This is a genomic window from Bacillus sp. NPDC057893 (genome assembly GCF_042796455.1).
Taxonomy (GTDB): Bacteria; Bacillota; Bacilli; order Bacillales; family Bacillaceae_G; genus Bacillus_A.
In genome coordinates, this window is the sequence record NZ_JBHVNG010000003.1 from 319,965 (window position 1) to 521,794 (window position 201,830).

At 35.7% G+C, this 201,830-nt stretch carries 175 protein-coding genes, 4 tRNA genes, 1 rRNA gene, 6 pseudogenes and 1 riboswitch (1 of these 187 only partly in view); of the genes and pseudogenes, 63 read left to right on the forward strand and 123 right to left on the reverse strand.

The annotated features are described in order from the left end of the window. The 15 genes from ACFVQC_RS17495 to spo0F all read right to left on the reverse strand — a co-directional run. Positions 1–175: the 5' portion of a DUF3935 domain-containing protein gene (locus ACFVQC_RS17495; protein WP_002144730.1), read on the reverse strand. 104 nt of this gene lie to the left of the window's left edge; 175 of the gene's 279 nt are visible here — the first part of the coding sequence; the start codon lies at positions 173–175; the stop codon falls past the left edge of the window. 81 nt (positions 176–256) lie between these two features. Continuing rightward, positions 257–388, reverse strand: coding sequence for a hypothetical protein (locus ACFVQC_RS17500; RefSeq protein ID WP_002144729.1), 132 nt, complete (start codon positions 386–388; stop codon positions 257–259). 19 nt (positions 389–407) lie between these two features. Further along, on the reverse strand, positions 408–956 hold the full coding sequence (locus ACFVQC_RS17505; protein WP_002144728.1) for a manganese efflux pump MntP: 549 nt from the start codon (positions 954–956) through the stop codon (positions 408–410). Positions 957–1,033: 77 nt separating this feature from the next. Next, positions 1,034–2,074 (reverse strand): L-threonylcarbamoyladenylate synthase, encoded by a 1,041-nt coding sequence (locus ACFVQC_RS17510; RefSeq protein ID WP_002016299.1) that lies wholly within the window; start codon positions 2,072–2,074, stop codon positions 1,034–1,036. Positions 2,075–2,182: 108 nt separating this feature from the next. After that, positions 2,183–2,641: a GNAT family N-acetyltransferase gene (locus ACFVQC_RS17515; RefSeq protein ID WP_377898788.1), complete on the reverse strand. Its 459-nt coding sequence runs from the start codon at positions 2,639–2,641 to the stop codon at positions 2,183–2,185. A gap of 49 nt (positions 2,642–2,690) precedes the next feature. Continuing rightward, a complete protein-coding gene (gene spoIIR, locus ACFVQC_RS17520; RefSeq protein ID WP_377898789.1) occupies positions 2,691–3,554 on the reverse strand; it encodes a stage II sporulation protein R in 864 nt (287 codons plus the stop codon). A 342-nt stretch (positions 3,555–3,896) separates the two neighbouring features. Further along, positions 3,897–4,748, reverse strand: coding sequence for a peptide chain release factor N(5)-glutamine methyltransferase (gene prmC, locus ACFVQC_RS17525; protein WP_016096484.1), 852 nt, complete (start codon positions 4,746–4,748; stop codon positions 3,897–3,899). After that, the gene (prfA, locus tag ACFVQC_RS17530) at positions 4,748–5,815 is read right to left on the reverse strand and encodes a peptide chain release factor 1 (RefSeq protein WP_002144724.1); all 1,068 of its coding nucleotides are present in this window, start codon (positions 5,813–5,815) and stop codon (positions 4,748–4,750) included. The genes prmC and prfA overlap by 1 nt, the downstream gene beginning before the upstream one ends. A 354-nt stretch (positions 5,816–6,169) precedes the next feature. Continuing rightward, entirely contained in the window at positions 6,170–6,754 is a 585-nt protein-coding gene (locus ACFVQC_RS17535; RefSeq protein ID WP_002016305.1) for a thymidine kinase, read from the reverse strand. A 110-nt stretch (positions 6,755–6,864) separates the two neighbouring features. Next, complete coding sequence (locus ACFVQC_RS17540) at positions 6,865–7,110, reverse strand: type B 50S ribosomal protein L31 (protein ID WP_000643447.1); 246 nt, start codon at positions 7,108–7,110, stop codon at positions 6,865–6,867. A gap of 523 nt (positions 7,111–7,633) precedes the next feature. After that, a complete protein-coding gene (gene rho, locus ACFVQC_RS17545; protein WP_002016308.1) occupies positions 7,634–8,905 on the reverse strand; it encodes a transcription termination factor Rho in 1,272 nt (423 codons plus the stop codon). A gap of 382 nt (positions 8,906–9,287) precedes the next feature. Then, complete coding sequence (glpX, locus tag ACFVQC_RS17550; RefSeq protein ID WP_002113062.1) at positions 9,288–10,253, reverse strand: class II fructose-bisphosphatase; 966 nt, start codon at positions 10,251–10,253, stop codon at positions 9,288–9,290. A gap of 183 nt (positions 10,254–10,436) precedes the next feature. Beyond that, on the reverse strand, positions 10,437–11,726 hold the full coding sequence (gene murA, locus ACFVQC_RS17555; protein WP_002144721.1) for a UDP-N-acetylglucosamine 1-carboxyvinyltransferase: 1,290 nt from the start codon (positions 11,724–11,726) through the stop codon (positions 10,437–10,439). A gap of 348 nt (positions 11,727–12,074) precedes the next feature. After that, positions 12,075–12,932, reverse strand: a complete 858-nt coding sequence (locus tag ACFVQC_RS17560; protein WP_002159768.1) for a class II fructose-bisphosphate aldolase — start codon at positions 12,930–12,932, stop codon at positions 12,075–12,077. A 211-nt stretch (positions 12,933–13,143) separates the two neighbouring features. Continuing rightward, positions 13,144–13,512: a sporulation initiation phosphotransferase Spo0F gene (gene spo0F, locus ACFVQC_RS17565; protein ID WP_000398592.1), complete on the reverse strand. Its 369-nt coding sequence runs from the start codon at positions 13,510–13,512 to the stop codon at positions 13,144–13,146. Positions 13,513–13,715: 203 nt separating this feature from the next. Between spo0F and ACFVQC_RS17570 the strand changes: the two genes are divergently transcribed. Continuing rightward, positions 13,716–14,240 carry a DUF2529 domain-containing protein gene (locus ACFVQC_RS17570; RefSeq protein WP_377889609.1) on the forward strand — a complete coding sequence of 175 codons (525 nt, stop codon included), beginning with the start codon at positions 13,716–13,718 and terminating at the stop codon, positions 14,238–14,240. 31 nt (positions 14,241–14,271) lie between these two features. Here the strand turns inward: ACFVQC_RS17570 and pyrG are convergent, their stop codons facing one another. The 8 genes from pyrG to ACFVQC_RS17610 form a co-directional block, all read right to left on the reverse strand. Then, positions 14,272–15,879, reverse strand: a complete 1,608-nt coding sequence (pyrG, locus tag ACFVQC_RS17575; protein WP_016106722.1) for a CTP synthase — start codon at positions 15,877–15,879, stop codon at positions 14,272–14,274. Positions 15,880–16,136: 257 nt separating this feature from the next. After that, positions 16,137–16,667: a DNA-directed RNA polymerase subunit delta gene (gene rpoE, locus ACFVQC_RS17580; RefSeq protein ID WP_377898790.1), complete on the reverse strand. Its 531-nt coding sequence runs from the start codon at positions 16,665–16,667 to the stop codon at positions 16,137–16,139. A gap of 308 nt (positions 16,668–16,975) precedes the next feature. Continuing rightward, entirely contained in the window at positions 16,976–17,605 is a 630-nt protein-coding gene (locus ACFVQC_RS17585) for a TetR/AcrR family transcriptional regulator (RefSeq protein ID WP_000238598.1), read from the reverse strand. A 64-nt stretch (positions 17,606–17,669) separates the two neighbouring features. Further along, positions 17,670–18,809, reverse strand: a complete 1,140-nt coding sequence (gene acdA, locus ACFVQC_RS17590) for an acyl-CoA dehydrogenase AcdA (protein WP_002113071.1) — start codon at positions 18,807–18,809, stop codon at positions 17,670–17,672. A 22-nt stretch (positions 18,810–18,831) separates the two neighbouring features. Continuing rightward, the gene (locus tag ACFVQC_RS17595) at positions 18,832–19,962 is read right to left on the reverse strand and encodes an acyl-CoA dehydrogenase (RefSeq protein ID WP_001009066.1); all 1,131 of its coding nucleotides are present in this window, start codon (positions 19,960–19,962) and stop codon (positions 18,832–18,834) included. Between the two features lie 72 nt (positions 19,963–20,034). Continuing rightward, the gene (locus tag ACFVQC_RS17600; RefSeq protein ID WP_377898791.1) at positions 20,035–20,886 is read right to left on the reverse strand and encodes a 3-hydroxybutyryl-CoA dehydrogenase; all 852 of its coding nucleotides are present in this window, start codon (positions 20,884–20,886) and stop codon (positions 20,035–20,037) included. 56 nt (positions 20,887–20,942) lie between these two features. Next, positions 20,943–22,226, reverse strand: coding sequence for an acetyl-CoA C-acetyltransferase (locus ACFVQC_RS17605; RefSeq protein WP_377889616.1), 1,284 nt, complete (start codon positions 22,224–22,226; stop codon positions 20,943–20,945). Between the two features lie 9 nt (positions 22,227–22,235). Further along, positions 22,236–24,347: a (Fe-S)-binding protein gene (locus ACFVQC_RS17610; RefSeq protein WP_002144705.1), complete on the reverse strand. Its 2,112-nt coding sequence runs from the start codon at positions 24,345–24,347 to the stop codon at positions 22,236–22,238. A gap of 390 nt (positions 24,348–24,737) precedes the next feature. On the opposite strand from ACFVQC_RS17610, the gene cls reads away from it, so the two are divergent. The 3 genes from cls to ACFVQC_RS17625 all read left to right on the forward strand — a co-directional run bounded on the left by cls (position 24,738) and on the right by ACFVQC_RS17625 (position 29,725). Continuing rightward, positions 24,738–25,931 carry a cardiolipin synthase gene (cls, locus tag ACFVQC_RS17615; protein WP_377898792.1) on the forward strand — a complete coding sequence of 398 codons (1,194 nt, stop codon included), beginning with the start codon at positions 24,738–24,740 and terminating at the stop codon, positions 25,929–25,931. Positions 25,932–25,964: 33 nt separating this feature from the next. After that, positions 25,965–26,918 carry a UV DNA damage repair endonuclease UvsE gene (uvsE, locus tag ACFVQC_RS17620; RefSeq protein ID WP_377898793.1) on the forward strand — a complete coding sequence of 318 codons (954 nt, stop codon included), beginning with the start codon at positions 25,965–25,967 and terminating at the stop codon, positions 26,916–26,918. A gap of 128 nt (positions 26,919–27,046) precedes the next feature. After that, positions 27,047–29,725, forward strand: coding sequence for a DUF4084 domain-containing protein (locus ACFVQC_RS17625; protein WP_377898794.1), 2,679 nt, complete (start codon positions 27,047–27,049; stop codon positions 29,723–29,725). A gap of 16 nt (positions 29,726–29,741) precedes the next feature. Here the strand turns inward: ACFVQC_RS17625 and papR are convergent, their stop codons facing one another. Together papR and ACFVQC_RS17635 are read right to left on the reverse strand one after the other, a co-directional pair. Next, a complete protein-coding gene (papR, locus tag ACFVQC_RS17630) occupies positions 29,742–29,888 on the reverse strand; it encodes a quorum-sensing peptide PapR (RefSeq protein ID WP_002144697.1) in 147 nt (48 codons plus the stop codon). 88 nt (positions 29,889–29,976) lie between these two features. Beyond that, positions 29,977–30,834, reverse strand: coding sequence for a helix-turn-helix domain-containing protein (locus tag ACFVQC_RS17635; RefSeq protein ID WP_002016331.1), 858 nt, complete (start codon positions 30,832–30,834; stop codon positions 29,977–29,979). Positions 30,835–31,005: 171 nt separating this feature from the next. On the opposite strand from ACFVQC_RS17635, the gene ACFVQC_RS17640 reads away from it, so the two are divergent. Then, complete coding sequence (locus tag ACFVQC_RS17640; RefSeq protein WP_377889625.1) at positions 31,006–32,757, forward strand: M4 family metallopeptidase; 1,752 nt, start codon at positions 31,006–31,008, stop codon at positions 32,755–32,757. 37 nt (positions 32,758–32,794) lie between these two features. Here ACFVQC_RS17640 and ACFVQC_RS17645 read toward each other — a convergent pair whose 3' ends face one another. From ACFVQC_RS17645 to ACFVQC_RS17660, 4 genes are read right to left on the reverse strand one after another with little or no spacing between them, the layout of a single operon-like run. Beyond that, the gene (locus ACFVQC_RS17645; RefSeq protein WP_377898795.1) at positions 32,795–33,397 is read right to left on the reverse strand and encodes a response regulator transcription factor; all 603 of its coding nucleotides are present in this window, start codon (positions 33,395–33,397) and stop codon (positions 32,795–32,797) included. Continuing rightward, positions 33,394–34,524: a sensor histidine kinase gene (locus tag ACFVQC_RS17650; protein WP_377889628.1), complete on the reverse strand. Its 1,131-nt coding sequence runs from the start codon at positions 34,522–34,524 to the stop codon at positions 33,394–33,396. The genes ACFVQC_RS17645 and ACFVQC_RS17650 overlap by 4 nt, the downstream gene beginning before the upstream one ends. After that, on the reverse strand, positions 34,525–35,259 hold the full coding sequence (locus ACFVQC_RS17655) for an ABC transporter permease (RefSeq protein ID WP_002113090.1): 735 nt from the start codon (positions 35,257–35,259) through the stop codon (positions 34,525–34,527). Continuing rightward, complete coding sequence (locus ACFVQC_RS17660) at positions 35,256–36,158, reverse strand: ABC transporter ATP-binding protein (protein ID WP_377889631.1); 903 nt, start codon at positions 36,156–36,158, stop codon at positions 35,256–35,258. Before ACFVQC_RS17660 ends, ACFVQC_RS17655 begins: the two co-directional genes overlap by 4 nt. A 157-nt stretch (positions 36,159–36,315) precedes the next feature. Between ACFVQC_RS17660 and map the strand changes: the two genes are divergently transcribed. The 4 genes from map to ACFVQC_RS17680 all read left to right on the forward strand — a co-directional run bounded on the left by map (position 36,316) and on the right by ACFVQC_RS17680 (position 50,071). After that, complete coding sequence (gene map, locus ACFVQC_RS17665; protein ID WP_377898796.1) at positions 36,316–37,110, forward strand: type I methionyl aminopeptidase; 795 nt, start codon at positions 36,316–36,318, stop codon at positions 37,108–37,110. 776 nt (positions 37,111–37,886) lie between these two features. Beyond that, positions 37,887–47,579: a SpaA isopeptide-forming pilin-related protein gene (locus ACFVQC_RS17670; RefSeq protein ID WP_377898797.1), complete on the forward strand. Its 9,693-nt coding sequence runs from the start codon at positions 37,887–37,889 to the stop codon at positions 47,577–47,579. Between the two features lie 573 nt (positions 47,580–48,152). After that, complete coding sequence (locus ACFVQC_RS17675) at positions 48,153–49,553, forward strand: M28 family metallopeptidase (protein ID WP_377898798.1); 1,401 nt, start codon at positions 48,153–48,155, stop codon at positions 49,551–49,553. Positions 49,554–49,699: 146 nt separating this feature from the next. Beyond that, complete coding sequence (locus ACFVQC_RS17680; protein WP_377898799.1) at positions 49,700–50,071, forward strand: hypothetical protein; 372 nt, start codon at positions 49,700–49,702, stop codon at positions 50,069–50,071. A gap of 216 nt (positions 50,072–50,287) precedes the next feature. On the opposite strand, the gene argS is transcribed toward ACFVQC_RS17680, so the two are convergent. Both argS and ACFVQC_RS17690 read right to left on the reverse strand, forming a co-directional pair. Then, positions 50,288–51,958 carry an arginine--tRNA ligase gene (gene argS / locus ACFVQC_RS17685; RefSeq protein WP_375371091.1) on the reverse strand — a complete coding sequence of 557 codons (1,671 nt, stop codon included), beginning with the start codon at positions 51,956–51,958 and terminating at the stop codon, positions 50,288–50,290. After that, positions 51,958–52,395: a YwiB family protein gene (locus tag ACFVQC_RS17690; protein ID WP_000744340.1), complete on the reverse strand. Its 438-nt coding sequence runs from the start codon at positions 52,393–52,395 to the stop codon at positions 51,958–51,960. The genes argS and ACFVQC_RS17690 overlap by 1 nt, the downstream gene beginning before the upstream one ends. Positions 52,396–52,598: 203 nt before the next feature. On the opposite strand from ACFVQC_RS17690, the gene ACFVQC_RS17695 reads away from it, so the two are divergent. Then, on the forward strand, positions 52,599–53,585 hold the full coding sequence (locus tag ACFVQC_RS17695) for a S66 family peptidase (protein WP_377898800.1): 987 nt from the start codon (positions 52,599–52,601) through the stop codon (positions 53,583–53,585). 25 nt (positions 53,586–53,610) lie between these two features. On the opposite strand, the gene ACFVQC_RS17700 is transcribed toward ACFVQC_RS17695, so the two are convergent. Next, positions 53,611–53,973: a YxeA family protein gene (locus ACFVQC_RS17700; RefSeq protein WP_377889644.1), complete on the reverse strand. Its 363-nt coding sequence runs from the start codon at positions 53,971–53,973 to the stop codon at positions 53,611–53,613. Positions 53,974–54,207: 234 nt separating this feature from the next. Here ACFVQC_RS17700 and ACFVQC_RS17705 point away from each other — a divergent pair, with 234 nt between their 5' ends. Further along, on the forward strand, positions 54,208–55,245 hold the full coding sequence (locus ACFVQC_RS17705) for a PTS sugar transporter subunit IIC (protein WP_002144677.1): 1,038 nt from the start codon (positions 54,208–54,210) through the stop codon (positions 55,243–55,245). A gap of 158 nt (positions 55,246–55,403) precedes the next feature. On the opposite strand, the gene speB is transcribed toward ACFVQC_RS17705, so the two are convergent. The 4 genes from speB to ACFVQC_RS17725 form a co-directional block, all read right to left on the reverse strand. Beyond that, the gene (gene speB, locus ACFVQC_RS17710; RefSeq protein ID WP_016106742.1) at positions 55,404–56,276 is read right to left on the reverse strand and encodes an agmatinase; all 873 of its coding nucleotides are present in this window, start codon (positions 56,274–56,276) and stop codon (positions 55,404–55,406) included. Positions 56,277–56,494: 218 nt separating this feature from the next. Further along, the gene (gene speE / locus ACFVQC_RS17715) at positions 56,495–57,322 is read right to left on the reverse strand and encodes a polyamine aminopropyltransferase (protein WP_000424696.1); all 828 of its coding nucleotides are present in this window, start codon (positions 57,320–57,322) and stop codon (positions 56,495–56,497) included. Between the two features lie 186 nt (positions 57,323–57,508). Further along, positions 57,509–58,672, reverse strand: coding sequence for an MFS transporter (locus ACFVQC_RS17720; protein ID WP_377889649.1), 1,164 nt, complete (start codon positions 58,670–58,672; stop codon positions 57,509–57,511). Between the two features lie 5 nt (positions 58,673–58,677). After that, complete coding sequence (locus tag ACFVQC_RS17725; RefSeq protein ID WP_002144674.1) at positions 58,678–59,085, reverse strand: MerR family transcriptional regulator; 408 nt, start codon at positions 59,083–59,085, stop codon at positions 58,678–58,680. Positions 59,086–59,236: 151 nt separating this feature from the next. Here ACFVQC_RS17725 and ACFVQC_RS17730 point away from each other — a divergent pair, with 151 nt between their 5' ends. Together ACFVQC_RS17730 and ACFVQC_RS17735 are read left to right on the forward strand one after the other, a co-directional pair. After that, positions 59,237–59,962: a glycerophosphodiester phosphodiesterase gene (locus ACFVQC_RS17730; protein ID WP_377898801.1), complete on the forward strand. Its 726-nt coding sequence runs from the start codon at positions 59,237–59,239 to the stop codon at positions 59,960–59,962. Between the two features lie 101 nt (positions 59,963–60,063). Beyond that, on the forward strand, positions 60,064–62,115 hold the full coding sequence (locus ACFVQC_RS17735) for a transglycosylase domain-containing protein (protein ID WP_377898802.1): 2,052 nt from the start codon (positions 60,064–60,066) through the stop codon (positions 62,113–62,115). Between the two features lie 32 nt (positions 62,116–62,147). On the opposite strand, the gene ACFVQC_RS17740 is transcribed toward ACFVQC_RS17735, so the two are convergent. Continuing rightward, entirely contained in the window at positions 62,148–62,657 is a 510-nt protein-coding gene (locus ACFVQC_RS17740; RefSeq protein ID WP_377898803.1) for a YwhD family protein, read from the reverse strand. Positions 62,658–62,682: 25 nt separating this feature from the next. Further along, a complete protein-coding gene (locus ACFVQC_RS17745) occupies positions 62,683–63,357 on the reverse strand; it encodes a site-2 protease family protein (RefSeq protein ID WP_377889656.1) in 675 nt (224 codons plus the stop codon). 112 nt (positions 63,358–63,469) lie between these two features. Here ACFVQC_RS17745 and ACFVQC_RS17750 point away from each other — a divergent pair, with 112 nt between their 5' ends. Further along, positions 63,470–63,655 carry a 2-hydroxymuconate tautomerase gene (locus ACFVQC_RS17750; RefSeq protein ID WP_001147171.1) on the forward strand — a complete coding sequence of 62 codons (186 nt, stop codon included), beginning with the start codon at positions 63,470–63,472 and terminating at the stop codon, positions 63,653–63,655. A 39-nt stretch (positions 63,656–63,694) separates the two neighbouring features. On the opposite strand, the gene ACFVQC_RS17755 is transcribed toward ACFVQC_RS17750, so the two are convergent. The 6 genes from ACFVQC_RS17755 to ACFVQC_RS17780 form a co-directional block, all read right to left on the reverse strand. Then, positions 63,695–64,999 carry an HD domain-containing protein gene (locus tag ACFVQC_RS17755; RefSeq protein ID WP_002113111.1) on the reverse strand — a complete coding sequence of 435 codons (1,305 nt, stop codon included), beginning with the start codon at positions 64,997–64,999 and terminating at the stop codon, positions 63,695–63,697. Between the two features lie 145 nt (positions 65,000–65,144). Then, positions 65,145–66,083 (reverse strand): ABC transporter substrate-binding protein, encoded by a 939-nt coding sequence (locus ACFVQC_RS17760; protein WP_377889658.1) that lies wholly within the window; start codon positions 66,081–66,083, stop codon positions 65,145–65,147. 202 nt (positions 66,084–66,285) lie between these two features. After that, positions 66,286–67,098 (reverse strand): ABC transporter ATP-binding protein, encoded by an 813-nt coding sequence (locus tag ACFVQC_RS17765; protein ID WP_000212073.1) that lies wholly within the window; start codon positions 67,096–67,098, stop codon positions 66,286–66,288. A 15-nt stretch (positions 67,099–67,113) separates the two neighbouring features. After that, a complete protein-coding gene (locus ACFVQC_RS17770) occupies positions 67,114–68,130 on the reverse strand; it encodes a FecCD family ABC transporter permease (RefSeq protein WP_377889660.1) in 1,017 nt (338 codons plus the stop codon). Then, positions 68,127–69,182, reverse strand: a complete 1,056-nt coding sequence (locus tag ACFVQC_RS17775) for a FecCD family ABC transporter permease (protein WP_002113119.1) — start codon at positions 69,180–69,182, stop codon at positions 68,127–68,129. The genes ACFVQC_RS17770 and ACFVQC_RS17775 overlap by 4 nt, the downstream gene beginning before the upstream one ends. A gap of 313 nt (positions 69,183–69,495) precedes the next feature. Continuing rightward, positions 69,496–69,720 carry a YuzB family protein gene (locus tag ACFVQC_RS17780; protein ID WP_000526075.1) on the reverse strand — a complete coding sequence of 75 codons (225 nt, stop codon included), beginning with the start codon at positions 69,718–69,720 and terminating at the stop codon, positions 69,496–69,498. A 289-nt stretch (positions 69,721–70,009) separates the two neighbouring features. On the opposite strand from ACFVQC_RS17780, the gene ACFVQC_RS17785 reads away from it, so the two are divergent. Then, entirely contained in the window at positions 70,010–70,702 is a 693-nt protein-coding gene (locus ACFVQC_RS17785) for an RsfA family transcriptional regulator (protein WP_377889663.1), read from the forward strand. A gap of 148 nt (positions 70,703–70,850) precedes the next feature. Beyond that, positions 70,851–71,696, forward strand: a complete 846-nt coding sequence (gene lipL / locus ACFVQC_RS17790) for an octanoyl-[GcvH]:protein N-octanoyltransferase (RefSeq protein WP_377898804.1) — start codon at positions 70,851–70,853, stop codon at positions 71,694–71,696. Between the two features lie 75 nt (positions 71,697–71,771). Here lipL and pta read toward each other — a convergent pair whose 3' ends face one another. After that, complete coding sequence (pta, locus tag ACFVQC_RS17795) at positions 71,772–72,743, reverse strand: phosphate acetyltransferase (RefSeq protein ID WP_002144665.1); 972 nt, start codon at positions 72,741–72,743, stop codon at positions 71,772–71,774. A 277-nt stretch (positions 72,744–73,020) separates the two neighbouring features. Here pta and hemQ point away from each other — a divergent pair, with 277 nt between their 5' ends. The 4 genes from hemQ to gerQ all read left to right on the forward strand — a co-directional run bounded on the left by hemQ (position 73,021) and on the right by gerQ (position 76,290). After that, complete coding sequence (hemQ, locus tag ACFVQC_RS17800; protein WP_377889668.1) at positions 73,021–73,764, forward strand: hydrogen peroxide-dependent heme synthase; 744 nt, start codon at positions 73,021–73,023, stop codon at positions 73,762–73,764. A gap of 195 nt (positions 73,765–73,959) precedes the next feature. Further along, positions 73,960–75,237 carry a serine hydrolase gene (locus tag ACFVQC_RS17805; protein WP_377889670.1) on the forward strand — a complete coding sequence of 426 codons (1,278 nt, stop codon included), beginning with the start codon at positions 73,960–73,962 and terminating at the stop codon, positions 75,235–75,237. Between the two features lie 174 nt (positions 75,238–75,411). Further along, positions 75,412–75,834, forward strand: coding sequence for a cell wall hydrolase CwlJ (gene cwlJ / locus ACFVQC_RS17810; RefSeq protein WP_002144663.1), 423 nt, complete (start codon positions 75,412–75,414; stop codon positions 75,832–75,834). Positions 75,835–75,861: 27 nt separating this feature from the next. Further along, the gene (gene gerQ, locus ACFVQC_RS17815; protein ID WP_219920990.1) at positions 75,862–76,290 is read left to right on the forward strand and encodes a spore coat protein GerQ; all 429 of its coding nucleotides are present in this window, start codon (positions 75,862–75,864) and stop codon (positions 76,288–76,290) included. A 31-nt stretch (positions 76,291–76,321) separates the two neighbouring features. Here gerQ and ACFVQC_RS17820 read toward each other — a convergent pair whose 3' ends face one another. From ACFVQC_RS17820 to ACFVQC_RS17830, 3 genes are all read right to left on the reverse strand, one after another. Further along, positions 76,322–76,690 carry a DUF423 domain-containing protein gene (locus ACFVQC_RS17820; RefSeq protein ID WP_000688314.1) on the reverse strand — a complete coding sequence of 123 codons (369 nt, stop codon included), beginning with the start codon at positions 76,688–76,690 and terminating at the stop codon, positions 76,322–76,324. A 63-nt stretch (positions 76,691–76,753) separates the two neighbouring features. Further along, positions 76,754–77,041: a YwdI family protein gene (locus ACFVQC_RS17825; protein ID WP_001198367.1), complete on the reverse strand. Its 288-nt coding sequence runs from the start codon at positions 77,039–77,041 to the stop codon at positions 76,754–76,756. 6 nt (positions 77,042–77,047) lie between these two features. Continuing rightward, positions 77,048–78,040, reverse strand: a complete 993-nt coding sequence (locus ACFVQC_RS17830) for a potassium channel family protein (protein ID WP_377898805.1) — start codon at positions 78,038–78,040, stop codon at positions 77,048–77,050. 95 nt (positions 78,041–78,135) lie between these two features. On the opposite strand from ACFVQC_RS17830, the gene ACFVQC_RS17835 reads away from it, so the two are divergent. From ACFVQC_RS17835 to ACFVQC_RS17845, 3 genes are all read left to right on the forward strand, one after another. Continuing rightward, positions 78,136–79,419, forward strand: a complete 1,284-nt coding sequence (locus ACFVQC_RS17835; protein WP_377898806.1) for a purine/pyrimidine permease — start codon at positions 78,136–78,138, stop codon at positions 79,417–79,419. Between the two features lie 284 nt (positions 79,420–79,703). Continuing rightward, entirely contained in the window at positions 79,704–80,525 is an 822-nt protein-coding gene (locus tag ACFVQC_RS17840; protein ID WP_377898807.1) for a Cof-type HAD-IIB family hydrolase, read from the forward strand. Positions 80,526–80,734: 209 nt separating this feature from the next. Next, positions 80,735–81,025 (forward strand): DUF3817 domain-containing protein, encoded by a 291-nt coding sequence (locus tag ACFVQC_RS17845; protein WP_002144657.1) that lies wholly within the window; start codon positions 80,735–80,737, stop codon positions 81,023–81,025. 38 nt (positions 81,026–81,063) lie between these two features. On the opposite strand, the gene ACFVQC_RS17850 is transcribed toward ACFVQC_RS17845, so the two are convergent. From ACFVQC_RS17850 to ACFVQC_RS17870, 5 genes are read right to left on the reverse strand one after another with little or no spacing between them, the layout of a single operon-like run. Continuing rightward, positions 81,064–81,741: a uracil-DNA glycosylase gene (locus ACFVQC_RS17850; RefSeq protein WP_377889680.1), complete on the reverse strand. Its 678-nt coding sequence runs from the start codon at positions 81,739–81,741 to the stop codon at positions 81,064–81,066. 19 nt (positions 81,742–81,760) lie between these two features. Continuing rightward, on the reverse strand, positions 81,761–82,753 hold the full coding sequence (locus tag ACFVQC_RS17855) for an ABC transporter permease (protein WP_219920995.1): 993 nt from the start codon (positions 82,751–82,753) through the stop codon (positions 81,761–81,763). After that, positions 82,746–83,663: an ABC transporter ATP-binding protein gene (locus ACFVQC_RS17860; protein ID WP_144507323.1), complete on the reverse strand. Its 918-nt coding sequence runs from the start codon at positions 83,661–83,663 to the stop codon at positions 82,746–82,748. Before ACFVQC_RS17860 ends, ACFVQC_RS17855 begins: the two co-directional genes overlap by 8 nt. Continuing rightward, the gene (locus ACFVQC_RS17865) at positions 83,660–84,541 is read right to left on the reverse strand and encodes an SGNH/GDSL hydrolase family protein (RefSeq protein WP_377898808.1); all 882 of its coding nucleotides are present in this window, start codon (positions 84,539–84,541) and stop codon (positions 83,660–83,662) included. The genes ACFVQC_RS17860 and ACFVQC_RS17865 overlap by 4 nt, the downstream gene beginning before the upstream one ends. A gap of 10 nt (positions 84,542–84,551) precedes the next feature. Next, positions 84,552–85,529: a LacI family DNA-binding transcriptional regulator gene (locus ACFVQC_RS17870; RefSeq protein WP_377898809.1), complete on the reverse strand. Its 978-nt coding sequence runs from the start codon at positions 85,527–85,529 to the stop codon at positions 84,552–84,554. 98 nt (positions 85,530–85,627) lie between these two features. Here ACFVQC_RS17870 and ACFVQC_RS17875 point away from each other — a divergent pair, with 98 nt between their 5' ends. Next, positions 85,628–86,254: a YczE/YyaS/YitT family protein gene (locus tag ACFVQC_RS17875; RefSeq protein ID WP_377889687.1), complete on the forward strand. Its 627-nt coding sequence runs from the start codon at positions 85,628–85,630 to the stop codon at positions 86,252–86,254. Between the two features lie 29 nt (positions 86,255–86,283). On the opposite strand, the gene ACFVQC_RS17880 is transcribed toward ACFVQC_RS17875, so the two are convergent. The 3 genes from ACFVQC_RS17880 to ACFVQC_RS17890 form a co-directional block, all read right to left on the reverse strand. Further along, a complete protein-coding gene (locus ACFVQC_RS17880) occupies positions 86,284–87,579 on the reverse strand; it encodes a homoserine dehydrogenase (RefSeq protein ID WP_377898810.1) in 1,296 nt (431 codons plus the stop codon). A 141-nt stretch (positions 87,580–87,720) separates the two neighbouring features. After that, positions 87,721–88,626, reverse strand: a complete 906-nt coding sequence (metA, locus tag ACFVQC_RS17885; RefSeq protein WP_070145659.1) for a homoserine O-acetyltransferase MetA — start codon at positions 88,624–88,626, stop codon at positions 87,721–87,723. Continuing rightward, a complete protein-coding gene (locus ACFVQC_RS17890) occupies positions 88,610–89,908 on the reverse strand; it encodes a bifunctional O-acetylhomoserine aminocarboxypropyltransferase/cysteine synthase (protein ID WP_002068601.1) in 1,299 nt (432 codons plus the stop codon). The genes metA and ACFVQC_RS17890 overlap by 17 nt, the downstream gene beginning before the upstream one ends. A 145-nt stretch (positions 89,909–90,053) precedes the next feature. Beyond that, positions 90,054–90,158, reverse strand: a riboswitch (SAM riboswitch). Between the two features lie 315 nt (positions 90,159–90,473). On the opposite strand from ACFVQC_RS17890, the gene ACFVQC_RS17895 reads away from it, so the two are divergent. Then, on the forward strand, positions 90,474–91,703 hold the full coding sequence (locus ACFVQC_RS17895) for a chloride channel protein (RefSeq protein WP_377898811.1): 1,230 nt from the start codon (positions 90,474–90,476) through the stop codon (positions 91,701–91,703). Between the two features lie 73 nt (positions 91,704–91,776). Here the strand turns inward: ACFVQC_RS17895 and ACFVQC_RS17900 are convergent, their stop codons facing one another. After that, positions 91,777–92,442: a YjjG family noncanonical pyrimidine nucleotidase gene (locus tag ACFVQC_RS17900; RefSeq protein WP_377898812.1), complete on the reverse strand. Its 666-nt coding sequence runs from the start codon at positions 92,440–92,442 to the stop codon at positions 91,777–91,779. A gap of 107 nt (positions 92,443–92,549) precedes the next feature. Here ACFVQC_RS17900 and ACFVQC_RS17905 point away from each other — a divergent pair. After that, a pseudogene (locus tag ACFVQC_RS17905) lies at positions 92,550–93,221 on the forward strand (transcriptional regulator YeiL). A gap of 61 nt (positions 93,222–93,282) precedes the next feature. Here ACFVQC_RS17905 and ACFVQC_RS17910 read toward each other — a convergent pair. The 3 genes from ACFVQC_RS17910 to ACFVQC_RS17920 form a co-directional block, all read right to left on the reverse strand. Beyond that, a complete protein-coding gene (locus ACFVQC_RS17910; protein ID WP_377898813.1) occupies positions 93,283–93,909 on the reverse strand; it encodes an FMN-dependent NADH-azoreductase in 627 nt (208 codons plus the stop codon). A gap of 190 nt (positions 93,910–94,099) precedes the next feature. Beyond that, positions 94,100–94,747 carry a response regulator gene (locus tag ACFVQC_RS17915; protein ID WP_097831407.1) on the reverse strand — a complete coding sequence of 216 codons (648 nt, stop codon included), beginning with the start codon at positions 94,745–94,747 and terminating at the stop codon, positions 94,100–94,102. A gap of 20 nt (positions 94,748–94,767) precedes the next feature. Continuing rightward, on the reverse strand, positions 94,768–96,339 hold the full coding sequence (locus ACFVQC_RS17920) for a GAF domain-containing sensor histidine kinase (protein ID WP_377898814.1): 1,572 nt from the start codon (positions 96,337–96,339) through the stop codon (positions 94,768–94,770). A gap of 134 nt (positions 96,340–96,473) precedes the next feature. On the opposite strand from ACFVQC_RS17920, the gene pdxK reads away from it, so the two are divergent. Then, positions 96,474–97,298, forward strand: a complete 825-nt coding sequence (pdxK, locus tag ACFVQC_RS17925) for a pyridoxine/pyridoxal/pyridoxamine kinase (RefSeq protein WP_377898815.1) — start codon at positions 96,474–96,476, stop codon at positions 97,296–97,298. Between the two features lie 118 nt (positions 97,299–97,416). Here pdxK and ACFVQC_RS17930 read toward each other — a convergent pair whose 3' ends face one another. From ACFVQC_RS17930 to ACFVQC_RS17965, 8 genes are all read right to left on the reverse strand, one after another. Continuing rightward, the gene (locus tag ACFVQC_RS17930; protein ID WP_377889705.1) at positions 97,417–98,472 is read right to left on the reverse strand and encodes a diguanylate cyclase; all 1,056 of its coding nucleotides are present in this window, start codon (positions 98,470–98,472) and stop codon (positions 97,417–97,419) included. A gap of 146 nt (positions 98,473–98,618) precedes the next feature. Further along, complete coding sequence (locus ACFVQC_RS17935; RefSeq protein WP_377898816.1) at positions 98,619–98,822, reverse strand: YbdD/YjiX family protein; 204 nt, start codon at positions 98,820–98,822, stop codon at positions 98,619–98,621. Further along, the gene (gene cstA / locus ACFVQC_RS17940; RefSeq protein ID WP_377898817.1) at positions 98,815–100,890 is read right to left on the reverse strand and encodes a carbon starvation protein CstA; all 2,076 of its coding nucleotides are present in this window, start codon (positions 100,888–100,890) and stop codon (positions 98,815–98,817) included. The genes ACFVQC_RS17935 and cstA overlap by 8 nt, the downstream gene beginning before the upstream one ends. 122 nt (positions 100,891–101,012) lie before the next feature. Continuing rightward, a complete protein-coding gene (locus ACFVQC_RS17945) occupies positions 101,013–101,729 on the reverse strand; it encodes a LytR/AlgR family response regulator transcription factor (RefSeq protein WP_377898818.1) in 717 nt (238 codons plus the stop codon). A 209-nt stretch (positions 101,730–101,938) separates the two neighbouring features. Continuing rightward, positions 101,939–103,138, reverse strand: a complete 1,200-nt coding sequence (locus tag ACFVQC_RS17950) for an MFS transporter (RefSeq protein WP_002144636.1) — start codon at positions 103,136–103,138, stop codon at positions 101,939–101,941. 306 nt (positions 103,139–103,444) lie between these two features. Beyond that, positions 103,445–104,185, reverse strand: coding sequence for a WecB/TagA/CpsF family glycosyltransferase (locus tag ACFVQC_RS17955; RefSeq protein ID WP_377898819.1), 741 nt, complete (start codon positions 104,183–104,185; stop codon positions 103,445–103,447). A gap of 21 nt (positions 104,186–104,206) precedes the next feature. After that, positions 104,207–105,316: a glycosyltransferase family 4 protein gene (locus ACFVQC_RS17960; RefSeq protein WP_377898820.1), complete on the reverse strand. Its 1,110-nt coding sequence runs from the start codon at positions 105,314–105,316 to the stop codon at positions 104,207–104,209. 95 nt (positions 105,317–105,411) lie between these two features. Further along, positions 105,412–106,863 (reverse strand): O-antigen ligase family protein, encoded by a 1,452-nt coding sequence (locus ACFVQC_RS17965; RefSeq protein ID WP_377898821.1) that lies wholly within the window; start codon positions 106,861–106,863, stop codon positions 105,412–105,414. A 488-nt stretch (positions 106,864–107,351) separates the two neighbouring features. On the opposite strand from ACFVQC_RS17965, the gene ACFVQC_RS17970 reads away from it, so the two are divergent. The 3 genes and pseudogenes from ACFVQC_RS17970 to ACFVQC_RS17980 all read left to right on the forward strand — a co-directional run bounded on the left by ACFVQC_RS17970 (position 107,352) and on the right by ACFVQC_RS17980 (position 109,406). After that, a complete protein-coding gene (locus ACFVQC_RS17970; RefSeq protein WP_000924380.1) occupies positions 107,352–107,984 on the forward strand; it encodes a trimeric intracellular cation channel family protein in 633 nt (210 codons plus the stop codon). Between the two features lie 240 nt (positions 107,985–108,224). Further along, a pseudogene (locus ACFVQC_RS17975) lies at positions 108,225–108,605 on the forward strand (protoglobin family protein); the annotation flags it as partial. Further along, positions 108,600–109,406: a methyl-accepting chemotaxis protein gene (locus tag ACFVQC_RS17980; protein ID WP_377898867.1), complete on the forward strand. Its 807-nt coding sequence runs from the start codon at positions 108,600–108,602 to the stop codon at positions 109,404–109,406. The pseudogene ACFVQC_RS17975 and the gene ACFVQC_RS17980, both read left to right, overlap by 6 nt. 91 nt (positions 109,407–109,497) lie before the next feature. Here the strand turns inward: ACFVQC_RS17980 and ACFVQC_RS17985 are convergent, their stop codons facing one another. Further along, entirely contained in the window at positions 109,498–110,811 is a 1,314-nt protein-coding gene (locus ACFVQC_RS17985) for an ArnT family glycosyltransferase (RefSeq protein WP_377898822.1), read from the reverse strand. 299 nt (positions 110,812–111,110) lie between these two features. On the opposite strand from ACFVQC_RS17985, the gene ACFVQC_RS17990 reads away from it, so the two are divergent. The 3 genes from ACFVQC_RS17990 (at position 111,111) to ACFVQC_RS18000 (ending at position 112,924) form a co-directional block, all read left to right on the forward strand. Continuing rightward, on the forward strand, positions 111,111–111,623 hold the full coding sequence (locus ACFVQC_RS17990) for an acyl-CoA thioesterase (protein WP_002144630.1): 513 nt from the start codon (positions 111,111–111,113) through the stop codon (positions 111,621–111,623). A gap of 209 nt (positions 111,624–111,832) precedes the next feature. Further along, the gene (locus ACFVQC_RS17995; protein ID WP_113936141.1) at positions 111,833–112,561 is read left to right on the forward strand and encodes a glycosyltransferase family 2 protein; all 729 of its coding nucleotides are present in this window, start codon (positions 111,833–111,835) and stop codon (positions 112,559–112,561) included. Positions 112,562–112,567: 6 nt separating this feature from the next. Next, entirely contained in the window at positions 112,568–112,924 is a 357-nt protein-coding gene (locus ACFVQC_RS18000) for a DUF2304 domain-containing protein (RefSeq protein WP_070145695.1), read from the forward strand. A 76-nt stretch (positions 112,925–113,000) separates the two neighbouring features. Here ACFVQC_RS18000 and ACFVQC_RS18005 read toward each other — a convergent pair whose 3' ends face one another. After that, complete coding sequence (locus ACFVQC_RS18005) at positions 113,001–114,278, reverse strand: glycosyltransferase family 39 protein (protein WP_377898823.1); 1,278 nt, start codon at positions 114,276–114,278, stop codon at positions 113,001–113,003. Between the two features lie 225 nt (positions 114,279–114,503). Here ACFVQC_RS18005 and ACFVQC_RS18010 point away from each other — a divergent pair, with 225 nt between their 5' ends. The 7 genes and pseudogenes from ACFVQC_RS18010 (at position 114,504) to ACFVQC_RS18040 (ending at position 125,600) form a co-directional block, all read left to right on the forward strand. Continuing rightward, positions 114,504–115,484: a glycosyltransferase family 2 protein gene (locus ACFVQC_RS18010; RefSeq protein WP_377898824.1), complete on the forward strand. Its 981-nt coding sequence runs from the start codon at positions 114,504–114,506 to the stop codon at positions 115,482–115,484. A 93-nt stretch (positions 115,485–115,577) separates the two neighbouring features. Beyond that, a complete protein-coding gene (locus ACFVQC_RS18015) occupies positions 115,578–116,993 on the forward strand; it encodes an oligosaccharide flippase family protein (protein ID WP_377898825.1) in 1,416 nt (471 codons plus the stop codon). A gap of 357 nt (positions 116,994–117,350) precedes the next feature. After that, the gene (locus tag ACFVQC_RS18020; protein ID WP_377898826.1) at positions 117,351–120,026 is read left to right on the forward strand and encodes a YfhO family protein; all 2,676 of its coding nucleotides are present in this window, start codon (positions 117,351–117,353) and stop codon (positions 120,024–120,026) included. Positions 120,027–120,113: 87 nt separating this feature from the next. Continuing rightward, the gene (locus ACFVQC_RS18025) at positions 120,114–121,052 is read left to right on the forward strand and encodes a glycosyltransferase family 2 protein (RefSeq protein ID WP_377898827.1); all 939 of its coding nucleotides are present in this window, start codon (positions 120,114–120,116) and stop codon (positions 121,050–121,052) included. 111 nt (positions 121,053–121,163) lie between these two features. Further along, positions 121,164–122,774: a ribosomal protection-like ABC-F family protein gene (gene abc-f, locus ACFVQC_RS18030; protein WP_377898828.1), complete on the forward strand. Its 1,611-nt coding sequence runs from the start codon at positions 121,164–121,166 to the stop codon at positions 122,772–122,774. 214 nt (positions 122,775–122,988) lie between these two features. Beyond that, positions 122,989–124,370: pseudogene (locus ACFVQC_RS18035) on the forward strand (MBOAT family O-acyltransferase). Between the two features lie 12 nt (positions 124,371–124,382). Further along, positions 124,383–125,600 (forward strand): alginate O-acetyltransferase AlgX-related protein, encoded by a 1,218-nt coding sequence (locus ACFVQC_RS18040; protein WP_377898829.1) that lies wholly within the window; start codon positions 124,383–124,385, stop codon positions 125,598–125,600. A 52-nt stretch (positions 125,601–125,652) separates the two neighbouring features. On the opposite strand, the gene ACFVQC_RS18045 is transcribed toward ACFVQC_RS18040, so the two are convergent. Continuing rightward, complete coding sequence (locus ACFVQC_RS18045; RefSeq protein ID WP_002144617.1) at positions 125,653–126,522, reverse strand: TetR/AcrR family transcriptional regulator; 870 nt, start codon at positions 126,520–126,522, stop codon at positions 125,653–125,655. A gap of 456 nt (positions 126,523–126,978) precedes the next feature. On the opposite strand from ACFVQC_RS18045, the gene ACFVQC_RS18050 reads away from it, so the two are divergent. Continuing rightward, complete coding sequence (locus ACFVQC_RS18050; RefSeq protein ID WP_377898830.1) at positions 126,979–130,095, forward strand: efflux RND transporter permease subunit; 3,117 nt, start codon at positions 126,979–126,981, stop codon at positions 130,093–130,095. 25 nt (positions 130,096–130,120) lie between these two features. On the opposite strand, the gene msrB is transcribed toward ACFVQC_RS18050, so the two are convergent. Next, a complete protein-coding gene (msrB, locus tag ACFVQC_RS18055; RefSeq protein WP_377898868.1) occupies positions 130,121–130,573 on the reverse strand; it encodes a peptide-methionine (R)-S-oxide reductase MsrB in 453 nt (150 codons plus the stop codon). Positions 130,574–130,618: 45 nt separating this feature from the next. Beyond that, positions 130,619–131,086: pseudogene (gene msrA, locus ACFVQC_RS18060) on the reverse strand (peptide-methionine (S)-S-oxide reductase MsrA); the annotation flags it as partial. Between the two features lie 389 nt (positions 131,087–131,475). Here msrA and ACFVQC_RS18065 point away from each other — a divergent pair. The 3 genes from ACFVQC_RS18065 (at position 131,476) to ACFVQC_RS18075 (ending at position 132,585) form a co-directional block, all read left to right on the forward strand. After that, positions 131,476–131,700, forward strand: a complete 225-nt coding sequence (locus tag ACFVQC_RS18065) for an SH3 domain-containing protein (RefSeq protein WP_377898831.1) — start codon at positions 131,476–131,478, stop codon at positions 131,698–131,700. Between the two features lie 90 nt (positions 131,701–131,790). Next, complete coding sequence (locus ACFVQC_RS18070) at positions 131,791–131,958, forward strand: hypothetical protein (RefSeq protein ID WP_377898832.1); 168 nt, start codon at positions 131,791–131,793, stop codon at positions 131,956–131,958. A 213-nt stretch (positions 131,959–132,171) separates the two neighbouring features. Beyond that, entirely contained in the window at positions 132,172–132,585 is a 414-nt protein-coding gene (locus tag ACFVQC_RS18075) for an HTH domain-containing protein (RefSeq protein WP_377898833.1), read from the forward strand. Between the two features lie 155 nt (positions 132,586–132,740). On the opposite strand, the gene ACFVQC_RS18085 is transcribed toward ACFVQC_RS18075, so the two are convergent. The 5 genes and pseudogenes from ACFVQC_RS18085 to lytS all read right to left on the reverse strand — a co-directional run bounded on the left by ACFVQC_RS18085 (position 132,741) and on the right by lytS (position 137,807). Next, on the reverse strand, positions 132,741–133,775 hold the full coding sequence (locus tag ACFVQC_RS18085) for an AI-2E family transporter (RefSeq protein ID WP_377892894.1): 1,035 nt from the start codon (positions 133,773–133,775) through the stop codon (positions 132,741–132,743). Positions 133,776–134,112: 337 nt separating this feature from the next. After that, positions 134,113–134,805: an antiholin-like protein LrgB gene (gene lrgB, locus ACFVQC_RS18090; RefSeq protein WP_377898834.1), complete on the reverse strand. Its 693-nt coding sequence runs from the start codon at positions 134,803–134,805 to the stop codon at positions 134,113–134,115. A gap of 36 nt (positions 134,806–134,841) precedes the next feature. Further along, positions 134,842–135,187: pseudogene (gene lrgA, locus ACFVQC_RS18095) on the reverse strand (antiholin-like murein hydrolase modulator LrgA). A 132-nt stretch (positions 135,188–135,319) separates the two neighbouring features. Then, complete coding sequence (locus tag ACFVQC_RS18100) at positions 135,320–136,060, reverse strand: LytR/AlgR family response regulator transcription factor (RefSeq protein ID WP_002144610.1); 741 nt, start codon at positions 136,058–136,060, stop codon at positions 135,320–135,322. Continuing rightward, positions 136,038–137,807 (reverse strand): two-component system sensor histidine kinase LytS, encoded by a 1,770-nt coding sequence (lytS, locus tag ACFVQC_RS18105; RefSeq protein ID WP_377898835.1) that lies wholly within the window; start codon positions 137,805–137,807, stop codon positions 136,038–136,040. Before lytS ends, ACFVQC_RS18100 begins: the two co-directional genes overlap by 23 nt. A 107-nt stretch (positions 137,808–137,914) precedes the next feature. Between lytS and ACFVQC_RS18110 the strand changes: the two are divergent. Further along, positions 137,915–138,118: pseudogene (locus ACFVQC_RS18110) on the forward strand (MFS transporter); the annotation flags it as partial. Between the two features lie 55 nt (positions 138,119–138,173). Here the strand turns inward: ACFVQC_RS18110 and ACFVQC_RS18115 are convergent. Both ACFVQC_RS18115 and ACFVQC_RS18120 read right to left on the reverse strand, forming a co-directional pair. After that, positions 138,174–139,742, reverse strand: a complete 1,569-nt coding sequence (locus ACFVQC_RS18115; protein WP_377892890.1) for a BCCT family transporter — start codon at positions 139,740–139,742, stop codon at positions 138,174–138,176. 363 nt (positions 139,743–140,105) lie between these two features. Continuing rightward, positions 140,106–141,176 (reverse strand): nitric oxide synthase oxygenase, encoded by a 1,071-nt coding sequence (locus tag ACFVQC_RS18120; protein ID WP_377892889.1) that lies wholly within the window; start codon positions 141,174–141,176, stop codon positions 140,106–140,108. 216 nt (positions 141,177–141,392) lie between these two features. Between ACFVQC_RS18120 and sodA the strand changes: the two genes are divergently transcribed. Then, entirely contained in the window at positions 141,393–142,019 is a 627-nt protein-coding gene (gene sodA / locus ACFVQC_RS18125) for a superoxide dismutase [Mn] (RefSeq protein WP_377892887.1), read from the forward strand. 88 nt (positions 142,020–142,107) lie between these two features. Here sodA and ACFVQC_RS18130 read toward each other — a convergent pair whose 3' ends face one another. Continuing rightward, positions 142,108–142,986 carry an NAD-dependent epimerase/dehydratase family protein gene (locus ACFVQC_RS18130; protein WP_377898836.1) on the reverse strand — a complete coding sequence of 293 codons (879 nt, stop codon included), beginning with the start codon at positions 142,984–142,986 and terminating at the stop codon, positions 142,108–142,110. A 106-nt stretch (positions 142,987–143,092) separates the two neighbouring features. Beyond that, positions 143,093–143,683 (reverse strand): AmiS/UreI family transporter, encoded by a 591-nt coding sequence (locus tag ACFVQC_RS18135; protein WP_193647848.1) that lies wholly within the window; start codon positions 143,681–143,683, stop codon positions 143,093–143,095. A gap of 475 nt (positions 143,684–144,158) precedes the next feature. Between ACFVQC_RS18135 and ACFVQC_RS18140 the strand changes: the two genes are divergently transcribed. Next, entirely contained in the window at positions 144,159–144,560 is a 402-nt protein-coding gene (locus ACFVQC_RS18140) for a hypothetical protein (protein ID WP_377898837.1), read from the forward strand. 116 nt (positions 144,561–144,676) lie between these two features. Here the strand turns inward: ACFVQC_RS18140 and ACFVQC_RS18145 are convergent, their stop codons facing one another. Next, the gene (locus ACFVQC_RS18145; RefSeq protein ID WP_215554896.1) at positions 144,677–145,495 is read right to left on the reverse strand and encodes a glycoside hydrolase family 191 protein; all 819 of its coding nucleotides are present in this window, start codon (positions 145,493–145,495) and stop codon (positions 144,677–144,679) included. Between the two features lie 307 nt (positions 145,496–145,802). On the opposite strand from ACFVQC_RS18145, the gene ACFVQC_RS18150 reads away from it, so the two are divergent. From ACFVQC_RS18150 to pelG, 5 genes are read left to right on the forward strand one after another with little or no spacing between them, the layout of a single operon-like run. Continuing rightward, positions 145,803–147,026: a GAF domain-containing protein gene (locus ACFVQC_RS18150; protein WP_377898838.1), complete on the forward strand. Its 1,224-nt coding sequence runs from the start codon at positions 145,803–145,805 to the stop codon at positions 147,024–147,026. After that, a complete protein-coding gene (locus tag ACFVQC_RS18155) occupies positions 147,026–147,946 on the forward strand; it encodes a tetratricopeptide repeat protein (RefSeq protein WP_377892881.1) in 921 nt (306 codons plus the stop codon). Before ACFVQC_RS18150 ends, ACFVQC_RS18155 begins: the two co-directional genes overlap by 1 nt. Beyond that, the gene (locus ACFVQC_RS18160) at positions 147,930–149,762 is read left to right on the forward strand and encodes a DUF2194 domain-containing protein (RefSeq protein WP_377892880.1); all 1,833 of its coding nucleotides are present in this window, start codon (positions 147,930–147,932) and stop codon (positions 149,760–149,762) included. Before ACFVQC_RS18155 ends, ACFVQC_RS18160 begins: the two co-directional genes overlap by 17 nt. A 3-nt stretch (positions 149,763–149,765) precedes the next feature. Continuing rightward, positions 149,766–151,187, forward strand: coding sequence for a GT4 family glycosyltransferase PelF (gene pelF, locus ACFVQC_RS18165; RefSeq protein WP_377898839.1), 1,422 nt, complete (start codon positions 149,766–149,768; stop codon positions 151,185–151,187). After that, positions 151,175–152,629: an exopolysaccharide Pel transporter PelG gene (pelG, locus tag ACFVQC_RS18170; protein WP_377898840.1), complete on the forward strand. Its 1,455-nt coding sequence runs from the start codon at positions 151,175–151,177 to the stop codon at positions 152,627–152,629. Before pelF ends, pelG begins: the two co-directional genes overlap by 13 nt. Positions 152,630–152,682: 53 nt before the next feature. Here the strand turns inward: pelG and galE are convergent, their stop codons facing one another. Beyond that, positions 152,683–153,699 carry a UDP-glucose 4-epimerase GalE gene (galE, locus tag ACFVQC_RS18175; protein WP_377898841.1) on the reverse strand — a complete coding sequence of 339 codons (1,017 nt, stop codon included), beginning with the start codon at positions 153,697–153,699 and terminating at the stop codon, positions 152,683–152,685. 183 nt (positions 153,700–153,882) lie between these two features. Beyond that, a complete protein-coding gene (gene trhA / locus ACFVQC_RS18180; protein ID WP_002144591.1) occupies positions 153,883–154,530 on the reverse strand; it encodes a PAQR family membrane homeostasis protein TrhA in 648 nt (215 codons plus the stop codon). Between the two features lie 164 nt (positions 154,531–154,694). Between trhA and ACFVQC_RS18185 the strand changes: the two genes are divergently transcribed. Next, the gene (locus ACFVQC_RS18185; RefSeq protein WP_377898842.1) at positions 154,695–155,255 is read left to right on the forward strand and encodes a DUF1836 domain-containing protein; all 561 of its coding nucleotides are present in this window, start codon (positions 154,695–154,697) and stop codon (positions 155,253–155,255) included. A 43-nt stretch (positions 155,256–155,298) separates the two neighbouring features. Here ACFVQC_RS18185 and ACFVQC_RS18190 read toward each other — a convergent pair whose 3' ends face one another. The 3 genes from ACFVQC_RS18190 to ACFVQC_RS18200 form a co-directional block, all read right to left on the reverse strand. Next, complete coding sequence (locus ACFVQC_RS18190; protein ID WP_002144590.1) at positions 155,299–156,744, reverse strand: DEAD/DEAH box helicase; 1,446 nt, start codon at positions 156,742–156,744, stop codon at positions 155,299–155,301. Between the two features lie 192 nt (positions 156,745–156,936). After that, on the reverse strand, positions 156,937–157,524 hold the full coding sequence (locus ACFVQC_RS18195) for a lysozyme inhibitor LprI family protein (protein WP_377898843.1): 588 nt from the start codon (positions 157,522–157,524) through the stop codon (positions 156,937–156,939). Between the two features lie 59 nt (positions 157,525–157,583). Beyond that, a complete protein-coding gene (locus ACFVQC_RS18200; RefSeq protein ID WP_377898844.1) occupies positions 157,584–157,736 on the reverse strand; it encodes a hypothetical protein in 153 nt (50 codons plus the stop codon). 272 nt (positions 157,737–158,008) lie between these two features. On the opposite strand from ACFVQC_RS18200, the gene guaC reads away from it, so the two are divergent. Continuing rightward, positions 158,009–158,992, forward strand: coding sequence for a GMP reductase (gene guaC / locus ACFVQC_RS18205; RefSeq protein WP_033717570.1), 984 nt, complete (start codon positions 158,009–158,011; stop codon positions 158,990–158,992). Positions 158,993–159,131: 139 nt separating this feature from the next. Beyond that, the gene (pepF, locus tag ACFVQC_RS18210) at positions 159,132–160,949 is read left to right on the forward strand and encodes an oligoendopeptidase F (RefSeq protein ID WP_377892873.1); all 1,818 of its coding nucleotides are present in this window, start codon (positions 159,132–159,134) and stop codon (positions 160,947–160,949) included. 36 nt (positions 160,950–160,985) lie between these two features. On the opposite strand, the gene ACFVQC_RS18215 is transcribed toward pepF, so the two are convergent. The 25 genes from ACFVQC_RS18215 to ACFVQC_RS18335 form a co-directional block, all read right to left on the reverse strand. Continuing rightward, positions 160,986–161,864: a radical SAM/SPASM domain-containing protein gene (locus ACFVQC_RS18215; protein ID WP_002144586.1), complete on the reverse strand. Its 879-nt coding sequence runs from the start codon at positions 161,862–161,864 to the stop codon at positions 160,986–160,988. Between the two features lie 160 nt (positions 161,865–162,024). Next, positions 162,025–163,461, reverse strand: coding sequence for a WD40/YVTN/BNR-like repeat-containing protein (locus tag ACFVQC_RS18220; protein WP_377898845.1), 1,437 nt, complete (start codon positions 163,459–163,461; stop codon positions 162,025–162,027). A gap of 275 nt (positions 163,462–163,736) precedes the next feature. After that, a complete protein-coding gene (rlmH, locus tag ACFVQC_RS18225; RefSeq protein WP_002123590.1) occupies positions 163,737–164,216 on the reverse strand; it encodes a 23S rRNA (pseudouridine(1915)-N(3))-methyltransferase RlmH in 480 nt (159 codons plus the stop codon). A gap of 59 nt (positions 164,217–164,275) precedes the next feature. Next, a complete protein-coding gene (locus tag ACFVQC_RS18230) occupies positions 164,276–164,461 on the reverse strand; it encodes a CxxH/CxxC protein (RefSeq protein ID WP_215585689.1) in 186 nt (61 codons plus the stop codon). Between the two features lie 53 nt (positions 164,462–164,514). After that, entirely contained in the window at positions 164,515–165,702 is a 1,188-nt protein-coding gene (locus tag ACFVQC_RS18235; RefSeq protein ID WP_377898846.1) for a S1C family serine protease, read from the reverse strand. Positions 165,703–165,765: 63 nt separating this feature from the next. Beyond that, positions 165,766–166,560, reverse strand: a complete 795-nt coding sequence (locus ACFVQC_RS18240) for an MBL fold metallo-hydrolase (protein WP_377898847.1) — start codon at positions 166,558–166,560, stop codon at positions 165,766–165,768. After that, the gene (locus ACFVQC_RS18245; RefSeq protein ID WP_002113218.1) at positions 166,544–167,380 is read right to left on the reverse strand and encodes a two-component system regulatory protein YycI; all 837 of its coding nucleotides are present in this window, start codon (positions 167,378–167,380) and stop codon (positions 166,544–166,546) included. Before ACFVQC_RS18245 ends, ACFVQC_RS18240 begins: the two co-directional genes overlap by 17 nt. Next, complete coding sequence (locus tag ACFVQC_RS18250) at positions 167,361–168,704, reverse strand: YycH family regulatory protein (protein ID WP_377898848.1); 1,344 nt, start codon at positions 168,702–168,704, stop codon at positions 167,361–167,363. The genes ACFVQC_RS18245 and ACFVQC_RS18250 overlap by 20 nt, the downstream gene beginning before the upstream one ends. Beyond that, positions 168,701–170,536 (reverse strand): cell wall metabolism sensor histidine kinase WalK, encoded by a 1,836-nt coding sequence (gene walK / locus ACFVQC_RS18255; RefSeq protein ID WP_002113220.1) that lies wholly within the window; start codon positions 170,534–170,536, stop codon positions 168,701–168,703. Before walK ends, ACFVQC_RS18250 begins: the two co-directional genes overlap by 4 nt. A 3-nt stretch (positions 170,537–170,539) precedes the next feature. Continuing rightward, a complete protein-coding gene (gene walR / locus ACFVQC_RS18260; protein WP_002089942.1) occupies positions 170,540–171,247 on the reverse strand; it encodes a cell wall metabolism DNA-binding response regulator WalR in 708 nt (235 codons plus the stop codon). Between the two features lie 282 nt (positions 171,248–171,529). After that, positions 171,530–171,602: transfer RNA gene (locus tag ACFVQC_RS18265), tRNA-Phe, on the reverse strand. 41 nt (positions 171,603–171,643) lie between these two features. Beyond that, positions 171,644–171,719, reverse strand: a tRNA-Asp gene (locus ACFVQC_RS18270). 21 nt (positions 171,720–171,740) lie between these two features. Continuing rightward, positions 171,741–171,812 (reverse strand) — tRNA-Glu (locus tag ACFVQC_RS18275). A gap of 13 nt (positions 171,813–171,825) precedes the next feature. Beyond that, positions 171,826–171,901 (reverse strand) — tRNA-Lys (locus ACFVQC_RS18280). Positions 171,902–172,055: 154 nt separating this feature from the next. Continuing rightward, on the reverse strand, positions 172,056–173,345 hold the full coding sequence (locus tag ACFVQC_RS18285; RefSeq protein WP_002138921.1) for an adenylosuccinate synthase: 1,290 nt from the start codon (positions 173,343–173,345) through the stop codon (positions 172,056–172,058). Positions 173,346–173,560: 215 nt separating this feature from the next. After that, entirely contained in the window at positions 173,561–174,922 is a 1,362-nt protein-coding gene (gene dnaB / locus ACFVQC_RS18290) for a replicative DNA helicase (RefSeq protein WP_002113222.1), read from the reverse strand. A gap of 27 nt (positions 174,923–174,949) precedes the next feature. Continuing rightward, complete coding sequence (rplI, locus tag ACFVQC_RS18295) at positions 174,950–175,396, reverse strand: 50S ribosomal protein L9 (protein ID WP_377898849.1); 447 nt, start codon at positions 175,394–175,396, stop codon at positions 174,950–174,952. Beyond that, positions 175,393–177,366, reverse strand: coding sequence for a DHH family phosphoesterase (locus ACFVQC_RS18300; RefSeq protein WP_377898850.1), 1,974 nt, complete (start codon positions 177,364–177,366; stop codon positions 175,393–175,395). The genes rplI and ACFVQC_RS18300 overlap by 4 nt, the downstream gene beginning before the upstream one ends. Before the next feature lie 78 nt (positions 177,367–177,444). Continuing rightward, positions 177,445–178,380, reverse strand: coding sequence for a YybS family protein (locus tag ACFVQC_RS18305; RefSeq protein WP_377892864.1), 936 nt, complete (start codon positions 178,378–178,380; stop codon positions 177,445–177,447). An 81-nt stretch (positions 178,381–178,461) separates the two neighbouring features. Next, a complete protein-coding gene (gene rpsR / locus ACFVQC_RS18310) occupies positions 178,462–178,695 on the reverse strand; it encodes a 30S ribosomal protein S18 (RefSeq protein ID WP_000918874.1) in 234 nt (77 codons plus the stop codon). 44 nt (positions 178,696–178,739) lie between these two features. Next, a complete protein-coding gene (gene ssb / locus ACFVQC_RS18315; protein WP_377898851.1) occupies positions 178,740–179,279 on the reverse strand; it encodes a single-stranded DNA-binding protein in 540 nt (179 codons plus the stop codon). Positions 179,280–179,306: 27 nt separating this feature from the next. Further along, complete coding sequence (rpsF, locus tag ACFVQC_RS18320; RefSeq protein ID WP_002144565.1) at positions 179,307–179,597, reverse strand: 30S ribosomal protein S6; 291 nt, start codon at positions 179,595–179,597, stop codon at positions 179,307–179,309. 191 nt (positions 179,598–179,788) lie between these two features. Next, positions 179,789–180,889 carry a redox-regulated ATPase YchF gene (gene ychF / locus ACFVQC_RS18325; protein WP_377898852.1) on the reverse strand — a complete coding sequence of 367 codons (1,101 nt, stop codon included), beginning with the start codon at positions 180,887–180,889 and terminating at the stop codon, positions 179,789–179,791. A gap of 115 nt (positions 180,890–181,004) precedes the next feature. Then, complete coding sequence (locus ACFVQC_RS18330; protein ID WP_000436054.1) at positions 181,005–181,202, reverse strand: DUF951 domain-containing protein; 198 nt, start codon at positions 181,200–181,202, stop codon at positions 181,005–181,007. Between the two features lie 20 nt (positions 181,203–181,222). Continuing rightward, entirely contained in the window at positions 181,223–182,080 is an 858-nt protein-coding gene (locus ACFVQC_RS18335; protein WP_002144563.1) for a mechanosensitive ion channel family protein, read from the reverse strand. Positions 182,081–182,340: 260 nt separating this feature from the next. Between ACFVQC_RS18335 and yyaC the strand changes: the two genes are divergently transcribed. After that, complete coding sequence (gene yyaC / locus ACFVQC_RS18340) at positions 182,341–182,937, forward strand: spore protease YyaC (RefSeq protein WP_002089953.1); 597 nt, start codon at positions 182,341–182,343, stop codon at positions 182,935–182,937. Positions 182,938–182,957: 20 nt separating this feature from the next. Here the strand turns inward: yyaC and spo0J are convergent, their stop codons facing one another. The 10 genes from spo0J to rpmH all read right to left on the reverse strand — a co-directional run bounded on the left by spo0J (position 182,958) and on the right by rpmH (position 192,010). Beyond that, the gene (gene spo0J, locus ACFVQC_RS18345; RefSeq protein WP_198285177.1) at positions 182,958–183,809 is read right to left on the reverse strand and encodes a stage 0 sporulation protein Spo0J; all 852 of its coding nucleotides are present in this window, start codon (positions 183,807–183,809) and stop codon (positions 182,958–182,960) included. Then, positions 183,802–184,563 carry a sporulation initiation inhibitor protein Soj gene (soj, locus tag ACFVQC_RS18350; RefSeq protein WP_002113231.1) on the reverse strand — a complete coding sequence of 254 codons (762 nt, stop codon included), beginning with the start codon at positions 184,561–184,563 and terminating at the stop codon, positions 183,802–183,804. Before soj ends, spo0J begins: the two co-directional genes overlap by 8 nt. 182 nt (positions 184,564–184,745) lie before the next feature. After that, complete coding sequence (gene noc, locus ACFVQC_RS18355) at positions 184,746–185,618, reverse strand: nucleoid occlusion protein (RefSeq protein ID WP_002016471.1); 873 nt, start codon at positions 185,616–185,618, stop codon at positions 184,746–184,748. A 105-nt stretch (positions 185,619–185,723) separates the two neighbouring features. Then, complete coding sequence (gene rsmG, locus ACFVQC_RS18360; protein ID WP_002089956.1) at positions 185,724–186,443, reverse strand: 16S rRNA (guanine(527)-N(7))-methyltransferase RsmG; 720 nt, start codon at positions 186,441–186,443, stop codon at positions 185,724–185,726. Between the two features lie 22 nt (positions 186,444–186,465). Further along, positions 186,466–188,355 carry a tRNA uridine-5-carboxymethylaminomethyl(34) synthesis enzyme MnmG gene (gene mnmG, locus ACFVQC_RS18365; RefSeq protein ID WP_377898853.1) on the reverse strand — a complete coding sequence of 630 codons (1,890 nt, stop codon included), beginning with the start codon at positions 188,353–188,355 and terminating at the stop codon, positions 186,466–186,468. Positions 188,356–188,413: 58 nt separating this feature from the next. Next, positions 188,414–189,790 carry a tRNA uridine-5-carboxymethylaminomethyl(34) synthesis GTPase MnmE gene (gene mnmE / locus ACFVQC_RS18370; RefSeq protein ID WP_377898854.1) on the reverse strand — a complete coding sequence of 459 codons (1,377 nt, stop codon included), beginning with the start codon at positions 189,788–189,790 and terminating at the stop codon, positions 188,414–188,416. Positions 189,791–190,017: 227 nt separating this feature from the next. Then, the gene (gene jag, locus ACFVQC_RS18375) at positions 190,018–190,635 is read right to left on the reverse strand and encodes an RNA-binding cell elongation regulator Jag/EloR (RefSeq protein WP_377898855.1); all 618 of its coding nucleotides are present in this window, start codon (positions 190,633–190,635) and stop codon (positions 190,018–190,020) included. After that, a complete protein-coding gene (gene spoIIIJ, locus ACFVQC_RS18380) occupies positions 190,632–191,399 on the reverse strand; it encodes a YidC family membrane integrase SpoIIIJ (protein WP_377898856.1) in 768 nt (255 codons plus the stop codon). Before spoIIIJ ends, jag begins: the two co-directional genes overlap by 4 nt. A gap of 52 nt (positions 191,400–191,451) precedes the next feature. Further along, a complete protein-coding gene (rnpA, locus tag ACFVQC_RS18385; RefSeq protein ID WP_002089963.1) occupies positions 191,452–191,799 on the reverse strand; it encodes a ribonuclease P protein component in 348 nt (115 codons plus the stop codon). A 76-nt stretch (positions 191,800–191,875) separates the two neighbouring features. Continuing rightward, entirely contained in the window at positions 191,876–192,010 is a 135-nt protein-coding gene (rpmH, locus tag ACFVQC_RS18390; protein ID WP_002068706.1) for a 50S ribosomal protein L34, read from the reverse strand. A gap of 563 nt (positions 192,011–192,573) precedes the next feature. Between rpmH and dnaA the strand changes: the two genes are divergently transcribed. The 7 genes from dnaA to ACFVQC_RS18425 form a co-directional block, all read left to right on the forward strand. Continuing rightward, positions 192,574–193,914 (forward strand): chromosomal replication initiator protein DnaA, encoded by a 1,341-nt coding sequence (dnaA, locus tag ACFVQC_RS18395; RefSeq protein ID WP_002144554.1) that lies wholly within the window; start codon positions 192,574–192,576, stop codon positions 193,912–193,914. Between the two features lie 182 nt (positions 193,915–194,096). Further along, on the forward strand, positions 194,097–195,242 hold the full coding sequence (gene dnaN, locus ACFVQC_RS18400; RefSeq protein WP_377898857.1) for a DNA polymerase III subunit beta: 1,146 nt from the start codon (positions 194,097–194,099) through the stop codon (positions 195,240–195,242). A gap of 128 nt (positions 195,243–195,370) precedes the next feature. Further along, the gene (yaaA, locus tag ACFVQC_RS18405; protein WP_002159661.1) at positions 195,371–195,583 is read left to right on the forward strand and encodes a S4 domain-containing protein YaaA; all 213 of its coding nucleotides are present in this window, start codon (positions 195,371–195,373) and stop codon (positions 195,581–195,583) included. 12 nt (positions 195,584–195,595) lie between these two features. After that, the gene (gene recF / locus ACFVQC_RS18410; RefSeq protein WP_016106803.1) at positions 195,596–196,723 is read left to right on the forward strand and encodes a DNA replication/repair protein RecF; all 1,128 of its coding nucleotides are present in this window, start codon (positions 195,596–195,598) and stop codon (positions 196,721–196,723) included. A gap of 38 nt (positions 196,724–196,761) precedes the next feature. Beyond that, positions 196,762–198,684, forward strand: coding sequence for a DNA topoisomerase (ATP-hydrolyzing) subunit B (gyrB, locus tag ACFVQC_RS18415; protein WP_033710559.1), 1,923 nt, complete (start codon positions 196,762–196,764; stop codon positions 198,682–198,684). An 88-nt stretch (positions 198,685–198,772) separates the two neighbouring features. Next, positions 198,773–201,244: a DNA gyrase subunit A gene (gene gyrA / locus ACFVQC_RS18420; protein WP_002159658.1), complete on the forward strand. Its 2,472-nt coding sequence runs from the start codon at positions 198,773–198,775 to the stop codon at positions 201,242–201,244. Positions 201,245–201,488: 244 nt separating this feature from the next. Beyond that, positions 201,489–201,830, forward strand: a 16S ribosomal RNA gene (locus ACFVQC_RS18425); the annotation flags it as partial.

Here is a 201,830-nt window from a genome sequence, read left to right on the forward strand (position 1 = left end):
AAACAATTACGAATGGATACGGCGAATAAAACGCACGCGCCGCCTCCGATTTTCCTGCAACAAATTTTAATGACTCAATATCTAAAAACTCGGCAAACATTTGTACACCGAGCATACTAAACCAAAAAACAAAAAAACTAATAATAATACCAAAAACTTGCTTCAATCTCGTCATTCATCTCATCCTTTCTATATTTGCAATTTTTTAGTGCGATCAATATAGTACAAACAAAACTATGCACAGAAAGGAATCATCTTACCATTCACGAATTAATTTTATCCAACCTAACATCGAAATTTGCAAAATAATACCCCAAATTATAAGTCTTCTTAGCCATCGAGGAAAGAAGGTTAAAAACTTAACATACCATCCCAATAACTTGTTCATAATTCCCTCCTACATAAAATTATATAGGAAAAAGGATATATAATCCAAATCCAACCAGAATGATACCACCTACTATTTCACCATATGTACCGAGCATACCTTTCGCATGTCTACCAATTAATAAGCCAACCCATGCTAATAACATGCTTACAAATCCAAACAGTAATATCGTAATAATCGTCTCTGCTCCGTAAATTCCAAGACTAAGCCCTACTGAAAAACTATCTATACTAACACCAAATGCAAATACAAATAAACTAATTCCAATTGGAGCAGTTCTAGTCTCTTCTCCTTCTAAAATAGACGAATATACGATATAAAACCCTAGTCCAATTAATAAAATAGCTCCTGCAAAATTCGCGAAATCCCCATACCTCTCTGATAGAAAACGTCCTAGTACCATTCCGATAAATGGCATAATAATATGAAATATCCCTATCGTCATACCGATATAAAGGATTTGTCTTAACTTTAATGTTACCATCCCCATACCGAGGCTCACTGAAAATGCATCCATCCCCAGGGCGAATGCCATAATTATTAAAGGTATTAATTGTTCAAGTGTCATTCATATCCCCCCTCGGACGTGCTACTTCACAATATGCTTATCCGAGGAGAAATATTCTGTTTGCTAAAGGTACATTATCACTCAATAATAATCTGATGTCCCGCAGCTTTTGTTAAACGATTCATAATTGCATTTCCTATGCCTTCATTCGGGAATGATTCACTAAAAATAACATCTACTTCACTTGCATCAAACGTTCTAAGCACATCATATAACTTAGTCGCAACGCTGGCTAAATCGCTTCGCACACCACAAGACAATACAACATCTGCACTATACACATGCTGATACTCTTCTGTCGTTAATACACCTACTTTAAACCCTTCTTTCTTCTTCTCATCCACAATACGTTGAATAAACTCACGGGACCCTTCAACAATACTAAGTGGCGCTTTCGGTGCATAATGTGTATATTTCATTCCAGGTGATTTCGGTTTTTCTTTCTCATCCTTTAAAGCTGGATCTAAAGAAACATTTCCTATCACTGCTTCTAATTGCTCCTTCGTAATCCCACCTGGACGTAAAATCGTCGGAACCTCGCTCGTACAATCAATTACAGTTGACTCAACGCCTACTCCTGTTGCCCCGCCATCAACAATACCCGCAATTTTCCCGTTTAAATCTTCATACACATGAGAAGCTAACGTTGGACTTGGGCGTCCTGAACGATTCGCACTCGGTGCCGCAACAGGCACGTTTGCCTCTTCAATAAGAGCGAGCGCTACTGGATGATCCGGCATCCTCACTCCGACTGTATTAAGTCCGGCCGTAACCCTCTCTGAAATCCCTTTTTTTCTCGGTAAAATGATTGTTAATGGTCCTGGCCAAAAATGCTCCATTAACTTTTCTGCAACCGGCGGAATTTCTCTTACAATACCATCTAACTGAGATTTTGTTCCTATGTGGACAATCAGTGGATTATCGCTCGGTCTCCCTTTCGCTTCAAAAATTTTCGCTATCGCTTCATCATCCATTGCGTTTGCTCCTAACCCATATACCGTTTCCGTCGGGAAGGCCACCGCTTCATTTTCTCTTAATAATCTTGCTGCTTCTTTTAATTGTGGATAATATTTTTTTCTTTCCACAACATTATCCACAACCCACATATTTGTATGCATTTTTTCCCACGTCCTTTTCTACCATGAAATACTTGTCTATTTTTAGTTTACTATGAGATTTATCCAAAAGACAAACAAGGTTTATCCACAAAATGTGGATAAACCTTGTTAATCCGTGGATAACTTTGTGAATAGCTGACAATTTAGTATTATTGCATTTAGCTCTTTTATATTTTTACAAAAGTGTTCTAACTGTCGAATTTCCTCTGGCACTTCCTCTTTCTCTATAATGACAAAGTTAAAAAACTGAAAGATTGTCACCGATTGTGGATGATTTGTGAGTAAGTACAATTGTCGAATATCTTTTTCTTTCATATACTGCAAAAACATCTCAAAAAAATATAAGAAAGTCTGTTTATCCACATTAGGTGTGAATAAACAAGAACGGATAAGTGCATTTTTCCCACCTTGTTCATATCCAACTACCGCTCGTATTTCTCCCGCCTCTTCCAAGATCATAAATTGTGCGTACAACTCATTTATTTTATCATCTTTTTTATTAGCTTGTCCGAAAAAAGAATGCAATCTTTCTACATCTGTTTTCGTAGCAAAATACACGTTCTTCATAGTAAATCCCTCCTCATTGATATATATGAGGAAGGATTTATTAATAGTACTATTTAGAGAATAAAGCTGTAAAAGCTTCGACGATAAATAATTTAACCTCTGGTTTCTCTTCTTCCTCTTCTACTGTTACATACTCATTTTGCTTTCCTTGTTTTTGCTCCACAGGTTTCTCCACTTTTTCCACAGTTTTTGTTTCTACTTTTTTTACGGGCTGTTCTTCTACTTGCGTTTCATGTTTTACTACTTTCTTTTCCTGTGCTGTTACTTTTTCAGCTTTTTCCGGCTTTACTACTTTCTTTTCTTTCACCTTATCCTCTTTCTTCTCCTGTACATCCACTACTTCCTCATCTGGTTGTCTCACCTGCTCCTCTTTAGGAGATTCAGCTTTCACAACATGTTCTTCTTTCCTTACAGCTGTACCACTTGAAAAATCTAAGAAACACATCGGTGGAAATAATACACACCACCAGTTTGCACCTTCACCTTTTCCAATTGTAATAAGTACCGCTTCATATTCTCCTGCCGGATAAATAAAATTTCCATATACCTTTGTAGGAAACTTTACATTCTTACCAAATTTCACTTGAAACGCCTCTTTACTTCCTTCTCTTTTCAGCGTATTCGCCACTGTCTTTTCAATTTCAGGAATATGGTTTTGAATTACTTTTCGAGCTTCTTCAAATGACGTTAAATCCGCTACCCATCCATCAATTTGTACTTTCACTTCATCACGTACTTTACGTTTTAATGCCTGATCTTTATCAGAATCGCTATTAGCTAAAATACGTAATCGAACGGCCTCTTTCGGAATAACAGCAGGCCCTTTTGCATCAGCTTTCATATATCCAAACTGCACAAGTAACTGTGCACCAATTAATAATAAAAGAAAGTAAGCAATAACTTGTTTTTTCATTTCCTCCACCGTCCCCTCTAGAAACAGTGTGGACAGAGTTACTTCTTTCTAAACTATTAAATTCAAAATCTATATAAAAAACCGATAGAAAAGCATTTTTTTAATTGGCGAGAGGGACTGGCTATGTATAGGAGCGGTCAGGGCCTTTTCCCGCCACTCGCAAAGTTTTAAAACAAAGACAGGCAACAAGGTGTATGTCCATTTTTATCTTTCTGACAGCAATCTATAGGTAATAAGGTGCGTATTTTCGCTGGAATAATACCCCTTACCAAAATTCTAAATAAAATGTATGGCTGAGTAGTTACGAATTTTTCATACAAAAAATAGAGTAAGGCTTATACCTTACTCTATCTCTGCAAATACCATGCGATCTTTTCCATTAATATCAAATACAACTTCAACTTGAGCGCGCGGGAAAGTTTGCTGTAATAATGCTTTCACATCTTCGCCTTGCCCTACACCAATTTCAAACGCCACAATCGCCTTTTTCTGTAATACATTCGGCAATTCCTCCATAAAACGACGATAGAAATCTAGTCCATCTTCACCACCAACAAGCGCACGCTTCGGCTCATGCTCCTTCACAACAGTAGAAAGACCACGCCAATCTTCCTCTGGTATGTACGGAGGATTGGAAACAACAACATCTAACTTCTGACCTGTTTCATAAAACGGAGACAGTAAATCGCCGTGATAGAAAGTTACATCCGCCCCTAAAGTTTTTGCATTTTCTTTTGCAACTTCAATCGACTCCTGCGCGATATCTACTGTATACACATGAAGATTTTTATTTTCTAAAGCGAGCGTAATAGAAATCGCTCCACTACCTGTTCCAATATCCGCTATGTGAAGCTCCTCATTACCGAAATGGCGCTCAATTCTCTCTAGCACCCCAACTATAAGTTCCTCTGTTTCCGGTCTTGGTATCAATACCTCTTCATTTACAAAGAATGATCGGCCATAAAACATTTCATAACCGAGCATATATTGGATCGGAATACCTTCTACGTGCTTGTGGATAAATTGTGCAAAACTTTTCTCTTGTTCCGCAGTTATTTCTTCACGCATATTCATGAGCATTCCGGTTCTGTTCGTCTTTAATACATGACAAAGGACAATTTCTCCCGCATTTTCATCTCGTCCATTTTCCTGTAAAAAAGAAGAAGCCCATTTCAGGGCTTCATAGACACGCATTACTCAGCTGCCTCCATCTTTTGAGCCTGATCTTCCATCACTAAGGCATTGATGAAATCATCTAACTTACCTTGTAGGATTTGATCTAGCTTTTGAATCGTTAAACCGATTCGATGGTCTGTAACACGGTTTTGCGGGAAATTATACGTACGAATACGCTCTGAACGATCTCCCGTACCAACAGCTTGTTTACGGTTTTGATCATACTCAGCTTGCGCTTCTTGTCTAAACTTATCATAAACACGTGCGCGTAATACTTTCATCGCTTTTTCTTTATTCTTAATTTGTGATTTCTCATCCTGACAAGATACAACTACACCAGTCGGTAAATGTGTTAAACGTACCGCTGACATCGTTGTATTAACGCTTTGTCCACCAGGGCCACTAGAAGCAAACGTATCAACACGAACATCTTTTTCATGAATATTAATTTCTACTTCTTCTGCCTCTGGTAATACAGCTACAGTTGCTGTAGATGTATGAATACGTCCACCAGATTCCGTTTCAGGAACACGTTGTACACGGTGAGCACCATTCTCGAATTTCAACTTAGCGAAAGCACCTTTACCGTTAATCATAAAGATAATCTCTTTATATCCACCTAACTCTGTATAGCTCGCTTCGATAATTTCAGTTTTCCAACCTTGCACCTCAGCATAACGGCTATACATACGATATAAATCACCAGCAAATAAAGCTGCCTCGTCACCACCAGCAGCGCCACGAACCTCAACGATAACGTTTTTATCATCATTAGGGTCTTTTGGAACAAGTAAAACTTTCAGACGCTCTGATAATACTTTTTCTTGACCTTCTAACTCAGAAACCTCTTCTTTTACCATGTCACGCATATCAGCGTCTAACTTATCTTCTAACATTGCTTTTGCATCTCGTAATTGCTCACGAACATCTTTATACTCACGGTACACCTCTACCGTATCCTGAATATCAGATTGCTCTTTTGAATACTCACGAAGCTTATTTGTATCGCTAATAACCTCTGGGTCACTTAACAACTCATTCAACTTCTCATAACGATCTTCTACAGCTTGCAAACGATCTAACACACCATTCACCTCTACATCCTAGTATCTAATACAAATAGTATATGGTACTTAATCAAAAAAACGCAAATTATATTTAAAAGCGCAGGCGGCTCGCTCAGAACAGAAGGCATTGGAGCTCCTGACGTAGAGGCGCTCTTTGCCTCACAGGAAGGCGCGAAATGACCGACTGTTCTAGCCGCTGGAGCTAGATAATATTTAAAAGAGCAGGCGGCTTGTCCAGCTTTGACCAGCTAAGGTTCTTTCGCCCTAAAGGTGCTTTTTTCCCTTTCGGACGGGAGGTTCTTAGACACGAAGAGCTTGCCACCAATCTTCATCTATTTTCGAAAAAAACCCGCTCTACATAGCGAGTTTAATTTATCTTTGTTTTGTAGGTACTGCATGACAATGACGACAACGTGGCTCGTACGATTCTGAAGCCCCAACTAAAATAATTGGATCATCAAATGCCGCTGGTTCTCCATCGATTAAACGTTGCGTACGACTTGCAGGAGATCCACATTCAGAACAAACTGCCTGCAATTTAGTTACATGTTCAGCAATCGCCATCAGCTGAGGAACTTGTCCAAATGGTAGACCACGGAAATCTTGGTCTAATCCAGCTACAATGACACGATAGCCACGATTTGCCAATACTTGCACCACTTCCACAATGTCCCCATCAAAAAATTGTACCTCATCGATTGCAATAACATCCATTTCTTCTGTTACATGGTTAAATATATCTTTTGAAGCTGAAACAGGAACTGCTTTAACCTTTAATCCATTATGTGATACAACATCTTCTTCACTATAACGATTATCAATACATGGTTTAAATACAATCGCATGTTGTTTCGCAAATTGCGTACGGCGTATACGGCGTATGAGCTCTTCTGATTTTCCAGAAAACATACTCCCGCAAATCACTTCAATCCAACCATTTTGATTCATTAAGTACATTGAGCTCTCCTTTCATCTACTTTCCTAATCCAAAGTAGGGTAAAGGTTTAATATTTTCGCAAAAAAAACAGACAAGCGAATACATACACTTGCCTGTTTTATGTTCTTTATTACTTAATACCGTATTTCTTATTGAAGCGGTCAACACGTCCGTCTGCAGTAGCAAACTTCTGACGTCCAGTGTAGAATGGGTGAGAATCAGAACTGATCTCAATTTTTAGTAATGGATAAGTGTTACCATCTTCCCACTCAACAGTTTCGCTAGAGCCTTTTGTAGACCCGCTTAAGAATTTGAAGCCAGTGTTCGTGTCCATAAATACAACTTTATTGTAATTTGGATGGATTCCTGCTTTCATTCTTTTCATCTCCTTCCGCCCTGAATCATTTTCGAAACAGAGTTTTTCATCTTCAGCTGCTTACACAACTATATTGATGAAACACATATGATGAAATTATAACAAGGCTAACTCCATTTTGCAACTACCTGTTTTTGTCTTTTTAAAAATTAAAAGCGCAAGCGGCTCGCTCAGAATGGGAGGAGGTTGGAGCTTCTGACAGAGAGGCGCTCTTTGCCTCGTAGGAAGATGCGAAACCACCGACCATTCTAGCCGCTGGAGCTGGATATACCTAAAAGTGGAACCGACTGCTCAAGCCCGGTGACTAAGGTTCTTAGACGCAAGGGCCTAGGAGGTGGAACTAGATAGCAATTAAAAGCGCAAGCGGCTCGTTCAGAATCCAGGACACTTCAAGCTCTCGACCCAAATATGATTTTCATCTCAAAAAACAAAATTATTTCCATATATTACTCTCTCTAATATTACCTTAAAAACATAAAAAAACTCGCTTACTACGAAATAAGCGAGTCCTAATCTTTTCCCTTTACTTAGTGGTTACATACCTTTTTGAGTCTGCAACAATATTTTGTAAAAATTCTTCATTTGTCTTTGTTTGACGAAGTTTACGTAAGAAGCCTTCAACAAAGTCTGGTGTATCACGCATTGTTTTACGAATACCCCATAGCTTGTCTAAATGTTCTTTCGGAATTAATAGGTCTTCTTTACGCGTACCAGAGCGACGAATATCAATCGCTGGGAAGATACGGCGCTCAGCTAATGAGCGATCTAAGTGAAGTTCCATATTTCCAGTTCCTTTAAACTCCTCGTAAATTACATCATCCATACGAGACCCTGTATCAACAAGCGCTGTTGCTAAAATCGTTAAGCTACCGCCCTCTTCAATATTACGCGCAGCCCCGAAGAAACGCTTCGGTCTATGAAAAGCAGCTGGATCAATACCACCCGATAAGGTTCTACCACTTGGTGGAATAACAAGGTTGTAAGCACGCGCTAAACGGGTAATACTATCCATTAAAATGACAACGTCCCTTTTATGTTCTACAAGACGCATTGCACGCTCTAATACAAGCTCAGCTACTTTAATATGATTCTCTGGCACTTCATCAAAAGTAGAACTTACAACATCACCTTTAACAGAACGTTCAATATCTGTTACTTCCTCTGGACGCTCATCAATTAAAAGTACAATTAATTCTGCTTCCGGATGATTTGTTGTGACACTGTGTGCAATTTCTTTTAACAGACTTGTTTTACCAGCCTTTGGAGGCGCAACAATTAAACCACGTTGTCCAAATCCAACTGGTGCGATTAAATCCATGATGCGTGTCGGTAACTTTTTCGTTTCCGTCTCCAATTTCATTTGGCGATCTGGGTATAACGGTGTTAATGCAGGGAAATGTACACGCTCTTTTGCTGAGTCTGGATCATCTCCATTTACAGCTTCAACTTGTAGCAATCCAAAATAGCGCTCATTTTCTTTCGGAGGTCGTACTTTACCAGAAACCTTATCTCCATTACGTAAATCAAAACGACGAATTTGCGAAGCCGAGATATAAATATCTTCTGAGCTTGGAGAATAATTGATAGGACGTAAGAATCCAAATCCTTCTGATTGAATAATTTCTAATACGCCTTCCATGAAAAAGAAACCTTCTTTTTCTGCTCGAGCTTTTAAGATAGAGAAGATTAGCTCTTTTTTCGTTAACTTGCTGTAATACGAAATCTTAAATTCCTTCGCAAGCTCGTATAACTCTTTTAATTTCATGTTTTCTAATGCTGCAATTGACAAATTCATTCAGACACCACACTTTAACGTTTTTCTCTTTTCACATGGGTAAAGGGGAAAAATACGGAAGGCAAATAAATAATAATGAAAGGCAATAAGTTCAAGTAGGGTAATATTCACTATTGTAACCCTTTTATCTAGTTTTAATCAATACGTTGAAACACAAATACAAGAAGCGAAGACAAGAAAATTTATCTTCGCTTCTTGTATTTCTTTCTTTTTTCTACTCGCCTGATTTTAAGGCAGAATAGATAAGGCATTTTTGCTTTTATTTAATCCAGTTCCAGCGGCTAAAATCTCCGGTCATTTCACCCCTTCCTGCGAGGAAAAATGCACCTCTTCGTCAGGAGTTTGAAGTGCCCTGCGATTCTGAACGAGCTGCTTCCACTTTTTATTTAATAACCAAATTCGGTTTTTTATTTAAGCTATGGCGGCCGTCTACGAAGCGTACTGTGCCTGATTTCGCACGCATAACAAGGGATTGTGTTGTTCCGACGCTACCTTTAAATTGAACGCCTCGTAATAGTTCTCCGTCTGTTACACCTGTTGCTGCAAAGATTGCATCGTCACCTTTTACTAAGTCTTCCATACGGAGGATACGATTGATATCTTCAATACCCATTTTTTTGCAACGCGCTAATTCAGCTTCGTTTTGAGGTAAGAGCTTCCCGTGAATTTCTCCACCTAAGCATTTTAATGCGACCGCAGCTAATACACCTTCAGGTGCTCCACCAGAACCGAATAGAATATCTACCCCGGTACGGTCAAATGCTGTATTGATTGCTCCAGCTACATCTCCATCGTTAATTAATTTAATACGAGCACCAGCTTTACGAATTTCTTCGATAATTGCTTGATGACGTGGACGGTTTAAAACTGTCGCTACAACATCTTCGATATCTTTATTTTTCGCTTTCGCAACTGCACGTAAGTTGTCGATAATAGGTGCGTCAATATCAACTGCACCAACCGCTTCTGGACCAACCGCTATTTTATCCATGTACATGTCAGGAGCATGTAACAAATTGCCGTGATCTGCAATTGCAATAACAGCAAGCGCATTCCAGCCGCCAGCCGCTACGATATTGGTCCCTTCTAAAGGATCAACTGCAACGTCTACGCGTGGTCCATATCCTGTACCCAATTTCTCTCCGATATATAGCATTGGCGCTTCATCCATTTCACCTTCGCCAATTACAACTGTACCTTTCATCGGAATTGTATCAAATACATCACGCATAGCAGATGTTGCTGCACCATCTGCCTCATCTTTTTTTCCGAGCCCCATCCAACGCGCTGATGATAATGCTGCAGCCTCTGTTACACGTACTAACTCCATAGATAAACTTCTTTCCACGATAATCCCTCTCCTTTAAGTCTTTATATTTCTGCCGTATTTTGTGAACCGTGTTTTTCTATAAAGTGTACTTCCGTTAGTAGTGATTCTTCGCTCCCCATTAACGGAAGTATCACCACCTTATCCCGATTGGTGAGGGCTAATAATCGGCATGGGATATCCCATACTGATTAAAGTTTCACTTTATGCATTCTTCATTTCTTCAATTTCTTGCTTTGTCATTTGTTCTCGCCAAATGTTTGCACCAAGCCCTTTAAGCTTGTCTACTATATTTTCGTAACCGCGATCAATATGCTCAAGTCCCGTTACTTCCGTAATACCATCTGCCATTAAACCCGCAATAACAAGGGACGCACCAGCTCGTAAGTCACTCGCTTTCACCTTCGCACCTTGCAATAAAACAGGTCCAGTCACAATTGCTGAACGGCCTTCTACTTTAATTTGCGCGTTCATACGGCGCAATTCATCAATATGCTTGAAACGTGCGCTGTAAATTGTATCAGTTACAACTCCTGTTCCATGCGCTTTTGTTAAAAGCGTTGTAAACGGCTGTTGTAAATCTGTTGGAAACCCTGGATATACAAGCGTTTTTACATCAACTACTTTTAACTTTCTATTGCCGTTCACTGTAATTTGGTCATCGTTCGTTTCAACTTGAACACCAGCTTCTCTTAGCTTCGCAGTAACGGATTCTAAATGCTGAGGAATAACATTATCAACTGTTACTTCTCCTCCTGACGCTGCTCCTAAAATCATATACGTACCAGCTTCAATGCGATCTGGAATGATAGTGTGGTGACAACCATGTAAAGAATCCACACCATCAATTCGGATTACGTCTGTACCAGCACCTTTAATACGTGCTCCCATACTTGTTAACAATGTAGCTACATCAATAATCTCTGGTTCTTTCGCTGCATTTTCAATAACAGTTCTACCTTTCGCTCGTACAGCCGCTAGCATAATATTAATCGTAGCTCCTACACTAACAACATCTAAATAAATACGTGCCCCGCGTAGTTCATCTGCTCTTAAATAAATGGCACCTTGTTCATTTGTAACATGTGCCCCTAACGCTTCAAACCCTTTAATATGCTGATCAATCGGTCGTGGCCCTAAATGACATCCACCTGGAAGCCCAATAACAGCTTTTTTAAAACGGCCAAGCATTGCACCCATTAAATAATAAGAGGCGCGCAATTTTTTCACTTTTCCATTCGGTAAAGGCATCGCAACCATGTTAGAAGGATCGACTACCATCTCTTCTTCCTGCCCATAAGTTACTTTCCCTCCAATTTCCTCTAGTAAGTCTCCTAACATTTTCACGTCCGAAATATTAGGAACGCCACCGATAGTTACTGGAGTATCTGCTAAAATTGTCGCTGGAATTAGTGCAACAGCACTGTTCTTTGCACCACTCACGCGAATCGTTCCATTTAAAGCTCTTCCGCCTTCAATTAGCAACTTTTCCATATTGAGCTCCCTTCTTGTGAATGTATTTATCTTCTACTTCTTTATAAGAAGAAGTAGAAGATTCCCCCTTAAGAATCTCAATCACTCTTTCCATCCAAACTCAATAAGTAGAAAACCATCACCTGTAGCTCCCCTGCTGTACAAATAGATGAAGATTAACTATTCATCGAATCAAATTCCTCAATTCAGATACTTACCACATTTATTAATAGGACTATGCACATTATTTTCTATATTCGCAAACAAAAAATTCACTTTATAAAATCTTTAGACTTGTTCACGCTTTCATTATACAACGAAAGGAAACCGTCTAAAAGACTAGACGGTTTCCAAAACGGAATTTTATTCTTACGCTTTACCGTTAGAACCGAACTCACGCATTTTACCAGCAACAGTTGCTTTGATAGCGTCGCGGCCAGGTCCAATATATTTACGAGGATCGTAAACTTCTTGGTCTTTGTTTAATGCTTCACGAACAGCTTTTGTAAACTCAATTTGGTTCTCAGTGTTTACGTTAATTTTTGAAGTACCTAGAGAAATAGCTTTTACGATATCAGCAGTTGGGATACCAGTACCACCGTGTAATACTAAAGGTACGCCAGTGAAGTCACGAACTTGTTCCATTTCAGCGAATCCTAAGTTAGGCTCACCTTTGTAAGGACCGTGTACAGAACCTAAAGCTGGAGCTAGGCAATCGATACCTGTTGCTTCAACAAGGTGTTTACACTCTTCAGGATTAGCGTAGATAACGCCTTCAGCGATGATGTCATCTTCTTGTCCGCCAACTGTACCAAGCTCAGCTTCTACAGATACGTTACGAGCATGTGCGTATTCTACCACTTTTTTAGTAGTTTCAACGTTCTCATCGAATGGGTGGTGAGAAGCGTCGATCATTACAGATGTGAAACCTGCATCGATTGCTTCTTTACATTTTTCGAAGCTTGAACCATGGTCAAGGTGAATCGCTACAGGAACAGAAATGTTCATTTCTTCGATTAAAGCTTTAACCATAGCTACAACTGTTTTGAAACCAGTCATATGACGAGCTGCACCCTCAGATACACCTAAGATTACAGGAGATTTTTCTTCTTCCGCAGCAGCTAAGATAGCTTGAGTCCACTCTAAGTTGTTCATGTTGAATTGACCAACTGCGTATTTTCCTTCTAGTGCTGTGTTTAGCATTTCTTTCATAGAAACTAAAGGCATGGTGAATCCTCCTAAAAAACGTTTTTTGTATCCGATAAATTCTTATCGCTGGTAGTATGACCAGAATAAGGTAAAATATGTATATTTACATACCGGACTTCTTTCTACACTCAATAGGATAACAACTTGTACTCAAAAACTCAACTGTATTCACCTGCTCAACAGTCCATGTAAACGCTTTTTTCCATATTTTTTATAAAAAATTCATTTTTTACGCCTCTACAGCAAGCTGATCTCTCACTGCTTGACGAATCTCATCAATATCAAACGGTTTAGCAAAGTGCATTAAAGCTCCTAAATCTTTCGCTTCTTGAATCATATCCAATTCTCCATAAGCAGTCATTAAAATCACTTTAATACTCTCATCAATTTCTTTTACATGTTTTAAAATCTCTATACCATCCATACCTGGGATTTTCATATCTAACACTACTAAATCTGGATTATCTTTTTTCACGATATCTAAAGCTTGAAATCCATTCGCTGCTTGGAACGTCTGATAACCTTCTTTTTGGAACACTTCATGCAATAAAACACGAATGCCATATTGATCATCAACGATTAAAATTTTTCCTTCCATAACTCCCAACCTTTCTGTGTAAGTACAAGATTTAAAGCTTCTTATATCTTACTCGGTTTATTTTCGCTACTCTTTGCCAAATCCCTTCCTATTCTTTCTTATTTTACCGTTTCCTATTTTGTTATGCCACCCTACTATTTCCCCTTTCCAAAAAAAATAAGCTATAATGAGAACCAGCTAACACGAAAGAAAGGAGCAACAACATGTTAAAAATTTTCTCAACTCAATTAAGTGGATATTTCTCCAGAATTTCTCAAAAAGAGGAAATGAATATAGAAGATAGCGCTCGTCTACTTGCCCAGGCGTTAGTTGGCGATGGCTTCATTTACTTGCATGGTACAAACGAAATGGAGGGTATTGTTTCAGAAGCATTATTTGGCGCCGAACCAATGAAACAAGCAAAATGTTTAATAGACAACGGTGAACTGGCGGCAGTGACTTCTGCGGACCGCGTACTTCTTATTAGTCGTTTTTCGACAGATGAAGAAATTATAAAAACCGCGAAAAAACTTCATGAAGAAGGCCAATCTATCGTTGGAATCTCGGCTATTCAAGAAGGTGCTGAATCACTGGAACAATATACAGATGTACATATTGATACAAAGCTGTTAAAAGGTCTTATTCCAGATGATGAAGGTAACCGCTACGGGTTCCCAAGTTTAATTATAGCTTTATTTGCTTATCACGGATTGAAATTTACAATTGATGAAATGTTAAACGAATATTAAAAAAAGCGCCCTATTTCAGGCGCTTTTTTTATTACTTGCTCTCTTTATTCGTAATAGAAGCACTTACGAAATCATGGAACAATGGTTGCGGACGGTTTGGACGAGATACAAGTTCCGGATGGAACTGTGCTGCCACGAACCAAGGGTGATCTTGTAATTCAATAATTTCCACTAGACGACCGTCTGGGCTTGTACCAGAGAATACAAATCCTTCTTTTTCCATATCTGGACGGAATTGATTGTTGAACTCATAACGATGACGATGACGCTCATATATAACCGGCTCGTTGTAAGCATTGTAAGCATTTGTTTCTTCAGCAAGCTTACATGGGTATAGACCAAGGCGAAGTGTACCACCTAAATCTTCTACATCTTTTTGTTCTGGTAATAAATCGATAATTGCATAAGGTGTGTCAGGATTAATTTCAGAAGAGTTAGCTCCTTCTAATCCTAATACGTTACGTGCAAATTCGATTGATGCAAGTTGCATACCTAAGCAAATTCCTAAGAATGGAACTTTGTTTTCACGAGCATATTGAATTGCAACGATTTTACCTTCTACACCACGATCGCCGAAGCCACCTGGTACAAGGATACCATCTGTATCGCCAACTAATTCTTTTACGTTCTCTGCTGTTACGTGCTCAGCGTTTACCCATTTCACTTCTACATCTGTGTCGAATGAATAACCTGCATGACGAAGTGCTTCTACAACAGAAATATATGCATCTTGAAGCTCTACGTATTTACCAACAAGAGCGATTTTTGTTTTCTTAGAAAGGTTACGTACTTTATTAACTAGCGCAGTCCAATCTGTCATATCTGCAGCAGGATTGTCTAATTTTAAGTGATCGCAAACGATTTGGTCCATGTTTTGTTCTTGAAGAGCTAATGGAACCGCATATAAAGTATCTGCATCTCGTGCTTCGATAACTGCTTTTGTATCGATGTCACAGAATAATGCAAGCTTGTCTTTCATGTCCTGAGAAACAGGTAGTTCTGTACGAACAACGATAATATTCGGCTGAATACCTAAGCTGCGAAGCTCTTTAACGCTATGTTGCGTTGGTTTTGTTTTCATTTCACCCGCTGCTTTTAAGTACGGGATTAACGTACAGTGAATGTACATTACATTGTCACGACCGATGTCGCTCTTAATTTGACGAATTGCTTCTAAGAATGGTAGAGACTCAATATCACCAACAGTTCCACCGATTTCTGTAATAACAACGTCGGCGTTTGTTTCGCGACCAGAACGATATACACGTTCTTTAATTTCGTTAGTAATGTGAGGAATAACTTGAACTGTTCCTCCTAAATATTCACCACGACGCTCTTTTTGAAGAACTGAAGAGTAAATTTTACCTGTTGTTACGTTGCTGTATTTATTTAAGTTGATGTCGATAAAACGCTCATAGTGACCTAGGTCTAAGTCCGTTTCTGCACCATCATCTGTTACGAATACCTCACCGTGTTGGTATGGGCTCATAGTCCCTGGGTCTACGTTAATGTATGGATCAAACTTTTGAATAGTTACGTTTAAACCACGATTTTTTAAAAGTCTTCCAAGAGATGCTGCTGTAATACCTTTACCTAAAGACGATACTACACCGCCTGTTACAAAAATATACTTAGTCATGAAAATACTCCCTTCTACTTCGTTGTTATATAATCACCGTTGCAAAGCGCAACGTATGTAGATAACACTGTATCTATCTTATTGTTAGGCTCTTTTTATTTTCTAAACAAAAAACAAAAAAGAAAATTGCTCCCCTCATCACATAAAGTAATAAGTAGGGAGCAATTTTCTTTTATATTTACACTTTAAAAGTATTATCGTCCTTTTTTAAAGAGCCCAAAAATGATTCTACATGGACGATAATGAAAAGTCAAGAACTACCGCTCTTCCTCTTCTTCTTCTTCAGTTTCATCGTACTCAAGTTCTTCTTCTTCGAAGTCTTCATTATCTTCTTCTACATCATCAAGATCATCATCTTCATCATCTGCGTCTTCGTCTTCAAGAACCTTGTCCAAATCTTCTACATCGTCTTCCACATCGTCTTCTACATCGTCTTCTACATCATCTTCTTCAATGTAGTCGTCAAAACCGTCCTCTTCAACTTTACGTTTCTTCTTCGGTTTTGGCTGAGGCAGAATTTCTTCATCAATTTGCTCATATGGGTACCAGCTACGTAGCCCCCAACGATTTTCGCCTAAATTAATGAAACGTCCATCGATGTTTAAATCTGTATAAAATTGTGCGAGTTTCGCATTAACTTGTTCTTGAGATAGTCCCAGCACTTGAGCGATTTCTTGAACCAACTCGTTGAATGTCGTTGCTTGTCTTTTATCCCCTAAAACGCTATGTACAACTTCAATCATTGAACATTCTTTTAGCTCTTCTGGTGAATATTGCTTAAAATTCACTTATGCGGCACTTCCTTTCTTCAAATATAACCTTATATACAACGGTCTGCCTAAAAAAATCCATACTATTCATTATAAACAAAAGTCGCACAAATATGCTACAAAAAAAACGGGAAACTTTTATCCCTCTATTTGCGGGCAGTAAAACTCCCACCTCAAAATTCGGCTGGAGCAAAGAAGTTAGGTGGGAGCCCTGCTGCCCGTAAACGCCCGATTGGTGAAGGCTAATAATCAGTGGGGGATGAACAAAACCCCCACTGATTAAAGTTTCACTTTATATGGTAATAAAATTATAATTTGTCTATTCCTTATTTCGGAAACATATGCGCGCCTTGCAGTACATATCTAATTTGCATTTCAGTATATTCTTCGAGCGTATACAGTTTTTGCAGGGCCCAACGTCTAAATCCCCACATTTGTCCTTGTATGAAAATATTATGTGCAAGAAGCTGTATTTCCTTTTTATTTAGTGTAAATGTCCCATTTTCCGTACACTGCTCTAAAATATTCTCAAACATCCCAACCATTTGAAACTCTTTTTCTAATACATATGGGAGTGATTCTTTCGGTAAAAAACGTACCTCTTGATACATAATTAATACTTCTTCTTGCAATTCATCCATCACTTTAAAATAATTCGTTATCGCTATCTTTAAGCTTTCTATACTCCCCTTCTCTGTACACACTACTTCCTCTAACCGCTCTTTTACATGTTCATAAATACTATCACAAACTAAATATAATACATCATCTTTTGTGCGAATGTATTCATAAAGTGTTCCGATACTAAATCCAGCCGCTTTCGCAATTTCTCTCGTTGTTGTACGCGGGAATCCTTTTTGCTTAAACAGCTGCACCGCACCTTTAATCATTTGTTCACGCCTTAACGCAACTAATTTTTCATCTTTCACTGACGCATGTACATTATGTTTAACCATCCCTTCACCTCTCTCTATTATTTTTGGAAGTAAAAAGCGTAGGAAAATACCTACGCTTTCGTTCCTACTTCGTTAACATACGAGAAATTACAAGCCTTTGAATCTCTTGTGTTCCCTCATATATTTGTGTAATCTTTGCATCGCGCATATAACGCTCTACTGGATAATCTTTCGTATAACCATAACCACCAAATACTTGTACTGCTTCAGTCGTTACCTTCATCGCTGTATCACCTGCAAATACTTTTGACATCGCTGACTCTTTCCCGTACGGAAGCCCTTCAGATTCAAGCCAAGCCGCTTGATATGTTAAAAGACGCGCTGCTTCTACATCCGTTGCCATATCTGCAAGTTTAAAGCCAATTCCTTGTTGCGCCGCAATTGGCTTCCCAAACTGATGACGTTCTCTTGCATATTCTACAGAAGCATCTAAAGCGGATTGTGCAATCCCGACCGCTTGCGCCGCAATGCCATTACGGCCGCCATCTAACGTTTGCATCGCAACTTTAAATCCTTGGCCCTCTTCCCCTAGCAGATTCCTTGCAGGAATACGGCAGTCTTCAAACATAATTTCAGTCGTTGGCGAAGAGCGAATTCCTAACTTACTTTCCTTCTTCCCAACTGAAAACCCTAGCGTATCACTCTCCACAATAAATGCACTCGTGCCGCGCTGCTTCGAATCAGGATCTGTTAATGCAAAAACAACATAAATATCAGCAATGCCGCCATTTGTAATAAAGATTTTCGAACCATTTAAAATGTAATGGTCTCCATCTCGCTTTGCAGTCGTCCTCATTCCGCCAGCATCTGATCCAGAGCTTGGTTCTGTTAAGCCATATGCACCAATTTTCTTCCCTTCAGCCATTGGGCGCAAAAACTTTTGTTTTTGCTCTTCCGTTCCAAATTTAAAAATCGGCCATCCAGCAAGTGAAGTATGCGCAGACAACGTTACACCTGTAGAAGCACAGACGCGGGATAATTCTTCAACGGCAATTACATACGCCAAGTAATCGCTTCCAATTCCGCCGTATTCTTCAGGCCACGGAATACCGGTCAAACCAAGCTCTGCCATTTGATCGAATAAAGCGCGATCAAATCGCTCTTCCTCATCACGCTCTGCTGCTGTCGGTGCTACTTCATTCCTTGCAAAATCCCGAACCATTTTCCTTATCATTTCATGTTCTTCTGATAATTTAAAATGCATTCCCGTCTCCCCCTCTGCCTTTTTATAAAGCTCGACTAATTACAAGCTTTTGTATTTCGCTCGTTCCTTCATATATTTGTGTGATCTTCGCATCACGGAAAAATCTTTCTACTGGATAATCTTTCGTATAACCATAACCACCAAATACTTGCACTGCTTCAATCGCAACTTCAACAGCCGTCTTAGAAGCAAATAATTTCGCAATAGAAGCTTCTTTACCGCATGGTAATCCTTGTGCTCTTAGCGATGCCGCTCTGTATACAAGTAATCGCGCTGCTTCTACGCTAGTCGCCATATCTGCAAGTTTGAATCCGATTCCTTGCTGCGCCGCAATTGGCTTTCCGAATTGTTCACGCTCTTTCGCATAATCAATCGCACATGCAAGCGCCGCTTCCGCGATTCCTAATGCCTGCGCTCCGATTCCAATTCGCCCAACATCTAAATTCGCCATTGCCACCTTAAATCCTTGTCCTTCTTCTCCAAGTAAATTCTCAGCCGGCACTTTCATATCTTCAAATGTAAGTTGCACTGTACGCGAACCAAGAAGCCCCATCTTATGCTCATCTTTTCCGATGATTAAGCCTGGTGTATCTTTCTCTACTATAAATGCTGAAATCCCGCTTTTCCCCGCCTCTGGATTTGTAGACGCAAAGACGATATATGTACTTGCTTCACCACCATTTGTAATAAAGACTTTCGATCCATTAATGATGTAGTGATCGCCTTTTTTTACAGCTCTTGATTTCAAACTACCTGCATCTGATCCTGCATTCGGTTCTGTTAGAGCAAATGCGCCTAAATATTCACCAGTCGCCAGTTTAGAAACATACTTCTGCTTCTGTTCTTCTGTTCCAAAATACAAAATCGGATTCATTCCAACTGACGTATGTACAGCTAAAATTACACCAACCGTTGCGCTTACCTTTGAAATTTCTTCAATCGCTAGAATATAAGAAATAAAATCCATTTCTGCCCCGCCATATTTTGCAGGCGCTGGAATACCCATTAGTCCAAGCTCACCCATCTTTTGCAAAATCTCTTTTGGGAACACCCCTTGTTCCATACTAGGAACAAAGGGAGCTATTTCCTTCTGCGCAAAATCTCGAACCATTTTCCTCATCATTTGTTGCTCTTCAGTAAAATGAAAATTCATGTACTTCGCCTCCGTTTGCTATATATCTTTTTAATAATTTGGTAAGACCACTACTTTAATAAAGGGAGGAATTTATTCGTAAACGTAGAAACCACGACCCGTTTTACGTCCTAACCATCCTGCATTCACATACTTACGTAATAATGGACATGGGCGATATTTACTATCTCCTAATCCTTCATGCAACACTTCCATAATGTATAAACACGTATCTAAACCGATAAAATCAGCTAATGTAAGTGGTCCCATCGGATGATTCATACCGAGTTTCATTACTTCATCAATCGCTTCTTTCGTCGCTACACCTTCATATAACGTATAGATTGCTTCGTTAATCATCGGTAATAAAATACGGTTCGATACAAACCCTGGGAAATCATTTACTTCAACTGGCACTTTCCCGATTTTTTTCGTAATATCCTCAATCGTTTCGTACACTGCATCATCTGTAGCTAAACCACGAATAATTTCAACGAGTTTCATAACTGGAACTGGATTCATAAAGTGCATGCCGATTACTTTCTCAGGACGTTTCGTTACCGCCGCAATTTCCGTAATTGGTAACGATGACGTATTCGTCGCTAAAATTGCGTGTTCTGGAGCGATTTCATCTAGATTCGCAAAAATTTTCTTTTTAATATCCATTTTTTCAACAGCTGCTTCAATAATAAGATCAGCTTCTTTGACACTATTTAAATCGAGCGTCCATGTAAGACGATTTAAAGTCGCTTCTTTCTCTTCTTCCTCCATACGGCCTTTTTCTACTTGGCGGGCTAAATTTTTCGAAATAACAGCTAACCCTCTATCTAATTGCTCTTGCTTTAAATCTTGCACTTTCACATCATAGCCTGCCATTGCACACACTTGTGCGATACCTGAACCCATTTGCCCTGCACCAATTACAACTATTTTTTGTACACCCATTCTTTCTTCCCCCTTAATATAAGTTGTTAATAAACCAAAAATTTCCTGAACGTAAATTAATGAACCTCAATCATCACTGCATCACCTTGACCGCCACCGCTACAAATAGAAGCAATTCCAATTCCGCCGCCGCGCTGCTTCAGTGCATGGATAAGTGTAACGATAATACGTGCTCCGCTCGCTCCAATTGGATGCCCCATTGCTACAGCACCGCCATTTACATTCAATTTTTCCGGATCGATCCCTGCGATTTCTGTACTTGCAATTGCTACTGCCGCAAATGCCTCATTGATTTCAAATAGATCTATGTCTTCAATTGTCTTACCTGTCTTTTTCAGCAATTCATTAATTGCATAACCTGGCGTTCTTGGGAAATCCTTCGATTCTACCGCAATCGCCGTATGTGCCAAAATTGTCGCTAATGGCTTTCTTCCTTCTTGCTTCGCTCTGTCCTCGCTCATTAATACAAGCGCAGCACCGCCATCATTTAGTCCAGGGGCATTACCAGCTGTTACTGCCGACGTCTTATCAAAAACAGGCTTTAATTTCGCTAATTTTTCAACCGTTGTATCCGCGCGCGGCGCCTCATCCTTAGCCACGACGATAGGATCGCCTTTTCTTTGCTGAATTGTTACTGGTACAATCTCCTCTTCAAAACGACCTTCCTTATGTGCCGAAACCGCACGTTGATGGCTACGATATGCCCATTCATCTTGTGCTTCGCGGGAGATCCCATCCTCTTTTGCAACTTCTCCGCCATAAACACCCATGTGTATACCTGAAAATGCGCATGTTAAACCGTCTGCAACGTTTAAATCGATAACTTCGTTGTTACCCATTCTGTATCCCCATCTTGCCCCTCGTAAAATGTAAGGGCTGTTACTCATCGATTCCATTCCACCAGCTACAATCAGTGATTGATCACCAGTACGAATAATTTGATCCGCTAATGTAACTGCGCGAAGTCCTGATGCACAAACTTTATTTACTGTTTCTGTCTGCACTTCCCAAGGAATGCCGGCCGCTCTTGCTGCTTGGCGTGATGGAATTTGCCCTTGTCCTCCTTGGATAACCGTTCCGAATATAACTTCTTCAACATCACTAGCGGAAACATTCGCTCTTTCAAGCGCTGCCTTAATTGCAATTCCTCCAAGTTCTGTTGCTTTCACGTCTTTTAAAGTTCCTCCAAATTTTCCAACCGGTGTTCTTGCAGCACTTAAAATAACTGTTTTATTCATATTTCTTTCCCCCATTTCTTTTTTTAGCACCGAGCGCTCGCTCGGTATCCTTACACTTAGAAGAGGTGCAATTATTGCACCTCTTTCTAAAATTGGATGCATGCCTACAAACTACATTGCTTCTTTCTTCTGTCCGATAACTGAGCGTTCTAAAATCTCCGTTACGTCCAAAGTTTGAACTGTTTCTTCAACTTCTTTCGCTTTCGTACCGTCACTAATCATCGTTAAGCAATACGGGCATCCTGTACCGATAATTGATGGCTGTACAGCTAGCGCTTGTTCTGTACGAGCAACGTTAATACGAGAACCTGTCGTTTCTTCCATCCACATTAGGCCGCCACCCGCACCACAGCACATTCCTGTTTCACGGTTACGCGCCATTTCTACAAGGTTTACACCTGGAATTGCTTTTAGAATATCGCGCGGCGCTTCATATACTTCGTTGTATCTTCCTAAGTAACAGGAATCATGGTACGTAACTGTCTCTTCAATAGAATGGACAGGTTTTAAACGTCCTTCCTTCACCCACTGGGCTAGTAATTCTGTATGATGATAGACTTCTGCTTGTAAGCCAAAGTCCGGGTACTCATTTTTAAAAGTGTTATAAGCATGAGGGTCAATCGTAACGATTTTCTTCACTCCTGCTTTTTCAAATTCTTCAATATTTTTAGTCGCCATTTCCTGGAATACAAATTCATTTCCAAGGCGGCGCGGTGTATCACCAGAGTTCTTTTCCTTATTACCAAGAATTGCGAATGAAATGCCTGCTTCGTTCATTAGCTTCGCAAATGATATCGCAATCTTCTGACTCCTGTTATCGTACGACCCCATTGATCCAACCCAGAATAAGTATTCAAACTCTTCGCCAGCTTTTGATTTCTCCTTTACAGTTGGAACTGTTACTTCATCGTCACCTTGGCGCCATGTTTCACGCTCTTTACGGTTCAGTCCCCACGGATTACCTTGACGCTCAATGTTTGTCATTGCACGCTGCGCTTCCGCATCCATTTTTCCTTCTGTTAAAACAAGATAGCGGCGTAAATCAATAATTTTGTCAACATGCTCATTCATAACTGGGCACTGGTCTTCACAGTTACGGCACGTTGTACATGCCCAAATCTCTTCTTCTGTAATAACATCTCCGATTAAACTTGGATCGTACGCTAGCGCTGTAGCCGCTGATTCCTGTTGTCCTTTTCCAGCTGCCATCATCGCTAACTGATTTCCTTGTGTATTATTAAAAGCAACAACTGGAACCCACGGTGCTTTTGATGTTACCGCTGCTCCTTTATCAGTTAAATGATCACGAAGTTTTAAAATTAAATCCATCGGTGATAACATTTTCCCTGTTCCTGTTGCCGGACACATATTTGTACAACGACCACATTCGACGCAAGAATATAAGTCGATAAGTTGATTTTGTCTAAAGTCTTCAATTTTACCAACACCGAATGTTTCTTGAGTTTCATCTTCAAAATCGATTTTTTCAAGTTTTCCTGGATTTGAAAGACGACCAAAAAATACGTTAACTGGTCCAGCAATTAAATGCGCATGTTTTGATTGTGGTACATAAACTAAAAACGTTAACAAGATTAATAGATGCACCCACCAAGAGAAATAGAACACTGAAATGGCTACGGTTTCATTTATCCCTGAGAAAACGTAAGCGATTGCAGAAGCGATTGGTTCACTCCACGAAAGCTCTTCGCCATGCCATATAATTCCCATTCCATTACCAAGTAGCACAGAAATCATTAAGCCACCGATAAAGATAAGGACAAGACCTGATTTGAAATTACGTTTTAAACGAACAAGCTTTTCAACATAGCGTCTATGAAAAGCCCAAAAGACTGCAATTAAAATAACAAGTGTGACAATTTCCTGGAAGAATGTAAATGCAGGATATAGTGGTCCAAGTGGAAGATGTGATCCTGGTGCGAGCCCTTTCCAAACGAAGTCAATTGCTCCAAATTGGACAAGAATAAATCCGTAAAAGAACATAACGTGAATGATGCCGCTCTTTTTATCTTTCAGCAGCTTTTTTTGACCGAAAACATTGACCTTAAGGAGATCCCAACGCTCTTTAAAACGACGGTCAAATTCAATCTTTTTTCCTAATTGTATGTAGGCCATCCTCGTTCGTATAAGATATACAAACAAATATCCCGCATAAGCAATAACAGCAATGGCAGCCAGCCAATTAATGATTAGTAAGCTATTCATTTTATGCTACCCCTCTCTTTGTAAGCCCTCTTCCTTTTTTAGAATCTTCGAAAATATATAATTTTCTGAATTGTATCCCCTATTCCCATTATATAATGAGTGAGCATTCAGTCAACAGTTTTTTGTTATACAACAACACATTTTTTAATAAAGCTGTTCATTTCGGTGAAACTATAAAGTGAAACTTTAATCGGCGGGGAGCTATTCATCCCCACTGATTATTAGCCCACAACAATCGGGCTTTTACGGGCAGCCCGAATCCCAACCAACTTCTTTGCTTTAACCTAATTTTGAGGTGGGAGTCTTACTGCCCGCAAATAGCGGAATAAAGTGAAGTTTTAATTTATAAAAAACTGATGGTGAAAATACCGTGAAGGAGGGAATTTACTTATGTTTTTCTTATCTCTCTTGTTATTAGGCAGCGCTCTCTGGATTACAATCGACCTTTCATACGGGAGAATTGTTCATTTAAAGCGTGTACGTTCTCGTTCTTTCCCTTTACGTCAAAGTGATTTTCGCCTTTATACATATGGAAATGATCTGTACGATGCTCTCTTTACTGATATAAAACAAGCTAAACACCATGTGCACGTTTTATTTTTTATTGTAAAAAACGATGACATAAGTCGTACGTTCTTAAAGTTACTTATCGATAAAGCACAAGAAGGAATTGAAGTAAGACTTTTACTCGACCGGTTTGGAAGTCATTATTTATCAAAAGAAGCGATTTACTCCCTACAAAAGCATGGTGTCTCTTTTTCATTTTGTCACAAAGTGAAATTTCCTTTTCCTTTCTTTTCTGCAAATCAAAGAAACCATAGAAAAATTACAGTTATTGACGGGAAAATTGGTTATATTGGCGGATTTAACATTGGCGAGGAATATTTAGGGCATAATCAAAGGTTAGGGTTATGGCGAGATTATCATTTACGTCTTACAGGAGAAGGGATACAAGATTTACAAAAACAATTTTTACATGATTGGCTCGACGATACAGACCAAAATTTATTAGATTCATCTCTTTATTTTCCTACGCAACAACCAGGGACTGTCCTACATCGTTTCATCCCTACTGATGGTGCCTATTTGCAAAGTACATTTTTACATTTAATCGAAAGCGCGAAAAAAGAACTCTTTATCGGTACACCATATTTTATTCCTGGAAAAAAAATTATGAATGCATTATTAAAAGCGCGAAAACGTGGGGTTCAAATAACCATTCTCGTTCCACAAAAGGCTGATCACGCCCTCGTTCGAGAAGCAAAATTCCCATATTGCCGAAAGTTAATACAAGCTGGTTGTAATATTTACGCTTTTCAGCAAGGATTTTTCCACGCAAAAATTATTATAGTAGACGCTCATATTTGTGATATCGGAACTGCTAATTTCGATATGAGAAGTTTATATGTTAACCATGAAATCAATTGCCTTTTATACGATAAATATTTCATACAAGAAGTAAAAAGTAAATTCGAGGAAGATTTGGAACGCTCCTCATTACTTTCCTTTGAAGATGTCAGCCCCCTCTCCATTATCGATAGAGGAAAGGAATGGATAGGAACGATACTCGCGTTCTTTTTATAGGGAAATTTCAAGAGCCAAAGAGGTGCATCACATATGATAATTCGATTTGGGTATGTCTCACATGCTATGGCATTGTGGGACTGTTCTCCTGCCAAAACAATGACATTTACAAGTTGGAAAAAACTTAAAAAGCAAGAGCGTGAAGATAAATTATATAATGTTACACTACAAAATCTAGAACATACAATACGCATCCTTCATTACAATATTGCACATGAAATTCCATTATATCGTTTATCATCTTCTATCGTCCCGCTTGCAACACATCCTGAAGTCAAATTTGATTACCTTCAAACATTTGCACCGCTTTGGCGTAAAATAGGGGCATTAATTCAGGAACACAATTTGCGCATAAGTTTCCATCCCAATCAATTTACGCTATTTACAAGCGACAAGCCACATATTACAACTAATGCGATTACAGATATGACCTATCATTATAACGTATTAGACGCTATAGGAATTGCAGATTCTTCCTACATTAATATTCATGTAGGCGGCGCATATGGAAATAAGGAAAGTGCAATTGGACGTTTTCATGAAAACATAAAAAAACTTCCTTCACACATAAAAAAACAAATGACTCTTGAAAATGACGATAAAACATATACCACTTCTGAAACTTTGGCTATTTGTCAAAAAGAAAAAATCCCTTTCGTGTTCGATTATCATCATCACATAGCGAACCTTTGTGGTGAACCGCTAGAAGAGTTAATTCCTATGATATTTGAAACTTGGTCACATACAAATATCCCACCTAAAGTTCATATTTCTTCTCCTAAATCAGAAAAAGAATTTAGGGCCCACTCAAATTATATTGATTTAGAATTTATCAAACCCTTTTTGCACATTGCAAAAAAAGTTGACCGTAATTTCGATATTATGATTGAAAGCAAACAAAAGGATTTAGCACTTCTCCAATTAATAAGTGAAATCTCTTCAATAAGAGGAATAAAAAGAAAAAATGGCGCAACGTTACAATGGTAATTTGTAACATTGCGCTATTTTTTCAAAAAAAAGTAATTTTTACAGTAAAAAATATCTCCATTTGTATGCTATTATTTAAATTAGCATTTTCCCCCTGTGATTCAACTTTATTGAAACGGAGCCATTATATGATCAATCAAAAAAAATATGTACAATTTGTCATGATGTATATTATTATATTTTCTCTTTGGATATTCTTTATCCCTAAGGACTTGAATATAAAAGAAATTGGAATTCTCTTCTTATTTTGTTTTGCTGCACTCTTTTCTTGTTATTGTTTATATAAAGCAATTAAAAAAATGAAGCGCGGTGATAAACTATTTTGGGTTTTACTACTATGTACTTGCCTATGTGGACTAACTATGGAAATAACTTTATTTCTTCATTCTCTTTCTATTTATGATCAAGTCATATTTTCATATAGAGCACTACCTTTTTTCATCGTACAATATATTTTGCTCTTTTCTGGCTTTGCTATAAAGTTCATAAAACATTACTCCATTAGAGGTCTTGCTCAATTTTCATTCGATAGCATCTTTATTGTTATTATGAATATTTACTTTACCTTAACCTTTATTTTAGACATTTCAAGCTTTCGTATGTTAACAACAGATACGTGGGTTTTAATTGGATATTTCATTGCACAATCATTAGTAATTTACGCCGTTATTAGCTTATATAGAAGAGAACAGTATTCTTCTAGTAGAATCTCATTAATTGTCGGCTTCACTATCATACTTGTTTACGGATATATACACCTGTTCCAGTTAAGATCAGGAATGGAAACTTCTTCTGAAGTCTCTTATTTAATACATACTGCTTCAATTTTATTAATCGGTTTATCGTCCATACTATACATTTTAGATAAACCAATGCAACATGAAACTAAGACTAAATATTATCGATTCGATTATGTACGCTTTATATTACCTTATTTTAGTATAATCATTACTTTTTCCTTTATTGTCATTCAGCCTTGGGATGATAAGTTCATGTTAATCGGTCTCGTATTATCACTTATCTTATTATTCCTACGACAACTTTACATGTGGAAAGATAATCAAGTATTAATCGATACGTACGAACAGTTGACTACACAACTAGAAGGCAAAGTTGAAGAAGGCGCATCTGCACTATCAAAAAGTGAACAACGTTATAAATCTTTATTCGAAGATCATCCTGATGCTGTTTTTTCTTTAAATATGAACGGGATTTTTCAACAATCTAATAAGGCTTGCGAAAGTTTATTTACAGCCTACTATTGTGAAGTAACGAGCTATTCTCTTCTACACTTCATTGACCCAAAAGATCATAAATTATTGAAGAAATCCTTGCAAATTACAAAAGAAGGTGGACCACAAACTCTAGAAGTTCGTACAAAAGAAAAAGAGGGCTATTATTATTACCTTCACATTACACTCATCCCGACTTTTATAAATAAAGAAGTTGTTGGGATGTTTGGTATAGCACGTGATATTACAACTTTATATGAAAAACAAAAACAAGTAGAACATTTGGCTTTCCATGATGCACTTACAGGACTACCGAATCGCCGGAAATTCGAAAAAGATTTAAAAACGATTTTAAATACAGCTGAAAACAACACTAATGACGTTGCGGTCATGTTCCTCGACTTAGATCGATTTAAAAAAATTAACGATCGACTCGGCCATGATGTTGGGGATCTATTATTAATTGAAGTAGCCAAAAGATTACGTGGATGTTTGCGTTCAAAAGATATCGTTGCCCGCCAAGGCGGAGATGAATTTACGATTCTATTACCAGATATGTACTCTGAAAAAAGTGCTTCTTTTATAGCTGGACAAATTTTAACTATCTTAAATAAGCCTTACTTTATTAAGGATGAAGAACTTTCTGTTACACCGAGTATCGGAATTGCAATGTACCCTGACTACGGAACCGATGTAACCGAATTAATGAAAAATGCAGATATGGCTATGTATCGAGCAAAGGCAAATGGAAAAAACAGATTCGTTTTCTTCTCAAAAGAAATGAGTATTGCTCAAAATGAAATACACTTCCTAGAAGGTGAGCTTTCAAAAGCACTACAACAAAATGAATTTTTCCTTGAATACCAGCCACAAGTAAACACAAAAACAAAACAAATTATCGGTTTTGAGGCGTTAATTCGTTGGAAACACCCAAAACTCGGGATTGTATCACCTGCCCAATTCATCCCTCTAGCAGAGGAGACAGGATTTATTATTGAACTTGGTAATTGGATTTTACGTACAGCCTGCTTAGAAGCAAAAAAGTGGCATAACCAAGGATTCTCAAACTTAAAGGTTGGTGTGAATTTATCTGTTGTTCAATTTAATCACGCAGATTTAATATCAACTATTTCAAAAGTCTTGGAAGAAACAGAACTAAAGTCGGAAGCGCTAGATATTGAGATTACGGAAAGTATCGCGATTAATCAAAATCATTCTGTAATTGCTAAACTAGAAGAACTTCAAAATCTCGGTATTCAAATTTCAATTGATGACTTTGGAACTGGTTATAGTTCTTTAGCTTATTTAACGAAATATCCAATCAATACATTAAAAATTGCTCGAGAATTTATTTGTGGAATTACAAATAGCCCTTTAGAAGAAGCGATTATCGCTTCCATTATTACGCTATCAAAAGAATTAAATTTAAAGGTTATTGCGGAAGGTGTAGAAACAGAAGAACAATGGAAGTTTTTACACGAACAAAACTGTGACCACATTCAAGGATTCCTCTTTAGCAAACCTGTTTCTAGTAAAGATGTTTGGATGTTACTCCACAAAAAAACAACCGTCTAAGTAAGACGGTTGTTTTTTAGTACTCAAAAGGTACATCTGAAGCTAATTGTATCTCTTGATCATTATGAGAAATCACTTGATTTTTCTCTAAAGCTGTATCTCCTAGTGAAATACCCCATGCCATTGCTAACGTTAATAGACTACCAATAAGTAGTTTTTTCATATTCCATCACCCACATTTTTTCTTTAAATATATCATGAAAATTTATCCATACCGTATGCAATTATGCATATTTGTTTTTTAGGTCTTTTTATTTCTTCATTTTTTTTATAAGTGATTCTTTTAACGCATGGATTCCTAATATATCGAAAAAGAAGCACGCTTTTTCGTAAGCATCTTCAATTTCTGCTCTATCACACTCTAGCTTTTCGAGGCATTCACCTTTTTGATAGTATAACTGCCCAATCAATGTCATACTATTAATTTGACACGATAGTTCAATGGCTTTATTTACGTGACAAAGCGCTTCTTCGTATTGATTATCTAGGTATAATGCTTTTGCATGATTATGTCTCACCTTCACATCAAACTCTTTATTATCATGCAATGCCTCTAATTGTTTTAATATATTTTCAAATAACTCAATACTCTTCTTAAAATAGCCATTTTCAGCATAAATGTTTGCAATTGCGTTTTCAATATAAAGATTCTGATATACATCTATTCCTACCAATTGTTGATTGAGCAATTTCTTTAATTCTAAAATACAATAATCGTAATCGATTTTTTTCAATATGTAAGCAGCTACATGATATTGCCATTGAAGAAATTGCTCAAGCTCGGGATGATATTCTTCCTTTTTCAGCTCATTCCATACCCTATTATAAATTTCTTTATATTTCTTTTGCTTACAAAGCATAATAATTTGATCTTTTAACTGCTTATTCCTCTCAATATCAGAATAAATGAGTACCTCATAAAAATGAATAATGGGAACTTGTAATTTCGCCGCAATACCTTGCAATATATCCATACTTGGGTATACCGCGCCCGATTCAATTCGGCTCACTTCCGATTGGTGACATATATTATCGGACAACCGTTTTTGTGTTAATCCTCTCATCACCCTAATTTTCTTTATTTCACTTCCTAATTTTTCTGCGTGCATACTTACTCACCATCCCATTATAACAATCTAATTTTTTTAAGTTGTCATACCACTACAATAATGTGAATTCGACAATTTTTGATATGAAATAATGCATAATATATATAAAATTCGGCAAATTTCTCATACAATTCATCTCACATACACAATACAAGATTAGGAGTGTTATAGATGAATTATAGAAAACTTGCTAGTGCTTTCGTTACATTCGGTCTTCTTTGTCCTTTATCAACAGAAGTTATTCACGCTCAAGAATTAGATAAAAATGAAGTGAAAGTTGAAATTGCTCAGCCTGGTTTAACAATCGGAAAATTAACACAACCTCAAAACGATACAAAAGAGAATATTGCTAAAAAGTATTTAAAGGGTGAGGTAAATGGGGCTAAAGCTCAACAAGAGCAAGTTACTACTGAAAAGAATGTCGATTTTCAACCTACAAATAAAGAAACAAAAGAAAATCAAACCGAATTACGCCTTGCACAAACATACAAAAACTATAAAGTATATGGTCAAGATCTCATTGTAAAAGTAGATAAAAATGGAGTAATTACAACTGTTAGTGGTAAAGTTGCCCAAAATTTAGACCAACAACTTAATCTTACTATAACAAATTTTTTGTCGAAAAATGAAGTAAAATCTAAATTACGCAATATACTTCAAATTCCAAGTGATGCGACAGAAACAGAATTTTCTAGCGAAACGGTAGTTTATAAGAAAAAAGATGGGCACTATACATACGCAACGGTCCTTACATTTACTTATGAAAACAATGAACAAGTTATAAACGGAAATGCAATCATGGACTTACAAACTGGTGAAGTACTTTTCCAAGAAAAGTTCATTAAAAATAAAGAGAATAAAACTATTAATCAAGTAACAGCACCTAAACTATCACCAGCGAAAGAACAAGGAACTGGGAAAAATGCGCTACAAGAAAATGTATTATTTAATATCGCAAAAGGTACTGACGGAAAATTTTATTTAGCTGATTTATCCCGTGGAAATGGTATTTATATTTATAACGCAGACTATGCTGACTCCCTTGGTGGCGATAGCCAAGCCGGTTATCCAGGGACACTTATTTCAAGTGACACTTCGAGCTTTGCAGATAAAGAAGCAGCTGGTGTTATGAAAAATATGAGTAATATTTACGACTATTTTAAGAAAGAACATAATCTAAAAAGTTATGATAATAAGGATTCAAAAGTTATTGCTAGCGTCCACGGATTCGATTCTACTGAAGTTAGTGATGGTGTAAAAGAAAACTATGTAAATGCGTTTTGGCATCCAGGTTGGAATCAAATGGTCTTTGGTGACGGGCTAAATGGAAAATTAACCTCTGCTCTTGACGTAACAGCCCATGAATTTGGACATGCTGTATTCAGCGGTACGACAAAGAATAAAATCGTGAGATATCCAAGCGCTGAAACATCTGCGTTAAACGAAGGACTAGCAGATTTCTGGGGCACGCAAATCGAATATTATGTAAAGAAAGATAAAGGAAACTGGATTATGGGCGATACACTAGGTGGCCTAACAATCCGTGACATCCCGGGAGAAATTGGTGACGGCGGCAACAAACTATATACAAACTTACAAGATTTCTATAATGACGGAAATGATCAAGAGTCGCACGTAAATTCTGGTATCATTAGTCACGTATTATATCAATTAGCTGAGGGTAAGACATATAACAATGTTGCTGTTCAAAAACAAGGCAATGAAAAGGTAAGTAAAGTTGTTATGCGGGCATTGCAAAACTACGCAACTTCAGCTGAAGATTTTGAATCACTTCAGTCCCACATCGTACAGGCTGCAAAAGATTTATACGGAAATGCCGTATCAAATGAATTTGCAAAAGCATTTGAAGCACATGGTTATAAACCATTACAAAAAGTAAATAGAGTAATAGAAGTACAATAATAAAAAAGAAGTTTACCGTTTGTAGGTAAACTTCTTTTCATATCCATCCCTTTTCTTCCGCAATTGTAATTGCCTCAATTCTATTTTTCGCGTCGAGCTTCGTTAACACTTCAGAAATATAATTACGCACTGTACCAGGTGAAAGATAAAGTGCCTTCGCAATTTCATTTGCCGTCTTTCCTTCTTTAGCAAGTAACAATACTTCTTTTTCACGATCTGATAACGGATTTTGCTCCTGCCATAAACCAAACATTAAATCTTGAGAAACCTCTCGTTTTCCCTTCATTACATTACGAATGGCTGCGGCTAAATCTTCACTCGGGCTATCTTTTAACAAATATCCGTGCACACCAGCTTTCATCGCCCTTTCAAAATACCCTGGCCTTGCAAATGTTGTTAAAATCATTACTTTGCATAATGATTTTTCTTTCTTTAAAGTTTCAGCAACATCTAATCCACTTTGAATCGGCATTTCAATATCCATAATACTTATATCCGGCTTTAACGATTCAATTAATTTTAACGCCTCTTCCCCGTTCGCAGCTTGCCCAATCACTTCCATATCATCTTCTAAATCAAGTAGGGCTCCTAATGCACCACGAAGCATCCGTTGATCTTCCGCAATAATAATTCGAATCATGCCCTCACCTCATCTTTTCCTGTTCTAATGACAACTGGTACTTTTACTGTTAATAGCGTCCCTGGATGTATCGTATTTAGTTCAACAAATCCATCAATAAGAGCAATTCGCTCTTTCATACCGCGGATACCGTTTCCATCATGATTTTGATCCTCTAAACCGATACCATTGTCTTCTACTGTTAAAATTAATTCACCCTGTGATTCCAATACAGAAACTGTACACCGCGATGCCTTACTATGCTTTACAACGTTCGTAACAGCCTCACGTAAACACATCCCGACAATATTTTGTTCAATTGGTGATAACGAACTTGAACTTGCTTCCTGCTTTATTTCCAATTCAATGTTAGCTGCTTGTAAGATTGCTTTTATTTGCTCAAGCTCTTCTTCTACTGTGATCATGCGCATATCAGAAATTAATTCCCTCAGTTGCTTTAAAGCGGTACGAGATGTTTGTGTAATTTCCTTGGCTTCTATACTTGCACGCTCTGGATTTTTTACGATTAACTTCTCAACAAGCTGGCTTTTTAACGTAATAAGGGATAATGTGTGGCCTAACGTGTCATGAAGATCTCTTGCAATTCGCTGCCGTTCTTCACGTTTTACTAAATCTTTAATTTGCTCGTTTGCTTCATTTAATTGATTCTTTAACATCTTTTTTTGATTAAAATTACGCATTCCAAATGGTGTAAGTAGCATTAAAATAAACATTGGAACTATATTCACTAAACTTGTAGTTGTTAGTTGATTAAAGTTTACAAATATAAAAGCTCCCAGCATTACAATTAACAGGCCCCACAACAATCGAAATACTTTTTTACTTGGCGCAAATCCCATCGCACTTGCCGTAAAAAATCCAAAGAAAATCATGAAAGGATTATAAAATACAGCAAATAAAACGGTTAGTAACATTTGAATACACGCCCACAAAATGAACGTCTCCTGCACAAAATACAGTTGACGGTATGTGACGATGAAAACCATCAACATACCGATCCCTATTGCAAGCTTCCCCCCTGATACTTGTGTTAAATTATAAATTGGAAATAACAGATACACTAACCACATATATGGGAAGAAACCCATCTGTTTCGGAAAAATCTCAATCCTCTTCTTCTCTATCATTTATACCGCTTCCTGTCTTTTTCTTATATATATTGATACTACAACAAATATAAGGAAATAACCTCCTAGTACCGCGATATTTTCCCATCCAATTGATTTTCCAGCTACAATATCCCATGCCCCGCTTCCGAAGTGATATGTTGGTGTCCATTCTCCAATCGTTCTTAATACTTTTGGGAATACTTCAATTGGCATCCATAATCCGCCAACTACAGCTAAGCTCATATTTAAAATATTAGCCAGGCCAGCAGCTGCATCCGCCTTTTTGATTGAACCTATTACTGTTCCGAGTGCTAAAAATGGTGTCACGCCTAATAATAACCATAATCCGGCACCAATCCATTGACCTACTGTTAACTCGACATTATTAATTAATATTCCTGCCATAAAAATAACTAAGATTGAAAAAGCATTCACTACTGTTTGAGCAATAATCTTTGCTGCTAAATATGCTCCCTCTGGAAGTGGTGTAATTTTTAAAAGATGTGTCCATCCTTGCCCTTTTTCCTGAGAAAGTCTCACACCGAAACTAAAAAGTGCAGTCCCTACAATACTGAAAGTCGCCATTGAAATTAAATAATGAGCTTTCCAAGCATCTCCGTTTTGTGGGACTTGAATAACATTTGTGAAAATATAGTAAAACATAACTGGCATTAATAATGAGAAAAAGATAAATAATTTATTACGGAACGTACGTAAAACCTCTATTTTACATTGCATCCATAGTGCTCTCATGCGATTTCCCCCTTCTGATTTGCGACAAACTGTTCAAATGCTTCGTCGAGACTTCCACGTTCAACTGAAATACCTGTTACAGGTAAATTCTTTTGGTAAATTGCTTGTAACGTGGCATCAGTATCCTCCGTTGTTAAAATAATCCGCCCCTCATTTGACTGTACTCCTGTTACATTCGGCAATTCTTTTAGCAAGCCCATAGGGATACTTTCTTTCAAATAAAACGAGATCGTTTTTCGAGAAATCGTCGCTTTCATTTCATCTGGCGTACCATCTGCGATGATCTTTCCGTTCGCAAATAATAAAATCCGATCCGCTAAAGCATCTGCCTCTTCTAAATAGTGCGTCGTTAAAATAATCGTTTTCCCTTCACTTGCTAACTTTCTAATCGTTTCCCAAAATGTTTTTCGAGACGTAATATCCATTCCAACTGTCGGCTCATCTAAAAATAACAACTCTGGATTTCCTGCAAGTGCCAGTGCAAAATTTAACCTTCTCTTTTGGCCACCCGATAATTTTTCACATCTTTGCTTTCGCTCTGATTCTAAATTTGATAACTGAAGTAATGTTTCTTTCGCTACTGGATTCGTATAATAACTACGGAATAACTCGATTGCTTCTTCTACCGTGATACTATCAATCACACTTACTTCTTGTAGCATCGCACCGAGGCTATTACGAACATCTCTGTGCTTCGGACTCTTTCCAAATATAGAGACATTCCCCTCTGTCGGATCTTTTAATCCGAGCATCATTGAAATTGTCGTTGTTTTCCCCGCACCATTTGGACCGAGTAATGCTACTATTTGCCCTTTATTTACATGAAATGAAACGTTATTTACTGCTTTTTTATGTTTAAATGTTTTAGAAACACCATTTACTTCAATAATCTTTTCCATCTCTCCACCCCCGCCGTTTCTTATATTTACATTGTATTCCTTGGAAAAGTTAGGAAACAGTATGATGCGTCATGACATCAATATGACAATTGTCATGTATTCTCTATGAGCAGAATCACCCCGCATACCGCACGCAAGTAGCAGGAGCAAAATAAACATGATACAATCGGATAAGATATCTATTCGAGGAAGGACAGTGGTTTTCATGATTATTCGTAATGAACAAGATTTAGAAGGTTTACGAAAAATCGGCCGCATCGTTGCACTTGCACGCGAAGAAATGAAAAAGCAAGCGAAGCCAGGTATGACAACGAAAGAGCTAGATTTAATTGGTAAAAAGGTATTAGATGAGCACGGTGCTATGTCAGCACCTGAAAAAGAATATAAATTCCCAGGCGTAACTTGCATTAGTGTAAATGAAGAAGTTGCTCACGGCATTCCAGGAGATCGTGTATTAAAAGAAGGCGACTTAGTAAACGTAGACGTATCAGCAGCACTTGACGGCTATTATGCAGATACAGGTATCTCCTTTGTTCTCGGAGAAGATGAAGAAAAAGAAAAGCTTTGCCAAGCAGCAGTAGACTCATTTTGGGAAGCAATGAAAAAGGTAAAAGCTGGCTCAAAACAAAATCAAATTGGTCGTGCTGTTTCTAACTTTGCACATAAAAATGGATATAACGTTATTCAAAACTTAACTGGTCACGGCATTGGTCTTAGCTTACACGAAGCCCCAAATCACATCTTAAGCTACTATGATCCAATGGATAATGCACTTCTAAAAGACGGCCTTGTTATCGCTGTAGAGCCATTTATCTCTATGAAAGCTGATCATATTATCGAGCGCGGTGATGATGGTTGGACATTCATTACTCCTGACAAAAGCCTTGTTGCACAATGTGAACATACAGTTGTCGTAACACGTGGTGAGCCAATAATTTTAACAGAAATATAATACAAAAAAACGACTGTTTTGTAGATTGATTCTACATAAAACAGTCGTTTTTTCACTTTTGGAAAATATATGAAATATTGTTGAACTCTTTATCATTTAAGTATATAATCTTTAGCGGAGGTTATTTAGGCTTATCTTTACTAAAAAGATATTGTCGCTAAGAAGTAACGTACCTTCTTTTTTATTATTTAAAACAGTTTCAAAAATGACCGTAGTAACGGATTAGTCGAATATTCTGTAATTCTTATATTCCTCTAACAATGTAAGAAACAATCGTATTTCCACTTCGGTCCACTAATCGTAAAACTCTCTTTAGACAAAACAAATGACTGTTTTCAAAGTACATATTTTCTTCATTCTGACCAAAATCAACCCTATCTAGATTTTTATTTCCACATAACCTTAAGGCAAAAACAAGCCTTCACAAAGGGATACATTACTTTGGTTAGCATGTATCGTAAAACTTACCTTTATAACCATTCTTTTTATTTAATTTACATGAAAACTCTCACCTATAAAGGGCTGATATCATTTTTATATCAGTATTTTTTTCGGCATTTTTTGTCGAATTGTGTATATTTCCATATAAATGTGTAAATATACATTTTGTTTTACGTTAAATAACACTACATTGAATATCATCTTTTTTGTCGGAGAGCGCGTATAGAAATGGAGGGATAGTAAAAACAAATCGCTTATAACAAATACTTTTAATATTCCATTTGTTCATGTGGAATAAGTCCCCAATGGACAAATGAATGTTCAAGGGAGGAAAAATGAAAAAACTTTTTAATATATGTTTAATTGTATTTGTACTATTTTCACAGTTTATTAGTTTCCCATACAATCAAGCAAAAGCTGAAACGTTAAAGGAAACTTCTTTATTTGACACTGTTGAAATGAAAGATGCAACTGGTCATATTATTGACGAAGCATTAAATCCTAAAAACTTAATAAAGATAGGATCAACCATTCAGTTAGAATATGCTTGGTCAATAAAAGATTCTCAAGTTTTACATGCAAACGATACAGCAGTGCTTCAAATACCACTTGCATTAAAAGTATCTAAAGATACGCAAGGAGATTTGGTGGTTGATCAAAAACATATTGGTCAATATTTTGTGACAGCTAAAGATAACAAACTGAAACTAATATTTAATGATCAAGTAGAAACTTCAAAAGATGCTAAAGGTAAAATTAAACTTGAAACTGTATTTAATCCAACTTTAAAAACTGGAGAAAAATCAGTTCAAATCGCTTTTCCTCTAGGAACAATGCTTCATCCTATTTCAGTTCCTGTTCAAGTAGAAGATTCTAAAGAAGATGTAACCAAACAGGATACTAATAAACAAGCGCAAGATCCAGTAGCTAAACCTGTTACTGGTAATCCGGAACAAGATCCAGCAGCTAAACCTGTTACTGATAATCCGGAGAAAAATCCAGCAACTAAACCTGTTACTGACAATCCGGAACAAGATCCAGCAGCTAAACCTGTTACTGACAATCCGGAACAAAATCCAGCAGCTAAACCTGTTACTGACAATCCGGAACAAAATCCAGCAGCTAAACCTGTTACTGACAATCCGGAACAAAATCCAGCAGCTAAGCAAGCCACTGACAACTCAGAACAAAAATTAGCAAGCAACCCTGCTGAGAATACAAATTCAAGTCCAAAGCAAATAACAACAAACATTTTAACGGGTGTAAAGTTAACGGACAAAGACGGAAAACCATTTACAGAGGATAACCGTCCAAGTACAGATTCCCCTGCCAATATTGAGTTTACATGGGAACTTTTAAAATCGATGAATGTCAAAAGTGGAGATTACTATATTTTTGATCTTCCTAAACATTTTAAGATTTACAATACAATTAACAGTCCTTTATACGATAGCGAAAACAACACAATTGGAAACTTTACTGTTACAAAAGAAGGAAAGGTCACAATGACATTCAACGATTATGTTGAAGAACATCCAGATCTTGTTGGTAACCTACAATTAAAGACAGAATTTAATAAAGCTGAAATTAAAGGTACAACAACACAAGAAATTCCTTTCCCAATTAAAGATAAAGATGTTTCTATTACAGTTGACTTTAAGCCTAATGTCCAAACAGCTACGAATAAAAAAGGGTTACCTGATAGGCCAATTAATACAAATGAAATTAATTGGACAGTAGAAATGAATAAAACGAAAGATAAGCTTATAAACGCTGTTTTTAAAGATACTATCCCACAAGGTACAAACTTAAATAAAGATTCTATTAAAGTTTATTATTTAGAAGTTGATGTTAATGGGAACGCAACACGTGGTGCAGAAGCTGATCCAGCAGATTACAAAATCACTTCATCGGATGGTTCAAAATTGGAGATTGCTTTTAAAGATAACATCGATAAAGCATACCAAATCGAATATACCACAAAAATTACTGATGAAAATGTTGAAAATTTCCAAAATAACGTTACGATAACGAGTGATAATCAAAAGCAACAAAACGCAAGCTCTACTGTAACGGTTTCTCGTGGTACACATTTAAACAAAACGAGTAAATATGATCCAAAGACGCAAATGATTGAATGGACAATTACTTACAATGGTGATCAAAGAGATATCAAAAAAACAGATGCAATTTTAAAAGATGTTTTTGACGCTGCACATGTACTAGATGAAAATTCTATTGTCGTGAAAAATGCTTCATATGATGATAAAGGAAAGCTTGTAACAGGAGACGCTGTTACTAATTACACTGTAAGTAAAAAGAAAAATGGATTCGACCTACAGTTTAATGAGGATATTAATAGTGCTTATGTAATTACCTATAAAACAAGGCCAACTGATAACGTCATAACAGATGGAAAAGTAAAAAATACAGTTACAGCTGATAATGGTTCAAGTAAAGAAAATGAAGCCGGCTTCAAGCAGCAAAATATTATTAAATCTAATAATAAAGCTGAAACAAACTATAAAGACAAAACAACAACTTGGACAATTATAGTAAATAATAACAACTATCCATTAAACAACGCGATCATTACGGATACCTTTGATCATGGTGGATTGCAATTAAAAGATAAGAAATTAGAAATTAAAGACGGAGATTATACTCTTCAAGCTGGGACTGACTATGTTTTAGATGTGACGGATAAAGGTTTCAACATTACCCTTATAGGTACATATCAGTCTAATATGACAAAGACATTAGTTGTAAAATATACAACAGACTTTGATTATACAAAATTGGAAAGTGGTAAAACTTCCTTTAAAAATACAGGTAACATATCTTGGATAGATGCAGATTCCAACAAACAATCAAATAAAGATGTAGCTAATTTTGATCCTGATGCTTTCACAAAGGCGAATGGGTATAAATACGGTTCTTATAACGCCCAAACAAAAGAAATCACTTGGATAATAGGCTTTAATTATAATAACGTTGAGATTAAAGATCCTTATGTTATAGACGTAATACAAGATAAACAAAAGTTAGTACCAGGATCCATCGAAGTGCGCGATATGATTTTAAATGGAAGTCCGGATAACGCAAAACCTGGTAATGCTGTACCGACTGAGCAATATGAACTTGAAGAGCCTACAGATAAAAATAAAAACACCCTAAAGGTTCATTTCAAACAATCAATTAATTCACCTTATTATATTATCTTTAAAACAAGTCTTGATGGTGAGCTTATCCAAGGTACCTACAAAAATGAGGCAGAGTTAAAAGATGGCTCTAAAATTGTTAACACTCTTAAAGGTGATGCTCAAGTAAATAAAGGTGGTAGCTTTGTTACAAAAAAAGCTATACAAGATGACAACTATATTAATTGGAGTATTGCAATTAACGAAAGCCAATCAACCATTGCAGACGCAGTTGTAACAGACGATCCAACAGACAATCAGGTACTTGTGGAAGATTCATTCCACTTATATCCTACAACTGTCGATCCATATGGAAATTTAACAAAAGATACAGTAAATGAATTAAAACAAGGAACAGACTATAAGTTAAAGATCACAACAGACAATAATACCGGAAAGCAACATTTCGAAATTGCCTTCTTGAAAAAAATTGATCGAGCTTATATTTTAGAATATCGTTCACTTATTAATGCAGACGATAAAGAAAAAGTAAGTAATAAAGCGAAAATCGCAGGCAATAAGTTAACAGTAACAAATACAGAAACTACCGAAACGATTGAAGTACGAATGTCTTCTGGTTCGGGCGGAGGATCTGCTACCAAAGGTCGTGGAAACCTTGAAATTATAAAGGTAGATAATGACAATAAGAACGCACCATTGGCTGGGGCAGAATTTACTTTATACGATCGTACAGGGAAAACTGTTATCCGTAAAATCACAACAGACAAAGACGGGATTGCTAAATTTAATAACTTAAAACGCGATAAATATTTATTAAAAGAAACGAAGGCCCCAGCAGGCTATGTAATTAGCTGGGATTTAAAGCAAGGCAGACTTGTTGAACTTGGTTCACAAGAAACGACAACATACAAACTTAGCAATAAGAAATTCGTTGGTAAAGCTGTGCTTACAAAGGTTGATGACCTGAACAATAACGAAACACTTAAAGGTGCAGTTTTCGCCTTACTAGATAGAAATAACAAAGTAATTCCTGGCTACGAAAAATTAACAACTAATGAAAATGGACAAATTACTGTAGATCCATTGAAACCTGGAACTTATCAATTAAAAGAAATCGAAGCTCCAGTTCATTATGATCTAAATAGCCAACCAATCTGGTTTACTGTCTCAGAAGATCAAACAACAGTAATTAATGTAACTGCTAAAAATAGTCTGAAGAAGGGTTCAGTCATCTTAACGAAATTTGATGAGAACAAGAAACTTCTTGAAGGTGCCATTTTTAGCTTACAAGACGAAAAAGGTAAAGTAATCCCTGGCTATGAACAATTAACAACAAATAAAGATGGATATATTGAAGTAAAAGACTTACGTCCTGGCAAATATCAATTTGTTGAGACACAAGCTCCTCTTCATTACGTTACAGACCCGACACCTATTAAGTTTGAAATTGAAAAAGGACAAACAAAGGCGGTCTCTGTCAAAGCAGAAAATAACCTAATTAAAGGTGGCGTCACTTTAACGAAAGTTGACGACGTTGAAGAAAATGTAACTCTTGAAGGTGCGGTATTTAAAATCGTCAATGAAAAAGGCGATACAATTCAACAAAACTTAAAAACAGGATCAGATGGAAAGTTAATCGTTAAAAACTTAGAGCCTGGTAAATATAAATTTATCGAAACAGAAGCTCCTAAGTACTATGAATTAAATAAAGAACCGATTGATTTCACTATTGAAAAAAGTCAAACCTCCTTCGTTTCTGTTACTGCAAAGAACAGTTTAACGAAAGGTGACGCTGAATTAGTAAAAGTTGATAACGTTGATAAGAAAGAATCTCTAGAAGGTGCAGTCTTCAAGGTTATTGACGAACACGGAAAAGATGTTCGTACTGACTTAACTACAGATGCTGAAGGGAAAATTAAGGTTTCTGATTTACGTCCTGGCAAATATCAATTTGTTGAAACACAGGCTCCTGAGCATTATGAACTAAGTACAGAACCTATCAACTTCACAATTGAGAAGGGTCAAAAAGAAATCATCACTGTTACAGCAGAAAATCGTTTAGTACCGGGTAATGTTGAACTATTAAAAGTGGATGATGTGGATGGGAATGCTCTTGAAGGAGCAGTCTTCAAGATCGTTGACGCAAATGGAAAAGATGTTCATACGAACCTTATTACTAACAAAGAAGGGAAAATAGCTGTTTCTGGACTACGTCCTAGTAAATATCAGTTCATCGAAACAAAAGCTCCTGAAAACTATGATTTAAACAAGAAACCGATTGATTTCACTATCGAGAAAAGTCAAACTGCTACAAAATCTATTACAGCTACAAACAGCTTAACTAAAGGCGGTATTGAATTAACGAAAGTAGATTCTTTAAACGATAAAGAAAAACTTGAAGATGCCGTATTTAAAATCGTTAACGACAAAGATGAAGACGTTCATACAAACCTTACTACTGATAAAGAGGGAAAATTAGTAGTAAAAGATTTACGTCCTGGCAAATACAAAATTGTCGAAACAAAAGCCCCTATTTATTACGATGTAAATGTAGAACCTATTGAATTTACAATCGAAAAAGGACAACAAAAGCTCCTTCCACTTACATTTAAAAATAGTTTGACGAAAGGAAAAGTCAAACTAATTAAAGAAGATGATGTGGAAAGTACTAAAGCTCTTGCTGGTGCAGTGTTCACATTACAAGACGCAACAGGCAATGACATTATGAAAGATCTAAAAACAGATGATCACGGAGTATTAGTTATTCCTGATTTAGCACCAGGAGATTATCAGTTTATTGAAACAGCAGCTCCTGAACATTATAAATTAGATCAAACACCTATTAAGTTCACAATTAAAAAAGGTAGTAAGGAAGATCTTCCAGTCCCTGTAACTGTAAAAAATAGTTTACTTACAGGTGGCGTTACTTTAACTAAAGTTGATGACGTTGATAGCACTACTCTTGAAGGTGCAGAATTTATAATTGTTGACGCTCATGACACTAAAAAGGTAATTCGCAAAGGCTTAACGACTGATAAGTACGGTATAGTTACCGCTTCTGATTTACGCCCGGGAGATTATCAATTTATTGAAGTAAAAGCTCCAAAAGACTATGACTTAAGCAAAGACCCTATTCCGTTTACTATCGAAAAGAGTCAAAAAGAAAACATTACGGTTACTGCTAAAAACAGCTTAACGAAAGGTGCAGTAACATTAACAAAAATCGATGACATCGATCGTACGATGCTGAAAGGCGCAATCTTTAAAATCGTTGACATGGACGGTAAGGAAGTTCATACAAACCTTGTTACAGATGACAATGGCGAAATTTCTGTTTCTGATTTACGTCCGGGAGACTATCAATTTATTGAAACAAAGGCTCCTGAGCACTATGTATTAGACGAAACACCGATTCCATTTACAATTGAAAGAAGTCAAACGAAAAAGATTACTGTTACAGGTAAAAACACTTTAACAAAAGGTAGCGTTGAATTAACTAAAATTGACGATATTGATATCGATACAAAACTTGCTAACGCTGTATTTAATTTATTAGATGCAGACGGAGAGCTAGTTGAAGAAGGCTTAAAAACAAATGGTGAAGGAAAAATTGTTGTTGAAAATCTACGTCCTGGTACGTATCAATTCGTTGAGAAAACAGCTCCTGAACATTACGATTTAAATAAAAAACCTATCGTATTTACAATTAAGAAAAGCCAAACAGAAACACTTCTCGTTACGGCTACAAATGCTTTAACAAAAGGTGCTGTGGAACTTTCTAAAGTAGATGATATTGATGGCACTACTCTTGAAGGTGCGGTATTTAAAATCGTTAATATGAATGGTGATGTAATTCATAAAGACCTTGTTACAAATGAACAAGGGAAAATCGAAGTTAGAGACCTACGTCCTGGTGATTACCAATTCATCGAAACGAAAGCTCCTAAGCATTACGTTTTAGATGAAACACCGATTAAGTTCACGATTGAAAAAGGACAGAAAAAAGCTATTTCTTTAACTGCCAAAAACAGCTTAAAACAAGGTAGTATCGAATTACTTAAAGTGGATGACCTAAACGATCAAACAAAACTTGCTAATGCTGTATTTAATTTACTAGATCAAAATGGAAAAGTACTTAAAACAGATTTAAAAACAAACGGCGAAGGAAAAATCGTTGTTGAAAACTTACGTCCTGGTACGTATCAATTTGTCGAAACAACGGCTCCTGAACATTATGATTTAGATAAAAAACCAATTGTATTTACAATTGAAAAAAGCCAGAAAGATATTGCTACTATTACTATGAAAAATAGTTTAACAAAAGGCGGCGTGGAACTTTCTAAAGTGGATGACGTCGATGGCACTACTCTTGAAGGCGCGGTATTTAAAATTGTTGATATGAATGGTACTGCAATTCGCAAAGATCTTATCACGAATCAACAAGGTAAAATTAGCGTTTCTGACCTGCGTCCTGGTGATTATCAATTCATCGAGACAACAGCGCCGAAACACTACGATTTAAATAAAGAACCAATTCCATTCACAATCGAAAAAGGACAAGCTGAACCTATTTCTGTTACTGCTAAAAACAGTTTAACGAAAGGTGCAGTCGAACTTTCTAAAGTAGATGATATTGATGGTACTGTTCTTGAAGGTGCTTTATTTAAAATTGTTGATATGAACGGTAATGACATCCGCACTGATCTTAAGACAGATGCACACGGTAAAGTTATTGTTCCTGATTTACGTCCAGGAGACTACCAGTTTATTGAAACGAAAGCTCCTGAACACTATAAATTAAATGATACACCAATTAAATTTACAGTTAAGAAAAGCCAAAAAGAACAGCTTCAAGTTACTGCTACTAACAGCTTAACTGAAGGTGCTGCAGAGTTAATTAAAGTGGATGATGTAAACCCAGATACAAAACTTTCTGGTGCTGTATTTAACATCGTTGATGCGAATGGTAAAATTGTCCGCACCGATTTAACTACTGACCAAGAAGGAAAAGTTTCTGTTTCTAATTTACGCCCAGGAGACTATCAGTTTATTGAAACGAAAGCTCCAAAACATTACGATTTAAATAAAGCACCTATCCATTTCACTATCGAGAAAAGCCAACCAACTCACGTTTCTGTTACCGCTAAGAATGGCCTAACAAAAGGCGGCGTGGAATTAACTAAAGTTGACTCTGTAGATACGAAAGAACTACTTGAAGGTGCAGTATTTAAAATTACTGATATGAACGGTAACGACATTCGTACGAATTTAGTTACAAATAAAGAAGGAAAAATCATCGCTAAAGACTTACAACCAGGAGATTATCAATTCATTGAAACGAAAGCTCCTAAACATTATGACTTAAATGAAGAACCAATTAAGTTCACAATTGAAAGAAGTCAAACAAAGCACGTCTTCGTTACAGCTACTAACAGCTTAACGAAAGGTAGTGTAGAGTTAATTAAAGTGGATGATGTTGAAAAAAATACAACCCTTGAGGGTGCAGTATTTAAAATTGTTAATAAAGATGGACACGACGTCCGTACCGATTTGACTACTGATAAAAACGGCCGTTTAGTCATTGATAACTTACCACCAGGAGACTATGAGTTTATCGAAACAAAAGCTCCTGAACACTATGACTTAAACGAAACACCTATTAAGTTTACAGTTAAAAAGAGTCAAGAAAAAATCGCTTCTGTTACTGCTACTAACAGCTTAACAAAAGGTGCTGTCGAACTTTCTAAAGTAGATGACGTCGATGGTTCTACTCTTGAAGGAGCTATCTTTAAAATTGTTGATCAAAGCGGCAATGATGTGCGTACTGATTTAACTACTGATAAAGATGGAAAAATCGCTATTTCTGATTTACGTCCGGGAGACTATCAATTTATTGAAACCAAAGCTCCGAAACATTACGACTTAAATCAAAACCCTATCAAGTTTACTGTTGAAAAGAGTCAAACTGCGAAATCTTCCGTTACCGCTACCAACAGCTTAACGAAGGGTCCAGTTGAATTAACTAAGCTTGACGATATTGACGGATCTACTCTTGAAGGAGCTATCTTTAAAATCGTTGATCAAAGCGGCAATGATGTTCGCACCGATTTAACTACTGATAAAGATGGGAAAATTAGCGTGACTGATTTACGTCCAGGAGACTATCAATTCGTTGAAACGAAAGCTCCTACTGGCTATAATTTAAATGCTAAGCCAATTCCCTTCACAATTACGAAGGGACAATCTCAAATTACCCCTGTTACAGCTTTAAATAGTTTAACAAAGGGCTCAATTGAGTTAACTAAAGTTGATATTGATCATCGTGGAACACTTGAAGGTGCCATTTTCAATATCTTAGACCGAGATGGGAAAATAATTCGAGAAGGTCTAAAAACAGACCAACACGGTAAATTAATCGTAAATGATTTGAAACCTGGTAATTATCAATTAGTGGAAACAAAGGCTCCTGAAGGCTATCAATTAGATGCTTCACCAATAAACTTTACAATTGAAAAAGCTCAAGCTGCACCACTACAAATTACAGTTTCAAATAAGAAGATCGAATCTTCACCAGATGGAGATGATAAACCAATTACTCCTCCAAATAAAGAGGAGAAACCAGGAAAAGAAACTTCCGAAGAACTAGAAAAAGGAAATCCTGAGACTCATGGAAAAGAAACTTCCAAGGAACTAGAAAAAGGAAATCCTGAAACACAGACAAACAAACAGCAAGATGATCGAAATATAGATAAAAAACTTCCAAATACAGGTCATAAAGAAGATCATACACAAGCAGCAGGTATCGTTCTTCTACTGGCTGGATTGTTAAGTATTTTAGCTACAAAACGTAAAAAACATTATAAATAATATGTTTTACAGCCAATCAATTAATAAATTGATTGGCTGTTTTTTTGCACAAAAAAGACGATACATAAAGTATCGTCTTTTTAACGGGGTGAGGCTGTCCAAAAGTACGGAAAACTCTTGAACAGCCTCGTATTTTCATATGGATGCCTTACATATATCACTGATGGCAATTATGAAATGCGGAAACATAGTTACCATCACATGATTCAAACAAAAGAAAAGAAACCCTATAACGGATCCCTTTTCCCTACATAATCTAAAGTTTGGGTACACTAGATTCATGCAATGTAGGAGCCTTCAGAACAGAAAGCGAACCTTCATTTAAAATGATAGCATACATATCTCCGCTGAAAATATGCAAATGTGCATATAACGTTTTTTATTTCTCAACATACAATTATTGAAAATCCATACATATAAAGGTAAAATAAAACGAAACTTTAATCAGTGAGGTTTTTGTTCATCCCTCACTGATTATTAGCCCACAATAGTGCTGCTCAAAAATAGCAGTATAAAGTCGTTATCCGTCTTCTTTTGTCAGTCAGAGAGAATAGAAGAATGGGAGAGGGAAAAATGAGAAAATCACTGAAACAAAAAATAGTAAGCTCCTTGCTTGCTGTATCACTCGCCGTTAGCTTAGCTCCAATCGGACAAGCAAAAGCTGATTCCACGTCAGAAATCACACAGACTCCACCTATTACAAAACAAGTTGATGCAAACCGCGCCATCGAGCATATCCGTTTCTTATCCGAAACAATCGGTCCCCGGCCAGGTGGTACAAAATCAGAAGAATGGGCTTCTCGCTATGTTGGTATGAAGCTTAAATCAATGGGATATGAAGTAGAGTATCAGCCCTTTCAAGTGCCGGATCAATACGTTGGATTTATCGAATCACCATTAGGGACAAAGCGTAATTGGCAAGCTGGTGCTGCTCCAAATGCACTAATTTCTACAGAAGCTGTTACAGCTCCACTTATCTTTGTTCAAGGTGGTACAAAATTAGACGATATTCCAAATGAGGTAAACGGAAAAATTGTTTTATTCGAAAGGGGTGCAACAGTAGCAGATTATAATAAACAAGTTGAAAATGCTGTTAGTAAAGGGGCAAAAGGTGTTCTTTTATACAGCTTAATTGGCGGACGCGGAAACTATGGACAAACTTTCAATCCTCGCTTAACTAAAAAACAGTCTATCCCTGTCTTCGGTCTTGCTTATGCTCAAGGAAATGCATTTAAAGAAGAAATTGCTAAAAAAGAGACAACAATTCTTTCCCTAAAAGCGAGACATGAATCTAATTTAACATCCTTAAATGTCATCGCAAAAAAGAAACCAAAAAATAGTACAGGTAATGAAAAGGCCGTCGTTGTAAGTTCACACTACGATAGTGTCGTTGGAGCACCTGGGGCAAATGATAATGCTTCTGGTACAGGATTAGTATTAGAACTGGCTCGTACTTTTCAAAATGTAGAAACTGATAAAGAAATTCGTTTTATTGCTTTTGGTTCTGAGGAAACTGGCTTACTTGGCTCTGATTATTATGTTAATAGTCTGTCCCAAAAAGAACGCGATCGAATTTTAGGTGTCTTTAACGCAGACATGGTTGCAACAAATTATGATAAAGCAAAGAATTTATATGCAATGACTCCTGATGGCTCAACAAACCTTGTAACAGATGCTGCCTTACAAGCAGGTAAACAATTAAATAACGATCTCGTTCTTCAAGGGAAATTTGGCTCTAGCGATCACGTACCATTTTCTGAAGTGGGTATTCCTTCTGCACTATTTATTTGGATGGGCGTCGATAGTTGGAATCCATTAATCTATCATATTGAAAAGGTATACCATACACCCCAAGATAATGTGCTAGAAAACATTTCGCCTGAACGTATGAAAATGGCATTAGAAGTTATCGGGACAGGAGTTTATAATACACTTCAAACACCTGTTACTCAAACTGAACAAAAGGCTGCTTAATGCTTTAAAAGACTACTGATTTTATCAGTGGTCTTTTATTGAGAAAAAACATATATGCATAAAAGCATATTTTCTCCTATGTAATATCGTATACAATATTAACTGTAACAAAAACGATTACAACTAATAAGGAGGCTTTTTCTACTATGAAAAAAATGATTTTAGCAGGTGCGTTAACTTTAGCAGGAATTACTGGAACTACCGCTTTTATTCCAGAAACAAAGGCTGCTGCCGCTCAAGAACAAAGCTTTACAAAATTTTATTCTTTGCAAACTGGAAGTAGTTCCGAACAAGAACCTATTTTCCTTCAAAAAGGACAAGAACTAACAATTCATCCTAACAGCAAAACTCCTAGTTACAGTGTTTATGACTCAAATCATAACCTTATTGGGCGTTATTCTGATGGTTACGGCAGAATTTCCACTGCAAAAACAGATGGAAATATGTATGTTCAATTTCATGCACCTTACGTTTACTATAGTCCTGTTAGTTTTTCTGTTACTTATACAATTCAATAGAAAAGGGGCCTCTTACAAGGCCCTTCTTTATGAAACAAATCCAATACTCGATCTTTCCACCTTTTCTTCCATCGTACCCCCCTGTCACTTATATAAGACGATGCAAACTCTCCTTTTGTTGGATAAATTTTTTTTATTATTCCACATAAAAAAGCAATCACAACATCATGTGATTGCTTTTTATTTAAAACGAACACTCGGTTCCGCTTTTCTTTATTACATTTTTTCTGGTGCAGATACTCCTACGATTGCTAATGCATTTTGAAGTGTAGTGCGTACTGCTTTCATTAATTCGTAACGAGCTCTACTTAATTCTAAGTTATCTTGGTTTAATACTTTTTCTGCATTGTAGAAGCTGTGTAATGCTGCTGCTAATTCAAATGCATAGCTTGTAATGCGGTGTGGCAGACGTTTTTGCGCTGCATCCGCTACTACAGCTGGGAATTCACCAAGTTTTTTCAGTAACTCTACTTCTTTCTCAGAAGTAACAAGTTTGTAATTCACGTCTCCGCCTGTAGCTAATCCTAACTCTTCACCTTGACGAAGGATACTGCATACACGAGCATGTGCATATTGTGCATAGTATACTGGGTTTTCATTAGATTTTGATACAGCTAAGTCCATATCGAAGTCTAAATGAGAATCACCGCTACGCATTGCGAAGAAGTATCGCATTGCGTCCACGCCTACTTCTTCCATAAGCTCACGAAGTGTAACTGCTTTACCTGTACGCTTACTCATCTTCATTTTTTCACCATTTTGGTACAGTTGTACCATTTGAATGATTTCTACTTCAAGAGTGTCTTTATCGTAACCAAGCGCTTGAATAGCAGCTTTCATACGAGGAATGTAACCATGATGGTCAGCACCCCAAATGTTGATTAGCTTATCGAAACCACGCTCTAATTTATCGCGGTGGTAAGCGATATCTGGCGTTAAGTATGTGTAAGAGCCGTCATTTTTAATTAATACACGGTTTTTATCGTCACCGTAAGTCATTGAACGGAACCAAGTTGCTCCGCCTTCTTCAAAGATTTCGTCACGCTCTTTTAATACAGCAAGAGCCTGATCAATTTTTCCGTTTTTGTATAATGATGTTTCTGAGAACCACACATCGAAGTTAACACGGAAGCTTTCTAAGTCTTTTTGAAGTTTTGCTAACTCATATTTCAAACCGTATGAACGATAGAATTCATAGCTTTCTTCTGCATCAGCTTTTGCATAACGATCACCAAATTCTTCAGCTAAACGTTTACCGATTCCAATGATGTCCGCACCATGGTAACCGTCTTCTGGCATTTCTTTCTCTAAACCTAAAGCTTGCATGTAACGAGCTTCAACAGAAAGAGCTAAGTTATGAATTTGGTTACCAGCATCATTAATGTAGTACTCACGAGATACATCGTATCCTGCTTTTGCTAATACGTTACATAAAGTGTCACCTACTGCCGCACCACGTGCATGTCCTAAGTGAAGATCGCCTGTTGGATTCGCAGATACGAACTCAATTTGTACTTTTTCACCTTTACCAGTATTCGTTTCACCGTATGCTTCACCAGCGTTTACAATTGTTGGGATTAAGTCTGTTAAGTAGCTATTATCCATGTAGAAGTTAATGAAACCAGGACCAGCGATTTCAATTTTTTCAATAGAAGCTTTTGCTTTATCGAAGTTTGCAACTAATTCTTCTGCAATCATACGAGGTGCTTTTTTCGCAACGCGTGCAAGTTGCATTGCCATATTTGTAGAGAAGTCACCATTTGTTTTATCTTTTGGAGATTCTAATACAACGTTTGGAATTTGTTCTTCTGTTGCTAATTCTGCCTTTAATACAGCAGCTTGAATTTCTTCTTTAATCAATCCTTTTACTTGTTCTAAAGAATTCATTATTTTGCCTCCTTCAAATTAATTGTAATTGTATATCTGCCAGCTTCTTGTTCACTTAGAAGCAATGCGTACGTTAAGAAGAGTTGTCCTTTTTTCTTTTCATCCGACCATTTAAAAAGAACATTATCAGTTTTCGTTTGCAATGCAAACGTACCAAGTTCACTCGTATACGTACCAGTTGTCCATTCACCTTTCACATGCGTCTGACGCATAGAAATAGCACCTGAACGCATAATGAGAACTTGTTCATCTTGAATTTTAATAATTGTTTTCACTTCGCCTTGTTCGTTCGGCTCTTGAAATGTTATATATGTACCTTGACCTTTTACATAGTATTGACCATTTGCTTCAAAAGCAACGGTTTCCTTCCTCGCCCCTTCACGGATTTCTGTTACGAAATGAACGTGTACTGGCAAGCCTGCAAGTTGTTTCTTCACGTCTTGCACACCTTTCAAATGTTATAGATATTAAATACTACTTATAATAAATCACTTTTCCTATCATATCAAAAAAAGACTCTGTCTGTCTGCTGAAAAATCAGGAAAACTCCTTTTCAAAAAATAATTCAACTTCTCTTTATTTCGTATGTTAAAATATTTTTAAAATCTGAATATTTTTTTCATTTAAAGAGGTGAATCTAATGCTACCAACAAAATTAAAAAAAGGTGATGAAATAAGGATTATTTCACCATCTTGTAGTTTAAGTATTGTCTCAAATACGAACCGAGAGCTTGCCACAAAAAGATTAACCGATATGGGCTTTCACGTTACATTCTCAAAATATGCTGATGAGATAGATCAATTTGCTTCCTCTTCTATTTCTTCACGCGTTCAAGATTTTCATGAAGCATTTAAAGACCCTAATGTAAAAGCAATTTTGACGACACTTGGAGGATACAACTCTAACGGTTTATTAAAACATCTCGATTACGATTTAATTCGAGAAAATCCGAAGTTTTTCTGTGGCTATTCTGATATTACCGCTTTAAATAACGCACTTTACACAAAAACAGGCTTAGTTACATATTCAGGTCCTCACTTCTCTTCATTCGGAATGGAAAAAGGGCTCGATTATACGACCGATTACTTTTTAAAATGTTTAGCTTCTAATGAGCCTATTGAAATATTACCGGCTGAAACATGGAGTGATGATTCTTGGTATATGGATCAAGAAAATCGAGAATTTATTAAAAATGAAGGATATGTTTCAATTCAAGGAGGGGAAGCGACGGGAGATATTATTGGTGGTAATATGAGCACATTTAATTTACTGCAAGGTACACCATATATGCCTAACTTACAGGGCAAAATTTTATTTCTTGAAGAGGATAGTTTAACCGGAAAAGCTACCCTAAAAACTTTCGATCGATATTTACATTCTCTTATGCAGCAAACTGATTTTGAATACGTAAAAGGTATCGTTATAGGAAGAATGCAAAAAGGAGCAGAATGTATGATAGAGGACATTCAAGAAATGATTGCTTCAAAGCCTGAACTTGCACATATCCCTATTATTGCGAATGCAAGTTTCGGACATACAACTCCAATCTTTACTTTCCCAATTGGCGGACGTGCAAAAATCATTTCTAATAAAAAAAGTTCAGCTATCACCATTTTAACGCACTAAAAAAGGAGCGAACGATTCGCTCCTTTTATGGTTTTTCTATTTTTTGCAACGCTTTTTGTGGGATTGATTCTTTCGGGATTTCAGCCCACCCTTTTCCCTGCATACCTTTTGCATAAATTTTTATAAAAGCACCCGTATGCAATTCACGGTTCACCATTCTTTTAATAACTTGTAGCCTTCCATCTTCTGTATACCCTTTAAATGTATACAAATATTCATCGTCTTTTTTCTCACTTTTATCTATAACAGCATAATAATCTTGTATTTCTTTATTTGAAAAGAAGTTGTCTACAAAAGCATGCACACCTTCTGTTTTCGTGTTTAAATAATACGCTGTTCCACCTAAAATAATGGCGAACACAGCTAAAACCTTAATTACCAATTTCATAAATGCGCCTCCTGTTTGCACTGCTTTCTCACTAACCGTATGTCTATACCTGTATTATACGAAAAAAAGCATACTATACTCTATCGAAATGCCTTACACTTTCCTTACATTATTGTAAGAGTTTTTCACCTTACAGCAATTTCCCAATAAAAATTTTTTCCGTTTAACAAACTTTTATATTATTATTGAATGATACAAATTTTTATTACAAAAATCAAAGGAGACAGTTTTCAAATGGCTATCTTGCAAGGTTTAGCACTATTACTTGTTGTACTTTGTCTATTTACACTTTTCAGTTACCGTGCGCCTTACGGAATGAAAGCGATGGGTGCTTTAGCTAATGCAGCAATCGCAAGTTTTCTTATTGAAGCATTTCACCGTTATATAGGTGGAGAAATGTTTCATAATGACTTTTTACAATCAGTAGGAGAAGCTTCTGGTAGTATGAGCGGTGTCGCAGCGGCGATTTTAGTAGCATTAGCAATCGGCGTTTCACCCGTATACGCTGTTTTAATCGGTATAGCTACTAGTGGGTTCGGTATTTTACCAGGATTTTTCGCTGGATATGTTTGTGCTTTCGTCGTGAAATTTCTCGAAAAGAAATTACCAGCTGGTGTAGAATTTTTAGCAATTCTATTTATTGCCGCACCAATTTCACGTGGAATGGCCATGCTTATGGATCCACTCGTTAACGCAACACTCGGTAAAATCGGTTCTATGATTTCAGTTGCAACTACAGAAAGTCCTATCATTATGGGGATTATGCTTGGTGGATTAATCACAGTTATTTCTACATCTCCACTAAGTTCTATGGCACTAACTGCAATGCTTGGATTAACTGGTTTACCAATGGCAATTGGTAGTCTTGCCGTAGCAGCTTCTGCCCCAATGAACTTCATTTTCTTTAAACGACTAAAAATCTGTTCAAAGAAAGATACAATCGCTGTGGCAATCGAGCCGTTAACACAAGCCGATGTTGTCTCAGCAAATCCAATTCCAATTTACGCAACAAACTTTGTTGGCGGTGCGCTTGCCGGTATTATTACGTCGCTATTCCAGCTCGTTAATAATGCACCAGGGACAGCATCACCAATTCCAGGACTTCTCGTATTGTTCGGATTTAATGATGTAATAAAAGTAACGATTGCTGCCGTATTATGTGGAATCGTTACCACTATTGTTGGATACGTCGGTTCCATTGTGTTCCGCAAATATCCAATCCGTTCTGCTGATGAAATTCGCGGAATCACTTCGGAAGAGAAGGTTGCATAAGAAAAAGAGCTATTCTCATCGTTTGAGAATAGCTCTTTTTTGATGTCTTGCTACAGCAGCTAGAATCTCCGGCCATTTCACACTCTCGTTCGAAGCCAAAAGCGCTTCTCGGTCGAGCGTTCCAATGACCTGCGATTCTGAGCGAGCTGCCTCCGCTTTTATTTCACCCAACCGAGCAGCATTTCCCGCACGAATTTGCTTGCTGCGATTGGTGTTTGATCACTATGATCGTAGACTGGAGCTACTTCTACTAAGTCTGCTCCGACTACTTTTATATTTGAATTTGCAATTGCTACGATGGACTCTAATAGTTCTTTAGATGTAATACCTCCAGCCTCTAACGTTCCTGTTCCAGGAGCATGAGCTGGGTCTAATACATCAATGTCGATTGTGACATAGACTGGACGTCCTGCAAGTTTCGGTAATACTTCTTTTAACGGCTCTAATACGTCAAATTTGTATAAGTTCATACCTACTTCTTTCGCCCATTCAAATTCTTCCTTCATTCCAGAACGAATTCCGAAAGAATATACGTTTTCCGGACCAATTAAATCACACACTTTACGAATTGGTGTAGAGTGGGATAAAGGCTCCCCTTCATACGATTCACGTAAATCAGTATGAGCATCCATGTGGATGATTGCTAAATCCGGATATTTTTTTGCCATTGCCTTAAAAATTGGCCAAGACACTAAGTGCTCACCGCCGAGACCTAGTGGAAACTTACCGGCATCTAAAAGTTTTGCTACATATTCTTCAATCATGTCTATGCTGCGCTGTGGGTTCCCAAATGGTAATGGGATATCACCCGCATCAAAATATTTTACCTCTTCTAGTTCACGATCTAAATACGGACTATATTCTTCAAGACCGATTGATACTTCACGAATACGTGCAGGGCCAAAGCGAGATCCTGGACGAAAACTTACTGTCCAATCCATAGGCATCCCATAAATAACCGCCTTTGACTCTTCAAAACTTGGATGACTTTTTATAAATACTTTACCTGAATAAGCTTCATCAAAACGCATACTCTTTTCCTCCTTGTGTGGAAATTAAGGTATCCCAACCTTTCATTATTTCTCAAATTTGGAGCCTATAACTCCTCTTTCTCGATTTACCTGCGCCTTCTTTTTATTACAAGAAGACTACTTCATTTGTAGCAGTGTAAGTAACTAGCATGTTCAAGCCTTCTAGACAAACACCTTAAATGAGTTACTTACACTTTATTTATTTCAATTTAACGCTCTTACTTAATTAAATCGCCAACAAATTTCGGTAATGCGAATGCTGCATTGTGTAATTCTTTTGTGTAGTATTTCGTTTCGATTTCATGGAAACGCTCTTCACTTACTTCTAATGGATCATGTTTTTTAGATCCGATTGTGAACGTCCAAAGTCCACTTGGATACGTCGGAATGTTTGCTGTGTATAAACGAGTAATTGGGAAGATCTCTTTTACGTCTTTAAACACAGTTGTAATTAGTTCTGGTGTGAACCAAGGGTTGTCCGTTTGTGCAACGAAAATACCATCTTCTTTTAACGCTTTAGAGATTCCAGCGTAGAAGCCTTTTGTAAATAGGTTTACTGCCGGGCCTACTGGCTCAGTAGAATCTACCATAATTACGTCATATTCATTTTCGCTTTCTGCGATGTGTAGGAAACCGTCTCCTACTTTTACTTCTACACGCTCATTATCTAATGCGCCTGCAATTGATGGTAAGTATTGTTTAGAGTACTCAATTACTTTTCCATCGATTTCAACAAGAGTTGCTTTCTTTACACTTGGGTGTTTTAACACTTCACGAATAACACCACCATCACCACCACCAACAACTAATACGTTTTCAGGGTTTGGATGTGTAAATAAAGGTACGTGCGCTACCATTTCATGATAAACGAACTCGTCCTTTTCTGTTGTCATAACCATGCCGTCTAAAATAAGCATGTTTCCGAACTCTTCCGTTTCAACCATATCAAGTTTTTGGAATTCTGTTTGCTCCGTATGTAATGTGCGGTTAATACGCGCCGTAATTCCAAAATGCTTTGTTTGTTTTTCAGTGAACCATAGTTCCATCGTACAATCACGCCTTTCGCTGCAAATTTATAATAGGGACATCATTAATGTCCCCTAACAAAAATAAAACAAAACATCCAAAAAGTATAGTTAAAAGTACAAAAATACCGAAAATATATTTTAGTCAGAGGGTTCTAACATATATGCGAAAAAGGTTTGCTCTGTAATAGGAAAGAAAACCCTTTCTTAAGAAAGGGCTTTTGTCTCTATTTCTACCGGTTTACGAATCGGAATTAAGATCATAACGCAACCAACTAATACAACAATTCCACCGACTAAAAACGGGCTTTGCGGCGAAACTGTATGACCGATAACTCCTGATAAAATTGGAGCAATCGCGCCTCCTAACCAACGAACGAAGTTATAGACACCCGATGTAACAGATCTTTCATAAGGTGAAATATCCATTACATAACTTGTAAATAACGCATTATTTAATCCTGATGCTAATCCAGATAGAACGATTAACACGATTTGTAACCACATGATTTTAACGAAGAATAGTGCAATTAAGAAAATCGCAAATACGAGTAAACTACCTTTTAACAATGTTTTTGGTTCATATTTACCTTCTAGCTTATGCGCTAAAATTGCTGAACCGTAAGCTAATGCTAATCCCCATCCGCAAAATACAAATCCTAATTGAATAGCAGATAAATGCATAATCAGTGGTGAATATGCTAACACGACGAAAAATCCGTAGTAGTATAACATTCCTGAAATGGCACCTTGCATAAACGGTTTATACTTCACCAGGTTAAGTAATTCACCTACGCCTGCTGCTTTACGCTTCACTTCTCGCTCCGGTTCTTTTACAAAAAAGAATACTAAAATAAATGCTAAGAAAATTAAAATACTCGTTGCGAAAAATGGGTAACGCCAAGAATGCCCACCTAATATACCACCTAACAATGGGCCACCTGCCATCCCTAAACCGATAGCTGCTTCATATAATCCTACTGCTTCATGAACTTCTTTACTTAATGCTATTAAAAGTGTCATTGCTGTAGCAAAAAACATCGCATTTCCTAATCCCCATCCTGCACGGAAAAGAGATAATTGAGCAATCGTTTGCGATATACCACATATAAATGCAAACACAGTTACAATCGCAAGACCGATCGTCATCATTCGTTTATCACCAAATCTTGATGCAAATATTCCAGCTGGTAACATCATAATTGCCATCGTTAAAATATATGCTGTAAATAACATCTCGACTTGCCAATGCGAAGCACCAATTTGTTCAGCAATGCTTGGTAAAATTGGGTCGACTACTCCTATACCTGAAAAGGCAAGGAAGGTAGCCACCACTGTAATCAATCTCCCTAATTTTTGTTTGCTCTCCATTTTGATTACTCTCCTTTTGTATTCTCTAAAAATGTAACTGCACGGCTTAAACTATCCTCTAGCTCTGCCCTCACGCGCTGCATTTGCTCCATTTTCTCGTCTAACGTTTGCACTTGTTCTTCAAGCATCTCTTTAATTTCTTGAATCACTTCACGGTCACGCGGATTCTCACTATTTCTTCTTTGTTCCATTCTTTCTTTTAACGATAAGAAATGTTGCATTTCTTGAAGCGTAATTCCCAGCACTTCTTTCGCTTCCACAATCCTTTTAATTCTTGCAATGTCCTCGTCTGTATACAGGCGAATATTCCCTTCACTGCGTTCTGGGGGATGAATTAAACCAATTTCCTCATAATAACGAAGTGTACGCTTTGTTAAACCGACTTGCTTTGTTACTTCATCAATTTTATACATGTGTATTCCTCCCTTCACCGGATTATTACATTTTACGTTAACGTTAACCTTTGTGCAACTATTATACTTTTGTAAATGTTTGTCATATGAATTGTATTTTTCTCAAAGCAGTTTCATAATGAAAGAAAAGAGATGATAAGGAGATTTCCACATGAATAAACCACTTATTTTCGCTCATCGCGGGGTAAAAGGAACACACCCAGAAAATACGATGATTGCCTTCCAAGAGGCTGAACGCATTGGTGCTCACGGAATTGAATTTGATGTTCATCTATCAAAAGACGGTGAACTAGTTGTTATTCATGATGAAACAGTGGACCGTACAACAAATGGCGTGGGACTTGTTTCTGAGAAAACTGTAGAAGAATTACAAATTTTAGATGCTGGTAGCCATAAAGACCCTTCTTTCCATGAGGCAAAAATCCCAACGTTACGAGAAGTATTTATTTGGCTCTCTACAACAAATTTACAACTTAACATTGAATTAAAAACAGATGTTATTCACTATCCAACTATTGAAGAAAAGGTCGTCGCTCTCGTTCGTGAATATCATCTATCCAATCAAATTGCATTTTCATCATTTAACCACGATTCCGTTTCATTATTAGCAGAAATTGCTCCAGAAATTCCAAGAGCGATTTTGTACGACACACCACTTGCAGATCCTATTGCTGAAGCAAAAAAACGTGGGGCAACTGGATTACATCCAAACTTTCAATTATTAACGAAAGAGTTTGTCCAATTAGCACAGGGGCAAGGATACGTTTTTCGTCCTTATACCATTAATGAATATAAAGATTTACAAACTATGATTGATTACGGCGTAGATGTTATTATTACCGATTGGCCAGCGCGTGCTTTTGAGCTCCTTTCTTAAATGAAGGGGCTCTTTTTATTTTGGAAATTTCATTGTTTAAAATAAACGAAAACCCTCAATACTAATACAATAATGCTTGTATTAATGAGGGGCTGAAAAAGATGGATCAAACTATGAATCCAAAACTTAAAAAATATAAACGTCTTTTCTTCACCGTAATGTTTTCTTGTGTTCTTTTTTTCGTTTTTTCCTTTTTTATTATCATTGTAGCTGCAAAAATTATGGGACCTCCCCCTGTTGCGGTTCCGCAAACGAGTGTCTTTTACGCTAATGATGACACTGTTATAGGACAAAGTAATGAAATGCAAAAACGCTATAATGTATCTCTCGATGAAATTTCTCCTTATGTAACAGGGGCGACACTATCTATTGAAGATCAACGATTCTACAAACATCATGGCTTTGATATGAAGCGCATTGCTGGTGCTATTGTTGCCGATTTAAAAGCAATGGCAAAAGTACAAGGTGCTAGTACTATCACACAACAGTATGCTCGTAACCTATACTTAGATCATGATAAAACGTGGAAGCGTAAACTATTAGAAGCAATGTATACCGTTCGTCTTGAAGTGAACTATAATAAAAATCATATTTTAGAAGGGTATTTAAATACAATTTATTACGGGCATGGTGCTTACGGAATTGAAGCTGCTTCCCGCCTGTATTTCGATAAAACTGCAAAAGAATTAACATTAGCAGAAGCTAGTATGCTCGCAGGCATTCCGAAAGGACCTAGTTTCTACTCTCCCTTTTTAAAAGAAGAGCGTGCCAAAGGGCGTCAATCTCTCATACTAAATGAAATGGTAGAACAAGGGTATATTACAAAACAGCAAGCTGCCTCAGCAAAAAAAGAAACACTTACTTTTGCCTCATTGGATACGAAAAAAGTTGCAGAAATTGCACCTTATTTCCAAGATGCTGTACAAGCTTCTCTTCTTCGTGATATCGGATTAGATGAGCAAGCCTTACAGCGAGGTGGCTTGCGTATTTATACAACGCTAGACCCTAAATTACAATCTGTAGCAGAGCAAGCTGTAAAAAATCATATACCTGAAACAACAAACATCCAAACTGCCCTCGTCTCTATGAATCCAACAACGGGTGAAGTGGCTGCCCTTGTTGGTGGAACTGATTATAATAAGAGTCAATTTAACAGAGCTACACAAGCTGCTCGCCAGCCCGGCTCTACATTTAAGCCATTCCTATATTATGCAGCCTTAGAACGAGGATTTACCCCTGCTACGCGCTTAAAAAGCGAATACACTGTATTCACTTTAGGTGACGGTGTTTCCAAATATAAACCGAAAAATTATAAAAACTATTATGCAGACGATTTTGTGACAATGGCACAAGCACTCGCCGTTTCTGATAACGTATATGCTGTGAAGACGAATTTATTTTTAGGCGAAGACATTCTTACAAAAACAGCGAAGCAATTCGGTATTACTAGCGCATTAAAAGATGTTCCGTCTCTTGCTCTCGGCACATCCCCTGTAAAACCAATTGAAATGGTCAATGCTTATAGCATGTTTGCAAACGGCGGAAAAGAAGTAAAACCAATCTTTATAAGGCGCATCGTTGATCATGAAGGAAATATGCTATACGACGCTCATTTAGAAAGTAAACAAGTTCTAGATAAAAGCAAAGCCTTTGTGATGGAAGAAATGATGGCAGGTATGTTTAATAAAAAACTAAGCAGTTATGCCGCTGTGACCGGTCAATCGATGTTATCAAAACTATCAAGAACATATGCCGGGAAATCTGGTTCTACAGAAACTGATAGTTGGATGATTGGATTTACCCCACAACTTGTAACAGGGGTTTGGATTGGATACGATCAACCTAAATCCATTTCAAACGTAGCAGAACAAGGATACGCGAAAAAAATATGGACCGATACAATGGAAAAAGGATTAGATGGACAGCCTAAAAAAGAGTTCAAACAACCAACAGATGTTGTTGCTGTCGACGTTAACCCTGAAAACGGTAAGATTGCTACAAAAAATTGTCCCATTTCTGTGAAAATGTACTTCGCAAAAGGTACAGAGCCAACTGAATATTGTATGGATCACGTTGATGATAAAGAAGAATTCGAAAAGGTTAGTGAAGAGAAGAAAAGGACGGGTTGGTGGAAGAAATATCTCCCGTGGTAAAAAAATAGCTGACGGAAATCCGTCAGCTATTTTTATTCACCTAATAATGCGTGGCGCAATTCCTCACTAGATTCGTTCCAAATTGCTTCATTATGCTCTTTTAAGAATGTACCAAGTACTTTTTTAGATGGTTCATCCATATGATCAATCATGATGTGACGCTTTAATGATTTATCCATTTTGTTTACATGCTCTGGAAGTGATTTATATCCGCGGCGAATTTCACGGTCAACTGTCATTTCACAAGCAGTTACACCTGCGTAATATGCACCGGTCGGTGTTCTTTCAATCGTTACCCAAACAAGCCAAAATGGTTTTCCGTTTGGAACATCATCTTTATTCGTTAAAAACTTAATTCCTTTTTCTACTGTACTACGCGCATGCATCGCACCGATATCAACGAACGCAGTTTTCTCTAATACATCAACAAATACAGGAGAAATATTTTCTAGGCTTAATGCCCCAACACCAAAACCACCATGCCCATCTGTTGAGTCATTCTTCACGATATTAAAACCGATTTTTTTCTTTTTCTCTGTCATATGTAAATTCCTCCTCGCTTAATAATTATAAAAGCCCGAAAATAGGCGCAATGATACTTTGTAAAAATCCATACACATACGGAATTACCACATTGAAAATAGGTTGAATTGTGTAATTGCTAAGCGGTGTAATAACAAGAATTAATAACGCAATTGCTCCATACTTTTCATACTGTGTCATTTTCGCACGAATATTCGCTGGTGCTAAATCTTCCACAACGCGATAACCATCAAGTGGTGGAATCGGTAGTAAATTAAACACAAATAAAACGATATTAAGAAAAATAAAAATTTGGAAAAACTGAATTAATGTATCTGTAACTGCAAATGGAAGTGCATGTAGCACACCTAGCGCTTGTAAACTATATAAAACGATTAAACCAATTGCACTTAAAATTAAATTACTAATTGGTCCCGCAATAGAAACTAATATTCCCGCAAGACGCGGTCTTTTAAAGTTATACGGGTTAACAGGCACTGGTCTTGCCCAACCGAATCCAAGAATTAATACAGCAATCATCCCGATAGGATCTAAGTGAGCCATCGGTGATAACGTTAACCGTCCTTGTTTTTTCGCTGTATCGTCTCCAAATTTATATGCAACATACGCATGTGCAAATTCATGCACAGATAGCGCAATAATAATCGCCATTGCTACCAATGGAATTTGGTGCAACGGGTATCTAAATAACTGATCCATAGTTCATCTCCTCTTCAATATGTCCAAAAAAGAAATTATTTGTTTTTCCGATTGTTCTTCCTCATAATCCGCTATAATAAGAGTGTAACTTACATAAAAGGAGCGATTGTACATGCCATACGTAACAGTGAAAATGCTAGAAGGACGCACAGAAGAACAAAAGAAAGCTCTTGCTGAGAAAGTAACAGCAGCAGTAAGCGAAACAACTGGTGCTCCTGAAGAAAACATCGTTGTTTTCATCGAAGAAATGTCTAAAAACCATTATGCAGTTGGCGGAAAACGCTTAAGCGACAAATAATTTCAAATTCTTTCATAAGAAGTAGCTCTTAGCTGCTTCTTATTTCTTTCCTTCTAATAACTCGATAATTCTCTCTTTATATTTTCCTTTTCTTCCATCTTCATAGATTAAATCATGCGGATAGAATAGCTTTTGATCCGTTCTCTTCTTACCCGTAATCGCCTCAACAATATCCGATTCGCGCGAAAGCTCCCTAAGTTCCCCGTTCGGCATAAGGAGTAAGATTGGTAGACGCTCTTCTTCTTCTCCTGCGCGGTAAAAGTCATACGGTAAGTCTGATGTTGAATCCACAACTAAATAATACTCTGGATCTAGTCCAATCTTTTTAAATAAGCTACTCAATTCCATCCAATTATCTAAACCGTGTTTATCTGTAAACTCTACATATTTAAATAGATTTCGATTCATAAAACGGCGACATAAGTCACTTAAAATTGGATCTTCTTCGTCTTGCCATACTTGGAAGTAATAATACATTACGTTCTCGTCTAGCTTTAAATAGTCCTCTACTGTTACCTCTTCTTCAAATAAAGAATAGAAATGAACAGGATGATATTTAAACGCATAATACTTCTCATGCAGTGATTTAGCTCGGTGTAAAATCTTCGTTAAAATTACTTCTGCACTACGTGTTACTGGATGGAAATATACTTGCCAATACATTTGATAACGACTCATAATATAATGCTCTACAGCATGCATACCACTATTTTTAATGACAACTTGATTACCATACGGGCGCATGACACGCAGTATACGTTCCATATCAAAGTTCCCATACTTTACACCAGTAAAATATGCATCTCTTAATAAATAATCCATACGATCAGCATCAATTTGGCTTGAAATCATACTAATCGCTAATTTATTAGTGGATGTTTTCGCAATTACATCTGCTACCTTTTGCGGGAAATCTTTATCCACACGGCTTAATACACGATTAATTTCCGTATCACCAACGATAATCTTTTGCGTAAATTTCTCATGATCTAACGAAAATACTTTTTCAAACGAATGAGAAAATGGGCCGTGACCGACATCATGAAGTAATGAAGCACATAAACATAACAATCTATCTTCAGCATTCCAATTTGGTCTGCCATCAAACACATCATCAATCATACGACGAATAATTTCATATACACCTAACGAATGAGTAAAGCGACTATGCTCTGCACCGTGAAATGTAAAAAATGTCGTTCCAAGCTGCTTAATACGGCGCAAGCGTTGAAATTCTTTCGTTCCGATTAAATCCCAAATAACGCGATCACGCACGTGCACATATTTATGTACTGGGTCTTTAAACACTTTTGTTTCGCTGAGTTTGTCGTTTAAATATACCACTTTCCGACATCCCCCTTTCTTTACTGCATTCTTACTATATATTATAAACGATATAGGAAACAGAAAGAAATGAAAGACTATATTAATTCCTGTTATATAAAGAAAAATCACTTTTACGTCGGTAAAAGTGATTTTTCTTTATATATTATTTTCCTAAAACAAATTCAGCTACTTCGTCTAAGATCATTTCTTTACCTAGCGGGAAGTATCCTTTGTTTAGGTCTTCATTGCTAATTGTGAATACATGATTGTTTTTAACAGCGTTCATGTTTTTCCAAATTGATTCTTCTTGGAATTCTTTTAGACGCTGAGAACCGTCACCAGTTGTAAATACGAATAAATAATCTGGGTTGTAATCGATTAAAGCTTCTTTTTGTACTTGTACTAGCGGTTTATCAGTTGGTGTCCCTTTAACTGCCGGTAACTTTAAGTCATTAAAGATTACGCTACCGTAACCGTAGTCACCATATACGCGGAAAGCATTTGGATATGCAGCCATTTTCATGAATGTTGCATCACCAGTTTTAGCGATGATTTTGTCATGTAATTTGCTTGCTTTTTCCTCATACTGTTTGAACCATTCTTTTGTTTCTTTCTCTTTACCGAAGATTTGACCTACTTCTTCGAATTTTGGACGCCATTGGTCTAATGGAGTTTTTAACATAACTGTTGGTGCAATTTTAGATAATTGATCATAAATCTTTTCTTGACGATTGTTTACAAGAATTAAGTCCGGTTTTGCAGCAGCTACTGCTTCGATGTTAATTTTATCGCCCCAAGCAGAACCTACTGGTTTCACACCTTCTAATTTCTTTGCGATATGTCCATCAATTTTTTCTTGTGTTGTATTTGCAGTAATAATCGGTTTCATACCGAAAATTAATAATTCTTCTGTTGAACCACTAAGGTCAGCAATTTTCTTTGGATTTGCAGGGATTTTAATTTCCCCTTTTGCGTGTTGTACAGTGCGCTCTTCAGTCTTCGCATCTGCTTTCTTTTCTTCTTCTTTGTTAGAACAAGCTGCAAATAGTACAGAAGTAACAACTAGTACCATTGCTAATAGTGCCATTTTAAAATTCTTCATATTCCGACTCCTTCTAGCTGTATTTCTCTTATAATTTGCATGTAACTATAAGAAACGAAAACAACATTTAATTAATATATTTTTATTAATTGTTGTTTATAACCCGTTCTAAAGGGCGTTCAACTTCCCATCCGTGGGTAAGAAGCTCAACGTCCATTAGAACTCCCCCTCTCACCTCTTTAAGAGGGGGAAATTCTATTAATTATGCTTTTTTACGCAATTGATTATTAATCATAGCTAAATCGTATGTTAAACAAATTGGTTTACAGTTTACTGGACATGGAACGATTTGAGCTTCGATTTCAAATACGTTACGAAGCGTTTCACTTGTCATAACTTCATCTGGCGTTCCTTGTTTCATTAACTTCCCAGCTTTTAATGCAATCATATGATCAGAGAAACGAGAAGCATGATTTAAATCGTGAATAACCATAACAATCGTTCTGCCTTCTTCTTTGTTTAACTTCTTCAGTAAGTTTAATACCTCAAGTTGATGAGCCATATCTAAGTATGTTGTTGGTTCATCTAACACGAGTAAATCTGTTCCTTGTGCAAGAGCCATCGCAATCCATACACGTTGACGTTGACCACCTGATAAAGCTTCTGCTGGACGATTTGCGAATTCTGTCATCCCCGTCACTTCAAGAGCCCAATGAATGTAGCGATAATCCTCTTCTTTCAATGTTCCAAATCCTTTTTGATGAGGAAAACGTCCATATGAAACAAGTTCAAACACAGTAAGGCCTGTTGGCACTTCTGCAGTTTGTGGTAAAATCGCCATTTTCTTTGCGATTTCTTTCGTTGGCTGTTTCTCAATTGCTTTTCCATCAAGATAAACAGTACCTCGTTTTGCTTTCAAAATACGAGAAGCCGTTTTTAATAATGTGGATTTCCCGCAACCATTTGGTCCAATAATCGTTGTAATTTGTCCTTCCGGAATTTCAACTGTTAATCCATCTATAATTAACCCTTCATTATAGCCAACAGATACCGCATCAACCGCTAAAGTTGCCATACAAAAAGCCTCCCTTTATTTTGTCCTCATAAGTAAATATATGAAATATGGTGCGCCAATTACAGAAATAACAAGACCGACCGGTATTTCTGAAGTTGGTAACACACTTCTTGAGATTACATCTGCAAATAAAAGCAAGAACGTTCCTATTAATGCAGCCGTTGGTAACATAATTTGATGTTTACCACCAACGAGACTTCTCGCTAAATGCGGAGCCATTAAACCGATAAAACCAATGCCGCCCGCCACCGCAACAGATGCACCAGCTAAACAAACTGCAATAAATAATAATTTACGTCTTTCCTTTTCTACATTTACACCAAGGCCAACTGCTGTAGAGTCGCCTAAATTCATTACATTTAATATGTGCGCTTTACTAATGGCAAGTGGTAAGAAAATAACCATCCATGGGAGTACACTTAGTACGAACTTCCAATCTGTTCCCCATAAACTTCCTGCCAACCAAATCGTTGCAAAACGGAAGTCGTTCGATGTCATCTTCATAGAAAAAATTAAACTAACAGCACCAAATCCGGCTGCAACAGCGATACCAACAAGAATTAATCGAGTGGATGAAACTCCGTCTTTCCATGCTAGTAAATAAATAATAACCGCTGCTAATATCGCACCAATTAGTGCGAAGAATGGAAGGATAAATACAGATAAGAATGTACCAGTTCCAACTTTTCCAAAGAAAAAGTAGACGAATACAACAACTGTTAATCCCGCTCCGGCGTTAATACCGATAATACCTGGATCAGCAAGTGGATTTCGTGATAACCCTTGCAAAATTGCACCTGACATAGCTAATGCAGAACCAACTAATATAGCAATAACCATACGTGGCATACGAAATTCAAATAAAATAACAGATTGATCTTCTGCACCTAATCCAACCAATGACTTTAATACATCTATTGGAGGTATTTTAAATGTTCCTGTATTTAAACTTACTAAAAATACAGCAACGATTAATCCTACTAAAATCGTTAAAATAGAAATGTTCTTTTTTGTTAAGACGCTCGTCCTCACATTTTTCCTCTCCCTTCATTACGTGCTAAGTAGAGGAAGAATGGAACTCCAATTAGCGCTGTAATTGCCCCAATTGGCGTTTCAAATGGTGGATTAATAACGCGAGATAACATATCTGCACATTCAATTAACAATCCACCTAAGACCGCAGAACATGGAATAACCCATCTATAGTCTGAGCCTACAAGGAAACGAGTCATATGCGGAATTACAAGTCCAACGAATCCAACCGATCCTGCCATAGAAACCGCAGAACCTGTTAATACAAGAACAAGTACTGTTCCGATAAATTTAATTAATGTCGTATTTTGACCAAGTCCAATCGCAATTTCTTCACCAAAGCTTAAAATTGTGATATATCTCGACATCATAATTGCTATAACGAGACAAACAAGACCAATCGGTACTAACATATTAATACTTTGCCATTTCACTCCGGCAACACCGCCTGCATTCCACATACTTACCTCTTGGGCAAGGTTGAAATACAATGCAATTCCAGATGAAATTGCCCCTAATAAAGCACTAATTGCTGCACCTGCTAAAGCTAATTTTACAGGCGTTAATCCACCTGGTGAAGAAGACCCAATACCATATACAATGCTCGCTCCAAACGCAGCTCCAATAAATGATGCGATAACAAACATTAAATAAGGTGAATTAGGGAAGAATGCATACATAATTGCAATCCCAAATACAGCTCCATCTGTAATTCCCATTAACGATGGTGATGCAAGTGGATTTCGTGTCATACCTTGCATAATTGCACCTGATACCGCTAAAAAGGCACCTGCAACTACGCCCCCTATTGCTCTAGGCATGCGAAGTTCTTGAATTACGTTATGATGCGTTATAGACCCATCAAACTGAAATACAGCTTGCCAAACGGTCTTTAAACTAATATCTGCTGCACCAAACGAAATAGAAACTGCCATGCTTAAAGCTAACAAAATTGTGCCTGCTATTAAAATAATAGAAGCAACGAGCGGTCTGCTCTTAATCTCTTTAACATTCACATCTTGCTGTTCTATACTCCTTGCGCTCGCTTCCATCCCTCAACCATCCTAACCAACAACATATATTTAATAAAATGAAATTTATTCTCAAATAGTAATAAAAAAATTAGATGAATTGATTTTTCCTGATAATGATTCTCAGAATCAGACACTTTCTATTTTACCTATCGCTTCAAAAGACTGTCAACCATTATTTTGAAATACAAATTCATATAGATCGAAATTTTAATGAACAGGTGATGTCCATCCTACATCGCATGTTAGTCTCCATCAATTGTACTTTCGCAGAATAGATCATTCCTCTTATGGACATAAAAAAAGAAGAGTAATCTGTTCACTCTTCTTTTTCTTACTTATTTAACTTTGCTTCAATTTTTACAATTAATTCGTCTTCTGTTGGAGCCGCAACTGGACGATTATTTACAAACGCGAATGATTTTTTACGACCAGGACCGCAGTAAGACTGACATGCAACCTCAATCGTTGCACATGAATCTACTTTTTTTAACTTCGGAATCAACGTTTTAACGTTCGTTGCCTGACAATCATCACACACACGAAATTCGTTTCCCATTATATATAACACTTCCTCTATTTTAAACTTTTCACAAGTACATTTAAAAATAAACACTAAATGGTATTTTACCGCTCTTTGAGGCTTGTTGCAAGTCTCCGGGCGTAGCTCCATTCCTATATAAGGCTACCTATTTTTTATATTTTCTCCTTCAAAAGCTTTCATCATTCATAGCCACATTTCTTCTCTTCATTGAAATCTACCATATTTTTAAAAGCTTTGTATAAAAGCTCATTTTTTTGCCCATTATAAAAATAGGAAGTTCATAAAAAGAAAGGGAGTTGAATCTATGAAAGTAAGACAAGATGCTTGGACAGACGAGGACGATTTATTACTTGCTGAAACAGTGCTTCGCCATGTTCGAGAAGGAAGTACTCAATTAAATGCTTTTGAAGAAGTAGGAGATCAGTTAAATCGCACATCTGCTGCTTGTGGTTTCCGCTGGAATGCTGTTGTTCGCTATAGCTATGAACAAGCTCTTCAACTAGCAAAAAAACATCGTAAAGATAAAATGCGTGCTGCGGGCGGTGAACAGGCAAAAAAACGTTTACTTTATACACCACCAGCTTCAGCGGCGATAACTGATTATGAAGAACACGTACCGTATGAAACAGCTGTTCAATATACAGAAGCTATTCCATATCAAGAGCCGACTGTTCCTGCTCCAAAAAACTCAATAACAATGCAAGATGTTATTTACTTTTTACAAACAGTTGGATCTTCAAATATAAAAGTAACAGCTCTTGAAAACGAGAATACGAGATTGAAACAAGAAATTAAAGCGCAAATTTTGCGAAATGAAGAACTAGAAAAGAAACTAGAAAAATTAGAACAACAATCTCATACTGTACAAGAGGATTACGAAACACTTATGAATATTATGAACCGTGCTCGTAAATTAGCAGTAATGGATGATGAGGAACGCTCACAAACATCTTTCCGCATGGATCGAAACGGTAACTTAGAAAAAATTGCAGAATAAAAAGGATGCATATGTGCATCCTTTTCTTATTTCACTTCAACCATATGTGCTTCTTCAACTTTAGAATCTCCCTTTATATATGGGAAACCCCTTTCTTCATTTTTTGCTATAATAAAGATTGTCATTTTATAAATAAGGGGTTAGTTATATGAGCAATTCCCGTTCGATTTTATCTCAGCCAGAGTGGCGCATTGTGGATCAGTCTAGTTTAGGACCAACATTCCATGCGTTGCAGTCATTCGCAATGGATGACACATTATGCACAAGTATTGGAAATGGCGAATCAGCTGCAACAATGCGCTCTTGGGTTCATCACAATACAATTGTACTTGGCATTCAAGATTCACGCCTACCACATTTAGAAGAAGGTATTTCCTTTTTAAAACAAAACGACTTTAATGTTATCGTTCGTAATTCCGGTGGACTTGCTGTCGTACTTGATGAAGGTGTTTTAAACGTATCACTTTTATTCCAAGAAACAGAAAAAGGTATCGACATCGATCTTGGATACGATACAATGTGGCATTTAATTAAGGAAATGTTAAAAGATTACGATGTTACTATCGAGGCAAAAGAAATTGTTGGTTCTTATTGCCCTGGTAGCTATGATTTGAGCATTCGCGATCAAAAATTTGCTGGTATTTCTCAGCGTCGTATTCGCGGAGGCGTTGCTGTACAAATTTACTTATGTGCGACAGGAAGCGGATCTGAGCGCGCGGCCCTCGTTCGTGATTTTTACAACGTAGCAATTCAAGGAGAAGAAACACGATTTACGTATCCTGAAATTGTGCCAAGTACGATGGCTTCACTATCTGAATTACTTGGCGAAACAATTACAGTGCAAGATTTAATGATGCATCTTTTAAAAACGTTGCAACAATTCGCTCCAAAGTTAACACCATCTCAACTAACGTTGGATGAAGTCCCTTTATATGAGATGAATTTACAACGTATTATTGATCGTAACAATAAGGCACTTGGTTTAGAAAAATAAAAAACAAAAATGACCACCCTCATTCCGTTATACACGAAATAGGGTGGTCATTTTTCATATCAATTCGTTATAGAATTAAAGTGCTTGAGCTGCTGTAATTAAAGCTAACTTGTACACTTCTTCTTCGTTACATCCACGAGATAGATCGTTTACAGGCATATTTAAACCTTGTAAGATCGGTCCTACTGCTTCGAAGTTACCTAAGCGTTGAGCGATTTTGTAGCCGATATTACCAGCTTCTAAGCTTGGGAATACGAATACGTTAGCATCACCTTTAATTGTAGAACCTGGAGCTTTTTTCTCAGCTACAGATGGTACGAATGCAGCATCGAATTGGAATTCTCCATCTAAAGTTAATTCAGGAGCCATTTCTTTTGCAATGCGAGTTGCTTCTACAACTTTTTCTGTTTCTGGAGATTTCGCAGAACCTTTTGTAGAGAAGCTTAACATAGCAACGCGTGGGTCCATGCCGAATAGTTCAGCAGTTTTCGCGCTTTCGATACCAATTTCAGCTAAATCTTGGCTATTTGGTGCAATGTTAATTGCGCAATCAGCGAATACATACTTCTCTTCTTCACGTACCATGATGAATACGCCTGAAGTTTTTGTAACGCCTGGTTTTGTTTTAATGATTTGAAGTGCTGGACGAACTGTATCAGCAGTAGAGTGAATTGCACCGCTTACTAAACCGTGTGCTTTGCCCATGTATACAAGCATTGTACCGAAGTAGTTTTCGTCTTTAAGGATTTTGCGAGCATCTTCTTCTGTCGCTTTGCCTTTACGGCGTTCAACGAAAGATGCTACCATTGCATCCATTTCTTCGTATGTAGCTGGATCGTAAATATCAACGCCTGCTAATGTTAAGTTCATGCTAGCAGCTTTTGCGCTAATTTCTTCTTTATTACCAACTAAAATTGGTTTTACTAACTCTTCTTTTGCTAAACGCTCTGCAGCGCCTAGAATTCTTTCATCAGTTCCTTCAGGAAGTACGATAGAAATGCCTTTTCCTTGAACTTTTTCTTTTACTGTTGTAAATAAATTGCTCACGAATAAACCCTCCTACAAATGTTAAAAACTCTACCTTTAAGAATACTTCTTTTCAGCTATATTTTAAACTTATAGCTCCCAAAAAATAGATAAAATTAAAATGATTATATTTTCATAAAATTCAGCCGAGAAATAAAGCCTACTTAATCCTTATTTTCTCCCGTTTTCCGGTAAATATAAATGTGACAGTTTTATGCACCGAAACTTTATATAGATGTTTTTAAACCTATATATGCTATAGTTAACGTGTAAAATATCATTAACTGAGGTGAATAGAATGAGTGAAGCAACAACAACGTTAGATGGCTGGTATTGTTTACATGATTTACGTTCTATTGATTGGGCAGCATGGAAAACATTATCTAGTGACGAACGCGGACAAGCAGTGTCTGAATTTTTAAATGTCGTTGAAAAATGGAACGAAGTAGCTACTGCAAAAAAAGGCAGTCATGCAATGTATACAGTTGTTGGTCAAAAAGCAGATATTATGCTTATGATCTTACGTCCAACAATGGAAGAGTTAAATGAAATCGAAACAGAATTAAATAAAACAACATTAGCTGAATATTTAGTTCCTGCATATTCTTACGTATCTGTTGTTGAACTAAGCAACTATCTTCCAGCTGATGAAGACCCATACCAAAACCAACAAGTCTTAGCTCGCTTATATCCTGAGTTACCGAAAGCAAATCACATTTGCTTCTATCCAATGGATAAGCGTCGCCAAGGTAATGATAACTGGTATATGCTTCCTATGGATGAACGTAAGAAACTTATGTACAGTCATAGCAAAATCGGTCGCCAGTACGCAGGTAAAGTGCGCCAAGTTATTTCAGGATCAGTTGGATTTGATGATTTTGAGTGGGGTGTAACATTATTTGCTGACGATGTTCTTCAATTTAAGAAACTTATATATGAAATGCGCTTCGATGAAGTAAGTGCTCGCTACGGTGAATTTGGAACATTCTTTGTGGGAAACATTTTACCAAGTGAAAAAGTAACAACATTTTTACACATATAATATAAAAAAAGGAACGAAATTCGTTCCTTTTTTTATTACCCTCTACATTAACCTGCAAAAACCTTCTTTTCTCTGCAAATTTGAACAAAAATCGACAAATTCTTTTCAAATTTCTTGTAAGATTGTAACCTTTTCACATCCAAATTTATGCTAAAATGGTACGAGCTATATGCTAATAACGATGCGAAGGTGATAATGTATATGAAGAAAATCTTGTCTATTTCACTATTGTTTCTATTGTCATTTTCTTCCTTAGGAGTAACAACATCCCATGCGGAAGAAAAAATACATATAGAGGCAGCTGCTGCACTTCTATTTGATGCAGATACAGGAAAAATACTGCATGAACAAAATCCAGATGAATTACTAGCTATCGCTAGTATGTCAAAATTAATTGTTGTTTATGCCGTATTAGAAGCAATTAAAGAAGGAAAAATCACTTGGGATACGAAAGTAAACATTTCTGATTACGCTTTTGAAGTTTCACGTAATAATGAATTCTCTAACGTACCGTTCGAAAAGGGACGCCAATATACCGTAAGAGAATTATATCATTCTATCGTTATCTTCTCTGCGAATGGATCTAGTATTGCTTTAGCAGAATTACTTGCAGGAAGTGAAAAGAACTTCTTAAATCTTGCAAATGAACATGCGAAAAAACTAGGGTTAAAGAAATATAAATTCGTAAACGCTACTGGGTTAAACAACGCTGATTTAAAAGGAAAACATCCTGAAGGAACTGATCCGAATGGAGAAAACTCCATGTCAGCTCGCGATATGGGTATTCTTTCAAAAACAATTATTACAAAGTATCCAGAAATGCTAGAGGATACAAAACAAAGATTTAGAAACTTCCCAGATAATCATCCGAAACCAATTCGTATGGAAAATTGGAACTGGATGTTACCAGGTGCCGCTTTCTCTTATGAAGGAGCAGATGGTTTAAAAACAGGAAGTTCTGATACCGCTGGGTATGGGTTCACTATTACAGCAAAACGCGGTGATTTACGTCTTATTTCTGTTATTATTAAAACGAAATCAATGGACGAACGTTTCACAGAATCTCGCGCATTAATTGAATATGGATTTAATAACTTCGAAAAACAGAAATTAAAAGTAGATAAAAATAACAAAATTTCTGTAGTAAAAGGAAAAGAAGACTACGTAACAGTTGCACCAGAAAAAGAAGTGACAGTAGTTACTGCAAAGGGTAGCAAAGCACCTTACAAAATTTCTACTGAAGCGGATAAGTCACTCGCTGAAGATGGACATTTAGTTGCTCCTATTAAGAAAGATGCAAAGGTCGGTTCCATCGTTTTAGAACCAACTGATAAATACGGTTTCTTAGACGGAAATAAAAGTATGAAAGTTACTGCAAAAACGACTGAAGAAGTAGAAAAAGCAAATTGGTTCGTATTAACAATGCGTTCAATTGGCGATTTCTTCTCAAACTTATGGTCTAAAGTATTTTAATGATGAAAAGCTAGCTCACGCTAGCTTTTTTTATTTTCCCCTCTAAATGTAAAACTTCGTTTGGTTGTCATATCTGCGTCCTTTTTCTCATACGTATGAACTAGTAATTGTTCCACACTTCATCTAGAAAAAACCTCTTTCCAAAGGGTATTCCAAAAAGAGAGGTGACACATAATGGGTGTTATCGCACATACAGAAGAAGATGTAAAGTTATTAGCTAGACTCATGCGTGCTGAAGCTGAAGGAGAAGGCCAACAAGGCATGCTAATGGTTGGAAATGTCGGTGTAAATCGTGTCCGCGGAGATTGCTTAGACTTTAAAAAAGTCCGAAATTTACGTCAGATGGTTTATCAAAATCCTGGTGGTTTTGAAGCAACTCAAAAAGGGTATTTTTATCAACGAGCGAGAGAACAAGATATCGCCTTAGCCCGCCGGACAATTCAGGGACAACGTTTTTGGCCCGCCAACTTCTCCCTATGGTTCTTTAGGCCTGAAGGTCCTTGCCCGCCAACTTGGTATAACCAACAAAATTCAGGACGTTTTAAAAAGCACTGCTTCTTCCAACCATCCGGTGAGGATTGTCCAAGCGTATATTAAGGAATGAAAATGAGGAGGGATTTTTGAATGGCACAGCAACAAAACCCGTACTACGGAACAGGTTTTTATCAACCATCTGGAACTTATGTACAACCGCAACAAATGACCGCGCAGCAACAGCAACAACAGCAAGCGATGCAACAACAAGTTGCTCAGGCTCAACTTGCAGTTTCTCAAGGGATGTTACCACTAGAGCAATCGTATATTGAAAACATCCTTCGTTTAAATAAGGGTAAGCCAGCTACAGTTGTAATGACTTATGAACGTGGTAGCTCGCTTGGCACACAATCTTATACAGGGATTATCGAGGCAGCCGGCCGTGATCATATCGTTATTAGTGAGCCGAAATCTGGAAAACGCTTTTTACTACTAATGATTTATTTAGATTATGTAGAATTCCCAGGAGAAATTGCGTATTTACCTGGTCAACAAGCAACTTATGCTCCAAGACCATAAAAAAAAGCTGGCGAATGCCAGCTTTTGTTTTTTATAACCCTTTTACAACTGCAGTTCCGACTAAAATCCACGCCACAATAAACGCTACACCACCGAGAGGTGTAATTGGGCCAAAGAATTTAATACCTGTTGTACTTAATGCGTAAAGACTGCCTGAGAACATAATAATCCCAGCTACCATAAGCCAACCCGCGGCGCTTAAAAGTGATGATTGCATTTTGTCCATTAATAGAGCAACTACAAATAAGCCACCTGCATGAAACATTTGATATGTAACGCCCGTCTTCCACACTTCTAACATTTTTGCAGAAATTTTATTTTCTAAACCATGTGCTCCAAAAGCCCCTAACGCAACAGATAGCCCCGCTGCAATACAACCTAGTAAAAAGAAAATTTTCATCTTAATTCCCCTTTTTATTTTTATCATAAGCAATTTTCACATATAATCCAAACGATTTAATCCTTAAAAATCAAATAAAGAATTACCATTTGCACCTTCTTCTTTTATATACACAGGTTCTCCAGAAACTGGCATAACCGGTTGAACTGTTGTTATAGGCTGAGATCCGATTATTTGTGATTGAACTTGTGGTTCTCTATACGTAGAAGGCTCAACTTGTTCATCTAATAATAAATCACATAATGCACGCACAACTAATAAATGCTCTTTTGATTTTTGTCCTTCACTACTTTTTGCCTTTGCAATTTCACTCGCCATTTTATTTAAAACCTTATCGCTAGATACTTGCATTCCTTGTCACCTCTTACTTTGTAGTTCTTTCTCAAATTGCCCCAGTTTCTCCACTGAACCAAATACTATTATCATATCATGTTCTTGCAGTTTTTCCTGCCCCGTTGGATTATGGATAATATTCCCATCTCTCAAAATTGCTAAAATTGTTACATCAAATTGATTTCTCACATTACTCTCTAGTAACGATTTACTGGCTAGGATAGAATCTTTACCAACTTGAATTTCTTCAATTACAAATGATTGCTCTATTCCATACAATACTGTATCAATATAATGAACTGTTAACGGATTCGCAATACCTTTTGCGATATGAATTCCTGCCATACTAGATGGATTAATAACCTTATTTGCACCAGCGCGCCGTAATTTCTCTTCTGTTTCTGGCTTTTCAGCTCTTGCTACAATTTTAATTGCATCATTAAGCCCTCTTGCCGTTAATGTAATAAATACATTTTCTGCATCGTTTGCTACGATAGCCACTAGACCCGCTGCCTTCGAAATTCCGGCATTATGTAACACTTGATCTTCAGCTGCATCCCCATGTACATATAAAAGCTTTTCCTGTTCGAATATACTTTCATCTTTATCCACAACTACAAATGGGATTTTCTTTTCCTGTAATTCATGTACAACTTGAAGCCCTACTCTTCCGCAACCACATACTATAATATGCTTTTGTAACTGTGCTATTTGTTTATCCATCTTCTTCCTCCGCACCGCATGAAATAAGTTACCCTCAATGATCATAGCTGCTACTACCCCCATTGCATACGTAACGATACCGACGCCAACAGGTATAATAAGGAGCGCAAAAAATTTTCCTGCCTGTGTTACAGGCACTACATCACCATATCCAACCGTTAATACAGTAATCATCGTCATCCAAAATGCTTGAAACAAGCTAATCTCTTCAATTGTCATAAATCCTAGCGTTCCTAGAATTACAACAAAGGTCATACATATAACTGCTATCCATAATTGCTTACGTGCATTCATATTATATTTCAACTCTTTTCTCTATCTACAATCTTTGCCAAAGGAAATGAAATACCTATATACTAGAAACGGAATCTATGAAAGAGGTTGATATAATGAAGCTATTTCTTTCTGCCTTACAATGGGCACTATTTATTTTAGCTGGAAGTCTTATTGTACCAATTAGTGTTGCAACTAGTTACGGCCTCGACGGCGCTGAAGCTATCGCGTTTGTACAAAGGACATTATTTGTTCTCGGTTTTGCCGGCCTACTGCAAGCTATATTCGGTCATAAACTTCCTATTCAAGAAGGTCCCGCAGGCCTTTGGTGGGGAATTTTCTCCCTGTATGCAAGTTTAGGCGTCGTATTATTTGGATCAAGCAATGAAACACTTAAGGTCCTTCAGTACGCTTTCCTATTAAGTGGCATCATTTGTATTATTCTTAGTGTTTTTGGACTAATCGATAAACTAGTTCGTTACTTTACACCTACAGTAATTGGAACGTATTTATTCCTTCTTGTCGCACAACTTAGTGGCTCCTTCTTAAAAGGGATGTTTGGCCTTGATGGACAACATACAGAAGTACAACCAAAGGTATTTATTCTTTCACTCATTGTTATTTTACTATCTTTTTTCATTATGAAGCTACCTATTATTGGACAATATTCCGTTCTTTTCAGTATCGTCTGCGGCTGGATATTATTCGCGTGCTTCGGATTATCTAATCCAGTAACACCTGTGACAGATATAATTCGTCTTCCATCTCTATTTGTTTTCGGAATGCCCCGCATTGAATGGAACATGGCAATTACGGTCGTTTTCGTCACACTACTACTTCTAACAAATATGTTAGCAAGTATTCGCGTTGTACAAAAGGTTGTTTCTAAGTATGAAGAAAATGCCGCGGAGAACCGATTCAAACAAGCTGGCATTATAACAGGAATAAATCAATTGCTAGGCGGTCTATTTTCAGCCATTGGTCCTGTCGCCATTTCTGGATCCGCAGGATTTATTGCAACGACAAATATTTATAAGCGCCTTCCATTTATGTTAGGGTCAAGCTTTATCATTCTTGTTAGTATATTCCCAAAGATTACTTCATTCTTTGCGGCAATCCCCGTTGCAGTTGGGTATGCTGCGATTTATCCTGTATTTGCAAGCATGATTGGTCTCGCTTTTCGCGAATATGACACTGTACAAAATAAAGAACAATTATTTAAAGTAGCAGGTCTTTCAATCTTTATAGGAATCGGAGTTATGTTCGTTCCAGCCGGAGCATTTTCTACGCTGCCGCCATTTTTAGCATCATTTTTAAGTAACGGTCTCGTTCTTGGATCTGTCATGGCTATCTTGCTGGAAATACTATTTTCTCGTTCGCACGAAAAACAACTATCTTAAATTGGAAAACTTCCATTATTGCACTCTACCTTTAGAGTTGTTACGATAATGATAAAGTGAAACTTTAATCAGTGGGGGTTTTGTTCATCACCCACTGATTATTAGCCCACATCAATCGGGCGTTTGCGGTATAAATTATCATGGGCAACACGCTCATGATAATTTATACTAACAATGCAGAACTTCTCCTAATTTCATGCAAAGAAGTTCGATGTCTTACTATATATTCCCCACTATCTTCATAAAAATTTATTTCTATTCCAACAAAGAAAGGAATTTTCGATATGACTTATAAAATGATTGTTTTAGATTTAGATGATACTTTATTACGCGATGACCATACCATTTCACCTCGTACGAAAGAGGCTTTAATGACAGCACAAGAGCAAGGAGTTAAAGTAGTACTTGCTTCTGGGCGTCCAACGTTTGGTATGCGCAACGTCGCAAAAGAGCTTCGTTTAGAAGAATACGGCAGCTTCATTCTATCTTTTAACGGCGCAAAAATTATTAACTGTAAAACAAATGAAGAAATCTTTAGTAGTACGCTATCTCCTGAAATCGTTCACAACCTATTTGAAATTAGTAAAACTGAAGATGTATGGATTCATACTTATATTGGCGATGATATCGTAACAGAAGAAAATAATCCTTATACTGAAATTGAGGGCGACATTACTGGTATGCCAATCGTTGTAGTAGATGATTTTAAAGCCGCTGTAACAGAGCCTGTAGTAAAAGTATTAATGAACAAAGAAGCTGAACGCCTTGTTGAAGTAGAAAAGAAATTACAAAAACAGCTAGAAGGCCAATTAAGCGTTATGCGTTCTAAACCATTCTTCTTAGAATTTACTGAACATGGTGTTACAAAAGGAACGAGCTTAAACCAATTAACCCAAAAACTTGGCATTAAGCGTGAAGAAGTTATCGCAATGGGCGATAGCTATAACGACCAATCGATGATTGAATTTGCCGGTCTTGGCGTTGCAATGGGTAATGCGCCAGATGATATTAAAGAAATTGCAAACTATATAACAGATACAAATATGAATGATGGCGTTGCTAAAGTTGTAGAGAAATTCGTACTAAAAAGCGAAGTGCTTGTTTAATATTTTCATTCATAAAACCTATTTGAAGTCAAATACTTCAAATAGGTTTTTATTTAAATTACAATGCTTTTGTGACTATATTTTGAACTTTGCACTATTCTCGTAGTGTAAACTTTCTTTTTGTATATAATGGAACAAAATAGACTATTTTATTTTGAAAAAGAATACAAATTTACTATATACAAGCATACGTTAAAGGAGGCTATTTCATGTTATCTACACCAATCGGACGATTAAGAGCAATCGGCTTAATTGAGGGGATTTCTTTCCTATTACTATTATTTGTAGCAATGCCATTAAAATATTTTGCAGGGTTTGCAACAGCTGTTAAAATTACAGGTATGGCTCATGGCGTTTTATTCATACTATTCATCTTTGCGGTAATTCAAGTAACAATCGTACACCGTAAAACAATTTTATGGGCACTTGGGGCACTTGTTGCATCAGTTATCCCATTTGGTACTTTTGTACTAGATGCAAAACTAAAAAATGAACAATAATAAGAAGGTAGTTAACGACTGTTAACTACCTTTTCTATTTACAAATTTGGGATCTGCCAATCGATTTCTCTTTCACTCATATTAGCTAAAATCGTATTTACTTTAGAATATGGCTTACTGCCAAAGAAACCACGTCTTGCTGATAGTGGGCTTGGATGTACAGATTCAATGATATGGTGATTCGTCTTTGTAATTAACTTTTTCTTCGCCTGTGCATGGCGTCCCCATAATATGAAAATAACTGGCTTTTCACGTTCATTTAATAGCTCAATTACGCGATCTGTGAAATGCTCCCATCCTTTTCCTTTATGAGAATTTGCTTCACCTTGACGAACCGTTAATACAGTATTTAATAATAATACTCCTTGCTCCGCCCATTTTACTAAATAACCGTTATTCGGAATTTCATAACCGTATTCATCTCGAAGTTCTTTATACATATTTAGCAATGATGGCGGCGTTTTAATACCAGGTTGTACAGAAAAGCTTAAACCATGTGCTTGATTCGGTCCATGATATGGGTCTTGTCCTAAAACAACGACCTTTGTATTTTCATAACTTGTATACTGAAGAGCTTTAAAAATATCTTCTTTCTTTGGATAAATCACATGCGCCTCATACTCTTCTTTTAAAAAGTTAGCTAAAGATTGATAGTATTCTTTCTCAAATTCTGGCCCAAGTAATGGTCCCCAATCATTCTGCAAAATGTTTTCCATGCCTTCACTTCCTATCCAATTAATTCACCATATCCTGCCTTGTAAATACTATAAATGAAATGATAAGAGATACTACTGCCCAAACCGTTAAATTCATTAAAGAAAATCCCATTGATAAACCTTGTAATGCAGGCAGTTTTCCTGATAAATAATCCGTTAGCGATAAGTTGACACTAAAAATGTATTTCGCACCTTCCCAAGACGTTGCAAACGAACTTAAAATGCCGCCTGCAATTAACGCAGCTAACATAACGCCCATACCAGCTGGTGTATTTCGAATTAAAACAGAGACCATAAATGATATAGTTCCAACAACGATAGCAACAAACCAAGCTAGTCCGTACGCCATTAAAATGTATTGCCACTGCGGAATAAGGTGTACAAAGTTTGTATTTAACGTTTCCTTATCAATGACGAATCCTGTTAACACAGGTAAATTCCATCCAGAGTATCCAAATACAAGCCCTGATAATGCATAAGCAAACACACCAACAAGAAGCAATATGAGCGAAATGAAAAATAACATCGTCACGTATTTACTAAGGAGTATTTTCCAGCGCCGAATTGGCCTCGTCAGAAGCATTTTCATCGTACCATCGCTTCGTTCTCCTGAAACAATATCAATGGCGACAATCATAACGAGCAATGGAATAAATAACGTTATTCCTTGTTCAATAAACGCCCTCACAAATGTCGGTGCTCCTGGCGCAGTCGGATTAATATCATGATCTAAATAATATTGTTGTTGCTCCACTCTTACTTTTAACCAATCACGCCATTCTTCTGGCAATCTAGAATTGTTCAAACGGTTTTGTGAATCAACAATTTGTTGCTGTAATGATACTTTCCAATCGGTCGTGCCCAGCCTTTTTTGCGTTGTTTCTATTTCACGATACTGAGCATACACAAAAAGCGGAATCAAGATTGCTAAAATAAGCATGACAACAACAATCCGTTTCTTACGATAAATCTTTTCTGATTCATTTAAAACTAGATTTGCAAATTCACGCATGTTGCTCACCCCTTGTGAGTTCAATAAATAAATCTTCTAGCGTAAATACAAGCTCTTTGACGCTATGTACATCTATCTCGTTTTCTACAAAGTGCTTATTCCAAACATTAATAGACGCAACATCCATACGACATAGTAAACGCTCATCTTCTATAATAACTTCCTCTACCTCTTCAGCAGCGTCTAACATGTCTTTCGCTTTGGAAATTGGTGTAACGACCCATTCTACACGATCACTCGCTGTTTTGATCAACTCTTCAATAGGTGCAACTGTTATCATTTTTCCTTTATGAATAATAGCAACACGGTCGCATATCATTTGTACTTCGCTTAATAAGTGACTCGAAATAAACACACTCATATTTTCTTCTTTTACAAGCTTATGTATAAATTCTCGCAATTCTCTAATCCCAGCTGGATCTAAACCATTCGTCGGTTCATCTAATATGAGCAATTTCGGGTTTCCAAGAAGCGCCTGTGCAATTCCGAGACGTTGTTTCATACCGAGGGAATATGTTTTCACCTTATCGTGAATACGCTCATCTAAATGAACCATTTTTGCAATTTCAATAATACGTTCATCTGATATATCCCCAAGCATGCGCGCAAATTGCTTTAAGTTTTCCCATCCCGTTAAATATGTATAAAGCTCTGGATTTTCAACGATACTTCCAATTTGACGCATCGCTTCCCTGAAATTTTCCTTAATAGAATAACCACCGATAGAAATAGTACCTTCTGTCGCTTTAATCAGTCCGACTAACATTCGAATTGTTGTCGTTTTCCCGGCTCCGTTCGGCCCTAAAAAGCCAAACACTTCTCCTTGTTTTACATCAAATGAAATGTCTTCTACAAGTGTCTTCTTTCCAATTACCTTCTTCACGTCTCGTACGGAAAGTATCATCGTCATTTTATCCCTCCTTGTTCTAGTTTTAGCTTACTTACGACGTTTTGGACTAATCGCTCTGCCATATATGTGTAACCTACTTCATTCGGATGAAAATGATCGGAGTATAATAAATCTTTTCCGCGATTTTGGAATAAATCAAATGTCGGTGTAATATATACATTTTTATCATTTAATGCTAACTTCTCTAAAGAAGCATTCCAATCAACAACAATATTTGATGAACCTCTTAAATCTTCTACATCCTCAAAAGGATTGTATAAACCTAGCCAAAAAATAGGACTATCTGTGTTTAATTTACGAATTTCTTCTATAATTTTCTTTGCTTCATTTTGAAACGTTTCTGTATCAGGACGATACGTCTCTAAATCTATTTTCCCGAGCGATTCCCACCCTGGGAACAAATCATTTCCTCCAATTGTTAAAACAATTACATCTGCTTGCTTAATTGAATATTGAGCTCCGCTGCTTTCGATTTGTTTTAATAAATCGGGCATTTTCGCACCACTAACTGCCAAATTGGTTAGTGCAACTTTTTGTTTATAATCTTTTTGTAAATCCTCTTTCATTCGTCCAATATAGCCAATTCCTTCTTTATCACCAACGCCGCGCGTTAACGAATCACCTAAACTAACTATTTGTAACGTTCCTGTTTTCTTTTTCTCTTTTTCCACTACGTCAGTCTTCGTAATTAATTTTGAAGCTTTCGGATTTAATACATCATTTACACCCGAAACAAAACCGTATGCAAATAAACAGAAAGACGCAATTGTAATGAATAGAATTACTTTTACTAATTTTGATCTCATATCAAAACCCCTTTTAGCCCCTATAGATTGTCCATAATTATACCAAACGAATTTTCGAAAAGCGATTTTCACACCTTCTCTATTATGTCGTTTCCCTATCTACCAAATTTGGTAATAGCTCTACATGTTTCACATCTATTTCCTCATCATTAATCTTTTCATATAATAATTCAAATGCCTTTACACCAACATTTTTACTAGAATGCGAAATCGTCGTAATACCTAATATATCTGCCACCTCTTGATCATCACATCCGATAATTGTAATATCCTCTGGGATACGAATTCCTTGTTTTTTCGCCTCCGTTACCATTCCTGCAGCAATATGATTGCAAGATACAAGAAACGCCGTCGGTTTTACAGACATACTAGCCCATTCCCTGACTACATTGCGCCCATCTTCCACCGTAAAACAGCCTTTAAACTTCCAGGCATCTAACGGTGTTACAACAATCTGTTGAAGTGAATCATCATACGCCTTTTTTCGCCTTTGGCTATTAATGCTATTACTTCTTCCAATGCAATATCCAATACGTGTATGGCCAGCATCTATTAAGCTTTTCATCCCGCGCGAAAATACTTTGTAGTAATCAATATGTACACTTGAAATGAAATTCGAATCTATTTCCTCACACATCACAATTGGACCAAACTTCGTATACTCTTCAAGTTTTTCCTTACTATTTGTCCTTGAACATATAATTACTCCATCAAGCTTTTTCATTTTTAACATATGTAAAATTTCAAGCTCTTTTTCTTCGCTATAATTTGTCTGGCAAAGCATCATATTATAATTGTTCTTTGCGGTTTCCTTCGATATCCCCCCAATAATGGCACTGTAATATTGATCATTTACGTGCGGCAATAAAACGCCAATTACATTCGTTTTTCCTTTCACTAAATGAATAGCATTCACATTTTGCGTATAATTTAATTCTTCTATAATCGCTAAAATCTCTTTTCGTTTCTGTTCATTCACATACGGATGATTATTGAGTACACGTGAAACAGTTGAAACAGATACCCCAGCAAGTTCAGCAATCTTTCTTATATTAGTCATCTCATTCTTCCCCTCCCCGCAAAAATTCTTGCTTGACCTGGTAAGCTTTCCACAGTATATCCTTTCCTAGCAAATACATTTTGAAAGGATATACAACTATGCTTCGATTCAAATTAGAATATATATTTTTCATTGGCGGTTTACTCATTCTCGCCATCGGCATTAATATGATGACGACCATTACTTCCTTTGGACTTAGCCCTTATGATTCCTTCTTTATTGCACTATATCAAAATTTTGGGATAAGTATTGGTTTTTGGATTTTCATGATTAACTTTGTTTTTACCTTGATCGTACTCTTTTGGGATAAAAAACAAATTACAATCGGCACAATTGTCACAATGATTCTTATTTCTCTTTTTGTTGATTGGGTTGGTTCCGTTACAACTATTATGGATGCTATCCGCTCTCTTCCAAAATATATAACACTTATTTGTGGAAATCTATTCGTCGGAGCCGGAATTGGTCTTTACGTCTCTACAAACCTTTGCGCGGCACCTCAAGAAGCTTTCGTTTTAACCGTTGCCGAGAAGAAAAAATGGACATTTAGAAGAACAGAAATTTCATTAGCCTTTTTATTTTTAACATTAAGCTTTTTATTAGATGGACCAATCTATTTTGGAACAATTATCTTATCCTTTACAACAGGTTGGATCATTCAAGCATTTATTCAAATCGGTACGCAGATTTTAAATAGAAAAAAACCTATTAAGCAAGCCGCTTAATAGGTTTTTTCGTTTTATTAGATGCAATACTACTTAGCATCTCCTTCAATTCGATAGTTTGCTTTCACACAATCTATTTCTTCATACGATTGCAATGTATGTAGAATGTACTCATAATCCGCAAGAGAAGCACGATGCGTTACAATTACGATTTCTGCTTTCCCTTTCTCTTCAAGTGGCATTTGAATAATCTTTTCAAAACTAACACCGCGTTCAGAGAACAATGATGTAATTTTTGCAAATACACCAATTTCGTCTTTCACATGAAGTCTTAAAAACTTTTTCACAATAATTTCATCTGGCTCTTTTAGTACCTTTTGATATTGCGGGACTACCGCACTATTTCCTGTTACACCTAACCTAATATTTTGCATTACAGCAACTAGGTCAGAAACAACAGCTGTCGCTGTCGGTAAGCTTCCTGCTCCCGGACCATAAAACATCGTTTCTCCTACCGCTTCACCATACACATAGACAGCATTATATTCATTTTGCACTGCCGCAAGAGGGTGTGCATTTGGAAGTAAAGTTGGCTCAACTGTAACCTCTAATTTCTCGCCATCTCGCTTTGCAAGACCAATTAATTTAATTGTATAGCCTAAGCTCTTACTATATTCAATATCTTCTGCTGTAATAGAAGTAATTCCTTTTACCTTCACATCTCCAAGCTCTACATTTGTAGAGAAACCGAGAGTAGCCAAAATCGTCATTTTTCTTGCTGCATCTAAACCTTCTACGTCTGATGTTGGATCTGCTTCTGCAAATCCAAGCTGCTGAGCTTCTTTTAACACGTCGTTATATGCTCTCCCTTCGTCTGACATTTTCGTCAAAATAAAATTTGTCGTTCCATTTACAATTCCCATTACTTTCGTAATAAGATCTGAAGAAAGTCCTTCTACGATGCTTCGTAAAATTGGAATCCCTCCAGCTACACTTGCTTCATAAAATAAATCAGCCTTGTTATCTTTTGCTACCGCTAAGAGTTCCGCTCCGTGTAACGCCATTAAATCTTTATTTGCAGTCACAACGTGCTTTCCGCCTTTTAAAGCCTGTAAAATATATACTTTCGCATCATCAATGCCGCCCATTACTTCGATGACAACATCAATATTAGGATTATCTAAAATTTCATTCACATCTTGTGTTAATAGAGTAGAAGGTACCTCTACCTCTCTCTCTTTCTCAATATTTTGCACCAACACTTTCGTTACTTTCACTGGACAACCGACTTGATGTATAAGTCGTTCTTGATGATCTGTAATAATACGAACTACACCACTACCAACTGTCCCAAGACCTAATAACCCAACTTGAATTTCTTTCATAATACTGCCCACCCCTCAAAAATTGTGTTTAGATGCCATTATATAGACAAAAAATCTGAAAAACAATTTATTTTGAACATTCGGGAAAATAAAGGTTAATCTTTACAAATAAAACGCTACCACGTGTTACACAATCATTATTTACAATATATAAGGGGTTTCTTGATACACGTAATAATTCAGCCAATTAGAGAATAATAGGTTCCCATGACTCCTCCACCTAACAAGTGGCTTCTCATCTGGATTATTATGTTTAAAATAATTTTTTGGCACATCAATATTTAACCCTTTTTGGCAGTCCCGTTCGTATTCTTGCTTTAACGTATCACAACTATATTCACTATGTCCGAGTGCGAAAACTTGCCTTCCCTCTTGCCCAATAGCAAGATGAACACCTGCTTCTTCAGAATTGGCTAATAACGTTAATTCTTTCACTTTTTCAATGTCGCTCTCTCGTACTTCTGTATGACGAGAATGCGGAGCAAAAAACACTTCATCAAACCCTTGTAACAATTTCACATGTTGCTCGCGAACCTCATGTTCAAATACACCAAACATTTTTTCCGCAAGAGGATACTTCGGCACACCATAGTGATAATACAAACCTGCTTGTGCCCCCCAGCAAATATGAAGCGTAGATGTTACATTTGTTTTTGAATACTCCATAATACGTCCAAGCTCTTCCCAATAATCTACTTCTTCAAAAGAAAGAGTTTCAACTGGCGCTCCTGTAATAATGAGTCCATCAAATTTTTCATTCTCAATATCACGGAATGTTTTATAGAAGCTCGTTAAATGGTCCTGCGCTACATTGCGAGACAGATGCGATTCCATATGAAGTAAATGAACATCTAATTGCAGCGGTGTATTTCCAATTAAACGAAGTAATTGTGCCTCTGTTTCTTGCTTTGTAGGCATTAAATTTAATATAGCAATTTTCAAAGCACGTATATCTTGTGTTACTGCTCGCTCCTTCGTCATTACAAAAATATTTTCCTTCTGCAATACTTTACGAGCTGGTAAATCTTTATCAATTATGATCGGCATGTTGTTTGCCTCCGACTAGCGCCGCTTCTAAATCTGCAATAATATCAGAAACATCTTCTATACCGACCGATAAACGGATTAAATCAGATGTAACGCCAGCTAAACGCTGATTTTCTGCGCTTAATTGTCTGTGCGTCGTACTAGCAGGATGTATTACACAAGTTCTTGCATCAGCTACATGCGTTACAAGAGTTGCAAGTTTTACATTTGCGATAAATTCTTTTGCTGCTTCTAATCCGCCTTTAATACCGAAAGTTAAAACTCCACTAGCACCTTTTTTCAAATATTTTTGTGCTAACGAGTAATTTTCATTACTATCTAACCCCGGATAATTCACCCATTCAATACGATCATGATTAGCAAGCCACTTAGCAACTTCGAGAGCATTTTCACTATGACGCTCCATTCGTAAATGCAACGTTTCCAGGCCAATGTTGCTAATATATGCATTGAATGGGCTCATACAGTTTCCGTAGTCTCTTAATAACTGAACACGCGCTTTCACAATATATGCTGCTGCTCCAAAATTTTGAACATAGCTTACGCCGTGATAACTCGGATCAGGTTCGACAAGCTCAGGGTATTTTCCATTTGTCCAATCGAAGTTCCCTCCATCTATTACAATGCCGCCTAGAGAACTTGCATGGCCATCAATATATTTCGTTGTAGAATGGACGATGATATTTGCCCCATGTTCAAACGCCTGGCATAAATAAGGCGTCGCTAATGTATTATCAACGATAAAAGGTACTTCTAATTCTTTTGCTGCCGCTGAAAGTTCTTTGAAATTCAAAACATTCATTGCTGGATTTCCTAACGATTCTGCATAAACGAGTTTTGTCTTATCATTAGCAAGTGCCGCAATTTCATCTGCCGTTAAATTAGGATTAAAGAACGTAACATCGATGCCAAGCTTACGCAAACTCACTCCAAATAAATTAAACGTTCCTCCGTAAACAGTTGAAGAACAAAGTAAATGGTCTCCGCTACTGCAAATATTTAAAACCGCAAGCATAATAGCTGCCTGCCCAGAAGCTGTTGCAACAGCCCCTACACCGCCTTCTAAATCTGATAACTTCTGCTCAAATGCAGCTAGAGTAGGATTTCCAATACGCGTATATATATATCCTTCTGCCTCTAAATTAAATAGTGCTGCTAAATCATCTGACGTATCGTATTTATACGTTGTACTTTGATAAAGCGGCAAAACACGCGGCTCACCATTTTTTGGCGTATAGCCACCTTGCACACAAATCGTTCCTTTCCCCCATGATTCTCCCATCTCTCATTCTCCTTTCTTTTATCCCACTATTTGCGGGGGAGGGACAAACCCCCGCTGATTAAAGTTTCACTTTATGCAAAATAAAAAACTGCCCCTTTCCTGAAAACAAGAAAGGAGCAGTTTGAAAACACGCTCTAAAGGATCTTTCTTATCTCTCAGGATTATTACCTGCAGGATTTGGCACAATTCCGTTATACGGCTGTTGCCAAGGTTTCATCGGGCCTGTCCCTCCACCTTTTCTTGATAAGACTATGCAATTACCGTTGATTTTATAGCAATAAATTCCTGATGTCAAATGGTTTTTCTGAATGTTCTAAATTAAATGTAAGGAATTTAATATAAACAATAAAAGAAATTCCATATTCATTTGAAAAAGACCTTTTAAAAACTCCAATCAATATATAGAATTAAATAAGTGGTTTAACCGCGTTGGTTTCAAATTTTCATGAGATCTCAATATATTGAATAAGCCAACTCCTCAAAAAGATACTATATATATTCAATTCATTTCACACTAGCATATTTAATCCTTTCTACATGAAAACTTACATAACGGAGGTAGAACATGACAAATAAAAAGGACATGCACTATATACTCGTCCTATATGGCCTTCTTTTGGGCTCTATAGTAGGAGCTACAGTCTGGTTATTTTTAGTTACAATAAATATCGGAATTCACTTTATTTGGGGATACTTACCTACTATTTTCTCTTCTCCCCCTTATTACACCATTTGTGTAACAATCATCGGTGGTATCCTCGTTGGTTTAACACAAAAATACTTCGGCACATACCCACGTCTTATGCCGGAAGTGATGGCTGAATATAAAAAAACAGGTAGAATTGAATACAGTTTTGTACATAAAGCTACTTTAACTGCGATTATCGTTTTAATATTTGGAGCTAGTTTAGGACCAGAAGCTGCACTTGTTGGAATTATCGGTGGACTTTGTACATGGGTAGGAGATCGCTTTAAATTTGCTTTAAAGGGAATGAATGAACTAACAGAGATTGGAATTGGTGCTACTTTAAGTGTCATTTTTAATGCACCATTATTCGGTTACTTAGCTCCGAATGAAAATGAGGGTGAGCAAATTAATGAATTTTCGAAAGGAAAAAAAGCAATCGTATATTTAGCTACCACTTTTGCTGGTTTTTCCGTTTACTTATTACTTAGTAAACTCGATAATCGTGGATCCTTTATTGTTGATTTTGGGGAAGGTTCCCTTTCTCTTAATGAGTGGATTGCTTTTCTTCCACTTGCTAGCACTGGTGCTATAGTTGGTTTCTTTTATTTCAAATTAGAATTCACATTAGAGAAATTAATCCACCCCTTCAGGGAATACAAGGTATCACTTGGAATTATAGGCGGTATTTTATTAGGAATTACAGGAACTTTTCTCCCTTACACATTATTTTCAGGGGAACATCAATTAAAAGATTTAGTCGTTGAATGGAGCCATTTATCTTTCTGGATACTACTTCTTTCAGGAGTTTTAAAATTATGTATTACTGCCGTTTGTTTAAATACGGGTTGGCGCGGCGGACATATTTTCCCAATTATATTTGCTGGATCAAGTATCGGATACGCTATAGCTTCTATTCTGCCTATAGATCCAATATCTTCTGTAGCCATCGTCACGACAGCTATTTCAAGCTATGCATTAAGAAAACCAATAGCTATAACATTACTATTACTCATGTTTTTCCCGCTCAATTTATTATTACCGATGCTCGGGGCAGCAGCGATCGGGAATGCATTTCCGCTTCCTAAACATAACGAAACTACAAATTAATAAAAATAGGCAGTGGGGACAAAAGTTCCACTGCCTATTTTTGTTACACAAGCTGCCTTAATAGTGCGTATAATTATTCAAAATTATGCACTTCATATGTTGGCATAATCTCGCTATCATTTGATTTCTTTTCTGGATTAAACCAACAAGTATCAATTCCTGCTACATATCCACCTTTAATATCGGCGCTTAACGAATCACCAATAATAAGCCCTTCTTCAGAAACGAAGTTAGGAATACGTTCAAAAACATAATCAAAATACTCTTTCATCGGCTTTTGGAATCCCGTATCTTCAGAAACAAAAATATCTTTAAACAATGAATGTAATCCTGCATTACGCAAACGTTTATCTTGCGTTTTAGAAATACCGTTTGTCACTATATATAAATCATACTTACTTTGAATTTGATTTATAAATTCAAACGCACCTTGCATGAGTTGGTTTCCTTCTTCTAAGTAGCTGCGATAATTATTTTCGAATAATATTCCATCTACTTCTTCCCCGTACTCTTTAAACAAAATGGAAAATCGTGTATTTATAATTTCATTTCGCGCTATTTCACCTTTTTCAAAAGAATCCCAAAGGCTTTTATTTATTTTTTTATAACGATCCTCTATTTCATCGGTTAAAAGAAGCCCCTTCTCTTCAAAAAGCATCCGTAAAGCGATTTTCTCAGCCTTTTGAAAATCTAGTAACGTATCATCTACATCAAATAGCAATGTTTTATATTTTTTCATAAACCCCTCACACTCTCTTTTCTACAAAAACAAATTTACATAAATCGTATCATTCTTCCTTGTAAAAATAATAGGAGATATCTCATACTACAAACAGGGGTGAAAATATGAAAATCAGCAAAAATGAGAAAGAAATTTATCAACACATGCAAATTCACCAATTTCATACTCTTTTTTCCTTTAATGTCTTACCATATGTAGAACTGCATTCTTTTCAAAAGAAAGAGATGATCTGTAATGAGGGAATCGACCTCCCTTATCTCTATTACTTAATTTCTGGGAAAGCCAAAATATATATGAGTCATAAAAATGGGAAATTGTCCTTAATTCACTTTATTCAAGAGCCTTCGTTCATTGGGGAACTAGGATTAATTGGCGTAGAATCCGTTACGAAAGCAGTTGAGGTAATTGAAGATTGTATTTGCTTAGCGCTTCCCCTTAAAGATTGTCAGCATCTTTTATTGCAAGATGCTACCTTTCTACAGAAACTATGCAAATTTATTGGAGAAAAAACAATTACCCGAACGGAAAATTACGCCAAAAACTATAGTTATCCGTTTGAAAATCGATTAGCTGCGTTTATTCTATTAACGGAACAAAATAATTGCTATACCGAAAAACATACTGAGGCCTCAGAATACTTAAACGTTAGTTACCGCCATCTTTTATATGTATTAAACTAGTTTTGCCAGCAAAATTATTTAAAAAAAGAAGGCCGAACATATTATATACAAGATCGAAATCAATTAGAAAAACTTGCTGATGAGCTAAAAATATAAAGAAACAGCATTAACGTTTAAGCGTTAATGCTGTTTCTTTGAGTGACGATTATGTTTTTAATTAAAATTTACTTGCTACTTTAGCCGCTTCTTCAAGACCTGCTGCAATGATCTCTTCTGCTTTATCTGGGAATTGGTTATGTCCTTCAATAACTACCGTTTCCATGTTTGTTGCGCCGAAGAAGCCCATCATGCTTGCTACATATTTAACAGCCATTTCTACTTCAGCTGCCGGTCCTTCAGAATATACGCCGCCGCGTGCATTTAATAACGCAATCTTCTTATCTCCAATAAGCCCAACTGGACCTTCTGGTGTATATTTAAACGTTTTACCAGCGCGGTTTAAGTAATCAATATACGTGTGTAATACGGCCGGAATCGTTAAGTTCCATAATGGAAAACCGAAAACTACTTTATCAGCTTCTAAGAATTGATTTAAATACTTATCAGCAACTGCTACCGCTTTTGCTTCTTCTTCTGTTAAATCAAATCCTCTACTTGCTTTGAATGTACCATTAATCATATCTACGCCTACATATGGTAATTCTTCTTTATATAAATCAAGTTCTACTACTGTATCATTTTGATGTGCTTCTTTATAGTTTGCTAAAAATGCCTCGTATAATTTCACACTAACTGCTTGTTCCGCTGGGCGGTTGTTTGCTTTTACAAATAAAACTGTTGCCATTGTTTTTCCTCCTACTACTCACTCTTATGTTGTTATATATTACTTACGAAAAAGGGTACTCCCTTGTAATTATTGTTGCTTACAAATACATTTTATCTTTATATCAAGACAATTACGTCCTCACATAGACGTATTTTTCCATAAAAAAAGTCCACCTTCTAAAGGCGAACTAGGTCTTACGACTTTCGTCTTATACAATTCCATTTTTCACTGCATATAATGCTGCTTGTGTGCGATCTGATAAATGTAACTTGCTCAAAATACTACTCACATGAGCTTTTACCGTTTTTTCTGTAATAACTAAAACAGAGGCGATTTCTTTATTACTCATCCCTTTCGCTAATAGCTGCAATACTTCATTTTCTCTCGCTGTTAACACATCCACTTGAACGGAAGGTTCTTCTTCTTTCTCTTCCTCCGGTAACGTTTGAGAGAGAAGAGCATTTGCTATCTCCGGATGTAATTGAATATTACCTTTATATGCACTTCGAATAGCTTCAACAAGCTGGTCTGGTTCTACATCTTTTAAAATATAACCACTCGCTCCAGCTTTCAACGCTGGCAATACATGAGCCTGATCAGAAAAACTAGTTAAGACAATTACTTTCACGTTTGGATATTCTTTTTTAATACAAGCTGTCGCCTCAATCCCATCCATCTCAGGCATATATAAATCCATTAGTACAACATCAGGATTTGTTTCTCCTACTTTCACTAACGCTTCTTTTCCATTATTGGCCTCCCCAACTAATTCAAAATCTTCCTGTGTGCTTAGAAAAAATGCCAATCCTTTTAAAACAACTGTATGATCATCAACTAACAATACTTTTATTTTCACAAACTTCCCTCATTTTCACATCATAATGGTACATTTACTTTTACACTCGTTCGTTTCTTACTACTTACAATTTTAATTGTTCCACCAACTAATTCTACTCTTTCACGCATCGTAGTCATACCGAGTGATTTCTTCTCTTTTATATCCTTTTCTACAAACCCATTTCCTTGATCGACTATTTCTAATGATACATTTTTCTCCGTCACTTTGAAATAAATCGTCGCTTCTCCTACATTCGCATGCTTACTTACGTTATTTAAAGCTTCTTGTCCAATTCGCCATAGCGCTTCTTCTACTACACGCGGCAAATCACGCACACCTGTAACTTGTTCCCGAATTTTCAATCCTAAACTTTCACCATATTGCTTTAAAGCTGGTAATAACCCTTTCTCTAATCCAGCCGGACGGAGCTGCCAAATTAATGTCCTCATTTCTTTTAAGGCACCTTGTGCTAATTCACGCATCTCATACAAAGACTGATCTACCTTTTCATTTTTCCCCTTTAAGACAGCTTCAGCGCCTTTCGTCATAAACGTTAATGAAAACAACTTTTGTGAAACAGAATCATGCAAATCTCTAGCTAAACGATTACGCTCTTCCATTCGTACAAGTTCGCGGCGTTTTTCATTTAATCTTAAGTTCTCTATCATTAATGAAATATGATTTGCTAACGCTTGTACTACATCTATCGTATTTATATCAAATTCTCCATTATTAGAACTTACACTTAATACTCCAAATATATGATTTTGAATATGTATCGGAATAGCGATAACTGCCCTATTGGGATGCTCTATATTACCAACCTGATGCTTCAACAAGACAGACTCTTCTTTTTCCAACGCTTCCTGTGCTGCCATCTTCAAATCCTCTTGTAGTTCATCCGTCTTATAAATAGCTCTCACAGCCAATTCATTTTCTTCTCTAATAAAGAATACGACTTGCTCCCATAGAAACAAACTTCCTACCTGCTTTACAATTTCCTCTGGCAGTGCATTAAATTTGTGAATCGTTCTTAAAGCTTGAATAAAGCGTTCTAACTTTACATAATAATAGGCTCTTCTCTTTTCATTTTCATACAATTTGGTGCGCTTTAACGCTGTTCCAATTTGGAAAGCAACTGATTGTAATAGTACTAATTCCTCTTCAGAAAAATGAGTTTTACCTGGGCTAGCCACATTTAATACGCCAAATTCGTCTCCACCTGCTTTTAGCGGTACTGTCGCATGATGTACAATCCCTTCTGTATCTCCCCAGTCATATTCAATCGCATTATTAATTCTCTTACATTCAATAATATTAACTGCTCGCTCTAGTTTTCCTTCCACAAAGCGGTGTAAGCACCAGCAATTCCCCTCACACATCGGCCGTTTATTTTCGAACCTCAATCCCTCTGGTAATTGGTAATCAATTAATTTCGTATATCTACCATTTTCATCCGCAAGAAAAATCCATCCTGTCGTTAAACCAGTTACATTCAATAGCTTTTCCAGCACAGCTTGAAGTACGTGATATGTATCATTTGAGGTATTCAACGTTTCTGCAATTTCTTTTAATATAACTAATTCATTTGTACGATTCTCTTGAAACATAATTCGTCTCCTACATACAAGATTTTAAATAGTACTTAACATAAATCATCTACTTTTCACTTTGTACTTATTCGTAACATTGATATAATAGTGAAAACGTAGTTTTCATTATATCACCTAAGGGGGCTTTCCTAATGACATTAAACAAAGCACTTACAATCGCTGGTTCTGATACAAGTGGCGGTGCTGGTATACAAGCAGATTTAAAAACATTCCAAGAACTTGGCGTATACGGAATGACATCTCTTACGACAATCGTGACAATGGATCCACATAACGGTTGGGCACATAACGTATTCCCAATCGCGGCTTCTACATTAAAACCACAACTAGAAACAACAATTGAAGGCGTTGGCGTAGATGCTTTAAAAACGGGTATGCTTGGATCAGTAGAAATTATCGAAATGGTTGCGGAAACAATTGAAAAGCACAATTTCGATAATGTAGTAGTTGATCCTGTTATGGTATGTAAAGGAGCGGATGAAGCGTTACATCCTGAAACAAATGACTGCTTACGTGACGTTCTTGTTCCAAAGGCATTAGTTGTGACGCCAAATTTATTTGAAGCATATCAATTAAGTGGTGTGAAAATTAATTCTCTTGAGGACATGAAAGAAGCTGCAAAGAAAATCCATGCTTTAGGTGCTAAATACGTACTAATTAAAGGTGGTAGCAAACTAGGCACAGAAACCGCTATTGATGTATTATATGACGGCGAAACATTCGATCTTCTAGAATCAGAAAAGATTGATACGACAAATACACATGGTGCAGGTTGTACATATTCTGCTGCAATTACAGCAGAACTTGCAAAAGGAAAAACGGTAAAAGAAGCGGTAAAAACTGCGAAAGAATTCATCACAGCTGCAATTCGTCATTCATTTAAGATTAACGAATATGTAGGACCAACACATCACGGTGCATACCGCAAATTCGTTGCACCGAAAGAACTTGTCTAACATAAAGATTTTTATTAATAAATTTAAAAATAGATTAAAACCCACAGAACATTTATTGTTCTGTGGGTTTTAATTATTTCAGGAGCTTTTTGGGAAGATCCCCTTCCCTCCTTTGCCCTTATGATGCTGTACTAACTTTGTTTCTACCATTTCTTTTTGAATAGTATAATGCATCATCTGCTGATTGAATAAATTGTTCTGGGGATTTTTCATACTCTGAAATTCCGACCGAAACTGTAATTTTTATTTTTTCTCCATTTTGCAATTGGAATGAATACTTTTCAACAGCTAGACGAATTTGTTCCCCTATACGCGTTCCATATGCTAACCTCTTTTTTGGTAATAGCAGGGCAAACTCCTCGCCACCCTTTCGAAAAACCAAGTTTGAGAATGGTGCATTCTCTAGTAAAATACGCCCCACTTGTTTTAATACTTCATCCCCAGCAGGATGACCATACGTATCATTTACATACTTAAAATGATCAATATCTATAAGCAATAAACAAAGTGAATCATTCTTCATATGTTTGTTACCAATATGACGATTCATCTCTAAATCAAACTGTCTTACATTTCCTAGATTCGTTAATGCATCTATCGTTGCATAATGCCTCATCGTTTGAAATAATTCATTGGATTGCAATACGTAACTTGCACTTACAAATGTGATGTATCCTGCAACAATACTACAAACAAAATATAATACCACTACAGATACATCCTTAAATAAAATAGACAGTGGTAATATTAAAATAGACAAGCTATACACATTAAGCCATATCCACTTTGTAAATATAGAAATTTTCATCCGCCAAATGAAGACAATACCAATTCCGGTTACTATGATAGTATAGCAAGCCAATTCAGAGGCTAAAGAGTAATCAGTAAAAAGTAGCCGAGTTATTAAAATGATAGCAACTGTTATACTACTGGCTATCGCCCCCCCAATTATAACTGCCAAAATAACTGCCAAGTAACGTAAATCCAACAGACTATCTTCAATATGTACACCAAAATGCATTAATAATACACCTAATATTCCAGTAAAAATACCTACTACACATTTTTGCCAAACAGCGAATCCCTCTTTTAACGGCTTATCTCTTAAAAGCTGACCACCTACAAAGATAAAGGAAAGAATAATTGTCATATTTACAAATAGATCTCTGAACATAAAATAATCTCCCTACTTTTTCTTTTCCATCTATCCCTTTCCATATGTTATTGTATTACGAAATCCCTATAATTCCCAAACTTTTTTATTTTGTTGTTCCACGTGGAACAACAAAATAAAAAAGGGACGAAATTTCGCCCCTTCCATTAACAACATCGTGATATTTTTCCGCCTTTTGCATTGAATCTAGCTTCTTGTGCCTCAGCAAAAAATTGTTTTTGACATAGGATTTCCTCTTCTGGATGATGTACTTCCATATGATTTACATATGTTTCATAACTTGGAACTCCGACAAGTAAACTAATAAATTGGTTTCTCTTTCCCCATACCTTCCGTAATCTTTTAAGCATAGTTCCTCGACTCACTTTCGTCTCTTGGAATATATGGAGCCTCTTTTAACGGCATTGGCTTATTTCTTAATACTTGAATCCAAATTCGAAGTGCAGAAATTAATACAGCAATTACAACTATCATAAAAATCCCACAAAGAGCTGCATCAATATAATCATTAAAAATAATTTGTTTCATTTGCGCAACGTTTTTAGCTGGAGCTAATACCTTTCCATCATCTAATGCTCCTTGGAACACTTTCGCATGGGATAGAAACCCTATTTTAGGATTTTCATGAAATAACTTTTGATAACCAGCTGTCATCGTTACAATCAGTAATCCGACGGTTGGGATAAGTGTCACCCAAACATATGCCTTTTTCCCCATTTTGAATAAAATTGTCGTTCCAAGTAATAGTGCAATCCCTGCTAACATTTGATTTGCAATACCGAAAAGTGGCCATAGCGTATTAATCCCACCGAGAGGATCAACTACCCCTTGATATAAGAAGTACCCCCAGCCTAGTACGCATAGCGTTGTAGCAACCACATTCGCTATTGTGGAATCTGTTTTCGCAAACGGCTTGTACACATGCCCTAAAATATCTTGAATCATAAATCGTCCTACACGTGTTCCAGCATCAATCGTTGTTAAAATAAATAGTGCTTCAAAAAGAATGGCAAAATGGTACCAAAATGCCATCATCGCCGTTCCGCCCATTACTTGTGAAAATATATACGCCATACCAATTGCTAATGTTGGTGCACCACCTGTACGTGATAAAATGGTCTGTTCTCCGACATTAACAGCAAGGTCTTTTAATTCATTTGGTGTAATAGCAAATCCCCATGAAGAAATAACTTGAGCTGCCTGCGTTACATCCGTACCGATCAGTGCGGCCGGACTATTAATCGCAAAATAAGTTCCTGGTGTTAATACACAAGCCGCAATCATAGCCATAGCTGCTACAAACGACTCCATTAACATTGCTCCATAACCAATCGGCCTTGCATGTCCCTCCTGTTCGATCATTTTTGGCGTCGTACCTGATGAGACGAGAGCGTGGAATCCAGACACCGCACCACAGGCAATCGTAATAAATAGGAATGGGAATAAGTTCCCTGAGAAAACAGGACCTGTTCCATCAATAAACTGAGATACTGCCGGCATCTTTAAATCTGGAGCTACAACTAAAATGCCAATTGCTAATCCAAGTATCGTTCCTATTTTTAAAAATGTGCTTAAATAATCTCGTGGTGCAAGAAGCATCCAAACTGGTAATGCTGATGCAATGAATCCATATACGATAAGCATAATAGCAATTGTCTCACCACTAAAAGTAAACATACTTGCAAGTGTCGGATTTTCCGCTACATATTGTCCTCCAATAAGAGATAAGATTAGTAGAACAATACCGATTACTGATCCCTCTCCTACTCGCCCCGGCCTAATGTAACGCATGTAAACTCCCATTAAAATAGCAATTGGAATCGTTGCTGCGATCGTAAACATTCCCCATGGGCTTCCAACAAGCGCCTTCACAACTACTAAAGCTAATACCGCTAATAAAATGATCATAATACCTAAAATACCAATCATTGCAATTAATCCTGTAACAGGACCAATCTCATCTTTAATCATTTCTCCTAATGATTTACCATTACGTCTCATTGAAGCAAATAAAATTACAAAATCCTGTACAGCTCCAGCAATAACTACCCCAACAATAATCCAAATTGTCCCAGGTAAATACCCCATCTGTGCCGCCAAAATCGGTCCTACTAAAGGACCCGCCCCTGCAATCGCCGCAAAGTGATGTCCGAATAAAACCCATTTATTTGTCGGAACATAATCCTTACCATCATTTAACGTATGAGCAGGTGTTTGTCTATTATTATCTAGGCCAAAAACTTTCCTCGCTATAAATCTACTATAAAAGCGATACGCAATCGCATACACTGATACAGCAGCAACTAATAGCCATACAGCATTAATTGTCTCACCTTGCGATAACGCTATTACACCAAAAGCAGATGCTCCTAGCGCTGCAATAACTCCCCAAAGTAAAATTGACTTCAATGTTTTCACATACAATCCCCCCATTACTACTTCTTAGTGGAGATTGTACTAAATTTTCTGAATACTTTACTTAAATCCTCCTTATCATGAAGGATTTTTAGATTATCATGTTGAAATTCTCTCATTACTTGTCACAATTCAATTTTATTTCGCAGTCGTTTTACATAATTGCGGCTTACTGGAATCGGTTGCTCATCATACCTGTCTAAATGCAAATTATATGTGCCATTATAATAAGGTTTAAGTTCTTGTACATACGACATATTAATTAAATAGCTTTTATGTACACGTAAAAAATCATATGCATTTAGTTTATTTTCTAATTCCTGAAGTGTATATGTTGAAATATACTGATTATTTGTTGTATAAATTGAAACGGTTTTGTTTTCCTTATTTTTACTTACATATACAATATCTTCTGGGAAAATATATCTAATCCCCTCATGGCTTTCTATCGGCAATTTACGCAAATGACTCTTTGCTTTCTCACCTTGTTCTTTCCCCATTTTATATAAAATGAACTGTAAATCTTCTTCACGAAATGGTCGTAATAAATAATAAAATGCTTGGAAACGAAAAGCTGTAATTGCCTCTTCTATATCCTCACCAATAAAAATAAATTTCGTATAACAATTCACTTCTCGTAACAAACTCGAATATTCAAAACCAGTACCATCCATTAATTGCGAATTTAAAAAAACAAAATCAGGTGTATGTTTTTTCATTATTAGCAAAGATTCTGTTCCAGTTTCCGCTTCAAAACATTCTACATTTCGAATGTTTTCAATAAAGTTCTCAACTAATTTTCTTCGCTCTTCTGTTTCTTCCATGATAAGTAAGATTTTCATTTATCCATCCACCTAATTCCTTTGTCCATATGTCTTGTTGTATACATTCGCTTTAGTAAGAAACAATCCCTTTTTCTTACTATACCATTATTTATCTAAAAAAACAGAAAAAAGGAAACCACTTTGGTTCCCCTTTTCTTTTATCCCGATTGGTGCGGGCTAACAATCAGTGGTTGATGGACAAAACACCCACTGATTAAAGTTTCACTTTATACTAATTCCCTCTGTTTCGTTTCTTGACCAAGTATAATGACAGCAAGTGCCCCAATTAAAATTGATCCACAGAAAATCGTAAATATTAGCGATAGTGACGCTTGTGAAGCAACTAAATACCCTACTAATAGTGGTCCAAGAATACCACCAATACGTCCAAATGCCGCTGCCATTCCTGCACCTGTACCGCGAATAGTTGTTGGATACTGTTCCGGTGTATAAGCGTATAATGCACCCCAAGCACCTAAATTAAAGAAGGATAGTAACATACCCGCCACTATTAATGCTGTTAATGAATCCGCAATTCCGAACACATAAGCACTACATGCTGTACCAATTAAATACGTAACCAATACAAATTTACGACCAAGACGTTCAATAAACCATGCAGCTGTGAAATATCCCGGAAGTTGAGCTAAAGTCATAATGAGTACGTACTGAAAACTTTTTATTAAACTAAAGCCTTTCAGTACCATTACACTAGGTAACCAAAGGAACATTCCATAATAGGAAAAGACAACACAAAACCATAGAATCCATAACATAATTGTTGCTTTACGATATTCTCCAGACCAAACCGATTTTATGTTTTCAATAACAGATGGCCTTTTTGCAACCTTTTGGAACCTTGGAGAATCGGGTAAATTCCATCTTAAATATAAAGCATATAACGCTGGAACTGCACTTAATACCATAGCAACTTCCCAACCGTATTTAGGAATAACAAAATATGAGATAAGAGCTGCGATTAACCAACCACCAGCCCAAAAGCTTTCTAATAGTACAACTATTTTCCCACGTTCGTGTGCTTCAACACTCTCCGATACAAGGGTAGATGCAACTGGAAGTTCCCCGCCAAGTCCCATACCAATTAAAAAGCGTAAAACGAGGAACATTGTGAGTGTCGTCGTTAAAGCCGTTAAGCCACTACCAATAGAAAATAGTAATAATGTAATAATAAAGACTGATTTCCGTCCTATTTTATCTGATAGTATCCCAAAAACGAGTGCCCCTACAGCCATACCAATTGAGTTAATACTACCTATCCAACCCATCTCTTGAGTACTTAATCCCCACTCTTTTTGCAACGCCACTATTACAAATGAAAGCATTCCAACATCCATTGCGTCAAATAGCCAGCCAAGCCCTGCTATACCAAGTAGCTTTCGCTTCGAAATTTCTTTTACCTTGCTCACAAGAAGTCCTCCTTACACAGGTGTCTTTACACATCATTTTACATGTGTGTATTGCATAAGTAAAATACTTTCGTATAAAAATTCCTCCCTCATCATTCCCAAAAAGTAAAATGTTTATCCCGCTATTTGTGGGCAGTAGAACTCCCACCTCAAAATCCAGCTGGAGCAAAGAAGTTAGTTGGGAACCCGCTGCCCGTAAATGCCCGATTGGTGCGGGCTAATAATCAGTGGGGGATGAACAACCCCCACTGATTAAAGTTTCACTTTATCGAAAATAAACAAATAAAAAAAAGTAGCGATGTTCCGCTACTTTTTTGAACGCATTACTTCTTTTAAAAACTCGGCTAGTACTAACTGACGACGCCAGCGTGTTGGATTACTACATAATCTGTAAAACCACTCTAAATGAATAGCTTGTATCCACTTTGGTGCACGCTTTACCTCTCCAGCCCACACATCTAAACTACCGCCTACTCCAACAGCCATTTTCGTTTCTAAACGATGCTTATTGTTTTGGATAAAGTTTTCTTGCCTTGGGAAGCCAAGTGCAACAAGTAATAGGTCTGGTTTTGCCTCTTGAATACGTGAAACAATATTCTCTTCTTCTTCCTGTTTAAAATATCCATCTTGAGTACCCACGATAGATGCAGCCGAATATGTCTTCGTTAAATGATTAGCCGCGGCTTGTACAACATGTGGTTTTGCACCTAATAAGAAAACAGATACTGATTTATTCTCTTCTGATAACTTTGCAAATAAATTGCTCATTAAATCAAATCCCGCTACCCGCTCTTTTAAAGGTGTACCAAGCATACCACTTGCTTTTACAACCCCAATACCATCAGGTGTAATTAAATCTGTATTTAATAATATTTCATGGAATTTTTCATCCTTTTTTGCGCACATAACAATTTCAGGATTTGCTGTTACCACCTGAAAAGTATGAGCTTGCTCTAATTCTAGTTGCTTCTTTAAATGTTGGATCGTTTCATCCATTGTCATTGTAGAGAAAGGAACACCTAGAATATCAACCGTTTGTACTGCCATATTTAACTATCCTCTCTATCATTAAAGGTTTTTTTCTATTAATTGCTTATATGTTTCTTTCGTATCTTCATATAATTTTTGAAGTGAGAAGTTCATAGTAGCATGCTCATAAATATGCTTGCCCATTACTGATAACTCTCCAGTTTTCCACTTGTCATACGCCTCTTCTAATGCCGATGCCAATGCCTTGCCATCACCAGTTGGTACAATCCATCCATAAGTTTCATCTGCAATTAACGGTTCGATTTCTCCTGCTCTAGTCACAATTGATGGTACACGTTGATTTGCCGCTTCTAATAAAACTAATGGAAATCCTTCGCTATGGGAAGTTAACAAATTGACATGTGATGAAGCAAATAATTGTTTCACATCTTGACGATGCCCTAAAAATTCAACTTTATCATTAATCCCTTTTTCAGTAGCTAATGCCTTTAGTTCTCTTTCTAACGGCCCATCACCAACTAATAACACTTTAATTTTTTCCAATTTCGTTTGTTGTAACGCATCGAATAAAACTTCATGTCCTTTAACAGGATGCAGACGCGCTACTTGGATTGCCGTAAACACATCTTCGTCAATATTAAACATTTCCTTTTTATTATAGCCATCTGCTTTTTCCTGATCATATTCAATCCCGTTATAAATAACATGCATCTTTTCATTTGAAATACCTAATGCCGCTAAGCTTTTTTTCAACCTATTCGTTACAACAAAAAATAAATCTATATTTTTTAAAGCTTTTAAATTTAACTTAGTAAAAATCCAGCCTTTTAAGCCTTGTTTAGTAAAGTCTTGAAATGGATCACTATGAATTGTCGTTACCCATTTTGCCGCGAATTTCTTCTTCATTAGAGAAACAAAGAAATTCGCCCTAGGACCGTGTGTATGAACTACATCAAATTTTTCTTTATTAATGAATTCACTTATGTTCTTTAAAATGGATAAATCATAGCGAGATTTTTGTGAAAACACATGAACTTTTATTCCTAGCTCTCTTGCTTCTTTCGCAACAATTCCATCCTCAAATACTGCTAATTCTACTTCACCAGTTGGGAACTGATCGAGAAGTGAAATAATATGTGTTTTTCCTCCACCATCTTCTGCTCCTGCATTCATATGCAATATCCTCATATTTTTTCCTCCTTTAAATCCTCGCTACATTTCCATCTATCTTTATTTTACTGTACTAAAAAATAAAAGCTAACAAAAGTTAGCTTTTATTTTTATCATTCAATTTCTAAATCTATAATTAGATAAGCTAGCACCACTACAAAGTAAATCCCGACTCCTGGTGCTGTCAAAATATGCCCTGCAACATACGCAATACCTAGTGCTAATACTAAGCTTGCTGAAATCATTCCATATTTCACATTGAATATTTCCTTAAATCTTGTAATAAATGCTATTAAGATTCTTAAGCCGTAATAAATAAATGGAATCATCATTAACGCAAAACCAATAATTCCGAAATCATAAAACCAATCATGGAAGTCCATTTCAATTAACTTCGGATCTGGCTCTTTTTGTTCATTATATTTATAGTTACCTGCGTAACCCATTCCAAATAACTTTTGTGACGTTGGCGCTTCTTTAAAGAACTGCTTATGTCTTTCTTCATATACTTGACGTCCACTGAAAATAAGATTCTCTTGATTTTCTTTCTTTTGCTCTTTCTCAAGCTCTTTCTTAACTTCCGCTTCTACTTCCGCCTTTTCTTCTGATTTCTCAACTTTATGTTGTTTTTCTTCTTTTTTAATTTTCTCTTTAATTTCTTTTTCCTTTTGACCTTGCTGCGCTACATTTTGTTCTGATAAATAGTTGTTATGAATACCCATATTTTGTGCTAATGGCGTCATTTTAAACGTTCCGACAACACCAGCTAATAGGACAATAGCAATTAATCCATTAAGTACAAGAGACTTTTTGTTTGGATTTCTTCTATCAAATAATAATTGTAGTACGATAATCCCGATTGCTGCCGCTAACGTAGCACCAATTGAGCCCATCCCTACTTTCGTACCAACTTGAATTAAAGAGTAAATCATTAACAGCGATGGAATCCAATATAAAATGTGTTTCACGCTCTTTGTTTTTTGAATAGAATATAGTACCACAATAGGGAAAATAATAGCTAAGATTGACCCTAGTTCATTACCTGCATAGAACCATCCTCGGGAACCAACTTTCATCCACTCATAACTTCCAAAGTCTGTAGAAGTTGTAATAGAAATAACCATAATAGCATTAATAATTAATGTTGAATACACAATGTTATTTCTAACTTTATCGCTAATATTTACTGTCTTCTTCAGTGATTTTAAAGCTAAAATGTATGAGCCAAGCATAATATATATATACAATGCTTTTCCAATGAATTTAACTTCTTCTGCGATTACAATAGGACTCTTGATTGACTTATTATTAATAAATCCTATTCCTAATATAGCTCCTAGTAATACAAGATAAATCAAAAACTTCCTATTTTCTCTTTCTTTTGCCTGAATTAAAATATAAATACCAGCCATTGCCATAATGAGGAATCTCACCATAATTCCAACTGTCGCATTTACTTTTAATAACTCAATGCTAAGAGAGGTTAATAAATCCAAAACAGGCTGTAAAATAATAAAAAAGAGCAAAAAATGCTCAAATCTAACCCTAGCTTGATTTGCTAACATTCCAAGACCTCCATACAAAATCTTTACATTATCTTTTAATCATAGTTTTCTATCGTTTAAACACACCTAGCAATTATAACATAACTCATATTTAAATTGAGAACTATTTTTTATGCCTAAACAAGTCAAATCAAGCATTATTAATAACAGAAAACATTGTCCTTTAACTATCCTTCCCTGCTCCAATAAAAACTATCTAGCACACCTTGGCTCATTTTTGACAACAATAAAATACTTTTTATCATTTTATAATAATATATAAATTATTCTATTTGTAACACCCTTCAACTAATCCACGGTAAAAACTACAAAATTAATCTTTCCGCACTTTTTTCAATTTAATCAATTGCTACTTTCTAAACACTTTCAAACGCTTTCTTTATGTATTTCATCCGTTTTTCTACATGTAGCGAAAAGTAATTGTTATTTCCAAAACTTTAGTGTATATTTTTTCTCTGGAACATCTTTAAGAGGAAGGAATTAAAGCCATGTTATTAATCGATATATTTACGTTTCTTGGCATTATCGCCGCTGCCATTTCTGGTACATTAGTTGGTTTGAAAAAAGATCTAGATTTATTTGGTGTCCTTTGTTTAGCTGTAGCTACTGCGCTCGGCGGCGGTATTATTCGTGATATTATGATTGGTAACCTGCCTCCTGTCGCATTTGTAAAACCAATTTACTTTTTCGTAAGTGTACTATCAGCATTATTCACATGTATGTTTTTTGAGCGCATTAATAAACTTCAAGTCGTTATTATGCTTTCTGATGCTGTTGGTTTAGGTGTATTTACAGCTATTGGTGCAAATGCAGCAATGTCACATCACGTTGACGCCTCGTTTTTAGTCGTTTCAATGGGAGTTATTACAGGTATTGGGGGCGGTATTTTACGCGACATTTGTGCTCAAGATATCCCGTATGTATTCCGAAAAGAGATATATGCAATTGCTTCTATTTTAGGAGCAGTTAGTTTCCTAATTACACATGCAATGGGAGCACACGTATTGGCTTTCTATGTTTGTTTATTAATAACATTCGTTATTCGTGTAGTCACCGTAATATATAATGTACATTTCCCAGTTTTCTTTAAAACACATGCAAAAATTAATAAAGGCCACTAAGAGAATTCTACATAGAATTCTCTTAATTTATATACAATTTCACACACTATAGAGTAATTGTATATAAAAATATATAATTACATAAGAACAAAAAATGAAAACGTTTTATAAACAGGGGGAAGAATGATGCTTGGGGTTTTTAAAAAAAATAAAACAAACACCAGTATAATCGAATTAAGTAAAGGCCAACAAATCATATTTAACGTGCCTGCCAATTCTGAACTAAAAACTCAAATGGACATGCTACATATTTCAAAGGAAGATTTACAAATTGTGAAAGTATTACAGCCATTTATTTATGAGGAAATAGATTGGATAACAGAAAAATTCTACACCAACATCACAAAACAACCTAATTTAATTGCTGTTATTGAACGCTACAGCTCTATTCCAAAATTAAAACAAACTTTAAAGACACATATTAAAGAATTGTTCAGCGGGAATATGAATGAAGATTTTATTGAACAACGTGTTAGAATTGCGAAAAGGCACGTACAAATTGGTTTACATAGAAAATGGTATACTGCTGCTTATCAAGAATTATTCCGCTCCGTCATGAAGATTTTGCAAACGAAAATTTCAACGATAGACGACTTTTCATATTCTATAAATGTAATAAATAAATTATTCACATTAGAGCAAGAACTTGTTATTGCAGCTTATGAATCCGAATATGAAAGAATTCAAAAAGAACATGAAAAAGAAAAAGAACTGACCGCTATGACGATTACACATATTGCAACAGAACTAGCGGCAGTATCTGAAAAAACAAGCTCTTCTATTCAACAATTAACATCTAAATCAGAAAATATCGTAGGAATTGCAAAAACAGGTACATCATTAGCTACGACATCAGAAGAAAAGGCCAATAAAGGAAAAGAACAATTAAACCTGCAAAACAAACGAATGGAAAGCATTCAAACGAATATGGAAACTATTATTACTGATACTCGTGAACTTCTTGATATTTCTAACAAAATTAACGAAATCATTGATATTGTAAAATCAATCGCCGAGCAAACAAATTTACTAGCATTAAATGCTGCTATTGAGTCTGCACGTGCTGGCGAATTTGGTAAAGGTTTTTCAGTCGTAGCGGGCGAAATCCGAAAATTATCAGAGCAAACGAAAGAATCAATTTTCAACGTTACAAAACTCGTTGAAAAAACTAATGAACAAATTATACACGTCTCTTCTTCCGTGGAACAAATAAGCTCTCTCGTATCTGAAGGGACAGATAGTATGCATGCGACAGACCAATATTTCCAAGAAATCGTAAAAGATATGTCTAACTCTAAAGAACAAAATAAAAAAATTGAAAATGAATTAGAAACTATTTCAAAAGTAATGAAGAGTATTCAAGACGATTCCTCGAAAATGGCCTTAACAGCGGATAATTTACAACTAGAGCTAAACCGGTAAGGCGAATCGATACAAAGCGGAGATTCTTCATCTCCACTTTGTATTCATCCTTATCATCCATCTACAAAAAAAGAATCCGAAATGGATTCTTTTATTTTCTGAAAAAGATTTTTTGGCAATAAAAATAACTCATATAAACACCAAAGCTTTGTACAATAAACAAAGCTGGCATAATAACATTATAATATGCCACCTCTACTTGAAAGAGTCTTAACAATATGTAGCCAGTAATTAATAATACAAACAACATATATCCTTCATTTTGTTGTTTCTTGATTAGAAAATGTAATAAAGCTATGGCCATAAACAATGTCACCACTATATATATAAGCTTTTCACTTTTAAATAGAATAGAGTTTGTTCCCTCATCTGAAAATTTGTTAATAACCGGTTTTAAGGGTTTTAATCTTTCTTCTTCAATTTCTTTCAACTCTTGATCAATATGCTCTTTTACACTTTGATTTTTGGATATTTTTTCTTCACTTTGACTTTTTCCAATTAAAACAGTTTGAACATAAGTCTCATTAGAAATTGTATACTGTGACATTCCCATCATCTTGATACCATAACTCACACCAAAATGAGTACTATAAAATACAATAAGGAGTCCTATCATTTTTAATAGTAATTTTTGTTTCGCCCCTGATTGAAACACTTCAATTAACAGCACATATGCAGCTATAAAAATAGGTAAAAATAACCCCATCGGAAAAATCATATTGCTAAATGCAAATAAAACAGCTGAAATTACCCACATATAAGGATGGTCTAATCCTCTATATAAAAGTATGTAACAAGCACAATAAAATAAAAATATTGCGAGCGATTCCGAAGTTAATACAGAGCCCATAAATATATTTGGAATATATAAAGCATAAAACATAGACGCAATACGACCACACTCTTCTCCAAAGACCATTGAAGCGATGCGATAAATGAAAAACGCAGTTCCTGTACAAAATAAAATATTAAATAGTTGAAAAGCGAATACCGTATCTCCAAATATACGAATGATAATCGATTCATAAATAATAAAAGGTAACTGTGATACATTGCCTATATTATTTCCAATCGCAATCTGCTTTGCAGACTCATACATAGCTTTCATATCACCTATCATCGGACTGTCTACAAATAGAACTGTAATCAGTCTTACAACTATAGATATGCTTATAAGAAAAATAAGAAATTGTTTATCTGTAAAACGATATTGCAAAATTGATGCTACTAACAAAATAAGAATAACAAAAATCACTAATACGATTGTTATACTTGTTGTACTTCCCCCAAAAAATTGCTTACTTGTTTCAAAAGCCGACCAACAACTATAGACAAAAAATGCGAGCATCGCACCAATCATTATTTTACTGAAGAAAGATGAAAAATTTGTTTGTATATGATTCATATGTCCATTGCACCTCTATTTCCATTCATAACAAAACGATTCTATCATGAATAGGCACAAGGTTAACAGGGAATTTCTATGGCAAATACATGGTCATTACTTTTTCACTTGCAATGTAAGCGAATCCTCTTTTACACTACATTTTAGATAAAATAAATTTTCTTTCAGTTACATGAATACAAATACTGAAGTTTAACTAATCATCTTTTAGAATACACTTTACTTCATTAAGTATCTAATATGAGTATTCCACTTACACATTTCATTCTGATTGAAAACAGACTATAGGGGCTGAATATATGGAAAAGAAATTCATGCGAGAATCAAAAGCAATTAAAACAACACGTGTTTTTCCGAACGATTTAAATAATCACCAAACACTTTTCGGGGGAAAATTATTAGCAGAAATTGATAGTATTGCTTCAATTGCAGCTGCGAGACATAGCCGCAAACATTGCGTAACAGCATCTATCGATTCCGTTGATTTTTTAACTCCAATTCACCAAGCAGATTCTGTTTGTTATGAAGCATTTGTATGCTATACAGGGAAATCTTCAATGGAAGTTTTCGTAAAAGTAATTGCAGAGAATTTATTAGCAGGCGAACGTAGAATTGCTGCTACTTGCTTCATTACATTTGTGGCAATAAAAGATGGAAAGCCTTCGTCCGTACCACAAGTACTCCCCGAAACTAAGGAAGAACATTGGTTACACACAACCGGTTTAGAACGCGCGGAAAATCGAAAAAAGGGACGTTTAAAAAGTAAAGAGATGGCTGAAGTTTTAACTTTAAGTAAGCCTTGGAATATTTAACATAATCTTCTCATCATACATGCACGGGCTCTTCCTTGCATGTATTTTTTATTATAAAAAATATTATCTCTTGCCTTTATATTCAGTCGCCCCCTCCTAAAGTCACCCATCAGTTTTTCCTTTATTTCCTTATACTATTAATGGTATATTAAGTAAAGTTGTTTAAAAATAACCATACTGTAGTTAAATATGTAAGGGGTGGTGCGATAATGTCTATCGAGGTACCAATTTCAATACCAAAAACGTTAATTATTATTCCAGCATATAATGAGGAAGAAGCAATTGCAGATACATTAACAAGATTATTAGAACTAAAACAACATTTTACAAGATTAAGCATTTGCGTTATTAATGATGGTTCACAAGATAAAACAGCTCAAATCGTAAAAAATTTCCCTGTTCATCTTATTAATTTACCATATAATCTGGGCATCGGTTCAGCTGTACAAACTGGCTATAAATACGCATATGAGAATGGATATGATATTGCGATTCAGTTCGATGCTGATGGACAACATAATCCGGATGATTTATACAAAATTATACAGCCTATTGCTGAAGGCCAATGCGATATGGTGCTAGGTTCACGCTTTACAGAAAAAACAGCTTATAAAGGTAGTATTTCAAGAAGAATCGGTATTTTTTATTTTACTGCCCTATTGAAAGTGTTAACGAAACAAACATTTATGGATCCAACTTCTGGATATCGTGCTATCAACCGAGAAGTAATTAAGATTTTTGCACACAATTATCCAAAAGATTATCCAGAGCCAGAAGTCCTTATTCATTTAAAAAAGAAAAAACTTCGCATTAATGAGATATCTGTAAATATGCAAGAGCGACAAGGTGGACAATCTTCCATCACACCTCTTAAATCTGCATATTACATGGTTAAAGTAAGCCTTGCTATATTGATGCAAAAAATCGTGAAAGGTTGATAGTGAATGCATATAATTACCTTTTCATTCATCTTTATTTTGTTATTATTCTTCTTAATTATTAATTCTATTCGTCGCGGGACTTTAGAAACAAAATATGCTATTTTGTGGATTTTTGTTTGTGTTGCAATGGCTATTTTAAGTTCTACTGATAAAATTATAAATTGGATTGGAAAACTATTAAAAGTAGAATATCCACCATCCATTTTATTCTTATTTGGATTATTATTCTGTTTCATCTTAATTTTTGACCTAACAAGAAAAATTTCTAAGCTACACCATCAACTTGTAACATTAACGCAAGATTATGCATTATTAAAGCAAAAATTAAACGTAACGCAAACTGAAACAGATAACGAATAATTTTTTCTATTTAAATACTAATATATGCAAAAAGCCCCTTAATTCTTCTAAGAATCAAGGGGCTTTTCATTTCAAACTATTTGTTTCTAATTAATAGTTTACTGATTTTCATAACCGTTGCCACGGTCCCTACTCCAATTATAATAAATAAGAATGGGATTAATGGTAATGCATATCTTTCATATGCAGCATAAAAGCATGTTAAAGCTGTTTGCAGTAAAAGGATTGACCATAAAAATGTAGTCTCTCTCCACCTTTTTAAAAGGAAGATAAATGAAAGTATTGTACATATTAAGAACATCGTCTTAATAAAATTATGTATTTCATTCATATCCTTTGCAGAAACATTGAATACTTCAATATTATGCTCTATAGAATAATACGGTTTTTTCCACATAATTTCTGGCTTCAAGATTAAATAACTCTCTATCATGGAATTCTTATCTGTTTTCCACCATTCTTTCATTTTATCTTTCGCTATTTTTTCTTCTAATTCCATAAATTCATGTGCTTCCAGGTTAGGGTACTTTGCGTGTAATTCTATTTCAAGTTCTGCCATATTCTTACCTTCTGGGTAACCTTTCCCTTGATACGTTCCAAGTAATAACGGATTCCCTGCCCCAGCAGTTAGTGGAATAAATTTATCAAATTGAATGTAATTGCGGGCCCACCATGGTCCAAGTACGATAAGTCCTATTCCTATACTTATAATCGCTTGCTTCATCATAACGCGGAATGGATAGCGCTTCATTAAGAGATATATAAATAATGGTATTGGATATAAAGCAACTTGTACGCGTAAGTACAATGCTAAAAAGTAGAAAATTAATACAATTAGAAAATGTTTCGTTTTATGAGTATCAGCTAATTTTAAGCTCCAATATAATAATCCCAATGAAAAGAATAAAAACGGTCCTTCTGTTAAAGTTAAATTTTCCATAACAATCTCTGGAGGATACACAGCTAATAAGAAAGCACCTATTAATCCTGCAGCGGGATTCAATAAATAAGTACCAATCTTATAAGTTAGTAAAATACTAAGTACCCCTAATAGGATAATAATTAATTTAGCTACAAAAAGGCCTTCATTACCATTTCCAAAAAAGTAAAATACAGTAGCTAAAAACGCTGGAAAACCTGGCATAATATGAATAGTTGGTTTATCCGGCTCATGATATGTTAACATTCCTGTTTCCAATAAAATAGTTGCCGTTTTTTGATAACCTATATCATCGCTAGCTATAGTCAAATCTGCACCATGTGTTTGTAAAGTTGCAAAACGAAGTGCAAAACCGACTATCATAATAATCCCTAAAAGGATTATATTAGATTTGCGAGTAAATCGCCCTAACATCTCATCTTCTCCCTTCGGATACATAATTTTCAAATTACATTTCTATATTTTTACAAGACGATACATTCTATAATAAATACTTTCTATACAAAGTACAACAATAGAAAGTTGATTTACAAAGTTTATATGCGTTAAACTGATACAGATGTTCTTGTAATCTTCTTCCTTTCAAAAGGCTTGTATATATGGTGCAAGACATAAAAAATTTGAGGAGATAAAAATTCTATGATGGAACAAAAACAACTTGTTTCTGTTGTCATACCCCTGTATAACACAGAAAAATATATTGAAGAAACGATGCAGTCAATACTAGATCAAACATATAAAAACATTGAAATTGTAATTGTAGATGATGGAAGTAAAGATCAATCACCTTCTATCGTAAAAGATCTTGCAGAAGAATATCCAGGTCAAGTAAAATACGTTCACCAAAAAAACCAAGGTGTTTCAGTAGCCCGTAATACAGGGATTGAAAATGCTAGCGGAGAATACGTCGCTTTCCTTGATAGTGACGACTTATGGCATCCAACTAAAATTGAGAAACAAATCGAGAGTATGCATAAAAACAACATGAACGCGTGCTATTGTGGTTATATGAATTTCTACGAAGAAACAGGTGAAAAGGTTGAGCATACAACAAGCTTTATTAAAGGTGATATGACAAAAGCTTTCTTAACGCATCAAGTTGTTGCGCAAACAAGTACTTGGATTTTCAAAAGATCTATCGTGCTGGATCATAACATTCGTTTCACACCAGGGTGTAGCTGGGGAGAAGACTTAGAATTTCTATTTAAATTAATGAGTGTAACAAACGTATGCTATGTAGATGAATATTTGACATATTACCGAATCTTATCAGAAGGAAATCTTTCTTCAAAGTATAAAGATTATGAATTAAAAACAACAAAAGAATTAGAAGTATTTAATCGAATGAAAGATTGGGTTCATAATAAATCACAAGACTTAATCGTGAATGATTCTACAGAACTTCTTGAAATCCTTGAAACTTACCTATTCCCATATACGGTCATTAATAACGCTTGTATATACATTAAGGACAACTCTAAATTAGACAAATCACAAGTTCAACTAATCAAAAGCGATATAAAGAAATATTGTCGCGAAATTTATCCAAAAAACGGAAAGCGAAGCAAGAAGTTATACGCGATGCTTTGGTTTGTACGAATCAAGTTTATGTTTTCTTAAATAAAAAATAAGCTTCTAAACATTCTTTCCGTAAACAAATCAAATTTACAAATAGGACGAAGTGCGTCCTGAAAAATAGAAAGGTCTTTTTCCATGAAAACAAATAAAATCCTTAAAAACGCCTCCTACCTATTTGTAGGAAATATTACTGTTCGATTTGTGCTTGCTATTGCGACCATTCTCTTTGCAAGATACGTTTCTCCAGGTGAGTATGGCATGTTTACAACTGCATTAGCAGTTTCCGCTGTTATTTGTTATTTTACAGATGCAGGTTTGACACATACATTTATGCGTGAAGGAACGAGAAGCGATGCTAACATTAGCGTATTAATAAGTAGTTATTTACGTATTCGTTTAGTATTAGCTATCGTAATTTCTGTGCTCTTCGCTATTTTTGCTCAGTTCTTCTATGCTGATGCTTACTTACGTGCCATGGTATATTGGGTTGTGCTACCGACCATGTTTGGAGCAACTTTACAAGGTGTTGGAATGGCTTATTTCCAAGTAACAGAACGTATGCAATTTACAGCGATTATTTCTGTACTACAAGGCGTGACAGCCGCAGCTGCACTTCTACTAGGAATGTCATTTAAATGGTCACTTATGATGGTCGCTGCCATGTACGGGATATCTAGTCTTGTAACAGGAGTCATCGCCTTTATAATGGTAATTCGCTATACAACAGTTCATAAAGGCTGGGACAAAGGTATTTTAGATCAACTGCTTATTTTTACAATCAATGGGATCATCATTATGCTTTTACCACAGTTAGGGCCCATTATATTACAAAAAGTTTCAACATATGAGCAAGTTGGATTCTTTGGGGCCGCCTCTAAAATACCTGCTGTACTTTATCAAATACCCGGTGTAATTGCAGCAGCCTTTTATCCAAAATTGTTTGCCTTTGGAAATGAAAAGAATATTGATGAACATAGAAAACTATCTCAGTTCGAATTAAAACTTATGTCTTTCTTAGGAATGGGAATTTCTATCCCATTTATCGCCGATCCAAGTTTTTGGATTGTAACTTTATTAGGTGAAAAATATGCATTAGCTGGTGATGCCCTTGCAATTTTAGCCTTTATGGTCATTTTACAATCTATCAACTATCCACTTGCTGATAATTTAACAACAATTGGTCAACAGTGGAAGCGTGCGACAACGATGGGAATTGGATTGGCTGTTGCCATCATAAGTTACATCGTATTAGGTAGCCAATTTGGAATGATGGGAGCTGCTGTGGCTGCTATCATTACCGAGATTACATTGTTAATCGGATTTACTTTATTCGTTCGCAAAGGCTTTTCATTACTATTCAAAGGAATAATATTTAATAGCCTAGCATTTATAATCAGTTACGCAATATACCACACAGTATTAATTAACTTACCGCCACTAATAGCTTTAATATTTACTGGTATATTGTACGGTATGATCGGTCTTGCCATTGACCCACAAATACGTGGATTGATTTTAGGATTTATAAATAAAAAGCTGGCTCGAAAATAAATAAAAATAAAAACTTCAAATTAAATTTGAAGTTTTTATTTTATCTTCTTCACTTAGAATGAGCCCTGTTTTCAATCTATATCTTAAATTGACTTGCCTTTCTGGAATGATTATACTTGGAAACGAACAGCCCTAGATGTACAACATCTAGTATTAAAGCAATTCGCAGTTAATCTTCTATACAAACATTAACTTGTCACAACCTAAATTTACCATAATTTACACAACTGAAAACTTTATTGCTACCATTAAAAATCATCGATTCATCCATAGTTTTTCTTCATTATAAAACAATATCTAGATATGGAGCAGGTGGCTTGGATCTTAATAACTATATTTAGGAGGCTTATTCATTTAATGACTTCAGAAGTAAATAAACGAACCTTTTTTACTAAAAGCACACTTATTATCATTCCATTATTAATAATATGTGCATTTGCTTTTCATTACTTTTTCCTAAAATCAGACAGTGTATTTTCTAGTACGGGAGATGCATTATCACAATTCAGCTTCTTTACATTCCTTTTACAACATGCATTTAAAGATGGGAATTTATTTTGGTCTTGGGATTATGGCTTAGGTGGAGATTTATTCGGGGAATTTAGTTATTACTATAGTACAGCACCATTTTTCTGGCTTACGCTTCTACTTCCTAAACTAAATTTTGACCAAATATTTGAGATGAAGCTATATATGAGTATTTTAAAAAGTACATTAGCGATGTTATTCATGTATGGTTCTTTACGTTATCATAATAAAACTGTTTTTTCCTCTTTCATTTCTGCCATTATATATGGAGGATGTGTGACTTTTATTCGCCATTCTTTATTATGGGATTTCATGGCAGATGCTATAGTATTTTTACCTTTAGTAATATGGGGATTAGATAAATATATTTTAGAGCGAAAAAAGGGATTATTCCTGTTTGCAACAGCACTTATGCTTGCATCAAATTTCTATTTCGCATTCATTACTAGTATTTTCATCTATATTTATGCCTTTTTCCAATATTTCGCTACACAGCAGAACAAAACAATTAAAACATTTATAACTTATTATATTAGAATTGCTTTCCTATATTCTTTATCACTAGGTTTAGCCGCTGTTTGCTTTATACCATCTGTAAATGGTGTATTTAGTTCAGATCGACTAGCTACAAAATTTACTATTCCATTATTTTTTGAAGATACGTTTTATAAAAACTTAATGGAAAGTATCTTTTTCATTAATAATACAGAGGATTATCAGCTCGCATTCCCAGTTTTCATTCTCTTCCTTGTTACTGGTGCGCTTCTAATACGCAATAAACTTGTCACAAATAAGTTACTCTTTACTGGGTTTATGTTAGTTCTATATATGCTTCCATATACGTATTCCGTATTTAATGGCTTTTCTGCTATGCAATACAGATGGTTTTACTTATTTGTATTTGTAGTTGCGCAAACTGCCGCCTACATTTTAGATTGGATGCTACTTAACAAAAAGAAGGTCAACTCTTTAATAGGTCCTTTGCTAGCAACAGCACTATTTATTTACGCATTCTATAGAAAAGTAAATATAAACGAACAACCACTAGAAACGATTGATAAAATTTTAATTGGGACTACTGTTTTATCTATTATTACAATATTACTATGGCGCTATTTATCAAAAGCAGTCTTACAATCTTTCATTATATTAAATGTACTGGTCAATGTAATATGTATTAATTACATTTATTCAGATACAGCTCTTAGTAAACACTTTAATCAAGCAGGCGCAACAAAAGAATCATTACATGGTCCAGGTCTCGATAATAAGGATGAAATTGACGCAATTCGTTATATACAAAATCAAGATAAAGATTTTTATCGAATTATCAATCCAAACAATAATTATAAGAATACACCGATGTTGCAAGGTTATCATGGTACAAGTACTTATCAAAGCTTAGTCAATCATGATGTTCATGACTTTATGAAAAATAAGTACAATGTTTTCCAGGGATATGATAGTCCATCTATGTTCTTCCAGTTAGATAAACGACTATTCCTTGAGAACATGCTAGGGGTAAAATATTATGTATTAAGTGAAGGTGCCAATAAAACTGATATTCCGTATGGTTATAAATATTTACAACAAGTAGGTCCTTACAACATTTATAAAAACGAATTTGCACTACCATTAGGCTATGTATACGAAGCTGGAATAAGTGATGAAGAATTTTCAAAACTTAATTTCGCCGAGAGAGATCAACTTTTATTAGATGCTGTAGTTGTAGATAATGTTGGAAGTCTTCCGTTAAAACAATTTAATACGAAACAGCTAGATTCAAAACAAATTAAGATTAATCCAAATAAAATTAAATGGGAAAATATAGATAAAGAGAAAGATATACTCACTGTTCATGAAAATGGGCGTATAATAGTACCTGTTGATAATACCGATATGTTAGGTGATCTCCTTGTTGAAATTAAAATTAGAAATATAAATAAGGAATCATTTGGGGTTACTGTGAATGACAAATCTATGATAAAAGGTAATGAAGATGGAGCTTATGCTTACCCGTTAGAAAGATTTGTTTACAATTTAGGAAAAGATGCGAAGCCAACTGAGCTAATCATTTCTATCCCTACTCCTGGTCAATACGAATTGAAAGACTTACAAGTCAACAGTACCAACTATAAAACTATCCCGAAAAAAGTGAATACTTTAAAAGAAAATAGCCTACAAAATATTTACTATAAAGGTAACTACTTAAAAGGTAATATTAATTCTACTAAAGATGGATTACTATATTTATCTGTACCGTATAGTAAAGGATGGTCAATACAGGTTGACGGTAAAGAAACTGAGTTTACGAAGGCTAATTCTTCCTTTATTGGTGTTCCTATTTCAAAAGGGCAGCATGTAGTTGAAATGAAATACGTCACACCTTATTTCAAAATGGGTCTCGTTATTTCTATCATTTCATTTATCATTTGTATCTCGCTTCTAGTTCTTGGAGATAAGGATCGATATAAAAAATTTAAAAGTCGTTTTAAAAAAAGTTAGTGAAATAAAGTGAAGTAAAAGTTGAAGATAATTGCTTGAACTTTTACTTCATGCCCAGTTTAAAATTACACCTAAGGAGGTCCTAACATGACCCTTTCAATAGTAGTACCTTGTTATAATGAGGAGAAGGTACTCAGAGCTTTCTATTCAGAGACTTCTCTTGAAATTCATAAACTAACTACTGATTATGAATTTGTTTTCGTCAATGATGGAAGTAAAGATAATACACTAGAAATTCTACGTGACCTAGCCGATTCAGACTCAAGTGTACATTATATATCATTTAGTAGGAATTTTGGAAAAGAAGCTGCTATGCTTGCCGGTCTAAAGTACGCTACAGGCGACGCTGTGGTTATTATGGATGCTGATCTACAACATCCACCCGAACTAATAAAAGATATGTTAGACGGCTATAATAGCGGCTATGATCAAGTAATTGCAAAGCGAACTAGGACAGGTGATTCACCAGTACGTTCTTTCGTTTCTCGCTTATATTATAAAGTCATGAATAAATTCGTTGATATTGAGCTAGTAGATGGCATCGGTGATTTTAGACTTTTAAGTAGAAGTGCAGTCGATTCATTACTATCTCTAACTGAATACAATCGTTTTTCAAAAGGTTTATTTTCTTGGATTGGTTTCAAAGAACAAATTATTGAATACGAAAATGTATTACGTTCTGATGGAGAAAGTAAATGGACTTTCTCTAAGTTATTAAATTACGGGATAGATGGTGTAATTTCGTTTAACAATAAACCATTGCGATTATCTATATACCTTGGATTATTAACAACGCTTTTAGCTGTTTTATATGTAATCACTACATTTATTCAAATCACTGTTAGCGGCGTCGATGTACCAGGTTACTTTACATTAATCTCTGCAATATTATTTATCGGTGGTATTCAGCTCATTTTCCTAGGGGTTATCGGTGAATACATCGGTCGTATTTATTATGAAACAAAGCGTAGACCACATTTCATTGTAGCAGAAAAAAAAGTTAGTAAAGCAAAACAAGAAGCTTAGTAAAAAAGTTACTTCTGTAAATAGAAGTAACTTTTTTACTATTATATTTCCCAAAAAAATTAACGTAACATAATTCTTGAAAAAATATACATTTTGAAATGATAGCATTATATGAAAGAATTTAGTATCATGATTCAAGGTACTATTTCAAGTTGGACGGAGGACACTATGAGCTTATTAACAGTCGAAAAATTAGGCCATACATTTGGCGATCGCACATTATTTAAAGATGTATCCATGCGTTTACTAGCAGGAGAACATGTTGGATTAGTCGGTGCAAACGGTGTTGGTAAATCAACATTTATGAATATTATTACTGGTCAACTTATCCATGATGAGGGCCGTGTAGAATGGACACCTGGTACAAATTACGGTTACTTAGACCAACATACAATTTTAACGCCTGGTCGCACAATTCGTGATGTATTAGCTGACGCGTTTTTACCTTTATTTGAAAAAGAAAAAGCTTTAAATGAAGTTGCCGAAAAAATGGGAACTGCAACACCAGAAGAATTAGAAGCACTTCTTGAGGAGATGGCGGAAATACAAGATGCTCTCGAAGCAGGCGGTTTCTATTTACTAGATATGAAAATCGAAGAAGCAGCACGAGGTCTTGGAATTGATGCAATCGGTTTAGATCGTGATGTTTCAGCACTAAGTGGTGGACAACGTACAAAAGTATTACTTGCTAAACTATTACTTGAACAACCAGAAGTGTTATTACTCGATGAGCCTACCAACTATCTAGATGTGGAACACATTAATTGGCTATCGAATTATTTAAAAGAATACCCGCATGCATTCTTATTAATTTCCCATGATACGGAATTTATGAATAAATGTGTTGATGTTATTTTCCATCTAGAATTCACGAAAATGACGCGCTATACAGCGACATATGAAAAATTCTTAGAACTAGCAGAAATCAATAAAAATCAACATATAAACGCTTATGAAAAGCAGCGCGAGTTTATTAAAAAGCAAGAGGACTTCATCGCAAAGAACAAAGCTCGTTATTCAACTACAGGTCGTGCAAAGAGTCGTCAAAAACAGCTTGATCGCATGGAGCTTATTGATCGTCCTGAAACGGCAATTAAGCCAGAATTCTCATTTAAAGAATGTCGTGCAAGTAGCCGTTTCGTCTTTGAAGGTGAAAATGTAGAAATCGGATATACACACCCATTACTACCAAAACTAACAATGACAATTGAACGCGGTGAAAAAATTGCTATCGTTGGATGTAATGGTGTTGGTAAATCAACATTACTAAAAACGATTTTAGGAAAAAATAAACCTTTAAGCGGTAAAACGAGTCTTGGTGACTTCTTAGAGCCCGCATACTTCGAGCAAGAAGTTAAAGCTGATAATATAACACCAATTGATGATGTGTGGAATACATTCCCTAGCATGGACCAACATCAAATTCGTGCAATGTTAGCGAAATGTGGACTGAAAAATGAACATATCTCTCGCCCATTAAATCAATTAAGTGGTGGGGAACAAGCAAAAGTTCGCTTATGTAAACTAATGGGTGAAGAAAGCAACTGGCTACTATTCGATGAGCCAACAAACCACCTTGATGTTACAGCAAAAGAAGAACTTAAAAAAGCTATGAAAGCATATAAAGGGACCATTCTTCTTGTATGTCACGAACCCGACTTCTATGAAGACTGGATAACAAAAGTTTGGAATGTTGAAGAATGGGCAGAAAAAAATAACTAAATTATTTCATGTCAGTAAAAAAGGGCCGTTCCTAAAAGGTAATTAGGGACGGCCTTTTTTTATAAACAAAGATTCTTTTCTCTCTCACCACTTAAGAGAACTTCTCACAATATAAAGAAATTAAAAATGTAAATAATATCCTTAATTTTATAAATTTACATTTAGAAGATAATTTTGGTATCATTTAGATAAAATAGGAAAGGAATTAATTAAAATGGTATTTAGTAACCTTGTCTTTTTATGTTTATTTTTACCCGCTGTACTCTTAATTTATTATGCTGTACGCAAAGAACTACAAAATATAGTTTTATTATTTTTTAGTTTAGTATTTTATGCTTGGGGCGAACCCATCTATGTTTTCCTAATGCTGTTCTCTATCTTTGTTAACTATTGGTTTGGTATCTTGTTAGGGAATAGTCGCTTCACAAATGGGCAAAGAAAACTATTATTAACGTTTGCAATTATAATGAACACAGCTATTTTAGGATATTTTAAATACGCAAACTTTTTAGTGGATAATATCAATTCTATCTTCCATACCAATATTATTCTTGAAAAAATACCTTTACCAATTGGTATTTCATTTTTCACGTTCCATGCGATGAGTTATATTATCGATATTTATAAGAAAAAAGTCGATGCTCAACGAAATATCTTTGATTTGGCTTTATACTTTACTGTATTTCCACAATTAGTAGCAGGACCAATTGTTCGTTATAATACAATTTCTCACCAATTACACCAGCGAACTGTTGATGCCGAAAAATTCTCTGAAGGAGTTCGCCGTTTTATTATTGGTTTGGGGAAAAAAGTTTTAATTGCTAACCAATTAGGTGCTATAGCCGATGAGATTTTCGCAATGAATCCTTCTGATATGAGTGTATCATTAGCTTGGATGGGAGCCATTGCCTATACGCTACAAATTTACTTTGATTTTTCTGGATACAGTGACATGGCAATTGGATTAGGAAAGATGCTTGGATTTGATTTTCTAGAAAACTTTAATTATCCATATATCTCAAAATCCATTTCTGAATTTTGGCGTCGTTGGCATATTTCGCTCGGTTCTTGGTTCCGTGACTATGTCTATATTCCTCTTGGAGGAAATCGCGTTACAACTGTAACCTCTTCATTGTATGGGGATTAACCGGGTTTTGGCATGGTGCCAGTTGGACCTTTATGATTTGGGGTATTTATTATGGAATTCTAATTGCACTTGAAAAAGCAGGACTTGAAAACCTACTTCAGAAATTATGGAGTCCTCTCCAACATATTTACGTTATGTTTTTAGTTATTATTGGATGGGTATTTTTCTGAGCAGATAATTTCAGTTATTGCCTTGAATTTTTAAAATCCATGTTCGGATTTAACGGTCCGTTAACAGACATTAATAGTTATTTCTATGTAATGAATTATTGGGGCATTTTCCTATTAGCTATTATTACTGCAGCGCCCGTATTTCCATGGTTACAAAAAGTGTTATCAACAAAAAGATTTGCTGTTTTATCGCCAATTTATTATTTAAGTATTTTAGTCATTGTTTTAGTATTCCTAACAAATGCAACTTATAATCCATTTATTTATTTCCGTTTTTAAAGGAGGTTCACTATGAAAAAATTTCAAAACCTCACTTTAATAATGGGGTTTCTTACAGTTATTTTTGGAGTGGGTATTTGGACAGCAAAAGTTATCCTTATAGATAAAAAAACATTTTCTGAATTTGAGAACAGAAACTTAGCAATTAGACCTGCTGTAAATGCTTCCACTATAAAAACTGGCGAATTATTTAAAGGTATCGAAACACATTTTACAGATCATATTGGACCTAGAGATTTCTTTCTTGAAAGTTATATAAAGTTCCAATTGTCTATGAATCGAACATTCGTAAACAACATTCATGTTACAAACGATCAATTTATTTTTAATAGGCCTAATATGGAAAATCATTTAAACGATGTTGATGCTGGGGTTCATGAATTAAATACTTTGAAAAAAGATTTTCCTCAAACAGAATTCTATTTTTCTTTAGTTCCTAGTAAGCAAACAGCGTTACAATATAAGCTTCCCTCTTACCTAAATCTTGGGTACGAACAAATACTTAGGGATCACCTTGCTGAGAAATTGGCAGAAACTAAATTCCCTATTATTGATGTATTACCGATGTTTAAAGAAAGTTTTACTAACAAAGAACTAGAACGAATGTATTTAACTACAGACCATCATTGGAATATGGAAGGTGCCTTTTATGCATATGAGGATACGATGAATTTTATTAATTCTCATTCAAACAAATATAAAGGGCAACCAATAAAGAAAGATGACTACACCATTAACTGGGAAAAACCGAAAGGAAAGTTTGTTGGTAGCTGGAATAATCAATTGTACCGCTTAATTGATACTTCATCTGTAAAAATTCCGTATGTCCATTATAATTCGGGTGAATCTTGGGACGACTACACAGTTTACTATGGTGCTATTAAAGATGATACCGCTAAGGAATCTATGGCTCAGTTTTACGGAAAAGAAAAAAATAGTCCTGCTCCTGGATATGCTAATGTTTATCAAACGGATTTCCCTGAAATAAACATCATTAATGAAAAGGCAGACAACGATTTACACATTGTTATCTTAAAAGATTCGTATGCTGATGCTACATATCCTTTATTTGCGCGTAATTTTGCTAAAACAACTTTTATTGATCCTCGTTACACTCAAGGAAAAAGTGTGAAACAGCAAATAGAAGAACAAAATGCAGATATTGTATTGTTTATATACAACGACACCAACGTTTATGGTGATATGTATAAATTTCAAAATGTAAAATAAAAACTTATTTTCAACTATAATCAGTGGGATTTCAATCCCACTGATTATAGTCTCAATTTATATAGTAATATCGGGCTAACCTCAATCTAAAATCATTCAAATCATTATACGTTTCCAAATTCGCTAACATCCCTCGAATAACTGGAATCCTTGGATTTTGAACTCTCATTTCGGATTCTAAAACATCTAAAGTGACTAAAACCTCATCATTTTCTAGTTGATCTGCTAATGTTCGTTTTAATATAATAATTTCATTTAAAAAATGCTCTTTCACCTGTTCTTTAATAAGCTCTGAGCTACAAAATAACTCCCCAATCTTTTCTTCATTTAAAACAGGTTCCTCCGAAGAGTCTAGAAGCCCTTCTACTAAATCGTCTACTCTTTTTAAAATAAATGAAGAAACATGAGAGAAATCTATTTCCGGTTCATTTAAAATAATTAATTGTAAATAACCGTGGCATATCCCTTCCACCATAATTACCAAATCTAATAAGTATGGACTGATTTTTTCACCATAAATAGACAGTAGGCTATTCCGATAAAATGCATGAGATTCTAACTTCATCCGCACCATAAACTCTTCTACTTCTTTATTAAATGGAATGGCATTTTCTCTTGCATGCATAATAATAAATTCTTTATGTTTTTGCACATCAGTAAACTGAAAATATAATTGTTTTTCAAATTTTTCACGTGGTAATAACGATTCTTTTTCAATATCCAGCATTTTCTTTTGGATTTTGTCATAATAATATCGAAGTGTCGCTAATAAAAGCTCATCTTTCGATTTGAAATACAAATAAAAAGCCCCTTTTGATATACCACAAGCTGTGACAATTTCTTGTACTGACGTTGCATTTACACCCTTAGTCGCAAATAACTTCATAGCCATCTCTATAATTAAGCGCTCTTTTTCTTTCATATCTTCTCTCCTAAACTTAATTTCGCATCTTATGTAAATTTAAATTCAATTTAATTTTATTTTAGCAAGTAGCAAGACCCCTACCCAAAAATTTAACGGGACAAAATTCTTTTTGAGGCCTACTATCTATATAGAAGCTCAATTAATAAAAGCTAATGATTCAGTAAGGACTAGTAAAAAATCTCTTTCCTTACAGTTTCATTTTATCCCGCATTAACGGGCAGTAAAACTCCCACCTCAAAGTTCGGCTGAAGCAAAGAAGTTAGGCGTTAGATCAACTGCCCGTAAACGCCCGATTGGTGCGGGCTAATAATCAGCGGGGGATGAACAAAACCCCCACTGATTAAAGTTTCACTTTATTATACCATCTCTTTTCATTGACGACTGACCAATCAGTCAGTTATATTATGTATTAGACTGACCAGTTGGTCAATACAATAAAAAGGGAGCGCAAACATGAACAAACTCATTAATTTCTCGTTAAAAAATAAGTTCGCGGTTTGGCTACTAACCATTATTGTTACCATTGCAGGCATTTATTCTGGGATGAATATGAAGTTAGAAACAATCCCTGATATTACAACGCCTATTGTAACAGTAACTACGGTTTATCCTGGTGCTACACCAGAAGAAGTAGCTGATAAAATTTCAAAACCAATGGAAGAGCAACTCCAAAATTTAAGTGGTGTAAACGTTGTTAGTTCATCATCTTATCAAAACGCATCTTCTATTCAGGTAGAATATGATTTTGATAAAAATATGGAAAAAGCCGAAACGGAAATTAAAGAAGCGCTCGCAAACGTGAAACTGCCCGAAGGTGTGAAAGACCCGAAAGTCTCACGAGTAAACTTTAATGCCTTTCCTGTTATTTCATTAAGCGTAGCGAGTAAAAATGAATCTTTAGCTGCCTTAACAGAAAATGTAGAAAAAAATGTTGTTCCTGGATTAAAAGGACTTGATGGTGTCGCATCTGTTCAAATCGCAGGTCAACAAGTAGACGAAGTACAGCTTGTCTTCAAAAAAGATAAGATGAAAGAATTAGGTTTAAGTGAAGATACCGTAAAAAATATTATTAAAGGTTCGGACGTATCGCTACCACTTGGCTTATATACATTTAAAGATACGGAAAAATCAGTTGTTGTCGATGGTAACATTACAACAATTAAAGCATTAAAAGAATTGAAGATTCCAGCTATCCCTTCATCACCGAATGGTCAAGGTAATCAAAACGCTGGTGCTGGAACACAAACATCACAGATGAATCCAGCCGCTATGAACGGCATACCAACGGTTACATTAGAAGACATTGCTGATATTAAAGAAGTCGGAAAAGCTGAGTCTATTTCTCGAACAAATGGAAAAGAAGCAATCGGAATTCAAATTGTGAAGGCTGCTGATGCGAATACAGTTGATGTTGTAAATGCAGTTAAAGATAAAGTAAAAGACCTTGAGAAAAAATATAAAGACTTAGAGATTATTTCAACATTCGATCAAGGTGCGCCTATTGAGAAATCAGTTGAAACAATGCTTAGTAAAGCAATTTTCGGGGCTATCTTTGCGATTGTTATTATTATGTTGTTCCTACGAAATATCCGAACAACACTAATCTCTGTCGTTTCTATACCACTTTCTTTATTAATTGCAGTCTTAGTAATAAAACAAATGGATATTACGCTTAACATTATGACACTTGGAGCAATGACGGTCGCTATCGGACGTGTTGTCGATGATTCAATTGTTGTTATTGAAAATATTTACCGACGTATGTCGTTATCAGAAGAAAAACTACGCGGGAAAGATTTAATTCGTGAAGCTACGAAAGAAATGTTTATCCCGATCATGTCTTCTACCATTGTAACAATTGCTGTATTCTTACCGCTTGGACTTGTAAAAGGTATGATTGGTGAAATGTTCTTACCATTCGCCTTAACTATCGTCTTTGCCTTATTAGCATCGTTACTAGTGGCTGTTACAATCGTACCAATGCTAGCTCACTCCTTATTCAAGAAAGAGAGCATGAGAGAAAAAGAAGTACATCATGAAGAAAAACCAAGTAAATTAGCAAACGGTTATAAACGTATACTTGAATGGGCGTTAAACCATAAAATTATTACATCGAGTATTGCTGTTCTTCTATTAGTGGGTAGCCTTGCACTTGTACCGATTATCGGTGTCAGCTTCTTACCATCTGAAGAAGAGAAAATGATTATTGCAACGTACAAACCTGAACCAGGTCAAACGTTAGAAGACGTCGAAAAAATTGCAACGAAGGCTGAAAAGCATTTCCAAGACAAAAAAGACGTCAAAACGATCCAATTCTCATTAGGCGGCGAAAACCCAATGAGCCCTGGTCAAACAAATCAAGCAATGTTCTTCGTTCAATATGATAACGATACGAAAAACTTCGAAAAAGAGAAAGAACAAGTCGTTAAAGATTTACAAAAGATGTCTGGAAAAGGCGAATGGAAAAACCAAGATTTCGGAGCAAGTGGCGGTAGTAACGAAATTAAGCTATACGTTTATGGAGATAGCTCTGAAGAAATCAAGCCTGTCGTTAAAGACATTCAAAATATCATGAAGAAAAATAAAGACTTAAAAGACGTAGACTCTAGTATTGCGAAAACATATGCAGAATACACATTAGTCGCTGATCAAGAGAAGTTAAGTAAAATGGGGCTAACTGCTGCTCAAATTGGAATGGGACTTTCGAATCAACATGATCGCCCTGTTCTAACAACAATTAAAAAAGACAGTAAAGATATAAATGTATATGTAGAAACTGAAAAACAAAACTATGAAACAATCGATGATTTAACAAATCGTAAAATTACAACACCGCTTGGTAATGAAGTTGCTGTTAAAGATGTTATGACTGTAAAAGAAGGTGAAACTTCTAACACAGTAACACATCGTGATGGCCGTGTTTATGCGGCGGTTAGTGCGAAATTAGCATCTGATGATGTTTCAAAAGCATCTGCCGCTGTTCAAAAAGAAGTAGATAAAATGGATCTTCCTTCTGGTGTAGACGTTTCTATGGGCGGTGTTACACAAGATATTCAAGAATCATTCAAACAACTTGGCTTAGCGATGTTAGCTGCGATTGCCATTGTATACTTCGTTCTTGTTGTTACATTTGGCGGTGCCCTTGCACCATTCGCAATTTTATTCTCGCTACCATTCACAATCATTGGTGCACTTGTTGCCTTATTAATCTCTGGCGAAACGTTAAGTGTATCTGCGATGATTGGGGCTCTTATGCTAATTGGTATCGTTGTAACGAACGCAATCGTGCTCATTGACCGTGTTATTCATAAAGAAAATGACGGCCTATCAACACGTGAAGCATTATTAGAAGCTGGTGCAACACGCCTGCGTCCTATCTTAATGACTGCAATTGCAACAATCGGGGCTCTTATCCCGCTTGCATTAGGATTTGAAGGTAGCGGCTTAATTTCTAAAGGACTTGGCGTAACAGTAATCGGTGGATTAACAAGTTCCACATTGTTAACACTCCTTATCGTACCAATCGTTTATGAAGCATTAAGCAAATTTAAAAAGAAAAAAGCAAAGTAAAAAAATAACCTCGCAATTAGCGAGGTTATTTTTTATTTCCAAACAGGATTAGGAAATCACCATATCCTTCTTTTTCTAAATTTTCTTTTGGAATAAAACGAAGAGCTGCTGAATTAATACAATAACGCAGGCCATTTGGTCCTGGGCCATCTGAAAATACATGCCCAAGATGTGAATCCCCTGCCTTACTTCTCACTTCAGTACGCGTCATATTATGGCTAACATCCATTTTTTCTTCCACACTAGCTGACATAACTGGTTTCGTAAAACTCGGCCATCCACATCCACTATCGAATTTATCGAAAGAAGTAAATAATGGCTCCCCCGAAATAATATCTACATAAAGCCCTTCTTCTTTATGATTCCAATATTCATTTTGAAAGGGCGGTTCAGTTCCATTTTCCTGTGTTACATAAAACTGCATCTCGTTTAATCTTTCTTTTAAACGAGCATTATTCTTTGGCCAATGATTTTTAATGAAGGCATCACGACCTGAGCCTTTACGGTATAGCTCATAACGGAATGTATTTTTCTTATGATATCCTTGATGATATTCTTCAGCTGGATAAAACGTAGCAGCCGGCAATATTTTTGTCGCAATTGGCTTCGAAAAATGCCCACTTTTCTCGAGCTCTTCTTTTGAAGCCTCTGCCTTTTTATGTTGTTCCTCATTATGATAAAAAATCACCGTTTCATAAGACTGTCCACGATCGTGGAATTGTCCCCCTATATCAGTCGGGTCAATTTGTCTCCAATATATATTTAACAACTCTTCATACGGCATTTTATTTGCATCAAATGTAATTTGTACTGCTTCATAATGCCCAGTTGTTTCCGAGCATACTTCTTTATACGTTGGATCCTCTTTATGGCCACCTGTATAGCCTGAAACAACCTGTATAATCCCTTCCATCTCTTCAAACGGCGAAACCATGCACCAGAAGCACCCACCAGCAAATGTAGCTAACTCTACCTTTTCATTTACAGCCATTATTTCACCCCTATTCTATATTGTCCTTACAGTATGGCATAAGAAACATAATGTTATAAAAGAAAAAGCATCGAACATCGATGCTTTTTTAATCTGTACCCCTTGTAAAGGGCATTTTAAAATCAGTGTTCATATTTAATCTATGATTTTTACGTATTTGACTATAATGGATTAGATCAAGTGGATTTTATTTATGAGTTTTTGAGAAATCTAGAAAACGGAAAGTGTTATTTATTAATAGTTAAATAAATATTTACTTTATATTTCTAATTTTATATATTTAAATATTTATTTTTTATTTGGATTCTAGTAATATAAAACTGCAAATACATTTGTTGAAAACGAAACTATAAAATGTATTAATTTACTTTAAAAGGAGAGTTAATGTCATGAAAAAGTTACTAGTATTACCAGTAATCGCTTTATCTTTAATTGGAACAGGGACAGCTGCAGCATCAACATCAGTACCAGAAACGAACGTGAACATGAATAAAACTCCTGAAGTAACAGAAATTAATCCAGGAAATGGTAAAGATTCAATCATCATGTATTCATCAATATTATTAGGAAGTCAAACAGTTTCCTTTAATAACGGCTCTGGAGCTGGTTATTAAAGGAATAAATCTGGCGATGATCTTAAATTCTGGATTCAAAACACGGGGCCAAGTACTTTACACTATAAACTTATAAATTCAGCAGGCCATATGCTTTATCGAGAAAGTATAAGTCCAGGAGCGCAAAAAACACTTTACTTTAGTAATAGTTGGTCAGATTGGGTATCAAGTGGAAAATATACCATCTCTGCATATAATGATAATGGCGGTGTTGGTTCATTCAAATTTGCAGCAAGAGCATTTCCAGAAGGATTTTAATTTTAAGGTTATAAAATATATTCATCAAACTATATATACAAATTTTTATTAAGTTATTCAATTGTCTTTAAGGTAATAAAAAAGAAGTTTTTTGTTTAATTGAACTGCCCCCGAATCGTGGACACTAAAAAAGTCCATGATTCGGGGGTTTTGTGTATTTTCACACTCATTCCTCGTTAGAATGAAAACAATGATAAAAGTGAAGTACGGGAAATGAATAAACTTATTTTTAATGAAATACAAATGAAACAACTAGAGAAGAACGAAAATGTCGTGAAGGTATCAGAATGTTCTATTACCTACTGTGCAGATTTTAAAATAAAAGCTGGAAAAGAAAATCAAAGTGGAAAAGGTCCGAATCAAATCTTTTTGGAGAGTGGATTCAATTTAGAGATCATTGGTAAAAAAACAAATCAACGTTTGAAAAGTTGGAGAAAAACGTATGAACAATTTGGTGAAGAAGGATTCTATACGGAACGCCGTGGAAAAGGAAGTACTGGTCGTCCTTCCACAAAAATGTTATCTTCTGATGACGAGCTAAAGAAAGCAGAAGCTCGTATTGTTTTTCTAGAAGCGGAACTGGCATTCTTAAAAAAGTTAGACGAACTCGAAAGGCAGGTAATATAGGATTATATGCAAGATTATAATTATGATTGTTATCAATGGACACTCAAAAAAATGGCCCCGGTACAATACCGGAACCATCTTTTAAGTGCATAATTTTAAAGATCTTGTTATTAAATTGTCCATTTTATAGGGCACAGTTCATTTCTTGCTTCACTTTATTTCGTTCCAACGTCCTGCTCCATTTCATCACTTGTTACATCTAAAACATCTAATAAGAAAATGAAGATTGGGATACCGATAATAAGCCCCCATACACCTAAGAAATGCTCAGAAAAAATTAACACCATAAATGTGTAGAAGATTGGTAAATTTGTTTTTTGTGACATAAACTTCGGATTTAATACATAACTTTCAAGCGCATGAATTACTGTTACAATAACTACAATATAAACGACATACATAATACCGCCGATATTGTAAGCAATCATACAGAGTGGGAATAACGAGATGATAACACCCGCCACTGGAATTAAACCAAGCAAGAAAATCATTAATGCTAAACCTAGTAATTGCGGGAATCCTAATATCCATAATGCGATAACAGATAAAACACAGTTAACAATTGCAATTAAAAATTGTGCTTCGATTACTTTTCCGAATGAACGTGCAAATTTCTTTCCGAAATACTCTATTTCGTTATAGAAAATTGCAAGTCGACTTTCTTTAAATTTCGAAGTAAAAGCAACAATACGTGCTTTTTCAAGTAAGAAAAATAAGCTCAAAATTACAGAAAGTAAAACTTGAAGGCCAAATTTCCCAACATTCGTAATAGATTTATACAAAATGTCTACGCCTTGCCCTACATATTTAGAAAGCTCCATATGATTCACAGCATTAACTGCATACTTAATTAATTCACTATCAGGTGGATTTCTTAAAAATACATTGAATTGATAAATCAATTGTGAAATTTGTATTGTTAATACCGGTAAATATTTAAATAGCGTAATTGCAATTCCCGCCACTAACATTACATATAAAAGCGCTATAATAATTTTCCGATTAATTGGCATGAAATGATCTAATTTACGAGAAATAAACTTTTGGAATCGATCCATTAAATACGTCAACATAAACGTAATTAAAATTAAATTTAACATACTTTGCATCCCATACAATATGAGAGCAAGTAATACTAATACGATTAACCTCTGAAATCCTTTGCTTTGAAACAGGTTTTTTATTTGCATAATCGACGAGTACTCTCTCCTGTCCTATAAAGTAAAACTTTAACAAGTAGCTCTCTCTATTCTCTACTTATAATTATCCTTTAATATTAAAGCCATTGCGAGCAATTTATCTTCAACCCTAACCGCCCGTTAATTTTGCTAATATATTATGTTACTTCTTATTTTACAATACAATGACCTATTTCAAAACGCATTATGCATAGTATTAATGAAGATTTAAGGAAACTTTTATTCTTATAAAAATAGGTCTTACCAATACTGTAACATAAAAAGCAAGCTATCAGTAGAAATCCGTCCTACAAATAGCTTGCTTTTATAATTTTTTAAGTAAGTTATATTACCCAATGAATGGCATAAACATCGGAATGATAACTACTGTTACAACACCAACTACTGTCACAGCGATACTTGCCATAGCTGCTTCTACTTCACCCATTTCGATCCCTACTGCAACCCCTAACGCATGTCCCGCTGTCCCAAGAGCTAAACCTTTAGCGATCGGATGTTTAACTCTAAATGTTTTTAAGAATAAAGCTCCTAATGCGTATACGATAACTGCATTAAAGATAACTGCAAATGATGTAATTGCTGGAATACCACCGATACTTTCAGATATTGGTAATGCAATTGCTGTTGTTGCTGCCTGCGGTAACATTGAGTTCATTACAGCTGTATCTAAACCAATTGCTTTTGCGACAATGAACACAACAACCACTGAACAAATAGATCCAACCACGATAGCCGATAAAATTTGCCACCAATATTTTTTTAACTTATCAACTTGTTTATATAATGGAATTGCAAATGCGATTGTTGCTGGCTCTAAGAAAAAACTAATCATCTTTCCGCCCGTATTATATTCCTCAAAGGTAAAGCTACCTACCTTTAAAAATACAATCCCTAATACCATTGCTACGAATAGTGGTGTAAATAAGAAGAATCCTTTTGAGTGTTTGAATAAAAACGTTCCGATTCCGTATGCAATTAATGAAACGACGATTCCGAAATATGGAGTCATTGCGCTTGTCATGTTCATTACCTCCTAACCATGTATGGTCTAAAATAGTTACGCGACTTTTCCGTGTTTGCTTCTTTTGTTTACAACTTTCAACTCTTTTGTCTCTTTTGTTTCTTTGTCATCTTTACCTAAAATCAATTGTGCAAATAAACCTGTTACAGCAAGTAAAATAATTGTTGCGACAACGATTACGGTTAGGATTTGTACGAAATATTGGCTCATTACACCAAGAGAGTTAATAACCGAAATACCTGATGGGACGAAAAGGAATCCGATAATACCTGTTAAGGCTGTTCCAAGTGATTCAACTTGCTCCAATTTAATAACCTTTAAACATAATAGCTGAAAAAACGAATATTTGTGATAGAAATCCATATACTTTTTTTGTGCTCATTTTGGCCACCTCTTTTGATTTGGTACCTTTATTTTATAGGATACAAACACCTAAGTAAGCGTTTACATAACAGGATGTAAAATATATACAGCCAATTACAATAATCATACGGTGAAATACAAAAGCTGCTTCTTAAATACGAAGCAGCTTTTTAAGTTCTTTTGCATATGTACGGCTAACTGGGACTTTGGATCCTTCTTTCATAATTAAGTTATAAGTCGAATTAAACCACGGCTGTATCTCAGAAATATGATTAATATTAGCAACGAAACTACGATGAACACGCATAAAAATTGTTTGTGGTAATTTCTTTTCCAAAATGACAAGCGTATCATGTGTTACATATGTTTCTTTCATTGTCTTTACAGTTACTTTCCCATCTACAAGCCCTACATAAATAATATCTTCAATGTTAACAAGTACAATTGATTCCTCGATTGGTAATGCTAATTTATGCATCTCGGTCGTTACATCTACACTCTTTATATCTTGCTTTGTTTCTAATTTTATTTGCTTTTGTTTTTTATATTTCTTTAATGTCTGTACGATACGTTCTTCATCAAATGGCTTTAAAATATAATCTAATGCATCTACTTCAAATGCTTGCAGCGCATATTGGTCATATGCAGTAGCAAACACAATTGAAGGTGGATTTTTCATTTTCTTTAATATATTTGCGATTTCAAATCCGTTATCATCAGATAATTGAATATCTAGAAAAACAATATCTGGTTTGTTTTGCATTAATTCTTCTAATGCATCCTCTACACAATCCGCCTCACCAATTATCTCTACTTCTTTTGTTTGCTCTAATAAATATTTCAATTCATCCCGTGCTAACATTTCATCATCAACTACTAATACTTTTAACACTCCGTTTTTCCTCCTCTACTTTTTTCGGAATTACAAAGAGGATCTTTGTCCCTTGCTCTAATTCACTTTCAATTTGAAGCATTGTCTCTTTCCCAAATAACCCGATAAGTCGTTCATTAATATTATATAAAGCTGTTCCCGTCCCTTTCTTTGATGGAACTACCATTTTTCCTAATTGCTCTAGACGTTCACTCTCAATCCCTTGTCCATTATCCTTTACTTCAAAGTGAACCATCCCTTCTTTTTCAAACACATGTACCTCGACTTGGCACACTGGCTGCTTTTTCGGAAAAGCATGGCGCAATGCATTTTCAACTAATAGCTGAAGCACAAATGGTGGAACTAAAGTCACCTTTAGTGCCTCTTCAATGTACATCTTCACTTCATACTTATTCGGAAATCTCGCTTGCTCTAACGATAAATATGCATGTACATGATTCAACTCTTGTTCTAATGGAATAAGTAATTGTCGTGCCCCTTGCAAATTACAACGAAAATAAACGCTAAGCTGCAATAATAATTTTCTCGCTTTCTCTACATCCGTTCGGCATAAAGCTGATACTGTATTAATTGCATTAAATAAAAAATGCGGATTGATTTGTGCTTGCAGCGCTTTTATTTCGGCATCTTGCAATAACTTACTTTGTAACTCAGCTTCACCTAACTCAAGCTGTGTGGAGAATATTTTCGCCAGCCCTTCCGCTAACTCTTCTTCAACACGACTTAATTGGTTAGAGTTTTTAAAATAAAGTTTTAATGTTCCTATCGTATTTCCATGTGAAGTTAATGGAATAACAACTGCCGCTTGTAATGGACACCCTTCATGTTGACAATTAATAATCTCACATGATTTCGCCTTCATTATTTTCCCTGTTTTTAATACTTCTTTTGATAAGCCTGTTATTAAACTGTGTGAAGGAATATGATGATCTGATGCTAATCCAACGTGAGCTAAGATTTTCTCTGTATCTGTTAAGGATACCGCATCCGTTCCCGTAAAGCGGTGAATAATTTGTGCCACATGTTTACAAGACTCTTCTGTTAACCCTTGGCGGAAATATGGTAACGTCTTATCAGCAATTCGTAATACTTTATGCGTTTGCAAAGCTTTTGCGTTTTCTTCTTGTCGTAAAATGGCTAGTATCATCGAAAGTAAAATAAAACTGCCAAAACTATTTACAAGAATCATCGGTAGCGCAATTGTTTTCACAACACTAAGTCCATCTTCTATAATTAATAGAATCATAAGCATTTCTAAAGAAACGATAAAAACGCTTAAAACCGCAGAAAATTTAGGTGTAATAATACGGTTATATTTTTTGAAGATATATCCAATATAACCTGTTATAATCCCAGCCAAAATTGATGAGATTGCACAACTTACTGCCGTCGTTCCGCCAAGCATATAACGATGAATACCCGCAATAGAACCTACTCCAATTCCGACGATAGGCCCACCTAGCAACCCACTAATTCCTACACCCATGATTCGTGTATTCGCAATTGTGCTGGATGATGAAACACCTTGTAACCAATTTTCATTCATAATAGTATTTCCTGCTATTTCAATCCCTGTGTAATTGCTTACAATTGTAAACACTGAAAAAATACAAATAAGCTTAAACTTATCTACATATCCGTCTTGCTTATGAAGAAGACGCCGGAACGTTTTAATATGAGAAAGTAAAAATCCTAAAATAACAATAAGTCCGACGCGTTCAATCATCATAAGTACTAAATTTAGCATCTGTGATTCATTCCTTTTTATATTAGTTAGTTTTATTATGGGAAAATAATAAAGCGTGCGTCAAGAAGAATGAAATGCTTTTTGAAATATTTTACACATAACAACCTCCTGCCGAAGCTCGCTCCACAGCGGAAAACTTTATTTTCGGCACAGGGCGTGGATTAGCAGGATTTGGACCGGTTATTATTTGATTACTCGCTACGGGCGGCAATCTACTTGGAGCATTGTCCCTAATTTTTATTATCTATCCAATCGGATTGATTACGATGCTATTATGTGTACCCGAAGCAAAGGGAAAAGTGTTAGATTAAGCATAAAAGAGGAAGCATCTCACTTAAGATGCTTCCTCTTTTCAATGTTTATTATTTACTTTGATTTACTAGCTTTCTGGAATAAGAAAGCTGTTTTATCTTTTTCTTCTACAATTCCTTGCTTTAATGCTAATTCCCCTGCAACTTTAGGTGCTAGCCATAGCATCGGGAATAACAGAATTGATACTGGAACAGCTGTCACTACAATGAAGGATTGTAAAGCATTAATGCTTCCCTCTCCCATATATAATAGGATCGCTGCAACTGCCCCCATAATAAGCGACCAAAAAATTCGTAAGCTAATTCTAGGATCTCCCTCTCCAGTCACTGCCATTGAGATAGAATAAGCCATTGAATCTCCTGTTGTTACTACAAATAAAATTGTTAATAAAAGAAATGCCGGTCCAATAATATTAGAGAGTGGCAACTGCTGCGTAATTGCAATCATAGCTGCTGGCATACCAGATTCACTTAATGCAGCCGAGATAGAGCCAGGCTTCATTAACTCATAAAATACACCTGATCCTCCCAAAATCGTAAACCAAAATGTTGTAATAATAGGTGCAATAATTCCAATTGCAACGATGATTTCTCGAATCGTTCTTCCTCTTGAAATTCGACTCACTAAAATTGCCATCATCGGTCCATATCCAATAAACCATCCCCAAAAGAAGATTGTCCAAGATCCTAACCAACCTGTATCCCCGCGATATGTGCTCATTGGTATAAATTCATTTATATAAAATCCAAACGAAGAAACAAATGAATCAATAATAAATCCACCTGGTCCAAAGAATAACACAAACACCATCAATAAAATCGCTAGTTTAACATTTAAATCACTTATTATTTGAATCCCTTTATTAATTCCCGTTACCGCAGATATAGTAGAAACGGCCACTACACAAATAATAATTGCTAATTGAGTAGTAAACACATCAGGAATTCCAAATAATGCTTGTAGGCCATAACTTGCTTGTAATCCTAAAAATCCGATTGGGCCAATTGTTCCTGCAGCTACCGCAATAATTGCAAATACATCAATCATTGTTCCAAGAAAGCTCTTTCGCAATTTCTCCCCAAAAATAGGATATAAAAGCGTTCGAGGTTTTAACGGCATACCTTTATGATAATGCCCATACATCATAACTACTGCACTAATTGTCCCTAAAATCGTCCATGCCAAGAAACCCCAGTGCATATAACTTTGTGCTAAAGCAGGCATGACTGCTTCTTTCGTTCCAGCAGATATCCCTTCATGTATTGGTGGCACCGTCATCAAATGATACATTGGCTCTGCTGCTGCCCAAAAAACGCCACCTCCGGCAAGTAATGTAGACATAATAATAGCGAGCCATTTTGCCGTACTAATCTCAGGTTTTTCTAATCCCCCAAGTTTAACTCTCCCATATTTCGAGAACGCCATACACATCGCAACAATAAATGTACCAATTAATAAAACCTGCCAAAAGGCACCAAAATATTTAATTGAAGCTGCAAAACTGCTATTAATGACTCCCTCTACATAACTTTTATTTAAAATAACTGCAATTACAAATAATAAAAGTGAGCCACCACTAATAAGAAATACAGGCCAATCCGTTTTTTGACTCTTCATCCTCATTTACACTTCCTCCTTCCTCAGCAATCTAAAAAAACAACTTTATTTTGTTTTATTGTTTACACCCAAAACACAATGATTATATAAGCATAATAATTCATCAATTTTCTACACACTTATGTTGTCCCTAAAAATATGCTAAACCCCTTATTTAAAAGAAAATTTCTATTCCTATCACATAAAAAAGCAAAACAAAAGACCTTATATTTCTATAAGGTCTTCGAAACAGAAATTTGATTATAACATAAGGAACTCCTTGGTTCAAAAATCCCCTTCCAAAAATAACCGAGAGTAAAGGCTTCCATTTGCTACGTAACAGTAATTAAAAAAAATTATATTTTGCAGAAAAAAACCCTATACCAAATATCATTTATGAAAGAAATTCGGCTTCAAAATTTCATTCGGATACGGTTTATGATAAATATGAGTGGTAGCTGGCGACAACGGTGGAATGAGCCACACCCAATTCCCTGTTACAACCCGTCCACAAGCTGCTTCTTGCTTCTCAAATTGTTGAAACTGTTGTGCAGCAGTATGGTGATCCACAATACTAACTCCTTGGTTTTTAAAAGAGTGTAATACGGCAATATTCAACTCAATTAGTGCCTTGTCTTTCCATAACGTACTATTTCTAGATGTATCTAGATCCATCATCTCCGCAACGGCTGGCAGTAAATTATAACGATCATGATCAGCTAAGTTACGCGCCCCAATCTCCGTTCCCATATACCATCCATTGAACGGGGCAGCTGTATAGGAAATACCGCCAATTTCTAAGCGCATATCTGAAATCATTGGAACACCATACCATTTTACTCCAAGTGACGAAATAGGGTATTCTGGGTGTTCAATTGGCACTTCTTTTACTTCTTCTCTCGGGATTTCTTTATATATAGGCGCCTTCCCGTCTATAGAAAATACAAGTGGCAATACATCGAAATTCGTACCTTCTCCTTGCCAGCCAAGTTCCTGACAAAAATCAGTAAATGCAGCAGAATGAGAGTCACCAATCACTCCCATTTCCGTTTTATATCCTGCATATCGAATCAATTGGTGATTATAAATTCGTATATTATTTTCTTCACCTTGATATTGCTTAAAAATCGTAATTGTCGGTTTAACTTTCCCATCGTTCGTTGCATATTTAATATGATGAATTAATGCATTATATACACCTTCCTCATCATTTACTTCACGTGCATCTAATATGTGCATCTTACTCCAAAATAGTCTTCCAATACATCGATTACTATTGCGCCATGCCATTCGCGATCCATGAACAAGTTCTTCAAATGTATGCTCATACGTCCCCATCTTCTCTATCTCAACTTGAATTTCTTTCATGCGCTCTTCTATAAATTGTTCTTTATTAAGCTCTTTATAGCAAATCGTAATAAAATGACTCGCTTCCTCTATTAATTGTTTCGTTTTACTCATAAACAATCTCCTTCTATTTCAACAAAACGTTACTACTTTACAGTATAAGCAAAAAGAGTAAGAGTCACAAACGAAAGTCGAAGTGTTACTTTTATTGTAATATTTTTCAGAAAATTAAAGAGATTACTATTGACTTGTATGAAAAATAGGTGTAATTTTGACTCAGGTAAACTATTTTTACCTAAACCAACTTTTAGAGAGAAAGGAGGGAAAGTTATGTCTTCATTTCAATTGCCAAAACTTTCATATGACTATGATGAACTAGAACCCTATATCGATAGCAACACGCTTTCCATTCATCATGGAAAGCACCATGCGACATACGTAAATAATTTGAATGCCGCTTTAGAAAACTATACGGAATTACATAATAAATCTTTAGAAGAGTTACTATGTAATTTAGAAACTTTACCAAAGGAAATTGTTACAGCTATCAGAAATAACGGTGGTGGGCATTATTGTCATAGTCTTTTTTGGGAAGTAATGAGCCCACGAGGTGGTGGTGAGCCTAATGGAGACGTTGCAAAAGTAATTGATTATTATTTCAATACCTTTGACAACTTAAAAGATCAACTGTCCAAAGCAGCAATTAGCCGTTTTGGGAGTGGATACGGATGGCTTGTCCTTGATGGTGAAGAACTTACTGTTATGAGTACACCAAATCAAGATACACCTTTGCAAGAAGGGAAGATCCCATTACTCGTCATTGATGTATGGGAACATGCTTATTATTTAAAGTATCAAAATCGGCGCCCAGAGTTTGTTACCAACTGGTGGCATACAGTAAACTGGGATCGAGTAAACGAGAAGTATTTACAAGCAATTCAATCACAAAAACATTAGTCGTGCGTATAAGGTAAATTTGGTAATGTAAAACTAGTATTGTCGAAATCCTCCAGAATCCCCCGGATTGCCACCGGGGGATTTATGATTACTTCAGTGTATTTATGTAATGCTGTAAAACATTTTTTATTTCTAATTTTAATTCTCGGAACGGAAATCCTAATTCGCGAGCCTTTCTATTATGTAACGTACAATTAATTATTTCATTATAAGGTGCTATATTCCCTCCCGCTTCTTGAATAAGAGCTTTTGTCCCACTGTTGTCTTCTATGAAACGAATAACTTCTTCCATGGAAATCACTCCGTTACTACAAGCATTAATTGGACCTTCTATATTTTCCATTCCGCACCATGCTAAAAACTCTCCTGCTTCTTTTTCATGTATGAATGACAATTTTCCATCTAAATGATCCACAACAATTGCCTCTTGTTTCACAACATGTTCAACGTAAAACTGTAATCTTTTCGTATAATCATTTTCTCCAATAACTACCGGAAAACGTACTGCAACGACTGGAAATGTTGCATGTTGAAACAACACCGCTTCTGCTAATCGCTTCCCTTCACTATAAGTAAAATCTTTCCTATCTCCATACGTGATTGAATACTCATACGGGTTAAAATCCTCTTCTTGCAGGTCTATTGCAGGTTCATAGACAGCCATTGAAGATGTCATAACATATTTTTTCACCCTATCACGTAATACTTTACATATAACTTCCGCAGCATTCGAGCTATAGCATAAATTATCGTATACAACATCATAGCTTTTACCTTCCAAACGCTCTTCCAGTAACTTTTCGTCTTCTCTATCTACTACAATTCTTTTTACTGTATCGCCAAAGGAATCTTCGGTAATTCCCCGCGTAGCAATTGTTACATCATCCCCAGCTTGCAAAAGTGCTTCTACTAAATGTTTACCAAAAAACCTTGTTCCCCCTAGCACCAATACTTTGTTCACCTTCATCATCCCCATTTTTTTAATTGTAAAATACTACCTTTATTATAAACGCTAAAATAGAAAAAACATGGAATCAGTTTAACGATTCCATGTTTTTTCTACATACGATACATTAACGTACTCGGTATTTAAAAATACAATAGCAGCAATATAAAATAGAAATTACTGATACATAAACCCATAGTTCATATACGAATCCCTCTCCCCATACTCCCATAAAATAAAAGAGTGCAGGCAACGTCAATGTTACCCACGATTGTACAAAGGCAATTCTGCCAAGATATTGATTGATATTCTTTTTTTGTGCATTTAATACAAAGAATAAATACCAAAGTAATGCCCACATAAACCACGTTAGCGCATTAACAACATCGTGGAATTGAACAAATGAAACAACCATATAGAATAAAGCAATAATTGCTACCCAAATACAGAACCAGCCTAGTCCACTACTATCCATTCCTTTAATAAAAGTAACGCCTACATATAAATAAGTTAAACCAAATAAAAAAGTAGCTGCGTATGAATATACCGTCCAATTACTTTGATCAGAAATCATAATTAAATAAAACGGAATGATAATTTGTAATGCCCCCACAAATAAATTAAAAACACCTGCACTTTTCATCTCTACTTTGCCTAATATGACAAGACTATTTAAAAATAAAGCTGCACCTGAAAGTAATAATCCTACGTAACCCATATATATTCGTGTGAAAATCTTATATTTTCACACTGTAACCTCCCCACCATATAAAAAATCATATTTTTTATTATCTTTCTTCTTACTTAAAACTACATACATAGTTTTTCATGTGAAAAGTCAGACTTCCTACCTTAAAAAGTGAAATGAAACTACCTTTAATAACTGCTATACGGCAATATTATTTCTTGTTTAATCTCAGTCAAATTTTCAGTATTTGAAAGTAACAGCATTCCCCTAATACCGCGAATTAAAAACGCTTTCAAAAAGAAATAATCCTATCAAAAAGGTAATAGGATTACTTGATTATAAACGCACTCTAACAACAAGACAAGACCCGGGATGATTTTTAAATTATTCTCTTTGATTTCTATGAAAATCAATAGAATGATTCATTTATACTAGTTCATTCTATTGATCCTTCACATAAAATATTTTAAATTCATATTAATCTTTTTAGAAAGGTAAGATGTATATGCTTCATCATGGAATTCCCCGATATGTAGTTCATTCAACTGGTGTTTTAACGAAAGAAACTACTACTGTTTCTGCTGTAGTTAACATTGTGAACCTGGATAAATACTATCCACATCACATAGCTATTGAAGTATGGGATTGGTCTACTTATTCCACTCCTGTAAAACTTCCCGTACTGATTGGAGAAAATGTAGAAGCGAGCTTCCCCTATTCTCTCGACAGTAATAATCTTGCCGTTTTTTACGCCGATCTAGATGACACTGTAGATTTATATGAAATTCGAATTTCATATAACGATCATTCCAACATTATTGCAAATTGCTTTGGGCGAAGCTTACCACCATATTCAAGCCAAGAAGGTAACACAGTATACCATAAACAGCTCGTTCGAATTCATTAAGTCCCCCTATTATATAAAAAGGGCCGGTCAGTAATACATTCATCTTTATAAGATAATCGGATTACTGACCTAAACTGTCATAGTCAATCTTGATAGTCTCTTATTCCAAACAATTGCTATTTATCATAAATATCATTCGGATTAATTGTAGGAATAAATCCATTTATAGAACTATATTTTTTAGATACGTTATTTGGAGTAACAGTAAACGTTACAATTTTATTGCTTTGTTGTTTAAAATAGCGCATCCAATTTTGACTCCATTCATCTTTTGCAATAACTTGTTTATTGAAGTCTTCCCACAATACACCATGTATAAAATTCAAGGATGTATTTTTGATTGTATCAAATCCCCAATTCTGTATAAGAAGTAGGTTGGAATCAACACTTTTAATTTCTTTTAATAAATTTACATATGCTTCTCTAAATTCCCCTTGTATAGCTGGCTGATTATAAAAATAATCATCAATATCACCAACTGTATCTAAAAACACCCCATCTATACCTTTTCCAATAATTTGCTGTTTTACTTTATTAACAACAATACCTCGGTAATGGTCGTCAGCTAAATTCATAATATATGTATCCCACTGCTCTATTTTCATTTTCTTGCCGTCTCTATAATAATAATCAGATTCCACTACTTGTGGTTTATGCCATGCTTCTAACTCTAAAACACTTACATACCCAAGAACCACTGTTCCTGATTTTTTTAATTGTTGAATTTGTTCTTTCGTAAATGCATACGGCTCAATAATAACCATGTCGTACTTTGAAAGTCTCTCAATTACTTGCTCATTCGCTTCACCATAATAAATTTTATAACTCTGTACATTTTTTAGAATCGGATTCACAACATTCGCTTGAGCAAATGTATTTGAAGAAAAAAGAAAAGAAAATATAGCAAAAAAACATACGGAACGCTTCCAGGCCATAATAATATTACCCCCTATACAACTGTAATGCCCCATCTATTTTAACACCTTAAAATCTCAATAGACATATAGTAAACACATGATATTTTACAGTTTTGCGAACTGAATCATTTTATAAAAACCCAAAAAACATAATACATTTACAAAAATTAGAATTTATTTCCCTTGAATTTACTATATTCCTATTGATAAAATAATTGGGGCTCTAACTATTATATATCCTAAAATAATTCTTTTAAATTATGCATTTCGCGTCAATGTACTATTCCTCAAAATTAAATTTGCAAATGAAAGAAGGAATTTATTTATGTACTATAAGCAATCCAATTCATTCCAAAAAATGATTGAACCTACGATTCTCTTTATTGCACTATTTTTTCTCTCAATACTAACTGATTTTCTAACACCTACGTATGAATACTGCTTACTCTTATTTATTACATTAATTATTTCCAGCCGGTATGGTATATCTATTGCCCTTTTCGTCTTTCTGGAAGCAATGATTTATATTTTTGTAAGCGGTATATATAAAGAAGATGATGTATTACTGTACTTTTATTCATCAGGTTACTGGATAAGTTGGATTTTCTTACTTGTTATTAGTTTATGTTGCGGATTAATGAGTACTTCACAAAAAGAACGTTATGAAGATGTACATATGATAAATAATGAGCTGAAGGCTGAAAATAAAGAATTAAAACATGTTGTGAAACAATTGGATGAAACACGTATTACACTACGTTCTCGTGTACTTGAATCAAATAACCATTTGTCTAAAATGTATCATATGTTTAAAGCTTTAAATCATACACATCCTGAAATTGTACTCGATGAAGGAATAAATGTATTAAAAATGTACTTTGGAGCAAAAAAAATTGGTATCTATCACGTCGATAACAATAAACAATCGCTTCGTATTAAATTAAGATCAGAAACTGGTAAAAGTACATTATCTCAATCTATTTTTGTTAAAAACGCTTCGTTAGTCATCAAAAATGCTCTAGCGCATAATCGACCTTTTTTCCGTACAGATGAAGATTTTCAAGATGCTCCACTTTTAGTTGGTCCCGTCCTATTCCAAGATGATGTACAATACGTCATTATATTAGACGAAATCGAGTTTTCAAAAGTAACTTCTGAGCAATTCGAACTTTTCACATGGTATTTACGCTGGATGGGTGATCGTTTACAGAACGCTTCTAATCTTTGGCTATCGAATCAAGAGGATCGCACATTCCCTAAAACAAGCATTTATTATGAAGATGAATTTGAACATTTACTAAAAATAGAAAAAAAACGTTACGAAACATTATCTTATCCATATTCCTATTTTGAGTTCAATGCTCCGCAAGATTCTTTAGAAATGATAAATTCTATTTTAAAAGATCATTTACGTGATATCGATATATTCGGTTATAGTAATATCGAACAAAAAATTATGATTTTATTACCTGGCACTGAAGAAAAGTTTTTACTACAAGTTCAAACTCGTATACAAAATGCTCTTTCTTCTAAAGGAGTGATATTCTAATGATTTTACTCCTTCTTTATTTTATTTATGCTATTTTGGTTTTTCTTTTATTTCGATTTACGAAAAGTTTGATTGCTAAAGATAAAAAAGGAATTATTGAATTTTGCTTGATTATCTCTCTTCTTTTCCCGCTTATCGGACTTATTGTATCAGCAATCATGTTATTACTTAATATAAGACGCTCCAAAACCGAGTGGTTACAGCAATACTCTGATTATGTTGCCTTTCACGTTGATAATTACGAAGATATTTTGGAATCAGCAAAACAAGATATGGACTTAATTTCATTTTCTTCTGGATTAGAACTAGATAAGCCTGAATTACATAAACAACTCATTGTACAGTTAAGCTCCTCCTCTATTTCTAATGAAGGAGGCTTATTGAAAGAAGCCATTCACCATAAAGATCCTGAAACTGTGCATTACGCAGCAACTACTATTAATTTACTAAATGAACGGTACGAAAAACAGATCGAATACTTAAATAAGCAATTTCTACAAAATCCACAAAATGAAATTGCAAAAGAATTGGTTTCTAACTATTTAAGATATATAAACAGTGGTCTTCTTTCTAATCAGCAAAAAGAAAAAATAATCGCTGAATTTATGAATTTTATTACACAAAGTGTAGAACTATTCCCTAATGAATCTCTTTACCCTTTCCACCTTGGAAACCTGTTTCTACACACAAAACAATATGCAAAGTCTGAAGAACAATTTTTAAATCTTATTCATTTCTATCCTGAATCATATTACGGCTATGTTGGATTACTTGAAATATATTATGGCCAAAAGTTATGGGATAAGCTCTATAACTTAATCAACAATCTAACAACTGCAAAAAGAATTCATATACTACCGCGTAAATATCAATTATTTGTAAGGCAGTTTGGAGGCGCACACATTGAAAAAGGGGATTAATATATATATCGGGATTATTAGTATCATTTTATTTCTCTTAATTTTATCCATCCTTATATATCGAACAGAAAATTTTTATCAAAAGTTTTCTGTTCCTAAAACTAAAGAAACAGATACTGTTAAAACACTCAAAGCAAAAGATGTAACTCAAAATGGACAGAAAATGCAATTATACGTTTTAAAAACGGATAATACATTAGGACAACAAGTCGAATTTAATACAAAGAAGGCAATGGATTACGCACACCTACACTATAAAGATATTACAGCTAATGAAATTAAGGGACTTACTCCTTCTCCCTATACAGGGATTATTATTACAGGTGAAATAATGGCGCAACTTCCACAAGCTGATATTCAAAATTTTGTACAAATGGGCGGAAGGATTATTATCGCAAACCGACTTGATTCAGATCCTTCCTGGAACACATTATTTGGTATTACAAAAAAAGAAGGTTTCAAAGATGCGAAAGGATTAACCTTTGAAGAAGTTTTATTCCCTGGTTATCCAGATCTCCCAAGTTCTTCTCCATTGTTTACTCATAGCTCAATGAATATTACGCTAGATGAGAATACAACTAATACTTGGATTACAGCGGAAGATACTCCCATCCTCTGGACCAATGACTACGGTGAAGGAAAAGTCTTATATTGGAATACAACAGCATTGAACGATAAATTAGGTAGAGGTATGTTCGTTCAATCACTCGGGACTATTTTCCCGGCTTTCGCTACAGCACAACTTGGAGCCGAGATTATGTATATCGATGACTTCCCATCTCCGATTCCAAGTGGAGAACTAAAAAACTTAACAACAGAAAAAATTTCTGTTGAAGAATTTTATAAAAAACATTGGTGGAAAAATATGAAGAATATCTCTGAAGAGCTTGATATTAAATATACGGGTGTTGCAATTGGGACATACCAAAACAAAGTAACTCCACCTTTTGAAGATTTCTCAGGTAAAAATAGAAATACCTATTTATTATTTGGGAGAGAATTATTAAGTCACGGCGGGGAAATAGGCATTCATGGCTATAACCATCAACCTTTATTATTACCACCAGACCCAGTAGATAAAGCACTTGAATATGTTCCATGGAATTCAAAAGAGGATATGGAGAGCTCCTTAAATGCTCTACAAAAACTCGTGTATAACTTCTTTCCAAATGAAAAATTAAAAACCTATGTACCACCATCCAATATTATAAATACAACTGGATTAAGTGCATTAAACGACGCGGTTCCAACTATAGAAACAGTTGCTTCTCTATATGTGGGAGGCACAAGTAACGGCAGTTTAATTCAAGAATTCGGACCAGATGTACAGAATAAAAACATTTATCATTTCCCGCGCATTACGAGTGGCTATGCTATCACAGATGAAGAGCAATTTATCTTAACTGATGTTACCGCAAATTTAGGGGTTATCTCACATTTCGTCCATCCAGATGATATCCTTGATGAAAAACGCTCGGGTAACTTAACATGGGAAGAATTATTTAAAGCTTATAAAACGACAATTAAAGAAATACGAGAAAGATATCCTTATATGAAAAGTATGACTCAAAGTGAAGCAACTGCTTCTATGAAAATTTATCAAACTGGTAACCTAGATGTTTCTTATGAAGATGATGCTGTTCACATTGCCTATCAAGGGTTACCAAACCATACTTCAACAATTATACGTGTAGAAGAAGGTAAGAAGATACAACCTGGCTCATTCTCTTACGGTACAGTTAAAAAGCTTGATTCCCAAATTTATAGCGTTACGTTAACGAAAGCCAGCGCTACAATTCCAATTAAAGGAGAATAACAGATGAGAATAGGTTTGGTCGTTGAAGGCAGCTACCCCTTTGTAAGTGGAGGGGTAGCAAGTTGGGTTCAAATGATTATCCAGCAGTTTAAAGAACATGAATTTACGATTTTTGCGATAGTCCCTCAAGTAAAAACAGAAGATGAATATCAATATGAAATTCCAAGCAACGTAAAAGATATCATTCTGATTCCTTTGCAATCAGAAAATGAAGCAAAACATATAAAAACTAATTTAACTGAACAAGAAGTACAGACACTTCAAAAATGGTTTACATTTCAAGCCAACGATACAACAGCATTACAAATATTAGGGGATAAACAAAAGCTAGGCACACTCCATTCCTTCTTCGAAAGCCGTGAGTTTTATGAGATTGTTAAAGAAAGTTATTTATATGAAGAAAGTAGTGGATCCTTCTTAAATTACTTTTGGATGTGGAGATCTATGTTCACACCAATCATTCAAATTTTACAAATTGATTTTCCTGAATTAAATCTTATTCATTCTGTATCGACAGGATATGGTGGATTACTTGGTGCTGCAATTAGTGCCAAGTCCGATATACCATTTATTCTAACTGAGCACGGTATTTACTCCCGGGAGCGTGAAGAGGAAATACTACAATCTACTTGGATACCAATTGAATACAAAAAAAGATGGGTTTCTTTCTTTCATCACTTGTCTCATCAAGCATACGAACAAGCTGCTGATGTAATTACGTTGTTCGGCCGAAATAGTGCATATCAAAAAGAATTAGGTGCCCCGGCCCATAAACTAAAAATCGTTCCAAATGGCGTTACTTTATCTGACTATAAAGGGTTACGTAAACCAAAATACAATTCGGATAAACTCATCATTTCCGCTATTATACGAGTTGTGCCAATTAAAGATGTAAAAACAATGATTTATGCAGCGAAATTATTATTAGAAAAAGATATTCCATTTATATTTTACCTACTAGGTCCTGATACGGAAGAAGCAGAATATGCTCAGGAATGTCGTGATTTAATTCAACAATTAGGATTAGAAGAGCATGTAATAATGACCGGCAAAGTAAATATTAAAGATTACTTAAAACAAACAGATATTCTCGTATTAACAAGTATATCTGAAGGACAACCATTAGCTATGTTAGAAGGAATGGCGGCAGGATTACCATGGATTGTTACAGATGTCGGCTCTTGTAAGGAATTAATTTACGGACAAGATAGAGATCCTTACGGACAATGTGGATTTGTTGTACCACCTGTATCTCCTGAACAAGTTGCCATTCATTTAGAGTGGTATTATCGTCACCCTGAATCCATTCAACAATTTGGGGATAATGGGCGCAATCGTATTGAAGCGCACTATCAATTATCAGGTGTCGTTGATAGTTATCGTAAGCTTTACTTAGAAAGAGGTAAAAAAACATGGCAGGAATAGGATTTCGTTTACAAAAATTATTCCAAGAAGACTACTATTCTTCAAGAATAAAGGCGTACGGATTTTCATTATTTGTTACAGCTGGTCCGTGGTTAGTCGTTATTTTAGCAGTAACAGCTATTCGATACATTTTAAGTTTGTTCCATTCTATTTCAATTGAGGAACAGCGCCTTTTCACAATTTCAATTTCATACTGCTTTATTTTTTCTCAAATTATATATGGTGCCTTACAGCTCATCGTAACTAGATATGTGGCTGACCTTTTATACGAGCAAAAAGCTGATAAAGTATTTTCTTCCTTTTTAGGAATGACGAAAATCACACTTTTCTTAGCTATTGTCTTATGGCTTTTGTTTGCAATTTTTACACCATTAGCCTTGTATTATAAAATCGTGATGCTATTTTTATTTTTAGCTTTAAACATCATTTGGATTCAATCCATTTATTTAACAGCAGCTAAAGATTATCAGTCCATCGCTCTTGCATTTTTAATTGGTTCCATTTTCTCCTTATCTGGAATTGCGCTTATCGCTTACTGGCATCCAACACTTGGAATAGAACATGGATTTGCCCTATTACTTTTAATTTCTTTTACAATCGGGACTTTCATTACATTAGTGTGGTTAAGTATAGTTATTGTACGAATGTTTCCAAATAGTGATGCTACCGAACAATTTACCTTCCTTTCTTACTTAGATAAATATCCGGAACTATTTTGGTCAAGCTTACTTTACAATATTGGCATTTGGGTATGTAACTTTGTTATTTGGTTCGGAGAAGGGCGAGGAAATATTGAAAACACGTTTATTTATCATCAAATGTATGATACCTCTGTTTTCTGGGCTTATTTAAGCATTATCCCAACCTATATTTTCTTCGTAGTATCCATTGAAACAAGGTTTTATGAACGGTATAAGAAGTTCTTCGGCTCAGTTAACAATGGGGCGACATTAAATACAATTTTACAATTAAAAGAATCAATGAACTTTGTCCTAAAGCAAGAAATGGAACGCATACTTCGTAATCAAGGTATTTTTTCTTTACTTATTATTTTTATAATATGGATGTTTAGTTCACAATCTGGGAACGTGACACTTGAATACTCTATTTTGCAACTGACTATAATTGGTGCTTATGCAAACGGGATGGTCCTTGTTATCACGTTACTACTCTTATATTTTGAAGATCGTAAAGGGGCATTTCGAACATCAGCCCTGTTCTTTTTTGCAAACCTATTATTAAGTCTTCTTCTACTTCCATTTGGATTCAATGGTTACGGTATTAGTTTTGCACTCGGATCTTCTATTACATTCTTATATGCTATTTCTAGGCTCTTTACTTATATTAAAGATATTGACTACTATACGTTTTGTCAGTCAAACATTTCTATGAAACAGCGAACTTTCTTTACTAAAGTGGCCAATAAACTTAATGGAAAATAAACAGATAAAAAAATGACCTCTTGCTTATGCAAAGGTCATTTTTTATCTGTTTATTAAACTTCTAGATAGCCATTTTTGTTATTTGATTGCCATCTCCAAGAATCTGCACACATTTCTTCTAATCCGCGTTTTGCTTCCCATCCTAATTCACGCTTCGCTTTCGATGCATCTGCAAAGCATACTGCAACATCACCAGGGCGACGCTCTGTAATTTTATAAGGAACTTCCTTGCCCGAAACCTTTTCAAATGCTTCAACCATTTCCAACACACTATAACCAGTACCTGTACCGAGATTATATGCATCTATCCCAGTAGTGCCAATTACCTTTTCAAGCGCCTTTACATGGCCATTCGCTAAGTCTACAACATGAATATAATCACGGACACCCGTGCCATCTTTTGTTGGATAGTCACTTCCAAATACACTTAATTCTTCTAACTTACCTACCGCTACTTGTGTTACATATGGCATTAAGTTATTTGGAATTCCATTTGGATCTTCTCCAATACGCCCACTTTCATGCGCACCAAATGGGTTGAAATAACGAAGTAATGCGATACTCCATTCTGCATCCGCAAATGCTACATCACGCATAATTTGTTCAATCATTAATTTCGTTTGACCATATGGATTTGTTGCACTTAATGGAAACTCCTCCGTAATTGGTGATGTTTCTGGAATACCATACACTGTTGCAGATGAACTGAAGATCATCTTCTTCACATTATGCTTCTGCATCACTTCACATAGCACTAATGTGCTTGTAATGTTGTTATGATAATACGTTAACGGAATTGCTACTGATTCCCCTACAGCCTTAAAGCCTGCAAAATGAATAACAGCTTCAATTGTATTTTCTTCAAAAATCGTATCAAGTGCTTCTCGATTTAAAATATCTTCTTTATAAAGCTTAAACTGTTTTCCTGTTATATCTTTTACTCGATTTATAGACTCTACTGAGCTATTCGAAAAATTATCTACTACTATAATTTCGTAACCGTTTTTTAGTAATTCTACGCATGTATGACTACCAATATATCCTGCTCCACCTGTTACAAGTATTGCCATAATTATAGTCCTCCATATTTCATTCATTATAAACTTCTCAAAGTATATCACATATTTCTTATCATATGTTTATTATGCGAACACAGAAACTTACATTTTATCCCATGATTTTTTGGACAATACACGATTCAAATCAGGTAATAAAAAAACGCCACATAACAGACATCGTGTGGCGTTTTTTGATCAAATTACGTAACAATATACACTTAGAAAATGAGCAAGACTACCTAACAATACAAAAACATGAAAAATTTCATGGTGTCCCATATATTTAAACTCCAACCATTTTGGCTTCGCACCGTAAATAAACCCACCAATTGTATAAAAAATGCCTCCAAGTACTAAGAAAATAATACCTCCTGTACTTAAATTCTCAGCTAACGGTGCAAAGAATAGAACAATTAACCAACCCATCAGAAGATAAATTGCTGTCGATAACCATCTTGGACAATTAAACCAAAACATTTTAAAAACAATACCAAAAATCGCAGTTGCATAAACTAAACAAAATAATAGTAAACCATTTGCCGAATTTAATGTAATTAAGCAAAAGGGTGCATATGTACCTGCAATTAATATAAAAATCATAGAATGATCTAGCTTCCTAAAGAAATAAATAACACGTTCACTGGCTACAACACTATGATACACAGCTGACGCCATATAAAGGACCATCATCCCTATACCAAATAAAATAACGGCTGTAATTGCAGCAACAGATGGCATCTTAACAGAAACCTTCACAAGCATAGCTAATAATGCAATAAATGATAATACAGCTCCTCCTAAGTGAGTAAATGCATTAACTGGTTCTCTTACATAAGTATTCATATAAACACCCCTCATATAATTACATGTAGTTTTAATAACTACTTGTAATTATATATATATTATTCATACGGGTCAACATTTACATTTCATTTGTTTCGTAATACCATATTTAAAGATATACAAAACATTAAGTTCCACTAAGTTATAAAAGTGAGGGGTTCTACGTGGAAAATATAAATAAATTACTTGAATCATTACATTTAGAAAAAAGTATTAAACTTGAGGATATCCCAAATGTCGACTTATATGTAGACCAAGTTGTCCAACTATTTGAGAATACTTATGCGGATACAACGAGAACTGATGATGAAAAAGTATTAACAAAAACAATGATTAACAATTACGCAAAAGGGAAATTATTCATCCCTATCAAAAATAAAAAGTATTCAAAAGAACATATGATTTTAATCAGCTTAATTTATCAATTAAAAGGAGCTCTTTCCATTAATGATATAAAAAGCTCCTTAGAAAATATAAATGCACCGTTAATAAGCGATGATACATTCGAATTAAATACCCTATATAAAGATTACCTTTCTCTTAATGACGCCAATGTGGGAAACTTTAAGCAAGACGTGAATAACCGTGTTAAGGAAGTAAACGAGGTTTCTTCCTTAGAAGATCCAAAGCTAGAAAAGTTTTTATTACTAACATCCTTCGTGACTATGAGTAATATGTATAGACGTTTAGCAGAGAAACTAGTTGATGACCTCAAAGAAACTTAAACAAAAAAACTATCCACCTCTAACAGGTGGATAGTTTTTTTGTTTACTTAATTGCTTCATGAACCTTTAATTGTTTCCCTTTAATCGTTGTGTTTTTCATGATTTTTAAAACAAGTGGTCCTTTTCCATTTAATATTTCAACGTAAGAAACATTGTCTTGTATTGTAATAATTCCTATATCTTCTGCTGTAACACCTTTAATTTTAGCAATTGTACCGACGAAATCTACCGCCCTAATTTTCTTTTTCTTCCCGCCATTAAAGTACAATTTCATAATTCCTTTGTTTAGGTCTGCATTTTTATCTTTCTTTATAATTGGTTTAGCATGTATCTTTTCCTCAAATACTGCTTTCCCTTTCATAACTTCTTCTTTTGAAGGTGCAAGTGCCTTTGGAATTTCAAAGCCAATGTACTCCTCAATCTCTTCTAAAAATCTATTTTCATACGGCGTCATGAATGTAATAGCTTTCCCGTTATTACCAGCTCGTCCCGTTCTTCCCGTACGATGTACATAACTTTCTTTTTCTAATGGAATATCATAGTTAATAACATGTGTAATATTATCAATATCAATTCCTCTAGCAGCTACGTCTGTCGCTACTAAATAACGGAACTTTCCTTTTCTAAAATCGTCCATAACTTCAAAACGATCTTCTTGTACCATACCACCATGTATTTTGTCACAAGGATAGTTAACCCGCTTTAACTGTTGAAATACGTGATCTACATTTTCTTGCGTACGGCAAAAAATAATACAACTATCTGGATTCTCAATCGTTGTTACATCTTTAAGAAGTGAAAGCTTCTCCTCTTCTCTCATCTCAAAAAGTGTATGTTCAATTTTATCTGTTGTAATCCCGGCAGCCTTAATTTCAATATGCGTTGGCGAATCCATATACGTACGAGATAACTTTTCAACATCTTTTGGAAGTGTTGCTGAAAATAGCATTGTCATTCGTTTTTTAGGTAATTCGTCAATAATTGCCTCTACTTGATCAATAAAACCCATATTCAGCATTTCATCTGCTTCATCAATAACTAAATACTTCAAACACTCTAAAGAAAGGGTACCTTTTTCAATATGATCTAACACACGGCCAGGAGTCCCAACTACAATATGTGTTTTTTGCTTTAACTCTAATTTTTGACGTGCAAATGGAGATTTACCATAAACTGCAGCGGCCTTAATTCTTTTGAAGCGACCTATATTCGTAATATCTTCTTTTACTTGCACCGCAAGCTCTCTCGTCGGTGTTAAAACTAAAGCTTGTGGCTTATTCTCTTCCCACTCCACCATTTCACAAAGTGGTATGCCAAATGAAGCGGTTTTTCCACTTCCAGTCTGTGATTTCACGACAAGGTCTTTCTTTTGCAAGGCAACTGGAATAACCTCTCCTTGCACTTCCGTTGGATGTTCATATCCTAAACCAGTAAGTGCTCTTACAATTTCTTTACTTAATGCATAATCAGAAAAACTTTTTTTACTCATATATTAACCTCTTTTTATTCTGTATTATTTTCTTTTTTCACTTTTCCTATCAATGAATCATCATATACGTTATTATCACCTTATTCATTATACTTGAAAGCTCACATAAAAAGGCGAATCATTCGGGATTCACCTTTTTATATAGAAATTTTCTATTTCAAAAAATTATTCCATTATAAAAATAAACCTCTATCACTTCATATACTGTTCAACTAACTGATAGCACCTTTCCTTCGTACTACTTACATTCGATGAAGTACTTGCTAAACCTGACAATGTCCCCTGCCCGGATTCATTCCAAGCTTCTTCCGCCTTTTGATCTCGATACGTAATCCATTCACGCTGTTTCTCTCTCAAAGTGTTCATTTCACTTGTAGGAAGTTGCATTTTCAAAACACCATAAATCTCATTTAATGCTTTATCCCATGCCTCGTATCTTTTACCCTCACCCTCTTTCATTTCAGTTGTAATTCCGTTCTCATATAAGTAATCGAGTTTCTTCAAACTCTCCTCAATACTATTTAATTTAGTAATATACTCTGCCTTCTGACCGGTAATAACACTTTCTTTTTTAGGCTCTTCTACTTTCGGCTTCTCTTCATTTTTATTTTCTTCTTTTACTTTTTCTTCCTTAATATTCTCATCTTTTTGATTAGCTAAAACTTCTCGTTTTTCTTTTGCTTGTTTGGCTAATATAACTGAACTAGCAGAATCATTTTCAATTTCCCTCAATAACGAACTTGCTCGGTCTATATTACTTTCCTGTAATGCTTCAATCATTTTATTCGTTTGATTTATCTTCAGCCTTATTTCCCGATCATCCTTCTTTTCTTTTAATGCTAATTCAAAAGATGCGACTGCTCTGCTCTATCGTATTCTTTATTTTCCAACGCTAAATCTCCTTGTTTCTTTGCCTTATCAAAGGCATCATTATTGCTGCATCCAGCAACAACCAACAAAGTTATTCCTATTGTTAATATTAACTTTTTCATAGTATCTCCCCAGCCCCCTCACCCAAAATAAGAAGCACACATACAATTTTATGCAATTATCGCAACTTTCCTTACTTTTTTTATAAACGAACGTTATACCTATAAAAACTATTTAAATTCGCTTTTAACGTTATTTTTAAAAGATATTAGCTTCTTTCAAAAAAAATGTTAAGAAAATCTTTGACTTCTTAATAAAAATGATGTAAATTATCCTATGGACGAACATTTTTAATCAATAAAAATAAAATATTCGTATTTTAGGGGTGTAAATGATGGAAAACGTATTTGACTATGAAGACATTCAATTAATTCCTGCAAAATGTATTGTAAACAGCCGATCTGAATGTGATACAACTGTCACTTTAGGAAAACATAAATTTAAATTACCTGTCGTACCTGCAAATATGCAAACGATTATAGATGAAAGAATCGCAACTTATTTAGCTGAAAATAATTATTTCTATATCATGCATCGTTTCCAACCAGAGAAACGAATCTCATTCATTAGAGATATGCAATCACGTGGATTAATTGCTTCAATCAGCGTTGGTGTTAAAGAAGACGAATACGAATTCGTACAACAATTAGCTGCTGAGCAACTTTCACCTGAATACATTACAATCGATATCGCACACGGTCACTCTAATGCTGTGATCAATATGATTCAACATATTAAAAAACATTTACCAGAGAGCTTCGTTATCGCTGGAAACGTTGGAACTCCAGAAGCGGTAAGAGAATTAGAAAACGCTGGTGCTGACGCAACAAAAGTTGGTATTGGACCTGGTAAAGTTTGTATTACTAAAATTAAAACAGGCTTTGGAACTGGTGGTTGGCAGCTAGCTGCACTTCGCTGGTGTGCAAAAGCTGCAAGTAAGCCAATTATCGCTGACGGTGGTATTCGTACGCATGGCGACGTAGCTAAATCAATTCGATTTGGAGCAACTATGGTTATGGTCGGTTCTCTATTCGCTGGTCATGAAGAGTCTCCAGGGGAAACAATCGAAAAAGATGGCAAGCTTTATAAAGAATACTTTGGTTCTGCTTCTGAATTCCAAAAAGGTGAGAAGAAAAACGTTGAAGGTAAGAAAATGTTCGTTGAGCATAAAGGTTCTTTAGAAGACACTTTAATCGAAATGGAACAAGATCTTCAATCTTCTATCTCTTACGCTGGCGGAACAAGATTAGATGCTATTCGTACTGTAGATTATGTTGTCGTGAAAAACTCTATTTTCAACGGTGATAAAGTATATTAATTTTTAAAATTCAACTCGAAGGACAAGCATTTTTTATGCTTGTCCTTCTTTTTCATGTATAAAAATGTAAAATATTTTTATTTTACTGAATTTTCTAGTATCATGTTTTTAGATACTTATAATAAGGGGGATATAACAAATGAAAGATGTAATTGAGAAACGCCTTATTCGCGCAGAAGTCCCTACTGAATTAACATGGGACCTTTCTGATTTATACCCATCTGATAAAGAGTGGGAAATTGCATTACGTGTATTAAAAGATGATATAAAAAAACTTGATACATTTAAAGGACAATTACACACTAGCCCCACTACTTTATTAAATTGCCTGCTTTTAGAGGAAGAGCTTTTAATGAAATTAACAAAGCTATATTCATATGCAAATTTAAAAGAATCTGCTGATCGAACAGATCCAGTTATTCAAGCGGACTCTTCCAAAATTTCCGCTTTATGGACAACTGTACATACTGCACTATCCTTTATCCATAATGAAATCCTCTCACTCGAAGAAGGAACAATTGAAAAATATTTAATTGAAGAAACAAAACTTGAACCTTTCCGTAAATCGTTACTAGAAATACTACAAAAAAGGCAGCACACTCTCTCACCTGAAACAGAAGAAGCTCTTGCTGCACTCGGCGAAGTTCATAGTTCTCCCTACAAAATTTACGGTATGACTAAATTAGCCGATATGGATTTTCCTTCTATACAAGATGAACAAGGAAATGATTTGCCTGTATCATTTGCATTATTTGAAAGTAAATATGAATTCTCTCCAAGCACATATATACGTAGAAAAGCATATTCATCATTTGTTTCCACATTGAAACGATATAAAAATACAGTCGCAACAACATATGCTACTGAAGTAAAAAAACAAGTGACACTTTCGCGGTTACGCAAATATGAATCCGTTACTCATATGCTTTTAGAGCCTCAAAAAGTTCCACTTGAAATGTATAACAACCAACTAGATATTATTTATAACGAATTAGCGCCTCATATGCGCCGTTTTGCAGATTTAAAAAGGAAAGTATTAGGTCTTGATCAAATGCTTTTCTGCGACCTACACGCGCCTTTAGATCCTGAATTCAATCCAGCGATTACTTATGAAGAAGCAGGAAAACTCATTCAAAATTCTTTAAAAGTATTAGGAAATGAATATAGTTCCATTATCGAAAAGGGCTTCAAAGAAAGATGGGTAGACCTTGCAGATAACGTTGGAAAATCAACAGGTGCCTTCTGCTCTAGCCCATACGGTTCTCACCCTTATATTTTAATTACATGGCAGGGTACGATGCGCGGGTGTTTCACATTAGCTCATGAATTTGGACATGCTGGTCATTTTTATTTAGCCAATAAAAATCAGCGTATTATGAATGTGCGTCCATCTATGTACTTTGTTGAAGCTCCATCAACGATGAATGAATTACTATTAACTCAGCATTTACTTGCGACAACGGAGGACAAGAGAATGCGCAGATGGGTTATTCTGCAACTACTCGGCACGTACTACCATAACTTTGTTACTCATTTACTTGAAGGAGAATATCAAAGAAGAGTATATGCCATAGCAGAGGAAGGACAAGCACTTACAGCCACCACTTTAACTGAAATAAAAACAAATGTCCTTTCTACATTCTGGGGAGATTCAGTAGAAATTGATGAAGGTGCCGGTTTAACATGGATGCGTCAACCTCACTATTATATGGGCTTATATTCTTACACATATTCAGCAGGCCTAACTGCATCTACCGCCGTAGCCCAAATGATTAAGGAAGAGGGACAGCCTGCTGTTGATCGCTGGCTCAACGTGCTCCGCGCAGGCGGTACGATGAAACCACTCGAATTAATGAAACACGCTGGAGTAGACATGTCAAAACCAGATGCAATCCGTAAAGCTGTTTCTTACGTCGGTTCCTTAATTGATGAACTAGAGCACTCTTATCAAGAATAAAAATAAGCCCTCGTTTTATGAGGGCTTATTCTATATTTACTTTCCAAATCTTTTGCGGTATCCGCATTTTCTACACAGTTCTTCTACTGCAACCCTTTTTGAAAATCCATCTACAATATTTTGCGCTCTATCGCCTTCAATAATATTAGAGAATGAATCACTATTAATATTTCCAAGGTTAATAATTCCCTCACCATCTAAACAGCAAGGAATAACAGTTCCGTTCGCTAAGATTCCAGCCTGATTTCGAAGACCATGACAGAATCCTTTTCCATCATCCTCTTCTTCATGTAATGCCGGCCACTGGAATTCATAATCTTGATTAATAAATACACGTTCCGCAATTTTTATACCTTTTCCTGGTGTGAGCTTCTCTTCAATGTTATAAGAAAGATCAAACTCTTTTTCGATAATAGATAATAAATCTCTATTCCGCTGAATTTCAAGATTCGTTTTGTTATCCTGAGTTAAATTCCATAACCTTAGCGAAACAATTAAATCCGATTGACTCGTCGCTTCTCTAATGAAAGAAAGTATACTCCTTACATAGCCCTCTTTATCTTGCGATCCTGGGTGTCCATCAAAACTGTGCAGTGAAAAATTCATTTGTCTTAACGCAGGCTTATTTAACAATCTATGCCTTCTCTTATTAATTAACGTTCCGTTCGTTGTAATATTAACTTTAAACCCTTTTTCATGGCTTAAATCTAATAGTTGATCTATTTTTGGATGGAGCAACGGCTCACCCTTCACGTGTAAATAAATGTAGTCTGTATGAGGTTTAATTTGGTCTAATCTTTTAGCAAAATCCTCCACAGAAATGAATTGCTTCTGCCTTTCCGTCGGCGGACAAAAGCTGCACGCAAGATTACATACACTTGTAATCTCTAAGTAAAACTTCTTAAACTTCTTCACCCTTAATTCCTCACTTCTCTGACTACTTATACTTTTTCCCTCTTCATATTACAGCATATTTTTTTAGAAATAGAAACATACTTATTTTAGGAAATCTACATACCATCTATTAATGTTTAAAAGACCATCGATGATTTTTATCCAATGGTCTTTCCCACTATTAATTACCTTTAACCTCTTTTACATACTCCCATGTTTCACCTTGATTTTTAGATTGATAAAGTATACTACTATTACCATTATAGTCTCCATCTGATCCTTGCCCAACTAACATGTTAAAAACCCCATCCTTCTCATAAGGCATATTAGGAAAATCAAAAGGGGTTATTAATTGTCCACTCTCTAGCTTCACTTCATGATTTATATAGCTCACCTTTTGAAAAGTTATACCCCCATCATCTGTACGGTATAGCCCTCCTTCAGTGCCAGAGGGTCTAGCTGCCCTTAAAAATCCGAGTTTCTCATTGAAAAAGATGATTCCTGATGCACTACCAACTGCTTCATTAAATGGGTCTTCATTTATAACTGCCCATGTTTCTCCACCATCTATTGTCTTGCTTAGTGAATAAAAGGTACTCCCTAATGCTTTATCTGTAACATGTAGTTTATAACCCACTTCTTTTGAAAAGTAAAATTGCTCATTATTATTAGTTAGATCCTTCTTTTTCTTTTTAGAACTACTTTCCTTACTCCAATTTGGGTCACCTAGTAAATTATATCTAGCAGGTACTATCTCTTTCTCTTTTCCGGGGATAAATATAGATACCGTATATCCAATTATTTCGGATTTTGCTTCTTCAAGCTTCTCTAATTTCCCATCTTTATTAATATTAATAATTCCTTCTCTATTGTAACCCCAGTTTCTTTTCCCATAATAAACCAGCCCATATTTATCTTCATTCCACTTACTGACAGTTTGTTTAACTGGAATGGCTTGAACTGTTTTAATTAAAGGTTTTACTAATTTATCTTCATTATAATCAGCGTTAATATACCCATTTAGTCCTACAAAAATATCTTTTGATTTATTTTTATTATAAGATATTAAGTAGCTTTCCTCTTTTCCAGCAGCATTTTTTCCATAAAGAAAAGTATCAAATGATGTAATTGTTCCATCTGAGTTAAATTCCAAAGTAAAACCATCCGACATATATAACTTCTTTGGCAAAGTATATTTCTTATTTATATCTTCAAAAATACCCTCTACACCATACTTATATATATTATCATGCTCAAGTTCAACTGATCTTTCGTTTTTTACGCTTTCTATAAACCATGCTAGTTTACCACCATAATTCGTTGCACTTTTATAAATTTTCATCCCATAAAAAAGCGTTATAAAGATAATGATGATAACGGAAGCATATTTCCATCCCTTTATATTTAATAATTCGGATGATTCATATTCCCTATTTTTTATAACTTTAATTGTAGTAAATATAATTATAAGTATTAAAAATGCTGTACATAATAACAAAATATAAATATTATTATTCACTCTTCCATACATACATAACAAAGCTAACTCATAACAAAAAATCCAGTATCCGATTATTAATAATGGGTTTTTTAGTAATGATATAAGTATTTTTTTCATATTTCCCCTAAATATGTTAAGCCCCCCTAATTACATCTAATACTTCTTTTCTCCTATATTGAGTATACTTGATTTTACCAAACACTCGCATATCCCATATTTATTGTACATTTTAATTACGATCGGTTAAATCTAAAATAATAAAGTGCGTATAAAAAAGCACTCTATCCTGTAAAGATAAGTGCTAATTTCTTAATCATATTTTTTATTCAATATACAGCCAATAATACTTTATGTTATTACACAAGGCATTATTAACTTTCGATTACTACCCACTATTTATGATACGGTTCCCCACGATTAATCCGAAACGCTCTATACACTTGCTCAAGCAATACTAATCGCATTAATTGATGTGGTAATGTCATCTTTGAGAAAGAAAGAGATTCGTTTGAACGCTTCATTACTTCAGAACTAAGCCCCAGTGATCCACCAATTACAAATGTGATTTTGCTCTTTCCATATGTAGCAAGGCGATCTATACTTGCTGCAAATTCTTCTGATGATTTTTGTTTTCCTTCTATTGCTAACGCAATGACGTGCGTATCGTCAGAAATTTTATCCAGTATACGTATACCTTCTTTTTCTTTTACAATTAACATTTCTGCTGCACTTAAATTTTCTGGTGCCTTTTCATCTGGCAACTCAATTACTTCTACTTTTGCGTAAGAAGATAATCGTTTTAAGTATTCTGCTATACCTTGTTTTAAGTATTTTTCTTTTAATTTTCCGATTGAAATAATCGAGATATTCACATCTATTCCCCACCTTACAAACACGTTATCCACAGGACTTATCCACATATCCACAAATGTTACCCACATATTGTGTGAGAATCTGTGTTCGATACAACATATGTCGCCTCTTTTTGACAAAATTCACATGTTTTTTTCTCTTCTTTAGAGTTATCCACATTGTTAATAACCGGTGCAACTTCACACTCATCCACAATGATATCTAATGCTAATTCAACATGTTCTAAACAACAAGGTAAATTCATATTCTTCACCTCACTTTTCTACAATAGAAAACAGGAGGTAGGCCCTCCTGTTTTTAATACTTTTGAATGCCTAATTTCACCGTTGTTGTCGCTCGTTTTGTACCACGATAAAAAGTAAGAGTCATTTTGTCATCAATTTTTTTATTATATAAGGCCGTGCGGAACCCAATAATATCGTGCACCGCTTTTCCATCTACCGCCACAATAACGTCATGCTCTCGCAAGCCAGCATCCGTGCCTGGCGAAGGACTTTTCACATCTAAAATGCAAACTCCATCCGTTATGTTACCTGGTAAATGTAACGTTTTTGACCAATAATAATTCGGAATCTCATTTAACGATCTAAGCTCAATTCCAACATAAGGTCTTTTTACTTTACCGTATTTCTCAAGTTCATTCATAACAGGGACGGCTCTTGTAATTGGAATAGCTAGTCCAATTCCTTCTACTTCTTTTGCTGCAATTTTCATTGAGTTAATGCCAATTAATTGTCCTGCTGCATTAACAAGTGCACCACCACTATTACCTGGATTAATTGCCGCATCTGTTTGTAATACTTCTACTTGCCAATCGTAATGTCCATCTTGGTTTAAATCTACAGGGACAATACGCTCGTTAGCCGAAATAATACCTTGTGTGACAGTTCCAGAAAATTGTAGCCCAAGTGGATTCCCAATCGCAATAACTGGTTCTCCTCTACGAACTGTATTAGAGTTGCCAATTTCAATCACTTTCTTCACATGCTTCGCATCTATTTCTAGTACCGCTAAGTCCGTGACTACATCGGTTCCTAATACTTTACCTGGAATTTTCTTACCGTCACTTAAGCTCACTTCAATACGATTCGCCCCAGCAACAACGTGGTTATTCGTTACAATATACGCATGTCCATCTGTTTTCTTATAAATCACACCAGAGCCTGTACCAGCTTCCGAATCAGCCTCTGAAAAATCATCTCGTTGAATGTTAATAACACCAACAACAGCCTCTGAAGCACGATCAACGGCGTCTACAAAGCTAATCTGTTTAACAGGAACATTTCCACTTTGAGCTTCAGCCATATTTTTTTCACTTGCTTCAGCTTGCGGAAGCTTACCTGCATGATTTGAAAATAAAGGAGCTCCAAATGCAAATAATGAAGCCCCTACAATTGTCCCCGCTATGCTAGAAATGACAATACCTTTATGTTTCTTTTTCCCTGCGCGTTTAATACGATATTTTTCTTCATCAATAAAGGACATATTTGTTCACCTATCTTCCTGAAAACAACTATATTCACCTTTATTGTTTACTAAAATGAAGAATTATACGTATTGAATTTTCGTAGGCATTTTTTGATCCGTATCATGTATTTCAAAGGATTCTCCAACCCCAAAACCTTTTTCCTCTAATACTTGTGATACAGACATACGCGCTAATTCTTTCATGTTATTATCTAAGCTTAAATGCGCTAAATAAATGTGTTTTGTCTCGTCTGTAATAACATCAGCCATCGCTAATGCAGCGTCCTCATTACAAACGTGGCCAACGTCGCTTAAAATACGTCGCTTAATGCTCCATGGATAGCGTCCCATACGAAGCATTTCCACATCATGATTGCTTTCAAATACGAAAGCGTTCGCTCCCTTAATGACACCTTTCATACGGTCACTTACGTAGCCCGTATCTGTAATAAGAGCTAACTTTCTATTATTGTTATGAAAAGCATAAAACATCGGTTCCGCTGCATCATGAGAAACACCAAATGATTCAACTTCAATATCCCCAAATGTTTTCACGTCCCCTACTGAGAAAATGAATTTTTGATCAGTTGAGATATTACCTATTAAATGTTCCATTGCATTCCATGTTTTCTCGTTCGCATAAATAGGTAAATCATATTTACGTGCCAATACACCTAATCCTTTAATATGGTCACTATGCTCATGTGTTACAAGAATACCTGATACGTCATTTATATTCAGTTCAGCTTGTTTAAATAAAGCCTCTGTCGCTTTACCACTTAAACCTGCATCGACGAGCAGTTTTTTTTCATCTGTTCCTACATATAGCATATTCCCTGTACTTCCACTCGCAAGTACACTAAAGTGCATACTCATTCTTTCTCACTCCATTATGTTCTTCCGGCACTTGAGTTTCCCCTAATTCCATAACTTGTCCTTCAATTGCATTCACAAAAAAATCCTTTTTCTGCTCTGTCTTTAAGTTCCATGTTGGAGCAAGCACTTGTATATTAGAAGAAGACTCCGCAAGAGTTGCATATCCAATCTGCGCCTCTTTCACGTGCGTATTTTCTGCAATTTTATTTTTCAAATATATATTTTCTAAAGCTGTTTGAGCAGTAATAATTTCTTGTTCTTTCGTCTTTTCGCTTTCGCCCATTTCCTTCAAATCCGTTAACATTGTTTGTGTATACGAAATAAGCTCATTTTTTTCATTTAAATCTACAACAATCATCGCACGATTATTGTAGAAGATTGGTTTATCTTTATACTTTTGAAAGAAGTAAATTTTTGAGTCCTTTATTGCTCCAAACTCATATTTTTGTCCATCCAGCACATAATTTTTCAAAAAATCATTATACTTATCTTTTGACGATGATTTTGTATTTAAAAAAGGCTCTTTTAATTTACTCTCTATTTGATATTCGTCTTGCACATGCGCCGTCTGATTTTTTAAAGATTGTACATCTTCTTCTTTGAAAACCTTATTTTTCGCCATTATAAATGACTCTTTTTTCGGTTCTTTAGGAAAATTCCCCATAGTAATTTTTTCAGCTTTTAATTGTTGATCGATTTTCGTTTCCGTCACAAGTTCTAATTGATTACTATCTTGCTTTTGAATGAACTGAAAGATAAGAAAGAGGTCTAAAACAAAAAAGGTCACAATAAATATTGTTTTAATTCGATCCCAATCCATTTAGTCCCCCCTCACTCCACTCATATATTTGTTGCTTACCATCTTCTTCACATTTTACATACCATATCGGCTGTAAGACAGCGATTCTCCCACTCCCATCACTGATGGAAGGTTCCAATGACATTTTATAACCAATACCAACATCCTGAATTGATTTTTTATCAATTTCCGGGTTATTCTCTAGTGATGTCATCACTATATGACCTGATGCAAGAGAAGTTGTTTGTTGTTTACTAGGCAAAGTAATACTGAACTCAAAAAAGGGTCTTTCATACTGCATAATTTCACCTGAACCCCATACTTGTTTTAATTCCGCTATTCCATTGGCATTAAATACAGGCAAACCATCCTCATATAAACGGAATGAAGTTTTCCTCCCATTAATATAATCAAAACGATAGGACTTAAAGGATCCACTATGCCCACTTACAAAATCAAAACTTTTTTGTAAAATCACCGCATTATCCGTAGGTTTATCACCATGTACAGCGGAATTTTTATATTTCAACATTGCATCCAACTTATCAATTTCCATAGAACGGATGCCATCCGTAAATGTTTCCTTTTCTTTCTCAGAAATAGGACTTAAATAACGTGGATCACTAAATAAAGCATTTTTGAATGGATCTACCTCTAGTTTAGCTGTAATATACTCTGCCTTACTTAATTCCGTAATCCCATCTGGTAAAAAAAGTTTTTTTGTATCATTTATTTGATATTCAAAATATGGTCTTGCTACTGTTATAAGTTGATTTTGAGCATTTATAATATCCTTTATATAAGCACCGCTCAATTTTGCTTGATATATTTTATGAGGAGTATCATAGGAAACAAAGCTAACTTTAATTTCTTGGTCCGTACTTCTAGAAGGATCAATTATAATACGATTAAAACTTCTGTTACTTTCTATGTTTTTATCTTTAATATTAAACATATCTTTAATCGTATCTAACGGGATATTTGTAGGGAAAATAAATTCAATTTTTTCTTCTCCGTGTACATAAGACAGAAAATCACCTTTAGGGACTGTCCCCGTTATTTCCCTAAAATCATGTAATTCTCCGTTTTCAAGAATTTTATAGATTGAATCCACATTTGCCTTCTTTTCGCTTACATAATGATTTTTCTCTTTATGAATAACGACAGAGGATGGGCGAACAACCTCCGAAATCTTTACCTGATTTATCTCTTCGTTACCTTGAACGAACTTTGTATTTTGCATAGAAGTGGAATCAGGAACATATGTCCATAAGTTAAAAGTAAGAAATAGACTAATGACAACCAAATTAATTAGAACTATCGTTTTAAAGTTTTCCATACTCATTCCCAATCGTCCTCTTCATCTGTCGCCATTGGCAATGTGAAATAAATAGTTGTCCCTTTTCCTTCCTCACTTTTCGCCCAAATCGAGCCGCCATGTGCCTCAATCATTTCTTTCGCAATAGCTAACCCAAGACCTGTACCACCCATTTGTCTCGAACGCGCTTTATCTACACGATAAAAACGTTCAAATATTTTATCTACATTTTCTTTCGGAATTCCCATTCCTTGATCACTCACACTAATCTCTAATAACTCCCCGCGGTCACGCAGGCGATATGTTACTGTACCACCTTCTGGCGAATATTTTAGTGCATTGGAAATAATGTTATATAAAACTTGTGTGATTTTGTCTGTATCCATATCAATAAATCGAGATTTTTTAGAGAAAGATCGTTTGAAGCTTACATTTTGCTCTTTAGACATTTCAAAGCGATCGATAACGTTATTAAAGAAGTCAGTAAAGTCGACCCATTCCTTCATTAAGCGATGTTCTGTACTATCTAGTTTAGATAGTTGTAACAATGCATTTACAAGCCTGATCATTCTTTCCGTTTCCTCTTGTGTAACCGTTAAAAATTGCGGTGCAATATTTGGATCTTGCCATGCTCCATCAGTAAGTGCTTCTAAGTAACTGCGCATCGTTGTTAACGGCGTTCTTAACTCATGAGATACGTTCGCAACAAACTCACGGCGCTCTTGTTCTATCCGCTCCTGCTCTGTTACATCATATAATACAGCAATTAAACCATTTGCCTTCCCTGTTTCTTTTTGAATAACAGAGAAACTAGCACGTAAAATATATGGTTCATTTCTCGTACTAAAATCTAATAAAACTGAATCAGGTTCTTCATATAAATGATCAAGTGTAAATTCTTCTTGTATTCCTAACACTTCTAACACTGATTGATCTAGCGCCGTTTCACGCGAAACATTTAACATCTTTTCCGCAGGATCATTTAATAAAATGATATCCCCTTTTCGATCAGTAGCAATTACTCCATCTGTCATATGTGATAAAACGGATGATAATTTTCGTCTTTCACTTTCTGTGGAGGAACGAGCTTGTTGTAATTTTTTAGATAAATTGTTAAAAGATAACGCTAATTGTCCAATCTCATCGTGACTATGCACCTTTACTTTTCGCGAATAATTTCCTTTCGCCATTTCAATTGCTTGTCTTCGCATATCTGAAATTGGTCTCGTAATTGTTTGAGCCAATAAAATTCCAAGTACAGCTGTTACTAATAAAGCAATTACTGTCCCCGTTGCGAAAATTTGGTTGATGTCCTTCATTTGTTTATACACATCTTCCATAGATGCAACAATATGAATGACGCCAAGTACATCTCCGCCCGGCTCTTTTAGAATAGGGGTAATCATAACTTGAACTCGATGACCTGTATGTCCATCTTTCTCAATCTTTGACTCTGGTTTCTTTTGTACCATTACCCGTTGTACAGCTGTATCTGCTGACGTTCGTCCTACCTTATTTTGCTTAGACGCATCTGAAATTGCCATTAATTTTTTAGTAGAATCAATTACACTTACTTCTTGAATATCTCTCTTACGATCTGATGCGAATTTTTGAATCGAATCATTAATAGCTTTATCTACTGATTCTGTTTTAGGACGTTCTTTTACAAACTCTTGCTTCAGGTTATAAGAAAGTAAGTTTGTTTGCTGCGTTAAGGAATCTTGAAAGCCTTTTACAAGGCTTTTTTCTAATTCCCTGACGAAATATACACCAATTACTTGCATTGCTATTAATATTAACAGCATATATATGAGCACAAATTTTAAATGAATAGATTGAAAAAAACCAACTTTCTTCATATACTATTCCTGTTCTGGGTCACGCAAGTAATACCCTACCCCACGTCTAGTTACAATTAAAGTAGGATGACTTGGATTATCTTCAACTTTTTCGCGTAAACGACGTACTGTTACGTCTACTGTACGTACATCTCCAAAATAATCATAACCCCAAACTGTTTGTAATAAATGTTCACGAGTCATAACTTGACCTAAATGCTTCGCTAAATAATGTAGTAATTCAAATTCACGATGTGTAAGCTCAATGCTTTCTTCACGCTTCGTTACACTATAAGCGTTCGAATTGATAACGATTGGTCCAATAACCATTTCGGTATTTTCTTCTTTCTCTGCAGCACCACCCTGCTGATGGCGACGTAAATTTGCTTTCACACGAGCAAGTAACTCCCTCGTACTAAATGGCTTCGTTACATAATCATCAGCCCCAAGCTCAAGCCCTAATACTTTATCAATTTCAGAGTCTTTTGCTGTAAGCATAATAATTGGCATTTCTGAGCTTTTACGTATTTCACGACATACCTCTAAACCGTCTTTTCCTGGTAACATAATATCTAATAAAACCATATCTGGCTGTTCTTCATTTGCTTTTTCAATCGCCTCATCACCATCATGCGCCATTACAATTTCAAAACCTTCTTTTTCTAGGTTGAACTTCAAAATATCCGCAATCGGCTTTTCATCATCAACTACTAAAATTTTCTTTCCCATCATCGTCTATTTCCTCCTTATAAAAATATGATCAATAATCCTCAAACATATTGGTGTTTCTATAGTATGTTCCTATATGACAACAATCTTAGTCTAAGTATTTCTCCTCTATTCTCATAGACTCATGTATCATCCACTTTTACACGGAACCCTATACGATCTATAGAAAAACCTCTAGCTTCAACTGCTAGAGGCTCCTCATTCTATTGTAAAATAACTACCCACTTTTGTAAAACTGGACAAAATAAAAAGGATATTAAGTGGGCCCACTTAATATCCTGAGAGTGGCTCGGGACGGAATCGAACCGCCGACACGAGGATTTTCAGTCCTCTGCTCTACCGACTGAGCTACCGAGCCAAAACTATATATAAAACCACTAATGGTGGTATAAACAAAAGTGGCGGTCCCGACCGGGGTCGAACCGGCGATCTCCTGCGTGACAGGCAGGCATGTTAACCACTACACCACGGGACCAAAAATGAACATAAAAAAACATGACCCGTACGGGATTCGAACCCGTGTTACCGCCGTGAAAGGGCGGTGTCTTAACCACTTGACCAACGGGCCACGAAAAATAAAATGGTGAGCCATGAAGGATTCGAACCTTCGACCCTCTGATTAAAAGTCAGATGCTCTACCAACTGAGCTAATGGCTCATACTCACCAACGTCATATTTTCGTGACGACAAGACATATCATAACATGTTATCTTTCATTTTTGCAATACCTTTTTTTATTTTTTTATAAAAGATAAGAAAAAACTCATGAAAACATGAGTTTTTTCTTAAAAGAATCAATTTTTTATATCAATTAAGCTTCGTATACATTACGAACGATATTTGTTTGATTACGATCTGGTCCAACTGAGAACATAGATAATTGGATTCCTGTCAATTCAGAAACACGCTCTACGTATTTTCTTGCATTTTCAGGAAGTTCATCTAATGATTTCATAGCAGTAACATCTTCTGTCCAACCTGGAAGCTCTTCATATACAGGCTCACATTTCGCTAAAATGTTTAAGTTAGCTGGAACTTCATCGATAACTTCGCCATTGTATTTGTAAGCAACACAAATTTTAAGAGTTGGGATACCTGTTAATACATCGATAGAGTTTAATGATAAGTCTGTTAAACCACTAACACGACGTGCATGTCTTACAACAACGCTATCGAACCAACCTACGCGGCGCGGACGACCAGTTGTTGTTCCGTATTCACGACCAACTTCACGAATTTGATGACCGATTTCATCATTAAGTTCCGTAGGGAATGGACCATCACCTACACGGCTTGTATATGCTTTACATACACCTACAACGCGAGTAACTTTCGCAGGACCAACTCCAGTTCCAACTGTTACACCACCAGCAATTGGGTTAGAAGATGTAACGAATGGATACGTACCGTGGTCAATATCAAGCATAACACCTTGTGCACCTTCAAATAATACACGATGATTGTTATCTAGTGCATCATTTAATACGACAGATGTATCGCATACATACTGTGCGATTTGTTGTCCGTATTCGAAGTACTCTTCAAAGATTTCTTCTACGCTGAAACCTTCTGTATCGTACATTTTTTCAAACAAACGATTTTTTTCCACTAAATTGCGCTCAAGCTTCTCTTTAAATGCTTCACGGTCTAAAAGATCAGCCATACGGATACCAATACGAGCAGCTTTATCCATATATGCAGGACCGATACCTTTTTTCGTTGTACCGATCTTGTTATCACCTTTACTCGCTTCTTCTAACTCATCTTGTTTTAAGTGATAAGGTAAAATAACGTGCGCACGGTTACTTACACGTAAATTATCAGTACTTACACCACGATCGTGTAAGTATTTTAACTCTTCAAGTAATGCTTTCGGATCTACTACTAAGCCATTTCCGATTACACAAATTTTCTCTTTATAGAAAATACCAGATGGAATTAAGTGTAATTTATATTTAACTCCGCCGAAAACAATTGTATGTCCCGCGTTATTTCCACCTTGATATCTTGCAACTACTTCCGCATGCTCAGAAAGAAAATCAGTGATTTTACCTTTTCCTTCGTCGCCCCATTGTGTTCCTACAACTACTACTGAAGACATTATTAAAGCACCTCCGCAATTTTCAAACGATCTATTCAAACAATATAATTGTACCAAAACAGAAAAAGAAGTCAACCAAAAAGCGAACATTTTTTTACCGAAAAACGTTTTCGTTCGTAAGAATTACATATTCACCTTATGAAAGCCCTATCTTTCATATAAAAAAAAAGAAACACATCTTATTATAAGAAATGTGTTTCTTTTTTATACTGCCTTTATGCGTGCGGTGCATGTCCATCCTCAAAGCGGCGTTCTAAGTTGACGAATTTATTAAATTCCTTAACAAACGCAAGCTCTACTGAACCTACTGGACCATTACGTTGTTTTGCAATGATAATTTCAATTGTATTTTTATTTTCTGTTTCACGATCATAGTAATCTTCACGATATAGGAAGGCCACAATGTCAGCATCCTGCTCGATACTTCCTGATTCACGAATGTCAGACATCATCGGACGTTTATCTTGACGAGATTCTACACCACGAGATAACTGCGACAAGGCGATAACAGGTACTTGCAATTCACGTGCAATCCCTTTTAATGTACGAGAAATCTCAGATACTTCCTGTTGACGGTTTTCTCCTGATTTCCCACTCCCTTGAATAAGCTGTAAATAGTCAATCAAAACCATCCCAAGACCTTGTTCTTGCTTTAATCTACGACATTTTGCTCGAATCTCATTTACTTTAATCCCTGGTGTATCATCAATATATATACCAGCATTAGAAAGGCTACCCATCGCCATTGTTAATTTCGCCCAATCATCAGAAGTTAATGAACCGGTACGAAGTCTTTGCGCATCAATATTTCCTTCTGCACAAAGCATACGCATAACAAGCTGATCAGAGCCCATCTCCAAACTAAAAATCGCTACATTTTCATCAGTTTTCGTCGCTACGTTTTGTGCGATATTTAATGAAAATGCAGTTTTCCCCACCGACGGACGCGCTGCTACGATGATTAAATCATTTCGCTGAAAACCCGCGGTCATCTTATCTAATTCAGTAAATCCAGTTGGTATCCCAGTAACTTCACCTTTTTGATTATGCAAAAGTTCAATTTTATCATAAGCATCTACAAGAACATCTTTAATGTTTTGGAATGCTTTTGCATTTGTTTGATGTGATACTTCTAATATTTTTTTCTCAGCCTCATTTAAAAGGCCATCCACATCATCTTCTCGCTCGTATCCATCCGATACAATATGAGTTGCCGTTCGAATTAAACGACGTAAAAGTGCCTTTTCAGCGATGATGCGTGCATAATATTCTACGTTAGCAGCTGTTGGAACAACTTCTGCTAATTCTGCTAGATAAGAAACCCCACCAACTTCTTCTAGTAACCCTTGATCAGCCATCGCTGATGTCATTATTACTAAGTCGATTGGTTCTCCCTTATCAGACAACCCAAGCATGACTTCAAAAATCTTTTGATGTTTCGTTCGATAGAACGAGTCAGGTAGCAACAGCTCTGATGCTGACGTTAATGCATCTTGATCAATCAATATAGCCCCTAAAACCGCCTGCTCTGCTTCTATATTATGCGGAGGGGTACGATCAGCCAGTACATCACTCATGCGCAATCCTCCTTGCTTAATTTATTTTTATTGTTCACTAACATGAACTTTTACTGCCGCTGTTACTTGCGGATGCAATTTTACAGTGACTTTTGTATAACCTAATGCACGGATTGCATCGTCCATTTCAAATTTACGTTTATCAAGTTTAATCTTGTGTGATTTTTGCATTGCATCTACAATTTGTTTGCTTGTAATAGAACCAAATAAACGGCCACCTTCTCCAGATTTCGCCTTTAATTCTACAGTTAATTTCTCTAATGCTTCTTTTAATTGTTTTGCACTTTCAAGCTCTGCTGCTGCATCTTTTTCCTCTTTGCGCTTTTGAGCATCCAAAGTTTTCATACTGCTGTTTGTCGCTTCGGCAGCTAACCCCTGTTTTAGTAAGAAATTATTTGCATAACCATCTGGTACGTTTTTTATTTCTCCTTTTTTACCTTTACCTTTTACGTCTTTTAGAAAAATTACTTTCATGATTGTGTGCCTCCCTGTAAATAGTCATCAATAACAAATTGAAGCTTCTCCTCCGCTTCATCTACTGTAACATTTTTCATTTGTGTGGCTGCATTTGTTAAGTGCCCGCCACCTCCTAAATTCTCCATAATTAGCTGTACATTCAATTCACCTAAAGATCTACCACTAATTCCAATGAAATTTTCTCCACGTTTTGCAATAACAAACGATGCAATGATACCTGTCATTGTCAATAATGTGTCTGCTGATTGTGCAATAAGTACTTGGTCATAATATTCATCACCATCAACTTTAGCAATCGCAATTCCATTTTTATAAATGTACGCATTTTTAATGGCTTTTGCAACTCGTAAATACTGACCCATATCTTCTTTTAAAAGTTCTTGTACAACTACAGTGTCTGCGCCATGCGAGCGTAAATAAGAAGCGGCATCAAAGGTACGAGCACCTGTACGGAATGTAAAACTTTTCGTATCAACAATAATACCAGCTAACAATGCCGTTGCTTCTAACATTGTCATCTTTAAATTTTTCGGTTGATACTCAAGTAACTCTGTAACAAGCTCTGCCGTTGAAGAAGCGTACGGTTCCATATAAACAAGTAATGGATCTTCAATGAAATCTTCCCCGCGGCGATGATGGTCAATAACTACTACATTTTCAATCTTATGTAACAGTTTTTCCTCCATCACCATTGAAGGTTTATGCGTGTCAACAACAACAAGTAATGAATCATCATTTGCAAATTCCATCGCTTGCCCTGGTGTAATAAAGTGTGACCATAACTCTTCATTTTGTTTCACTTTATCCATCAAACGTTTGATTCCTTTATCAGAATCATTTTCATCTAATACAATATATCCTTTGCGCTCATTTAATTGAGCTACCTTTAAAATACCAATCGCTGCACCAATCGCATCCATATCAGGTGCTCTATGCCCCATTACAATGACATTACTGCTTTCTAATACTAAATCCTTTAATGCATGCGAAATAACTCTAGCACGTACACGAGTACGCTTTTCGACCGGATTCGTCTTGCCACCGTAAAACTTAACTTTACCCGTTGCTTGTTTAATAGCTACTTGGTCTCCTCCTCGTCCTAATGCAAGGTCTAAACCAGATTGAGCCATCGCTCCAAGCTCCGATAAAGGTAAATCACCTGAGCCAACCCCAACACTTAATGTAAGTGGTATATTCCTTTTTGATGTTTCTTCACGCACTTGATCCAAAATACTAAATTTCCCTTTCTCCATTTGCGCTAAAATACTTTCATTTAGTACAACGAAGAATCTTTCTGAAGATGCGCGTTTCAAATATGCACCATACTTAACGGCCCATTCATTTAGACGTGACGTCACAAGACTTGTTATATTCGTACGTAATTGATCATCTAACCCTTGTGTAACTTCATCGTAGTTATCTAAATAAATAACAGCCAAAACAGTACGCTGATCTTCATACATTTTTTCAATCTCTGTTTGCTCAGTTACATCAAAAAAATAAATTAGTTTTTCTTCTTTCCTTACAAACACACGGAACTTCCGACTATTTAAAGATACTATATCATCAGAAGTCTCTCCTTTAATAAAAAGGAGTAATGTTTCTGATACATCGTACAGATGCCACCCAGCTAATGCCTGTTGCCCCAAACATGAAGACAAGTAAGGATTTGCCCAATCAATCCCATACTCCTTATTGTATAACAATATACCGATTGGCATCTGGTTGAATGCTTCGTTACTCACTTTTTTTACCCTAGTAATCATATCTGTCGTATACTTTTCAAAGTTCCTTTGAAAGGTAAGTTCAAATCGTATAACTAAAAAGAAAACGATGCTAAAAACAAAAAAGGAAGATATCCCCATAATTAAGTGGAAATAACAGAGAATCGAGATTAGCACCAACACAAAAAATGCCAATACGTAAACAGGATATAAAAACCACTGTTTCTTATAAAATTCAGGCATGTATACAACTCCTATAAAGTAAAACTAACTCACCTTCCAGTTAGTTAAACAAATTAAAATAGTGTAAGGAATATTATTTTATTCCCCTATTTTAGAACGCAATGAAATCCCTAAATCAATTATACCTAAGATTGTCACAAGAGGAAACAGCATTGGAATAAACATACATACAATAAAACTAATAATAGGAATACCTCTCGTAAAACCTTTTCTGTGTGCTACAAAGGTGATAAACGTTAATCCTTGCAATACGAGCAGCAAAGCAAATATTACATATAGGTTAGAAAATACCATATATAAATATGATGTTGGTTCTACTTTTATAAAAGTTGCTAACAAAATAAATATGACGTAATACCAGACAATACTCTTTGGCAATTGTATATCTTTAAATTTTGGCCAAGGTGTAACGTCGTGCTTTAACTTTCTCAAAACACTACCTGATATTAGCACTGTAATCCAAGAAAAACATACAGAAACTAGTACAAGTATACTTGGAAGTAACGTTTGTGATATATCATTCATTTGTGCAAGCAACTCTTTTTGTTCTTTACTAACTGGCATACCAGCAGCATTTGCTATCTTTTCACTTTGCGCCACACTTTCACTAAATATATTTTGCATTTGCTTCATTAAATCTATGTTGAAAAACTTTATACTTCCAACATAAATGAGCATTATACCAATTAAATACGCAAGCGTTCCAGCTATCAATATCTCCACTGGTTTTTTCCCTTTTTTATACATATATCCTAATACGACACCTATTAACCCAAACATCACTGTCTTTATGAGACCAATCGGCTGACTCACAATAACTGTAATAAAAAGTGCCGCTACAAAAATCACTAGTATATTAGATAGTTTATGTCTTACTGTTAATAATATAAATGGTAACGGCAACACAAACGTTACCATTGTACCTAAAATTGGAACATACCTAGATACAAGTAACAAAATGGAATATATAGCCAATAATACTGCGCCCTCAGTAATAAATCTCGTATTTTTCATCATCCAACCTCTCTCTCAAAAAAAGAAAAGCATAGCAAAATGCACAGTAGAGTCCGACTCTACTGTGCATTTCATACGCTATTATTCACCAACATATGGTAAAAGTGCCATTTGACGAGCACGTTTAATTGCAACTGTAAGTTTGCGTTGGTATTTCGCGCTTGTTCCTGTTACACGACGAGGTAAAATTTTACCACGCTCAGAAACGAAACGTTTTAATAAATCAACATCTTTATAGTCAATGCGAGTGATGCCGTTAGATGTGAAGAAACACACCTTACGACGTTTCGCACGTCCACCTTTGCGTCCTGCCATGTCTATTCCCTCCATTCTTTGTTAAAAATAACCGATTCATGCCATTAAAATGGTAAATCGTCGTCCGAAATGTCAATCGGTTGACCAACATTCGAAAATGGATCGTCATTCTTTGTAAATCCAGAGTTACCTGAGTTACCTGAGTTACCTGAGTTACTTGAGTTACCCGGATTACTAGACTGACCAAATGGGTTAGAGCCTTGGTTACCGTAACCAGCTCCTGATGGTTGCTGATTGAACGAACCGCGTTGCTCCCCACCGCCATTACGCGGCTCTAAAAATTGTACGCTCTCCGCAAGAACTTCTGTTACATATACACGTTTACCGTCTTGTCCATCGTAAGTACGAGTTTGAAGACGTCCATCTACGCCTGCTAAGCTACCTTTTTTCAAATAATTTGCCACGTTTTCTGCTTGTTTACGCCATATTACACAATTAATAAAGTCAGCTTCACGCTCACCTTGTTGATTCGCAAATGCGCGATTCACAGCTAACGTAAAAGTAGCTACCGCAACACCATTAGGCGTGTAACGTAAGTCAGGGTCCTTAGTTAAGCGACCAACGAGGATAACACGATTCATCAATCGAACCACTCTCCCTATATATCTTAATTATTTTTCTTCTTCTTTAACAACGATATGACGAAGGATATCTTCGTTGATCTTAGCTAAACGGTCGAATTCGTTAATCGCTTCTGAGTTAGAGTTCACCTTTAAGATCATGTAGAAACCTTCACGTAAGTCGTTGATTTCGTAAGCTAAACGACGCTTACCCCACTCTTTTGTGTTAATGATTTCTGCACCATTGTTTGTTAAAACACCTGCGAAACGTTCAACTAAAGCTTTTTGAGCTTCTTCTTCAACGCCAGGACGAATGATGTACATAATTTCGTACTTTCTCATTACACTTTCACCTCCTTTTGGTCTAAACGGCCCATAATGGGCAAGGAGCAATTAATTTATAGTAATTACTCACGAGTTTAGATTATATCATAGTAAGTTATATGAATCAACTCACCAATACGTAAAAAACTTGGCAAACATATAATATATTTGCCAAGTCTATATCTTTATTTTTCCTAGGAAATATTAAATTAAACGTTAAAGCGGAAGTGCATAACATCTCCGTCTTTTACGATATACTCTTTTCCTTCTAAACGTACTTTACCAGCTTCTTTTGCAGCTGTCATAGAGCCATTTGTCATTAAATCAGTATAAGAAACTGTTTCCGCACGAATAAATCCACGTTCAAAGTCCGTATGAATAACACCAGCACATTGTGGTGCTTTCATACCTTGTTTAAACGTCCATGCACGTACTTCTTGCACACCAGCTGTGAAGTAAGTAGCAAGTCCTAATAAGTCATATGCAGCACGAATTAATTGATCTAAACCAGATTCTTCAATACCTAGTTCTTCAAGGAATACTTTCTTCTCTTCCTCATCTAACTCAGCAATTTCTGATTCGATTTTTGCACATACAACAATTATTTGTGAATTTTCATTTGCTGCAAATTCTTTTACCATTTGTACATATTTGTTGTCAGAAGGATCCATAATATCATCTTCACTTACGTTTGCTACGTATAGCATTTCTTTCGTTGTAAGTAAATGAAGGCCTTTAACAATCTTCATTTGCTCTTCTGTAAATTCAACAGTACGAGCTGGTTTTCCCTCTTCAAAAGCTTCTTTTAAACGAACTAAAATTTCATGCTCATATACAGCTTCTTTATCTTTTTGTCTTGCTAACTTCGCAACTCGTTCGATACGTTTATCAACAGATTCTAAATCCGCTAAGATTAGTTCTAAGTTAATTGTTTCAATGTCATCAATTGGATCTACTTTTCCTGAAACGTGCGTAATATTTTCATCTTCAAAACAACGAACAACTTGGCAAATTGCATCTACTTGACGAATGTGAGATAAGAATTTATTTCCTAACCCTTCACCTTTACTCGCACCTTTTACGATACCTGCAATATCAGTAAATTCAAATACAGTCGGAACAGTTTTTTTCGGTTCTACTAATTCCGTTAATTTATTTAAACGCTCATCTGGTACTTCTACAATCCCTACGTTTGGATCGATTGTACAGAATGGATAGTTCGCAGATTCTGCTCCTGCTTGTGTAATTGCATTAAATAAAGTGGACTTCCCTACGTTAGGTAATCCAACAATCCCAGCCGTTAATCCCATATTTTTCACTCCTATGTCTCAATCTTTCATCATTATAGATAGTAACGAAAAAAATGACAAGTTTCCACCAAATGAAAAAAAGCAACGGCTGTCTACTGCAGCTGTTGCTTTTTCCCTATTCTTCATGCTTCACAAGTATTTTTTTTACCTTACGATCAAACTCTCTTCGAGGAATCATTACCGAATGGTCACACCCCTCGCACTTAACGCGGATATCCATTCCCATACGAATAATCTTCCAGCGATTTTCACCACATGGATGGGCTTTCTTCATTTCCACAACATCGTACAAGTTATATTGCTTTTGCTCCATTCTCCAAATCCCTCCCACTATTAAATTGCTTTTTCACTAACTAATTCTTCGCGACTATATAAAACCATACGTGGGTATGGAATTTCAATCCCATGTAAATCAAGACGATTTTTAATCTCTTTGCGAAGAGCCCTCGCAATAACTGCATGCTGCATCGGCTCAACTTCAGCAATAACACGTAATACAACTTCAGACGCTGCCAGTGTTTGAACACCTAGCAATTGAGGTGTTGTTACCATTTTCTCATATTTTTCTGGTAATTCCACTAATAAATCTTCAATAACTTGCTCCGCTCGTACTATATCACTTTCATAAGAAATAGATACATCAACAAATGCTACACTATTACTAACGGAAAAGTTCGTTACTTGTACAATGCTACCATTTGGTATTATATGAATTTCACCTGTCCAGCTTTTCATCTTCGTTGTACGTAGTCCAATTTCCAAAACAGTTCCTTCAAATTGACCTATTCTTACATAATCACCTACTGAAAATTGATCCTCTAACAAAATAAATAATCCTGTAATAACATCTTTAACTAAACTTTGTGCACCAAAACCGACTGCTAAACCAATTACCCCAGCACCCGCTAATAGACCTGACGCATTAATATCAAACACACCTAAAATTGCAATTAACATAATGAACATAACAACGTATGCCACAATATTTTCAAGCAACTTCGCTACCGTAACTGTACGACGTTCTGAAATTTGAATCGGCGAACGGCTTCCCATACGAAACGCATTTCGTACAATTGCCCTCACAACTCGCACAACGATTGCACCAAGTATTAAAATAACGATTATTTTTAGTGATTTCACACCTATATTCGTCCAATCAATGGACTCAAACCATTTCAACGCTAAATCCATGTCCCTCTACCTCTCCAGCTAAAATTTCTTTTTAGTTATCCTTATTATTGTATCAGAACTCTCTCTGATTTCTGAAAAAAATTTATGACTTTAATTCCATTTGTTAACTTCCATTCAGGTATAAAATGAGACGAATATATATATACTAGTACTATTATTTCTGTTTTCATTCACAGTTTGCAAAAAGTATGCACTTATAATTTTCCATTTCAGACACCATATAACATATTGTGAAAATTTATTAAAAGGATGGGTGCTTCATGAATATTAGAAGTTTTCGCTTACCTTTTTTTGAAAAAGAAACTCAAAATGTTATGCATCATGACTTAGAAGCCTCTGAGACAATCAGCAATTTCTTACTTTCCCATATTCCCATTAAGACTAATATGCCACTCATTCTCGTTTGTATCGGAACAGACCGTTCCACCGGTGATGCACTTGGTCCATTAGTTGGTACTAAACTAGAACAAATTGAAATCAAAAACCTTCAAGTGTTCGGCACACTGGACGAACCAATACATGCACTAAACTTAGAAGAGAAAATTCAGAATATACAGAAAGAAAATCCTACTTCATTTATTATTGCTGTTGATGCATGTTTAGGAAAATCTCAAAGTATCGGTTCTATAACTACCGGAAAGGGCCCCAGTAAACCTGGAGCTGCGATGAATAAGAAATTACCTGAAATTGGTGATTTGCATATTCATGGCATCGTAAATTTAAATGGTTTCATGGAGTTTTTCGTACTTCAAAATACAAGACTAAGTTTAGTCATGAAGATGGCTGATGTAATTGCACAAAGTATAAAAGAAACAGACCAAAAATTATCTGCATTAAAAAAAGCAAACCATCTATAAACAATAAGATGGTTTGCTTTTTAATTTCCCTTTGATAATAATTCTAAAATTCGATTTAAGTCTTCTTTATTAAAAAATTCGATTTCGATTTTACCTTTTTCTTTTTTCGTTTCTTTGATCTTTACATCCGTACCAAACTTTTCTCTTAAAAATGTTTCACGCTCTACAAAAAATATATTTCTTTCTTTTTTCACTTGTTGTGTTTCACGTGAAACACGTTGATTAATTTCCTGGACAATTTGTTCCAATTGGCGAACATTCAGTCCTTCTTTTTCAATTCGCTTCAATAAAGATTTCAACTGTTCTTCATCTTTTATTGTAAGTAAAGTTCTTCCATGAGCCATTGAAATCTGACCGTTTGCAATCATATCTTGAACGAATGAAGGGAGGCTTAACAATCGAGTGTAATTTGCGATATAAGGCCTGCTTTTACCAAGACGTTTTGCTAATTGTTCTTGCGTTACATTTAGCTCGTTCATTAACATCTGATATGCCATTGCCTCTTCCATAGGATTTAAATCTTCTCGTTGTAAGTTTTCAAGCAAAGCAAATTCCATCATTTGCTGCTCATTTAATTGCCTTACGACAGCAGGCACTTTCTCAAGTCCGGCCTCTTTAGCAGCACGATATCTTCTTTCACCTGCAACTATTTCATATCCTTTAATACTCTTTCGAGCAATTAACGGTTGCAATATACCGTGCTCTTTAATAGAAGCCGCTAATTCCTGAATCGCTTCTTTATTGAAATGTTTACGTGGTTGATATGGATTCGGCCTTAATTCAGTTACTATAATCTCCTGAATCGTTTCTTCTTCTTTCACATCTAAATCTGGAAAAAACACATTGATTCCTCTTCCTAATCCCTTAGCCACCTGCAATCACTTCCTCTGCTAAATCTAAATATACTTCTGCTCCTCTTGATTTAGCGTCATACTGCATAATTGGTTTTCCATGACTTGGTGCCTCACTTAAGCGAACATTACGAGGAATAATCGAACGATATACTTTATCCCTAAAGTATTTTTTCACTTCATCTATAACTTGAATTCCTAAATTTGTACGAGCATCCAACATCGTTAACAATACACCTTGAATTGCTAAATTTTTATTTAAATGCTTTTGCACAAGTCGAACTGTATTTAATAGCTGACTTAACCCTTCCAACGCGTAATATTCACACTGTACAGGAATAATAACAGAATCTGCTGCTGTTAATGCATTAATCGTTAATAATCCTAAGGATGGGGGACAGTCAATAATAATATACTCATATTCATCACGAATTGGCTGTAATGCTCTTTGCAAGCGTACTTCCCGGGAAATGGTTGGTACCAATTCAATTTCAGCACCAGCCAATTGAATTGTAGCGGGTAGAACATCTAAGTTTTCAGTTGCGGTTTTCCGTATAACGCCTTGAACATCTGCATCTTCCACAAGAACATTATAAATACATTGATCTAATTCAGACTTTTCAATTCCTACACCAGTCGTTGCATTTCCTTGAGCATCAATATCTACGAGAAGGACTTTTTTTCCTACTTGTGCCAATCCAGCCCCTAAATTAACGGATGTTGTTGTTTTTCCAACACCGCCTTTTTGATTAGCGATAGCAATGATTTTTCCCACGATGTCACCTACTTTCAACCTTTCTTATTCTAGAAACAATTACGTTTATTGTAACATGAAATAAAAGTTTTTCTTTTACGTCCTTATTAAACTTCAAAATTTATTTCTAAACTCCTTCTTGCTTTAACAAGAAAATATAGTAAAAGAGACCTCTCCAATAGGATAAGGTCTCTAGCACGTAATTATTTTTTCTTCGGAATTTTAATCGTAATTTGATAGTATTCATCAAACTCTTCTTCCGCAGAATTAACATTCAAACCACTGTTAGCAACCATTTGTAATGATTGTCTAATTGTGTTCATAGCAATTCTTGCATCTCGACTTACTGCTTTTTGCTTCGCTTTGCGCTTTGGTTTTACTTCTTCTAGTAACTTTGCAATTCGTTCTTCTGTTTGCTTTACATTCAATTGCTTCTCCACAATCTCTTGTAAAACCTTCAGTTGTAATTCCTCATTTTTCAAAGGAATAAGGGCGCGAGCATGCCGTTCTGTAATACTTTTTTCTAATAATGCACTTTTGATTTCTTCAGGCAATTTTAATAATCGCAATTTATTTGCGACTGTCGATTGTCCTTTTCCAAGTCGTTGTGCCAATGCTTCTTGTGTTAAATTATGTAACTCAATCAGCTTTTGATATGCCACAGCTTCCTCAATTGCTGTTAATTCCTCACGCTGCAAATTTTCAATTAACGCTACAGAAGCTGTCTCAGTATCGTTTAAATTCTTTATTATTGCAGGAACTTTTTCCCACCCTAACTTTGTTGCTGCGCGGAAACGCCTTTCCCCGGCAATAATCTCGTACTTATCATCCTCATACTGTCTCACAACAATCGGCTGGATAAGCCCATGTGTACGAATCGTTAATGCTAGCTCCTCAATACGTGCATCGTCAAAAACTGTTCGTGGTTGATAACGGTTAGGGGTAATGTTTACTATCGGAATTTCCTGTATTTCTTCATATACCTTTTTAGCTATTTCTTCATGGCTTTCGTCTTGTAATTCGAATTCGCTCTCTTTATCTCCAAAGCCAAATAAACGAGAAAACGTATTTTTCATACATATTCCACCACCTTTTAGGCCTATTGACTGTTCTACATAAAATGTTTCCTATGAAACATTTACGTTTTCATTTATATAATTTAATCTTACGTCTAATAAGATTTATTTTTCAATAGGTAATTTATTGGGCGTTCCCGGTTTGCGTGGATATTTCTTTGGTGTCTTGCGCTTTTTCTCGATTAATAAAATATTACGCTCGCTTTCTTCAAACGGTAATTGGAACGTAGACATTTCTTTCAATTCTCCGCCAAGTACCTCTAAAGCATATTTGCCATTTTCGATTTCTTCGTTCGCCGCTGCACCTTTCATTGCAATGAATGTTCCCCCTACTTTTACAAGTGGTAAACATAGCTCACTTAATACAGAAAGACGTGCAACTGCACGTGCCATTACAATATCGTATGCTTCACGCACACCTTCTTTTTTTCCAAATGTTTCAGCACGATCATGACAAAATGCAACATCACTTAATTCTAACTTTTGCGCTAAGTGATTTAAGAAATTAATACGTTTTTGTAATGAATCTACAATTGTTACTTTTAAGTGCGGGAAACAGATTTTTAAAGGGATACTTGGGAATCCGGCTCCTGCTCCAACATCACAAATAGAAAATGGTTTCGAAAAATCATAATAAAAAGCCGCTGTAACAGAATCAAAAAAGTGTTTTAAGTATACTTCCTCTTTCTCCGTAATAGCCGTTAAGTTCATTTTTTCATTCCACTCTACTAACGTTTCAAAATAGATTTCGAACTGCTCTAACTGTCTAGAAGAGAGGGAAATACCCTTCTCTTCTAGCATAGATTGAAATTGTTCTATGTTCATCTAGCAATATCTCCTTACTATGTTATTGGTTCGATACTCGTGCAATTTTTCCTTGTTCAATGTAAATAAGCAAAATAGAAACATCAGCTGGATTTACGCCAGAAATACGTGAAGCTTGCCCCATCGAAAGTGGACGAACATCTTTCAATTTCTGTCTCGCTTCTGTGGCAAGGCTAGAAATCGCATCATAATCAATATCCACAGGGATTTTTTTGTTTTCCATTTTCTTCATACGTTCTACTTGCTGTAAAGATTTCTCGATATATCCTTCATACTTAATCTGAATTTCAACTTGTTCTGTAATTTCATCATTTAATTCTAATTCACTTGGTACTAAAAGATGAATATGCTCATATGTCATCTCTGGACGACGTAATAAGTCACTTGCACGTATTCCATCTTTCAATTCGCTTCCACCAATATCACGAATTAATTCTTGAACTTCAGGACGCGGTTTAATAAAAATACTCTCTAACCGTTCCTTTTCCTGTTCAATTTGTAGTTTTTTATTTGTAAATCTCTCATAACGATCTTCTTTAATTAAACCAATTTCACGCCCAACCTCAGTTAGACGAAGATCTGCATTATCATGGCGTAATAATAAACGATATTCTGCACGAGACGTTAATAAACGGTATGGTTCATTTGTGCCTTTTGTTACAAGATCATCAATTAAGACACCAATATATGCATCAGCGCGACCTAAAATAACTTCTTTTTTACCTAAAGAACGACACGCTGCATTAATTCCAGCCATAAGCCCTTGTCCTGCCGCTTCTTCGTAACCAGAAGTTCCATTAATTTGTCCTGCTGTATATAAATTTTTAATTTTTTTCGTTTCAAGTGTTGGCCATAGTTGAGTTGGTACAATTGCATCATATTCAATTGCGTAACCCGTACGCATCATTTCAACATTTTCCAGGCCAGGAATTGTTCTAAGCATTGCACGCTGTACATCTTCTGGTAAACTCGTCGATAAGCCTTGTACATATACTTCTTGCGTATTACGTCCTTCTGGCTCTAAGAAAATTTGATGACGTGGTTTATCATTAAATCTTACTACCTTGTCTTCAATTGAAGGGCAATATCTAGGCCCTGTTCCTTTAATCATACCAGAATACATAGCTGAGCGATGTAAGTTTTCATCTATTAAACGATGTGTTTCTGTACTTGTATACGTTAACCAACATGGAATTTGATCCATAATGAATTTTGTCGTTTCAAAAGAGAAAGCACGTGGCTTATCATCACCTGGTTGAATTTCTGTTTTACTATAATCAATCGTATTACTGTTTACACGCGGAGGTGTACCTGTTTTAAATCTAACAAGATCAAAACCAAGTTCCTCTAAGTGTTCAGATAACGTAATAGATGGTTGCTGATTATTTGGACCACTTGAATATTTTAAATCTCCCATAATAATCTCACCACGTAAAAATGTTCCCGTTGTAATTACAACTGTTTTCGCTGTGTATTCGGCACCAGCTTGCGTAATTACCCCTTTACATACACCATCTTCAACAATTAAACGCTCTACCAGACCTTGAAACAACGTTAAGTTTGGTGTTTCTTCAATTGTTTTCTTTAACTCATGCTGGTAAGAGAATTTATCAGCTTGTGCACGAAGCGCACGTACAGCTGGTCCTTTACCCGTATTTAACATACGCATTTGAATATGTGTTTTATCAATATTGCGTCCCATTTCTCCGCCTAATGCATCAATTTCACGAACAACAATCCCTTTTGCTGGTCCACCAACAGAAGGGTTACATGGCATGAACGCTACCATATCTAAGTTAATTGTTAACATTAATGTTTTTGAGCCCATTCGTGCTGCCGCAAGACCAGCTTCACATCCTGCATGACCTGCACCGATTACTATGACATCATATGAACCGGCATTGTATCCCATTGTTTATTCCTCCTAATAACCTCTATCTTACTAAATCATCTCTGATTAAAGTTTTACTTTATTTTCCTAAACAAAATTGAGAGAACAATTGGTCAATTAAGCTTTCATGGACAGTATCACCAGTAATTTCACCAAGTATTTCCCACGCTCTTGTTAAATCAATTTGAACCATATCAATCGGAACACCATTTTCTATCGCTTCAATTGCATCATTAATTGTTCTTCCTGCTTGTGTTAACAATCCGATATGTCTCGCATTAGACACGTATGTCATATCCGCAGAATCAATTGTTCCTTCAAAGAATAAATCAGCTATTGCCTTTTCAAGCTCATCTATTCCTTGCTCCTCAATTAAAGATGTTGTAATAACACGATTGCCTACCGCTAAATCTGTAACACGTTCCATATCAATTTCTTGCGGTAAATCTGTCTTATTTACAATGACAATGAAATCTTTTCCTTGTACGGCACGGAATAGATCCTCATCTTCATTTGTTAAAGCCTCGCTATAGTTCACTACAATTAACACTAAGTCTGCTTGGCTCATCATTTCCTTCGAACGCTCTACACCAATTCGTTCAACAACATCTTCCGTTTCACGAATTCCGGCTGTATCTATAAGTTTAAGTGGTACACCACGCACATTAACGTACTCTTCAATAACATCACGAGTTGTTCCTGCAATATCAGTTACAATTGCCTTTTTCTCCTGAACAAGACTATTTAATAGCGATGATTTCCCAACGTTAGGTCTACCGATAATCGCGGTAGAAATGCCTTCACGTAAAATCTTTCCTTGCTTCGATGTTTCTAATATCTTTTTAATTTCAGCACGGACATGTGTAGCTTTCTCAATTAAAATATTATGCGTCATCTCTTCTACATCATCATATTCTGGGTAATCTATATTCACCTCAATATGAGCTAATGTTTCTAATATTTCTTGACGCAGATGGCCGATTAATTTAGATAATCGTCCTTCCATTTGGTTAATCGCTACATTCATAGCACGATCTGTTTTCGCACGGATTAAGTCCATAACAGCTTCTGCTTGTGACAAATCAATACGTCCATTTAAAAAAGCACGTTTCGTAAATTCACCAGGCTCTGCCAGTCGTACTCCTTGTGCTAAAATAAGCTGTAATACTTTATTTACCGAAACAAGTCCACCATGACAGTTAATTTCTACTATATTTTCACGCGTAAAAGTTCTTGGTGCACGCATAATGGATACCATAACTTCTTCAATAACTTGATTTGTATCTAAATCGACAATATGACCATAATGAATTGTATGAGAAGAAACCTGTGTTAAATCCTTCCCTTTAAAAATACGATCGACTTTCTCAATCGCATCATCCCCACTTACTCGAACAATGGCAATTGCACCTTCCCCAAGTGCTGTGGAAATTGCGGCAATTGTATCAAATTCCATGTCCTTTCACCTCACTTGCTTATTTATCTCTATTTCAACATGAATTTTTTCCGTCACTAAATTATTAGGATACCATAACGAACCTATCTACAAAAGAATAATAACTCATTTTATTATGTCCTTATGTAAAAAACACTAAACTTATTCACAGTGGATAAATTTAGTGTTTTTTAGTTATCCACATTTATTTTCTCCTCAAAAAAACCGGCACTCAATTGAGTAACCGGTCACTTGGAAGATATTACAACATACCGATGTGGTTCTTTCCCTTCAGAAGTTGTAATGATATTTTGATGATTAGATAATGCTTGGTGAATAATTTTCCGTTCAAAAGAAGGCATTGGTTCTAGAACAACTCTTTTTTTCGTACTCACTACTTGTTTTGCCAATCGATAAGAAAGAGATTCTAACGTAGTTTTTCTTTTACTACGATAGTTTTCAGCATCCAGTGTAATACCAATATATTGCTTTGTATTACGATTCGCAACAAGTTTTGTTAAATACTGCAAAGAATTCAACGTATTACCTCTTTTTCCAATTAAAACACCAATGTTTTCACCAGAAATTGTAAATTCAACTTCGCGTCCTTTTACAATTTTTCTAATCTCAACTTCCACACCCATATTTCGAATAACATTTTTTAAATATTCTTCACATTCTTGGATTGGATCTTTTTTCAATACAACTTCTACTACAGCGAGGCGATTCCCAAATAAACCTAGGAATCCCCTCTTACCCTCATCGATAATATTTATATCTACTCGATCTTTCGAAACATTTAATTGTCTTAAAGCATCTTGTACTGCCAGCTCGACTGTTTGTCCTTTAGCAGTAATTATACTCACTTGCTTGATCCTCCTGCCTTACTAGCCTTAATTTCAGGCCCTTTGATCAGATACATTTGAGCGATACCAAAGATATTACCAACTACCCAGTACAATGATAGTGCTGCTGGGAAGTTAATTGCAAAGACTAAGATCATAATTGGCATAAGCCAAATCATCATTGCCATTTGCGGATTTTGCCCAGCCGTTCCTGCCATTGCAAGCTTTTGCTGAATAAAAGTCGTAATAGCCGCAACGATTGGAAGGATATAGTAAGGATCTGCCTGTCCTAAATCAAACCATAAAAATGTATGTTTACTAATTTCTGCCGTTCTCATAATCGCATGATAAAAAGCGAATAGGATAGGCATCTGAACAAATATTGGTAAACATCCTGCTAATGGATTTACACCATTTTTTTGGTACAACTGCATCATTTCTTGTTGTAATTTTTGTTGTGTTGCTTGATCTTTTGAGCTGTACTTTTCTTTTAATTTCACCATTTCTGGTTGTAACGCCTGCATTGCTTTCGTACTCTTCGTTTGTTTAATCATTAATGGTAATAATGCAAAACGAATGATAAGAGTTGTAACAACGATTGCTAAACCATAATTACTACCAAATAAATTTGCAAAATACGTGATTAACTGAGAAAGCGGGTATACGAAATATTCATTCCAAATCCCAGTGCTTTTCGGTGTAATCGGCTGACCTGTTTCACTACAGCCGGTAGCGATTGCCATTAGCATAATAACCATGGCTAATAAACCTATTTTCTTTTTCAAAGCCTGCTCCTCCTTGTTTCGGTATGTATATAGTGTAATTCATTTCCTTACGCTACTTTTTTATTCTTTTCATACCAGAGCGTTTAAAGACATGAATTAAGCTTTTCTTTAACTCTTCATATGTCATCTCTGCACAAGGCTTCCTTGCTATTATAACAAAATCTTTTCCAGAATCTATCTCATCTTTTAATTCTATAATCGATTGGCGAATCATACGCTTAATTCGATTACGAACTACTGCATTTCCTATTTTCTTACTAACAGAAAGACCAATGCGAAAATGCGGCTGTTTTTCTTTATCTAATTTGTATACAACAAACTGGCGATTGGCATTCGATTGTCCTTTTTGGAAAACAGCCTGGAATTCATCATTCTTTTTTATACGATTTTTTTTCTTCATATCATTTGACACTCCTGTATCTCATCAGCAGAAACTCATTATTATTAGAAAAAAAGACCACTGAACGATCAGTGGTCTACGCAGATAATACTTTTCTTCCTTTACGACGACGAGCTGCTAGCACTCTACGTCCGTTTGCTGTGCTCATACGGCTGCGGAAACCATGTACTTTGCTGCGCTTACGTTTATTTGGTTGGTAAGTTCTTTTCATTATATGACACCTCCCTGAGGAATATCTGTTAAAGACAGTCTAATAAATTATAGTAAATCAAATAGGAAAATGTCAATGGTTCTCGAAATTTTCATCAAATATTCATTTTTAACCTATTCACACACTTTTTCACAGTCCCTATATTTCCTTGTGGATAAATATATTTTCTCTTTTTTGTATCCACAAACTCTTTTTTTACTTTTACACAGTATATCGTATTGTGGACAAGTTTATTCCACAAGGTATTGATTTTGTGGATAACTTTCTTAAATTCATTGCTATAGCTGCTTTTTTTTGATATTATAGTTGTGTTTTCACTTTGAATAAGTTTTCCACACCTTTATTTTATCCACAATTTGTGTATAACATGTGGATACTTTAAATCACATGTGGGTAAATAGTTGTCCACATTTGTTTTTTTGTCGAAAACTCTATCTCGGATACTAACGACGTTTTTATATTTTAAAATACGTTTCGTATAAATATGCATTAGAAATATTTACAGGTTGTACAATTGTTGCGCAACCTTATTCTTTTACCATCTTTGTAAAGGAGGGACACCTTTGGAAAATATCTCTGATTTATGGAATAGTGCCTTAAAAGAATTAGAAAAAAAGGTAAGCAAGCCAAGTTATGAAACCTGGTTAAAATCAACAACTGCTCATAACTTGAAAAAAGATGTATTAACTATTACAGCTCCAAATGAATTCGCTCGTGACTGGCTAGAATCTCATTATTCGGAACTAATCTCCGAAACACTTTATGATTTAACAGGGGCAAAACTAGCTATTCGTTTTATCATTCCCCAAAGTCAGGCAGAAGAGGATATAGATCTCCCTTCTGTTAAGCAAAAACACGCACATGATGAGTCTAATCACTTACCACAGAGTATGTTAAACCCAAAATATACATTTGATACATTTGTTATTGGCTCTGGTAATCGTTTTGCACATGCTGCTTCTTTAGCTGTAGCTGAGGCACCAGCTAAAGCCTATAATCCGCTCTTTATTTACGGGGGCGTTGGACTTGGAAAAACACATTTAATGCACGCAATTGGGCATTATGTAATTGAACACAATCCGAATGCAAAAGTTGTATATTTATCATCTGAAAAATTTACAAATGAATTTATTAACTCAATTCGTGATAATAAAGCTGTCGATTTTCGTAATAAATATCGTAATGTAGATGTCTTATTAATAGATGATATTCAATTTCTTGCTGGAAAAGAACAAACACAGGAAGAGTTTTTCCATACATTTAATGCGTTACATGAAGAAAGTAAACAAATTGTGATTTCAAGCGATAGACCACCAAAAGAAATCCCAACTTTAGAAGATCGCCTTCGTTCTCGCTTTGAATGGGGGTTAATTACGGACATTACGCCACCAGATTTAGAAACTAGAATCGCAATTTTACGTAAAAAAGCAAAAGCAGAAGGTCTTGATATACCAAATGAAGTTATGCTTTATATTGCAAATCAAATCGATTCAAATATTCGTGAACTAGAGGGTGCACTTATTCGAGTTGTAGCTTATTCATCTTTAATTAATAAAGATATGAATGCTGATTTAGCGGCTGAAGCGCTTAAAAATATTATTCCAAACTCTATACCCAGAATTATTTCTATTTCTGATATTCAAAAGGCTGTTGGGGGCGTCTATCAAGTAAAGTTAGAAGATTTCAAAGCAAAAAAACGGACAAAATCCGTTGCATTCCCTCGCCAAATTGCGATGTATTTATCACGTGAACTTACGGACTCATCTTTGCCAAAAATAGGTGAAGAATTTGGTGGCCGCGATCATACAACAGTAATCCATGCTCACGAAAAAATTTCGAAGCTATTAAAAACGGATACTCAATTACAAAAACACGTTGAAGAAATTAAGGATATTTTAAAATAGTAGTAGCTGAATAGTGTGAATAACTTAGCTTGTTTTACGCACAGTCTATCCACATGTAGATAGACTGTTTTTACATCTTTAAATAGGGTTATCCACATATCCACAAGCCCTATTACTATTACTACTATTTTTTTATCTTTATTAAATAAATAAAATCTTATACTTACCGGAGGGTTTTCGTTATGCGTTTTACAATACAAAAAGACTATCTTGTAAGAAGTGTACAAGATGTAATGAAGGCAATTTCTTCTCGTACAACAATTCCAATTCTTACAGGGATTAAAGTTGTAGCAACTGAAGAAGGAGTTACTTTAACAGGTAGTGATGCAGACATCTCTATCGAATCATTTATCCCAGTCGAAGATGCTGGAAAAGAAATTGTGGAAATTGAACAATCAGGAAGTATTATTTTACAAGCAAAATATTTTAGTGAAATCGTAAAAAAATTACCTAAAGAAACTGTCGAAATTTCTGTGGAAAATCATTTTATGACAAAAATAAAATCTGGAAAATCAGAGTTCAACTTAAATGGTTTAGATGCTGCTGAATATCCGTTATTACCACAAATCGAAGAACATCATGTATTTAAGATTCCAACAGATTTACTAAAACACATGATTCGTCAAACAGTATTTGCAGTTTCAAGTTCTGAAACAAGACCGATCTTGACAGGTGTAAACTGGAAGGTATATAACAGCGAGCTAACTTGTATTGCAACAGATAGTCACAGGCTAGCACTTCGTAAAGCAAAAATCGAAGGGTATAATATTGCCGATGAATTTCAAGCGAATGTCGTTATTCCTGGTAAAAGCTTAAATGAATTAAGTAAAATTCTAGATGAGTCTGAAGAAATGGTAGATATCGTTATTACGGAGTATCAAGTATTATTCCGTACAAAACATTTATTATTCTTCTCAAGATTATTAGAAGGAAATTATCCAGATACAACGCGTTTAATTCCAGCTGAAAGTAAAACTGATATTTTTGTAAATACAAAAGAATTTTTACAAGCGATTGATCGTGCGTCGCTATTAGCAAGAGATGGTCGTAACAACGTTGTTAAATTATCAACATTAGAACAACAGATGTTAGAGATTTCTTCGAATGCACCAGAAATCGGAAAAGTAGTAGAAGAGGTTCAATGTGAAAATGTAGATGGAGAAGAATTAAAAATATCTTTTAGTGCAAAATATATGATGGACGCATTAAAAGCTTTAGATAGTACAGAAATTAAAGTTAGTTTTACTGGAGCGATGAGACCGTTTTTAATTCGCACAGTAAATGATGATTCTATTATCCAGTTAATTTTACCAGTCCGTACTTACTAAGTAAGGATTAAGGGTTGCTAGTGTAAAGGTACTAGTGACCCTTATTTGATTTGTAGGGTATTACTTTCCTAATGCTAGTTTATTTAGTACAATGAAAGAATGAACACTTTCAGAAAGTGAGCGATTTTATGAAACTTATTAAGATTTCAACAGAATACATTACACTAGGACAATTTTTAAAGTTAGCTGATGTAATTGATACAGGTGGCGCTGTGAAATGGTTCTTACAAGAATATGAAGTATATGTGAATCAAGAACTTGAAAATAGAAGAGGCCGAAAGTTATATGCAAATGATGTTGTTGAAATTCCGGGAAGCGGAACTTTCCAAGTTCAGGCATAAAGGGGGATCCCTTTGTTTATTACAGAGATACAATTAAAAAACTATCGCAATTATGAGCATTTAGAGCTTTCCTTTGAGGATAAAGTCAATGTAATTATTGGTGAAAATGCGCAAGGGAAAACGAATCTGATGGAAGCTATTTATGTATTGGCGATGGCGAAATCCCATAGAACTTCGAACGATCGTGAACTCATTCGTTGGGATGAGGATTATGGTAATATAAAAGGTAGATTACAAAGGCGAAATAGTTCATTATCCTTAGAATTAAATATTTCAAAAAAAGGTAAAAAGGCAAAGTTAAATCAGTTAGAACAACAAAAATTGAGCCAGTATATTGGTGAAATGAATGTTGTTATGTTTGCCCCAGAAGATTTAAATCTTGTAAAAGGAAGCCCCCAAGTACGAAGACGCTTTTTGGATATGGAACTTGGACAAATAGCTCCGGTCTATTTGTATGAATTAAGTCAATATCAAAAGGTACTCACGCAACGAAATCATTTACTTAAGAAGATGCAAGGGAATAGTAAAAATGAGGAAACGATGTTGGATGTATTTACACTTCAACTTATTGAGCATGGTGCAAAAATTTTGCGAAAACGTTTTGAGTTTTTGCATTTACTACAAGAATGGGCTGCTCCAATTCACCGCGGGATTAGCAGGGGATTAGAGGAGTTAGAAATTGTTTATAAACCAAGTGTAGATGTATCAGAATCAATGGATTTGTCGAAAATAAAAGAAGTATACTATGAAAGTTTTCAATCTGTGAAACAACGTGAAATTTTTCGTGGTACAACTTTACTAGGTCCTCATCGTGATGATTTACACTTCTTCGTTAATAGTAAAAATGTTCAAGTCTTTGGTTCACAAGGGCAACAACGAACAACCGCACTATCCCTAAAATTGGCTGAAATTGAATTGATATACTCAGAGGTTAAGGAATATCCAATCCTTTTACTAGATGATGTGTTATCAGAATTAGATGATTATCGCCAATCGCATCTGCTAAATACAATTCAAGGAAAAGTACAAACCTTTGTGACGACGACGAGTGTCGACGGAATTGAACACGAAACATTGAAAGAAGCGAAAACAATTCATGTAACGAACGGCACGGTAGATTGTGAAATAGACAGGAAATAATTTCTGTTTAAATGGAAAAGTAGGTGATCTTTGTGTCAATGGAACAAAAGCAAATGCAGGAAAATGCATATGATGAAAGTCAGATCCAGGTGTTAGAAGGACTGGAAGCGGTTCGTAAGCGTCCTGGTATGTATATCGGTTCTACAAGTGGAAAAGGTCTTCATCACCTCGTATGGGAAATAGTTGATAACAGTATTGACGAAGCTTTAGCGGGATATTGTGATGAAATTAATGTCAGTATTGAAGAAGATAATAGTATTGTTGTAACAGATGATGGTCGTGGTATCCCAGTTGGTATTCAAGAGAAAATGGGACGTCCCGCTGTAGAAGTTATTATGACGGTACTCCATGCCGGTGGTAAATTTGGCGGTGGCGGTTATAAAGTCTCCGGTGGTTTGCATGGAGTAGGTGCATCTGTTGTAAATGCTTTATCAATAGAATTAGAGGTATTTGTACATCGAGATGGAAAAATACACTATCAAAAATATGAACGTGGGATCCCAGCTGCGGATTTAAAAGTAATAGGTGAAACTGATCGTACAGGAACGATCACACGCTTTAAGCCAGATGCAGAAATTTTTACAGAGACGACAGAATATGAATTTGATACATTAGCTACTCGTATGCGTGAGTTGGCGTTTTTAAATCGTAATATTAAATTAACAATTGAAGATAAGCGTGAACATAAGCAAAAGAAAGAATTCCATTATGAAGGTGGAATTAAATCATATGTTGAACATTTAAATCGTTCAAAACAACCGATTCATGAAGAACCTGTATATGTTGACGGTTCAAAAGATGGGATTCAGGTTGAGGTTGCTCTTCAATATAACGAAGGCTATACAAATCATATTTATTCATTTACAAATAATATTCATACGTATGAAGGCGGTACACATGAGGTAGGTTTTAAGACTGCTCTAACACGTGTAATTAACGATTATGGTCGTAAAAATAATATTTTAAAAGATGCGGATAGTAATTTAACTGGTGAAGATGTTCGTGAAGGTTTAACAGCAATCGTATCAATTAAACATCCAAATCCACAGTTTGAAGGGCAAACGAAGACGAAACTTGGAAATAGTGAAGCGAGAACGATTACAGAATCTGTATTCTCAGAGGCGTTTGAAAAGTTCTTACTAGAAAATCCAAATGTTGCACGTAAAATTATAGACAAAGGGACTATGGCAGCACGTGCACGTGTAGCAGCTAAAAAAGCTCGTGAACTAACGCGCCGAAAGAGTGCTTTAGAAGTTTCAAGTTTACCAGGGAAGCTAGCTGATTGTTCTTCTAAAGATCCAGCAATTAGCGAAATTTATATCGTGGAGGGTGACTCTGCGGGCGGATCTGCAAAACAAGGACGCGATCGTCATTTCCAAGCGATTTTACCACTGAAGGGTAAAATTATTAACGTTGAAAAGGCACGTTTAGATAAGATTTTATCAAATGATGAAGTTCGTACAATTATTACAGCAATAGGTACAAATATTGGTGGGGACTTTGATATTGAAAAAGCTCGCTATCATAAAGTTATTATTATGACAGATGCCGATGTTGATGGTGCACATATTCGTACCCTATTATTAACGTTCTTCTATCGTTATATGCGTCAAATTATTGAGTGTGGTTATATATATATCGCACAGCCACCGTTGTTTAAGGTACAACAAGGTAAAAAAATTCAATATGCTTATAACAATAAAGAACTTGAAAAAATACTAGCTGAATTACCAGCTCAACCTAAGCCTGGGATTCAGCGTTATAAAGGTCTAGGGGAAATGAATCCAACTCAGCTGTGGGAGACGACAATGGACCCAGAAGTACGTTCGTTACTTCAAGTTTCTCTTCAAGATGCAATTGAAGCGGATGAAACATTTGAAATTTTAATGGGTGATAAAGTAGAGCCGCGTCGTAACTTTATCCAAGAAAATGCAAAATACGTGAAAAACCTTGATATTTAAGTGAGTAATGACAGGAATCTAAGTATTCCTGTCTTCTACATATAAATCAATGTATTTGTAACGGAAATGTAAGAGGAGGTGCTCGTTGATGTCAGACAATCAACAACAAGCACGAATTCGAGAAATTAATATTAGTCATGAAATGCGTACCTCATTTTTAGATTACGCAATGAGTGTTATCGTGTCTCGTGCATTACCAGATGTTCGTGATGGATTAAAGCCGGTTCATCGTAGGGTTTTATATGCGATGAATGATTTAGGAATTACAGCTGATAAAGCATATAAGAAGTCGGCGCGTATTGTCGGCGAAGTAATTGGTAAGTATCACCCGCACGGTGATTCAGCTGTTTATGAAACAATGGTACGTATGGCGCAAGATTTTAGTCAACGTTACATGCTTGTTGATGGACATGGTAATTTCGGTTCTGTTGATGGAGATTCAGCGGCAGCAATGCGTTATACAGAAGCAAGAATGTCTAAGATTTCTATGGAATTAATACGCGATATTACAAAGAATACAATTGATTATCAAGATAACTACGATGGTTCTGAAAGAGAACCAGTTGTATTACCAGCGCGTTTCCCTAACTTATTAGTCAATGGTACGACGGGTATTGCGGTTGGTATGGCAACAAACATTCCACCGCATCAACTTGGAGAAGTAATTGATGGTGTGTTGGCATTAAGTCATAACCCTGATATCACTATCGCGGAATTAATGGAATATATTCCTGGACCAGACTTCCCAACATCAGGTTTAATCTTAGGGCGAAGTGGAATTCGAAGAGCTTACGAAACAGGTCGCGGTTCTATTATACTTCGTGCCAAAGTTGAAATTGAAGAGAGAGCAAATGGTAAACAAACTATTATCGTAACAGAACTACCTTATCAAGTTAATAAGGCGCGATTAATTGAAAAGATTGCAGAATTAGTTCGTGATAAGAAAATTGAAGGTATTACAGATTTACGTGATGAATCGGACCGAAATGGTATGCGTATTGTTATGGAAGTACGTCGTGATGCCAATGCCAATGTACTATTAAATAATCTATATAAACATACAGCACTTCAAACAAGTTTCGGTATTAATATGTTGTCTCTTGTAAATGGAGAGCCACAAGTCCTAAATTTAAAACAAAATCTATATTATTATTTAGAGCATCAAAAGGTAGTAATTCGTAGACGTACTGCTTATGAATTAGAGAAAGCAGAAGCGCGTGCTCATATTTTAGAAGGATTACGAATTGCTTTAGATCATCTTGATGAAGTTATTACTTTAATCCGTAGTTCAAAAACAGCTGATATTGCAAAACAAGGTTTAATGGAACGTTTCGGCTTAAGTGAGAAACAAGCGCAAGCGATTTTAGATATGCGTTTGCAACGTTTAACCGGATTAGAACGCGAAAAAATCGAACAAGAATATCAAGACTTAATGAAGATAATTGCAGAGTTAAAAGCAATCCTAGCAGACGAAGAAAAAGTTCTTGAAATTATTCGCGAGGAATTAGCTGAAGTAAAAGATCGTTTTAATGATAAGAGAAGAACAGAAATTACAATTGGCGGTATGGAAGCTATAGAGGATGAAGATTTAATCCCAGAACAAAATATCGCAATTACACTTACTCATAATGGTTATATTAAGAGGTTACCGGCTTCTACGTACAAAACACAGAACCGTGGGGGACGTGGTGTACAAGGAATGGGTACGAATGATGATGACTTTGTTGAACATTTATTAACAACATCTACCCATGATCATATTTTATTCTTCACAAATAAGGGTAAAGTATACCGTACAAAAGGATATGAAATTCCAGAGTATAGTCGTACAGCAAAGGGCATACCGATTATTAACCTATTAGGGGTAGATAAGGGTGAGTGGATCAATGCCATTATTCCAATTCGTGAATTCGGTGACGAAGAGTTCTTATTCTTCACTACGAAACAAGGTATATCTAAGAGAACGCCACTTTCGTCATTTGCAAATATACGTACAAACGGTTTAATTGCAATTTCTCTTCGTGAAGAGGATGAATTAATCTCCGTACGCTTAACATCTGGTGATAAGGATATTATCGTTGGGACAAGTAACGGTATGTTAATTCGTTTCAATGAGCAAGATGTGCGTTCAATGGGACGTAATGCGGCTGGTGTAAAAGCAATTACATTAGGTGAGGAAGATCAAGTTGTAGGCATGGAAATTGTTGAAGAGGATGTAAATGTTCTAATTGTAACGAAGAATGGTTATGGAAAGCGTACACCAATTGATGAATACCGCCTGCAAAGTCGTGGTGGTAAGGGTCTGAAGACTTGTAATATTACAGATAAAAACGGTAAGTTAGTAGCAGTTAAGTCTGTAACAGGCGAAGAAGACATTATGTTAATTACAGTAGCGGGTGTTATTATTCGTATGCCAGTTGATCAAATCTCTCAAATGGGGCGTAATACACAAGGTGTTCGTCTAATTCGATTAGGGGATGAGCAAGAGGTAGCGACAGTAGCAAAAGCACAAAAGGATGAGGAAGAAGAAATTAGCGAAGAGGTTTCTTCTGAAGAATAAGAGTGGGGATTTCTCCCCCTCTTATTTTTTTTATAATAATACTTGCATAGCAATAGGGAAGTGTATATAATAGGCAGAGTCAGCAAATGAGAGATACAAGTTATCGAAAAAAACTTGTTGACGAAAATAATATACTATGATATATTATGAAAGTCGCTGAAACGCGATATTGAACTTTGAAAACTGAACGAAACAAACAACGTGAAACGTCAATTTTTATTTTTAGATGCTAGACAAACTAACTTTATTGGAGAGTTTGATCCTGGCTCAGGATGAACGCTGGCGGCGTGCCTAATACATGCAAGTCGAGCGAATGGATTAAGAGCTTGCTCTTATGAAGTTAGCGGCGGACGGGTGAGTAACACGTGGGTAACCTACCCATAAGACTGGGATAACTCCGGGAAACCGGGGCTAATACCGGATAATATTTTGAACTGCATAGTTCGAAATTGAAAGGCGGCTTCGGCTGTCACTTATGGATGGACCCGCGTCGCATTAGCTAGTTGGTGAGGTAACGGCTCACCAAGGCAACGATGCGTAGCCGACCTGAGAGGGTGATCGGCCACACTGGGACTGAGACACGGCC

What these genes read in the sequence shown, in the direction of transcription:
- ACFVQC_RS18015 (WP_377898825.1), top strand. Translation starts at nt 115,578, where the DNA reads ATGAAAACAAATAAAATCCTTAAAAACGCCTCCTACCTATTTGTAGGA.
- pyrG (WP_016106722.1), bottom strand. Translation starts at nt 15,879, where the DNA reads ATGACTAAGTATATTTTTGTAACAGGCGGTGTAGTATCGTCTTTAGGT.
- gerQ (WP_219920990.1), top strand. Translation starts at nt 75,862, where the DNA reads ATGGCACAGCAACAAAACCCGTACTACGGAACAGGTTTTTATCAACCA.
- walK (WP_002113220.1), bottom strand. Translation starts at nt 170,536, where the DNA reads ATGAAGAAAGTTGGTTTTTTTCAATCTATTCATTTAAAATTTGTGCTC.
- ACFVQC_RS18120 (WP_377892889.1), bottom strand. Translation starts at nt 141,176, where the DNA reads ATGAGTAAAACGAAACAATTAATAGAGGAAGCGAGTCATTTTATTACG.
- ACFVQC_RS17990 (WP_002144630.1), top strand. Translation starts at nt 111,111, where the DNA reads ATGGAAAAGAAATTCATGCGAGAATCAAAAGCAATTAAAACAACACGT.
- pepF (WP_377892873.1), top strand. Translation starts at nt 159,132, where the DNA reads ATGAAAGATGTAATTGAGAAACGCCTTATTCGCGCAGAAGTCCCTACT.
- argS (WP_375371091.1), bottom strand. Translation starts at nt 51,958, where the DNA reads ATGAATTCTTTAGAACAAGTAAAAGGATTGATTAAAGAAGAAATTCAA.
- ACFVQC_RS17805 (WP_377889670.1), top strand. Translation starts at nt 73,960, where the DNA reads ATGTATATGAAGAAAATCTTGTCTATTTCACTATTGTTTCTATTGTCA.
- ACFVQC_RS17900 (WP_377898812.1), bottom strand. Translation starts at nt 92,442, where the DNA reads ATGAAAAAATATAAAACATTGCTATTTGATGTAGATGATACGTTACTA.
- galE (WP_377898841.1), bottom strand. Translation starts at nt 153,699, where the DNA reads ATGGCAATACTTGTAACAGGTGGAGCAGGATATATTGGTAGTCATACA.
- sodA (WP_377892887.1), top strand. Translation starts at nt 141,393, where the DNA reads ATGTCTTCATTTCAATTGCCAAAACTTTCATATGACTATGATGAACTA.
- ACFVQC_RS18220 (WP_377898845.1), bottom strand. Translation starts at nt 163,461, where the DNA reads ATGAAAAAAATACTTATATCATTACTAAAAAACCCATTATTAATAATC.
- uvsE (WP_377898793.1), top strand. Translation starts at nt 25,965, where the DNA reads ATGATAATTCGATTTGGGTATGTCTCACATGCTATGGCATTGTGGGAC.
- pelG (WP_377898840.1), top strand. Translation starts at nt 151,175, where the DNA reads ATGGCAGGAATAGGATTTCGTTTACAAAAATTATTCCAAGAAGACTAC.
- ACFVQC_RS17675 (WP_377898798.1), top strand. Translation starts at nt 48,153, where the DNA reads ATGAGAAAATCACTGAAACAAAAAATAGTAAGCTCCTTGCTTGCTGTA.
- ACFVQC_RS17920 (WP_377898814.1), bottom strand. Translation starts at nt 96,339, where the DNA reads ATGTTTCAAGAGAATCGTACAAATGAATTAGTTATATTAAAAGAAATT.
- ACFVQC_RS17955 (WP_377898819.1), bottom strand. Translation starts at nt 104,185, where the DNA reads ATGGCAGTACAAACGGTTGATATTCTAGGTGTTCCTTTCTCTACAATG.
- ACFVQC_RS17880 (WP_377898810.1), bottom strand. Translation starts at nt 87,579, where the DNA reads ATGAAAGAAATTCAAGTTGGGTTATTAGGTCTTGGGACAGTTGGTAGT.
- spoIIR (WP_377898789.1), bottom strand. Translation starts at nt 3,554, where the DNA reads ATGAAAAAACAAGTTATTGCTTACTTTCTTTTATTATTAATTGGTGCA.
- ACFVQC_RS18230 (WP_215585689.1), bottom strand. Translation starts at nt 164,461, where the DNA reads ATGAATTTACCTTGTTGTTTAGAACATGTTGAATTAGCATTAGATATC.
- papR (WP_002144697.1), bottom strand. Translation starts at nt 29,888, where the DNA reads ATGAAAAAACTACTTATTGGTAGTCTATTAACGTTAGCAATGGCATGG.
- ACFVQC_RS18070 (WP_377898832.1), top strand. Translation starts at nt 131,791, where the DNA reads ATGCTTTATCGAGAAAGTATAAGTCCAGGAGCGCAAAAAACACTTTAC.
- ACFVQC_RS17595 (WP_001009066.1), bottom strand. Translation starts at nt 19,962, where the DNA reads ATGAATTTTCATTTTACTGAAGAGCAACAAATGATGAGGAAAATGGTT.
- ACFVQC_RS17585 (WP_000238598.1), bottom strand. Translation starts at nt 17,605, where the DNA reads ATGGTTAAACATAATGTACATGCGTCAGTGAAAGATGAAAAATTAGTT.
- ACFVQC_RS17670 (WP_377898797.1), top strand. Translation starts at nt 37,887, where the DNA reads ATGAAAAAACTTTTTAATATATGTTTAATTGTATTTGTACTATTTTCA.
- rsmG (WP_002089956.1), bottom strand. Translation starts at nt 186,443, where the DNA reads ATGAACATAGAACAATTTCAATCTATGCTAGAAGAGAAGGGTATTTCC.
- ACFVQC_RS17560 (WP_002159768.1), bottom strand. Translation starts at nt 12,932, where the DNA reads ATGCCTTTAGTTTCTATGAAAGAAATGCTAAACACAGCACTAGAAGGA.
- ACFVQC_RS18050 (WP_377898830.1), top strand. Translation starts at nt 126,979, where the DNA reads ATGAACAAACTCATTAATTTCTCGTTAAAAAATAAGTTCGCGGTTTGG.
- ACFVQC_RS17720 (WP_377889649.1), bottom strand. Translation starts at nt 58,672, where the DNA reads ATGGAGAGCAAACAAAAATTAGGGAGATTGATTACAGTGGTGGCTACC.
- ACFVQC_RS17635 (WP_002016331.1), bottom strand. Translation starts at nt 30,834, where the DNA reads ATGCACGCAGAAAAATTAGGAAGTGAAATAAAGAAAATTAGGGTGATG.
- ACFVQC_RS17945 (WP_377898818.1), bottom strand. Translation starts at nt 101,729, where the DNA reads ATGAAAATCTTACTTATCATGGAAGAAACAGAAGAGCGAAGAAAATTA.
- ACFVQC_RS18250 (WP_377898848.1), bottom strand. Translation starts at nt 168,704, where the DNA reads ATGAGTATGGAAAACTTTAAAACGATAGTTCTAATTAATTTGGTTGTC.
- ACFVQC_RS17500 (WP_002144729.1), bottom strand. Translation starts at nt 388, where the DNA reads ATGAACAAGTTATTGGGATGGTATGTTAAGTTTTTAACCTTCTTTCCT.
- ACFVQC_RS17835 (WP_377898806.1), top strand. Translation starts at nt 78,136, where the DNA reads ATGAAGCTATTTCTTTCTGCCTTACAATGGGCACTATTTATTTTAGCT.
- ACFVQC_RS17935 (WP_377898816.1), bottom strand. Translation starts at nt 98,822, where the DNA reads ATGCTTAAAAGATTACGGAAGGTATGGGGAAAGAGAAACCAATTTATT.
- pelF (WP_377898839.1), top strand. Translation starts at nt 149,766, where the DNA reads ATGAGAATAGGTTTGGTCGTTGAAGGCAGCTACCCCTTTGTAAGTGGA.
- speE (WP_000424696.1), bottom strand. Translation starts at nt 57,322, where the DNA reads ATGGAACTATGGTTCACTGAAAAACAAACAAAGCATTTTGGAATTACG.
- ACFVQC_RS17680 (WP_377898799.1), top strand. Translation starts at nt 49,700, where the DNA reads ATGAAAAAAATGATTTTAGCAGGTGCGTTAACTTTAGCAGGAATTACT.
- ACFVQC_RS17725 (WP_002144674.1), bottom strand. Translation starts at nt 59,085, where the DNA reads ATGTATAAAATTGATGAAGTAACAAAGCAAGTCGGTTTAACAAAGCGT.
- rnpA (WP_002089963.1), bottom strand. Translation starts at nt 191,799, where the DNA reads ATGAAGAAAAAAAATCGTATAAAAAAGAATGATGAATTCCAGGCTGTT.
- ACFVQC_RS17930 (WP_377889705.1), bottom strand. Translation starts at nt 98,472, where the DNA reads ATGTTCAGAGATCTATTTGTAAATATGACAATTATTCTTTCCTTTATC.
- ACFVQC_RS17875 (WP_377889687.1), top strand. Translation starts at nt 85,628, where the DNA reads ATGCTTCGATTCAAATTAGAATATATATTTTTCATTGGCGGTTTACTC.
- ACFVQC_RS17895 (WP_377898811.1), top strand. Translation starts at nt 90,474, where the DNA reads ATGACAAATAAAAAGGACATGCACTATATACTCGTCCTATATGGCCTT.
- walR (WP_002089942.1), bottom strand. Translation starts at nt 171,247, where the DNA reads ATGATGGGAAAGAAAATTTTAGTAGTTGATGATGAAAAGCCGATTGCG.
- pdxK (WP_377898815.1), top strand. Translation starts at nt 96,474, where the DNA reads ATGACATTAAACAAAGCACTTACAATCGCTGGTTCTGATACAAGTGGC.
- ACFVQC_RS18130 (WP_377898836.1), bottom strand. Translation starts at nt 142,986, where the DNA reads ATGAAGGTGAACAAAGTATTGGTGCTAGGGGGAACAAGGTTTTTTGGT.
- ACFVQC_RS17820 (WP_000688314.1), bottom strand. Translation starts at nt 76,690, where the DNA reads ATGAAAATTTTCTTTTTACTAGGTTGTATTGCAGCGGGGCTATCTGTT.
- ACFVQC_RS17850 (WP_377889680.1), bottom strand. Translation starts at nt 81,741, where the DNA reads ATGGAAAACATTTTGCAGAATGATTGGGGACCATTACTTGGGCCAGAA.
- ACFVQC_RS18065 (WP_377898831.1), top strand. Translation starts at nt 131,476, where the DNA reads ATGAAAAAGTTACTAGTATTACCAGTAATCGCTTTATCTTTAATTGGA.
- ACFVQC_RS18190 (WP_002144590.1), bottom strand. Translation starts at nt 156,744, where the DNA reads ATGAGTAAAAAAAGTTTTTCTGATTATGCATTAAGTAAAGAAATTGTA.
- ACFVQC_RS17695 (WP_377898800.1), top strand. Translation starts at nt 52,599, where the DNA reads ATGCTACCAACAAAATTAAAAAAAGGTGATGAAATAAGGATTATTTCA.
- trhA (WP_002144591.1), bottom strand. Translation starts at nt 154,530, where the DNA reads ATGAATACTTATGTAAGAGAACCAGTTAATGCATTTACTCACTTAGGA.
- map (WP_377898796.1), top strand. Translation starts at nt 36,316, where the DNA reads ATGATACAATCGGATAAGATATCTATTCGAGGAAGGACAGTGGTTTTC.
- ACFVQC_RS17985 (WP_377898822.1), bottom strand. Translation starts at nt 110,811, where the DNA reads ATGAATCATATACAAACAAATTTTTCATCTTTCTTCAGTAAAATAATG.
- ACFVQC_RS17610 (WP_002144705.1), bottom strand. Translation starts at nt 24,347, where the DNA reads ATGAATAGCTTACTAATCATTAATTGGCTGGCTGCCATTGCTGTTATT.
- ACFVQC_RS17605 (WP_377889616.1), bottom strand. Translation starts at nt 22,226, where the DNA reads ATGCATCCAATTTTAGAAAGAGGTGCAATAATTGCACCTCTTCTAAGT.
- lrgB (WP_377898834.1), bottom strand. Translation starts at nt 134,805, where the DNA reads ATGACAAGCGCAATGACTCCATATTTCGGAATCGTCGTTTCATTAATT.
- ACFVQC_RS18025 (WP_377898827.1), top strand. Translation starts at nt 120,114, where the DNA reads ATGACCCTTTCAATAGTAGTACCTTGTTATAATGAGGAGAAGGTACTC.
- prmC (WP_016096484.1), bottom strand. Translation starts at nt 4,748, where the DNA reads ATGCGTGTCTATGAAGCCCTGAAATGGGCTTCTTCTTTTTTACAGGAA.
- mnmE (WP_377898854.1), bottom strand. Translation starts at nt 189,790, where the DNA reads ATGGAATTTGATACAATTGCCGCAATTTCCACAGCACTTGGGGAAGGT.
- ACFVQC_RS17705 (WP_002144677.1), top strand. Translation starts at nt 54,208, where the DNA reads ATGGCTATCTTGCAAGGTTTAGCACTATTACTTGTTGTACTTTGTCTA.
- ACFVQC_RS18300 (WP_377898850.1), bottom strand. Translation starts at nt 177,366, where the DNA reads ATGCCTGAATTTTATAAGAAACAGTGGTTTTTATATCCTGTTTACGTA.
- yaaA (WP_002159661.1), top strand. Translation starts at nt 195,371, where the DNA reads ATGAAACTTATTAAGATTTCAACAGAATACATTACACTAGGACAATTT.
- ACFVQC_RS17515 (WP_377898788.1), bottom strand. Translation starts at nt 2,641, where the DNA reads ATGAAGAACGTGTATTTTGCTACGAAAACAGATGTAGAAAGATTGCAT.
- ACFVQC_RS18010 (WP_377898824.1), top strand. Translation starts at nt 114,504, where the DNA reads ATGATGGAACAAAAACAACTTGTTTCTGTTGTCATACCCCTGTATAAC.
- ACFVQC_RS17845 (WP_002144657.1), top strand. Translation starts at nt 80,735, where the DNA reads ATGTTATCTACACCAATCGGACGATTAAGAGCAATCGGCTTAATTGAG.
- ACFVQC_RS17655 (WP_002113090.1), bottom strand. Translation starts at nt 35,259, where the DNA reads ATGAGAGCACTATGGATGCAATGTAAAATAGAGGTTTTACGTACGTTC.
- gyrA (WP_002159658.1), top strand. Translation starts at nt 198,773, where the DNA reads ATGTCAGACAATCAACAACAAGCACGAATTCGAGAAATTAATATTAGT.
- ACFVQC_RS18330 (WP_000436054.1), bottom strand. Translation starts at nt 181,202, where the DNA reads ATGGAGCAAAAGCAATATAACTTGTACGATGTTGTGGAAATGAAGAAA.
- rplI (WP_377898849.1), bottom strand. Translation starts at nt 175,396, where the DNA reads ATGAAAGTAATTTTTCTAAAAGACGTAAAAGGTAAAGGTAAAAAAGGA.
- ACFVQC_RS17825 (WP_001198367.1), bottom strand. Translation starts at nt 77,041, where the DNA reads ATGCAAGTATCTAGCGATAAGGTTTTAAATAAAATGGCGAGTGAAATT.
- ACFVQC_RS17785 (WP_377889663.1), top strand. Translation starts at nt 70,010, where the DNA reads ATGAAAGTAAGACAAGATGCTTGGACAGACGAGGACGATTTATTACTT.
- ACFVQC_RS17995 (WP_113936141.1), top strand. Translation starts at nt 111,833, where the DNA reads ATGTCTATCGAGGTACCAATTTCAATACCAAAAACGTTAATTATTATT.
- ACFVQC_RS18150 (WP_377898838.1), top strand. Translation starts at nt 145,803, where the DNA reads ATGTACTATAAGCAATCCAATTCATTCCAAAAAATGATTGAACCTACG.
- ACFVQC_RS18305 (WP_377892864.1), bottom strand. Translation starts at nt 178,380, where the DNA reads ATGAAAAATACGAGATTTATTACTGAGGGCGCAGTATTATTGGCTATA.
- lytS (WP_377898835.1), bottom strand. Translation starts at nt 137,807, where the DNA reads ATGCTAAATTTAGTACTTATGATGATTGAACGCGTCGGACTTATTGTT.
- ACFVQC_RS17965 (WP_377898821.1), bottom strand. Translation starts at nt 106,863, where the DNA reads ATGTTAGCAAATCAAGCTAGGGTTAGATTTGAGCATTTTTTGCTCTTT.
- cls (WP_377898792.1), top strand. Translation starts at nt 24,738, where the DNA reads ATGTTTTTCTTATCTCTCTTGTTATTAGGCAGCGCTCTCTGGATTACA.
- ACFVQC_RS17745 (WP_377889656.1), bottom strand. Translation starts at nt 63,357, where the DNA reads ATGGATCAGTTATTTAGATACCCGTTGCACCAAATTCCATTGGTAGCA.
- noc (WP_002016471.1), bottom strand. Translation starts at nt 185,618, where the DNA reads ATGAAAAATACGTTTTCTCGTTTATTTGGCTTTGGAGATAAAGAGAGC.
- ACFVQC_RS18240 (WP_377898847.1), bottom strand. Translation starts at nt 166,560, where the DNA reads ATGAGTATGCACTTTAGTGTACTTGCGAGTGGAAGTACAGGGAATATG.
- ACFVQC_RS17600 (WP_377898791.1), bottom strand. Translation starts at nt 20,886, where the DNA reads ATGGGTGTACAAAAAATAGTTGTAATTGGTGCAGGGCAAATGGGTTCA.
- guaC (WP_033717570.1), top strand. Translation starts at nt 158,009, where the DNA reads ATGGAAAACGTATTTGACTATGAAGACATTCAATTAATTCCTGCAAAA.
- speB (WP_016106742.1), bottom strand. Translation starts at nt 56,276, where the DNA reads ATGCGTTTTGATGAAGCTTATTCAGGTAAAGTATTTATAAAAAGTCAT.
- ACFVQC_RS17910 (WP_377898813.1), bottom strand. Translation starts at nt 93,909, where the DNA reads ATGGCAACAGTTTTATTTGTAAAAGCAAACAACCGCCCAGCGGAACAA.
- ACFVQC_RS17700 (WP_377889644.1), bottom strand. Translation starts at nt 53,973, where the DNA reads ATGAAATTGGTAATTAAGGTTTTAGCTGTGTTCGCCATTATTTTAGGT.
- ACFVQC_RS18040 (WP_377898829.1), top strand. Translation starts at nt 124,383, where the DNA reads ATGAAAAAATTTCAAAACCTCACTTTAATAATGGGGTTTCTTACAGTT.
- ACFVQC_RS17870 (WP_377898809.1), bottom strand. Translation starts at nt 85,529, where the DNA reads ATGACTAATATAAGAAAGATTGCTGAACTTGCTGGGGTATCTGTTTCA.
- rpsR (WP_000918874.1), bottom strand. Translation starts at nt 178,695, where the DNA reads ATGGCAGGACGCAAAGGTGGACGTGCGAAACGTCGTAAGGTGTGTTTC.
- cwlJ (WP_002144663.1), top strand. Translation starts at nt 75,412, where the DNA reads ATGGGTGTTATCGCACATACAGAAGAAGATGTAAAGTTATTAGCTAGA.
- ACFVQC_RS17645 (WP_377898795.1), bottom strand. Translation starts at nt 33,397, where the DNA reads ATGATTCGAATTATTATTGCGGAAGATCAACGGATGCTTCGTGGTGCA.
- ACFVQC_RS17570 (WP_377889609.1), top strand. Translation starts at nt 13,716, where the DNA reads ATGTTAAAAATTTTCTCAACTCAATTAAGTGGATATTTCTCCAGAATT.
- ACFVQC_RS17735 (WP_377898802.1), top strand. Translation starts at nt 60,064, where the DNA reads ATGGATCAAACTATGAATCCAAAACTTAAAAAATATAAACGTCTTTTC.
- abc-f (WP_377898828.1), top strand. Translation starts at nt 121,164, where the DNA reads ATGAAAGAATTTAGTATCATGATTCAAGGTACTATTTCAAGTTGGACG.
- spo0F (WP_000398592.1), bottom strand. Translation starts at nt 13,512, where the DNA reads ATGGAAGGAAAAATTTTAATCGTTGATGATCAATATGGCATTCGTGTT.
- ACFVQC_RS18195 (WP_377898843.1), bottom strand. Translation starts at nt 157,524, where the DNA reads ATGATTGAAGCATTACAGGAAAGTAATATAGACCGAGCAAGTTCGTTA.
- ACFVQC_RS17775 (WP_002113119.1), bottom strand. Translation starts at nt 69,182, where the DNA reads ATGGAAGCGAGCGCAAGGAGTATAGAACAGCAAGATGTGAATGTTAAA.
- gyrB (WP_033710559.1), top strand. Translation starts at nt 196,762, where the DNA reads ATGGAACAAAAGCAAATGCAGGAAAATGCATATGATGAAAGTCAGATC.
- ACFVQC_RS17960 (WP_377898820.1), bottom strand. Translation starts at nt 105,316, where the DNA reads ATGAGGATATTGCATATGAATGCAGGAGCAGAAGATGGTGGAGGAAAA.
- ACFVQC_RS18115 (WP_377892890.1), bottom strand. Translation starts at nt 139,742, where the DNA reads ATGAGGATGAAGAGTCAAAAAACGGATTGGCCTGTATTTCTTATTAGT.
- ACFVQC_RS17540 (WP_000643447.1), bottom strand. Translation starts at nt 7,110, where the DNA reads ATGAAAGCAGGAATCCATCCAAATTACAATAAAGTTGTATTTATGGAC.
- ACFVQC_RS18145 (WP_215554896.1), bottom strand. Translation starts at nt 145,495, where the DNA reads ATGGCCTGGAAGCGTTCCGTATGTTTTTTTGCTATATTTTCTTTTCTT.
- acdA (WP_002113071.1), bottom strand. Translation starts at nt 18,809, where the DNA reads ATGCATTTTAAATTATCAGAAGAACATGAAATGATAAGGAAAATGGTT.
- ACFVQC_RS18135 (WP_193647848.1), bottom strand. Translation starts at nt 143,683, where the DNA reads ATGGGTTACGTAGGATTATTACTTTCAGGTGCAGCTTTATTTTTAAAT.
- ACFVQC_RS17510 (WP_002016299.1), bottom strand. Translation starts at nt 2,074, where the DNA reads ATGCATACAAATATGTGGGTTGTGGATAATGTTGTGGAAAGAAAAAAA.
- ACFVQC_RS17660 (WP_377889631.1), bottom strand. Translation starts at nt 36,158, where the DNA reads ATGGAAAAGATTATTGAAGTAAATGGTGTTTCTAAAACATTTAAACAT.
- ACFVQC_RS18045 (WP_002144617.1), bottom strand. Translation starts at nt 126,522, where the DNA reads ATGAAAGAAAAAGAGCGCTTAATTATAGAGATGGCTATGAAGTTATTT.
- ACFVQC_RS17750 (WP_001147171.1), top strand. Translation starts at nt 63,470, where the DNA reads ATGCCATACGTAACAGTGAAAATGCTAGAAGGACGCACAGAAGAACAA.
- ACFVQC_RS18245 (WP_002113218.1), bottom strand. Translation starts at nt 167,380, where the DNA reads ATGGATTGGGATCGAATTAAAACAATATTTATTGTGACCTTTTTTGTT.
- dnaB (WP_002113222.1), bottom strand. Translation starts at nt 174,922, where the DNA reads ATGAGTGATGTACTGGCTGATCGTACCCCTCCGCATAATATAGAAGCA.
- ACFVQC_RS17730 (WP_377898801.1), top strand. Translation starts at nt 59,237, where the DNA reads ATGAATAAACCACTTATTTTCGCTCATCGCGGGGTAAAAGGAACACAC.
- rho (WP_002016308.1), bottom strand. Translation starts at nt 8,905, where the DNA reads ATGAATTTGTCAATTGCAGCATTAGAAAACATGAAATTAAAAGAGTTA.
- ACFVQC_RS18020 (WP_377898826.1), top strand. Translation starts at nt 117,351, where the DNA reads ATGACTTCAGAAGTAAATAAACGAACCTTTTTTACTAAAAGCACACTT.
- ACFVQC_RS17505 (WP_002144728.1), bottom strand. Translation starts at nt 956, where the DNA reads ATGACACTTGAACAATTAATACCTTTAATAATTATGGCATTCGCCCTG.
- ACFVQC_RS18155 (WP_377892881.1), top strand. Translation starts at nt 147,026, where the DNA reads ATGATTTTACTCCTTCTTTATTTTATTTATGCTATTTTGGTTTTTCTT.
- ACFVQC_RS18235 (WP_377898846.1), bottom strand. Translation starts at nt 165,702, where the DNA reads ATGTCCTTTATTGATGAAGAAAAATATCGTATTAAACGCGCAGGGAAA.
- ACFVQC_RS18140 (WP_377898837.1), top strand. Translation starts at nt 144,159, where the DNA reads ATGCTTCATCATGGAATTCCCCGATATGTAGTTCATTCAACTGGTGTT.
- ACFVQC_RS17890 (WP_002068601.1), bottom strand. Translation starts at nt 89,908, where the DNA reads ATGGGAGAATCATGGGGGAAAGGAACGATTTGTGTGCAAGGTGGCTAT.
- ACFVQC_RS17650 (WP_377889628.1), bottom strand. Translation starts at nt 34,524, where the DNA reads ATGATAGAGAAGAAGAGGATTGAGATTTTTCCGAAACAGATGGGTTTC.
- hemQ (WP_377889668.1), top strand. Translation starts at nt 73,021, where the DNA reads ATGAGTGAAGCAACAACAACGTTAGATGGCTGGTATTGTTTACATGAT.
- ACFVQC_RS18005 (WP_377898823.1), bottom strand. Translation starts at nt 114,278, where the DNA reads ATGTTAGGGCGATTTACTCGCAAATCTAATATAATCCTTTTAGGGATT.
- rpmH (WP_002068706.1), bottom strand. Translation starts at nt 192,010, where the DNA reads ATGAAAAGAACTTACCAACCAAATAAACGTAAGCGCAGCAAAGTACAT.
- ACFVQC_RS17535 (WP_002016305.1), bottom strand. Translation starts at nt 6,754, where the DNA reads ATGTACTTAATGAATCAAAATGGTTGGATTGAAGTGATTTGCGGGAGT.
- ACFVQC_RS17760 (WP_377889658.1), bottom strand. Translation starts at nt 66,083, where the DNA reads ATGAAGAATTTTAAAATGGCACTATTAGCAATGGTACTAGTTGTTACT.
- ACFVQC_RS17855 (WP_219920995.1), bottom strand. Translation starts at nt 82,753, where the DNA reads ATGCGTGAATTTGCAAATCTAGTTTTAAATGAATCAGAAAAGATTTAT.
- ACFVQC_RS17625 (WP_377898794.1), top strand. Translation starts at nt 27,047, where the DNA reads ATGATCAATCAAAAAAAATATGTACAATTTGTCATGATGTATATTATT.
- yyaC (WP_002089953.1), top strand. Translation starts at nt 182,341, where the DNA reads ATGAATATTAGAAGTTTTCGCTTACCTTTTTTTGAAAAAGAAACTCAA.
- mnmG (WP_377898853.1), bottom strand. Translation starts at nt 188,355, where the DNA reads ATGGGATACAATGCCGGTTCATATGATGTCATAGTAATCGGTGCAGGT.
- lipL (WP_377898804.1), top strand. Translation starts at nt 70,851, where the DNA reads ATGAGCAATTCCCGTTCGATTTTATCTCAGCCAGAGTGGCGCATTGTG.
- ACFVQC_RS17840 (WP_377898807.1), top strand. Translation starts at nt 79,704, where the DNA reads ATGACTTATAAAATGATTGTTTTAGATTTAGATGATACTTTATTACGC.
- ACFVQC_RS17970 (WP_000924380.1), top strand. Translation starts at nt 107,352, where the DNA reads ATGTTATTAATCGATATATTTACGTTTCTTGGCATTATCGCCGCTGCC.
- ACFVQC_RS17640 (WP_377889625.1), top strand. Translation starts at nt 31,006, where the DNA reads ATGAATTATAGAAAACTTGCTAGTGCTTTCGTTACATTCGGTCTTCTT.
- ACFVQC_RS17860 (WP_144507323.1), bottom strand. Translation starts at nt 83,663, where the DNA reads ATGACGATGATACTTTCCGTACGAGACGTGAAGAAGGTAATTGGAAAG.
- metA (WP_070145659.1), bottom strand. Translation starts at nt 88,626, where the DNA reads ATGCCGATCATAATTGATAAAGATTTACCAGCTCGTAAAGTATTGCAG.
- ACFVQC_RS18335 (WP_002144563.1), bottom strand. Translation starts at nt 182,080, where the DNA reads ATGGATTTAGCGTTGAAATGGTTTGAGTCCATTGATTGGACGAATATA.
- ACFVQC_RS18085 (WP_377892894.1), bottom strand. Translation starts at nt 133,775, where the DNA reads ATGCAAATAAAAAACCTGTTTCAAAGCAAAGGATTTCAGAGGTTAATC.
- ACFVQC_RS17740 (WP_377898803.1), bottom strand. Translation starts at nt 62,657, where the DNA reads ATGACAGAGAAAAAGAAAAAAATCGGTTTTAATATCGTGAAGAATGAC.
- rpsF (WP_002144565.1), bottom strand. Translation starts at nt 179,597, where the DNA reads ATGAGAAAGTACGAAATTATGTACATCATTCGTCCTGGCGTTGAAGAA.
- dnaN (WP_377898857.1), top strand. Translation starts at nt 194,097, where the DNA reads ATGCGTTTTACAATACAAAAAGACTATCTTGTAAGAAGTGTACAAGAT.
- ychF (WP_377898852.1), bottom strand. Translation starts at nt 180,889, where the DNA reads ATGGGATTAACGGCTGGGATTGTTGGATTACCTAACGTAGGGAAGTCC.
- ACFVQC_RS18075 (WP_377898833.1), top strand. Translation starts at nt 132,172, where the DNA reads ATGAATAAACTTATTTTTAATGAAATACAAATGAAACAACTAGAGAAG.
- murA (WP_002144721.1), bottom strand. Translation starts at nt 11,726, where the DNA reads ATGGAAAAGTTGCTAATTGAAGGCGGAAGAGCTTTAAATGGAACGATT.
- ACFVQC_RS17765 (WP_000212073.1), bottom strand. Translation starts at nt 67,098, where the DNA reads ATGGCAACTTTAGCGGTTGATGCGGTATCTGTTGGCTATAATGAAGGG.
- ACFVQC_RS18200 (WP_377898844.1), bottom strand. Translation starts at nt 157,736, where the DNA reads ATGAAAAAGTTAATATTAACAATAGGAATAACTTTGTTGGTTGTTGCT.
- ACFVQC_RS17830 (WP_377898805.1), bottom strand. Translation starts at nt 78,040, where the DNA reads ATGAATGCACGTAAGCAATTATGGATAGCAGTTATATGTATGACCTTT.
- ACFVQC_RS18285 (WP_002138921.1), bottom strand. Translation starts at nt 173,345, where the DNA reads ATGTCTTCAGTAGTAGTTGTAGGAACACAATGGGGCGACGAAGGAAAA.
- ACFVQC_RS17780 (WP_000526075.1), bottom strand. Translation starts at nt 69,720, where the DNA reads ATGGGAAACGAATTTCGTGTGTGTGATGATTGTCAGGCAACGAACGTT.
- ACFVQC_RS18000 (WP_070145695.1), top strand. Translation starts at nt 112,568, where the DNA reads ATGCATATAATTACCTTTTCATTCATCTTTATTTTGTTATTATTCTTC.